Source organism: Klebsiella sp. C360, from assembly GCF_048822415.1.
In the GTDB taxonomy this organism is placed as follows: domain Bacteria; phylum Pseudomonadota; class Gammaproteobacteria; order Enterobacterales; family Enterobacteriaceae; genus Klebsiella; species Klebsiella quasipneumoniae.
The window spans coordinates 282,222-504,660 of the sequence record NZ_JBMEZZ010000001.1 but is presented as its reverse complement, the minus strand read 5'-3'; the positions used below and the strand labels follow the sequence as shown (position 1 = coordinate 504,660).

Below are 222,439 nucleotides of genomic sequence, written 5' to 3'. Positions count from 1 at the left end.
CTTCCGGAATTCCTGAGAGCGCATGGATAAAGGTAACTCTCTGGCGGCTCACGCTGCATGTGCCATACAGCGGTTGCGAATATTGCCGTTCACAACTGGAAGCGCACTCCTTCAGTTACAAACCGATCCCCACGACCGATGGAAGATGGAATGCGCTTTCAAGTTGTGTACGATTCATCTACCCCGGTCCGGCGGCGCCACCTCGCCGGGGCAGATGCAAAGGACCGTTACGCGATCACTCGGCTTGTTGGTTTGGCCGGAAGTATCAAGTCCCGACATCGCGGATTCTGCTTCTCCGCCCCGATTTCACCCCCGCTATGGTTTAGCGCGCAAACCGAGAAAATCGCCTTCAACGCTGTCGGCTTTCGCCATGTTTAGGAGAGAGCCTCGCAGAACTCGGCAAAGCTCAGTGCTTCTTCACCTTCTGCCAGACTGTCAAAATATTCTTCGTATTCTTTATCCATCCTGAATGCCTCTTCGGTTGAATGCTTAGCGAGTCACCATGGTTTTCGTATGTCTCTAGTGCCTGCACTTCGACGTACGGTATGTCCGCGGCTGATGAATAAAATCTAAAATAATTTAGTTTTTTGGTCAAGGTGAAAATACTAAATATTTTTAGTTTTCACCATTGGTAAGGGGAGGGAGAAAGATTAGCGTCGCATCTGGCGGCGGTGTTCGACAACAACACCGATGATGGAAATTTTTTCTACAGCAGAATTTAAAGCAGCAAAATCAGGGTTTAAGGGAACCAATTCGAATACCTCTTCGCCGTCCTCGTTGACACCTCTTGCACGGTATTTTTTAAAAGTGGCGTATTCACTACCGTTTTTGGCTACAACATAGTCACCAGGGCCTGGACACAAGTCAGGATCTACAATGATAGTGTCTCCTTCTTTGAACTCCGGCTCCATCGATTTTCCACGTACCTTAAGTGCGAAGGTACCAAACGAATGAGCGCCGTTAGTTAAAATGTAATCCACGGCGCCCTCTAAATTACGAGCATCACTTTCAGATGTCCAACTGCCGGCTTGCACCCAGCTTATGATAGGGATCTGCATAGCGCCCAAGTTACCTGGCGTTACGTTTGAGAGCTCCTCTTTTCCGGTTAGGAGAAAGTCCTCAGAAACCCCAAAATACCGCGCTAATTTTGTCAGCGAGACACCTCCAGGTATGTTTTGATCTTTCTCCCAGTACCCAATGGTGACATCTGTCACTCCAACAACTCTACCCAGTTGCTTCTGGGTAAGTTTACGGTCCTTTCTCAATGATTTTAAACGACTTCCAAATGTGCTCACTGTGGTTCGCCATGTTATGAAAACTAAATTATCTTAGCTTTAATTGACCTAAATTTGCTTTGTAAGTAATATCTAAATAAATTTAGGAGGGTGTATGACAACAACAGAGTTAGAAACGTTCTTCGGAACCCCCAATAAGGCAGCTGATTTCTTCGGCGTTTCTCCTGAGGCTTTTTATCAATGGAGAAAACGCCCAGGAAGTCTGATCCCTAAAGGTCGTGCTGCTGAAGCTGCATATCGTACCAATGGAAAGCTAATTTTTCGTCCTGAGCTTTATGAGAAGACTAATCCACATAAAGCATGAATGACACCACAGAGATAAGGGGTAAGCCGTGGGCAATGTAACAGGCAAAAATCATAGCAATGATGAAGTAACTCTGAAGGTGTTCAAAGACAGCCCGCAAGTTTGGGCCGGCGGGCTCGAAGGGCGTGATTTAGCTGACTGGCTCATTGGGAAAGCCAATGCCATTTTGTACCTCGTATACCACCAGGAAAAACTGGAAGAGCATCGTAGTACGGTCAATGAGCTGGAAGCTGCTGAAGCACTTATTGTGGCTTACGCTGGCCTTGGTCTCTCTCTGCAATCGTATGATCCCATTCATGCTCCTGACAAGGTGGCAATTCAGTTCGATATTGACCTCGGGAGAGAATTTCGAATTCGTCAGACTGGCGAACGTATTCAGGAAGGGCCAGTTCTTCCGGTGGGATATTCACTTCTGCCAGATCTTGCTGAAGCGAAAGAAGAACATCAGCGAAAGAAAGCATCCTCACTTGCTCAGGTGACCAGCCGTAACGGGTCGCAAGAAGATGAGTAATTCCATTACGTCCGAAAAGCGGCTCCCAAGGAGCGGAATAGCGCTCTCTGTGCTTAATCAGAACAACGTCAAGGCGCAGCAACTGCTCAGCACGGATCCAGGACCGATAGGTAGGGAGTGCTTCACCTTCTGTTAACCACTTATTGGCTTTGGAAACATTACGAACATGAGAGATGAAGATCTTAGCGTAATCAATTGCCATACAGAACCTCCTTCGGTCCTTAGGTGTGGAAAACCCAGAATATCCGAAGGCGCGTTCGGCACCAACAGAGGTAATACCAATGAATGAACCTGAATGGAAAGTGGATAAGCAGCCGGCATGGCTGGTGGCCGCTATAAAAAAAACGATCACTGATTTGGACGGTGGTTACGTGGAAGCAGCGGAGTGGCTGGGCGTTACTGAAAATGCATTGTTTAACCGTTTACGCGCCGATGGTGATCAGATTTTTCCTCTCGGCTGGGCAATGGTTCTGCAGCGTGCTGGTGGATCAAACCACATTGCCAATGCGATAGCACGCCATTCGAACGGGGTATTCGTGCCACTGGCCGATATCGAGGAAGTTGACAATGCCGATATTAACCAGCGCTTGATGGAGTCGATCGAGTGGATAGGAAAACACTCGCAGTATCTACGCAAAGCCACTGCTGACGGTGTTATTGACCAGGCCGAACGTGAGCAGATCGAGGAGAACAGTTACCAGGTCATGGCGAAATGGCAGGAGCATTTAACGTTACTTTTCCGTGTCTTTTGTCAGCCAGAAAAGAGTGACGCCCGCGAGTGTGCAGCTCCGGGCGTCGTGGCAGATAAATCAACGTGTATGGAGAAATAATCCGCATGAGCAATTTAATCGTAAATCTCAGGTTACCGCAACTACGTATGCGTCCGGTGACGGGTGCTGCGCTGTTTCGGTATGAACGCATGGTATGCGGTAAATGGGTTTCATGTAACCACAGCCGGGCAACGGCAATTGTGGGGGTCTTTAACCGGAGGGTAAAAGCGTTATGCGCGAAGTTAACCGAAAGTTCAGAGACCACTATGGCAAGCCCGTCAGAGTCATACGGTGGGAACGTGAGACCAATCGTGTCATTTACCTCAGGGAAGGCTATCCGCACGAGTGTTTTAGCCCACTCGATCAGTTTCAACGAAAATTCAGGGAAGTAGAGGGCAGCCATGAGCAGTAAATTACACGGTCTGGTATGGGAAGCCTGTGCTTTCAAAGGCCTGATCATATCTGAAATAGCGGTCATGGCCCGCCTGGCTGACTTCAGCAACGACGAAGGAATATCGTGGCCTGCTGTGACAACTATTCAGCGACAGATCGGGGCAAAGAGCGAGAACACTGTTCGAAGCGCCATTAAAAAACTTCAGGCGAAAGGGTGGCTGAAGAAGCAGGAGCGTCGCGTAGGCGGCAAGAATAATTCGAACGTCTACAAACTCAACGTCGATATGCTGGAACGTGCAGCAGCTGAAGCAAAACTCTTCTACGCAACCCCGCGTGAACAATCAAAATTTGATGCCTCAGAAATTGAGGGTTCAAAATTTGAGGGGTCAAATTCTGACGCCTCAAATAATGGGTCTGCATCCCCTCAAATATTGCGGGGGGACCCCTCAATGGTTGAAGGCGATCCGTCATTAGATCCGTCATTAGATCCGTCATCTAAAAAACCTTTTTGTCGGGCTCCTGCGGAACCCGACGATAAGCCGGATCCTGAAGTGGTGATCACTAACCATGCGATCGAAGTTCTGACGCATCTGAATCAGGTCAGTGGCTCCCGGTTTCAGAAGTCAAAAACTTCCCTCGAAAACATTCGGGCACGTCTACGTGAGGGGCATACCGTTCCAGATCTGAAACTCGTTATCGACGTTAAGCATGAGCACTGGCATGGCAACGACGAGCAATACCAGTACATGCGCCCCGAGACACTTTTTGGGCCTAAAAAATTCGAGGGCTATCTGCAGAGCGCTATCCGCTGGGATGCCAAAGGGCGACCGCCACGGGAATGCTGGGACAGAAGTAAGCCGCGGGATATCAACCAAATTGGTGCAGTGCAAACGACCATACCGAAGGGGTTTCGTGGATGAACATTACTCAAATGGCCTTTGAATTCATTGCTAAAAACCCAGATCAGAAAATGCGCGATATCATTGCTGCCTTTCCTGACTGCAAACCTGTTTCTGTGAAAAGTGCTGTGTATCGCCTGTACACAGAAGGGCGCCTGGAAACCAAAGCAACCTCATGCGGTTTTATTTATCGAGTCATCAATGATGCATCCTGCTGCGATGACCTACAGGACGACTTTAAGTCCAGAGGCAACCTGGAACAGGAAAAAGCCGCTAAAAAACTCGAAGAGCGCAGCTTGTATCGCCGGGCCGCTACTGTGTGGCACCAGCTCAGTACCTCAAGCTGCAGCCAAAAAACTCTTGAATATTACATTCGTCAGAAAAATGCCTGCCTCCGGAAAGCACGCATGGGGAAATCACACACTGAGTGTCTGTTAGCCGGGAATTACTGCGGAGGTGATCTGTGCATCGACTGAACACGACCAGCGAAGGGGAAATGCTGGTGGATGAGGCCGAACTCCCAATCACCAGAAGCCAGTACTGTGATGCTCTGGATGCATTACGTGCTGCACCTGCCCACTATCTCAAGGAGGTGGGCGACCAGTGGAGAACGCCCGATCTGTTGTTCTGGGGGGTTAACGCTATGTATGGCCCGCTGGTGCTGGACCTCTTTGCAGACGAAAGCAACGCAAAATGCCCTGCGTGGTACTCAGCAGAAGACAATGCCCTGACGCAGGACTGGGCGGGGCGACTGATAGAACTCGGCGGCGCGGCATTTGGAAATCCGCCGTATAGCCGTTCTCAGTATCACGAAAAGCAGGCGATCACAGGCATGACCCACATCATGAGTTATGCATCCGCTCAGCGTGAAAAGGGTGGTCGTTATGTCTTTCTGGTGAAGTCAGCGACGAGTGAGACATGGTGGCCAGAAGATGCGGATCATGTCTGTTTTATTCGCGGTCGCATCGGTTTCGATCTGCCTACCTGGTTTAAGCCGGCGGACGATAAGCAGAAGCCGACCAGCGCCTTCTTTGCCGGGGCGATTGTTGTATTTGATAAGTCCTGGCGAGGTGAGCGCTTTAGCTATATCGATCGTGTGGCTCTTGAAGCGAAGGGGCGCGCGAGTATGGCCCTGGCCCAGTACGCCGTGGGTAAACAGGCAACAGGTCCAGTAATGGAACTGCCCCAGACAGAGCAAGCCGAAACTGAAATACCGCTCCTTCAGAACGAAATCCTTGCGAAAAGCGGCATACGATCCTGGGCATGCGTGGTTGCTGCTTTTGGCGATAAAGCCGAGTACACCTTCGCCGAGTCGAAATTCGGTCATACCTGGGCGGCTGATTCAGTGGATAAACCGGAGTTTACGCCGGTTAACTCAGAAGTGATCGCCACAGCTCAATCCCTGATCATCAAACAAACTGCGAAACAAGCGCTGGTGGGCTGGCTTAACGGTGTTGGTCTCGGATCCACAATTGCACGTGAAGAAACCATAGAACGCATGAACTCGGTGTATGCAGAGTTTGTCGACACATGCCCGGTAACTGAGTTCATCGATATTGTCGGTAGACTGGATCAAGCGAGCTGGTTCAACAGCAGGCTGATCCGCACTCATGTCCGTGAAGCTCTCTCCGTTGCCAAAGAGGCCTTACCCGAAAACCGGATATGGCCACTGGAAGTAGGCCTGGTGTTTGAGCGAGTCGAAGGCGTGAATCATCTTAACGAGTCTCAGCAAAATAAGCTGAAGGCACACATTAATCAGCTGTGGCTTGAGCGTACGCCCAGTACCGAAATCATAACTATTGCCAGCGGGCTGGTCAGCAGCATGCAGGGGGTTAGCCATGCGTGAAATTATCGTTGATAACTTTGCCGGAGGCGGCGGCGCCTCTACCGGGATTGAGATGGCTATTGGGCGTAGTGTCGATATAGCCATTAACCATGACGAAAATGCTGTTGCCATGCACCGTACCAATCATCCGGATACCTTGCACTACTGCGAAAGTGTGTTCGATGTTTCTCCTGTCGCAGCAACCAGCGGCAAACCTGTTGGCCTGACCTGGTTCTCCCCAGACTGTCGCCACTTTTCCAAAGCAAAAGGAGCTAAACCAGTTGAAAAAGCGATTCGTGGGCTGGCGTGGATCGTTATTCGCTGGGCGCTGGATGTTGGCCCGCGGGTAATGATGCTTGAGAACGTCGAAGAGTTTAAAACGTGGGGTCCACTACTGGCGGCGGAAATGCGTCCGGATCCGGACCGCGTTGGAGAAACGTTCCAGGCGTTCGTAGGTATGCTGACATCTGGAGTTCCTGCAGATCACCCTGCGTTGTTGGAATGCTGCGAATTTTTGGAGTTATCGCCGGATAGCGAACAGGCGAGGCGCTTGATTACCGGGCTGGGCTATGACGTCGATTATCGCGAGCTACGCGCCTGCGACTATGGTGCACCAACTATTCGTAAGCGCTTTTTCATGGTGATGCGAAGGGACGGGAAACCGATAGTCTGGCCAGAAGCTACTCACGGTGATCCGAAATCACCGGCAGTGCAGGTCGGAAAACTGGCGCCATGGCGGACAGCTGCTGAATGCATCGACTGGTCCATTCCTGCACCATCGATATTTGACCGCAAAAAGCCGCTTGCAGTTAACACGTTGAAGCGTATAGCACGGGGTATCCAGAGATTTGTGGTCGATAGCGATAACCCATTCATAGTTAAATGCAACCACACTACGACACGCGGTAAATATGATTGTTTCCGTGGGCAGGGGTTGTATTCACCAATACAGACAATCACCAAAACTCATGGTTACGCATTGGCGGTACCTACTCTGGCACCGTTTATGGCTGGAAATGGTGGTAGCCAGTATCAAGCTAAACCGCGTCCACTCAACAAACCAGTTCATACCATCCTAAAACACTCCCGAGCATGTGTGGTTGCCCCGGTTATCGCCCGCCAGTTCGGCGCCAGCATTGGCCACCGGGCAGATGAGCCTAGCGCCACTATTACCGCTGGTGGTGGGGGTAAGTCTCAGTTTGTCACCGCTACGCTTATTCAGATGGGGTATGGCGAGCGGGTAGGGCAATCGCCGCGGGTTCTCAATCTTGGTAAACCGTTGGGTACTGTTACAGCTGGGGGCAATAAGTTTGCCGTAACAACTGCGTTCCTGGCGAAACACTATGGCGGGAACTACACCGGTCCGGGCGTTGCGCTTGATAAGCCAGCTCACTCAGTGACTACCGTCGATCATCACGCTCTTGTGACATCGCACCTGGTAAAATTGCGTGGTACCTGCCGTGATGGTCAGCGCACTGATGAACCGATGCCGACAATCACCGCTGGAGGTCAGCATGTGGGAGAGGTTAGCGCGCTGCTGGCGGCTAATGATTACGACGAGCGGCGTGCGGACCAAGTTAAAGAGTTCCTAAATTCTTTTGGCGTCAGCGAACTGGTGACGATTAAGGGCATTGTTTACCGCATTGTCGACATCGGCATGCGCATGCTGCAGCCGCATGAGCTCTACAGAGCGCAGGGATTCCCGGAGTGGTACATCATCGACCAGGATTACCGCGGTGTGAAGTATGCGAAGGATAAGCAGGTTGCGCGTTGTGGTAATGCGGTTCCTCCGCCTTTTGCTGAGGCGCTGGTTAGGGCCAATCTGCCGGAAATGTGCATTAACAAACAGGAGCGAGCCGCGTGATGAAGTTAACTCTCAGGCAGCAGGAGGTTCTGAACCTCCTGATCGACTACCAGCGTAAGCATGGTTTCCCGCCTACTACCTACGAACTGACCGGCATGCTGGGGTGCCGGTCCCCCAATGCGGCAGCAACCCACCTGAAGGCACTGGAGAGAAAAGGGGCCATCACAATCACCCGCGGGGTATCCCGCGGTATCAGCATCACTCCTTCGGTTTCCCGAAAGGAGCTGGTCGTTAACCTCAACAGCATCGTGAAAGTGAAACTTAATGAAGTTTCCCTCAGTCATTTGGAAAAACAAAACGAAGAGAACCGTATACGTTATCCGGGGATATTCGGCGAGTTTGTACCGTTGGCGACAGACGAAAATGGCTACTCGTCAATGACCCTGTGGCGCCTTATGTCTGACCTGGGACAGCTTTGCTATTGCGGAGGGGAGGTTCCCTTTGAGCTCAAGTTGATTTTGGAGGATGAATGAAATTTATTCTTCCTTTCCCGCCCAGCGTGAACTCCTACTGGCGGTCCCCAAATAAGGGGACTGCAAAAGGTAAATTGCTGGTCAGCGAAGCTGGCCGCAAATTCAAACATGCTGTAAGAGCAGCGATTATCGAACAGCTGAAAGCAGTCCCAAAACCCTCCGCTTCGCCAGCGGAGGTAGTCATTGTCCTGTATCCGCCTGATTACCGCCGCCGCGATCTGGACAACTACAATAAGGCGCTTTTCGACGCACTTACATACGCCGGTATCTGGGAGGATGACAGCCAGGTTAAGAGAATGACGATCGAGTGGGGTGAGAATGCAAAGGGAGGGAGAGTTGAGATCACCATAACGGCATTCAATAAAGTGCTGGATGTTTGTTCAGTGGTAGGTTGAAGACTATGCAATCAGGCATTAATCTCAAGGTGTGTAAACGAACCGGGCGTGCAGGCCCAATCGTCACGTTAAAGTGTATGGAGATAAGTATGGCTAACCACGTTATGGGCTATGGTGCGCCCAAAAACCACTCTCATTTGGCGATTGAAGGTATTTTCGTTCGCCGGGATGCGGCAGGTCGATTTTGTTTAAATGACTTTCAGCGCGCGGCTGGTGGAGAAGAACGTCATAATCCTAACCGCTGGCTACGGTCCGAGATGGCAGCTCAGTTGATTACTGAGCTAACGCCAGATATGGCGTTTGCCCCTATTGATGTTGTGAGAGGAGGGATCAACCCTGGGACATACGCCTGCAAGGAATTGGTGTACGCCTATGCAATGTGGATTAGCGCCGCCTTCAATCTGAAAGTCATCAGAACGTTTGATGCGGTGCAAAATGCTATGACAACGCTGACCTCCGATCGTATTCAGGCTGGGGTCATTTTGCTGGAGTCAGCATCCCGGACATTAAACCTCTCCAATTCTTCCAAACTTGGTGCTTACCAGAAATTGCAACAGGCGGCCGGGCTTCCAGATTTAATGCCTGCTTATGCGATTGATGCTCCAGCCGGCGCCATGGATGGATCCAGTCGGCCCACACTCTCGCTTAGTGCTCTGCTTAAAACCCATGGGATACGGCTAACTGCAAACCAGGCATATCACTTAATGGCTCGTGCCGGGATCGTGGATCAGAAGGAACGGCAAAGCCGGAGCGGATTAAACGGAGTAAAAAAATTCTGGTCTGTAACAGCCAAAGGCTGCCTTTACGGGAAAAATATCACCAGCCCTGCGAATCCCCGGGAGACTCAGCCACATTTTTTTGAATTAAAATTTCCCGAGCTTCTGAGACTGCTCGGCATTGTCACGCAGTAGGGGATGATCTTGCGCGGATTACTAACACCAGAGATTGTGCCCCGCCTCGGCGTAGTACTCTTTAAACCGGGAAAGGAGCTGATGAGCCTCTTTGCTCAGGGGCGCGTTCTAATAACTCCACAGCCCGAGTACATGGCCGGTTTTCCTACGGGGAAAGTGCCAGACGCTCGCCAGCCGTTATCCGTAGATCGCAGCCTTGTTCCTTTCTTTACCGATCCACGTGTCATCACAGCTGCGGGAGGTATTGAGGGGCTGGAGCGATGGCTTAGCCTGGCTGTCAGACAATGCCAGAATCATGATGAGGGATATCACCACATCGAAACAGTCATCTTAAGGCAAGATCCAGGCTCCGTTTTATTATGCTGGCATTGCGACAATAAGCTTCGAGATGAGCCGGATCCGGCGATCAAGGAAATAGCAAGCCGTAATGTTATCGACTGGGTCATCGATATGGTCCTGCTTTCGCTTGGATGCACCCGGGAAAGGACATTATCCCTGGCAGAGTTGTGCTGGTGGGCTGTTCAGTCTGGGATTTCTGATGCGATAACGGAGGCTATGGCTGAAAAGGCCTTGCGGATAGCTCCAGAGCCGCACCGTTCGGTATACAGGGACAGCAACATCATCCCAGCAATACCCGCGGCCGACATACTTAAAAGACGTCTGGATAAGAGGGAAAGCCATGCCATAACAGGGGATCTGGAGACGGGTGATCAGGATGCTGGGAGACCTATTCTCCGGTTGGGCGTGGATCCGGACTGCCCTGAAGCATTTATGTTGCGACCGAAGCGCCGGCGCTGGATTTGCCCTCAATACACCCAGTGGGTAAAAACACAGGAATGTGCCTGCTGTAGGCAACCAGCTGACGATCCACACCATATAATAGGGAATGGTCTGGGGGGAACTGGCACCAAGGCCCATGATCTCTTCGTGATACCACTGTGCAGAGTGCATCACGATGAATTACATGCCGACGTCTCAGCATTCGAACAGAAATACGGAACGCAGTTAGAGCTGTTGGCCCGTTTTCTGGATCGGGTAATGGGTATCGGTGTCATTGTAAAATCTTAAGTGTATGGAGAATATGAATGCGTGACATGCAAAAGGTTTTAGATTTATGGGGCGGTTGGGCGGCAGCTGACAGCTCCGGTATTGATTATTCCCACATTGCAGCAGGTTTTAAGGGGCTTCTTCCGCAGGGCGGCAAAACACGTTTGTGCTGCACCGATGATGATGCATTAATCATAGAAGGCTGCTTGGCAAGACTTCGCGAAAAGAAGCCATATGAACACAGTTTGCTCGTGGCTCATTACCTGTACGGTATCTCGAAGCGGAAGATAGCTAAGGCACTAAAGAAAGATGAAAAGCTTATCCGGATTGAGATACAGATGTCTGAAGGTTTTATTGAGGGATGTCTCAGTATGTTGGATGTACATTTAACAATGGATGCAATAGTAACGATAACACGATAAAATTGTTATCCTCATTCAGTTTTTGACAGATGTTGTTTTTTTAAAGACAATCTTGCTTACCTTCCTGTCGTTCCGGTAGGAGGGTAACACAAGAATGAAATTTAATGACTTAAATGAGGAGGCTATTGTGTTAACTCGGCAGAAAAAAAATAATAATATTACATTTGCTTTTTCTCTTCTTAGTACTGTTATCACATTTAATAGCAAGCAAGGTTTGTTTGACATTAATAAAACTATGGAACTGGTCTTGACAGACTTGCTAAGCCATGTTTACAACCTATCATTAACAAATCTCAATGTTATTAAATATAATCATCCTGCTATCGATTTAGGTGATCAGTCTAGTGGAGTAGCAATACAAGTTACCTCAGATGGTTCAAAAGCAAAATTTTCAAAAACAATAGATAAGTTTTTTAAATGGAATTTACATGAGACTTACAATGAAGTATGGATGATGGTTATATCGAATGATCCACTTGAGGATCATTCGAGGAAAGGTATTGTCATCCATGTGTTAAATTTATCAGATGTTGCAAATTCTATATGCAATAAGGGTGGGGAGGAGTTTGAGCAATTATATTTAATGTGTGAAAAGGAATTTGGTGTATATTTCCCGAATGCGAATTCTAGTATATTGAAGCCAATGCGGGCAGAAAGCATTAACCCAGGTGTAAGTATCGATAATTTTATAAGAGAAAATGGAATTGATCTTAATGATACTAATTTTAACGTGTCCGAGCAAGATATCAGGAGCGATTTGATTCTTTTGAAAGATGAACTTTCACTACTCAATGAAGAGCAGAGATGGTTTATTTATTTAGTTATTAAATATACAATTGAATCTGACAATAATAAATATATTGATGCGTGCATTATTCCCAAGGCTATGATTATGAATGGAAAGACCTATGATCAGAAGGCGTTAGTAAAAGAGACCGTTGACGCTTTGTCGTTCATAAACTTGGCCTATTATGATGAAGATAACAGTAAATTTGATGGCCCAACTTTTTCTGTATTTTTTACGAAAGGAATATACGAATATTTTGACTATTTTTCGGCAATAGCGAAGTTTGTTAGAGATACAGGTAAAATAAATGACTTGGAAGATATTATTGTTGGTTGTGATTTCTCACTAATTGATTAAATAATTCTAAGTTTAGTATGGTGCGGAATGTGGCTTTGCGCTCCGTATTCTTTTTCATAATTAATGATAGGGAAAGTATTAGTGTCAATATATATTAATACGCTCATCAATTTAATGCGTTGATTTAGATCTGATTTGTTACTGTTGTTTATGGATATAAAAATATTGTAGGTTACTCTGGACGGAGTGGCCTACTATTACTACTGTTGACGTAATGAAAAAATACTTTTCATTATGTAGGGTAACTGACGGTGGCTGGTGTTCAATAGTTACTGACAATAACTTTAATAAAAGAGTCTTCTGTTTCGATAACTTGTGCTTATTTTGTCTGTGCAAGAAAAATATTCAGATGTGTAATTAATAAGTATAGTCGATTCTTCGCGTTTTTTATTAAATGATAGTGTTGATAAATACTACCGCGCATTCAAGTTATCTGAAATGACTCGTTGTGTACCAATAGGTTCTCCTACGTTTAAAGTATATGATCGTCTATAAGAGGTCCGTCCAATGTAAAAAAAACTAACGCGGTCCGCATTTTTATGTGTAATGTGTTAAGAGTGGTCACTTCGACACACAGCTTAAACATAAAAAAACTCGCTCTGGCGGGTTTTTTTATGGTTATCGCGATTGTTTCTTGCTGTGGTTACTAACCAGAGTTATCTGTATGTCACGCCACTTTTTTAAGGTAAAAGACATGCTAAATCAGCAAGATATGACGGAAAAAGCCAAGGCTGTTTTTGATGAGTTAAGTGACAAACCGGCTACGGCTGGGGATATTGCTCAGAATACTCACCTGAGCCGCGAACGCTGCCAGCTCATACTTACGCAGCTGGTAATGGCGGGGTTATCTGATTATCAATTCGGATGTTATAAGCGCCTCCAGTAATGGGGGCTTTTGCTGTGAAAATGGGCGGCTGGTGGGTGTTGTAGCCCCCGACCAGCCATCAGCTCATGCTTTCAGGTCACAAGCTAACCACGGCCCACTGCTTTAGCGCAAAAGCAAAGTGAGTCTATCAGAGTTACGCTTACTGATCTATGAAAAATACTGTAAAAATATCCAGTATTGAATTAATCAATGCTGATTGCCTGCAATACCTCCCAACGCTACCCGATAACTCTATTGATCTGATTGTTACCGATCCGCCTTACTTTAAGGTGAAGCCAAACGGCTGGGATAACCAATGGAGGGGGGAAGAAGACTATTTACGTTGGCTGGATAGCTGTCTTGCACAGTTCTGGCGAGTGTTAAAACCTACCGGCAGCATGTATCTGTTCTGTGGGCACCGCCTGGCAGCGGATATAGAGCTGTTGGTAAGAGAGCGATTTAACCTGCTTAACCATATCATCTGGGCTAAACCTTCGGGACGCTGGAACGGATGCAACAAAGAGAGCCTCCGGTCATATTTCCCAGCGACGGAACGTATCATTTTTGCCGACCATTATCAGGGGCCATACAAGCCCAAAAATGATGGATATGCCGCAAAATGTAATGAGCTAAAACAGCATGTCATGACACCGCTGATTTCTTACTTCCGGGATGCCAGGGAATCTCTTGGCGTGACTTCAATGCAGATTGCAGAAGCCACTGGTAAGAAAAACATGGTTTCCCACTGGTTTGGCCTTAGTCAGTGGCAACTGCCGAACGAAGCTGATTATTTGAAGCTGCAGGCGCTATTTCAAAAAATTGCCATGGAAAAGCATTCGCGCCATGAACTGGGCAAACCTCACCACCAGCTGGTTGCAACCTGGCAATCGCTGAACAGAAAATATTCTGAACTTCAGCAGGAATATTACCGGTTACGGCGCCCGTTTAGCGTGTCTGTCACGGTTCCTTACACCGACGTCTGGACTCATAAACCGGTTCAGTTTTATCCCGGCAAACATCCGTGTGAAAAACCCGCCGATATGCTGCAGCAGATCATCACGGCCAGCAGTCGGCCAGGGGAGGTGGTAGCTGATTTCTTTTTCGGATCCGGGTCAACGTTAAAGCAAGCAGCCCTTCTCGGGCGGCAGGGTATAGGTGTTGAGCTGGAGAAGGAGCGATTTGAACAGACGGTAGTTGAAATGCGTAATTTGCTGGTTTAGCTCAGCAAGTTGCGCGCTGTGGCAACGCCGTGCCGCCACCGTTCGCCGAGGCCCTGATGAGGGCCAATCTGCCTGGATATGCCACTCGAAAGGTTTAGCTGCTTAATCTATAATCCCCTTCAATAATTGTGGGGGAAGTCAATGAATAGCATTAAGTTGATTGTAGGCATTACGATTATTGGAGCGCTCTCGGGTTGTGCAGCAGTCCAATATAACGACGGTGAAAAGGTTAGTATTCAATCCGATGCTTGGTACGGGCTAGATAGTTTGCATAGCACAGCTATTAAGGCTTGTCAGCAATATGGAAAGTCGAAAGCTGTTTATCTCCATAGCGCGAATATGAATCCGAATTTACCGAAAGGTAGTGGTGTACAAAACACTATTTGGAAATGCGAGCCCTGAACATGTCTAAATATAATATCGCAGCAAAACCAAAAGAAGAGCAGGACAAGGTTAACGTTGACCTAGCGGCGTCGGGCGTAGCATACAAAGAACGCCTGAACATGCCGGTTATCGCTGAGCAGGTGGCGAGAGAGCAGCCGGAAAATTTGCGCGAGTATTTCATGGAAAGAGTGCGTTACTACCGCGAGCAAAGCATCCAGCTCCCGCGCGCTACTGACCCTCGATACATTGAGATGGCGGAGAAGAATGCCAAAAAATAAACCTTTTCGATTCAAGCCGCTACGGAGGATATTTTTCATTTCAGGGCTCGCTACCGCGGGCCTTTTTCATATCTGCGCCACGCCCGGCGCATAAAACCTGCAGAGCTTTTCGGGGTGAGCCTTTGGAATGGTCGTGTGACTGTTCTGCAGGGCGGCCACTCCGGGCGAAGGCTCACCTCAAAAGGAACGTCACATGAAAAAAGTCATTATGACCGCAATCGCGGTCGCTTCGCTGTGCCTGAGTAACGCCTCTTCGGCTGCTGAAGTCGTTATCACCACGGGTCAACAGGGTTTGACCTACAACGCGGTCTATGGCGTGAACCTCGCCAGCGCACTGAGTGAGTATGGCTACAGTTCGACAGTGATCCCCAGTAAAGGCTCTTTGGATAATCTCGATAAGGTGGCCAGCGGTGCTGCTCAGATCGGTTTCACCCAGGCTGATGCCTTCCAATACTGGCGTGGCCGTCACGTCAACGAAGCCCAGAAGGTGGACATTATCGGCGAGCTGGCCGATGAGTGTGTTTTTGTCGCGGTGAAGAAGGGCGGGAAGGTTAGTGATGAAGGGGATTTAAAGGCTGGAGTGAAAATCGCGGTCGGCGAGCCTACCAGCGGATCTTATGCGTCATGGCAATACCTTCAGGGTCTGGAAAAGGACTACGCCAAAGTCGAGACCTACGCGAAAGGCGGCGTGCGCTCGCTAGCGAAAGTCACTACTGGTGAATATGACGCATTCCTCTGGGTCTCTGCGCCGGACCGGTCGAATAAGTTTCTGGAAGCGGTAAATCAGGAAGGCAGTGGACTGGCTATGATCGACATGAACGGCTGGCACCTAGACGATAAGTTGCCTAACGGGAAACCGGTATACGAGTTGAAAAAGGCGGTGACCGAATCCGGCTGGCTGAGCGACTCGAAGGTCAAAGTCCCCTGCACCAAAACGCTGGTGGTCGCCAATACCGATGCCGGTGATGACATGCTCGAAACGGCCTCAACCGTACTGCTGAAAAACCTGAGCCGCGTGCTCGGCACCAACGGTAAATAATCATGCTGCGCAGGCTGTGTTTTTGGGCGCTGTTTGCCGTTCTACTGTTCGTATCCTGGCGGCTGGCGGGCGTGCTGATGGATATGGTTACACTGGTGGTTATCCTCGCTGCGCTGGCAGCCTGCCGTTACTGGCCATTTAAAAGCAAATCCTGACACTGTGCAAAAGGCATCTTCGGGTGCCTTTGACAGAGTGTTACATATTGACTAACACAAAGTTTACAAATTAGATTAGCGGCATGGTGAATCCCCCTGTGCGGAGGGGCGACCAGTCACTTACAGTGATCTGTAAATGCAGCGCGGGCCATGTCGGCTGGGACATGCCCACCGGGAGGCACCCGGCACCATATGCAATGCTACTAAGCTATTTGGTAGTGGGTTGCCGTTTCGGCTTCTCCAGCTATGTTTAAAAGGCAGTAACGGAATAATGATCACTCTCCTGGTAAATCGGTAGCTCGGACTATTAGGTGCGTATCGAACCGTTACAGAATCAGAATGCCTACCTTTCTGCCCGTTCCTCTGAGCGGGCTTTTTTTTCGCCTGATTAAGGCACTTCAACTAACCAAAAGCATTTAAGGGCTGCGCTATTGCGCGGCCTTTTTCATTTCAGGCTCACGGGAATCATCATCGATAAAGCTCGTTGTTAAATCAGCCCGATGGGCCTGAACCTTTTCAAACACACAGCGCCATCCGTCATTAACGGAGGTGAGGCTTATGCGAATGCCCTACAAACAAGATTTCATCGCCGCTCTGCTGGCAGCTAAGGAGCAGGGTATCGGCGCAATACTGGCTTTCATCATGGCGTATTTGCGTGGCCGCTATAACGGTGGCGCCATGGCGAAGACGCTGATCGATGCTGTCATGTGCGCGATGATCGCCTGGTTCGTCCGTGACCTTCTCGACTTCATTGGCCTGAGCAGCAATCTCGCCTACATCGCCAGTGTCTTCATTGGCTATATCGGTACTGACTCGATCGGGAGCTTGATTAAAAAAATCGCAGCCAGAAAGGCAGGAGTTGATGATGCTGGAGATCAATAAACAACGTAAAGCGTTTCTGGACATGCTCGCTTGGTCTGAAGGTACAGACAAAGCGGGGCAGCCGACAAAGAACCGAGGCTATGACGTCATTGTTGGTGGTTCACTCTTTACTGACTACAGCGATCATCCACGCAAGTTGGTTAACCTGCCAAAGCTGGGTATCAAATCCACCGCAGCGGGGCGCTACCAGCTCCTGTCGAAGTGGTGGGATGCTTACCGCAAGCAGCTCGGCCTGAAGGACTTCTCCCCGGCATCACAGGACCAGGTCGCGCTACAGCAGATTAAAGAGCGTTGCGCTCTGCCGCTTATTGACAACGGGCAGATTCGTCAGGCTATCGACCGTTGCAGCAATATTTGGGCATCTCTCCCCGGAGCTGGTTACGGTCAGTTTGAGCACGAAGCCGACAACCTCATCGCAAAATTCAAAGCCGCTGGCGGCTTCGTCGCTGAAGTTAAATCATGAACCTGAAGGTAAATTATGAACTATCTCATTAACCGACTTAAAGAGCCGTCTACCTGGCGCGGCATTATCCTGGTCATTGCTGGTGTCTTCGGCTATCAGATGCCTCCGGGCGTTCAGGAAACCGTCATCGCTGGCGGCGTAGCGCTGGCTGGCGTTGTTGGCGCGGTGATGCCGGACAGCGTTAAGAAGCAAGCAGGCTAGCAACCGGCAGGGCTACAGAACCCCGCTTTCCTTTAGTTTCTTAACCAATAAGTAATTGGTGATTACTCCAAGAGAAATCCCAACAATCCACGGCACAGCTGAATCAAGCATTAGTGAGTTGTTCACGTTAATGCTGGCGGTGATGCAGGCATAGGTATTTGTAAAAGCAAACCATGTAAAAAGTATCTGTTTCATTTGGTTATCTCCACGCTTTCCCTCCCAACAATATCCACCTACGAGCCGGTAAAAGCAAATCAGATACAACCGAAAGGGCTACGAAATGAGTGAAGCAAAACCGCAGGACGGCAGCACTGTAAAAGGCTACCGCACATTAACCGCTGGCGACATTGAGCGCATGAACCGCCTCAAAGGTGTCAGCCGGCATTTTTGCAGTCTGCTCGAGACTGAGCGAGAGGTTGCAACGGCTGAAGTTGTCGAGCGCGGTAGTCAGGCCGAAACCGAGAGAGTAGAGGCTTTGCGCTGCATGGCTATCGCGCGTACCAAAATGCAGGAAGCCTGTATGTGGCATGCCGTGCAGTCGCCCGGCCTGATGCTGACTGTTAACCCCACTAAGGGATAAAACAGCCTGCATCCCCACGTGAGGATATTACAGAAGTCACTAAGTTAGTGGCTTCGATAATGCTCCCCACATCGATGATTAGCCCCGCTCTGGTGGTGCTGGCGGTGCTCTCGCAATACGTAAGGCAACCGTCACTGAAAGATAAGGCCGAGAACTGAAGGGGCAGCAGCAATGAGTTTCGAAATTATTGCAGGGCTGGTGGTTGTGATGCTGGGAGCTATCGCCGGTGCGTTCGGCATCGGCCATGCACGCGGGACCAGTAAGGCGGAAGCCAAGGCCGATCAGCGGCACACCGAAGAGAACGCCGCCGCCACCGTCGCCGCGGCAGAACGTAAGGCAGAAGTCACGAAAGAGGCCAGCGATGTACAGCAGACTGTTAGCCATATGCCTGATGACGATGTTGATCGGGAGCTGCGCGGAAAGTTTACCCGCCCCGGTAGTCGTTGATACCGCGTGCAGCTGGGTGCGGATTATCTACCTGACCGACCACGATATCGACGTAATGGACCGTCAGACCAAGCGCGACATTCTGGCGCACAACAAATCAGTGCTGGTGAACTGCCCGCAACAAACCGACAAAGCTACTAATAGCTAATAAAAACTGTTGCATCAACACAGCATGAGCATTATATCAGGGAAGACGACACAGTAAGGAGTGCTGCAAGATGAACTTAATGATGGGTGTATTCGGTTCCAGCAACAGGGGAAAAAGTGAAACGCTAATATTTCTGATAAAACTGTTTGAGCAAAGTGATCGCTATGCATCCTTTATGGCAGCAAAACCCCACCCTGGTGGAGAAAAGGATCTTATAGCTGTATTTGAGCGTGATGGACTTAAGATTGGGATATCCACTTTGGGGGATTTGGGCTCTCAGGTTGAAAAATCTACCAAAGAGTTAGCTGAGATGGGATGCAACGTGATCATCACTGCTACACGAACTCAGAAGAAAACAGTTGTTGCTTTTGAAAAGGTTGCTGAAGAGTTCAGTTTCAAAAAACTGTGGTTTGAAAAAAACAACAATATGAATGATTGTTGCAATAATTGGCCTAGTAAGCAGGAAGGGTTTGAGGCAATAAAAAGAAGCCGCTTTAATCAAAGTAATATGATGGATGCCAGTTTTATATTTAGCTACATCGACGGATTACCAGGTTGATTCGTTGGCAATAAATATCAAATACAAGTAAATACGATGCCTCGCAATAGCGGGGCTTTTTATTACAAGAAGCAGGAGAAGACAATGTTTACCGTTAAGCAGATTATTAACAACGCCACCTCATTGTATGAGGCAAAAGAAATCACCGTTGCTCGCCCTGGCTCTGAGCAATGGCGTCAGGCTTTTGCTCTTGCTGATGAACTGGATGTTATGGCGCCTGACATCATTGAGCATATCCCGATGTCCTATGAGGACCAAGATATGACGAAACCAGTTGGCGATGAGCATCAATTAACGGTCGAGCGTACTGGAGCAAACCGGGCTGATTGCATTGCCATTATTTGTTCAGGGATTCCTTCGCCAGCTTTCCCGGACATACATGAGTTTGGTGGTGTTGGATACCAGTTTCTTTACAAAGGCGATCAGATTTACATCACCAACAGCCACGGCGCGACCATCGAAACAGTTAAGTAAGGCATTACAGGAGCCATTCTGCCGAGTGGCTTCAATAATGCTCCCCACATCGCACAGAGGTAAGACATGTCAGAGATTACACCAGCAGAACAGATTCGACTGAATCTGCTTTCCATCCTGAACTACGACACCGCAGCCGCTGCTAAGGCTATTGAGTTCGTCCAGGATAGCCCGCTCAAATATCAGCTGTTCATCCAGCAGTACAACCGCGTGGTAACTGAAACTGAAGTGGTGGCACGGACTATCAAAGCGCTTCAGGAGTCGACGGAAGCGTTAGCGCTTTTTGATACCGGCGCTGAGCAGGCCAGCTAAGGCATTACAGCAGGCACTCGTTGAGCGCCTGTGATAATGCTCAAGGAGCGATTACGTGAACAAAGAGCCCCGCATCTACGGCAGCAAGTGGGACCGAGAGCGTCTTATCTTCCTGCGTGCGCACCCCTTATGCGTCATGTGCCAGGAGCAAGGCAGGGTGACAGCTGCAACGGTGGTTGACCATATCATCCCGCACAAACTGAAAGAGGCTCTGCGCTCTGCTGACAGCCAGGCAATAGCGAAGGCACAAAAGCTTTTCTGGAGCCGGAAGAACTGGCAAGGGATGTGTAAGCAGCACCACGACTCAACGAAGCAGCGAATGGAGAAGCGTGGCACCGTGATCGGCTGCGATGAAAACGGGATGCCACTGGACCCGGCTTCTCATTGGTTTAAGTGATAACCATTATCAATACATCTCAAAATTGATTGTCATTTGAAATCATTAGCATTCAAATGATATCGATTCTCATCTGAGTGGGAGGGGCGGGTCAAAAGTTCAGAACCTCGAACCCAAATGACCGCCGCCAGTCCTTTTTGTGCACAACCGCGAAATGAAAAGTTTTTTTCCGGGAGGTTCCGATGGCAGGACGACGCCCGAAACCGACCCACCTCAAAGTGGTTACCGGCAACCCGGGCAAACGAAAACTCAACGATAAAGAACCCACGCCAGCTAAAGAAATTCCAGGCCCCCCAGCTCATCTTACCGACTGGGGTAAAGTGGCATGGGGTCGGCTGACTGTGCTTCTCGATGGTATGGGTGTTCTCACCGTTGCAGATACTTTGGCGCTTGAAAGGCTTTGCGATATTTATGCCGATATCCTGCAACTGCGCGACACCATCGCTGTAGAGGGCAGAACTTATACCGTCCAGACCGAGGGTGGTTTTCTGATAAAGGCCAACCCGGCAGTTTCAATGCTGGCTGATGCCGACCGTCGTTTTAAAAGTTACCTGGTTGAATTCGGTCTGACACCAGCGGCAAGGACGAAGGTGAAAGTGAATGGCGAAACCCCCGAAGAAGACACGCTCGACAAGTTCTTCGGTTGATCCGGCAACGCAGTATGCAAAGGATGTAACCTCTGGAAAAGAACTGGCCGGTCCTGACATTCGAAATGCCTGCCAGAGACATCTCAGGGATCTTGAATCTTGCCATGCACGAGGGCTCCATTGGGATGTTGAGGCAGCACAGCGCTCCATTGATTATTTTGCGAAAGTCCTCAAGCTCAACGGGGGCGATTTTGAAGGTGCGCCTTTTGTTCTGCTTCCATGGCAGTGTTTCATCGTCGGTTCGATTTTTGGCTGGAAAAATGCCAGAGGTTTTCGCCGGTTCCGAATGGTTTACGTGGAATCAGGAAAAGGATCTGGCAAATCCCCCCTTTCTGCCGGGATAGGTCTTTACTGTCTCACTGCGGATAAAGAACCTCGTGCTGAAGTTTATGCTGCTGCTACGAAAAAAGACCAGGCAATGGTCCTATTTCGTGATGCGGTGGCGATGGTCGATCAGTCTCCGGCTCTTTCCGCACGCATACAGAAATCTGGCGGCGCCGGAAAAGAGTGGAACCTGGCTTTTCTTCAGGCTGGTTCATTCTTTCGCCCAATTAGTTCAGATGACGGACAGTCGGGTCCACGACCACATTGCGCTCTTATTGATGAAGTTCACGAGCATAAAAGCAATCAGGTTGTTGAAATGATGCGCGCCGGCACTAAAGGTCGCCGGCAGGCACTCATTTTTATGATCACCAACAGTGGACACGATAAAACCAGCGTCTGCTATGACTATCACGAATACGGTAGAAAGGTATCTGCCGGTTCGATAGAAGATGACAGTTTTTTCGCCTTTATTTGTTCACTGGATGAAGGTGACGATCCTTTCAAGGATGAGTCCTGCTGGAAAAAGGCTAACCCCTCGCTGGGTCACACGTTTGAAGAAAGCTATCTTCGTGAGCAGGTGACTCAGGCCCGGGGAATGCCTTCAAAAGAGAGTATTGTCAGGCGTCTCAACTTCTGTCAGTGGGTTGACGCGGCGAACCCGTGGATGAGCAGTGATGTCTGGATGGGATGTGAGGAAAACTTTGATCCAGATGAGCTGGAGGGTGAGGAATGCTACGGTGGCCTGGACTTGTCGGGATCCCGTGATTTGACTGCCCTGGCGCTGTTTTTTCCAAAACAACGCAAGTTGCTGGTGGAGTTCTGGACACCCAAAGATACCTTGCTCGAACGGGCTAAAACGGACCGGGTGCCTTATGACGCCTGGGAGCGCGATGGTCACATCCACACTACGCCAGGCAAAGCGGTGAAATACGGCTTTGTTGCCCAGCGTATTGCCGATCTGACGGAGAAGTTTGATATCAAGGCCATCGCCTTCGACCAGTATCGCATTAAATATCTTGAGCCGGAGCTTGAGGAAGCATCTGTTTCTGTTCCCTTAATCCCTCATGGGCAAGGGTATTACAAAGCGAAAGATTCCGGGCTGTGGATGCCTCACTCCATCGAATTGTTTGAAGAGTTGCTTGATGACAGCGTCATTATCATCAGGACGAACCCTTGTCTTCGCTGGAATGCGGCTTCAGCAGTGACGGAGGCTGATCAGAAAGAAAACCGAATTTTTGCCAAGAAAAAAAGTACCGGGCGTATCGACGGCATTGTAGCGGGCGCTATGGCAATCGGTGCCTCCGAAGGCTATGAGGATGATTCTGGCGATATCGACGACTTTTTCAGTAATCCCATCATTGTGTGAGTCACCATGAATAAAGAGAAGAAGCCAGGCCGGATAAAAAGCGCCGTTCGCCGGTGGCTCGGCGTACCCATCTCCCTTACCGACGGTGAATTCTGGGCTGCTTATGCTGGTGGGCAGTCCGCAGCAGGGAAATCCGTTACGGTTGATAAAGCCCTGCAGTTATCGGCAGTGTGGTCATGTGTAAGGCTGTTATCCGAAACCATCGCGACGTTGCCTGTTGGTTTTTACGAAAAAACGGCTGACGGTCGCCAGAATGCAAATGATCACCCGCTTTATGAGCTCCTCCATAATCAACCCAATGCTGATATGACAGCAGTGGAGTTCTGGGAAATGATCATGGCCAGCCTGCTTTTGTGGGGGAATGCTTATGCAGAAATCGATCGAACCGGAAAGCGTATTACCTCGCTGGTGCCTCTCAGGCCAGAAAGGATGAAGGTTGATTTAAGCAAGAGCGGAGGGCCCATTTATACCTACCGTGACTGGCCTTCAGGTACATCCCGAAACATTGATGAACGGGACATCATGCACATCCGCGCCTTCAGCACTAACGGGGTGATGGGGCTATCACCTGTCAGTTATGCCCGGCAGACTCTTGGTCTGGCAATGGCAACAGATGAAGCCAGCGCCAAAGTTTTTAAAAACGGTATGCGGCCCAGCGGCGTTCTCTCGATGGATCAGATCCTGAAAAAAGAGCAGCGCAATGAAGTACGGGAAAGCATGGTTGAACAATTTTCCGGTTCCATGAATACCGGGAAAATGATGGTTCTTGAAGCGGGAATGAAGTTTCAGCCTGTTGACCTCAACCCGGAAGATGCCCAGATGCTGCAGTCCAGAGCCTTCAATATCGAAGAGATTTGTCGGTGGTTCAGAGTATGGCCGGGGTTGATTGGACATACCGCCCAGGGGCAGACGATGTGGGGAAGTGGCGTCGAACAGATGCTGATTGGCTTTTTAACGTTTTCACTTCGTCCATGGCTGACCCGTATTGAGCAGGCGATTCGTAAAAGTCTCCTGGCTCCGGGAGAAAGAAATAAGTACTTCGCAGAGTTTTCCATCGAAGGTCTCTTACGTGCTGACAGCGCCGCCCGTGCCGCTTTTTACTCAACGATGACCCAGAACGGTCTGATGACCCGCAATGAAGCACGGCAAAAAGAAAACCTTCAGCCAAAACCTGGCGCTGACCAACTAACCGTTCAATCCAACCTGCTGCCGATAGATCAGCTTGGCAAGTCCGGCGACAGTGAATCAGCCAAAAACGCACTGCGGGAATGGCTTGGCATTAAATCAGAGGAGACGCCGGAATGTACCGGAAAAACGCAGCCATGAAAGTAAAGGCATTCGACTTCGATATTAAGGCTGTCAACGATGACGGCCTTTTTTCTGGATACGGTTCTGTTTTCGATGTGGTGGATAGCTACAACGAAGTCGTGGCGCCGGGCGCATTCCTCGAAAGCATCGAGGAAACGCGGGCTAAGGGGAGGACGTTCCCTGTTCTCTGGCAGCATCGCACTGGTGAACCCATCGGGAACTGGGATATCTCAACCCTGAAAGAAGATAAGCATGGGCTTTTTGGTGAAGGCGCTTTGTGGCTGGACGACGCCGCCTACGCCAAAACTGCATGGAGAGGCATGAAAACCCGTGCCATTACGGGCCTTTCCATTGGCTATTACGTTCGGGAATCGAATTACGATGAGAAAACCCGGATCCGCACATTAACGAAGCTCGACCTGGTTGAAATCTCCATCGTTACCGTACCAGCCAACGACGATGCCCGCATCGACGTCATTAAGTCGAAATTGTCACACGGTGATCTTCCTTCCTTACCTGAATTTGAGAAGTTCCTGCGAGAGGCAGGTTTCTCGAAAAGTCAGTCCGCTGCGGTCGCCTCCCGCGGACTGTCCTATCTGCTTGACCGGAGTGAGTCCGGGGGCGAAGACGGCGAAACCAAAGCGGCTATTGCGGCGATGCGCCAGCAACTGAGCCAGTTTTCTCTCCCAAAAATTCTCTAAGGGATTTATATGTACCAGAAAAAATCGGCTGATGATCAGCCACAAAGTATTGGCGAAATCTCTAATCAACTCACCATGGTGATTGATCAGGTCAAAAACTTTGGCGAAGACGTGAAGAAAAAAATGGAGGCAGGAGAAACCGTTTCGCTGGAACTGAAACAACGAACGGACGAAAGCCTTAATCAGATGAACGAGCTGAAAGAACGTCTCACTGAGCTGGAGCAAAAAGGTGCACGCCGCCCGAACGATGCACCTGCACAGCGAAAATCGCTCGGTGAGCTGGTGGTCGAAAGTGAAGAGTTCAAAGGTATGGACAGTTCGGCCCGTAAGAGCATCCGCGTCAAACTGGAACAGAAAGATATTATGAACGTGCCGGCCACTACGGGCACAGGCGCGAGCCCAACCAACAGCCTGGTGGTCTCCGATCGTGTTCAGGGCATTATCGCCCCGCCGGAACGTACTCTGACCATCCGTAATCTGCTTATCCCCGGCACTACCGCATCTAACGGTATTGAATTCGTTCAGGAAACGGGGTTTACCAATAATGCTGCAGCTGTGGCGGAAGGTGCCCTGAAACCAAAATCTGACATTCGGTTTGATTTGAAAAGTGCGCCGGTTCGTACTATTGCGCATTACTTTAAAGCGTCCCGTCAGATCCTGGACGATGCGCCCGGTCTGGCCAGCTATATCAATGGCCGCGCTCAGTATGGTCTTCGTTTCAAAGAAGAGCAGCAACTGCTGAGCGGCGATGGCACCGGCGCGAATATCCTCGGTATTCTGCCGCAGGCAACAGAATTTGCGCCAGCCCTAACCCTGTCCAATGCCACGCCGATCGACCGTCTTCGCCTGGCTGTTCTTCAGGCCGTTCTTGCGGAATATCCGGCGTCTGGTTTTGTCCTGAACCCGATTGACTGGGCAGGCATCGAGCTGACCAAAGATAACGAAGGTCGCTATATCATCGCGCAGCCGGTCAATGGTGGTGTTCCTCGTATCTGGGGTCTCCCTGTTGTGGAAACACAGGCCATGGCGCAGAACAACTTCCTGACTGGTGCCTTCAACATGGCTGCGCAAATCTTCGACCGCATGGATATCGAAGTGCTGCTCTCCACTGAGAACGAAGATGACTTTATTAAAAACATGGTCACCATTCGTGCGGAAGAGCGTCTGGCGTTAGCGGTTTATCGTCCGGAAGCATTTGTCACCGGTACTGTAACCGCTTCTGGCGGCTGACAATTCAGGGCCGCTTAGCGGCCCTCTCTTTCTGAGGAGATAGTGATGGCCAGAAAAAATGTGGCTGAACCGTCTGTACCCGACGGCGTAAATGCGGCGCCAGAACTCACAGAGTCCGGGACTATTCAGGTTCAGCCTGTCCGGCGTTTTATGGATGGTGACATTTTCAGGACGCCAGCTGATGATCCGTTTCATGTCTCTCGCTTACGTGCTGCCGAGCTCAAAGGTAACGGGCTGGTGACCATAGTAGGTGAAGTCCCTGATAACAAAATGAACCGCGCCCCCGAAACCAAAGGGTAATGGTTATGACGGTAATCAACACTGAAACAGCCATGGAACATCTCAGGCTGGATGATGAAATCGATAAAACGATGGTGGAGGGGTATCTTGCCGCTGCGGAGGATGCTGCCATGCAGTTTCTCAACCGACGCTTTTTCTCTGACCAGGCTGCTCTGGATAGTGCTGTTGAGAATGAAAGCGCTGGCGATCGTCCTCTTATCATCACGCCCTCCATTCAGAGCGCGGTTCTTCTTATCGTGGGCTGGTTGTATGAAAACCGCGGGGATGATCAGAGTCCTGATATTCCAGGACCCGCACGCTGGTTGCTGAATCCCTGGCGAATTCAAATGGGTGTTTAGCCGGAGGGGATGATGAAAATTGGACCAATGCGGCATCGGATCACCATCCGTAATTTTATTACTACACGAACACCGAGTGGTCAGCCAACAGAAGAGTGGTCTGACGGCGCCACTATCTGGGCAGAGGTTAAGGGAATCAGTGGGCGAGAGAGCCTGACTGCAGGAGCAGAAAGGGCGGATGCTACCGTTCGTGTCTGGGTTCGATATCGAAAAGATATTTCGGCATCATCGCGGCTTCTTGTCCTGAACGGCCCCTACAAAGGAGTGACATTGAATGTCACCGGGCCTCCGGTGCCAGATAGCAAAGGTACCCGGCTGGAAATTCTTTGCAAAAAGGGGACCGAAAAATGATTGATGTGAATCTGGATTTTTCCGGGCTGCAGGATATCGCCCGCGATCTGCAAACGCTCAGCAAGGCCGAAAATAATAAAGTGCTCCGGGAGTCGACCCGTGCTGGCGCCGAATTGCTCCGCCAGGAGGTTATTGATCGCGCTCCGGAGAAAACCGGCAAACTGAAGAAAAACGTTGTTGTTGTCACCCAGAAAAGCCACCGTCGCGGTGAAATTTCATCGGGGGTGCATATTCGTGGCGTTAACCCCCGAACGGGGAACAGCGACAACACCATGAAGGCCAGCAACAAGCGGAATGCGTTTTACTGGCGCTTTGTGGAGCTGGGAACATCTACGGCGCCAGCACATCCGTTTGTTCGTCCTGCCTTTGATACCCGCATGGAAGAGGCTGCGCAGGTGGCGATGCAGCGGATGAATCAGGCTATTGATGAGGTGCTGGCTAAATGACAGAAGATGATCTCTATGACCTGCTGTCGCCGCTGGCAGACGGGCGGGTTTATCCGTATGTAGTATCGCTGGGCAGCGACGGCCTTCCCGATGTTCCCGCGCCTTACATCATTTTCTCGATACCGACTGATGTTGCCGGGGATGTTTTCTGCGGCCAGGCAGAGTCGACACTGCGTATTCAGGTTGATGTATGGGCTGAAACGAATGACGAAGCCCGGGCGTTACGCCTGGATGCGCTGGCTCGCCTGCAGGTGCTTTCACCTGTCGAGGTGACAAAAATTCCTGGCTACGACACGACAACCCATCTTCATCGGGCAACCCTCGAAATAACGGTTATTGCCTGACAAAAACCAATCCAATCCGACCGCCGCTGGCGGTTTTTTCATTTATGGAGGCTGCGATGTCAGCACTATTTGAACGTGCCCAAAAAACGGTAGTAATGATTACCTCTGTGCCGGTCACCGCGGCAGAGCTGGATACCGCAACCTGGTTAAACCTGAGTTGCACTATCAAACAGGCCAGCTTTACCGCTGGTCAGAAAAACGATATTGACGTAACAGTGCTGTGTTCGGATGAAACGGAAAATATCAACGGCCTTCCTGCTCCGTCTGAAATGTCACTTTCCGGTAACTTCTACCGCAACCCGGCGCAGGATGCACTTCGTGCAGCATATGATAACGACGGGGTTTATGGATTTAAGGTTATTTTCCCGTCTGGTAATGGATTCCTGATGCGCTCTGAGGTACGTCAGCACACCTGGGATTCTCAAACCAACGGTGTTGTTGCTGCAACGTTCTCGCTACGTCTGAAAGGCAAACCCACCAATATTAATGCCCCAGGAGTCCTGTCTTTTGCTACTGACCTTCCGGCGTCCCAAACGGTCGCGGCAGGAAGCGCCCTGACTATGGGCGTGGTCGTCCAGGGCGGTACGGCACCTTATACCTACGTCTGGAAAAAGGGTACCTCGACGGTCAGCGGCCAGACCAGCGCAACGTTTACGAAAGCCAGCGCTGTATCCGGTGATGCCGGGGTTTATTCCTGCGTGGTTACCGATGCCGATGGCACCGTTATCACCTCTGCTGATCACACCGTCACCATCAGTTAATGGAGCGCCGGGAAACCGGCGATAAACTTAATGTCAAAACTGAGTCTTAAAGCACTGGCACTGGCCCCGATGGCGGGCTTTCGTAAAAAAGAAGTCACCGTTCCGGAGTGGGATAACGCCAAAGTCATCATTCGTGAGCCATCGGCAGAAGCCTGGATTCGTTGGCAGGGCATTGCCAGCCCGGAACTACCCAAATCACCGGAAGGGCAGGAAGCACCAGAGGTACCTGAACTCACCCCTGCAGAACGAGCGTTCCGCACGATGCGGGCTGATGTCACGCTTTTCATCGATATTTTGCTGGATACCGACCTGCAGCCCGTCTTTACTGTCGATGACACCGAACAGGTTGAAGCGATCTATGGCCCTGTGCATTCCCGGCTGTTGAAGCAGGCACTTGATCTCATTCGTGACGCGGATGATGCTAAAGCAAAGTAAAAATGCCTGGCATGCAGTTCCTGATGGCGCTGGCGCTCCGGATGGGCCGCACGCTGGGCGAACTGCGACAAACCATGACGGTCGGCGAATTCAGGATGTGGGCTGAATACGACCGTATCAGCCCAATCGGCGATATTCGCGGCGATATTCTCAATGCTCAGCTGGTATCTGCGGTTTACGGAGCGCAGGGCAGTAAAGTCACCATTGAAGATGCTCAGCTTCAGTGGAGCACAGAAGAGGATGAGGTAAACGACGGCGGCGATCCATTTGCAGGGCTGGAAGCGGCGCTGCTGACTGCGTCAGCATAGCCAGTAATAATTCGTGTGGATGCCACTCATTACAGGTGTTATGTTGTTTTTTTGACACACGGAGTGCATTAAATGACTATTACTGGCTGGATATTATTATTTTTTTTTTTTTTTTGCTCGCCTTATTGATCTTGTTATCTGGTATTTCCTGAACAGAGGAAGCGTAAGAGCTAATGATCAGATCGCTATGCTTAAAGAAATATCTGAAAAGCAAAGTGCTCAAATTGATCTTCTGATTGCACTTGCTCATAAAAAAGAGGAACCAGAAAAAGATTATCTGGAAGAAGCAAGGAAAAAAGCTGGTTTAATTTAATAATATTGAAATCATATAAAAGCCCCACAATGTGGGGTTTTTTGTTTCTGAGGAAATAAAATGGCAACCCTGCGTGAACTTATCATTAAAGTTTCTGCTAACTCTCAGTCATTCCAGACTGAGATAGCCCGCGCGTCACGCATGGGGCAGGATTATTATAAAACCATGCAGAATGGTGGTCGTCAGGCCGCAATCGCAGCAAAGGAAAGCCAAAAGGCTCTTTCCGAGTTAACGGATGGATTTGCTTCTGCTGGTCGGGCCGCTACGGCAGCAGCAGCTGCATTTGCCACTGGTAAATTAGCTCAAATTGCTGACCAGTGGAACTCCGTAAACGCAAGACTTAAACAGGCTTCGGTTTCCTCAAACGATTTCACTTTATCTCAGACTCGTTTAATGGCGATTAGCCAGAGTACGGGTACTGCTTTTACTGATAACGCCAATTTATTTTCACGCGCTGCAGCATCTATGCGTGAATTTGGATATAGCTCTGATGAAGTGCTTAAAATAACTGAGGCTGTATCCACGGGGCTCAAGCTCTCTGGTGCAAGCACAGAAGAATCCAGTTCTGTTATTACCCAGTTTAGCCAGGCGCTTGCACAGGGGGTTTTGCGTGGTGAGGAGTTTAATGCAGTTAACGAATCTGGGGATCGTGTTATCCGTGCCCTGGCTGCTGGTATGGGGGTTGCCCGAAAAGACCTTAAAGCAATGGCTGATCAGGGGAAACTCACGATAGATAAAGTCGTACCAGCTTTAATCAGTCAGTTAGGCGTGTTACAAGGCGAATTTTCCGCGTTACCTCCGACAGTTTCCGGTTCAATGCAAAAAGTCACTAACTCCTTTATGGCCTGGATTGGTGGGGTGAACCAGGCGACTGGCGCGACAGATGCACTTTCTGGTGGCCTTGATGGGTTGGCAAAGACCCTGGATTCTCTTACATCTTCCGCTGTCAGCGGGGCCCTCAGTGACGTAGCAGATAATATGTCACTGGTTACCACCGCTGCAGGTGGTCTGGTTGGGATTGGATTAGCACGGTATCTTGGCGGGATTGTTACCAGCGCAAGCAGTGCTACTGGCGCACTTATCTCAGCGGCAAAATCCGAGGTGGCTCTTGCAGTCGCTCAGGAAAAAGCGGCACAATCTTCTGTTGCCGCTTCCCGCGCCGCCGTTTATCGCGCCCAGCAAGCCCTTCAGAGTGCTAAAAGTGCAGATGTTCAGGCTGCTCAACAGGAGAGGGTCGCGGCCGCAGAAGCAAGGGTTACCGCGGCACAGAGTCGATTGACTACAGCCCTCGCCACCGGGACAGCTGCAGAAAAAGTACGAGCACGAACAGCTCTGGAGCGGGCTCAGGCTGGGCTTGTGGCTGCAAAAAATGCCGACGCACAGGCTATTGCAGAAAGAAAATTGGCTGCGGCTCAGTCCGCTCTTGGTCGTAATATTGCAGGTCGGGTCTCTGCCCAAAATAACCTTAACAGCGTTACCTCTGTCGGCACCCGGTTGATGAGCGGCGCCCTTGGCCTGATCGGTGGTATACCAGGGTTAGTTATGCTGGGGGCTGGTGCATGGTACGCTGTTTATCAGAATCAGGAACAGGCCCGTAAATCAGCTCAGGAGTACGCTAGCACTATTCAGGAGGTTAGCGACAGATCTAAAACGATGACGCTAACTGAGGCCTCTGACAACGAAGATAAGGCGCGCAAATCACTAAAAGAGCAAAATCGACTTATATCGGAACAATCTAGCAAGGTTAAAGCGTTAAAAGAAGATATCGCCGGGTATCAATATATGCTCGCCAACAGGGGGCCAACTACGAGTGGTGGTTTTATGATAAACCACCTCACGAGCGTAGAGGCGGCAACGAAAGGATTGGCCTCTGCAACTGAATCATTGGCTGTAGAGCAGGAGCGTTTAACGCAACTGCAGGATAAAGCACAGGAAATTCAACGGGTGCTTGAGGGTATTGAGCATCGTCGAGTCGTTCTTATTCGCCAGCAAGCCGCTGAACAGAATGCTGCCTATCAATCTTTGATAATGATGAATGGTCAGCATACAGAATTTAACCGTCTCCTTGGGCTAGGAAATAATTTACTGATGGCCCGGCAGGGATTGGTTAACGCGCCAATGCGAATGCCTCAGGCTGATTTAACATCACAGCAAACAAATGCCCTTGAGAAAAGTCGCCGAGATTTGGATCTTTCCAAACGCAAAGGTGAAGACAAAGAGCGCACCAGGCTTGGCTATGCTGCAGATGATTTAGGGTTAACGAATGAACCGCAGTTCTATAAGGCCAGGCAAGAATTAATTAATAATGGAATTGCTGAGTGGAGAAATAACGAAGCCAATAAGCCAAAAAGGAAGGGGCCCAAGACTGATGAAGAAAAAGCAGAGGATGTTTATAAGCGCTTGCTAAAACAGCAGCGTGAACAAATAGCCCTGGAAAGCCAGAATACTGAGCTGGCAAAAATTAAATATCAGGTTACACAGGGGGAGCTGCACACCCTTGAACAATATAAAAAAGAAACGCTTCTGCACAATGCAGCACTTATCGATCAGAAAAAAATTGCTGAACAGTTAAAAACGTTCCGTGAGGGGCTGGCTGATAGTAATGCTGCTGCGCGTGACCGTGGGAGTATTGATTTTCTTGGGGCCGGGATGGGGGATAAGGCCCGCGACCGCATGAAGGAAATGGCAGATATTCGTACTGATTTTCTCGAACAGCAGCGGGACCTGCAGCGGGATTTCAGCAAAGGTCAGATTTCTGAGGACCTGTACAAACAGCAAACGGAAGCGCTGCAGGCGACGCTTGCTGAACGGCTCCAGATTCAGGAAGACTACTACAAGAAAACTGATGAACAGCAGTCAGACTGGCGGGCGGGGATCAGCGATTCACTGATGAACTACGCCGATCAGGCTGCTGACCTGAGTTCAATGTCAGCGACGGCGACCAGCGAGATTCTGAATAATGTCACAAACTCGATCTCCACCAATATGACAGACCTTCTTACCGGGGCAACCAGCTTTAAAGACGGTATGTCGAACATTTTTATGTCTCTTGGAGAAACAGTGATTAAGACGCTGATCCAGATGGCAACACAGGCGTTAATCACCAAAGCGATTATGGCGTCGTTCGGCGGTGGTGCTGGTGGGATGTTCGGTAGTCTTTTTGGTGGAGCAAGTGGAGCAGCAAGTAGTGGAACTGCGCTGCAAAGCTTCGGATCGTCTTTTGCCTTTAATGCCCTCGGTGGTGTCTACGATTCGCCTTCACTTTCCGCATACAGCGGCGGGGTATACAGCACTCCCCAATATTTTGCCTTTGCGAAAGGCGCGGGCGTGTTCGGTGAAGCTGGCCCGGAAGCGATTATGCCCCTGACCCGTGGCGCTGATGGTTCGCTGGGGGTTCGTGCGGTTGGACGTGAGTCACCGGCAGTCCAGGATGCTGCAAGGCAGATTGAGGCGCAACCACGAATCGCGGTCAGTGTTGATGCCCGTAGCACGTTTAGCGGGCAACCTGACGACGCAACAATGCTGGCAGTAGATCGCAGGAATGCTGCGCTGGAACGACGCATAATTAACACGCTCACTGCTGAAGTAAATAATCCTCAAAAGAAATTCGGTCGTGCCATCTACTCCAATCTACAGCCCAAAAAACCACGCTAGACTGCCCGGAGGGAAAGTTAATGGCGGATATTATCTATCCGGATGAGTACCTGCCCATGCCTCTTATGGACGGGTACGGTTTTAAGCCCATCTCACCGTTACTGCGAACGGAAATGACGTCCGGTCGAGCAAGGCAAAGGCGGCGATACACCTCAACACCCACCCAGGCCTCGGTTAAATGGATTTTTAAAACTGATGGGTTGGCGCAGGTATTTGAGGCTTTTTTCCGGGACGTGCTGAAAGATGGACAGTCCTGGTTTTATTTGAGATTACAGACCCCCATCGGTGTAAAGCCCTATAAAGCCCGTTTCGTTGATATATACGAAGGACCGACTCTGGTAGCGCCAAAATACTGGCAGTACAGCGCAACGCTGGAGTTATGGGAGCGTCCGTTACCGCCTGCAGGATGGGGGAATTTCCCGGAATGGCTGGCTGGTCAGTCGTTACTGGATATTGCGCTAAACAGAGAGTGGCCTGAGCATGACAATTCTTGAGCAACTTTATGCAAGCAGCGGCTCTGAAGTCATTCACGACACGCTGCAGATCACGGCAGGTGATCAGAACTACTGGCTTACCCGCGGGTGGGACAATATTACTGTCTCGTTAGAAGACGGACAGCAGGTAACGTTTGAAGGGTGTGCTATCGATATAGCATTGCCTGCCAGGAATGCCGACGGAACGCAAGATCTGAAATTTTCCATCAGTAACATCGATGGTGTCGTATCCGATGCGATTGACAGAATTCTGGACGAAATGAAATCGGCAACACTGACTTTTCGGCGGTACATCTCCTCTGATTTATCTGCGCCGGCGGCATCGCCTTACACCCTTGATGTGAAATCCGGATCGTGGACGGCAACTGCGGTGCAGGTAACTGCCGGATATATGAACATCCTTAAAACGGCCTGGCCGCGTAACCGTTATAACCTGGCTGAACATCCCGGTCTTCGTTACATGTCTTCCTGAGGTATTCACATGTTCCATTCTGATAAATACCTTTCGGTCAAATGGCTGAAGGGCGGGCGCGTTTATCCTGAGCTCGACTGTTTCGGCATTATCAATGAAATCCGCGGCGATCTCCTTCTCCCGCTATGGCCGGATTTTTCCGGCGTGACGAAAGATGAGGGAGGGCTCGATCGTGAGGCCAGGAAGTTTATGAAATCCCTCACACGCTGCGAGCCTTGTGTCGGGGCCGGGGTAGCTTGTTATTCAGGATCAACCGTGACGCATGTTGGTATCGTAGTTTTGCTGGATGGCCAGTTGCAGGTTGCCGAATGTAATCCGGGAACCAATGTCACCTTTCTACCTCTTCCGCGATTTGTCCGTCGGTTTAACCGTGTGGAGTTCTGGCAATGACGATAAGAATTTACCCTTCCCGGATACCCGGAGCACCGCTTGAAACTCATGAACATGGCAATATTACGCTGCACCAATGGATGGTCAGAAATGTTCCTGGATATAGCCTGGAAAGATCTCACCCAATTGCCGTTGAATTAAATGGTCGCCAACTTTCTCCCGATGAGTGGCCGCTTTGCCAGTTGAGCCCAGACAGTGATATCAGAATTTACCCTGTTCCTTATGGAACGGGGCTGGAAATTGCCGTCTGGGTATCTGTTGCGATTTCAGCTGCCAGCGCAGCCTACTCGTTGTTCTTCGGGCCGAAAGTCGATCTCGGTGGTTATTCATCGGGTAGTGGTCGTTCGCTGGAGCTAAACCCTGCAAAAGCTAACACAGCGAAACTTGGAGACCCGATACGTGAGGTGTTTGGTCGATGCCGCATCTATCCTGATTATCTGGTGCAGCCGGTTACCCGTTTTGACCCCGATGATCCAACGCGAATGACGGTCGAAATGTTTCTTTGCGTCGGGCAGGGGAGATTTTCGTTTACGGGAGGAGATAAACGGATTGGAGAAACCCCGGCAGCCTCGCTGGGTGATGGTTTCAGCGATAAGGTGTACCAGCCAGGAGAGGACGTATCTTCTGATCCCCGAAGTGAAAACTGGTTCAACTCGACAGAAGTCGGCGGAACATCAAGCGGAACAGGGCTGGATATGGCCCAGACCTCGCCTGATTCCGATGATATTATCGCTGACAGCATGACGGTTTCTGGTGCATCCGTAACATTTACAGGTCTTGATACGGATGATGGCGACGATGACGACGAGGATGATAATTCTCTCCCGGACAGCTGGGTAACGAGGGCCATAGTTGAAATTAAGGCGCCGACGAATTATCTGATCTCCGCTTCTTCTGGTTACAGTGTCTTTGCCAGCTCGTTGCTTACCGAACTTGCTCCTGTAGCGGGTATGCCGGTGACGCTGAGTTTCAACAGTGTCGATTATGACCTCGTCATTGCGTCCTATACCCCGGGTCAGGAGGCGGTGCCTGGCGAGGGTGGTAGCGCGGCAAAAATTCAGGCCAGTGCCGCTCCTGTTACCTACGACTTTTCAACCAGCTCTAGCACTTTCATGATCACATGGCAGGGCACTACCTATACGGTATCGCTGGTAGCGAACTACATCTCGATGTCTGGACTGCTGGCAGCCATCACCGAGGGGCTCACTGGCTCCGGTCTGGTCGCGCGGGACAACGGCGGTACCGTACTGATAGCCGAGGCGGCCAGTCCGTTCGTTGGTGGGGCAATCACATCCTCCTCGCTGCCTGCAGCCGTTTTCGGTGATGCCCCGGTTTACACCTCCGGTACGGCATCAACCGGCGGCAGCCCGGCGGTAACGGCAAACGTGACGCTTGCGTATAACAGCACTACGGGAACGGCTTTCTCCGGCATGCCGGAGGGGGTGCAACGGCTTTCACTTGCTCACCGTGGCAACGAATACCAGATCGTCTCGTCAGACGGCACAACGGCGACAGTGGAGCGCCTGGTTTCCGGTGCCGTTGATGAGTCATGGCCGGGATTCATCGCCAGGACGATGATCGACTATGAGGCCACCGGACTCAATGACACGCTGAGCTGGCTGGGGCCTTTCCTCGTATGCCCTGAGAATGAAGTGGTGGATGCATTCGAGGTGAATTTCTCCTTCCCGAACGGCATCTGTGGCTTCGACAGTAAGGGGAAAAAGCGGCTCCGGCATGTTGAGTGGGAGATTCAGTATCGCGTCTACGGTTCCGGATCGGGGTGGGTGAGTCACCAGGGAGAGTACGCGCTTAAAAACATCAACGGGTTAGGTTTCACTGAGCGGATCACCCTCAGTTCTCCGGGGCTGGTAGAGGTTCGCTGTCGTCGACGCAATGAGCAGGGCAGTAATAACGCGCGCGACAATATGTACTGGCAGGCTTTGAGAGGGAGGCTTCTGGCAAGACCGGTATCCTACTCAGGTGTAACAACCTGGGCAATTACCGTTGAAACCGGGGGGAAGCTGGCGGCACAGTCTGACAGGCGCGTCAGCGTGATCGCTACCCGTGAATATGACAGTGGAGGTAACAGAACTATAAGCGGCGCATTCCGTCATGTGGCAAATAGTCTTGGATTTAATGCTAATCAGCTCGACACCTCTGCAATAAATGCTCTTGAAACTGCCTGGTGGACGTCAAGGGGAGAGTATTTTGATTATGAGGCAAGCAGCGACAGTGCTTCAGCAAAAGATATTTTCGACAAAATCACTGAAGCAGGCATGAGTTATTTTTTGTTGTCAGACGGGCTCTTGTCTGCCGGGCGTGAAGGCGTCAAAAACTGGACCGGGATCATTACCCCTCAGGATACGGTTGAAGAAATGCAGACCTCATTCAGGGCCCCTTCCGATGATGACTATGACGGTGTTGACGTCACATATATCAATCCGGTTACCTGGGCAGAAGAAATCGTTCAGTGTCGGACTGCTGATAATCCTGTGCCACGCAAAGTGGAGTCGTACTCTCTGGGCATTGTAATGACTGCAGATCGTGCTTACCGGATAGGTATGCGCAGGCTCATGAAATATCTGCACCAGCGCAGGACCTATGAATGCACAACTGAGCTTCTTGGCTGGTGCTATCAGTTTGGCGATCACATCATTCTTTCTGATGATATTCCGACGGGTAAAACAATCAGCTGTCTGATAGAAGGCGTGACATTCGATGATGAAGTTATCACGTTAACAGTCACTGAGCTTCTTGACTGGAGCTATGCTAATCCGCGCTGCTGGATTCAGTTTCAGGGGGGACGGCCGTCGACTCGTTTGCTAACGCCGACACGTGTCGATGACTTCACCCTTACTATACCGTTCAACGACGACCTACACCCGGAAGACTGGATAATGGATGATCCGGATGTTGAATTACCTCGCCTGTTGTTTTGTGACAGTGAGAAGGGGGCGCGGCACGGTATCGTTCAGGAAATTGTCCCGTCTGATGACTGTACTTGCCAGGTCACAGCCCCGGAATATAAAGAAATCTTTTACGCATACGACGACGCTACATACCCTGGCGACGTAGCTTAGCAATTTCAAAAAAATCAATTCACCCGCTTCGGCGGGTTTTTTCATTTTTGGAGCACAATGTATGGCCAACATCGAAAAACTTGGCTCGTCATCACCAGAGGTATTGCTTAAGAATGCAACTAACCTCGATAAGTTAGTCAATGGCCGGGAATCGGAATCATTACCTGATCGCTTTGGTGTACTGCGCAAAACCTGGCACGGCATGGAGATGATCTTCAGCCACTTTATAGACTACATCACTGGTCGCGGCGAGCAGGCAGTTGCAGCTATCGGCTGGCAGGAGCTTGGCAACTGGGCTGTTGGTCTGGTTGTAGATAATCGCCAGCAAATCGTCTACTACAATGGCTCCTGGTACAAATACCTTGGCGAGCTTGAGCACGTCATTGCCGGGGATTCTCCTGAGAACGATGGCGGTGTATGGTCGGCTGCAAACCCCACAGGGAAATGGTCGAACATCGGTGACGCGGCTCTTCGCTCAAACCTGGGTTCAAGCGAAGAGGGTCAGGGAGGGTATTTAGTTGCATGGGCCAGGAACTATTCCTGCGATGTTGCAGCAAGCGTCGCAGTGTTTATGTCCGCTCAGAAAATCAATCTCTGGGAATATAAACACCTTTGTGTTCCAAAGGCAGATGATCCAGCAACGCTGGACTGGGCGCCGGCACTGCTAAAAGCGTTGAAGGATGGAGCCAGGTATCGCAAGGCGGTTTATGCTCCAGGCTTGGATGATCCGTATTACGTCTCAAAAATTAATGAGATTTTAACGAACCTTGACACAAGCGGGGCTGAGTCTCGCATGAGCATTTATGCTCTGGTTGGTGATGGTGCTAACCAGACTCGGTTCTATTCTGATACAGCAGATGACCGGGTTATGGAGTTTCGCACGTGTCGCATTATGTGGAAAGGATGGTCATTATCTGGTCCTGGTTTAAATGCTTATATGGGCGTCAAGCTCGGGGAAGTTTCCACAATAAGTGCAGTGCGTTTGTCTTATGTTGAAGATGTAAAAATAGGTTGGTTCAGTAACCCATTCGTAGTAGGCCATGCTTGGGATTCTACCTTTGTGAATTTGCACATTCAGAACTGGGGAAGAAACTCGGTATATATTCAGGAACGTGCAGATGATAACTCCAACAACCTGACTTTTATTCACTTGCAGCTGGAACCGACGGAATACAACGGAGGAGATACCTGCCGTGGTTTTGTTTGTATGGGCGGTACTACTGCAAACAATAAACATCATAGCATTCGTTTAATTCAGCCTCATGTTGAACCAAGAAACTGGAATTGCCAGCATTTCTATATCAGTAACTGCGTTGGAGTTACGGTCGATACGCCTAGCGTAAACCGCAATAACAGCCTCGTTGATGAGAATGGGAATTCGCTTGTGGCAAATGCCAATATTGCGCCAGCGATTCATATCATTTCCAGCGTTGGCGTCCATTTCAATGGCGGACAAATAACGCACATTGGGCCAAGAGCGGATGATGTGGCTCCGATTATCAAGATTGAGGGCATCGTAAAAGATATCAGATTCAATGGTTACATTGATACAGGGAGAGCATCGGTTGCGAATTTTGCAGGTGGTATTGACTTAAGCAACAGCCCCAACGCATCACGTGAAGTATATTTCGATGGTGCCCCGGTCGGTTCGTTTACATCTTTCTCAAGCGTCCGAAACATGATGCGCCTGTCTGTAATGGCTAACATACAAAGAACTGTTTCAGCCTTGGCTGAACAGTATTCTATAACCGGAACGACTGATACTGGTACTGTACTGAAGTTCTTAATGGGAAACACTGCAGACCCGTCAACCGCACCAACAGAAATAATGCGGTTGTATAGCGAAGGGTATCTGTATAACAAAGGCTATGTGTCGCCTACGGTGACTATAGCGGCAGGTGCGAGTTACACCCATATCGTCGGCGCCGGAGTAAACAACCGCCGTGGTGAGTACAAAATTACGGGCCTGGAAGATGACAATACCCTTTTCGGCTCGTTCTTTAACGTGCCTAACAAAGCGCCAAAACCCACGGGAATTATTGGTGATGGAGTCAATCTTTCTCAGGCGCAGCCTGACGCGTCAGTCACAAACAAACTCTGCGTGTACCAGAGTGGACAGTATATCGTTTTAGAAAACCGTCGCAGCGCATCAGTTACGCTGGCAATTCGTTTCGATTCAGGTATCAGTTGAGGTATTGATGGCACTCATTACGTATCGTTCAAACAAAACGGTTCAGGCAATGCTTATTGAAAACATTGCCATTAACCCGGATTACACCGCCACCATAACTGACAGTAACGGGCAGGAACTGGCGGTTTCATCAGATTATGTTTTGCGTGAGAAGCCGAGAGCGGGAGGTTACTACATGCTGAACGGAGAGGGCTTTGAAAGCTTTATTGATAAAGAGCTATTCGAATCTGATTTTGCGGAGAGTTGAGGAGGTATATTTTATGAATGTATCCCGCCGTTATGGCGGGATATGATTCAATCAAGCAGGCTCAGAACGGTGCTGGATGTATCAAACCCTGCATTAAACAGAGCAGCCTGACCGGTTAAGATAACGTCCAGAATATCCTCGCAGTCAAAATCTGCGAATAACTGAACATCCCGTTCCTTACTGGTTATCTCCAGTAAAACTGCCTCACCATCAGCGATTTTGGAAGTCGATGGATAAATGAAGTAGTGCATGTATCACCTCTTACGGTAAGTACCAGAACGGACGGGTAACGTAAATCCGCCCGGTAAAGCCTGTGAATTTTAAACCCGGCTGGATGAAGTCATTCCCCTGCCAGTAGTTGCTGGCCGCCTGAGGGAGCATTGCCTGGTAATCAGCACTGGTAATCGGCATCCCCTGTCGTTGAGTTGTCATGTTTATTGCCGCACTTTCAGAAAAGGTTCGACGTATAGGGGTGCTGGTTGCTGTAAACACCTTCGTATCAGCGTCCTGAGTTACCCTTACGCTGTTGCGCAGATAACATGCCATCACTGAAGAAACCATAACATCGCCCACAGCATCAGCTATGCGGATCGATGCAGTACCCCAAATCAACTCAAGGCTGGTACCTGCTTTTGCTTCATTCGTACAGAACAGCTGCACCACCTCCGTTGGGTCAGTAAGTTCAATGATAAACGGCATATAGCCGTCAGGGTCAGCATCTGCCATCGTGCCATAGCGGCATTTCGCATTGCCGGTTTTTAGAGCGGCCCATGCGTAATCAGTAGAGAGCAAATCACCACCAACATCACCCGTACTTAACTCAGTAAACCCAAGAACGCGGTTTATCCTGTTTGAGCAGGCATCGCTGTAGCTGTTGGGAAATGGCGTCCTTAGATCGATTCCCCGTGGAGTTTTTAGATATACGCCAGTGTTACCCGGCGGCCCCGCCAGCGTGGGGTAAGGCGTGTTGGGTTTGATCCCCGCCCGGCCAGACGTATGCGATTCGTCGGTGACTTTCAGAGACTGACCGTAAACCGAACTCGGACACTCGTATTCCTGATAGATGCCATAGTACTCAGCGCTCAGGCCAGCAAGCGTCCTCCTTACGTCCCTCTTCACAGCTTTGCCAATGAGAACCGTTGATTGCGAATAGCTTTGCGGGGCATCTTTGAAGACAGTCCGCCCCTGAATGCCTTCTATGTGCCCTGAAACATATTTAAATTCAACCGGGGAAAGCGGACCAATACGCAGCATATGCCGACCAACAAAATCTGTTTTAACACCCTCCAGGGTGAACTCCCCTCCACCCTTAATCCAGAAGGCATCATTCGCAATGTTGCCGAAGGTGCAGTTTTCATAGCGCATATCTTCGCCGAAATTGTAGAATGCTTCTGGCACCTCCATCCCGTTCCAGCAGCGTGAGAAATAACAATCCCTGAAGCCGCACATGAAGGTGTAATATGTTCCCCAGCGATGGTTGGTATGAAAACCTGTGATTTTCATATCGCAAATCATTAAGTTCCGCACATCAAGCTCACACGGAACATCATTACCGAAGATGACCCCCACAGTTTCAATCGTCGGATTACCGCCGGAATCCAGTGCGTAACCAGGTCCACGCAGTGTCATCCTCTGCCCGTCCATCGCAAAAAATGGCTTATTACCAACCGCCTGATTCCAGTATTTGCTTGTAGCACCCTTCCAGCTTGTTTCTGCCTGATACATAGCCTTTGTCAGTTGAGGAAAATCCTGATTCGAAATCCTGAAGCTATAATCATCAAGAAAATCGCCAGCCTCAAAATATGGGCCGCCGATGGTTCCGCAACTAATAAAAGGCGGCAGGTCTACTTTCTCTGTTATTTTAAACTCACAGATAAAGTTAGTCGGTACTATTTTAATGATGCTGGCTACGTTGTTAACCCGCCCACTGGCAACGACCTTATTAATGATTGCGTCCCTGGCCTTTTTTAATACAGGACTAAAGTTTGAACCATCAACGAGAATACCAGCCAGTCTCAGATCGTACCCCTGGCTGATATCAGCTTTCCATCGGGCGCCACCTGGCGTTACAAAGATTGAAATGCCATCGTCCGGTGACGTTGTGTCTGTCGGATCATGCGTAAGAATGGCATTGACGGTGGCCGCCCCTGCGGCCGCCCGCTCCAGAATGATGGACTGCCCGTTATAGGAAGGTTCGATGGCTCTGAGGGTGGAAATGTTGGGGCATTTTCCAACCAAACTGAACCCTTCGCCTGAACCCAGGTTTACGCGAATAAGATAGGCAATTTACAATCAGCATTTTCAAAGGGTTGCATAATGCTGATTGGCTACGCGCGGGTGTCTACCGGCGATCAAAACCTCGATTTGCAGAGAAACGCGCTGATCCGCGCAGAATGTGAGCAGATTTTCGAAGATACAGCGAGCGGGAAAAATTCCAGGCGCCCAGGGCTGAGGCGTGCTATGCGTCGTTTAAAACCAGGTGATTCTCTTGTGGTCTGGAAGCTGGATCGCCTTGGGCGTAGTGTTCGTGACCTCATCACTCTGGTGTCGGAGCTGCAGGCGCGCGGGGTGAATTTTCGCAGCCTGACCGACTCGATCGACACTTCGACGCCAGCAGGGCGATTCTTCTTCCACGTCATGAGCGCCCTGGCGGAGATGGAGCGCGAGCTGATAGTGGAGCGCACCCGAGCCGGGTTGGCTGCAGCGAGGGAGCAGGGGAGAGTCGGCGGCCGCCGCCGGGTAATGACTGAAGAAGTGGTGGAGAGATGCCGCAGAATGCTGGAGAACGGCGCAACCCGGCACCAGATCGCAGATGTGATAGGGGTGGGAGTGAAGACGATCTACAAATACTTTCCTGCTGCCGTCCGTGATCAAGGATTCCTGCCCTTCCCGTGATATGTAACATTTGAGATAATAAGTTATTTCAGTTTTGAAAACAGTTTGGTTTGTTCGTGAACGGTAAGAAAACAATAAGTTTTGAGCAATTTTTAACTATTAACAGCAATCTTGTTTCCATCTCAGATACATGGGCTGACTTGTGGGCGTTAATTTTTCACACGGGTTTAAGCGCTGGAAGGCTGCTGAGTATTCGATATGATGATATTGATGGTGACTTGATACTGATACGAAAACAGGGTCACCTGAAGGAGCTACGTGTTGAATCAACCCCTCCAGTGGGGGCGATGATTGCTCGTAGAAGAGAACGCTATCCAGAAGATGTTTATTTATTTCAGAGTCATTCTAACCGTGTGAAGTACCATCGCCGGCCGGTCACTATAATTGCTTTCAACGCCGCTTTACGTCGCGCCGCTAGATCATTACCAGACGTTAACGTAAGCAGTAGTAGCGCGAGAAACATACCGGACTAACCGCCTGTCCATTAGCGTGTGGCCGATGTGACAGGCGTGGGGGTGAAGACTATTTACAAATATTTTCCGGTACAATACGGCGATAAAAAATCCCCTTGAGCAGGCACACTCAAGGGGAAAATACTACATAACATCATTGCTGTGTGCGTCTTTGCGCTCGTCCATCTTCTAAGAAGATGCCTAAAGTTTCCAGATATTTCTGGTCTGAGTTGTTACATCATGGAGGAGGTGCCGATGTGATAGGTTAAGAGCGAAGACGGTCTGTAAGTACCTTCCGATGTCGAGGAACAAGGATCATGAATTTGAGTCTATACCATCCCAATTCATACATTCTTTGTAAGTCTATGAAATATTGAGCAGAGTATTCTGTTCGAAATGAACCATATGGAATAGCCAAAGGCTAAAATGGCCAGCGTAAAAACAACAATCAGCAAGTCCGTCTGTGACATCTTATATCCATTTTGCAGTGGCAGGTTTTGAGAAAAGATAGTTCAAAGCAGGCACATAGACAACATAATCACTAAGTGAAACCAATATCAGGGGCTCAAAGGTGATTGATTTCCCCCTCTGTGTTCCTGATTGATAGTTAAAACCTCTATTGATCAGATTAGCGAATAAAACTACTGTATATAAAAACAGTGTTTTGTGAGCGAGTTTATTATGCAGTTCTACACGCCCGTTGAGTTACGCCAGATCATGCTGCTCCCGTTGTACAGTGACCTTGTGCAGTGCGGCTTTCCTAGTCCAGCGCAGGATTATGTTGAGCAACGTATTGATCTGAACGAGTTGCTCGTTAACCACCCAAGTGCGACGTATTTTGTCAAAGCCGCCGGCGACAGCATGAAAGACGCAGGCATAGGGGAAGGTGATCTTCTGGTCGTGGATAGCTCAAGAACAGCAGTTCATGGCGATATCGTTATTGCTGCTGTGGATGGGGAATTCACCGTTAAGAAGCTGCAACTGCATCCGCGGGTTCAGCTTAACCCAATGAACCCTGCATATTCGCCAATAGTCGTCGGTAGTGAGGACACTCTCGACGTGTTCGGGGTGGTTACGTACATCATTAAATCAGCTGGCTAAGATGTTTGCGCTTTGTGATGTGAATTCATTTTATGCATCGTGCGAGACCGTATTTCGTCCTGACCTGAAAGGGCGTCCGGTGGTCGTTCTGTCAAACAACGACGGCTGTGTGATCGCCCGCTCGCCAGAGGCGAAGCCCTTCGTCAAAATGGGTGAGCCTTATTTCAAGCAAAAGGACATGTTTCGCCGGCACGGTATTATCGCGTTTAGCAGCAACTATGAGCTTTATGCCGATATGTCCAACCGAGTGATGACAACGCTGGAGGAACTCTCTCCACGCTGTGAAATTTACAGTATTGATGAGGCATTTTGCGATCTTACTGGTGTGCGTAACTGTCGCGATCTTACCGATTTTGGCAGGGAAATTCGCGAGACGGTTCTGCGCAGGACGCACCTCACGGTCGGCGTCGGCATAGCCCAGACTAAAACCCTGGCAAAGCTGGCCAATCACGCGGCGAAACAGTGGCAGCGGCAGACCGGAGGAGTGGTGGATCTGTCTAATCAGGAAAGACAGAGGAAGTTGATGGCTTTGCTTCCGGTGCATGAGGTCTGGGGCGTCGGGCGCCGCATCAGTAAAAAACTGGAGGCCATGGGGATAGACACGGTGCTTAAATTAGCCGATACGGATATTCGCTTTATCAGGAAGCATTTTAACGTCATGCTGGAAAGAACAGTGCGGGAGTTGCGCGGAGAGCCATGCCTCGGGCTGGAGGAGTTCGCACCGGTAAAGCAGGAAATCGTGTGCAGCCGTTCGTTCGGCGGCCGTATCACTGAATACCATGAGATGAGGCAGGCGATCTGCAGCTACGCCTCACGTGCAGCGGAGAAACTCCGTGGTGAGCACCAGTATTGCCGATTTATCTCCGCATTTGTCAAAACGAGTCCTTTCGCGCTGAACGAGCCGTATTACGGCAACAGTGCATCAGTAAAGCTGCTTACACCGACCCAGGATAGCCGGGACATTATCACCGCGGCGATAAAATGCCTCGATGCAATCTGGCGAGACGGGCATCGCTACCAGAAAGCAGGAGTAATGCTGGGAGATTTCTACAGCCAGGGCGTAGCGCAGCTCAACCTCTTCGACGACAACGCGCCACGGAAGAACAGTGAAAAGCTCATGGAAGTACTCGATCATCTCAATGCGAAGGATGGTAGGGGTACGCTGTATTTTGCAGGGCAGGGGATTCAGACTACCTGGCAGATGAAGCGAGAAATGCTTTCGCCTCGGTATACCACAAGATACAGTGACCTGCTCAAAGTCAGGTGATTCGCCCATTAACAGTAGTGGCGATGCTTCTATATTCCGATTAGAGTGAAGAGCCGACTGATCACTAATTGGGAACCTACGCCATTTCTGTTGATCTGGATGGAAGTTGTAGTTGCCAATGAACCTCATCCTCAGGATGAGGGCCAGCATACATAACAATTACATAGCTAACATCATCATGATGGATAAAATGATAATAGATACGAACAGCTGCAGTGCTGGTTGTGTTATCACCTTTTTTAAGGTGTGTTTCAGCGCTATATTTTACACGTGTAACATTTGAGTCTTCGCTGACAACTTCTAGATGAGTTGATATTCCACCAGTTTGCGCATGATCAATCCCCTTTCCGCGGAAGTAGGCGTCGACTCTACATCCTGGGGGCTGCGACAACAGCTCTACTAAGCAGTCAGCAGCAAACTTCATAAAACTTTTCCGGTGTGATGCTATTCCATCACAATTGGCATAAACGTGGGGAGAGAAAACTAAACGTGGATTTTCAAAAGATAGCTGTTTGTAATAGGCAGAAATACTTACTTCTGGCTCTGATACTAAAGGCAGCAAGCCGGTTACTTTACCGAAAAACGTGTTTAAAAAGGTTGTGTCTGCTTTGTTCTTACGAGATAGCGATGCAGGCCATCCGTCAACCCCGGCCTCTGGCTTGATGAGTTTTGCACCCAACTCAACTGCTATCTCAAGCTCAATCTCCATCTCGGGAGTAATTTTACAATAAGGTAATAAGATAATGTGGAGATTGTCGTACTCTTCATCATCTTCACTATCCAGCCAGTCCTGGAAAGAACGCACAGCATCATGGGGGGTAGGAACCAGCACAAAATCCCCTTGTTTTCCAACGTCAGCTAAAACCTGACGACAGCGAGTCCCCCTCCGGCTACATTCAGCAGAAAAACGTTTTGCCTGAGATTTAAACATTCCGATAACAAATATCGTATTCATATTTAAATCTCATCTAGTCACTGACGAGATTTAAATAGAAGAGTATTCATCATTGTAGGGAGAACCATTTGTGCAATATCATTTTCAGCCATGAGGTCAAGTAGCTTATGAGCTAGTTGTCTTGGCGGTAGAGCTTCGGTTGGCGTAAATTGCTCACTAACAGGCAGGGAAGACACTACGTCTTTCTCCTGTAGTGAATGACTTACACCAGAAATGCATAACTCATTGAATGGTACCTCATTTCTTTGGGCCCATGAGCGCATGTATTGCATAACACGGGGAAGGCGGTGATTGCGCCACAGCGAACCATGAATACCAAGTGATTTTGTGAAAGTAGCATTCAGTGCACTTGAATACTTATCCTGAATTTGTGACGAAATAACTTCTTTCTCAGTATCACCGAGAGGAGCACCAGCTAAAAATGCTCGCATCCAGCTAAGCTGCTCTGTTCCTGAAATAGGGATGATTTCAATGAATCCTTGCGGGTTGCCAGAAACCTCAGCTTCCTCGGCAGTATCCAGAGAAGGAATAAAATGGATAATCTCTTTTGTCTTTTTGTTAAAAAAACGTTTTCTTGAAGAATCCGGATTAAGGAATGCCTGCCATACATTATTGCGGACAATGACATTCTGATTTACTGGATGTGGAGTATGTTGGGTATTAAGAGAATGTGAATGCATCTGTTTGTAGATACGAACATCGCTTTCGTCAGGTACGCGAACAACCCGGGCTATATCGCCATGAAATCTTTCGAGATAGACGGCAAACTTCCGACAACCTTCCTTCTGAGGATCAAACTCAGGTAATCTGCGAGCAGCAAATTCAGACTGAATACGCTGTTTTAGACGTGCACCAAGCTCGGGAGAGTGTTCAGTAAGAAGCGAAGGTAGGATTTCTGATACAACAATCGATTGATCCGACATGGGTTTCCTCTAATATAAACGATGCGATGAATCTGGACATACTGTCACGGAGTGTGACAAATATCCCCAGATACGACAAAATATTAGCATCGAGTTCCTAACTATAAGCCACGTCGGTCAATGGGCAGAACCCGGCACCCCACGACACATTGGCGCTGCTTAAGCTCCTGAGAAGATTGGATGTAAATAGTCCCAACGCTTTTCTCAGAATGGCTCTGAAATTAAGAGCGTGCCTAAAGTATACGCGTTAGTATTGACATGTCAACAGTGCTTAAAGTGTTTGGCAGTTCAAGCATAACGAGTTTGTATCAGGAAACGGAAAACATCCACCTTGCGGGAGGGGGCGTGGAAGGGTAAAGCGTATTAGTTCCTCGGATGCTTGAAACAAGCAACCCTGCGAAGGGCTGATGGGGCTTTAACTTGTTCGAATCTATGTTTTCGCAGGTTATACAGATACAACAAACCACACGAAAGATGCGGAAATTGGTGCACATCATGTTATGATGTCTTGAAAACAGGCTCCGTTGTTAAAGGTGAAGGCGTAAGGCAGACGCAATGAACCTAACTGCAACAGGTTAGCATTCACTAAAGACCACGTTCTCCATAGTAAATGGTCGAAGTCCGCTATGAGCGTAGAGCGGATGTCAAAATAGTAGCTGCAGGCACACTCTGCCAAATTAAACTTAACAACCCAGCAGCGAACCGTTCATAAATTTGCATCAAAATAGATGTAACAAAAATATGGTGTGATGTATATAAATAACAATGACTTAGGTGGGGTTTTATGTATATTTATGAATGGGCATTCTTTGATAAGAACGGCGATAAGCTTCCCTCGGTAGTAACAACCGAACAGCGTAATTACGCCGCAGGTGATATGAAAAGCTACAATGGCAAACACTATAGAATTGTTCACAGGATCATTGATCGAGTGACTACAGATAGTGACCTAAATATTGCTGTTGAAGTTTGATATTTACCATAACATCTTTTTCCTGCCTCCCTTGAAAGGACCTTAGCGCGCTTTTGCAGCGTGGGGCGTTCCTGGCAACTGCTTCGGACCAAATCCTGAGAAACGTCCCTCATGACTCCAGCATATCTGCATGGCTATTTAGTTTGATCTGTTTTCCATGGAGTAGTGCAAGAGATGTTGAACTCACAGCATATTTCGGACGTTTTATAAGCTATGCTTTGATAGCCTCAATCAATTTCGGCCCCTGATTTTTCACATTACCCACCGCGCGGGAAACGGGGTGCCATGTGAAATGGTCGGTGGACACTGCACCATCTCCGGCAATCTCAACTGCCTGCGACATCCTGGAGCCTGGCTCATCTATTCGCGAGCTGCTTCCGGCGTCAGAAGAACCAGCGGCCGGCGGTCATGAATATCGACCAACCCCTGATCGGCCGCAGCGGTGGCAATCAGAAAGCATTCGGCTTCGTCTCCACGTTCAAATGGTGTACTCCCGATTGCCGCCATGAATATCGGCTGGCCATCGGCACGATGGATAAAGTATGGCTGCTTCTTGTCGCCTTCTTTTTTCCATTCAAACCAGCCATCCGCAAAGCAGATCGCCCGACCGTGTTGCCACAGAGGTTTAAACATCCTGCTACTGGCAGCAGTCTCAACCCGGGCATTAATCAATGGGGGTTTATCCCACCACCCAGGCGCATAACCCCAGTGGACCGGATCGAGGTGCAACTGTTCGTCGCGTTCGCTCAGGAGCAAAACTTTAGTCCCCGGAGCCACGTTGTACCGGCCGATTGGTTCGGGGTCATAAGCGATATCCCGCTCGGCCTCTTCAGCCAAATAAGCCAGGTACTCTTCACGGGTTTGTGATTGAGCAAAGCGTCCACACATGGTTACCTCCAGTCTTCAGAATGAAAGTATAGAAGGAGAGACACTGGACGATGGGGTTGTATTAGGAATAGCGACATTCGTCATCAATCGCGCTTGGCCTACTGATGGCGAATGTCCGATATGATAAAATAGCGAACATTACCCCTTTTACTAACATGCCTATTTAGCCGAGCACTACTTTCGTTGTAGTCACGACCTTACCAGCAGGCTACATACTGGCACAATTAGGGGATATTCAATGCCTATGCTCTGCAATGCATGTAGGTGTTGATCACGTTCTTTTTCAAGATACCATGTCGCTGTCCAGGTCGAATTAGGCTGGACGTGTTGCTTAATGGCAGCGAAGTAAGGCATGTCGACCGCTGATAAAGAGTGTCCAATTATGATCACCTCGTTTACCGCGTTGAGTTGAGAGAAAAATGATTGGTTTGCATCTATCACTTCCTCTGTATTTTTGAATGAGTGGGTAAAGTACCGATTCAGAGTCTGTTTTCCTATTTCATATGCAAAATCGTAATTATCAGACATGTGTTGATACCACTGTTCTAGCTCCTCATCCGTTGCGTCCGTGGGCGGCTCTTGAGGAGGCTCTTTGAAATTTTCAGGATCAATCCCATGCCCCAGTATAAGCCTATCCCCAGGTAAGGATGCATTGCCGTGGATGTAAAGAATCTGGTTTCTTTTTATTCCGTAATAGTATTCAATAGTTCTGGTGTAATTAAAGTTTATAAATAGGGCATTGTTGCATAGTTGCAGTATTTTATCGGCGGTAAACTCTGGATATTTAACTTGAGAAATAAACGACATAAACTGGGTGAAAATACCATCAGTTAAATTTTCAAGAATTCGCTGCATTTCAATTTCAAATGCATGCCAGTCTCTATCACGAAAATCTGGGTCACCCAGATTTGGGAGATAATCGGTAAATGCATCCAGTACAGCCTGAGAATCTAACCCTGCCAGATTACTTTCAAATTCACACCACAGACGATGTTCATCCTCATTCAGTTCGTCAATATTTTCAGGGAGTTCTGTGAAACCGACAAACTCAATTAAGTTGTTGTACGAATCCCTCTGGTGAGATCGCAAAAAATAGGCAAAAGAACAATAGCTGGTATCAAGGCCATGGTGTAAATCAAATCCGTTTCCAGTTATGTAAAGTTTCATGGTGCGAGGATCCTCTCTGTAAGTTGGGGCTTCACCATTTATTATTACTTCTTTCGTATATTAACAGAACTTTGTAGTTTTGACGGTAACTTATTCACGCAGATTGATACTACACTGCAACTCGGTAAAACCAGAAAGATGTATATGATGTATGCTCCGGCCACATTGCGGACGTTATGGATTTACAGGTGCTCATTATCAACTGCCAGCCCCCGTGACATCCTGCATCATCTATTCCCGGGCGGCGCCAGGACAAGCGGCCGGCGGTCATGAATATCGACAACCCCCTGATCGGCCGCAGCGGCCTCAACTCGTGCATTAATCAGCGGTGGTTTATCCCACCACCCTGGCGCGTAACCCCAGTGGACCGGATCGAGGTGCATCTGTTCATCGCGTTCGCTCAGGAGCAAAACTTTAGTCCCTGGCGCCACGTTGTACCGGCCGATTAGTTCTGGATCATAGGCGATATCCCGCTCAGTTTTTTCGGCAAGATAAGCCAGGTATTCTTCGCGTGACTGTGATTCAGCAAAGCGTCCGCACATGGTTACCTCCAGTAGTCATACGGGAAGTATAGAAGACAGAGAAGTGAACATTTCTTTGAGCGGAAAAGAGCTCGGAAAGGTTGCGATTGATGGGGGATTCTCCCCCATTTCTCCCCGTACAAAAAAAAAGAATAAAAACCAGTCTTAAAGGGCTGGTTTCTCAGGGATTTTTGGACGGCACGAGAGGATTTGCCCCGCATGGCAGCGTTTCTACTTATTGTCGAGATTAATGTTCATTTTAAATAAGTTAGAGAATGCAAGCGCGGATTTTACATAGTTAATTGCATCAACTTGCGATGGTTCTAAACCATATGGGCCATGTACAACTTCATTCCTTAACTTTCTTAAACTATCTAACATCTCAGCTTGATGAGCGGTTATGTATTCAGCTCGGCGTAGCTCTGAAATTTTTCTGATCGGTGGTAACTTGGAGGGGTATCCACTTGACATAGCGGTACTGCCAACATTTTTGTTAACTATGAACTCATCAATTGAATTTTCAACAATTTTCCAAGCGTCTAAAATCGCTAACCTTGGGGGGAGTTCTAGCAACTTATTTTCAACCTCCTGCTGTTCAAAATCAACTCCCGACGGAGGTAGTTCAACTTCACTGACGGTAGCTATCTTTGCTGCCTCGCGACTAAAGTTGGCGTCAACAAAATCTCCAACTTTAATAGAACTCAAAGAGCTAGCTAGTGCAACGATAGTTTTTCGATATCTGATCGCAATGAAAAGGAGAATACCCGGCCACGTGCAGTGTTCAATCAATTTACTGAAAAACGTTAACCAATCCATAGAAAACTCTTAAATAAGTATTTTCATTGAGGGATAGAACAGGATATTCCTTCCCCAAAACGAAAAGCAACTATAGTAGTTTCAATAAGTTACCACATGGCATTTTTTGTATGCAACTTATTCTTTGATGCTTCTATTTGCATTTAAATTCAGCATGTTAGCCAATTTTCAAATATGTATTGCTGCGCCACATGCAGTGGTTCGAAGCCGCAGACCTGATCGTCAAAGGCATGGAAGGCGCTATCGCCGCCAAGACCGTGACCTATGACTTTGAACGTCTGATGGAAGGCGCTAAACTGCTGAAATGTTCAGAGTTTGGCGACGCGATTATCGCGAACATGTAATCTGGCCCCCAGATTATGTCAGAACGGGAACCTGGTGGTTCCCGTTTTTATTATTAGTTTTCGAACGGTTATCAAAATTTTATCAAAATAAGTTATCAAAACCCCTCCCGAAAAACCTCATAAGGCCACCGTTGTCCACCCCTTCCCACGATCATCATGGTACCTATCCGTTTGTTGTTGAGTTTTATGTCCAAGTAAATCTTTCGTGTTTATACCTTGGGCTTTATATAACCGCTCGGAAAGCGATCTTTGTTCATGGAAAGTTGCCGGTGTACCTTGTCCCCAGTCAATATCTGCACTGTCTCTTGCCTTGCTGAAATTCATGGTCAGTGTTCTGGGTTTCACCTGTGCTCCTCGCTCAGCCTGTGAGGTGGTTCTAAAGAAATGAACCAAATAAGGGCTTACTGCATAATCCCGGCAACGACTGATTACATCTCGGAGGCTCCAGTTGATTGCGTTGCAACGCAGAGCTAATGGTATAGCGATTTTGCTTCCGGTTTTCTCTTGCTCAACGTGTAGATGATCGTCCCAGATGTCCGAGAATTTCATACGGGATATATCACCTAGTCGCTGCCCTGTTACTATGGCTAAAAGCATGGCGTTCCCCATGTATTTGTGATTTTCATCGGCTATATCAAAAATCTTTTGCCATTCCTCAAGAGTGAGGCGCTGGCGAGTGATCTTTCTACGAGGTTGTTTAGTTGCTAGTGCAGGGTTATAACCAGGAGGTACTTCTCCCGCATGCTGAGCTTCTTTAAAAACATCTATTAGGACAGAGCGAATGACTTGAGCCATTCTGGGTTGTCCCTCCGCTAAATATTCATCAAGAATTTGCGCAACATCTCGAACATTGACAGCGGATATTAATTTCATTCCTACCCGTTCCTTAAGCAGAGATACTGGTTTTGCTTTTTGTTTGACAGTATTTTCTTTAATATCTCCGGACTTTAATCTTTCCTGCTGAATCTTCCAGTAACGTTCAAGCCAAGTGTTAGTTGATATTGATTTTCCTGAGCTGGTGGAAATTCTGTCAGTGATTGCCATTATCTGGCGGGTTTGTTGTTCCGCCAGTCTTTTATTTGCTTCAATAGCTATTGCCGTGGCCTCTGCTTCGTCTGTTCCTAGACTATGAAACTTACCAGTTATCGGGTGCTTATAACGCCAGTATACTTTATTAACCTTTCTACTGAAGAGCGGGTATAAATTTGGAATAGATATATTATTTTTACGTGGTCTGGCAGCCATCGTTCAAAATCCTCTGCAAAAGAACAGGGTCGCTTTTCTTTACTACAGGAGTGGTCAATGTACCGACCAACTCAGCATCCTCCCTGACGCGCCAGAATCGACCTTCTTTTTTGGCTGGGGGAGAAAACATATTCTGTTTTGCATAATTCCTGAGAGTGGAAACACTTGGAGGATTGCTTCTGTATTTCTCGTTTGCCCACTCTTCAAGGGTTAACATCTGGAGCATATGTTTTACCTCATTATGGCCCATTGCTGGGCCAGTATCTGAAAATAAAAAATCAGTTTTGCATCAATTTTTGCAGCACCTGATTGCCGGCAATTATTCGCTGCCAGATCGCTGATATATAGCGGGCCTGATGAATAGCATCAGCGAGGGCATTGTGACGAGACCCTTCAAACGGGATCGTTGTTTTGGGGTCGAAGCTAATGGCCTGGCCGATCTCTACCATTGTTCGTACGTCCCGATCGTTCCAGTATTCCCACGGATAATCTTCAGCAATGCAATCGTAAGAAGAACGCAGAATAGAGTTGTCGAATGACGCACCGTTACCCCATACCTGCGCCTTTTTGCTCCCACCAGCGACATTATCAGAAACAAATTCTCTGAACTGGAGTAATGCATCCAGCAACGGGATAGCATCATCATTTACGATTGCAGAGCGTGCTTCGGAGGACTGCTTAAGCCACCAGATAACAGTAGATGGATCGATTACGGCGCCCCAGTTCACAGAGGATTCAAGGCATACGACTTTATAGAAACTTTCTCCAATAGAGCCGGTTGCCGGGTCAAAAACAACCGCACCAATAGCGACGATAGGGGCGTTATGTTTTTTACCCATGGTTTCCAGATCAACCATAACGTGAACATAATCAATTGGCTGATCTTCCTCCTTATTATGAGGACCGGATTCAATATCTACAGCATCTGTTTGATGAACAACTTCATCTGTTTTTTCTTTTTGGTTAACCTTGCCCGTAACGTCAACAAGACCGTCAATGGAAAATACTCCGTCCCCAATTTTTGAAACTTCAGGCTGCCTGGTCTTGGTAAGGTCTTCGGTTACCCACTTCGGATCCGTAGGGTCGCTAATCCCTTCAACATATTCGCCGCGCTCGGAGGCCAGAACCTGATTAGCGTCTGGACGTTGCTTTTGAGCCTCTTTTACCAGTTCGGTACCAACTGCTTTAAAGTCGGAGGAGAGTGTTTCCAGCTTTGCGCTGCTATCCTCTCCGGCGATTGCTTGGTTTATTGCATCCAGAGTGACTGCAGCAGATGGAATATGCCCCGCCTTGGCAAGCGTTTCAGCGCTTGGGGTATCATGCTTATGTTCAGTCAGATTCGCGTTGATGTAGCCACGCAACCGATCTGGAAAAGGAGTTATTCCACTGGATGCTTCCCTGATCAGTGCAAAAATCGCTGCACGGGAATAATCAAGGATGCCTGGTGTGCTCCGTAATGCTGCAGACCATTCTTTAAATGGACTTTCTTTCTTCTGTACTATTTCCTTCGCGCGGCGGTGGACTGATGCCGGAAAATTATAGATATCAAAATCCATAGGCATCGTCGCAAGGGCGATCTCTATGTCCAGAGTATCCAGCGAATGCTGATAATCCGGATTGCGGTCAGTTTTGTTACCGCCACCAGCATTGGCGCCGGTATCTGTTTTGTTTATTGAGGTGATATAGTTTCCAGCAGTCCATTCCTTTGTAAGGATCCCGCGGTCAATGTGCGACGTTTCAAGCCACAATTTGGCGAACTGAATTTGCTTGCCGAGCTCATGGCGTTTCCCCACAGGAAATACGCTCTTAAATGCGCTGGTAAATTTCCACAGGCCAGGCATATCATATTTTTTAAGCTCCGGAATATTTTCTGCCGTCAGCAGCAGATTCTGCACACCGTGATTATCCGTATCCATTTCCATCGCTGAAAGGCGGTTACGATGAGGAATGCTAATGTGATACACGTGACGTTCGTCGGCCATATACTGGGCAAGCAGCTGCGTGCGGAATGACATTTCCGCCAGGTTGAAGAGTGCTTCTTCATTGTTCGAATAGTCTTCTTCATCACTATTTGCAGGAGAGATATCGTTTTCTGGTTTACTAGAGGGCTGTGGTTCAGCAGCCGCCGGCGCAACGATTTTTTGCCATGTCAGCCCGTCTTCACCACCAAGCTCGTAGCGATCGCACCAGGTGTCATCCAGTACACCTTCTTCCGGTAAGTCATCAACGATGAGCCAGTTGGTGCGGATCGGCAGCTGATGGCTGGCGCCACGGCCAACGTTAATTTCAGCGTCTTCCAGGATGTCCAGGATTTTGCGCTCGGCGCGAGAATCGGATTTAGCAGAGAACCAGCAGAAGAGGCTTTTCGCTTCGTTTGCTTTTGCCTTAGCTTTAATGAGATACGGGTAGTTGTTCATTGCGTTTGGGCTCCTTTGGATTGTAAGATACCCGGCAGCTGATGGCAGCCGCCCTGGTGGTGGTCATTGGTCAAAACTCGATTCCGGAAAGCTTTGGTCGGCTGACCGGGTACTTAACCCGCCTTGCGCGGGTTTTGTGCTTTATGGGGCTGGCGAATCGGCCCGCAGCAGCTGTGATACGCGAACGTCGTCAAGCGCTCGCAGGATAGGCTCAAAAGTTTTATGGGCTGGCAGTTTAGATACCGCAGTGATCACTTCTGTAACGGTGATGTCATCGCCGCGGGGGCTATAACCACCACCTGGGCCACGCTGTGAAATTACCAGGTTACCCGCCCGCAGCTTTTTGAAGATCTGCTCAAGGTATGAAGTAGACAGCTTTGACTCTTTACTGATGGCCGTCAGTGAAACGGGCGAGCCGTCATAGAGCTTATTCAAAGTGGCGGCGGCCTGGACAGATGCCAGAACGCGTTTCATTCCAAATTCCATAATCACTTCTCCGGCCGTAACGGCCATTGGTCAAAACTCGATTCAAAAACTCGCTGCAGGCTGTTGGTCGTCAGCCATGTTTTGTGCATTTCGGTAGGGGAGGCACTGGCCCTGTACTTTTTGTTCATCGGCGTTGCTGTTGCAACTGGCCTCTGATGGATAAACACCGATCAGAACATCAGAGCATTCACCAGTGAGAGCACAAACGCTGATGACAAGGGCAAACAGGGTATTCATGCCTCAGCCTCAGGGTTTCCTTTCTGCGCCAGCAAGTAACACAGCTGGCGTAGTCTCACCTCGAACCAGTTCAGGCGGGTCGCCTGGTTCCCGGTAGGTACTCGGGCAAAATCCTTCATAGTTATCTCCAGTTAACTCAGTATTAGGATGTGGTTTTGCAATGCGGCGCCGGGTGCCTCCCGGTGACGGCAGCCAGTTAACAACTACCGCCGACAACTTTTTCCCCACAACGTGTGAATAACCGCCATGTTTACTTTTTTAACTGTGTCGCGTGCGCATAGCCGCATTCACCGCATTGCAAACCCTGATTTTTTATTTTCACTACTTCGACGCGCTTCGTCGGTGGTGTCGTGACGCTGATCTTCACGATTGAGCTTTTTCACCCTGCAATTCACCACCACGAAGCGCGCAGGATTTCCATTACATTTCAGAAGAGGCGCAGTCTGCCGGCTTACCTGAAAGCGCCGCGGTAAACTCGCTGAAACTCAGCGCCTCCTCACCTTCAGAGAGGCTTTCAAAATAGTCTTCATATGCTTTATCCATACTCATTTCTTTCCCTTAAGGCCGGGCAGCCGAACGTTGAACCTGCTGCGATTGATATTGCTGTCATCTCATCCGGTGTTTCGTATGCCGCCGGCAGCTACTTCGTGGGCTTCCTGCCTCGATGACTTGCTGCGATGGAATGATTAAAGCATTGGTTTATGTTTGATGTCAATATTGGATTTATACAGATGCAAACTTTTGCTTTAATCGAGACAGGGGAGCTGTTGGAGTGATTGAGGCTGCGCGGCAGGCAAAAAAAAACCGGCATTTGCCGGTTTCATGGGGTGAGATCAGAGATGTTAGTTAGTGTCGCTAGCCTTAAATCGACCACGGAGATATTTCTCAACATAATCATCGATTTCTTTTAGGCGGACTTCAAACGTATCAATCATTCTCTCTTGTTCAGCCTCAGGTAACTGCCTAAACAGACGTAACATTTTGCTCTCATTTGGCTTGAGGCCTGAATCTTCAGATACTTTCTCTCCAAGCAACCAAGTTACAGACACATTGGCAGCTTCCGCGAGGGCAATTGCGGACTTTTTACTGATTACTCCTTTCTTAAACCACCCATTCACCGCTTGAGGTGTAACTCCAGCAATGCGAGCCATATCCGCCTTGCTGATCCCTCTTTGAGTAATTTCTTCCAAACGAGCAATCAGTTGGTTGTTGAGTTCTTCAGTGTTTTTCATAAGCCCATTGTAAAGGTTTAGTTTATAGTCACAATAAATTAAAAATTTGCATTGAATATAAACCTATGCTTTATTATGCCTAACTTAACGAGGAGATAGATATGACAGCCCTTGATAACGCAATTCGAGTAGCTGGCTCAGCCAATAAATTAGCATCAACGCTTGGAGTAAGCGGCATGGCAGTAAGTCAGTGGAAAACAAAAGGTATTGTGCCTTCATCGCGAGTTTTACAGGTTTTTAATGCAACGGGCGTTACGCCTCATGAATTACGTCCTGATCTATATCCGAATCCGACGGATGGAATACCTAAGGAGTGACCATGCAAACCACCTCTTTTGAAAATCATACTCCGGTGATGAGTATGCAACTGAAAACGGAAAATCAGTATTTGCCCCGTCGGCGTGACGGCAAGAAATGCCGAGCCATTTTGGCCGCCGTTCAGGAATGGGAGTCCTCATTACCTGGGCGTGCGCAAGACCACGTCGCGCAGCTGGTGGCCGAACAGTGGGAGAAACAAAACGGGCGCGGTATCAGCGTCAATAAACAAAATCTGTATCGCTACCTGAAAAACGAGGGCGGTTCAGAGAAGTACACCAGTTATGTCATCCAGCTTTCGGCGGCGATCGCTGATGCAATGCCGATAGAGATCGCGCGCAAACATGGCCTAAAACATGGCTTAACTGAAACTGAGCTGGTGGCCAATGCAATCAAAGAATGCAGCGAAGCGCACCAGGCCAAGTTACTTGGCGCACCACTGCAGAAACTAGAGCGTGAAATACGGGAAGCTGCAATTGCACTTTTTAACATGCTCCCTGCAGATGCGGCGGGACCACTACTGGCGAGCATCAGCGCCGTAGCGCCGCAGTTTTTCTAATCGAGTTTTGACAATGACCACCAGCACCAGCTGGTTAATAAGAGGTTTCAGATGGCCCGCATCAGAACAGTTAAACCTGAATTCTGGACAGATGAGAAGGTGGTGGAATGTTCAATTCCAGCGCGTCTCCTGTTTATCGGGTTGTTCAACTTCGCCAACGATATGGGATGCCTTGAGCGTTCGCCAAAACGGTTGAAGATGCAAATCTTCCCTGCGGACGCGCTCGATTGCGAACCACTAATACAGGAACTGATTACTCATGGATTACTCACTGAGTATTCAGTGAATGATGTCTGCTATTTGCAGATTAAAGGTTTCCTTAAGCATCAAAAAATAAACAGGCCTTCGGCCTCAAAAATACCTCTTCCGCCAGAATTCACTGAGTCTAAGGCAGGAAAGGAAGAAAAGAGAGCTCCTAATCAAGGAGGGCTCAGTGAGGACTCAGTGAATCCTCATGGAGGACTCACTGACGGAAAAGGAAGGGAAGGGAAGGGAAAAGGATCAAACCCCACTCTCTATGCGCAGGAGAGAAATTTTCCCCAGCAACCTCAGTATCTACCTGGAGTGGATATTCCGATCGGAAAATTCACCATGCACGACCTTTGGCTGCCGTCACAGGACTGGCCGCGACTGGCTGCTACCTGGGGTATAGCGCTTCCCGAACCGGCATACCTGCCTACAGAGCTGGCAGAGTTCATCGCGTACTGGAAATCCGAGGGGAAAGTGTTCACTCAGATTCAGTGGGAGCAGAAATTTGCCCGCAGCGTGATAAGTGCCAGAGCCAAATCTAAACCACAACCAGCAACCGGAGGTAATGGCCATGCAGGAATTCAACCAGCTAACACCGCATCCCGGGCAGTTCAGGAAATTCAGGCAGCCAGAGAGCGCTGGGAAAAGCAAAACGGACTTGCTGGCGGCGGATACGGCTTGGCGGCTATGGACGGTAATGGGGGAGATATTCTCGAACCGGTGGACCCAGAAGAACGGGGCGGCGCCCTCGGATATGTGGATTGCCCAGATTGGATCGATGAGTGATGCCCAGATTATGCTGGTCTGCAGGCAGTGTATGGAGCGCTGTGCGGCGGGAAACACATGGCCGCCGGATCTTGCTGAGTTCGTTGCGCTGGTGTCAGCCAGCGGTGCTAATCCATTCAATCTGACATCCGATGCAGTGATGGCGGAGTACAAACGCTGGAGAAACGAATCTTATCGATACTCGGGCAGCGACAAATATCCATGGAAACAGGATGTTCTGTATCACATTTGCATTGAGATGCGCAGAACCGGAGTTGAGAGGAACCTGACGGAGGGAGAGCTGAAAAAACTGGCAGAAAACTTACTCACGAAATGGACTAAACACCTGGCTAACGGGTTTTCGATTCCTCCGATTCGTCGGCAGTTGGCAGCACCGAGGCATCCAGCTGGGCCGACGCCAGCGCAGGTTCTGATGGAAGAGTACAAACGCCGCAAGGCGGCAGGTTTAACCAAGTAAACGAGTTTTGACCATGACCAAACAATCAAAAACCAAAGTAACCAAAGCACAGATGGTGCTTGCCATCGTTAGCCGGACGCCAGAATGCGTCCTGCAGGATGTCTGCGATGCGCTGGACTTGCAAGCCAGTACAGCAGGTAACTTGCTGCGGCAACTCCATGCCGCGGGAAAACTCCATCGTACCCATAACGGTTGCCAGTATGTCTACCGGGTTGTTGCAGGCGTTGAGGTTCCCGATGTTGCCCTGCCGCAGACTGCAACACCATTATCTGAAGAGGATGTGAAGAAAGTCCAGGACGCACTGGCCCTGGCGAAGACGCTGGAAGACAAAAAGCTGTGGCGCCGGGCTGCGACTGTTTACACATCGATGCTTGGGATGACTACAACAGCAAACGAACTCTGGTTGCTTGCCAAAATGCGTAACCGCTGCCTGCGCAAAGCGACGAGGTGCTGATTATGCCTAAAATGGAATCAACAGCAACTGGTACGGGATGTCAAAGCTAAGTTTAAATATCCCGGGGTGAGGCAAAGCTGAGATGTCCGCTGAGTGCCAGGAGCGGACATTACTGACACAAACACAACCAGCAAATGGATTACCGGGCAGCCCGGGGGCGACATTTCCGGGAGACAATCAACTGGAAACATTTTAATGTGAGAGTTTATGCAGGTCACAGCGTATGTATTACCATATGCCATTGGAAGAATGATGCATGCTACCTTTGAGTGTGGAATAACCAGAAGCCTATTGCGCCGGAGGATGTCTTGCCATGTTGACCGATCTCAGCAGAGATGAAAGTAAAAGACTTGCGGCAATCGACTTGTTGAAAAATCCTGACAAGGGCCGGGATGATGCGTTAAAAAAATATACTCATCTAATATGCCAATTGCTGAACATGCCGATGGGCTTTGTTTCTGTTCTCGATGAAGAAAAGCAATACATCAAATCAGCCCAAAATGTTGCCGTCACGGAAATCAGCCTGAGCGAGGCATTTTGCGTACAGACCCAGGAACAGAGTAAGACATTCATTTGTCATGACACTCATCAGCACCCTACCTTTCGTGACTATCACGCGGTGAAAGAGGCTCCATTCATTCGCTTTTATGCAGGCTGCCCACTTAAAACCCAGGATGGAGTACCCATAGGTACCTTGTGTATCCTCGATACTCAGCCTAGGGAACTTTCAGACGAGCAGCTCGATCTTTTTGAAAAGATTGCAGGACTTATATCGGATTTTCTGGCCTCGTGGCACTCCGTCGGCTACCTCGATATAGTCACGCTATTACCAAACCGGCAGCGACTGCTGAAGGATATAGAGGTTTCAACTGAAGGCGCATTCAGGCTCGTCATTATTGATTGTATTGATATGCCATTAGCCTACGAAATGGCTCGCTCACTCGGTATGACTGCCGTAGAAAATCTACTTCGTAATATGGTCGCAGAGCTGCAGATCCGCCTGCCTTTAGAAGGGCCGCTCTACGCCGTGGCAGTTGGACGATTTGCCTTTTTTACCCATAAGGAAAAAACTCGGACATTAGAAGATATCTCTCAAAGCCTTCAGGGGATCCAGGCCAGGTTTACCCCTGAAGTTCCCCTTGATCTGGATATTCACATGGGTGACTCCGGGCTTTGCGATAAATCTCTGACATCGAATGAAATACTGCGCCGTGCAGTCAGCGCATTGCATGAAGGGATAAGTCAGGGGCGCCGGTTTACAGTTTATGATGACGCACTGGATAGCCGTAAGAAGACTGATTTCAGCCTTCTTACTGAAGTTAGACAAGCGCTACAAGAAAACCAGGGCTTATATCTGGTTTATCAGCCGAAAATCTCACTGGTGACAGGGCGTGTGACGGGAGCCGAAGCTTTGCTTAGATGGCAACATCCTAAAAACGGCGAAGTGTTGCCGGGTGTGTTTATTCCTCTGGTCGAAAAGACCAGCCTGATGCGTGAACTCACAGCATGGGTTATCGATCACACGATTGTGCAACTGAGTGCCTGGCAAAGCCGTGGAGTTTCTTTACCTGTGTCGATTAATCTGGCTGCCAGTGATTTTTCAAGACCAGATTTCTGCGATGAGCTGGAACAGAAAATGCTGGACGCGCGTCTGGATCCCGCCCTGCTGGGGGTGGAGTGTCTGGAAACCGAGAAGATGCTGGAAAGCCCCGCTGCACTTATCGGCCTGGACATGCTCAAACAACGCGGATTTAAAATATCTCTGGATGATTTTGGTTCCGGATACAGCAACATTAATTACCTGCGACAAATCCCGATGGACATCATCAAGCTTGACCGCTCTATTGTGAGTAAGGTTGCTGGCGACAATGCCAGCCGCATCATTGTTCGCAACGTTATCACACTCCTCAAGCAGCTCGACTATATCGTTCTGGCCGAAGGAGTCGAGGACGCCAGGACCGTTGATATTTTAAGAAGGCTGGGCTGCGATGAAGTTCAGGGCTATTTTTTTGCCAAACCGATGACCCCTGATGCTTTTGAAACCTGGTATCACGGCAGAGACGAAGCCTTAAAGTGAACGAGTATTAAGTAAAAACGTATGCTCGCCTGTCCGTAATATATAAATAAGAAGGGAGCTGGTCACCCTGACCTGCTCTTCATTGATTATCAGCGGCCGATTTTAGTTCTGCATCCGGGTAATCATGACAAATTCTCACTTCCGTTTCTCGCTCACAGTGGACCTTTAGCAGCAGATAGCTGTCTGCTATGTGACATAAGCGGATAGCTTAACCTGGAAAGGTCCTTGATCAGACATTGTGTAACCTTTTATTGTTTGGTAAATGCAGCAGGAGTACGTTCGATGGCTAAAATGTTTAGCACTAATAGCTCGTCTTAGTTCGCTACAAGCTCCAAACCTCCTGACGTTTCTACGGAAAAGAGAGTTTAAACTGGGTGGACTATGATGTTTAGATAAGAATCATAGTACAATGCGATAGTTCCGAGGTTTTAGCTAGGTAATGCGGTAACAACTATATCCTATCAAGTCGATGTACTTATTCGGTTCAGTATTTTTACATTGACAATTCCGTGAAATTATGAGCAAATTGATTGTGTAATAATTTTATTGTCTTTGATTAGTTTTAATGCAGGATTCATAAAAATCATTAATCTTAGCTAGGAATTATAATTATGCACGCAATTCTTCAACAGTATGTCCAAGATCTCTCTGCTCAATTTGAAATTGAAGCTGAAGAGTCGAAGCTATTTGAATATTTTTGTAACTATGTCATAGCATCAAAAAAATATTTGGGTAGATTCAATCCAATCGACATCACCACACAAGAAGATGATGCCTCATTGGATGGTGTGATATTTATAGTTGATGGGGAATTGATATATAATGTTGACGATGCTGAGGCAGCATTTAATACTTACAAAACATCATTACCCGTTGAAATAATTCTTACACAAGCAAAATCTGGGGAAAGTTTCTTAAAGAGTGATATATCAAATTTTAAGGTAGGTATAGAAGACTTTCTAAGTTTAGAACCTAAACTTCCAAATGGCATTTATAACACCCAAGCAATTGAAATTCTTAAGTTAATTTTTAAAAATGTCAAAAAAATACATAATAAAAAACCTTCGCTAACGATAAACTTTTGTTCTAGTGGGACATATAATGCAGAGAGAGAGATCGAAGCAACGTTAGATATAATCAAACGTTTTTGCATTGAGACTGACTATTTCAGCAAGGTGGAAGTTAAACCATTAGGTAGAAAGGAGTTGATGGACTTATGGATATCGCTCACAGAAAAAAATGAAGCGGAACTGCAGTTAATTGACTACATCGGTATTGAATCCATGCCGGGTATTCCTCAATCATATATTGCGACTGTTAAAGCCAAGCACTTCATTGAAAAAATAGCAATGGATGAAGACGGAAAGATTAAAGAGTCTGTTTTTGAAGAGAATATAAGGGCTTTTCTTGGTGGTGAGAATAAAGTAAATAAAAAAATCTCAGAGACAATAACAGACGATGAAATAAAATCTAAGCAATTCCCAGTTTTAAATAATGGAGTGACAATTATCTCTCCAGAATTGTCTATTCAGCCGAATACAAAAGTGATAAACCTTACTAATTACCAAATAATAAATGGTTGCCAAACGACTAATACGTTGCATCATCACTATAATCAAATCAATGATGATGTAAGATTAATAGTAAAATTTATTGAATCACAAGATGCAGATGTTGCTAGTAGAATCATTGAAGCTACTAATAGTCAGTCCGCTATTGAGGGAGAAGCTTTTTTAGCGCTTAAAGAAAAAGCGAGGATGGTACAAAAGTTTTTTGACCTAAAGCGTAAGGACGATACGTTAGAGAGTCTATATTTTGAGCGCAGAGAAAATGAATATCGTGGTCACGATATCCAATCAACAAGGATTTATGATATCAAAGAATTAGCTAGATGTTTTATATCCGTATTTAAGGCCGATCCTCATAATGCCGCGAGATATGTGAAGAAAGTTTTGAATCAAAAGGCATCTGGACAAAAAAACCCTGACCAACAAGTGGCAGACCAACAAGAAGTGGCAGACCAACAAGCGGCAGACCAACAAGAAGCAGCAGACCAACAAGTATCTGAAAAAAAAGAAGATGTTATATTTAACCCTTCAGACAACGAGTGCGCTTACTTCGCTTCTGTTTATATACGCTATAAGTATAATACAATGATTAACGGTAAAAGAGAAAATGCGCAAAGATATAACAAATACCGGTGGCATATCGCAATGCTGTACCCTTGGGTGGTTCACGGTAAAGTCGAAAAAATAGAACCAAACTCAAAAAAAATAAATAACTACTGCGATAAAATAATCAAAAGCTTTAAAAGTGATGCTTATATTGCACATTTCTCTAAATGTCACCAGATTATAGACGCAGTAGTTAATGACAGTAATGGTGATGTGACAGATGACCAACTGAAAAGGTCTAGATTTACATCGGCATTGATAGATAAAGCACGAAATCTACTTGGTTAAAATATTTAATTATGCCGAGTAAAAAGGAAAGCTAAAGTTAGAGAGCTTTAGCTTTATTTATATTAATAAAATATTATATAGCCGAAAGATGCCATAAAGGCAATGTCCGCTCTTCGCTCTAAGCGGTCTTAGAGACGGTCATGGGTATATTACCAGACGCAGAAATCCTGCGAGGGTAGGGTTATTCCGCCTTTGCTGTTGAGAAAGGTAGTTTAATTTGCACCCGTCATCACTCTCATTGATTAAATCACGGAGTGGAGATTACTGCGGTCCACAGTTCTGACAAACAGTGAAAGAGAAGGCCTGCGTAAAGAAAAAGGTGTCGCGATGCGTGATGAAATTACCTTATGACAGACCTTGCGGTGATTTACGGCACCGGGCGGATTCCGGACGCTGTGAGCCCACTCATTGCCACGAAGCCTGATTCTGCTGTACCTCAGGCCATATGATAGCCTGGGCAACAATCACATCCTGCCCATTAAACGTCGCGGCGGGGGAACCATACAGTTGATAACCAAGCGCCAGTGCTTCTGAAACTCGATGACAAAATTTAGCGTCATCCTTACCTGTCAGGAGACGATAACGAGGAAGACCATCCGGAGGTTCATGGCCCTTATTTTTTATTTCTGGGTTGCTCATGGTAGTGCTCCTCTTCAATTTTAGTCTTTTTGGCTCTGTCGTTATTTTTATCTTCACAAAACCATAAAAAATCATAATGGTCAATCTGGGCCATGCGTCCAGGGGAGTACCCCCGAGCCCTGGACATCCCCTGTGTGCTAAGAGCGGAATCTAGAGCGCCAGAGGCCCTTTAAAAATTGATGGTTCGTTTTGCAGGGATACTTACATTGCCACGTGTCTACTGACCATCTTAATAAATTCGGGTGTACGCCAGAAGTAGCAACGTTTCTTATCAACGGTGTTGATCACTACAAAAATGACTGTATCCCTGTGATAGCGGATTTCGTCCTTTGTGGAGAAAAGATCAATCTAAACATGAGCATGGGTTAGCGAAAAGTGGCATTAAACGCTTGAACATTTCACCTAACAAGTATACTGTTTATTTATACAGTACTTGCGTGAGGAGCTAGTTATGAAAGTGGAAATCACAATTGATCGCCAAAAAAAATTGCCAGATGGCGCTGTGCCTGCTCTGGAGAAGGAGCTACTGCGGCGATTGGATCAAAACTTTAATAACTGCAGTCTTGTGATTCGTCGGGCCAACTCTGATGGGTTGACCGTGCTTGGTGGAATGGACGGAGATAAAAAACGTGTAGAGGAAATCCTGCAGGACACCTGGGAAAGCGCTGATGACTGGTTCTGTTAAGTTGAGGTCCAGTGGCTTGCCTGGTTTACTTTGAGGATTTTGCTGTGAGTAAAAAACAAGAAATGCCGAACACCGGCTATGCAATTATCAGATGCGACGATGGGGTGATCGTTGCTCGTCTGACATCCTTTCCTGTGTGTGAGCGCGCTCTGATGTACCGGCGCGGCGATACTGTTTCGTTTATGCCTTTGCAGCCGGATGAGATCGTGGGGACTCTCTCTCTATTTTCACAGATGATTGAAAAGGCAAAGTCTGGAGTTGGTTACCAGGTTCCGCCTGGTTCTGTTACAATCCCGTCATAGGCCTGAACAACCTATACCTGCTGCGTCGCGGAGAGAAACCATGACGCAAACCCCCGAAGTATCAAAATCCCATCAGACTGGTGCTCCTTCAGCGAGCGCCGGTTTGCTTTCGTCTTCAAAACTAACTTTTCGCCAGCAGGAAGTTTTCGATCTGCTGGTGGCCTACATCAATCAGCATGGCTACCCACCTACGCTATCTGAGCTGGCCGATATGCTCGGCGTTAGCTCGTCTAATGCTGTCCTGTTGCATCTGCGTGCGTTAGAGAGAAAAAATTTTATAAAACTCTCTCGCCGTGTCTCCAGAGGAATTTCCATCGTCGGGCGAAAGGAGCCTATGCTCGCCGTGCAGCTGCTGCAGGAAATGATCGCTGAAGAACCCGGAGCGCGGGAAAGAGCGATTGAGTTTTTGCGACTGTTCGGTGATCAGCCATGAAGAAAAGTTGGTTTTTACACGAGCAGCTTTCAGAGACTGAGGCTACAGAGCTGGTGGAGCGATACCGTAAAAATAACTGTGTGGTTGAGAAGAGCTTATCCAGAGACTTTGCATCGTGGGAGATCCGCGTGTTGTTGCCGGAATCGAAGAAGCCGCCACGGATTGACAGGACCTACATACAGAAGATGTGGAGGGACTGATGCGAGCTTTGCTTAACGTGGATATTGCACGCCATCTTGGAATTGTGCTGCTTAAGCCGGGTAGTGAATTAATGCCGTTATTCGGTGCCGGCCGGGTTCTTGTTGAAATGCCGCCGGCAAGCATGAAAAAGATACCCAGCGGACGTCTTCCTGATGCCCGGCAGCCGTTGCGGGATGATATGGGGATCAGACCTTTTTTCATGAAGAAGGCAGTTATCACTGCAGCTGGTGGGGTTAGTGCCCTCGAGTCATGGTTGCGTAGGCAGGTTAAAAACTGTCAGTGGAAACATTCCGATTACCATCACCATGAGCTTGTCCCGTTTCGCCATTCGACGGGTGTAATAATCGCATGCTGGCACTGTGATAATGAGCTGAAAAACCAAACGGAACAAACCCTCGATCAACTGGTAGGTGTTAACAACGCTGACTGGGTAATCGACACTGTCCGCATCGCGCTTGGTCTGGACGCTCAGCGCTCATTGTCACTGGCGGAGCTATGCTGGTGGGCGGTAGGCGCCGGGATTGGCGATGAAATTACAGAAGAAATGGCGCGCCGATCCCTGCGTATTAAAGACGATGGCATTAAATCGGTTTACAGGGAGAGTGAGATTGTTCCGTCGGTACCGGCCACCAGTATTCTTTCTCCCCGTCTCGAAAAAACAATCAAGCCAACGGCAATAACAACGCCGGGCAAACCTCTGGTTCCTGTGAACGTCGATCCTGTTGCTCCGGCGACACTATTCGCGAGACCTAAGCGGAGCCGATGGTTATCAGCTGATTTTATCTCATGGGTTAAAACACAACCGTGTATGTGCTGCGGGCAGCCTGCAGATGATGCACACCATCTTATTGGCTGGGGGCAGGGCGGCGTAGGCACCAAGGCCCACGATGTTTTTACGATCCCATTATGCCGCAAGCACCACCGTGCTTTGCACCATGACCCTGCCGCTTTTGAGCGTGAATACGGCACCCAGCCGGTATTGATTATTAAATTGCTGGACCGGGCATACTCGCTCGGCGTTCTGGCGTAGTAAGGAGAAGAACAGAATGACACCACGTCAACGCCGTCTACACCGTGCAGGATTAGAAACAGTGGCCGCCGCCCCGCGCAAAAGCTGGCTGGGCCGATTCACTCCCCTTAATGGCATTCAGTCCGCCTGGATAAAATCTCTGCTTACTGTATGGGGAGAAGGTATGAGAGGAGGTGCGGCCCCGCGCAAACCATCAGGACATTCATGCTGGCGAGGTATGAAGGGTGATCACTGGTCAGATAGAGCATTAGAGCGCTTTACGGCAGCAATCGAGCAGGCAAGGAGTGAAGGCTATCGCGGGCGGCAGGCACTAAGCAGGGCGCATGCCATTTTGTGGCCGAAGCCTGCAACGCTCGCCATTGACGCTGCGATCACTGAGGATGATGTTGAATTTGTTGAACGATGTGTACTGGCGATATTTGAAACGGGCGATCCGGTTTATCTCGTTGGCGTTAACTATTACACCACCCGTAAAAAAATCTCAGACATAACACGGGAATTACAGCTGGTGGCTCCATGGTTAACAGACAGTGAGGCCCGGAAAAGAGTGCGCTGGTGCCTAGAAATATTCAGAGCAAAAGCTTTCCTGGCTGTTCATAAGGCGATTCATGTGGATTAACAAAAAGTGCTATTCCCCCTTTTTGGTATTGAAAACGGGCCAGAAAATCAGATAATCCCTTCATGCTTGGCAGAGCTGCGCCACTCGGCAGCGGCAAAAAGCGACAATCTGAATATAACGAAGACCCCGCGCATGCGGGGTTTTTGCTTTCCGGCGATACGACAGGGGTATTCGCGAGATGCGCTGCATCAGTACCCCTGTCATATCGCCGAACTCTGCTTGAAAAGTGACTTTTAGTGAAAGTTGTAAAAGTGACTTTTGATGAGATTTTGTCGAAAAAATTTTTATTTTTTACCGCTTAATTGGAATTTTTTGGCTTTCACTCTGAGATAATTGGCTGGCAGTAGTAGTTTTCGTAAACCAATTAATTCAGGAGTAGAGATGCGCGCATATTTATTTTTCTTCGTTTTTATACCTAGTTTGAAAATTTTCGTTCAGCACTGGATGTAGATACGAACAAAGAACTGTAAATGCACATGCCAGCCTAAGCTGGTGATTTAGTTCCATAAGTGAGAAGCCCCGCATTCCGGGGCTTATATAATGACTTATCGCGGTTTTGGAACAGGTCTGGGATTGATGGGTCTGTGGCTCCCAGGATTCGGCTCGTATGTATCAATGGCTCTGATGCTCATATCGCTCTTTTACGGGTAAATCCCCTGCAAACCATGACCACAGACTTTCCCACCGAGTTAGTTCTGGTTGAATGTCGTGCAGATCGAGTACTATCGTGGCGCGCCGTTGGGCGGCATTTTTAAGAACGCTCCACGGTTTGGAGTCCAGGGATTGAAGTTCATTAAACCGTTTCAGTAGTGTTTCATCATCCAGACTATCAGAGATGCTGATGAGTTGGAGGTATTTTTTTGCGTGCTCAGACGAAATACCCTCCTGCTTTCCAGGCTGGAAAATAAATTGTGCTGCCGAAAGGGTTGCTACCGAAACGCCAAAAATAAAAGCATTACTAAAAGGTGCAAAAGCTGTGCCGCCCAAGACGATGAGAAAAAGAGACATAGTTTTATCCATCCTACCCATTAGGGTAGAAAACATATTTTCAAGAAAATAAGAGTAATGAAGATCAAAAATCACGTCGTCTCGGCACATAAATCACCTATTTAGATTTTGCGGGTGCAGCCGGTGGCTTTGCAGGCGCAGGTTTTGGTTTAGGTCTAAGTCCAGGCGGCATATGGTCACCTACAACTTGACGAGTTTTATTCATATAGAATTTTCCTCTTGCTGGTTGTTAGTCTTCGCAAACCTACAATAACAGAAGGGGAAATATGCCGCCACTGTGCGGCACCTATTCAGAGGCTGCGCATTTGCGTGGCCTTTTTCGTTTCAGGCTCACGGGAATCATCATCGATACGGCTCGTTGTTAAATCAGCCCGATGGGCCTGACCCCCTACACGCACAAAGCACCCCGTTAATCCGGAGGTGGAGTATGTATCGAATGGACAAGCTAACAACAGGTATTGCCTACGGAACGTCCGCAGGTAACGCGGGGTTCTGGATGTTGCAATTGCTCGACAAAGTATCCCCATCCCAGTGGGCCGCTATTGGTGTTCTGGGAAGTCTGGTATTTGGCTTGCTGACATACCTGACGAATCTGTACTTCAAAATTAAAGAAGACCGGCGAAAAGCTGCTCGAGGTGAATAATGTCTCCGACACTACGTAAAACTGTTCTTGCGGCGGTGGGCGGCGGGGCCCTGGCGATTGCCTCTGCACTCATCACTGGCCCGATGGGTAATGATGGGCTTGAGGGAATGCGATACTCCCCTTATCAGGATGTGGTAGGTGTCTGGACGGTTTGCTACGGCCACGCAGGTAAAGACATCATGCTCGGCAAAACCTATACCGAGGCAGAGTGTCGGGCGCTACTAAATAAAGACCTGAATACCGTCGCCTGGCAGATCAACCCTTACATCAAAAAACCGATCCCAGAAACAATGCGTGGGGCTCTGTACTCATTCGCCTATAACGTCGGAGCCGGGAACTTCCAGACCTCTACTCTGCTTCGCAAAATCAACCAGGGTGACCAGAAAGGTGCGTGTGATCAGCTGCGCCGCTGGACCTATGCCAAAGGTAAGCAGTGGAAAGGACTTATTACCCGGAGGGAAATTGAGCGTGAAGTGTGTTTATGGGAGCAAAGATGAGTCGCTTAACCGCCGTTATCATCGCAATAGCAATCCTGCTAATGTCCTGTGCCATTTCATGGCGTATGGGATGGAGTTCCCACGCTGATCACATCAATGCTCAGGCTGCGAAGAAGAGAGAGAAGGCCGAGAATGCCATTAAGCCTGTAGAGGAAAAGGCCGCGACTGCTAACGAAGCGGGTAAGGTCATCTACAAAACAATAACCCGCGACGTGGTGAAATATGTTCAGTCTCCGAATCGTACTGTGTGTAGGTTTGATGATGCTGCTGTGCAGTTGCGTCAGCGCGCCATCGATGCTGCCAACTCCATCCCCGGATTTGATGAGCCCGCCGTGCAAAGCAAGTGACGCAGGGAATGACAGCGATGAAGATTTACAGTCTGATGTAGAAACCGCTCAATGCCTGCGCCAGCTCCGTTTGGATAAGTATCGCTGGCAGGCGTACTATCGGGCGGTGAGTAAGTAACAGGCATAGCACATGAAATAAGTGGCCTTAAGTGAACAAAAAATCTGAAAACAAGACATTCAAGCTTTCAGCATCGAAATGTTTGTATCTAATTCAGGGGATGTCATGCACTATAGGATCTCAAACCACTCTTAACTAAGTAGCCACTCATGACAGTAAACTTACTACCACAACTACCATGCGGTTATCGTTACGGCATTGAGCGCTCGATCCGGCCCCAGACTGGTGCGGAATTTTTTCCGCCACAAGGGTGTGTTATCAAATCTGTTAACTTTGGGGATGGTGTGGTTATTTGTGTGCCCATCCAATGGTACATTAAACAATTAGATTTATGGGTCACTGTCTAAGGAACCATCGAATAATATGTTAGTTACTGGTGACTAACGGATCATTGCGCTAAAAAAATAAGCACAGACGTCTGTTGTTCTGGTTAATGTTCTTGAGAATCGCGAATTACTGGTCTAATAAGCTATTCATCCATTTAAATGATATCGATGGCTGAAATGAAGCTATCCTCACGTTACCACTGCCAGCCAACACCGAAACGGCAGAGGTCATTTAGCAAGCAGAAAATCTCTCCCGGGTGGCTCCTGAGAGATTTTAGGTTTCTAACTGTTACTAACCAAAGGTCGCATACCTATGCGGCCTTTTTTTAGTCGGTTTAATGGTTTGAGGACATCCTGGACGAAAATATTTGATAAAACCAATCAGGGGAAACAGGAATGACCTGTGAGCGGATTTACGAATCGGCGCGAACGTCTATCCCCGATAAGGGATAAAATAACCGATATCCCTTGTCGGGGATAAAAATGAGGAACAACAACATGAAAACGCTAAAACTTACATTTTCAAGATTTGAATCTGTCTCAGGCGAAAGGGATGAATCCACTATTACGCCTGAGACCCAACCCAATCATTCACAAGGTTGGAAAATTAATATAGTAGGTTTGGCAATTTTTAAAGGAACTGAGTAAATTCCTTGGCTGAATCATTTAGTCCAAATTCTTTCAAGTTATCAATGACAGCCTGCCTGGAATCAGGTGTTAATTGAGTCATCAAAAAACCAACGACACATTTCAATTGCCCAATTTCCTTGTTCAATTCGTCGATTGTTTGGGCGTTTGATTCCATTTCTAGGCGTATATGCTTCTTGATCATATCTATTCCTTAAGCAGAGCTAATCAGCCATTCCTCTGCAAGTACAATGTTTAACTGTGTCCCACCACAGATAGGCTGAGCCGCAACCTTACACTCTGAGCTTTCACAGTAACACCCTGATATTTAACCAGTAGCCTCGCATCTGCGGGGCTTTTTTATTCGCAAAAGGTAACGCGATGAAGAACTTAAAAATTGCATACGTAGACGAGAAGCTGGAGGGGATTGAGTGTGACGGATTGTCCTGCTCATCGCTGCCCGTTTCAGAGTTTCCCATCGACAGTACCGCTTTAACTCTTCTCCCTCAACTCATGCTCGAGGATGCTTATGCCGCCACGAGCTAAACGACCTTGCCGGCACAGAGGATGCGCGACTGTGACCAATGATGTCGGTGGATACTGTGAGATGCATCGGCAGCAACACGCTGGTGATGGCTGGCGTAACTACCAGCCCGGAAAAACTCGGCAGGAACGTGGTTATGGTCGACCGTGGGAAATTAAACGGGCCCGTATCATGAAGAGGGATAAATACCTTTGTCAGAACTGCAGGCGAGACGGTATTGCCACGAAAGCCTCAAGTGTCGACCACATCATTCCTAAAGCTCATGGCGGTACCGATGATGACTTTAATCTGGAGTCATTGTGCTGGACCTGCCACAGCAAGAAAACAGCAACAGAGAGAACCCGATGAAGAGTTTCAAAATTGAATACGTTGATGGCGTTTTGACCGTTCTGGAGACGGATGGTCAGTCACGAATGAATGAAGCCGTGCATGGCATCCATTTTGAGCATGTCCAGGGCGGCCGCCCACTGCTGAAACTGACGATTGCGCATGATATTGCACCGGCACCGGCTGCTGAGTCGGCTCAGGAACCTTTAGTGGGTGAGCTGGTACAGGATCAACAATCTCCGTTTCCCGGCGGTCGTCGTTCCCGCCATCGTAGGGGAGGTAAGCAATGATGTTTAAACGCACGGATCTGACGCTCTCCATGTTCTATGCATCCAGCGCTGATGCAGACGGGAACAAAGTGGCTACGTTGACGATGCAGGTAATTGCAGCAGAGGTTGGAGCCGTCCAGACCAGCCAGCTGCGATGTATAACCGATAGCGCGAAGAAAAAAACGTATAGCGTAGGTGAACAATCTGTCAGTAATGGTTCCGATCCGTTGCTGGTCGCGATTGAGAATTACTGGCGTCAGAGCACGGATGTCGTCGTTAAAGGATTGATCGCCGAGGTGACCGACTTCATCGCAGGGAACATCAACTCAGTTAGCACCTGGATCGGTCAGTTTGGGATGAAGGTTTTCGAGAACCAGCCATTAGATGAACGGCTTCCAGAAAGCGTACTGCAGGTCGATGGAGAATCTGCTACAGCGACAGGATCCTGACCGCCGGTATAACAACTGGTGTTCATTGAACGTCTGAGATATGCCGGCCCACGCAGTGCGAACCGTATTCGCCGCCGGCGCAGCCGGAATGACGACCTCCACCTCGACTGAGGCAGCTGCAGCCAGGGGGGAGGGGGGATCAAATCCCTGACCCCTTTCGCGCTTCGGGACTGCCCGTTGAAGTCTATTTTTACACGCCAGAAATAAGAAACTTTTTTCCGGAAGGTTTCATCTATCAAAGGAACGTTTATGGCCGGAGGAATTCGATCGTCCGGTGGTGGCCGAAAACCCACTTTACCCACCGGGCAAAAAAGCAAATTAACACGTATTGCGCCTCCCGCTGAGTTAATGGGGGAGGCGGCAATAAGAATGTGGAAGACGCAAAGCAAAATACTCATCGACCGAGGGGTGTTTGAGCTGGAGGACGCACCTTTGTTGCTGGCTTACTGCAATGCTTTTCATCTGATGCTCGAAGCCGAAAAAATGCTGGCCAGCGGACTGACCTCAGAAAGTGAAATGGGGGGCTTGAAAAAACACCCTGCAGTTAATGTCCGGAATGACTCGGTTTCCCAGCTTGCCCGCCTCGGCTCTCTGTTGGGGTTAGATCCGCTCAGTCGTCTTCGCATGACCAGCGGACAAAAGGATCCGGACGATGACGGGAATGAATTCGATGAGTTTGACTGATGGCTACCTATCCGAACGTCAATGCGGCGAACCAGTATGCGCGGGATATCGTTGGCGGGAAGATTCTGGCGTGTCAGTTAACGGTACTTGCCTGTCAGCGACATCTGGACGACCTCGAACGAGCAAAGGATCCCCACTGGCCCTACCGCTTCGATAAAAACAAAGCAGAACGATTTCTTCGTTTTGCCCAGAAAATGCCTCATACCTCAGGGGAATGGGCCCGGCGTAAACTCCGGATTGAATTTGAAGCCTGGCAGAAGTTCGCTCTTGGCGTACCGTTTGGATGGGTACACAAGAAGACAGGCCTGCGTCGTTTCTCTGAAATCTATATCGAGGTGCCCAGGAAGAACGGGAAATCCGCTATTGCCGCTGCTGTAGGAAATTATATGTTTTGTGCAGATGGCGAGCATGGTGCAGAAGTCTATTGCGGCGCCACGACTGAAAAACAGGCATGGAAGGTATTTTCTCCGGCGCTGCAAATGGTGAAAAAGCTGCCGGCATTGCGGCAAAAATTCTCGATAAAACCTTGGGCAAAAAAAATGACGCGCCCTGACGGTTCGGTTTTTGCTCCTGTGATCGGTGACCCGGGGGATGGTGATTCGCCATCATGCGCCATCATTGATGAATATCACGAACATACTACTGATGCGCTTTACACCACCATGACCACCGGTATGGGGGCTCGTGAACAACCGATGACACTGATCATCACCACCGCCGGCTATGACATTACATCCCCTTGCTATGAAAAGCGTACTCAGGTTGTCGAGATCCTGCGGAGAACCCGTAATGGCGAGGAAAATGAAACCATATTTGGGCTGATTTATGGCCTTGATGACGATGATGACTGGACGACTCCTGAGGCATTAATCAAGGCAAACCCCAACTATGGCATTTCGGTAAAAGCAGATTTTCTCCGGGCTAAACAATTATTGGGTATGTCGACGCCCGGGCAGACAAACAAGATTCTGACCAAGCATTTCAATCGCTGGGTAAGCGCAAAATCAGCTTATTACGACCTGAGAAAATGGATGGATGCAGCCGATAAAAACCTTAAGTTGTCAGATTTTGAAGGGGAAGAATGCTGGCTGGGTATAGATCTGGCCTCGAAAGTTGACCTCAATGCCGTGGTTCCAGTTTTTCGTCGTGAAATAGACGGAATAACACATTTTTACTGTGTTTCTCCTCTGTTCTGGGCACCAGAAGAAACCATTTACTCGCAGGAGACCGCGCTGAAAAGTACCGCAGAACGTTATCAGTCCTTTGTCCGGCAGGGTAAGTTGATCCCGACCGATGGTGGCGAAGTTGATTACAGGCTGATATTTGAAACGATCCTGAAGCTGCGGAATACCGTAAAAATTGCCCAATGCCCCATTGATCCTTATGGCGCGACTTCATTACGTCACATGCTTGAGGAAGAGGGGCTTGAGCCTGTCGAGATAAGACAAAATTTTACCCATATGAGTGATCCTATGAGAGAGATTGAGGCTGCGCTCATCTCGGGGAGATTCCATCATGACGGACACCCTGTCATGAACTGGTGTATTTCCAATATCGTCGGCCAGTACCTTCCCGGAAGTGACGATATTGTGCGTCCCGGGAAAGAAGGGCGGCAGAACAAGATAGATGGTGCGGTTGGTTTAATGATGGGGCTGGGGCGCGCCATGCTCAACAGTTCAGTGATGACATCCGTATACGATGAGGAAGATATAGCATGCTAATTTCAGTTCTGAGTTTTATTGTCGGCCTCACTGGTGCTGGATTGTTATCCGCAGGTGCCTGGCTTATTTCTCCATCAGTGGGATTGATAACAGGAGGGATTATTTGTCTGGGCTGGTCATATATGACAACCCGGGCCTTTTCCTCCGGCATCAGCAATGGCGGAGGTAAATAATGTTCCTACCCCAGATGTTCAGGGGCCGACAATACTCGGGTAATAGCTTCTGGGAAGCCATGCTGGGCGGGGTTCGTTCAAGCCAGAGCAAAACTGGCATCATAATCACGCCGGAAACCGCTCTTGGACTTTCAGCGGTCCGGGCCTGTGTCACCCTCCTGGCGGAGTCAGTCGCGCAGCTGCCGTGCGAACTCTACCGGCGGGATAAAAATGGCGGGCGCCAGCGTGCGACGGACCACCCGGTTTATGACCTGATTCACTCCCAGCCCAACAGGAAAGACACCTCATTCGAGTATTTCGAGCAGCAGCAGGGGTTGCTGGGGCTTGAGGGAAATTGCTACTCGATCATCGAACGGGACGGAAAAGGCTACCCGAAAGAGCTGATCCCCATTAACCCGAAAAAGGTCATTGTGCTGAAAGGGCCGGACGGTATGCCGTATTACGAACTCCCGGAAGTCGGCGAAATTCTGCCGATGCGCATGATGCACCATGTGAAGGTCTTTTCTCTGGATGGCTATATCGGCAGTTCCCCAATTCAGACGAACGCCGATGTTCTGGGGCTGAATCTGGCGGTTGAGGAGCATGCGGCCGCGACATTCCGGCGCGGGACAACGATGAGCGGGGTGATAGAGCGTCCGAAAGAGGCTGCGACCATTAAAAGCCAGGATGCTATTGATCGCCTGCTGGCGAAATGGACCGAGCGCCATTCCGGTATTCACAATATGTTCTCTGTGGCATTGCTGCAGGAGGGCATGAGCTACAAACAACTGTCGCAGGATAACGAAAAGGCGCAGCTGCTACAGTCGCGGCAGTGGGGCGTGGAAGAGGTCTGCCGGCTCTATAAAATCCCGCCACATATGGTGCAGATGCTGGCGAAAGCAACCAACAACAACATCGAGCACCAGGGCCTGCAGTTCGTGATGTATACGCTGCTGGCCTGGCTGAAACGCCATGAGGGTGCGCTGCAGCGCGATCTGCTTCTGCCCAGCGAACGCCGCGATTTGTACATCGAGTTCAATGTTTCCGGGCTGCTGCGAGGCGATCAGAAATCACGCTATGAATCTTATGCGCTGGGCCGCCAGTGGGGATGGCTATCCACTAACGATATCCGGCGTATGGAGAATCTGCCGCCAATTGCCGGCGGGGATAAATACCTGACGCCGCTCAACATGGTCGACAGCGCGAAGATCCTTCCTGGCGATAAATCGCCGACAGCAAAACAGCTGGCCGAAATCGAAACCCTTCTGGCCAGAGCCTGATTATTTCCCGCCGCGCGGGATGACCTGGAAGACAACATGACAACGAAATTAATTAACCTGCCGCACCTGGCAGATATGGTCTTTGGCGTGCCGCATTACGTGACGCGGCAAACAATGGACTCCGTGAAAGCGGTGCTCATCCCCCGTATTCAGGGGATCACCGAAGATGCCGCCATTCAGATGGCATTGAATCCGGGTAAATCACCTGCTGCTGAGCAGGTCCAGCCCACCGGCGGGGTGGCGGTGATCCCCGTTCACGGCATTCTCGTTCCACGCCGGGGGCAGATTACGGCGATGTGCTCCGAGCTGACCAGCTACGAGCGGATCCGCGGGCAGTTGCAGGCGGCGTTAAACGACCCCTCAATCAGCGAAATCGTTCTGGATATTAACTCCGGCGGCGGCGCAGCGGTGGGGTGCAAGGAGCTGGCCGATTACATTTATCAGTCTCGCGATACGAAGCCCATCACGGCGATTGTGAACTACAGCGCGTATTCCGCCGCGTATTTCATCGCATCGGCCTGCAGCAAAATCATCGTCAGCCAGACCAGTGGCGTGGGGTCGATTGGTGTGATCATGGAGCACCTCGATACGTCGAAGATGGAAGAAAAAATGGGGCTGACGTTCACCACCATTTACCGGGGAGATAACAAAAATAACGGCACCCAACATGAACCACTGAGTGAAGAGTCGCTGGGTATGTTCCAGGGCATGATCGACGAAATGTACAAGACGTTTACGGGGTCGGTGGCCGAATATCGCGGCCTGAAGCAGCAGGCCGTCATTGATACGCAGGCGGGGCTGTATTTTGGCCCTGGCGCGGTGTCTGCCGGCCTGGCGGATGAAGTCTCTGACCCCCAGGCGGCGATCAATGCTATCGCGGCAAAGTATCAGCAACCCCGTCAAAAAACCTCCATTCAGATGCAGGCAGCCGCGATGGACCTGCAAACCAAAATGTAACCCGGCGCAAACACAAACCGCGTCACCTTAAGCAGCCAGCAGGCTGCTTTTTTTATGTCTAAAAAGAGAGAAATCAAATGCCACAGATTGAAGAATTGCGTCGTCAGCGTGCGGGTATCAACGAACAGGTTCAGGCCCTGGCAACCATTGACGCCAGCGGCAGCACGCTGACTGCGGAGCAGCTGACGGAGTTTGCGAACCTGCAGCAGCAGTTCACTGATATCAGCGCCAAAATTGAACGCCTGGAAGCCGCCGAACGTGCTGCGGCGCTGGTCGCAAAACCCGTGAAAGCGACTCAGCAGGCCCCCGGCATTATTGTTAAGCAGGAGCCTAAACAGTACACCGGTGCTGGCATGACCCGACTGGTTATGTCTGTCGCCGCAGGCGCAGGGAATCTGCAGGACGCGGCAAAATTCGCTTCAGAAGAGCTGAATGACCAGTCCGTATCGATGGCCATTTCCACCGCAGCGGCGTCCGGTGGTGTGCTTATTCCGCAGAACCTCCACAGTGAGGTGATCGAGCTACTGAGCGACCGAACCATCGTCCGCAAGCTGGGTGCCCGTCCCGTTCCGCTGCCTAACGGTAATATGACGCTACCACGCGTGGCCGGTGGAGCAACGGCAAGCTACACAGGAGAAAACAAAGACGCCAAGACATCAGAAACACGCTTTGATGATGTAAAACTGACGGCGAAAACTCTGATTGCGATGGTGCCTATTTCCAATGCACTGATTGGCCGCGCCGGATTCAACGTCGAGCAGCTGGTCCTGCAGGATATTCTGACCGCCATCTCAGTGCGTGAGGATAAAGCCTTTATGCGCGATGACGGTACCGGCGATACACCGATTGGTATGAAGGCGCGCGCGACGCAGTGGAACCGCCTGCTGCCGTGGGAAGCTGATGCAGCGATCAACCTGAACACAGTTGACGAGTACCTGGACAAGATCATTTTGATGGCGATGGACGGCAACAGCAATATGATCAGCAGCGGCTGGGGCATGTCGAACCGTACCTATATGAAGTTGTTTGGGCTGCGTGACGGCAACGGCAACAAAGTCTATCCGGAAATGGCTCAGGGATTACTTAAAGGATATCCGGTTCAGCGTACCAGCGCGATCCCTGCGAATCTGGGGACCGGGGGTAAGGAGACTGAGATTTACTTTGCTGACTTCAATGATGTGGTTATCGCTGAAGACGGCAATATGAAAGTCGACTTCTCGAAGGAAGCCTCTTACATCGATGCCGATGGCACCCTGGTATCTGCGTTTTCCCGTAACCAGTCGCTAATCCGCGTTGTTACTGAGCATGATATTGGCTTCCGTCATCCGGAAGGCCTGGTGCTGGGTACCGGCGTCCTGTTCTAACCCATCCCTCAGTAAATACGGCCCGCATATGCGGGCTTTTCCCTTTCAGGAGAATGTTATGGCTGCGAAAAATAAAGCAGTGGAGCCGGAAGAAACAGGCACACAGGACAACCATGCGACCGTGGTCGCACAGGCAGAGCGTAAATCCGTTGTGTTCCTTGGGCCGCACCACCGTTATTCCCGTGGAGATATCGCGTGCTTTGAAGGATCGCGCGCCGAAGAACTGGTTAAGCGGCGTATCGCGGTATGGCCGGAGGATGCCGAACGTGCGCTGAAACCGAAGCCGGGAGACAGCGATTTTGATACTGACATTGGATGATGTGAAAACCCAGCTACGCCTGGAACTGGACTTCACGGAGCATGATGCCATGCTCACGCAAATGGTGAACGCCGCGCAGCGGAGCATCGAGCGTGATTACTACTGCAAGCTGGTCACCAGTGATGAAGAGCTGCAGGCGCTCCCGGAGACCGTCCGCGGATTTATCGCGGATGAAGATATCCGGCTGGCTATTCAGTTTCTGGTCAGCGATGCGTATCTGAATGGCCATACCGGACAGTGGCTGGAAACCGCTGCGGTGAGGCATCTTCTTTTCCCCCTGCAGGAGCATACGCTATGAGCCTGAAACCGGGTGATATGAACTGTCGCATTGCAATTAGCTACGTTCAGTCCGGTCGTGGGCCGCTGGGCGAACCGCTACCGGAAAAGCAGGTTGAATCGGGAAAAGCGTGGGCAAAACGGGAGCTGGTATCGGGGCGAAAAGTCCGCACGCTGGATCAGCAGCAGGTGGTGGAAACCTGCCTGTTCACGGTCTATCCGGGCGTGCTGGTTGATATTGACTGGAAAATCACGACGAAAAATCTGGTTTATACCGTCCGGAATATCGACCGCAAAACAGACCGGATCATTATCACGGGGGAGGCTGACGGGCGGCATGATAGAGCTGGCGATTAAGGGTGCGCTGGAGCGCATCACCGGCATGAATGCGTATCCGCTTTTACTGCCGGACACGGTCCAGGAAGGTGCGACCTTTCAGCGTATCTCTGACCCGGAAATGGTCTCGGGAATGTTGCGAACGGGGATCGTATCTGCCCGTATCCAGGTGAATCTGTACCGTCTCGATGATTACACCTCACTGCTGCAGCTGGATAAAAAAATCTGGACGGAACTGAAGTCCGTCGTTCATGGCCAGCTGGAGGGTATCCCGGTTCAGTATGTGGAGCGAGGCGGTATCCATCAGGATAAAAACCAGCTGACGAATCGTCGCATTCAGTATCGCCTGACCCGCGATTTCATCATTCACTACGTGGAGGACTCCTCGTGATTCGAATGGAAGTTAAAGGGCTGGATGAGCTGGAGCGGCAGTTAATGGCCCTGGGCGAAAAAGTGGCGACGAAGGTATTGCGGGATGCCGGGCGCGAAGCGCTAAAGGTCGTCGAGGAAGATATGAAGCAGCATGCCGGCTTTGACGAAACGTCTGCCGGGCCGCACATGCGGGACTCAATCAAAATCCGCTCTTCCACCCGCAAGGGTAAAGGGAACGCGGTTGTAACGCTCCGTGTTGGCCCCAGCAAGCAGCACCATATGAAGGCGCTGGCGCAGGAGCTTGGCACGGTTAAACAGGTTGCAGACCCCTTTATCCGACCCGCCCTGGATTACAACCTCCAGACCGTTTTGCGCGTGTTAACCGTGGAAATCCGAAACGGCATTGAAAACAGGTAGCATCCGCTGCCGTATAAAAAGAGAGAGAAACATGGCTGATAAAACTTCGCCTGAATATGCGATGTTGCCGGCGGGCACCATTGTGAAATACGGGGAGCCTGGCGCTGCCACGTCAGCGCTGAAACCGCTGATTAACTGTAAAGCGCTGGGTGCAATGGGGCAGACGGGGGGCTTTGTCGACTGCACCACGTTACTGGATAAGCAGAAACAGTCCATCAGCGATCTGCCTGACGGGCCTGAAAAGTCGCTGGGCTTCATTGATGATCCGGGCAATACCGATTTTGCCGCGCTGCTGAACGCAGCAGAGGCCCGCAAGACCATCCAGTTATACGTCGAATTACCCAACAAGCGAACAGCGACGATGCTCCTGGCGCTGTCCGGGTGGCAGATGAATGAAATCGCCGCTCCGGCGAATGAGGTCATCCAGATCACTGTTCAGGGTAAACAGAACAAGATCACCTGGGGAACCGTCGCTGTCTCCGGCGGCGCCTGATTAACTTAACCTGTAAACAGCCACCTTCGGGTGGCTTTTTATTTTTAAGGACTACCTGTGAAAGATAAAGATTACCTGTCCACGCTGAAATCCGCGTTGCTTAAATCGGAGCCAACCGTCATTAAAACCGAGTTATTTGGCGCCACCGTATTCATCCGCCGCCTGACCGGGGATTACCTCATCAGCTACGAAGAGAAAATGGCTGAAACCGCAAAAGCTGGCGCAGCGCGCGAGGCATCGGAGCAAGTCATTCAGATCGTCATCGATGCACTGGTTCAGCCGGATGGAACGGCCATTCCGGATGAATTTAAACCCACGGCAGCCGAGCTGCTGAAGGCCCATGAAAACCCCGAACTGCTGGCCGCTGTGGAAAAAGTGAAGCAACACGCAATCGGCAAGCTGGAGGAAGCGGAAAAAAACTGAGTGACTCGCCCTGGCTGGAGCTGATCTTCTGGCTGGCCGACCGCTGGGGCGAGCCTGACCCATCCAAAATTGCCGCATTGCCGGCCAACACTCTGTACCACTGGCGAGCCTACTTCCTGAAACAAGGCACTTTCCGCCGTCCTGGCGATGAAAACGCGCCACCTACCGAAACCACACCTGCGCCATCCCGGGTCGATGATGAATGCGCGGCAGTCATGAGGGCATTAATGTAATGGCAGACGTCGCATCTTTAGCGGTCGGGCTGCACCTGAACGCAGCCAGTTTTAAATCCCAGCTGCTGGGAGCGTATGGCGATGCGGAGAACCAGTCACGACGGTTCAACCGTAATGCCCAGGCGGACGCGAAAAAGACGGAGGACGCCTATAAGAAGGTCGGTCTGTCGATATCCGGGATGGCCAGCCGGCTGGCGGGGCTGGCAGGAGCCGGCCTTTCCATCGGCACGATCGTCACCACGTCCAGACAATATGGACAGGCGTTATCAGACCTGCAGGCCATCACCGGTGCGACTGCAGCTGAAATGAAAGCGCTGGATCTGGCTGCGCAGGAAATGGGACGCACGACAGAGTACAGCGCCAGCCAGGCCGCCGAAGCGCTAAAGCTGATGGCGTCGGCTAAACCGGAGCTTTTAAAAACGTCCGATGGACTGCAGAAGGCTACGAACAGCGCGCTTATCCTGGCGCAGGCCGCCGGCACAACGTTGCCCGATGCGACCAGAACGCTGGCGCTCTCCTTGAACCAGTACGGGGCGAGCGCGCAGGAGGCGGATCGTTATATCAACGTGCTGGCCGCCGGCGCGAAGTACGGGTCGTCGGAGATTGTGGATACGGCGGCTGCCATTAAAAATGGTGGCGTCGCAGCCGCACAGGCCGGCGTTGGTTTTGAGCAGCTGAATGCCGCGATTCAGGTGCTGGCAGAGCGTGAAATTAAAGGCGGTGAAGCCGGCACGGCGCTGCGTAACGTCATCCTGAATCTGGAAAAGGGCACGGACAATAGCCTCAAGCCGTCCGTGGTTGGTCTCAGCCAGGCGCTGACCAATCTTTCCGGGAAAAATCTCTCCACGGCCCAGGCCGTAAAACTGTTTGGCGTGGAGAACCTGAATGCGGCGTCTATCCTGGTCCAGAACCGTTCAAAGCTTGATGAACTGACCGCTTCCCTGACCGGTACCAAAACGGCGCATGAGCAGGCATCCATCAGGGTTAACAACCTGAACGGCGATTTGCTGGGGCTGAGCAGTGCGTTTGAAGGGATGGTCATTAAGATCGGCCAGAGCAGTAACGGGCCACTCCGCAGCGGGATTCAGGTTGCCACGGAGGCACTGAACAGCCTGGCAGACAATTTCAACACCGTCTCCAGCGTGGCGCTTTACAGCCTGATCCCCGTGTTATCCACGAAACTGACTGCAGGGCTGCGGGAGAATATCGCGGCCTGGCGGGAAAGCCAGGCGGCGGTAAAAGCGCGGGCGCAGGCTGATGCGGATATTGCCCGCAAAACGCTGGATTCGACAGCTGCCATCCTGAAACAGAACGACGCTGAGTTTGGCCACTACCGGCAGATGGAGCGGACGGCTAAACAGTACGGGATGAATATCAGTTACCAGGATGAGTTTACCCGCCTCATCCGACAGGAAACTGAGCAAACCAATCTGGCCAGCCAGGCGAAACTGAAACTGGCAGCGGCAAACCGGCAATTGTCGATATCAGCCCGTGCGGCCTCCGTTGCGGTGGGCCTGGCAAGAGGCGCCCTGGCTTTTGTTGGTGGTCCGGTTGGCGCGGCGACGCTGGCTGGCTCTGCATTACTGTATTTCCATCAACAGGCAAAAGAAGCCCGGCAATCGGCCATTGATTTAAAAGATGCCGTAGTCGAAACCAGTGAAGCGCTGATGCGCCTCTCGCTTAACCAGTTAAATGTGAAGCAGTTCGACCTGGAGGATCAGTACGAAAACCAGGTCGTGCAGCGTAACCAGCTGATAAAAGAGATTCAGGATGCCGACAGTCGTATCGGCAGCCTGAAAGGGTTTGACCCCTTCGGCCAGCTGGAAGGGGTGACAAAAGACCAGACGCGGGCACGGGCGGATCTCGATAGCGTTAACGAGGGACTCCGCAAAACCGAGGAAAACATTAAGCGTGTCAGTGATGCAAAAACACTGGCTCAGCTGGGTTTATCGGGAAAAATAACCTCTCTTACGGACGATCTGAAAGGAGCGTTAAGCACGCCCCCCAAAGAGACCGGAGATGGAAATCCCTGGGGCGGCGATGGCGGTACCGGCACGGGGAAAGGCAGTAAGTCCCAGGTCGACCAGTTCAAAACGCTACGGCAGCAAATTGAAGAAGCCCATGCATCCAGCCTGGCCAGAATTAACCTGCAGGAAAAGGACAGCAACAGGGAGCTGCAGGAAGCGGCGAAGAAAAATGGCGCCAGTGATGCTGACCTGCAGCGCGCGCTGTTAATGAATGCAGAGAACTACCAGAAACAACGACTGGATCTGGCTGCGCAGTATTCCCCCGCCCAGGAAACTCTGCGAAAAGAGCAGGAAGCCAGCCGGGACCTGGCTGAGCTTTTCAAAGCCCGCCTTCTTGATGAAAAAGAGTACCAGGCCGCACGAATAACGCTGGCCAGAGATACTGCGAAAGAGCTGCTGCAGGCGCATGCCGATGAAATCGCTGCGCCGGCACTGGATATCGCCGGCGAAGTTGATCCACTTGTCTCGCTGCGCAATCAGCTTGCGCAGCGGCAGGCATTGCTGCAGGCGTACTACCAGGGCAGCGCGATCAGCAAAGAACAGTACGAAATGCTGATGCAGAAGGCGACGAAAGAATCCGCCGATGCGCAGTATCAGACGTCACTGGAGTTATACCGATCACAGGGAGAATTCCAGAGCATGGCCGTCGGGTTATTTGAAACGGCCCATGAGCGCTCAAGCAACTTCCTGACGAGCATGCTGACGCGGACGAGAAGCTTTAAGGAGAATATGGCTGACCTGTTTTCCTCGCTCACGCAGTCGATCATAAAAAACCTCGTTGATATGGCCGCTCAGGCGCTGGTCACCAGTTCCGTCATGCAAACCATTATGGGCGTGGTGGGCGTCGGGACCAGCGTTGTCACGGGCGCTGCGGGCGCAGGCTCGGGGACGGCGATCCAGAATGCCGCCAGTAACTTCCAGTTCAACGCCAAAGGCGGCGTTTACGACTCGCCGTCGCTGAGCGCATACAGCAACCAGGTCTACGACTCTCCGCAGTTCTTCGCCTTCGCAAAAGGGGCCGGCGTATTTGGCGAGGCCGGGCCGGAGGCCATCATGCCGCTGACGCGTGCCGGCGATGGTTCGCTGGGTGTACGCGCTGTCGGTGGTGGTCAGAACGCCGGCGCGTCGGAAGGGCCAAAAGTCTTTATCACGATTGAAGGCGGAAACACCTCAACGCAGGCGCCGTCTGGTTTTGAGCAGTTTGGCCAGCAGATCGGCTCGTTTGTGGAGAAAAAATACAGGGAGCTGATGGCGCAGGATATGCGCCCTGGCGGGATGGTCTGGAATGCAGTTAAAGGGCAACGTTGATGGCTATTGAGATATTCACCTGGAGTCCGCGGGTTAATCCCCAGCAGACCGTTAACTTTCGTGTCCGGAAGGCGCAGTTCGGTGACGGGTATGCGCAGGTATCCGGCGATGGTATTAACACCCGATCACAGGATTGGGAGCTGAGTTTTGTCGGTACGGAGGACTATATCCGCCCGATTAAGCAGTTCCTCGACCGTCATGCCGGCACTCGCGCGTTTCAGTGGACCCCGCCTCTGGAAGAGGTGGGGCTTTACCGCTGCGAACAATACAAACCGGTGCCGTTAGGCGGCGGAAATTACTCACTTTCAGCCACTTTTATTCAGGCATTTAAACCATGAGCCTTAACGCGAATTATCAGAAGTTAGAGCCAGGCGATGAGGTTCGTCTCCTGGAGATCGATGGCCAGGCGTTTGGCCTGGATGAGGTTTTGTATTTCCACGGCTATAACGTTCCCCATACTGCAGCCGAAATCCTCGCCGCTGGCGGCGACCTGGATAAGCTGCCGGCGAAAAGCATCTGGTGGCAGGGGCGGGAGTATAAAGCCTGGCCATGTGAAATCGAAGGGATCGAGTCCTCCACCACGGGCAGTGACGCGCAGCCAACGCTGCGGGTAGGGAACATCGACGGGAAGATATCCGCGCTCTGTCTTCATTACGACGATCTGGCTCTGGCGCGGGTTGTCATCCACGACACACAAAAACAGTATCTCGATGCGAAGAACTTCCCGGACGGGAATGCCTCAGCCGATCCGACGCAGGAGAAACGGCGCCTTTTCTTCATTGACGTAAAGCATTATGAAGACGATGAGAAGGTGGAGTTTACTCTCTCCAGCCCGTTTGCCCTGCAGGGGATGATGATCCCCACTCGCCAGCTGCATGCGATTTGCACCTGGTGTATCCGCAATCAGTACCGCAGCGGTAACGGGTGCGACTATGCCGGCACCCGGTATTTTGACAGGAACAATCAGCCAGTTGATGACCCGTCGCAGGATGTCTGCAACGGCACGCTCACGGCCTGTAAATTACGTCATGGTGAGAATAGTGAACTGCCGTTTGGCGGGTTCCCCGGCACCTCATTAATCAGGAGCTGATATGCGTCAGAAAACGATTAAGGCCATCCAGGAACATGCGGCCGCAGAATATCCGCGCGAGGCCTGCGGCCTCGTCGCCCAGAGGGGCCGAGCGGAGCGTTATTTCCCCTGCCGGAACCTGTCCACAGAGTCGAAAGATAATTTTGTGCTGGCGCCGGAGGATTATGCAGAGGTTGAGGAATGGGGAACGATCACCGGTATTGTTCACAGCCATCCTGATGCCACCACCCAGCCGAGCGAACTGGATAAAGCGCAATGCGACGCGACCCTTCTCCCCTGGCATATTATCAGCTGGCCAGAAGGCGATCTCCGTACCATCCACCCGCGTGGTGAGTTGCCGCTCCTCGAGCGACCATTCGTGCTGGGCCACTACGATTGCTGGGGCCTGGTGATGAGCTATTTTCGGCAAACCCACGGCATCGAGCTGCACGATTACCGCGTCGATTATCCGTGGTGGGAAAAGGAGTATCCGGACAATTTTTATCAGGACTGCTGGTATGAATGCGGGTTCCGTGAGTTTGATGGCCCACCACAACCGGGTGATATGGTGATCATGCAGGTGCAGGCGGATAAGTGGAACCACGCCGGGATTCTGCTGGAAGGGAACCTGCTGCTGCATCACCTCTATGGCCATCTCAGCAAGCGCGTGCCGTATGGTGGGTACTGGATGGAAAGGACAATGAAGGTCGTTCGGTATAAGTCTCTATGTTAACCTTTAAGGAAATGGCATCTAAAAAGGATATGGAGATGAAAAAAACAGCCCTGCTATTTTCAATGTTTATGCTTAGTGGTTGTATGGCAAGTTCTTTGGAATCGCAAGAGCCAATATATTCCGGAAATTCACAAAAAAGCATAGATAAAATAAGTAAGTGCCTTGCTCCTAAATGGGTTGAATTAAGGCCATCAAGCTCAGTTATCCCTACTGAGACAGGGTATAAAATTGTCGCGTCGGATGATTTATTAGGAACTGTATCCATAGCAAAAATAGAACCTTCCAAAGAAGGTGGAAGCAACGTTCATGTTTATGCTATATCCAAAGGTTGGAATGACCCTTGGGGAAAAGCTGCGAAAAGTTGCATGTGAATTTAAATAACGAAACAAACCCACCTCGGTGGGTTTTTTATTGGGGTGAGCATGAAAGAGGTAATGACAAAAATAGAATTAGGCGGAATTTTGGGTAAAACTTTTGGGAAGTATCATCAAAGACTTGTTTCAAACTCATCTGAAGCTGTTAGAGCCTTATGTTGTACCTTAGAGGGTTTTGAAAAATTTCTTAATAAAAGCAAGGAAAAAGGGATAACGTTTGCAGTATTTAAGGGCAAAAAAAATATTGGTGAACGTGATTTATCATTTCCTCTTACAGGAGAGGTTTTACGCATAATTCCGGTTGTCATTGGTAGTAAAAAAGCAGGTGTTTTACAAACAATTATGGGCGCGGCTTTGGTTGCAGTTGGGGTTATCGTTGGATATGTTTCTGGGTGGACCGGTGTAGGTTGGGCTGTTGGTTCTAAGATGGCAATGATGGGCGGTGCTATGATGCTCGGTGGCGTCGTTCAGATGCTTTCCCCACAGCCAGCTGGCCTGGCACGAAAAGAATCCGCTGACAATAAAGCGTCCTACGCCTTTGGGGGAGTGACGAACACTGCCTCTCAGGGATACCCAGTCCCTTTGCTTTATGGCAGACGCCGAATTGGCGGCGCCATTATATCTGCCGGTATTTACGTAGAAGACCAGCAATAAGTTTTATTCAGTAAACCATCCAATTCAGGCCACCTTGCGGTGGCTTTTTTTATGGGCGTAATATGGCAAATAACATAATTAAAGGGCGCAAGGGTGGCGGCTCAAAGCAGCGTACACCGACGGAACAGCCGGATGATTTACAGTCCGTTGCAAAAGCCAAAATTCTGCTCGCATTAGGTGAGGGTGAATTTGCAGGTGGTTTAACCGGGAAAGATATTTATCTTGATGGCACCCCGCTTGAAAATGCTGATGGTTCGCAAAACTTCAGTGGCGTGTCCTGGGAATTTCGCCCCGGCACGCAGGCTCAGACTTATATTCAGGGTATTCCCGGTACTGAAAATGAAATCAGTGTAGGAACGGAAGTTTCCAGCAAGACAGCCTGGACCCATACCTTTACTAATACCCAGCTTTCTGCCGTTCGTGTCCGCCTGAAATGGCCGTCCCTGATGAAACAGGAAGATGACGGCGACGTGGTGGGCAATACCGTCAAGTATGCGATTGACCTGCAGACCGACGGCGGCGCCTGGCAGACGGTGCTGGAAACCGCTGTCACGGGTAAAACCACCTCCGGTTATGAGCGGAGCCATCGTATTGATCTGCCCCATGCCGGCAGTACCTGGACGCTACGCCTGCGTAAAATCTCTCCGGATGCAAACAGTGTCAAAGTTGGCGACGTGATGACGCTGCAGAGCTATACCGAAGTGATCGACGCGAAGCTGCGTTATCCCAACACCGCGCTGCTTTATATCGAGTTCGACTCCAGCCAGTTTAATGGCTCCATTCCGCAAATTTCCTGTGAGCCGCGTGGGCGCGTGATTCGTGTGCCGGATAACTACAATCCGGAAACCCGCGAATATACCGGCGTCTGGACCGGCGGGTTTAAATGGGCCTGGACGGATAACCCGGCCTGGATCTATTACGACATTGTTACAGCTGACCGTTTTGGTCTCGGTAATCGTCTGAGCAGCGCCAATATTTCGAAATGGACGCTGTACCAGATTGCACAGTACTGCGATCAGCTGGTTCCTGACGGGCGCGGTGGTGACGGCATGGAGCCGCGCTATACCTGTAACGTCTACGTCCAGGAACGCAACGATGCTTACACCGTGCTGCGAGACTTTGCCGCCATTTTCCGGGGCATGACCTGCTGGAACGGTGAGCAGATTGTTGTGCAGGCTGATATGCCGCGTGATGTCGATTTTACCTATACGCGCGCCAATATTGTCGGCAAACCCCGTTATTCGAGCAGCAGCAGCCAGGTTCGGTACACCAACGCCCTAGTTTCCTGGTCTGATCCGGATAATGCTTATGCTGATGCAATGGAGCCGGCGTTTATCCCGGAACTGGTTTCCCGCTACAGTTTTAACCAGCTCGAAATGACCGCGATTGGCTGTACGCGCCAGAGCGAAGCCCACCGTAAGGGGCTGTGGGGCATACTGACCAACAACAAAGACCGGGTCGTTGAGTTTGATGTGGGGCTGGACGGTCGCATTCCTCAACCCGGTTATATCATTGCCCTGGCGGATGAGTTGCTGGCCGGACGGGTCAACGGCGGGCGGATCAGCGCGGTGAATGGCCGGGTGATTACGCTGGATCGTGATGTGGATGCCAAACCTGGCGACCGCCTCCAGCTAAACCTGCCATCCGGGATCTCACAGAGCCGGACCATCCAGGCCGTTAACGGACGCCGGCAGATTACGGTCACAACGGCGTACAGTGAGACGCCAGAACGGGAATGCGTCTGGGCCGTAGAATCTAATGACCTCTTTCTGCAGCAGTACCGGGTCACAGGGGTAAAAGAGAACGGCGATGCCACCCTCACGATCACCGGCGTGTCACATGACCCGGATAAATTCGCCCGCATCGATACCGGCGCGATTATCGATCAGCGCCCGGTTAGCGTATTGCCGGCGGGCAACCAGTCACCTCCTGACGATATTGTCATCACATCCCGCTCGGTCGTGAATCAGGGGATCAGCGTCGAAACGATGCAGGTTAACTGGTCAGCGGTCAGCGGCGCTATTGCCTACGAGGCGCAGTGGCGCCGTAACGACGGGAACTGGATTAATGTGCCGCGCAGCTCGACCACCTCGTTTGAGGTCAGCGGCATTTATGCCGGTCGTTACCTGGTTCGCGTCCGTGCGATCAATGCGGCGGAGATCTCGAGCGGCTGGGCGTATTCCGAAGAGAAAATCCTGACCGGCAAGGTCGGCGAGCCGCTGGCACCGCTGGCGCTGGCAACCCGTTCGCTGGTTCATGGGGTCCAGGTTAGCTGGGAGTTCCCGACCGGCTCCGGGGATACGCTGCGCACGGAACTGCAGTACAGCAAAAATCAGGACGGCAGTGCGCCGATGCCGTTATCAGACGTGGCCTATCCGGGGAAAAGCTATCAGCAGATGGGCCTCAGTATGGGCGCAGAATTCTGGTATCGGGCGCGCCTTGTGGATCGTCTTGGCAATGAAAGCCCGTGGACCGGCTGGGTCCAGGGGATGGCCAGCGATAACTTTGATGACTACTACGAAAACCTGACCGACGCGATCAAGGATACGGCTGCCTGGGAGGAAACACAGCGCACCATTAGCGAAACACAGGAAGGTATCCGCAATACGCAGCAGGAACTGGAGCAGACCGCTGAGGCTCTGCGTAAGGAAGCCGAAGACCAGGCGAAGCAGGTCAGCCAGGATATTGATGCATCGGCGAAAAGCATCACGGCTGATGTTGACGGGAAGATCTCCGCCGTGAATAAAACCATCACGGATGAGATCACCTCGGTCAATGAGGCTCTCGATTCTGGTCTGGCTCAGGCAAACAAAGGTGTTCAGGAGGCAAAATCCGCCGTCGCAGATGCGAACAAGCAGATCGCAACTGTGAACAAGTCGTTGACCGACAGCATCACCCAGGTCAGACAGTCAGTCACTGATACGGCTGCGGAAATCAACGCCACCATCGACCTGGAGATTGCCAGGGTCAACAAAACGCTGACCGACGGCGATGCCGCATTGAATGCGCAGATAAAGACTGCCGAAAATGGCCTGAAGCAGTCGCTGTCTCAGGTCAACACCACGCTGACCAATGCGGTGAAGCAGGAGACCGCGGATCGTATCGCCGATGTTAACGCGAAGGCGTCACAGGCCGCTGATGAACTGCTGGCGGCAACGCAGGGGATTGAGGCGAGTATCGAGAGCCTGACTCAGGTGATGAAGACCGCCGATGAAAATCTGGCGCGGGAAATGTCCAGCCTCGCTGCCGGCGCTAATATCCAGTTCGATTCGCAGGTTATCTGGCATTTCAACAATCAGACGACCGAGGGCTGGACCGGCAGCGCCGGCGTACCGGGTGTGTCACAGGATGGCTGGTTACGCCCGGCGGACAGCGCCACCGATCCGTACATTACCTCTCCTGGCGGGCTGGCTGTCGATGGTGCGGCGTACCGTTTCATCATGCTGCGCTTTCGTAAAACCGGCAAACCAGTCTGGGCGGGTGAGATCCGCTGGGTGTCTGCCGGCGAAAACTTCAATAACACGAAGCGATACATTGTTGCTGAGCCGGAATATGCCGATGGGGTGGCAACCCTGACGGTGCGTGATATTCCGTGGACAGGGAACATTGATCGTATTCGCCTGGACCTGACGAACCAGCAGGATGCCAGCAACTTTATCGAATTCGACTGGATCGCCGTTGGCCGGCCAGCACCCGGCGCCAGTACGGCGGCTCTGCAGGATGTGCGGAGTACGCTGAGTAACGCGCTGACCGCCGAAGCGCAGGCACGCAGCACGCTGGCGGCGCAGATGCGTGGCTCCTATGATGGGAGCGATCTGGAGAAAGTCACCTCCGGGCTGCTGTACCAGGAAAAAACCGCGCGCGTTACCGCCATCTCGGCGGAAGTTAAGGCCAGAGAGTCCCTGCAGACGCAGTTTAACGACAACAAAGCTGCTGTTTCTGGTGAACTGAGTTCTCTGACGACAGAGCAGAGCGCGCAGGCGAGCCGTATCGGTGGCCTGGAAACCAGCCTCGGGAAAAAAGCCGATGCGGCCGCGCTGACGTCCCTGACGCAGAAAGTTGAGCAACAGGGCACCACGCTGACATCGCAGGGCGCCGCGTTAACATCGCTCACTAACCGGGTTGGCCAGACGGAAACGGGCCTGGCTGGTACGAATGAGGCACTGAGCGGGCTGCAGTCTGTTGTTACCCAGCAGGGCGACAGGATAACCAGCCAGGGTCAGTCCATCACGAAACTGACGAGCGATTTGGGCACGACAAATGCCGCGCTGGCGAAGAAAGCCGAAGCGGCTGCGGTCACTGCCTTAACGCAGCAGGTAGAGCAAAACGGGCAGGATATTCGCAGCAATACTGACAGCATCACCAGCCTGTCGAATCAACTGGTCAATGGCCAGCCGAATCGCTGGTCCCGTCGGATCTATCCGGTGCAACTGGCTAACGCCGGGACAGTCCCGTCATTCAGCGATGTTCGCGCTGTGGCACCAACGGTAGTGGATGAGGTGGCCGACGCGGCCAAACTGGACTTTACGTCCGCCGGCAGCTATCTGATCGCGCTGTATTCCTGCCAGGTGAAAGTGGCCGCAGATACCACCATCACACTGGCGCCCGGCGCCAGGGTTTTTGATGATACCGGCGCCATATTTGTGAATGGGGTTCAGGTCGCCTGGGGTAATGCCAGCTGGAATACTGTCAGTTTTGAACTGAAAGCCGGCTGGAACACCGTTGAGTTTCTGGTGACTCAGTGGACCGGCCAGGCGTATATCAACCTGGGCCTGAAGCTGTCAGACCAGGTTGCTGAGATGTACTCCGGTCTCGGGGTTTCCGCGCTGGCAAACGCAGCCGGCGTGCTCAGCTCGAATGTCAGCCAGATTGGCAACGATGTGGTCAGCAATTCGCAGAACATCACCCAGCTCCGGAATGCGCTGACGCAGACAGACGCGAACGTGGCCAGCAAAGCGGATCAGACGGCGATGAACTCGCTAACCGGACGAGTGGAGAAGACGGAATCCGGGCTGACGGCTGCTAACGCCAACATTACCTCGCTGAAATCCGCTGTACGGGCCGGAAACGCATCAGGCGGGGATTTAATTCCCAACCCGACGTTTGACCCGGCGTATGACCAGATGGGGTTCAGCGTGGTAGCCACGACGGCTGAGGAGGTCCCGCCGGGCTGCCCGTATGGTTATGCGGCCCGAATTGCCAGCCGGGATCACCATCCTAACTTTGCCGCGTTCCCGGCCACGCTTAACGATGTGATTGAGATCAGCGCACTGGTTGCCTGCGGCGCCGGCACGGCGAATTTTAATCTGTATGTTGGCACCGCCGTTCGGCCAGATACGAGCACCGGTGCGCCACTCATGGCGGGGGGCGGGAAATCCCCCTCCGCGACCTGGCAGAGAACCACCTGGCGCTTCAAGGTCACGCAGGCGATGGTGGACAGGGGTTATATCCGCCCGTTCCTGCAGATCTCGCAGAACAGCCCGTATGGCACCGTATGGTTCGTTACGGACTGGCATATGCGAAATGTGACAGCGGCGCAAAAGGTTCAGGATACTGCGGATGCCACAGCGGCGGCGGTTGACTCTCTGACCACCACCGTGACGCAACAGGGTAATCTGCTGACCTCGACCGGCAACCGGACAACCCAGCTGGAAAACGGGCTGGCAACCACCAATGCCGCAGTGGCCAAAAAGGCTGATGCGACAGCGGTGCAGGATTTGACCAATACCGTCACACAGCTGGGCAACGATCTGACTGCTGCGAACAGCGCCATCACGAAACTGACCGGAAATCTGGCGAATACCGATAAAGCGCTGGCGCAGAAAGCCGATGCGACTGCGCTGGCCACGCTCGACACGAAAGTGACGCAGCAGGGTAAAACGCTGGAGAGCCAGAGCAATTCGCTGACGAATCTGTCGAACAGTCTCTCGCAGGTTGCGGCAGATATCGATGCCAGCGGTCAGATACCGGGTAACCTGGTCGTGAATCCCTCGTTTGAACGTGGGCTGGATGGCTACACCGGGCGGTCAACCGCGACCAGTGTGGTGGAGGTTTCCGTTCCTCACAGCGGGACGCGGGCGCTGAAGGTTGATCCGGGGAATGTGACTCCGGGGCAATACATCCCGTTTGTTCAGGGGCGAACCTATGAAATCGGGGTGTGGGTCAAGGAACCCGGAGCGACGACGGATAATGGCGCGGGGAACAACAAGCTGCGGATCGGCAACTCTGCCGGCCAGCCGGTTTTTGAGCGTCCATACAACAGCGGTACGGTGGGGACAAACTGGACCCTGATTTCCGGTCGCTGGAAAGCGACGGAGACAGCCAGCCTGCCGGTGACGCTGAGTAACTATCTGATTAGCGGCAGCCGCTACTTCGATGATTTTTACGTCACTGACGTTACCGACCGGGTGGACATCGATGCCACCGCCGGCGCCGTTACCGGACTGACGAGCCGGGTCAGCACAGCGGAAGGGGCCATCACCTCACAAAGCCAGCAGCTGACGAACCTGCAGAACAGCCTGAACACGACCAACAGCAATGTGTCGAAGAAGGCCGATGCAACGGCACTGACTTCGGTCGATAACCGGGTGACAGAGGCAGAAGGGAAACTGACCACACAGAGCCAGCAACTGACAAATCTGGCGAATGTGCTGACGGCCACCCGCAACGCCGGCGACAACCTGATCCCGAACTTTGATTTTCTGCAGGGCAGCACGGCCTGGGATATTCAGTATCCCGCCGGTGTGACCTTTGGCGATTTCGGGGACGGGAAAGCGGGGGTCCGGCTGAACCGGACGACCACTACCAGCCCAGGCATTTTCTCCAACAACAACAAGCCGGTGCCGCTGAATGGCCAGCGCAAGTATCGGGTGGTGGTGAAGGCCAAAGGTGTTTCCGGCGCGATGAGTCTGCTGATCCGTCGCCAGAACAAAATCGGCCAGACGGACAGTACGTATGAGGATAAAACGGTCACGCTGACCACTGACTGGCAAACCATCACCTGGGAAACCGGATTGACGGCTGCCGGCGCGGACGGGCAGAACTTCAAACTTTATTCTCATCCGACAAACGGTGAAATCTGGCTCGATTCCGTCCGGGTGTTTGATATCACCGATGAAACCAACATCAAGGCGACCAGCGATGCTGTTTCGTCTCTGACCGGGACGGTGACGAACCAGGGGAACACCCTGACATCACAGGGGCAATCCATCACGGCGCTGAATAACGCGCTGGAAGGGGTCAAAGGCGATGTGGCGAAGAAGGCTGATGCGTCGGCGGTCAGTTCACTGACCAACCGGGTTACCCAGACTGAAAAGGATATCCGTAGCCAGGCCGACAGCCTGACCAGCCTGAATACATCGCTGAAGCAGCAGGCGACACGGGGAGCCAACGTACTGCCGGACGGCAGTTTTGAATCCTATGCCGTCGGCGATGTTCTCAGTAATGCCCGCGCCGTTATCACCAGTGAAGCTGCTCACAGCGGGACCAAAAGCCTGCGTGTTACGCGCAGTACGGAGTACAACCCGAACGCGACGGATAATAACGATACCCATATCTTTTCAGGCATGCAGGTTCGCGATAACGCGGTCTATTACGTGGAGGCGTGGGTTAAGTTGCCGGCTGGCTCGACCGCCGATCCGACCGTTTATATGGTGCTCGGATTTTCCTTCCAGGATTCTGCCAATGGCTGGTCGTGGCCTGGCCTGAACGTGAAAGTCTCCGAGTTGTCGGTGGACAACTGGACAAAAGTCAGTGGCTATCTGACCAACAACCGAACCGCGCTGAAACAGGCAATGGTGAGGATCTCCATCCCGAATACACCAAAAGTTCGCCTGGGTGACGCCTTCCTGATTGATGATCTGATCATCACTGACGTGACCGATGCAAAGGCGGCGCTCGATGCCGCCGATGCGAATGCGCAGGCGCTTTCCAGTCTGTCCGCATCAGTCACGCAGAACGGGAAGAATATTACGTCTCAGGGCAGCGCGATCACGAAACTGCAGTCGGATGTAACGCAACTTGGTAAGGATATCAGCGGCAAGGCCGATGCCAGCGCACTGACGAATCTGACGACCCGCGTGACGGCTACCGAAGGCGGTCTGAAATCGCAGGGAGACAGCCTGACCAGCCTGCAGAACAGCCTGAACACGACTAACAGCAATGTGGCGAAGAAGGCTGATGCAACGGCGCTGCAGAGCCTGCAGAACACCGTTGAACAGCATGGCAGGGATCTGACCACGCAAAGCAGCGCGCTGACGAACCTGGAAAACAACTTTTCCTCCCTGGCCGTGGGCGGGACCAACCTTATCCGCAATGCGGACACACTGGAGGGATGGAGCAGCCGCCACGCCACAGAGACCTATCTGGGCGACCGCGTGGCCTACACCCGGCTGGCGAAAGGTGCATCCGGTTATACCCAACTGGATGAACAGACGCTGGACGTTACCGGGCGTACGGAATTTGTATTCAGCTTCTATGCGAAAGGGGCTTATGACGGGCAGGAGATGGCGAGTTATTTCTATAACCCGTCGAACACCACCACCACGGAAACCAGCCAGGGCGTTAAAGGCGGGGCCGGTGACGGCAAGGCGGTCACGAAACTGACCACCGCATGGGCGCGTTACTGGGTGAAATGGGTTATTCCTGCCACCAGTGGCACCAAACGGCTGATTGCCGCGCGTCTGGAAAGCGCGACGTCTGCCGACAAAGAAGTCTGGCTCTGTCGCCCTCAGCTGGAAACCGGGACCGTGATGACTGACTGGTCACCGAGTCCGGATGATGCGGCCAGCGGTATTACCGCGAACACATCGGCCATTAACAGCCTCACCAGTCGGGTGACGAATGCCGAGGGGCAACTGACCGCGCAGTCTCAGAGCATCACGAATCTGCAGAACAGCCTGAACACCACCAACAACAACGTGGCACAAAAGGCCAGCGCGCAGTCGGTGAGTGATCTCACCAGCCGGGTCACCAGTGCGGAAGGCAAAATCACCTCCCAGGGGCAGGCTATCACGAAGCTGCAGGGCGATTTGAGCAGCACCACCGATAAGGTCAACACCAAAGCGGATCAGACGGCGCTTAACGCGCTGACTGGCCGGGTGGAGAAAACCGAGGCAGGCCTCACGGCAGCCAACAGCAACATCGTCAGTCTGACGGCGGCGGTGAACGCCGGGAATGCTGCCGGGGATGATTACATCCCAAACCCGTCATTTGATCCGGCGTATGACCGCATGGGTTATGACGTGGTGGAGACCACTGCTGCAGGTGTGCCGGCTGACTGCCCGTTCAGGTATGCCGTCCGGCTGGCCGGGCGAGACCATGTGCCAAAAATCAACAACATCGCTGTGACTCCGGGCGACGTTTACGAAATGTCTGCTCTGGTAGCGTGTGGTACCGGCAGCGCTGACTTTAATTTCTACATCGGTCGGGCCACCACTGCTACTGGTGGTATTGGGGCGAGAGCGTCCGGGGGAAACACCAAGACCACCACCGCGTGGAAACGAGCCACCTGGCGCTTTACTGTGCCGGCAGACACGAACTTCCTGCGACCGTTCCTGCAGGTTAATCAGAGCAGCCCGTTCGGCACTGTCTGGTACGCTGCCGACTGGCATATGCGTAACGTGACGGCGGCGAACAGTGCGCAGAAAACCGCAGATGCGACCGCAAAAGCGGTGGATTCACTGACCACCACGGTTAGCCAGCAGGGCGATACGCTCAGCAGCATCGGCACGCGGACCACCTCGCTGGAGAACAGCCTCCGGTCGACAAACGATACGGTGAGTAAAAAGGCTGACACGACAGCGGTGACGCAGCTGCAGGGCACGGTGACGCAGCAGGGGAATGACATCGCGGCAGCCAACAGCGCGCTGACAAAACTCAGCAGCGATCTGGCCACTACGAATGCGAATGTGAACAAAAAAGCGGACGCAAGCGCGATGAACACCCTGCAGAACCAGGTCACTGAGCAGGGCAAAACACTCAGTGCACAAGGGGATTCTCTAACGCAACTGAGTAACAGCCTGAGCCAGACGGCAGCGGATATTGACGCCAGCGGGAAAATGCCGGGCAACCTCATTGTCAACGGCAGTTTTGAGCGCGGCGCGGCGGGCTTTACCGGCTGGAGCAGTACCGCGACGGTGGCCGATTTACAGGTTCCGCATTCGGGTAACAAGGCGCTGAAAATGTCCGCCGGCCAGTCGAACCTGGTCGGGCAGGAAATCAGTATCACGCAGGGTCGTACCTACCGCATGGGGGTATGGGCGAAGCAGGACCCGGGAACCACGATTAAAGATGCGGGTAACACGAAGTTTCGTGTGGCCGACAGCACTGGCCTGCTGGTCGGCTCAAACTACGGACCGTTTAGTTCTGGCTGGCAACTGGTAACGTTTGACTGGAAAGCCACGAAGACCACGACGGCCAGTTTCCAGCTGACGACCTTCCTCAGCGCGGGGGCAATGTATTTCGATGATTTCCATGTCCTCGATGTTACGGATGAAAAGGATATCGCAGCTAATGCCGGGGCCATTTCTCAGATGAATACCCGCGTCACCGCTGCTGAAGGGGCTATCACCACCCAGGCGCAGCAGCTGACGAAACTCAGCGGCGATCTGGCCGTCACGAATGCGGCGGTCAGTAAGAAGGCCGAGCAAAGCGCTGTCACCGGGTTGACCACCCGGATGACGTCTGCCGAGGGTAAACTGGATTCGCAGTCGCAGCAGCTCACCAGTCTGCAGAACAGCCTGACCACGATGAATACTGAGCTGGGTAAAAAGGCTGACACGTCCGCGGTGAGTTCACTGACCGGTCGCGTAAGCCAGGTGGAAAACACCATCACCAGCCAGTCGCAGAGCATCACGTCGCTGACCAGCACCATCAATACCATCCGCACTCAGGGAGCTAATCCGTGGGTTGACGGTACGTTTGAAAGCTACAGCGATGGCCAGGTGCTGGGCGGGAACGGCACAGCCGTTGTGGTGGCGTCTCAGAAATTCACCGGCAATAAGAGCCTGCAGGTGAGTCGAGGAGCGAACAATAACGGCAACAGCGATAAACAGCTTGGGAGCTGGCAGTCAGTCCGTGAGGATGCGAAGTTCCGGTTTGAGTTCTGGGCTATGATGCCGGCGGATCAGGCGCCATCCTCCGGGTGGACAACGCTGGTCGGTATCCAGTCACAGAATGCTGCCGGGCAAAATGCCTGGCAGGCGGCGGTCACTGTCAGCGAAGCCTCTCTGGGCGCGCGCGATAAGTGGGTGAAATTCACGGGGATCGCCAGTAACAACGGGGCAGGCAGAACACGCGCGGTGGTCTGGATCTCCACCCGCGGCGCCACCGGCAACGGTACCCCTGGCTATTCACTGTATATCGACGATCTGGTCATCACGGATGTTACCGATGCGAAAGCGGCACAGGATGCCTCAGACGCGACGGCGAGTGCCGTGAGCGGCCTGACGGCGCGCGTAACGGATGCCGAAGGGAAAATCACTGCCCAGGCGCAGCAGCAGACGGCACTGGCCACGAAAGTGGATAACGCCAACTCCCGCGTCGATAACATGGCGAAGACGCTGAGCGACAGCCAGAGCACACAGGCCAGCCTGAATACCTCGCTTCAGTCGCAGATTGACGCGCAGGCGGCCGCCAACATCAAAAACCAGACGACGCTGGACAACACGATTAAATCGGTGGCCAGTATCACCAGTACCCAGCAGACGCATGCAACGGCACTGGAGGCGCTGGCAACGCAGCAGACGACCCTGACATCCAGTGTCGGGGATCTCAGCGCCTCCGTTCAAAACACCGCTAAAACCGTGGCGGATGTGAATGGTACGGTGAGTTCGCTGTGGTCGATGAAGGTTGAGACGGTTAACGGGAAGAATGTTGGCGCGGGGATTACGCTGGGCAGCAATGGTGAAACAAGCGACATGATCCTCTATGCCGACCGCTTCTCGCTGTTTAACCGTAACAATGCGACGGCAGTGCCGGTGATGATTGCCGAAGGCAATGAACTGTATATCGATACGGCACGTATCAAAAACAGTTCCCTGACCTCAACTAAAATCGCGGACGGTTCCATCACGAACGCGAAGATCGGCAACGAGATCCGCTCGAATAACTTTGTTGACGGGTCGCAAGGCTGGCGTATCGCCAAGGATGGCTCTTCGCAGTTCAATAACGTGATCGTTCGTGGCAGGGTCGAAGCGAATAGCGGCGTGTTCCGTGGCACTGTCCAGGCGGATGCGTTCATCGGTGACATTGCGGTGGCAAAAGGTTACGACAGCCTGACCTTCCGCCGCAACCAGACGGTACAGCGGAACGGTGCGTATCAGAACAGGGGGTATAGCATGACAGTGGTTCTGGCCTGCACCCTGGTGTGCCAGACCTATGGGACGGGCAGTGGCCTGGGGTATACCTCTGATATTACGTTCAACATTGGTGGGCAGGAGGTAACCCGCCGTATCTTCGTCGATGCCGGTAATATCACAGCTGGCACCACGGCCTTTGAATTGCGGTTTGCCGCGCGCCTGGATGCTGACTACAACAATGTCGGCTTCTTTATCAAGGCTACAGGTCGAAATGCCGCGATTGATTACACCTGCACAGTCGAGAACATCACCGCAACCGCCTTCCGAACGGACAGCAGTTCATTTAGCTAACAAAGGCCCCGCCAGGGGCCTTTTCTTTTTCCAGGGAAAACCATCCAGGAGGAATTTTATTATGGCGATGTATGAAGTCGGCACCGTCACGGGTGCAGCGTCGCAGGCACGGGTGACAGGTGCGACAACAAAATGGTCACAGGAGGCGCTGGGGATACTGCCCGGGTCGATTCTGGTGGTCTACCGCAGCGGTAGTGCTGACCTGTATGCGATCAAATCTGTGGACAGCGACACGCAACTGACGCTGACCCGGAATATCACCACCGCATTTTCCGGTGCCTGTTACGGCATTATTACCGCTGAAATCGCCAGCACCTCGTCGTTTGCTAACCAGCTGGCCAGCGCATTTGCATTCTGGCGTAGTGTGGTGGAGGGCTGGTCGATGGCCCTGACCGGCAGCGGCAATATCACCCTGACTGACCCGATCACCGGAAAGCAGGTGACCGTACCGGCGATAGCCGGGATGGCGAAGGCATCGGATCTTAACGCACTGGCAAAACTCACTGGAGGAAACGACCTCGACGGCTCGCAGGTTATAACCAGCGATAATGCCGGTTTTATTCTTGGCAGGAACAACGATATTGGACTGGTCAAAAAATCAGGCACCTACGGGAAGCTGATGGTGGGCAGCGGAACGCGCTTCAGCGTGGTGAAAGGAAATAAGGCGACCATCAGCCCTGAAGATACCCAGACGGAGATTATGGGGGTCGATAGCGCCGGCAATCTGGCTGTTCCGGGCAACATCAGCGCGGGGAAATATTTTGCGCAGGCCATTGAGCTATCGATGAGTACGCCATACATCGACTTTCATTTCAACGATAGTACCGCCGATTACACAACACGGCTTATCGAGAACGTAGCAGGTGAGCTGACTCTCGAAGGGGCCTTTATGTGTAAAAAGCATCTATACGCCTGGGGAGCACTCATGGCGAGAAGCGTTGCCCCGAGCAATCCAGCGAATGGACAACTGATCACCGGCGCACCGTTCCAGTCGATGATTCAAGGGCGTGGCGGCTTTGGCGATGCCCGTGGTGCGGTAGCAAACTATTATGTTGAGGAGTCTGTGGGTTCGGAGCACAGGGCGGTTGTCTATCTCGATGGTTATGGCCGAACTGATGCATGGATCTTCCGTGCTGGCGGCACCATTTCCACTGGCAAAGGGGACGTCCTGACCACCGGCTCAGACGTGCGGCTTAAAGAGGATTTTACGGAATCTCGGGAAGGTGCCTCCAGGCGCATTAACGCGCTGGGGGTATGCGAGTTCAACATGAAGGGTGAAACGCGCCGGAGGCGTGGATTTATCGCCCAGCAGGCTGAAAAAGCTGACGATCTGTATACTTTCCTCGGCATCGAGCAGGAGATTGATGGCGAAAAATTCAGAGTGATGAATGTGGATTACACGGCAATCATCGCCGATTTGGTGACCGTGGTACAGGATTTGCTTAGGCGAGTTGACGCCCTAGAAAGTTGAGGAGCATAAAAAATCCCCCGGAGGCACTTGCCGGGGGCAACTGAAACGACATTAATTGCTGTGTACATCACAGAATAATTTGAAGTAAACGATAAGTAAGTTCAAGTAAACTTCTACTGGTCAGATGTTGTGTCGTTTTTTAATAACCTACCAAAATTAATAATGCAATAGTGCTAAATCCTGTTGGGTTTTCATGTTTAAGGATTTAAAACTAAAGTATTACTTTCCATCAGATAGAAATCATAAAGATAGATTCAGGGTAATGGATGCTAAATATTATTATTGACACGTTTATAATTAATTGAGGTGCAATCTTGTAATTTTTACACCCATGTTATAAATTTGTAATGTAGGGCGGTTTTATCTTGTTATTTAGTGGGTTGTAGTGATATCGGTTCTTAGCGATTTTTAATAGGCTTTCTATGTTAACAAATTTCCCGGATGAAAAATACATTTCTGATAGAAATTCATCGTTTATTAAACGAGTATATTTTTTACGTCAGATAGGTGTCGTTCTTTGCTTTCTCCCTATATACTCTGTCCTCCAGGAGCAGTCACATCAAAAAATAACAATAGCCTTGTTAATTCTTAATGCACTCATCTGGCCATCGGTTGCTTATCTGGCAAGCATGATGTCGAAGGATATGCTGGGTACTGAAAAAAAGAATATGATACTTGATTCATTCTGGGCTGGTATCTGGATAGCCGTAATGCAAGTTAGTCCAATTCCATCATTATTCATAATTTCAGTTCAAATAGCTGATCGCTATGCTGCTGGTGGATGGAAAATTTTAAAACCAGCATTAACGTGTATGATGATTAGTTTCCTGACAGTTTGGTTAGCAAATGATTTCAGATATACGATTGAATTCAGTACCCGAACGGTATTGCTTTCTTTACCCTTGGCAACCTGCTATCCCATTGTATTGAGTGTGGTTTCAAGACATTTATCTATAAAGTTGAGGAAAAGAAGGGAGTTACTGGAAAAGCAGGCCCTGATGGATCCTGGTCTAGATCTTCCAAATCGCCGTTTTTTTGAGCAGAAAATGGAAAGTGCTTTTCGTGCGACGCGTAAAAAAAGAATTCATTCATATCTTATGCTCATTGATGTTGATAATTTTAAAAAAATTAATGATACCTATGGTCATGAAGTAGGCGATGCGGTGTTATCTCGTATATCAACAATATTACGAGAGTGCGCTGGTGTGAAGGACGTGCCAGCAAGGATTGGTGGCGATGAGTTGGCTATTATTGTTAACAACAGTAATAACAAGCTTGTTATAGCTATGGTTCATTTAATTCAAAAAAATATTAAAGATCTTTCATTGCCTTCCCACAAAGATATGTACTGTACTGTCAGTATCGGTATTTCTTGTGCAGAAAATAAAGAATCAATCATCGAGTGGATCAAAGAGGCTGATGAAATGCTATATGAAGTTAAACGTAACGGAAAGAATGGATATTGCATGCCAAATAATTGAAGAAGATATGATTTCTTTTCTCATGATTTTATACATATATATGTTTAAGAACGTTTATTATCCACAATTGTAACAAGGATAAATCTCTTCGAAACCATAAGCGCCTTTCAACTTACATTGGACATCTGCCACCCAAGTCATTCGCGTAATGCAACTATCTGATCCAAATAGCTTTAATATTGAAATCATGTTTCTTTTTTAACCTTCCTTTTCATTTGATTTGAATGATCGATCGATACTCAAAGTATGATAGTTTTTGCCTATCATTAGATCGTTATCGATCATTTTAAACTATTTCTCTTTCATATTTAATTATGACACGATTAGGATTATTCTTAGTTCCGGTGTTTTTTTAATGATAAAGAACAGTGTGGAAATAGAATCCTGTAGATTTGTTTTAGAACCATCTTACAAAAAAGATGGTTCTGTACATTCTTGGGAAATTCTCACGAAAAATGTTAAAAAAAAGAATGCTAATGGTTATCTTGCTAATGAAAGTGCTTTTTGTTTCAGCACACTAAGTGACAAAGAAAAAATCGATTTGTTTAATAAACAGATATTGACAATTGAAGAAATTGATGCTTCTAAATTGAAGTTAAAGCCAGTTTCGTTGAATGTTGACAGCCTAATTAGCGATTATATCTTGAATGATAAATATATTAGCGATTACTTAAAAAAGCAAAAAAACATTGCCTTTGAGATTAACGAAGAGTTTCATGAATTTAATACTAAATGCTGTATGATTGACTTAAAGTGTCTTTCGAAATTGTGTCCAGTATGGCTGGATGATTTTGGGAGGGGTTTAACAAGTATTACAATTATTCAGATGTTTAATTTTGAATGTATAAAAATCGATAAAGATTATTTCTGGGAAATACAGTATGAGAGTAAATTATTTAAGATATTAAATGAAGTAAAATCATACTGCAATTTCGTAATTGTTGAGGGAGTTGAGACAATAGAACAAAAAAATAAAGTACATTCTGTTGTTGATTGCGCTTGCCAGGGAAGGTTGTGGATGAGCGATTACTATTATGTCGAGATTTAAAATAAATGATAACAAAAGATAAAAAATGTCCATTTTGTGGTGCATATTTAATTGCTGAGGACCACTGCCAAAGTTGCCATGCATTTCAGATTAAAGGATATGTATCAAGAGACGCTCGCACAAGAATTAATTTGGTATCTATCGGCACGTCTTTACTGGTTGCGCTCTTTGGAATCTTAGTTGTGTTTCTGGTATCTTTCGGTATCGGTGCATATATTGCTATAATTGCGTTTTCTCTTGTTTTTTATTTTATTATGAAAAAGATTCTTTATTTAAAAGAAGAGAAAAAAGGGAAGATGGTTTGGAAAAGAGCAATAATCACATGGTAGATAATTATTAAAATAATATTATAGTGATGGTGCTTTCAATGAAAGCCTCGAATTTCGAGGCTTTTTTATAGTATTTTTATAATGCTTTCAAAGCATGAATTAGAACATCCGAAATATTTAACCCGACTCACAGGGAGTGAGTATTATTGGCTAATAATTCACCCTCCAGATGAGCTGAAAAACTCAAAGCCAGTTATCAAAACTGAAAATATACTAATGAATTTCAATAGGTTAGGGCTTAGGCTAAAAACATTAACCACATATCAAAAACACCTATTTTTCTTTTTAAATCAATAAGTAATGATGTTGTTAGTTAACTACTGCTGCGCCATATGCAGTGGTTCGAAGCCGCAGACCTGATCGTCAAAGGCATGGAAGGCGCTATCGCCGCCAAGACCGTGACCTATGACTTCGAACGTCTGATGGAAGGCGCTAAGCTGCTGAAATGTTCAGAGTTTGGCGACGCGATTATCGCGAACATGTAATCCCGTTGGTGGATTAAGTAAAAACGGGAGCCGATGGGCTCCCGTTTTTTTGAAGTTTGCGGATGCTTCCCCAAAATTCTTCCCCAAAACTGATTGAAGATCATACTGCTTTTTTACCAACAACGATCCACTCTTTGTCGCGGTCATCATTGTATCTGTCAGTCATTTTCGTTGTTTTGTGGCCTAAGAGTTTCTGAGTGTCTATCCCTTGCTCACGATACAAGCGCTCGGAAAGAGATCTCTGTTCATGGAAAGTCGGCGCTGTTCTCTCTTCCCAGGTAAGACCGCTTTTATCCCGTGCTTTCTTGAACGTTGAAGTAAGTGTTTTGGCTGACACTTGGTCACCACGACTAGCCTGTGAGGTGCTATGGCGAAAATGACCAAGATATTGACTCACTGCAGCATCTCTACATTTTGAAATAACATCACTCAGAGTAATATTTAACGCTTCATTTCTGAGAGAAAGGGGAATGGCTAAACGAGTTCCTGTTTTCTCCTGCTCAATATGCAGCATATCATCCCATACATCCGAAAACTTCATATTGCAAATATCCCCGAGGCGTTGCCCTGTTACAATGGCAAGCAACATTCCACATTGTAAATAAGGTTGTTGTTGTTCGGCGGATGTATAAATAGCCTCCCATTCCTCCAGAGATAGCCTTTGTCTGTTTATCTTATTTCGTGGCTGTTTCGTTGTCTGGGCAGGGTTGTATCCTGGCGGACCGTGACCAGCATGTTGAGCCTCTTTAAAAACATCTATTAGTACCATGCGTACAACTTGAGCCATCCTGTTATGACCCTCTCTGCGCATCAGTGACAGTGTAAGCATCATCGTCACGATCTGGCGCCAGGAGTCCAGCGGTTGCCCGGCCCGGACGGGAACGGTGGCCGCAGGCCCATTGACCAGCTTATCCAGGCGATCGGCGTTATCGAGCAACTGTTCGCAAAACCATCAAACAGCTAAGGCCTGAAAACACTTGAAGACTTACCTTGCTCATTACATCAATGCGTTACGTCAATGCTGTAAATTGATAGCCAGAACCTATATTGATATGTCGCTCTGTTAAAACTACTGTATATAAAAACAGTATTAATGTGAGCGAGTCTATTATGCAGTTCTACACGCCCCTTGAGTTACGTCAGATCATGCTGCTCCCGTTGTACAGCGACCTGGTGCAATGTGGTTTTCCTAGTCCAGCGCAGGATTACGTGGAGCAACGTATTGATCTGAACGAGTTGCTCGTGAACCACCCCAGTGCGACGTATTTTGTCAAAGCCGCCGGCGACAGCATGAAAGACGCCGGCATAGGGGAGGGTGATCTTCTGGTCGTGGATAGCTCAAGAACAGCAGTTCATGGTGATATCGTTATTGCTGCTGTGGATGGGGAATTTACCGTTAAGAAGCTGCAGCTGCATCCGAGGGTTCAGCTTAACCCAATGAACCCTGCATATTCGCCGATAGTAGTCGGTAGCGAGGATACTCTCGACGTGTTCGGGGTGGTTACGTACATCATTAAATCAGCTGGCTAAGATGTTTGCGCTTTGTGATGTGAATTCATTTTATGCATCGTGCGAGACTGTATTTCGTCCTGACCTGAAAGGGCGTCCGATTGTCGTACTGTCAAACAACGATGGCTGTGTGATCGCCCGCTCGCCAGAGGCGAAGCCCTTCGTCAAAATGGGTGAGCCTTATTTCAAGCAAAAGGACATGTTTCGCCGGCACGGTATTATCGCGTTTAGCAGCAACTATGAGCTTTATGCCGATATGTCCAACCGAGTGATGACAACGCTGGAGGAACTCTCTCCACGCTGCGAAATTTACAGTATTGATGAGGCATTTTGCGACCTGACAGGAGTTCGGAATTGTCGCGACCTTACCGACTTTGGCAGGGAAATTCGCGAGACGGTTCTGCGCAGGACGCACCTCACGGTCGGTGTCGGCATAGCCCAGACTAAAACCCTGGCAAAGCTGGCCAATCACGCGGCGAAACAGTGGCACCGGCAGACCGGAGGCGTGGTGGATCTGTCTAATCTTGAAAGGCAGAGGAAGTTGATGGCTTTGCTGCCGGTGGATGAGGTTTGGGGCGTTGGGCGCCGTATCAGTAAAAAACTGGAGGCTATGGGGATTAAAACTGTGCTGCAGCTGGCGGATACTGATATCCGTTTTATCCGGAAGCATTTTAATGTGGTTCTGGAGCGAACCGTGCGGGAGCTGCGCGGCGAGCCATGCCTCGGGCTGGAGGAGTTCGCACCGGTAAAGCAGGAGATTGTCTGTAGTCGCAGCTTTGGGCAGCGGATTTCCACCTACGAAGAGATGCGCCAGGCGATATGCTTATACGCATCCCGTGCCGCGGAGAAACTCCGTGGCGAGCATCAGTATTGTCGGTTCATCTCAGCGTTCGTTAAAACTAGCCCCTTTGCGTTGAATGAACCGTACTACGGGAACAGCGCATCAGTAAAGCTGCTAACTCCAACCCAGGACAGCAGGGACATCATCACCGCGGCGACGAAATGCCTCGATGCAATATGGCGAGACGGACATCGCTATCAGAAAGCAGGCGTGATGCTTGGGGATTTCTACAGTCAGGGCGTGGCCCAGCTCAACCTGTTTGACGATAACGCACCGCGGAAAAATAGCGGAAAACTGATGGAGGTCCTGGATCATCTGAATGCCAAAAATGGGAGAGGGGCGCTGTACTTTGCCGGCCAAGGAATCCAGACTACCTGGCAGATGAAACGGGAAATGCTTTCGCCTCGGTACACCACGAGATACAGTGACTTAATAAAAGTAAGATAATTCAAACCATTAATAGATATGACATATGTTGATCCAGCGGCATTACAACAAAGTGTTGTTATAAGCCCGGAGTAACCGATTACCGGGCTAAAATTCTGTCTGGCTCCCACCTCCCTTGCAACTAATAGTTAGCGGCAGTCTTAGGTTGTAAGATAATTTTATTCTTAGTTTTGCAATGCTTCAGAATAGTCATTATGTATTTTATCTGCTCCGGTAGATAAAAGGAATGTATCTGCGCCAAGAGCTAAGAAAGTAGCACCTAATGCCTTGTAATGTTTTGCCTGGTCTGGTGTTACGGCTATTGTTCCTACCGGGATACCAAAGGATTTAACTCGCTTAATCATATTGTCCATTGCAGTCATTACTTCGGGGTGAAATATATTTAACCCATGTCCCATATCAACAGCTAAATCAATAGGGCCTAAAAAGACAGCTCCGATACCGTCTACAGAACAAATCTCATCCAGGTTATCCATGCCTTTTCGACTTTCTATCTGGATAATCATCATTGATTCATCGTTAATTCTCTCCAGATAATCTGGAATACGGCCATATAAACCAGCTCGTACTGCCTGAGCCCCCATCCCTCTGTTACCTCGCGGAGCAAAGGATGACCAGTACATAATCTGTTCTACTTCCTCTCTGGTCTCGACCTTAGGGAATATAATATTATTGATACCCTGGTCCATTAGCTGCTTTATCAGTCCAGTGCTCGGCCCACCGACACGAACAACAGGTGTCATTCCGAATGGTAAAATAGCTCGTGCAGCAGCGACAATACTTTCCAGGGAATGAGGGCCATGCTCACCATCAATAAATAACCAGTCGAAATTGCTGGTCGCTAAAACCTCCGCAACATCAGCAGACGGGATTTCAAGACCTATACCCAGCTGCAGATTGCCGGCTTTTACGTTTCGTTTGAATTCGTTTTTCAAAAAATCAATGGCTACAGTCATTATTCAATCCTAAAAGTAATTATACCCACATGGATGTGTTTTTTTTCGTGGATGGAAATTAAATAGTAAACTCCCGACATCCGTAATTTTGTTTGAAGGAATGTCGGGATATTATTACAAAGTAATTGTATCCACTACGCTTACGTGCAGTCGGACATCAACATTGCCCCTTGTAGCATTTGAGTAGGGGCAGACTTTGTGTCCTTTTTTAACAAGTTCAATTGCCGATTCTTTTTCCAGACCACGCACTTCTACATCAAGGTCAATATCAAGAGAGAACCCGCCCTCAGCATTCTGCCCGATACCTACTGCGCAGGATGTCTTAGTTGATACACCTTCTAGTTTTTGTTTCTGGATGATATGAATCAGAGCGTTGTCGAAACAGGCTGCATAGCCCATAGCAAACAACTGCTCCGGATTGGCGCCAGTTTTACCACTGTCATTAGTGAAGCTGACTAAATCGAGGCCAAACGAACCGTCATCTAAGGATACTCTTCCATCACGACCACCGACTGATGTTGCACTTGTTTTATAAAAAATTTTCATAGCCATTTCCTTACTAAGTTTGTTTGTGTGCGATTAAATCGTGTGATAATGATATCCAAAGATTGAGACATGTCAATGTGCTTTTCAGAAAAAATCGTATGCGATATACTTGGCTTAAAGTATATGGGGTCAGTTATGAACGAAAATGCAAGCCTGTTTGAGCAAGGGGATTTTCCGAAGCTTGAGGATTTTCTCTGTTTTGCCACTTACACTGCTAACCTTGCCTTCGGTAAGGCTTACCAGCCTTATCTGTCAGAGCTGGGGTTAACATACTCTCAATGGATTACATTGTTGGCATTGGCGGAAGAAGATGGACTAACCGTTAATCAGTTAGGAGAGAGATTATTCTTAGCGTCAAGCACCCTTACGCCAATGTTAAAAATTCTTGAGAAAAAAGGAATCGTGATCAGACAGCGCTCAATGGAAGATGAGCGTAAGGTTCACATCTTTCTTACAGATGAGGGCAGAGAATTGCACAAAGCAAGCCATCGGTGCATGAATGTGTTTTATTCACTAGGACTGACACTAGAAGAGGTGCAACTCTTGCAGAAGACAATTATCAAGGTAAGAAATAATTTACTGCAATCTTGACCTTCTTAACTCGCAAGCTGTTTGAGGTATAAAGGTTCCACCTTCGGCTCTGGTTCTGACTACGAGGTTCTGTGACCTGCTCAAAGTCAGGTGATTCAGTAATTAACATTAGTGATTGTGCTACTACAATCCGCTTAGAGCGAAGAGCGGTCGTCCCATCCAGCGTAAGAACGTAAAAAAACCGCCGTGAGGCGGTTTAGCTTTCTCGTTAGGAGGTTGCGCTTGCGAGTCGCGCTGCAAATCCAATGAAGAACATACCTACCAGCGCGTTTCCAATGGTTGATAATCTACGGTTGCCTTTCAAACGGCTTAGCAGATAAGAGCCGCAGAAAACGAGGAAACCGAAATAAACGAGAGTAATCGCGAACATTACTGCTGCAAGGATGATAAACGCCATCCAGGAATGTTCAGCCTGAACATTGATGAACTGGGCGAAGAAAGAGATATAGAACAGCAGCGTCTTTGGATTCAGTAGAGTAACAAGCATTCCACGCCCAATGATCCCCTTAGCATCAGCTGAAGATTTCTTTTCCTGACTCGTTTCGACAGTTGGCTTAAAGATAGCGCGTATCGTCTGGACACCGAGATAGAAAAGATAGGCAGCACCTGCGTATTTGATGGCGTTAAACAAGGCTGGAGTTGAGCTTATGACTGCGGCAAGCCCACACCATGCCAGCAGAACCAGAAGCACGTCACTCATGAGAATGGAAAATATTGCAGCAAAGCCTCGTTTGATGCCGCTCGTAATGCTTGTTTTAATCACGAACATGGTCTCAGGCCCAGGAGCAAGAACTATCAGTGTCGCACCAAGCAGATACGTCCAGAAATTCACGATACCAAAATCAGCAAACATTTTTACTCCAGTTCTCTCGTTTTCATCGAGGCTATTCTAACGTAACCAGCGTTAATGAAAACACATCACGGCTGCTTTCTATCTATTCAGCCAATGTCCGCTCCTGGCACATTCCGGACGTCATCAAAGCTACAGGCTTTTGATAGCCTCAATCAATTCAGGCCCCTGATTTTTCACATTGCCTACCGCTCGCGATACCGGGTGCCAGGTGAAATGGTCGGCGGATACTGCTCCGTCGACTGCTATCTCTTCGGCTTCCTTTCCGCCTATATCTTGGCCCTGGCGCATCCATTCGCGTGCTGCTTCCGGCGTCAGAACCAGCGGCCGGCGGTCGTGAATATCGACCAACCCCTGATCGGCCGCAGCGGTCACTATCAAAAACCCCTCTGCTTCATCTCCACGCTCGAAAGGGACGCTACCAATAGTCGCCATGAAGATGGGCTTGCCGTCTTTACGGTGAATGAAGTAAGGCTGTTTCTTGTCTCCTTCTCGCTTCCATTCAAACCATCCATCGGCAAAGCAGATCGCTCGACCTTGCTGCCACAGGGGTTTAAACATCCTGCTGTTGGCTGCGGTCTCAAACCTGGCATTAATCAAGGGCGGTTTATCCCACCACCCTGGCGCGTAACCCCAGTGAACCGGATCGAGGTGCAGCTGTTCGTCTCGTTCGCTCAGAAGCAAAACTTTAGTCCCTGGCGCCACGTTGTACCGGCCGATTGGTTCTGGATCATAGGCGATGTCACGCTCAGCTTCATCAGCAAGATAAGCTAGGTATTCTTCCCTTGTCTGAGATTGAGCAAAGCGTCCGCACATGGTTACCTCCAGAAGTCAGACTGAAAGTATAGACGTTCAGTAGAGGTACGAGTCGGATATGCAAGCTTAGGGAAGAAAATCATATTGCTAGTTATACTGCTAGCGGGGATGAACCAGAACGACAAATAATCTGTCATGAAGTGTAGTTTAACATTTAGGGCAAGATGATCATTGACCAGATGTTAAGAGATCTCATAGACAGTATTTTACATGGCATAAATAGATCGTTGTATTGAAGGAGAGAAAATGACAAAGATTAGTGAAAGATGGAAGCATAGTGGGATTGTTGAAGGTTATTGCAATATTTGTGGTAAATTTGATGTTCTAACTAAAGATCATGTTCCACCTAAGTGTGCTATAACCTTAGGACCTATCCTTCAAAAAACAGTTAGTGAGTTCTTCAATACTAAAGAACCAGTCAAACCATTAAGAGCTAAAAATGGATCTTATTTCAGAACGATATGTGGTAACTGCAATAGTAAGGTATTGGGCGGGCTTGATACAGCAATTGAACATGTAACAGAGTCCTTTAAAGAACAGTTGGGTCAATATATGTCTGGTGAGAAAGTATATCCATTCATCAAAATATCTTTTGATAGTATATCATTCACTAAGGCAATGATTGGACACATACTATCAGCAACTTCAGTTGAAGATTGTAGAAAGGAGCCGATAGATAGTCCGTACTATACACCTTTAAAGAATTATGTTTTGGGGAAAGTGCCAAGTTTTGAAGAGACTCATGATATCTTCTATTGGTTTTATCCACACAGAATGCACATATCTGCTCAGAGTGTAGCATTTATGAATAAAGGGCATGTGGCAATTATTTGCGCGCTACATTTTTTCCCTATTGGTTTTATTATAACCTTGAAAAACAAAGGAACCTATCCTGCCCATTCGACACAATTAAAATTGTGTGATAAATTTCTCACCTTCAACATGAGCTCTATAAATTATGAGTTCACAACATTTCCATTTGTTAATCTTAAAGGAAACCAGATGTATGCTATGAGTAATGGCCACACTTGTGTTAGTTATCCAATTAAAAAGTAATTTTTTTATAATATTCATATGTTTTCCTTACATTTATATTATATGTTGTCAAGGTGAGTGACTTCGGCCTCAAGCACTCGCGGGGAATTTCATTGAGGCTATAGGTTAGTTTTTATTACTCTAAGCATTGGCAGAGAAAATAGTCAGCCATGCTGCCAAAGCGGGCAAAACATCCGACTTGTCGTGACCCTGGTCCAAATTCAGGGAGGAGATCAGTCGCGAAAGTTTCAACGCGGGGAATGTTAGGGGCGGTTTTTACCACCAAAGCAGTACATAACCTGGTGAACAGCATCAAGATGGTTGTTAATCACTTTAGTTCGGAAGCAAAACTTTAGTCTATGGCGCCACGTTGTAATGGTTGATAGGTTTTGGGTCAAAGGCGATAATCTATTCCCCAAAACGAAGCTTAAAATTATCTAAATCAACAAGTTAAACAATGTAGTTTAAGGCAATAAAAATTCTATCCATTGGTGAAATAAACAATAAAATCAGTTGCTTAAATATTTATGACGTAGATATTGCTGCGCCACATGCAGTGGTTCGAAGCCGCAGACCTGATCGTCAAAGGCATGGAAGGCGCTATCGCCGCCAAGACCGTGACCTATGACTTCGAACGTCTGATGGAAGGCGCTAAACTGCTGAAATGTAGCGAGTTTGGCGACGCGATTATCGCGAATATGTAATCCCGTTGGTGGATTAAGTAAAAGCGGGAGCCGATGAGCTCCCGTTTTTTTATCGTATGCAGGCCGTTATTTTGCCGGGCGCTCGCTGCGCGGTGCCATCGCCGATTTCCCGCAACACAATGTCCATCAAAGCCATGCACCTCGTGACAGGGATAGCTCAGTTTGCCGTGAGATCGCGAGTGGGAATGGATTGAACTCCAGGGGCCATACTGATGGCCCGACCGGCTTAAACCGGCGCTGTTCGGCGAAAATATGATGTAGCCTAAACTCAGGCTATCCGTTCACCTTCAGATTAAACAGTCGGGACAGCGCCGCTCTGCCGCTATCCGTCACTTGCACTTCCCGATATCCCGGCGCGCGGGTGATCCATCCTTTCTGCTCAAACAGCGCCATCAGCGCCGATCCGGCGTCGCCTCCCAGATGAAAACGTCTTTCGCTCCAGTCAAGACAGGGGCAGCAAGGCTTACGTCGCGGTCGAGCGTTAAGTACTGCGCCCAGACTTTCAAGCTGGGTTTTACCGGCTGACGTCAGAGACTGCCCATCGGCCGTCAGCCATTTTTCCCGCAGCATAAACTCATAAATATTCACCGCCAGTTCGCCCGCCAGATGGTCGTAGCAGGTGCGGGCGTAGCGAAGCGTAACCGGCGTGCTGGTGGCCAGCGCCTTATGCGCCTGCATTGAGACGCCCATCAGGTTTTCCAGCAGCCCGGCGATATGCGGGCCCGCCAGGCGGTAATAGCGGTGGCGCCCCTGCGCGAGACATACCACCAGCCCGTTGCTGAGCAGCCGGGTAAGATGTCCGCTGGTGGTGGAGGCGGAGACCTCGGCGACCGTGCTGAGCTCGGTCGCCGTCCATGCGCGCCCGTCCATCAGCGCGCAGAGAATACTGACCCTTGACGGGTCGGAGAGGGCTGAGGCCACCATCGCCATCGCGGTTTCCAGTGCCGCCTCTGGCTCACTGTCTTGCTGCGTTTTCAGGAGATTCATTCAGAAATATGGCCCATTTTTTGGTCACTTCCGCTGCCCGGGTGTCATCATCGGTAAGGAGAATGAGCCGGTTACGGTGGTCGCTGTACTGTACCAGAATATTAATACCGTTGCGGGCCAGGGTGTCTGCAATGTCTCCCAGTTCCCCGGGTCGTTCCTGGGGTAACTTGCGTATCAGAGGACGGCATACATCGCTGACTGTAAATCCGGCCTCGGTCAGCACCCTGCGGGCTGTCTCACCATCTTCCACCAGAAAATGTGCATGTCCGGCATCAGGCGTGGTGAATACCCCACCACCTTCGAGACCCACACCGTTGTTGCCCAGCGCTATACCCATTGCGCCAAGCGAGCCCGGCGTGTTGCTGAGAATGACGTGAATATCATACATCTGGCTGTGCTCCCCGATCCGATGAGTAATCCCGGAACACGCGGGCAACGCGTATTCTGTAATATGAAAAAATCGATGCTTTGCCTTCGCGCTGGGCAGCCAGATGCCGCTCATTTTGCTGCCAGTTGGCCACCGATGCTTCATCTTCCCACCAGGATAACGAAAGGATTTTGCCGGGCGAATTCAGGCTCTGAAAGCGCTCGATGGCGATAAACCCCGGCGTGTCTGAAAGCAAAGGCGTCAGCCCGGCCGCCAGCTGAAGATATCTTTCCTGTGCTTCCGGTAAGGCGTCGGCCTCAAAAAGTACCGCAATCATAAGTCTGCTCCGTGGTGAATTTCCCTGCAGTCTAATGACGGCCAGAGCAGGATGCTTCGGTGTGCAGCGAAATGTGGCTGAGGTTGGATACCCCAGCCACATTTCCTGAGCGCCGGATGACCGCGCCAGAAACGAGTTACTCTGCGTTAAAGATAATAAATTCAGGCTGGTAGCTGACCGGGAAATTGACCGAGCGGGCGATAAAACAGACGTGATGGATCTGCTGATGAATGGCCGCGGCGGCGTCGAGATCGGTACCTGGTAATACGGTGATTTTCGGCCTGAGGGTAGCAGAAATAAAGCGACCCGCGCCCCCTTTTAATACTTCACCCGTTGCCACCGGCGAGTCCTGATATTCCATGACCGTAATGCCGGCATCTGAGGCCAGATGTAAGTACCACAGCATGTGACAGGCAGAGAGAGAAGAGAGCAGGAGATCTTCCGGGTTCATTTTGCCGGGATCGCCGCCCAGTAATGGATCATTTGAACAATGAATGGGTTCTTTTCCCTTTACCGCGATATCCCAAGTCCGGGCATAAGCCTTGTAACCCGAGGTACCCGTGCCCTGATTGCCGGTCCATGTGATATGACTGGTATAAGCATGTTCCATTGATTTGCCTTTCTCTAGAGAGGGATGACTGTCTTCACTGCGGTATCGTCCAGGTGCATTGCCTGAACGAAGCCGCAGGTAGAATCGCAAGGTTGTCATGACGTTGGCTAGAATGGCATAATGGTATACCATTTGTGAATGATGTAAAGAGAGCCAAATGAACGCTGCTACCCGTTCGACCGCCGACATCCTTGCCAGTGAGTTAAAAATCTTAATCAACAAGGGGGCATTGCGAGATGGCGACCGGCTTGTGGAGCGCGACCTGGCCTGCCAGTTTTCTGTCAGCCGTATCCCAATGAGAGAAGCGATACAGCAGCTTGAGCGCGAAGGTCTGGTTGAGATTTACAGAAATCGTGGCGCGGTGGTGAAAACGCTGACGGCCGCAGATGTCGATGAAATTTATCAGCTGCGGGCACTCCTGGAAGGTGAAGCCATTTTTCATAGCCTGAAGAATATGGACCCGGAAACGCTTGCCCGGGCAGAGCTGGTGCATCAGCTGCTGAGCAGCGCTTCTGAACCCGAGCAGCAGGGGAGGTATAACCGGGAGTTTCATGAACTGCTGTATCGGAAGTGTAACAATCAGCGCCTGTTGAAGATGATCTGTGAATTGCGCGAGCAGATTGAAAGATATGAGCTTTTTCAGAACAGACTGCTGTCGGATACGCTGAAATTCCAGGATGAGCATCAGCAGATCCTGATGGCCTGCCAGCAAAATAATCCGCAGGAGGCTCGGGCATATACCGTGAAACATATTCTTTCAGCAGGTGAAATCCTTCGCGCCTATATTGTAAGCCGTTAATGGTTGCGTAAAGCGGCTGCGTTGTTCACGCATAAATTGCAATCCGTCTCAGCTCAATGCTATAAGAAAAGAGCCGTTTTAATGGCGCTTATGTTTTATCTGTAAAGAATAAGTGAAGGTCAGATAATGATTACGTCAGTGCAGCCAACCACCACCGTCACCACCACGACCGTAACCTGCGGTGGTGTGGGCGTATCTGTGACCGGCTCCTGACAAACAGATCCTCACTCCCCGCCAATGTGGACGGGGAGCGTCTTCTCCGTTCGTGACAGACTGAATGGAGACCCATCATGATTTCATCTGAACATGCCCTGTTAATTATCGATATGCAGCAGGGGCTTTTCCGTGGCCCGGTTTCCCCGTATCAGGCCGATGCGCTTCTGGCGAACGTTTGCCTGCTGATTGAAAAAGCGAGACAGGCTGAGGTGCCAGTCTTCTTTGCCCGCCATACCGGACCTGACGACTCTCCGTTCTCCGCGCAAAGTCCATTAACCCAACTGCTGCCTGAGATGGGGGTTAACTGCGAGCGGGATATCGTTTTGATTAAAAAATACCCCTCCTGTTTCCAGCAAACTGACCTTGAGCATCAGCTCGCCCAGGTCGGAGTAAAACAGCTGGTTATTGCCGGGATGAAAACCGAATTCTGCGTGGACACGACCTGCCGAGCGGCATCGGCGCTGGGATTACGGACGGTGTTAATCTCGGATGCGCACTCAACCATGGATAACGAACGTTTATCAGCGCCTGACATCATTGGCCATCACAATGTCACCCTTGCGGGGCCCTTTGTGACGCTGTCGACCGCCGCGGAGTGGCGCTTTTCGGCAGAGAAATAAGGGTGAAGAAAGGGAGCCTGAGGGCTCCCGTTCGCGACGCCTGCTCATCCGGTTTTACTGCGTATGGCGACGCAGGGTGGAGGCGGGGTGACGCCGGAGCGCCTCTTCGGGACGCACCGGGCGCCGCACCAGCTCGCCGCCGCAGTTCGGGCAATGGCCGTTCAGCCGGGCCGTCATGCAGTCCTGGCAAAAGGTACACTCGAACGAACAGATAAACGCTTCGGGTGAGTCTGGCGGCAGATCTTTATCACAGCATTCGCAATTCGGGCGTAACTCGAGCATGACCTTCTCCTGTGGTTAATGGCGGTATCCGCCACGGCGGGCCAGCGGATACTGTTTTTATATCACGGCCCGCACTGGCCGCCGAAGGGTTTCTCTGCGTTAACCTCCGCCTCAAAGCGTTGCCTTTCCGGGCTGCATCCCCGGCACGAGGATCACTTTGCGGCATGCCTCTTCACGCTTCTCAAAGATCTGATAGCCGCGCGCGGCCTCCTCCAGCGGCATATGGTGCGTGATAATCTCCTCCGGGGTGAGCAACCCTTGCTCAATTAGCGCCAGCAGATCCGGCAACCAGGCATGGACGTGGGTTTGCCCCATTTTGAAGGTCAGCCCCTTATCAAAGGCATCGCCAAACATAAATCCATGAATGAAACCGGCGTAAACCCCGGGCACGCTGACGATGCCGCCGCGGCGCACGGCGGCGATGCACTGGCGCAGCGCTTTCCCGCTGCTGCCCTCGATTTTCAGGGTGCTGAGGACGGTTTCCGTGAGGCTGCCTTTCGCCTCGAAGCCGACGGCGTCAATCACCGCGTCGACGCCGCGATGGCCGGCGGTGTTGTCGATAATCCACTGCGCCGGGTCGTCATGGTGGTCGAAGTTTATCGGGATCGCGCCATAGCGCTGCTGCGCGAAGTCGAGTCGGTAATCGTTATGATCAATGATGAATATCTGCTCTGCGCCATTGAGCCTGGCGCAGGAGGCGCACAGCAGGCCAACCGGGCCGGCGCCAAAAATAGCCACGCTGCTGCCGGGTTTGACCTCGGCGTTTTTTACCGCCTGCCAGGCGGTGGGCAGAATATCTGACAGAAACAGCACCTTTTCATCGTGTAAGGTGTCCGGCACTTTAAACGGGCCGGCATTGGCTTTGGGAACCCGCACATATTCCGCCTGGCCGCCGGGGATCCCGCCGTACAAATCACTATAGCCAAACAGCGCCGCGGGTGGCGAAATACCTTTGCGATTGAGCGTCGCCCCCTGGCCGCTATTGGTGCTTTCGCAGGCGGCATATTGCTGCAGGCGACAAAAGAAGCAGTCTCCGCAGGCAATGACAAACGGGATAACCACCCGATCGCCTTTACGAACCGCGGTGACGTCCGAACCGGCGTCCACCACTTCCCCCATAAATTCATGGCCGAAAATATCACCATGGTGCGTGCCGGGGATCTTTCCGCGGTAAAGGTGCAGATCGGAACCGCAGATCGCCGTCGCCGTGACGCGCAGAATAATATCGTCCGGCGCCTCAAGGGCCGGGTCGGGCATGGTGTCAACGCTGACATGATGGGGGCCATGATAAGTGAGTGCTTTCATAGAGTCTTCTCCTGAAGAGAATGGCTGATCGCATCAGGCGCAAAGGCAAAGTGACCTGACGCTAATGCCGCCGATAAACCACCGTAAAAATAAAGCGTAGAGTACTAATAATGGAACTGCGTGATATTCCAGTCGCTGAATATATGCCACGCTTCGCTTATTTATTGGCGTTATTTGCCTGTTTCCCCTGAATATGCCAGGCTTAATCGGGCATGATATTCGCTCCATTTTATTTTCCAGCCGCTTCCCCAGCGGCTTTTTTTTTGCATTAAAAACAAGAAAAACTCCTAATTTCAGTCGGGCTACAGGAAATACTGCCGCTTCGTTATATAACCCAACGAGAGTAACCCGCCGGTATAAATAATTCTTTGCCGCATGGGGGGGCTCTACGCATTATTTCCCTGAACACAGTAAGTTAGCGGAAATGTGCCGTCTGGTTGTTTTTGATGTGTTTTATAGAATTATTCCGAATTGCTGCTAAAAGGTATCGGAAACACCGGATAATAATTTGACTAACTAGCATTACCCGCTAGATTTAAATATCGAACGACGAGTGATACGGAATATTTTCGTATCGTACTGACATAACCGATATACATGAGGTGAAAATATGGCAGAGCATCGTGGTGGTTCCGGTAATTTTGCTGAAGACCGTGAAAAAGCTTCTGAAGCAGGTCGTAAAGGTGGTCAGCACAGCGGCGGGAACTTTAAAAATGATCCGCAGCGTGCGTCCGAAGCGGGTAAAAAAGGCGGACAAAACAGCCACGGCGGTGGCCGCAAGTCTGATAATTCCTGATTATCCTTTTCCTTGCCCCCTGAAGTGAAAGTATCTCCTGCGAGTCTGTCACAGACTCGCAGTTATTTTCTGACTCCGGAAGGTATTTCTATGAATATGAAAAGCATTGAAGATGTATTTATTCACCTGCTCTCAGATACCTACAGCGCAGAGAAACAATTAACCCGCGGGCTGGCTAAACTGGCCAGAGCGGCGTCCAGTGAAAAACTCAGCGCGGCGTTCAATGCTCATCTTGAAGAAACCCAGGGCCAGATTGAACGTATCGACCAGATCGTTGAGCAGGAATCCGGTCTGAAAATCAAACGCATGAAATGCGTGGCCATGGAAGGATTAATTGAAGAGGCCAATGAAGTCGTTGAGAGCACGGAAAAAAATGAAGTACGTGATGCCGCGTTAATTGCCGCTGCGCAAAAGGTCGAGCATTACGAAATTGCCAGTTACGGTACCCTGGTGACCCTGGCGGAACAGCTGGGTTATAAAAAAGCGGTCAAACTGCTGGCCGAAACCCTGGAAGAAGAAAAACAAACCGATGTGAAATTAACCGACCTGGCGGTAGGTAATATTAATAAAAAAGCAGAAAAATAAACGCTCCCTGACACGAGGAAATCACGATGAATCACATTGAACATTATCATGACTGGCTACGAGATGCGCATGCCATGGAAAAACAGGCTGAATCCATGCTGGAATCAATGGCTGGCCGTATCGATAATTATCCGGATCTCCGTGCCAGAATTGAACAGCATATTAATGAGACCAAACGGCAAATTACCGTGCTGGAAGAGATCCTCGACCGCAACGAGATTTCGCGCTCGGTGATTAAAGATTCGATGAGTAAAATGGCGGCTCTCGGCCAGTCCATCGGCGGGATGTTTCCTTCCGATGAAATAGTCAAAGGCTCGATCAGCGGGTACGTCTTCGAGCAGTTTGAGATCGCCTGCTATACCTCTTTGCTGGCGGCGGCTGAAAAAGCGGGCGATACCGCCTCCATTCCGGCCATTAAGGCCATCCTGGCGGAAGAGCAGGCCATGGCCGACTGGCTGATCAAACATATTCCTCAGACCACGGAGCAATTTCTCCTGCGTTCAGATGCTGACGGCGTAGAAGCGAAAAAATAACCAGGAGGCAGGCCTATGTTTCGTCATGTGAAACAACTGCAGTATACCGTGCGCGTTGCTGAACCCAATCCGGGGCTCGCGAATTTACTGCTCGAACAGTTTGGCGGCCCTCAGGGCGAGCTGGCCGCCGCGTGTCGTTATTTCACTCAGGGATTAAGCGATGACGATCCCGGCCGCAAAGACATGCTGATGGATATCGCGACAGAGGAGCTGAGCCATCTGGAGATCATTGGCACCCTGGTCGGCATGCTAAATAAAGGCGCCAAAGGGGCGCTGGCGGAGGGCACCGAGAGCGAGGCGGAACTCTATCGTTCGCTCACCGCCAACGGCAACGACAGCCATATTACGTCGTTACTGTACGGCGGCGGTACCCCGCTGACCAATTCGGCGGGCGTGCCGTGGACGGCGGCCTACATTGATACTATCGGCGAACCCACCGCCGACCTGCGGTCAAACGTCGCGGCGGAGGCGAGGGCGAAGATCGTCTATGAACGGTTGATCAACGTGACCGACGATCCCGGCGTAAAAGACGCGCTGGCGTTCCTGATGACCCGCGAAGCGGCGCATCAGCTCTCTTTTGAGAAGGCGCTGCAGTCAATTCGCAACAACTATCCGCCGGGCAAACTGCCGCCCATTAGCGAGTACGCGAACACCTACTACAATATGTCTGAAGGTGGAGAAGTACGCGGCAGCTGGAACAGTGACAAACACTTCGATTATGTCCAGGATCCGCAGCCGGCCGTGGATGGCGGAGATGGCAGCGCCTCTGTCGGCCTGACGCCGGAGCAGGAAGCGCTGTGCAAAGCGATGCTGAAGCGAACAGAGTCTGACCCACAGGGTGATCCTTTGACCGGCGCTGAACTGGGCGCCGGTAAGCAAAACACCTCATCATCGGCTAAGTGATGTTCGCATAAGCCCCGGCTGCGGCCGGGGCGTTTCATAATGATGGGTGCGGATTATGTTTGAATTTGACGCGTTTCATCTGGCCCGACTGCAATTTGCCTTTACCGTTTCCTTCCATATTCTGTTTCCGGCCATCACCATCGGCCTTGCCAGCTACCTTGTGGTGCTGGAAGGGATGTGGCTGCGAACCCGGGATAACGTCTGGCGCTCGCTCTACAACTTCTGGCTGAAAATTTTCGCCGTCAATTTTGGCATGGGCGTGGTTTCCGGATTAGTCATGTCCTATCAGTTCGGCACCAACTGGAGCGGGTTCTCCCAGTTTGCCGGCAGTATTACCGGCCCGCTGCTGCTGTATGAAGTGCTGACCGCCTTCTTCCTCGAAGCGGGATTCCTCGGCGTGATGCTGTTCGGCTGGAGCAAGGTGCCGCCGGCGCTGCATTTTTTTACCACCTGCATGGTAGCCCTTGGCACCCTGGTCTCCACCTTCTGGATCCTCGCCTCCAATAGCTGGATGCAGACGCCGCAGGGTTTTACCCTCGAAAATGGCCACCTCATCCCGCAGGACTGGCTGGCGATTATCTTTAACCCCTCATTCCCGTATCGCTTGTTCCATATGGCGATCGCCGCGTTTCTCAGCAGCGCCATGTTCGTCGGGGCCTCCGCCGCCTGGCATCTGCTGCGCGGCAACGACTCGCCGGCCATCCGCAAAATGCTGTCGATGGCGATGTGGATGGCGCTGCTGGTGGCGCCCATCCAGGCGGTGGTGGGGGATATGCATGGCCTTAACACCCTTGAGCATCAGCCGGCGAAGATTGCGGGGATTGAAGGACACTGGGAAAACCGGCCGGGCGAGGCCACCCCGCTGCTGCTGTTTGGCCTGCCGGATATGGAAGAGGAGCGGACCCGCTATGGCCTGGAGATCCCGGCGCTGGGCAGCCTGATCCTCACCCACAGCCTGCATAAGCAGGTGCCGGCCCTGAAAGATTTCCCGAAAGAGGACCGGCCCTATTCGCCCGCCGTGTTCTGGTCGTTCCGTATCATGGTTGGGATGGGCCTGTTGATGATCGGCTTAGGGATCTGCAGCGCCTGGCTGCGCTATCGGCGGCGGCTGTACCATTCGCGTCCCTTCCAGTGGTTTGCGCTCTGTATGGGGCCCGCCGGTCTTATTGCGCTGGTCGCCGGGTGGGTGACCACCGAGATGGGCCGTCAGCCGTGGGTGATCTACGGTTTGCTGCGCACCCGGGACGCGGTGTCGTTGCACAGTACGCTGCAGATGGCTATCAGCCTGCTGGTGTTTATCGTGGTCTACTGCGCGGTGTTTGGCGTGGGGTATTACTATATCTTCCGGCTTATCAAAAAAGGGCCGCAGCCGGTGACGGAGCTGACCTCGCAAACCGCAGGCACCCCGGCGCGTCCGCTCTCGGCGGCAGAGCCGGTGCGGGATGAGGAGAACGCATCATGAGCATCGATATCTCGGTGATTTGGTTTGTCATCATTGTCTTCGCCACGTTGATGTATATCGTGATGGATGGTTTCGATTTAGGCATCGGGATGCTGTTCAGCGTGGTGCATGACGCCGAAGAGCGCGATGTGATGGTTAACAGCGTGGCGCCCGTCTGGGATGGTAACGAAACCTGGCTGGTGCTCGGCGGGGCAGGGCTGTTCGGCGCGTTTCCGCTGGCTTACGCGGTGATCACCGATGCGCTGGTTATCCCGCTGACGGCGATGCTCATCGGCCTGATTTTCCGCGGCGTGGCGTTTGAGTTTCGTTTTAAAGCGGTTCCCTCGCATCGCACCTTCTGGGACTATGCCTTCGCCGGCGGCTCGCTGCTGGCGACCTTCAGCCAGGGGATTGTCGTCGGCGCCTTTATCAACGGCTTTGCGGTAGCCGACCGCCGCTTCGCCGGCTCGACGCTGGACTGGCTTACCCCCTTTAACCTGTTCTGCGGTCTGGGGCTGGTGGTGGCCTATCTGCTGTTGGGCACCACCTGGCTCATCATGAAAAGCGAAGGCGCGCTGCAGCAGCGGATGCGCGAGCTGACCCGCAAGGTGCTGCTGGCGCTGATGGCGGTGATCGCGGTGGTCAGCGTCTGGACGCCGTTGGGCTGGCGCTACGTGGCGGAACGCTGGTTTACGCTGCCCAATTTCTTCTGGTTCGTGCCGGTGCCGATCCTGGTGCTGACCCTGAGCCTGTGGATCTGGCGCCTGAGCGAGCGCCCCGCCAGCCACGCTCGTCCCTTTATCCTGACGCTGGGCCTGATATTCCTCGGCTTCAGCGGGCTGGGGATCAGCGTCTGGCCGAACATTATTCCGCCGCACATCTCCCTGTGGGATGCCGCCGCGCCGCCCTCCAGTCAGGTGTTTATGCTGCCGGGGGCGCTGCTGATCATCCCGGTGATCCTGATGTATACCGCCTGGAGCTATTACGTCTTTCGCGGCAAAGTGTCCGGCAGCGAAGGCTATCACTGAGAGGACAGCAAGTCGGCTATTGATGATTGACCGGCGCGCCGCGCCGTCCGCTCAGGGATGACCGAAATGGTCGCGGACAGACCGGCGACCCGTTCCACCCCCGCGGGCAGGGTATCGATATGGATACGCACCGGCACACGCTGCGCCAGCCGCACCCAGCTGAACGTTGGCTCGACCTGCGGTAGGCCCAGGGCGCCGGTTTCATCATTGGTATCGCCGATCCCGTGCCCGATGCTCTCCACATGGCCGGTAATAACCGGGTCATAGCCCATCAGCGTGATGTGCGCGGTATCGCCAATGTGGATGTGGCGCAGACGGGTCTCTTCAAAATACCCCACCACCCAGAAGCTCTGACCATCGATAATGGCGACTGTCGTCACCCCGGCGGTGGCATAGTCGCCGGGGCGCAGCCGGAGATGGGTCACGTAGCCGGATACCGGCGCCCGCACGGTGGCATGCGCTACATTCAGCTGCGCCAGCGCCAGTGCCGCCAGCGCGCCCTGGTAGTTAGCGGCCGCGACGCTGGCCGCGCTGTTGGTCTGTTTCAGATCTTCGCTGGAGATGACGCCCTGGATCTGCGCCCGACGTCTGGCGGCATCCTGGCGCATCGCCATCTCCTGGCGTCGGGCTTCCACCTCCGCCTGTGCGCTGCTGACCGCCAGCTTCAGCCAGCGCGGATCGATGGTATAGAGTACCTCTCCCCGATTGACCCACTGGTTGTCTTTCACCGCCACGCTGGCCACCGGCCCCGAGACATTGGGGGCGATCTGCACCACGTCGGCCCGCATCCGGCCATCGCGGGTCCAGGGCGTCTGCGCCTCCTGTTTCCAGAAAATGAAAGCCAGTAGCGCGGCGGCGGCGACGGCGCCTAAGGTCAGGGCATAGCGGCCCAGAAGTGTCAGATACAGTGTCATACGGATAACCCCAGCGTGTGAACGCCCTGCAGGAGCAGGAAGAAAAGCGCGATAAAAAGGGACAGCCCCCACAGCGGCCGGCACGGCAGGCGACCCGGGCCGCGGGCGGAGAAGATAAGCGGTTGCAGCAACAGTGTAGCGAGCAGGGCGATAAGGCCGACAATCAGCAGGCCGGGGAAAAATACCCCGCCCAGCGCGAGGTCACGCATGGTTCTGGCTCTCCTCAGGCAGGTGTAAGGCGCAATACAGCGCGATGAGCGCTTCCGCGCGTTCGCGCGAGGCGGCATCGGTCGCCGGTAAAGCCTGGGCCAGCAGCGCATTGACCGGTTGCTCCAGGGCCGTCATGTCCGGCTGCGGGTTCAGCGCGTCCAGGAGCGCTTGCACTGCGTCCGCCGACGCACTGTCCGCCTGCTGATAGCGACGGCGCAGATGGATCACGGCGAGACCGGTACGAATATCGCGCAGCATCTTGTCAAGCAACTGACCGGCTGCCGGTCCACTCTGCGGCAGGCGGGGCAGCAGTAATGCGGTTCGGTCGATCATCAGGTTGGTCCAGCGGTGGGCATTGTGCGCCAGCCGGCCGCGAGCGGCGCGGCGGATATCGCGCTGGCACAGCGTCAGCAGACGACGGATAGCGGTTTCCGCCTGCACGGTTTGCAGCAGGCGCATACCAAACGCCGCATAACCGACGGCGATAAACAGCGCGAGCGCGGTATTGATCGCCGTCGCGAAGTCGCCACGGTAGCTGGCCCCCAGCTCGCACAATATCGGCAGCGTCAGGGTGATGCCCATCGCCATAAAGGTGGTGGCTGGCCGCGCCTGCAGCGAGCCGGCCAGCAGATAGACCGGGGCGAGCACCGCCGCCAGCAGCGCAAATTCGTTCACCTGCGGCAGCAGGACGAAGCTGTAGAGCAGGCTGAACAGCACGCCCCACACGCAGCCGATCAGGTATTTCACCAGATGCGCCGCCGGCGCGTCGAAGCTGGCGAACAGGCTACAGCAGACCCCGAGGATCGAGACCGCGGTGCCGCCATCGGGCCAGGCGGATCCTATCCAGATCAGGCAGCCGCTAAGGATGATGACGAAGGCGCCGAAGGAAGTCCGCAGGGCGCTGAGCGGGTCGCGATGGAAAACATAACCCTTCGCCGCGCCGGCGTCGGGGGGCAGGGCAGGCGACTGCCGACGATAAACCGCCTTCGCCAGCCGCTCGCTCTCCTGCAGGAGGCGGATGGCTTCCGCCAGATGGCGCGCCAGGCTGAGCCGCAGCGCCTCGTCCATGGTCTGCGCGTCAGCAGCGTACCGGACGATGAGCCGCTCGCAGCGGGAGAGAAGTCCGTCTGCCGAGGGCGCCGACCTGGCGGCTTGCGGGCCTGTTAGCCAGGCCTCTGCCTCCGCCAGCAGCGCCTGCAGGTCGTCAGGTGGCGGCCCGCTCCGCTGTAAACGGTCATATAATTCGCCATTGACGATCAACAGTCGCGCCAGCCGGTCGTGGATCGCTTTTCTCGCCTGGCGGTGAGGGACAGACAGGCCGTCATCCCAGGGCAGGTGGTGGTTGATGCCCTGGAGAAACTGCAGGCTCAGCGCCAGCCGCAGCGTTTCCGCCGCCACCGGCTTGCCTGCCAGCGTATCGGCGATCCGCTGCCGAGCGGTTGCCAGCGTCTGTGCCAGCGTGCTGTTAAACCGCCCGGCGATGCGCACCGGCAGCACGAAGCGATGGATCAGGCCGGCGCATAAGATACCGATGGCGATCTCTTCCACCCGGGTGACGGCGAGATCAAAGATCGTCCCGGGCGCGGAGACGGCGGGAAAGCCAATCAGGCTCGCGGTGTAACCCGCCAGCAGGAAGGCGTACCCGCGCGGCGTGCGTTCAAGCAGGGACAGGCAGAGGCTACCCGCGATCCACAGGGCCAGCACGACGCTGCACAGGATCGGCTGGTTAACGAAGGTGGGCACGATGATCACGGTGGCCGCCGCGCCGACGACGGTCCCGACCAGCCGATAGACGCTACGGCTCAACGAGGCGCCCGCCGAGGTCTGCGAGACGATATAGACGGTGATGATGGCCCAGGAAGGCCGCTGCAGACCGATGGAGAGCGCGAGATAGTAAGCCAGCATCGCCGCGGCGAAACTCTTCGCGGCATAGATCACCGCCTGGCCATCGCTGCGCAGCGCGGCTGAGGGTGTTTGCGGCATGAAACGGCGCGCGACGGCGCCTGCGGCCCGCAGCCAGCGGGCCTGACGAAAGAGGATGATGTTCATGCCGCCGATTATTGCCGGCTTGCGCTTGCGGAGAAATACTCTATTCTGTCAAAAAATACCTGAATCTTGCCAACCGTATGCCATCACCTTTTGCCAATACGCTGTACGATCCGGACGCGTCTTCCTGCCCGGCCGTCGCGCGCCATCTTGATTTTGTCGAGTATGAAGCCGAAGTGCCGGTGCATAGCCATCGCAAAGGACAACTGATTATCGTGCTGTATGGCGCGGTGCGTTGTCGGGCGGAAAATAACCTGTGGATCGTGCCGCCTCGCTGCGCGGTATGGATCCCGGGCGGTATTGCCCACAGTGTGACCGCCACCTGGAACGCGCGCCTCAACTACCTGTTTATTGAACCCGGGGCGGCGGCGCTGCCCGACAGCTGCTGCGCGCTGGCGCTCTCTTCCCTGATCCATGAGCTGGTGGGGCGGCTCACCCGCGAAGGGGCGGACTACGCGGCGGATAGCCATGCCGGGAGACTGACCCGGGTGACCCTTGACGAGCTGGCGACCATGCCGGCGCAGCGCCTGAATCTGCCCGTCTCAGCGCACCCCAAAATACGCGCCATGGCCGACAGGCTGGTGAGTCATCCAGACGATCGCAGTACCCTGCCGGTGTGGGCGAAACGTCTGGCGCTGAGTGAACGCTCCCTGGCGCGCCTGATGCGACGGGAGACCGGCCTCACCTTCGGACGCTGGCGCCAGCAGCTGCATCTGATTATTGCCCTGCAGGAGCTGGCCAGCGGCGTTTCGGTACAAAACGTGGCGGCTAAGCTGGGGTATGAGTCGGTGAATGCTTTCATTACCCTGTTTAAAAAAACGATGGGGACGACGCCGGCGCACTATTTTGCCGAACGGCAGACCGGCACTCGTTAAGAAAAAGGGACGGGCGACGACCGCTGGCCTGACGCCCGCCAGAGAGGGCGGGCAGGGGCTTAGGCTTTCGGCGACTTGATCTTAATAATAAATCGCTCATTCAGCCGGGTGATCCTCGCGCCAATGTCGCCAAACTCGGTGGCGATTTTAAAAAAATCGTCCGCGGCGACGTCGAAATCGAGTTCAATTTTCTGATGTTGTCCTGTCGCCAGTAATTCATAGAAATGGTCAAGGCTGCGGGCTTTTTCGCTGGGCATCGTATTTCTCCATGGTCAACCAATCAGCAGGGCGTTTATGACTTATCGCGCTTTCCGGATTATTCAGCAGAATGGCAATGGGGCCTGATATAAGATTATGCAATGACAGTAAGAGTGGGGTAGGGCGATATTATTCCGTGTTGTTAAACCGTGCGGTCGCGCGTTTGCCGGCGATACCATGACGGCAGGAACAATCCTGTGGCGTCGGCTGATGATAGACATTGTTTGATGACAATTTGATGTCAGTAAAATGAACCTGCAAGGGCTCGGGATTTCATATCGCTAAATAATTTTTATTCTGTGGCTGTTAAGGTAGTTCTTAACTACTTTATGGTGATGGGGCTTTATATTTTATGGCCAACGGCGAGGGAACAACGATGCAATTACTTGATTTATTCGCAGGCTTATTGTGGTTAAGCAGCGTTATTTTCCTGCTGTTTGTTCTTGATGTGGTCATCACCCGTTATCTTTATCGTAAATAACCGGCAGCGGCGACGGCGCTCGGCGTAGGGTACAGCGCCGGAGGATGATAGTATAACGCCGGGACTGATTCAGGAAGGAATGCGCGGTGGCCGGGAGAGTTGATTACGATATTGAAAAATACCAGTTTACCGAAGCCGGTGAAACGTCGCGGCTGCGGGAGCAGTGGCGCGAAGTCTATCAGGAGTGCCGTCAGCTGCAGGCCGGGGCAGAGGAGCGCCTGCGCATTGCGTTACTGAACGTCGACTATGTCACCAGCTTCGAGCTGCCTTTTCGCCTGCTGCTGGTGCGCGCGCCGCAGCTGATCGCCGACGTCCGCGAGACGCTGCAGCTCAGCCGTAAAGCCGCCGTGTTCAACGGCAAACGTTACGGCTGCGTCTACAGTTTGAAGCAGGATTTACAGGCTGTACCGGAGAGCTTTCATTACCACCTGACAAACCGCATTCGTCGCGTCGAAGCGACGGGCCTGACGGCGGCGCCGTACCAGCAGATCGCCCGGGAGATTAAACCTGCCCGGGATCGACTCCGCCAGGCATTAATCGCCGGCCTGCCGGTTACCGCGCTTGATGCTCTGTTCTGGTTCGGCAGTCAGCGGGTGGCGGCGGACATTGCCCAGCTGCGCCGGTCCGGGATGGCTATTGTCACTGAGGAGGTGGAGGTCAGCGACAATCTGTTCAATACCACCCGGCGGGTACCGGTTTATCGTCTGACCAGCGCGTGAGCGGGTCTCGCTTCGCCCAGCCGCTGCCTCTGCAGGCAGTCGACCATTGCGCCATCAAACCAGACGCACAGCCCTCTGGCGGCATGCCGCGGAGCCGGTTCCCGCCACGCGCTGACGCTGAGCATGATCAGCATCAGCGCCAGCGGAACCACGTATATTCTTTTCACTACCCTGTTCCCGCTTCGCCTTTTCTGCCAGTAAGGTAGCGGGAAAATATGACGTTTCGTTGACCCGGCTGCCTGATTTATCGCCCGCAGAAGGCATGGCCGGCGGGGCGTGCCGGGTGATGCGTTATTCATCTTCGGCATAACAATATGACAAAAACTGGCGGCTTGTTTTTTTCGTTTTTATTACATCATGCTTTTTATCCTGCAGGGAAAAAGCATGAAGTCGCCATGCCTGGCGGCGGGGTTATCTTGTAACTGGCTGGTTTGAAACGATATTTTAATTGTGATTTACGCGGGTCTGACAGCGGTGGCAAATTTATATTAATTCACTTTACCGATCAATAAATTATATCTTGATAGCTTTTAGCTATCGAATGTTTCTTATCGATCATTTTAAACTATTTTTGTTAGCGGGAAATATATGACATGCTTTAACCCTTTCTTATTTCTGGTATTTTTTAAATGGTTAAAGAAAACGTGAAAAATACCTCTTATCGCTTCGTTCTGGAGCCCGCTATTAGCGATGGTGGCGGCTACCACTCGTGGGAATTGCTCACTAAAGGCATTATAGCACCCGCACAAAATAACACCTCAGCGCCCACGTTTTCTTTCTCCACGCTCACCGAAAGCGATAAGCTTGCACTATTTACCCGACAAATCGAGTTGCTTTCCGTATTTGATTTTTCCCAGGTCGATAATAAGCCGATCTCTCTAAATATTGATGATTTATTAAGCCATTTTATTCTGACCGACCGCTATCTCTGTGATTTTCTGCGCTCCTGTAAATACATTGCTCTGGAAATAAATGAGAATTTTCATGAATTTATCGCCGGCCGTGAACTGACGGCGCTGAGCACGCTGGCGGCGCTTTGCCCGGTCTGGCTGGATGACTTTGGTCGCGGACGAACGACGTTCCGGCTGCTGGAGCGATTTCGCTTTGATTGCGTCAAAGTGGATAAAGACTATTTCTGGGACAAAGAAAACGATCCCGCTTTGCCCGGGCTGTTACAGGCTATTCATACCCTGACCGGGCATGTGATTGTGGAGGGGATCGAAACCGAAAAGCAAAAACGGCTCATCACTGCGGCCGGGGATATCATTGGTCAGGGCCGTTACTGGAAGGATGAATATATCTTTCTTTGCTGCTGAGCGCCCGCCGGGGCCAGGTTTCGGCTACCTGCCATTCTTTTCTTATCCAGTTTTAAACGAATGCTTTGTTACAGATAGTCTTTATTCCCGCGATGATAATCCAGTCTCTTTTACTTGCCTGAAGGATAACTCATTGTGAATACACGTTTGCGTAACACCCTGATCGCCATTGCGCTGACCACCTGCTTCACCGCCGCCAGCCAGGCGTCGACCTCGGCTGACGTGCCGTCTGTCTCGCAGGACCCGGTCGTCCAGCACCTGAAGCTGAGTGAGGAGCAGGTCGCCAAAATCCAGGCGCTGCGTCAGGGCTTCGAAAACAGTGTGAGCCAGATTAAAATCAGCGGCTATCAGGACGGCGCCCTGGCCGACGTGATTCACTCCGGGAAATGGGATGAAGCCAAAGTCAAACAGCAGCTGGCTGCCTTTAGCCAACTGGATCAGCAGGTGCGCTATTATCGCGTGAAATACTACTTCGACGTCAGCCAGGTGCTGACCGCCGAGCAGCGTGAGCAGGTGAAAAAAGACCTCGCCGCGGCGATCAACTAACCCGCCTTCGCCATCCGCTCCGGATGGCGCTGCATCGGACGACAGACGCCGCGTGTCCGGCGCCTGTCGCCCCGCTTGACTGACTTACTGACCGTGGCCGTTTTCCAGACGGGCAAAATACTCCGGGGCAAACGGACGCGGGTCGACATCGGCAAACGGCGCACGCTCAAAGTGCGCTTTCAGTGCCCAGGGAACCGTACAGTCAAAAATCGTCTTGCAGCTGATACCTTCCCCGCGGATCGACGGACTGTATTCCGGCGTCTGGGAAGGATCGAGCTGGTGACCGCGGATACCGGGGAGGGTGGTGATGCTGACATCCCCCTGCATACGGGTGGTCATCGCCCACAGGATATCGTCGCTGTCAAAGATATCGACATCCTCATCAACCAGAATGATGTTTTTTAGTTCGGAATAGGTCGCCAGCGCCAGCAGCGCAGCCTGTCCCTGACGTCCTTCGTCGGCGGGCTGACGTTTTTTCACCTGCAGGATCCCCAGAAATTTACCGCCGCCCGCGGTGTGGGCGTAGACGTTTTGTAAAAAGCCCGGGATGGCGGCCTCGACGGCATTCCAGATACTGGCTTCGGTCGGCAGCCCGGCGAGGGTGGTATGTTCTTCCCCCGGTCCCACCAGCGTCTGCAGGATGGCATTGTGCCGCATGGTTACCGCTTTGACTTTGATCACCGGCAACGACGGGTTGGCGCCGCCGCAGTAGCCGGGAAATTCCGGCATCGCGTGGCCGCTGTTGGTGTGTTGATCTTCTCTGACGCGCACGCCGGGCAGCAGTTCGCCTTCAATGACGATCTCGGCGCGGGCGATGGCTTTCTCCGGGACGCTGACGCCCTGCACCAGCTCCACCGGGCGCTGACGCAGCGCGCCGGCGACGCCCAGTTCGTTATAGCCAAACGGCGTGGTAGGGGCTTCGAAGCAGGCGCCAATATAGATGGCCGGATCGAGACCCATATTGATGGTTATCGGCAGCGGTTTGCCGGCAGCCTCGGCTTTCTGGCGAAACACTTCGATATGGCGGCCGGCGGCAAGAAACATCGACAGCTCATCCCGGCCCTGCACGCACAAGCGGTGGATGGTGACGTCGGTGAGCGAGGCGTCGTCAGGATCGCTGGCCAGCGCCAGGCCCAGGCAGAAGAAGGGGCCGGCGTCGATCGGGGTGTTGGTGGGCGCCGGGAGCAGGGTGCGCAAATCAAAGTCCGGATCGTCGGCCAGAAAAACCTGCTCCTGACAGGGGGCGCTGCCGGCCGGAACCACCACCGGCGCAACCGGTGTTTTCACCGCTTTACCCACCTCCAGCGCCAGCTGCGAAGCTTCGCAGCCCAGCAGCAGCGCCGCCCGCTGGCGGCTGGCGTGCATGCCCACCAGAATGCGTGAATGCGGATAGCCTTTAATATTGTTAAACATCATCGCCGGGCCAATGCGGGTGGGGCGCTTCACGGTGCCGCCGGCGCCGATATGACGATAGACGCCGGCCAGCTCGGCGTTAGGGTCCACCGGATGATTGGTTTCGAGGTATTGATTGTCATGCTGTTGCAGCAGCGCGATGGCGTCGCGCAGATCCTGAATCGGTGCGGTCATGATGTTCTCCTTAGCGTGTCGATGCGCACAGTATGCTTCGCAGGCTAATGGTTATCAATTGCATCATTCATGCGTTATTGATAAGATTTTTGTTATCAATAAAACCTATGGAGTCCGGCATGTCCTTGCGAGCGTTACGCCATTTTGTGGTCGTTGCCGAAGAGTTACATATGCACCGGGCGGCGGAGCGGTTACATATCGCCCAGCCCGCCCTCAGCCAGCAGATTAAACAGCTCGAGCAGCGTCTGGGGGTGGTGCTCTTCTCCCGCGCCAACCGCCGTCTGACCCTGACCGCCGCGGGCGAGGCCTTTTGGCAGAAGACGCGGCTGGCGCTGGAGATGGTCGACCAGGCGGCACTGGACGCCCAGCGCACCGCGCGGGGCGAGCAGGGAAGGCTGCATCTGGGGTATGTCTCCAGCGCGATGTACGACAGTAAACTGCCGGGGCTGCTGCGCGAGCTGCGCGCCGACTGGCCGGGGATTGAGCTGTCGCTGGTGCATGGCGATGTGCAAATGCTCTACGAAGCGCTGCTGGATCTGCGCCTGGATATCGCCATCATCCGCGCGCCGCTGGCCTCGCCGCCGGAGGCGCTGGTGGTCAGGCCGTTTGTGCGGGAAAAGCTCTGCCTGGCGCTCTATCAACAGCATCCGCTGGCGGGCGTGGGGGCGCTCAATCTGGCCTCATTGCGCGCGGATAACTGGATCTCGCTTGACGATCCGCAGGGCACCGGGCTGGAGCAGGTGTTTATTGACGCCTGCCGCGTCGCGGGCTTTACGCCGCAGGTGGCGCAGCGGATTAACGACGTCACCTCGATGATTAGCCTGGTCTCCGCCGGGGTCGGGGTGGCCCTGGTTCCGGTCTCGGCGCGGGCCTTACGCCTCGATAACGTGGTGTATATCGATCTTCAGGACCGGCTGGCGGAGAGTGAGCTGAGCATGGTTTACCACCGCCATATCCGTTCGGCGGTGGTGCGGAAAGTTATCTCGCTGCTCAATGCGACCGAGCAATCACCCGGTTAGCTGGTCTTCAGGCGGCCAAAGCTGACAATCCTTGAGCGGCCCAGCTCTTTCGCCCGGTACAGCGCGGCGTCCGCCGCGCGCAGCAGGCTGTCGCTTTGGGTGTGCTGCGGGTAGCTGGCGATGCCAATCGACACATCCACCTGGCCTATCTCGGTCAGACCATCGCGCAGCGTCATCGCGTGCACCTGGGTATAGATCTCGCTGGCGCACTGGTGCGCCTCGGCTTCGTCAAGGCCGGGGAGCAGCACCAGAAACTCTTCGCCGCCGTAGCGGAAAGCCGTGCCGATATCGCGCACCGCGCGCTGCACGATGGTGGCGACGCTCTTAATCACCAGATCGCCGGCCTCGTGGCCGTAGCGGTCATTGATGGCTTTAAAATGATCGATGTCGATCATCAGACAGCTCAGCGGGGTGTGGGTATGGACCGCCAGCGCCATCTGTGAATGCAGCGCTTCGTCAAGATGATGGCGATTACGCAGGCCGGTCAGGGAATCGAACAGCGCTTTTTCCAGCAGGGCGCTGCGTAAGCGCTGATTGGCCAGCGCCAGGCCCAGCGCTTCCGCCATCAGCTCAAGGTAGGCCCGGGAAGGGGCGTCACTGGCGGTAACGTTGTGAAAGGTCAACAGCCCGATGGCTTCGCCCTGGGCGATGAGCGGTACGCAGAGCGACTGGCCGGCGTGCGCCTCCGGCAGATGATAGCAGGTGATATCGGGTTCGCCCTGCACCGGCGGATGGCTGAGTCCCCGACGTATCGCCCAACAGTCGTCGGGTGAAAAGGGCGTCGTCTCCCCGGCGGGCGCCAGCCACTGCGCCACGCAGCGCATCTGCCAGGGGTCGGTATCGAGAATATACAGTTTCCCGGGGATCGTCGGGGCGATATTCGGCGCAAACAGTTCCGCCACCTTAATCACATCCTCAATGGTTTCACAGCCCTGCAGACGCTGGGTCATGCGCGCCAGCAGTTCGCGGATCGCCCAGTCAGCGTCGCGCTGCTGCTCCAGCTGCTGGCGGGCCAGGCCGTTCTCGCGAAAAATGCGGATGGCCTGGGCCATATCGCCAATTTCATCCACCTGAGTAAACTGCGGCGTCTCCACCGCATAGTCCTGGGAGGCGAGACGCTGCACCACGTCGCTCAGGCGAACCACCGGGTAGAGCACCCGCCGCTTGAGAATAAAGCCGAGGACGAACAAAAACATCAGCGCGGTCAGGCCGACCATGATTTCCGACAGGGTGCGCCAGATCCGCGAGCGTTCGGTGGCCTGGTCAATGGCGACGGCGGCGCGATTTTCGAGCATCTGGCGGAAGCGATCGATCTGCGTCTGCATGCGTTCCAGCTCGGTCTCGTATGCATTACCGTACAGCACGGCGATGGCCGCTGGCGCATCGCCGTGGGCGACATGCGCCAGGGCGGCCTGTTGTTCATCCTGCAGTTCAGCGGCAATCTGCAGGCCATCGTGCAGCAGCGCCAGCTCCTCGCGGCTGGCGCCGTTATCTTTCAATCTGGCCAGCCGCAGCTCAATGCTTTTGTCGGTCCGCTGCAGCTGCTGGTACTGCTCCAGCGTCTCCGGCGAGGGCTTAACCACGTATAGCCGGGCGAGGTCAGACAGCGCCCAGGCGTCGTTTTCCACCTCGTCGGAGAGGGTATCAAAGACCTGGCGCTGCTGTACCGCCTGGCGTTCGACGCGGTCTGCGCTGGAGGCCATGAGCATGGCGCTCCCGGAGGCCAGCGTCAGGCCGACGGTGATCCCGTAGGCCCAGTTGGTGATGGTGGCGATTCTCACCCTGTGTTTCCTTGCATGCAGATGAAGCTGTTTTAATTATAGAACCCGTCCCCGTCACGACGGCGGTCCGCTTCAGGGACGGTGCTCGCTGCGGGGGTGTTCGAGGGTCTGAAGAATGATGGCGTGTAGCGTTTCCGCATGGTGGCGCAAAACGAGAAAGACATCGCGATCCAGAGCGCCATTTATAACATCCGTTTCCATAATCTGTAAGGCCTCCTGCCAGGCCATCCCTTTACGATAAGGGCGATCTTCGGTCAGGGCGGTGAAAATATCGGCGATGGAGATAATGCGGTCGGCGAGGGTCAGGTGATCCTTTTCGAGATGCAGAGGGTAGCCGCTGCCGTCCAGTTTTTCATGATGATTCGAGGCCCAGTTGATAATGTCGCCAAGCTCGCTGTAGTCGCTAAGGAGATCCCCGGTCATGTAGCTGTGCTCGCGTACCTGGCTCAGCTCGTCGTCATCCAGCTCCCCCTCTTTTTCCAGAATAGAAAGAGGGATATAAACCTTACCAATGTCGTGCAGATAGCCGGCAACCTGTATTTGCTGGCAGATGGGCTCCGGCAGCTGCATCCAGTGGGCAAGCTGGCGGGCGATTTCCCCCACCATAATACTGTGGCTGGCGGTAAAGCTGCTGTAGGTGTCGACAATTTTGGCAATCAGCAGGCAGACATCTTTCAGACCGTCAATATCCAGATACAGCGTGTTGATGGGGGCAATAATTTCCAGCAGCCGTTGAATATGCCCGGGATGCAGGTGCTGCCAGAAGCTCGCATTTTCAGCGACCTCGCACAGGGTATCGCAGAGTAACGGATCGATCTCCCGGTGCAGGGTGACGAACTGCTCCACCACTGCCCGCGTGGGCCAGGCGGTCACGCGGCTATCCGCCGGCAGCAGCCGTTCAAAGGCATCGGCGAAATAGACAATATGCTGTTCGCGGCTGCCGCGGTGCTCCGGGCTAAAGTGATGGTCGCGAATAAAGGGGACGATGGGCCGGAAGGTGGCTAACCCCTCGAGCATCGCCGCCCCCTGGCGCTGATGCGGATCGTGGATATTATCGATGGCATCCAGCGAATGAATGGTGCGTCTATCACCCAGTACGCCGATATCGTGCAGCAGCGCGGCGCAAAAGATGGTCTGCTGCCGCTCGGCAGGCAAGCCCAGCCTTTGCGCCAGCGTCAGGGCGATTAAGGCCGTTCGTTGCATATGCCGGTGCAGATCAGGGTTAATGATCTGAATGACGTTGGTGGTCAGCATCAGGGCCGACTTCAGGGCAATACGCATTTCTGTTCTCCGTTCGCGTCACCCGGCGGGCATAAATGACCTCGGGGGTGACGGAAGTGTCGATAATCTGATCCCAATGCGTGTTGTGTGTTGCTGAAAGGGTAAAAACTCATAATGTATGGGTTCATGGCGCTTGCCCGGTTCAGATCCAGTCATGCACCAGATTTGGGCGATGTTGATGCGAGAACCTTATTATTGTCTGATAGTTAACCATTTACCCCCCGTAAAAGATATCAATTCTGGCAAGCCCTTTGCATTAAGCAAGCGTAAGTTTGATTAATGTCTATGAAGGGAGTGACTTGTATGAATTTTAGAGCATTACTTGCCATTGCGTTACTGACGATGAGCAGCCTGGCGTTTAGCGAGACGCGCTTACCGCATATTGTCATTTTAGCCACCGGTGGGACGATTGCCGGCTCGGCGGCCAGCAATACCCAGACGACGGGCTATAAAGCCGGGGCAATTGGCGTGCAGACGCTGATTAACGCCGTGCCGGAAATAAGTAAAATCGCCCACGTCGAAGGTGAGCAGGTGGCGAATATCGGCAGTGAGAATATGACCAGCGATATTATTCTGCAGCTCTCGAAGCGGGTGAATGCGTTATTAGCCCGGGATGATGTCGATGGCGTGGTGATCACTCATGGCACCGACACCCTCGATGAAACCCCTTATTTCCTCAATCTGACGGTGAAAAGCAATAAACCGGTGGTCTTTACCGCCGCGATGCGTCCGGCGACGGCGATCAGCGCCGACGGGCCGATGAACCTGCTGGAAGCCGTCACCGTCGCCGCCGACCCGGATGCCCGCGGGCGCGGGGTCATGGTGGTGCTTAACGACCGCATCGGCGCGGCGCGCTTCGTCACCAAAACCAATGCCACCTCGCTGGATACTTTCCGGGCGCCGGAGGAGGGTTATCTTGGCGTCGTGGTGGGGGGAAAACCCCAGTTTGAAACGCGGGTGGATAAAATTCATACCCTGCGCTCGGTCTTCGATGTGCGTCAGCTGAAGGCTCTGCCGAAAGTGGTGATCATCTATGGTTACCAGGACGACCCGGAGTATATGTACGATGCGGCGATCGCCCATCATGCCGACGGTATTATTTACGCCGGCACGGGGGCGGGTTCTGTATCGGTACGTAGCGCCGCTGGTATTAAAAAAGCGCAGCAGGCGGGTATCGTGGTGGTGCGCGCCTCCCGCACCGGCAGCGGCGTGGTGCCCCCGGACGACAGCCAGCCAGGGCTGGTGGCCGATTCACTCAACCCGGCGAAAGCGCGTATTCTGCTGATGACGGCGCTGACGCAGACGAAAAATCCGCAGCTGATCCAGCAATACTTCCACACCTATTGATCCTCTACGGCCAGGGCGTGGTTCGCGCCCTGGCCGCGTTGTTCTCTCAATCACCCGACGCGAGTGCAAACCGGCGGCGGATCATTGTCCGTCATTCACCCCGCCTGTTTTTATGCGCGAGGCGTAAAGAAATATTTTTTTAGCAGCCGGCGAGGGCGCCATTAAAATGCCTCCGCAGGGAAAGACGAGTATTTTTTATAGCAGGCTTAAATAAGCCTATTCTTAATTATTGTCTTAAGGCGAATTTAATCTTCCTTATGCTGATAGATTAAACATGATACATTCCACGGCGCGCGCGCTTTAATTATCACGCCCACAAATGACGATGCGACGCGATGCGCCACGCCGCTGGCCGCGCGGCTTAGCGGACGACATCTCCCCGCAGGCAGGGCGGCCCCCGGTGAAGAATTCGGTTTTTTCTGCTAGTAACGCGGATGATTAGCGTGAAAATGATATACATGATGAATATATTAAAAGGGCCGCAAGATTTAAGTTTACATTTAGTAACATTTGTGCCGCAATTATGTTTTTTTGTCAGCACGCAGTTTTTTACTTGCCGGAAGGAATTTCGCCGGATTAGTATTGTCGAACTTGCTGTACGTACCGCCTAATGATGATAAATGGACTCTGTTTTCCTTAAGCGTTACCACATAATTAATGTTTACAGGAAAAATCATGGCCTGCGTATTTCATAAACAACTTTTACACCCGCGCAACTGGCTGACCTGGTTCGGGCTCGGCATTCTCTGGTTGATCGTGCAACTGCCTTATCCGCTGCTGCATTTTATCGGCACCAGCGCGGGTCGTCTTTCCCGACGCTTTCTCAAACGCCGCGAACATATCGCCCGGCGCAATATTGAGCTCTGCTTCCCGGAGATGTCGCCGGCGGCGCGCGAGACCCTCATCGATCAAAACTTTATGTCGCTGGGAATGGGACTGATCGAAACCGGCATGGCCTGGTTCTGGAGCGATGAGCGGGTTAAAAAATGGTTTGATGTCGAGGGCTTTGCCAACCTTAATCATGCGCTTAGCGGCGGGAAAGGGGTGATGGTCGTCGGCGTACACTTTATGTCGCTGGAGCTGGGCGGGCGCGCCATGGGGCTGTGTCGTCCAATGATGGCCACCTATCGTCCGCACAACAGTCCGCTGATGGAGTGGGTGCAAACCCGCGGTCGCCTGCGCTCGAACAAAGCGATGATCGATCGCAACAACCTGACCGGCCTGGTACATGCCTTAAAATCAGGCGAAGCAGTCTGGTTTGCTCCGGACCAGGATTACGGCCCCAAGGGCAGCGTGTTTGCGCCGTTTTTCTCCGTCCCGCAGGCGGCTACCACCAACGGCACCTATGTGCTTTCCCGTTTATCGGGGGCGAAAATGCTGAGCATCAGCATGGTGCGCAAGCTGGATCGCCAGGGTTACAGCCTGCACATTAGCGAAGTGATGAATGACTATCCGGGTGAGGATAAGCAGATTGCCGCCGGCTATATCAACAAGGTGATTGAGCGCGAGATCCTGCGCGCCCCCGAGCAGTATCTATGGGTGCATCGCCGTTTTAAAACCCGCCCGCTGGGTGAACCCTCCGTCTATTAACCTTCCCGCACAGGCTGCGCTTTCAAAATCCCGACAGTTGGGGTAACGTGAGCCGGATCATGTTTTAGTCGTGCGCGAAGGAGTGCAGAGTGTTCGCTGAGTTTGGTGTTCTGAATTATTTGACCTACCTGGTCGGGGCGGTGTTTATCATCCTCGTCCCTGGCCCTAATACGTTTTTTGTGCTGAAGACGGGCATTGCCCACGGCGTGAAGAAAGGCTATCTGGCGGCGGCGGGCGTCTTTATTGGCGACGCGGTGCTGATGTTTCTGGCCTTTGCCGGCGTGGCGACGCTGATTAAGACCACGCCGGTGCTGTTTAACGTCGTCCGTTACCTCGGGGCGATTTACCTGCTGTGGCTGGGGGGCAAAATGCTCTATGCGGTGCTGACCCAGCGTGACGGCCAGGCCGACGCCAACGCAGAGCCGGCGAGCGCAATCCTTAAGCGCTCCCTGACCCTGAGTCTGACCAACCCGAAAGCGATTCTGTTTTATGTGTCGTTTTTCGTGCAGTTTATCGACGTCAACGCCAAAGCACCCGGGGTGGCGTTCTTTATTCTGGCGCTGACCCTCGAGGTGATAAGCTTCTGCTATATGAGCTTTTTGATCCTCTCCGGCTCGTTTGTCACCCGCTACGTCAAAACCCGCAAGAAGCTGGCCAAACTTGGCAACAGCCTGATTGGCCTGGTTTTCGTTGGGTTCGCCGCGCGCCTGGCTACCCTGCAGTCCTGATCCCCACGGGCCGGTTACCCACAGACCGGCCCGCCGCCTCTTATTCTGCCCTGTAACAAAAACCCTTCATTTTTTATTGCATTGGTGTTACATATACAGCCGTTTATCGCTCAGCAAAAAGGAAGCCCGGATGATTCTGCAAAAACTCCTCAGCAATAAAAACTGCAAAAAATACTGTCTGTCGCTCGCGGCGGTGTTTGCTATCGCGCTGGCGGTGGTGGGACGGGCGACCTTTGGCGGCGTGGTGAGCGAGTACAATATGCCGTACTCGGAGTGGACGACGTCCATGTTCTTCCTGCAGGGGGCGATGGTGACGGTTTACAGCATCGTCTTTACCGCGCTCTTCGCTATTCCGCTCGGCTTTATTTTCCTAGGTGACGAGCGTCAGGATTAAGCGTCAACGGGCGAACCAAAGTTCGCCCTGTTTTATCGGCTCATCAACAGCGTGAAGCATTAATCATCGTCATGATAGTGATGATGGTGGTGATGGCGATGGTGGTGATAGCCATCGTCAACAATGCATCCCGATAACAGCGTGCACAGCGCAATAATCAACGGTAACACGATCGGTTTTTTCATCCTTACTTCTCCCGCTATTTTTCTTTCCCCGGGGCCGAGAATGCCGCGGCGGATAACGTGAGTGTAAAGCGTTAACTTATTGATGGGATAGGACAACTCCGCAATATCGCCGCGGCGATCACCACCAGCCGAACTGGGCGCCGGCCACCGCCACGATGGCGACAACCAGCATAATAATGGTGCTTTTTTTCATTATGCCCCGCCCGGCGCCGCATAGCCGCCGACAAAAAACCAGCCGAGAAAGACGACGGCGATGATAAAGATCGCCACCGGGAAAAGAATACCTAATTTCATGATAGTGTCCCTGTACCCACGAATGATGCCCAGCATGATACTGGATATCGCGTGACTTTAGTCAATATGAATAAAATTCTCCTGCCGGCGAGACTTCTTATCCTGATACATCGCCTCATCGGCAGCGCGTAAGGCCGCTTCAACATCGATACTCTGCGGATCGCAGATGACCACCCCGAAGCTGGCGCCCTCATAGTTGATACGCTGTTCGCCGAGGAAGTAGACGCCGCACAGGGCATGGCGCAGGGTGGTGACATACGCCTGCTGCGCCGCGGGCGGCTGGGCGCTACCGACGATCAAAAACTCATCGCCGCCAAGGCGGCCAACGATATCTTCACGGCGCGCGACGGCGGTGAGTCGTTCGCCGACCTGCACCAGAAAGCTGTCGCCGCACGGATGGCCGAATCGATCGTTAATGGCTTTGAAACCGTCGAGATCGATAAAAATGAGCGCAACCTGTTGCTGCTGAACGCGGGCGGAGGCAAAGCGTAGCGCCAGCTGCTTAAACAGCGCGCGGCGATTAGGGAGCTGGGTGAGCTCATCGGTCGACGAGTGCAGCTCCAGCGCGACGTTTGCCGCCTGCAGCTGTTGCACCAGGGTGTCTTTTTCCACGTAGTGGGAAATGAGCTTCGCGAACAGGCCCATGACCTGTTCACCTTCAAGGTTATAAGGCTGTTGTTGCCGGCTGGTGGCGCAGAGGGTGCCGAACAGAGAGCCGTCGGCCAGGCGCACAGGAATGCTTAAAAAGGTGGCGATCCCCAGCTCCTGGGCGGCGATGCAGGAGTGCCAGCGACGGGCGACGTCATTGCTAAACGTACACTGATCCTCAAGGGCGCGTTTGCACAGAGATTCATCCCAGGGGACGGAAAATCCTTCCGGGATCTGCATTTCGCTGCTGTTGTGGGCGAACATGATCTGCTGCCGCTGGGCGTTAATATCGATGCGGGTAAGGTAGGTGGACTCCATTCGCGTCACCGCCTCCAGCATCTCCAGCAGCTGGCGCACCAGGGTTTCCAGGGACTGTTCCGTAGCGAGGGTTTGCGACACCCGGGCAAGAATAAAATCTGACATGAATAATACAGCTCCAGCACGCCAAACGTCACCCCAGCATATTGGGCTGCAAACGGACATCAGCGTCGAGTAAACAGTGATATTTTTAAATTTATCACATCTGTCTGGGGAATACTTGTCGACACGGCGGGAAAAAAAGCCCCGTCGGGTGCGTTAGCCACCCCAGATACTACGGCTTTCAACGGTGCAATGCGGGGTTGCGCGGCACGCAAGACCGTTGAAAGCCATAACACATTACCCATCTGTGGACATTATGTGGACATTTCGCACATCAGCACCACCTCTCAGCGGGTTAAGTGAGATTGCGTCCTGGAGGTATTCGGGCGCAAAGTGAGCGTAGGCCATAGTTTGCTCAATTCGCGCATGTCCTAGGATCCTCTGTAATGTAATGATGCTTCCTCCATTAATCATAAAGTGCGTCGCGAAACTGTGGCGTAGTGCATGCGTCGCCTGGCCGGTAGGAAGATCAGGTTTTACTTCCCTGAGTATCTGCCTGAAGTCAGAATAAGACGCCTTACCAAATAACAACCCTCGTTTACCATCCGCTATGAGTTTTGCCACTTCCGCTGAAACTGGAACAGTCCGCTGCTTGTTACTCTTGGTTTTAACGAACGTCACACGGTTCTGTATGATGTGTTCCGCCTTGAGTCGAGCCGCTTCGCCCCAGCGAGCACCAGTACTTAAACACAGAACAGCTATCTTCTTGTTGTCGCCATCCAGTTTAAAGAGCAAGTGCTTGATTTCGTCCTCTGTCAGATAGCCAGTTTCTGGGACATCTTCTTTCAACTTCTTCCGCCCTCTGATCGGATGTTCACCCGAAAACAACTCGGCCTCGATAAGCGCTGTGAACATGCCACTGATGCTGTTGAGATCACGGTTAATGGTGGAAGCTTTAATGCCCTGGCTTCTTCTTGCCGCGTAATACTGACTAATCAGCGCTTTTGTAATCTGAAAAGCACAAGGATCGTCGGTAATCCTGCAAAAAATATCTAACTTGTTGCGGTTTATCCGACCGTGCTCCTCATGCTTGCCTTTCAAATTCCACCAAAGCTGTATCAGTTCAGACAGATGCCGCTTATCCGTCGGTTTTGATAACCATTCTTTGGTGTGGTGGTTGAACTGGGTATGCTTCTCGAAAGCTACCGCTTCACTTTTCTTATCAAACTTCCTGCGGATACGCTTTCCATTGCGACCAGCAGGCCTGATGTCCACTTCATATCGACCATCATCGAGTTTCTTAATAGTCATAAGAAAACCCTCCGATGGGTGCGTTTGCCTTTCGGCCTCAACGCGTTGCAATTATGTGATGAATACTTTTCGACCAATAATAGACATTTGAAATGTATGTAGGACTGGTTAATTGTTAACCAGTCTTTTGGTCTGAGTGCTGCGAGGTTGTTAAGTCTTGCCCAAAGTGTGCGAGGGCCGGTGCGATTTGACCGGCTTCAGGCGAAACCTGATCGGTCATAAACCACAGTGTGTATTTCATGAATTTGGGGTGTTGTAGCAGTCTCATTATCGCTTCAACGCCTGGTTTCTTATCACCCGCTTCATAGCCACAAAATGAACCATAAGCAATGCCAGTTAATTGACTGATTTCTTTCCTGTTTAGCCTTTCGGATTCCCTAATGAGCTTGATTTTTTCATGAACTGGGGTTGACATGAGTCCTCCATAAGATGATTATTCTCTTATAAGGAAATAATTTCCGAATAAGGAATTTGCAAAGATAGGCAATTAAATACAATTAAGAGCAATTAATTACCCAAAAGGAGAATGTAACAGATGAGCAAACAGCTTGTAAGTAGCACGGATGCTGTGCCTTATCAGGAGTTCGCCAGACTCATCGGGAAAACCCCTGCTGCGGTGAAGGGCATGATTGAAAAAGGGAAGCTTCCTGTAATCGAGATGACCGATCCCCAGTCTACTTCTGGCCGTGCGGGCGAGTACTGGGTTTACCTTCCAGCCTGGAACAACGGCATGAAACTGGCCTACGAAAGTCGTCCAAAGGAGATCAGGGAAGGGTGGTTGATGTGGCTTGGTCTCGGTGAGCCAGGTCGATAGCCGGTTTCAGGAGAGGAAATATGAAGAACGGTAGCCGCGGATCAGTATCACAGCTCAATAGCAAAACCAGCCTCTACTGTGGTTTTACTATTCTGAAACTCCCACGCAAAAAACCGTACAGCCGCCAGCGCTATCAAATTACGCACACAGGTCATTATTACGGCATCGACTTTGCTTTATCAGAAGCATGTCGAACGATTGACAGAATCATGAGTAAAAAGCACTTCATTGCTTTTTAATCTATGGGGGCGAAAATGAAACTCGAATATGCAGAAAAAATTAACTCGCTTTTACAATGCTTCCATTTCAATAAAGAGTTTCTGGAATGGAATCATGATTACTCTCTCCAGCTTTTACGCCACGGCGTATCCCACCTCTATCATTTCGCGATGCTTCAAGGCGAGAATGATGAATGCACTCTTGAAGAACTCCGCAACATCATTATTTCCGTCACCGATGGTGATATCCCTAAACCATACGACCTGCTATCTCTGGACGCTGAGCAACTGAAGAAGGCTATGAAGTTTGTTCAACCGCAGGAGGTAACCGTAGAGGTTACACCGGAGATCCTGGAACACCTGAAACTGGGAGCTAGAGCCTCCTGGCGGCTGGAGCCCCCTCGCTTTAACTGATCATCGGAGTACGCCATGTTCACCGAAGAAAAAACATCTTGGGAACAGGAAATGCTGATTCGAGAAGCAGTGGAAAGTGCCGAGCAGGGGTTCACTGTACATCTAAAAAATGGTGCTCGTATCACCATTAGTTCAAAAAGCCCGTCTAAAGATTTAATAATTTACGGCCTCGAAAAAGCAATTCGCGGTAATCACGATCGCGCGCGAATGACCTTTATTGATTTCATGTATTACTGGCATGAAAGGATATTCAAGCAGATTAAAAGAAAATCGCGCTAAAACAATTGATTAACCCGCTTCAAAAATAACGGCATTTACTTTGCCGGGGATACGTTTTGCCTTTTTCAGGAGGTTGCATGTCGGTTACGTCAATAAAGCCGGAAGGCGGAATAAGTGATCCAGAGTTTATGGGAATCAGCACCAATGCGCGCAAAGGTGAGCGCGCCCACTTACTCGGATTGCTGCGCATCCGTATGGGCCTGCTGAAAGAGCAAGGCCTTACCCCCGAAGAGATTTATTCAGCACTTGAGCAGTGGATAGCCAACCACGAAACAATCACCAGCGAGGGCAGTAGACCATGAATCACGTAATGATCGATTTGATTAACGTTAGTAAGAAACCGTCATCACCTCTGTGTGCCATTGAAGCTGTGTTTTTTGAACCCTCAACAGGGCAGATCGGAAAGGTTTTTTATTCTTCGATAGACATTCGTAAATCTGAAAGCTTGAAGGGCCGTATCAGCATTAGTACGGCATTCGATTGGATGAAAAAAGACTCTCACTGGCGCGCCGAAGTAATGAGCGCAACCGAAGCTGAAGAAGATGCACTTTGCAGCCTTGCTGCTTTCATCGCCGACAATACCTGTCCCCGGAACGCGGCGTTATTCGTATGGTTCAAAGATGCCCCGGAAAAACTGATTTCACTTCGTTATGCCGTGGATCGCTTAGAGGTGTCAGGCATTTTCCCTGAAGGCACAAAATACCGCTGCATTCGTTCACTTCTCGACCTTGCTGCTGCCACAGACTATGCGCCTCATGCGAGAAGCGCCCTGGCTCGTTACGCGCTCACTGACGCGCGATATCAAGCGGAGCAAGTCTGCGAAATCTGGCAGCGCTTGACCTCTCCACACATTGGATCGCTATGAGGGCTGCCATGCATTCGCATCTGTCTGTTGTTTGTAACGCGCCGTTGCCGGTTTGTAAGAGGGCGCTTGCCGCCCTGAATTGCTTTGCTCGTGGACAGCGTAATTACACCCGCGTCAAGCCACACGCCTATCTCGTGATCCGCATTGGCCTCCGTTGGCGTTTGCTCAGCAAAAACGGTGGTAAGCAGTGGCGACTGATGACCCATGAAACCTATAACCAGGAATGCCGCAAATGATTAAGTCACCTCTTAAGTGGGCTGGCGGTAAAACCCGCGTGTTGCCGGAGCTGCTGAAGCACTTACCTAAAGCCGATTGCTTGATTGAGCCCTTTGTAGGCAGTGGCACAGTCTTTATGAATACGGAATACCGCCGCTATGTGCTTTGTGACAGCAATCGCGCATTGATCAATTTCTTCCGCGCGCTCAGGGAAGACCCTGAAAGATTGATACTGATCGCCAGGAACGTATTCAGAAATGGCAATAACGAAGATAGCTATTACGAAGAGCGCAAGTTGTTCAACCACCTGTCGTGGGATGACGAGTGTGCAGATGATTACGTTGTACGGTGGGCGGCCTCATTTTTATACCTGAACCGCCACTGCTTTAACGGGCTTTATCGCACCAACAGGGATGGCGGTTTCAATGTTCCATTTGGCAGCTATAAGGCGCCTTATTTTCCAGAAGCAGAAATGCGCTTGTTTGCTGAAAAGGCGCGGGATACTCACGCGCTCTTTCTTTGTAATGATTTTCGTACTTCTATTCCGTACGTTGCAAGGAACCGCCTGGACTCTGTGATTTACTGCGATCCGCCGTACATCCCGACTAGCAAAACAGCCAATTTTACCGCTTACGGCAAGCCATTTACCCTGGATGATCACTGCGCTTTGGTTACGGCGTTGCTGGACGTTAATCGCCAGCATGGAACTCGCTCGGTCATCTCGAATAGCGACACACCAGAAACACGCCAGATCTACTCCGCTTTCAATCTCCACGCCTTCAGAGTTCGACGTTCCGTTAGCGCCAAAACCCGCGATATGGCCAGTGCAGTGATTGGCGTAATTCGCGTGTGTGGCGGTTGCGGTCGTTCTGGTGGTGGAGGTTGCCCGGACTGTGGGGCGGTGATGGGCGATGCGGCATATGCCGAAATGTTTGGCGCGCCGGCTTGTTGAGGCATTGGTTTTGCAAAATAAGATTCGAAGGTAAGTTATGCCTGACTCCACATCCCTGGCATGGAGCTGGAATACCAGAAAGCAGCCAGTAAACCCTTATGCTGTTGATGCGCCTGCACGGAAACCATCTGCGCTGGCCGTCTGGATTGCTCTTTATGAGCAGGATAAAAGCGATCAACGCGAGCAGGCTGAAGCAATGAGTCGTGCAGCAGAAGAGTACCTCTTTTCTGTTGCACATTGCGATCCCTGGCACTATGACGAATTGAATGATGCGCTGATTGAGAAGGCTAAGCGACATGCAGAACTCCATCGTGTTGATCCTCTTACCCTGATTCGTGATGACGTCGCCAGCTTGCCTGGTTTCCTGCGCAAGCCGCTGGAAACAAGGATTAAGTATTTGGAAAAATCAGAAGATCCGCGCCATTTGCCTACCTATCTGAATGAGGTCATTACTCCCTCATTAGTGAGAATTGACAAGGTCCGTGCTAACCAGGCGTCGCTGTCATTCCAGGCCATGGCTGGCAGGGATAGTCTTGATCAACTCCTTCGACTTGCTGAACTGAATCAGCGGGAGGTTAAGCGGCTTTCAACGCTGGTCGCAGCGCACATTAATATGATTTTTATCCAGCTTTGCGGTGAGATGCTGACCGATGAATTAGCTTCTCCCATCGTAATACTGGAGCTCTATCGTCGTGTGGCGGCCGAAGTGTCACGCCTTGATGTTATCCCGCCGGGTTATGAAGCGCTCCGCAGCAAACATAATCGCCGCAACCCGATTAATTACGAGCTGATACCGGGCGCGCTTGCCCGTATGCGTTGTGCTGACTGGTGGCAACGTAAGCTGTGGCAACTCCGCAACGAATGGCGGGAAGAGTTGCTTCGGGCTGCGTGCCTTGTTCATCGGCACGCATCACCTTATGTCAGCCATGACATTCTGTTGCAGAAGCGGGAACAACGCCGTAAGGCGATGGATTTTTTCCGCAATCATGATCTGATTAACGAAGATGGCGATACGCTCAGCATGGAGGATGTGGTGCTTGCAAGTGCCAGCAATCCAGCGCACCGCCGTAATGAGATGATGGCCTGTGTTAAAGGCCTGGAATTGATAGCTGAAATGCGTGGCGACTGCGCCATGTTCTATACCATCACCTGTCCTTCTAAGTACCACGCCACACTGATGAACGGGAAGCCTAACCCTACATGGGATCACTCGACAGTTAGGAAAAGCAGCGACTATCTGGTTGATACGTTTGCGGCATTCCGTAAGGCAATGCACAAAAAAGAGCTGCGCTGGTACGGCGTCCGCGTAGCCGAACCACATCACGATGGCACTGTGCACTGGCATTTATTGTGTTTTATGCGCAAAAAACATCGACGTGCAATCACAGAGCTGCTGCGTCGTTTCGCTATCCGAGAAGATCGCGCCGAACTTGGCAATAACACTGGCGCTCGTTTCAAGTCAAAGCTGATAGACCCGCGAAAGGGGACTCCGGCCAGTTATATTGCAAAGTACGTCAGTAAAAACATCGATGGGCGTGGGCTGGGTGACACCGTCAGCAAGGAGACGGGTAAATCACTACGTGATAGTGCCGAGCACGTCACTGCGTGGGCATCGTTGCACCGTGTTCAACAATTTCGTTTTTTTGGGATTCCAGGCCGCCAGGCGTACCGCGAGTTACGATTGTTCGCATCGCAGGCAACTCGTGCAATGAAAACCAGCAAACCGGGCGCTCCGGTACTTATGGATCCAAAACTGGACGCTGTGCTCGCTGCTGCTGATGTTGGCTGTTTTGCCACTTACATCATGAAGCAGGGCGGTGTACTTGTTCCCCGCAAAAATTACCTCATTCATACCGCCTACGAGCCGACAGTCGAACCAGGAACCTATGGCGATCACGGGATTCGTATTTATGGCATTTGGTCGCCAATCACCGGTAAGGAAAACAAAATATGCACGCATGTCCATACCTGGAAGATGGTGAAGAAGGCTCCCGCTAACCCAGGCGCTGAAAGCGCCGCCCAGGGCGACCCCGTCGCCCCTTGGACTCGTGTCAATAACTGTCCCGAGGTTAAAAAACGAACAAATCAGCATCCCGGTTCACCGCCATTAATGACAGTGCCAGATGAGCGGGAAGAGCCTGAACAGTTCGAGATTGGTCAGTTAACACGCGAACAGCGAAAACAAGTGTTGGGAGGTATCCATACCCACAAACAGCAGCGGCATAAATCCCCCGCCGATGAGTTTGAGGCGCTGGCGTACAGCATTACCGTCGGCGACTGTACCGAATATGACACCCGCAGGGCAGAAAGCTATCTCAAGGCCGCCCAGGAAATTAGGCGGAGAGAGCAGGTTTTATCACCGGAAATCGCCGGACTGGCGGGCTTAGTTCAGTCATGGGCGAAAATGAAGAAGGTGCTGATCAGTAAACCGCAGACCTTACAGCTGGCACGCGGCAATGAAGTGACGGTGCTGGATACGGTATATCGCGCACATCCGGTTACTGGTGAGCTGTTAGTTACGGGGGTGGACATACACTGGCGAAAAACTCTAGCGAAGCACAAGGCGGACACTCTGATTAACCGTTGGCGTCAGGCGGCTAGGGAAGTGTGATTCACAAATCATACTGTGATTTTATATAGGATTACGCTTTCATGTTCGGATGATAAGTGCAATACTATTAAAATAGTCCGGAATGTGTTTTTATTTTTTTGTTGTATATCAGGAGGTTGTGATTCCCATGGGCGATTTAAGCGGCATTCAGTCTGATTTAGCCCAGCTGGTTAGGCTGGTGATAGCCGAACAATATGATGATGTTAGGTTGTATGTCGCTCGTTTAGTTCGTAAGTATCGTGACTCATCACCTGAATTGGCGGCTCAGCTTGATCAATACTTGCGTTCGAAACCTGCGAACAGCCACAACAGCTTGCGTAAGGCATCTAGCCCCACGCACACAGTTTCCCCACAGCCTTTGCCTGTGGATGATGAATCGCGATTAAGTCTACTGAAGACGCCAGTTCTGAAAGATGAACTTGAAAAACCTGTACTTTCGGAAAAAAATGAATCGGTATTAGACAGGCTCATACTCGAGCGCAAAAGTATCCAACGGTTAAACGACTTGGGATTGTCACCGACGCGATCTGCAATTTTCGTAGGTCCTCCAGGGGTGGGCAAAACTTTAACGGCAGCTTGGTTGGCAAAACAACTCAATGTGCCATTTTATATCCTTGATTTAACTGCTGTTATGAGTAGTTATCTTGGCAAAAGCGGTAATAATTTGCGAGCAGCATTAGATTACGCAAAGAAAAAACCATGCGTATTATTACTTGATGAAATTGATTCGATAGCTAAAAAACGTAGCGACGACTCTGACATTGGTGAACTCAAGAGACTAGTAACAGTCATCTTACAGGAAGTTGATGAATGGCCGACAAATTCTTTATTGTTGGCGGCCACAAATCACGAGGAGTTGATCGATCCTGCATTATGGCGCCGCTTCGATATGATAGTTAACTTCGAGAAACCAGATGCTGCAAGTATTTCTGATGCGTTAAGAAGGTTTTCAGGGCCTGATTTTGCAATGTTTTCACGCTGGGTTGATATTTTGACCTTAACGTTTAAAAATGAATCATTTAGCAACATTGAAAAAGAAGTAAATAAATTCCGTAGAGCAGTGGCATTAGGGATTGCATCTGATCAGGAATTAATTGAAGAGTTTATAAAAAGTAGGATTTCTCTATTGGAACGTACTGAGAAGCTGGAGGTGGCTTTAAGCCTCAGTAAAGAGACAAAGCTCTCACAGCATTCTATCTCAGATATTACCGGGGTTAGTCGAGATACTATCCGTAAACATCGTGCCTCTGAGGGCACAGTTGCATAAAAGGAACGGTAATGGCTACTAATTTTTTAATAGGTCGCGGTGAATTGCTGGCAAGTGCTGTTGTTGGCCCTCGACGCGGAATGGATAAATCAGAGGTTTACACTTTTGCTGAAGCAAAGCAGAGATTAATACCTCAAGTTGAACAAGCAACATCTGATTTGGATGATTTGCCAGCTGTTGCTTGCCCAAATGATTTTGCTGTAGCTACTTTAACACTTAACCCTAGTTATATTGCTCGTTCTTTTTTTCCGGATACTTTACTCCGGGAAAATAACCTGCAATCAATAGGAAGTAAGACTGTTAAAATTAAGCCTGACGGTTGGAAACGCAAAGCCGAAGTGACAGAGTTTCCAACTACCCAAATTTTTGTGGCGGGTAAACGCTCTTCTTTCAAAAATATAATTCCATGGGTACAGTCTTTAGACGATGGTAGTGACGAAGCGATAGACTTCGCACGAATTGAAATGTTTTCTGCTTATAAGCCAGAAGAAAGAATAGTCCCCTTTAGCAATAGGGAAGCCGGCGAGTTCTTCGAGGTTGGCATACATCTTTTACCGAGTAACAATAGTGACCTAGTTCAATCAGCGTTTATGGGTTATGCCGAAGATAATGGCATTACTCTTTACTCAGAGCTTTCTTTTACGGCGGGTAATCTTTGGTTTGTCCCCGTTCAGTGCGGTCAAGAAAAAATCGAGACTTTATCCTTATTTACATTTGTTAGGGTAATTCGCCCCGTACCTCCCCTGCGCGGTATTCGTCCAATACAAAGAGCCTCGGGTGTTAAAATTCAAACATTATTACCCAGCGATCCACCTGTAAGTGATTTAAGAGTAGCTATTTTAGATGGTGGTCTGCCTAAACAACACTCAATACAGAAATGGCTTAATTCATATCGAGTTATGGATGATGGTGCTTCGGATGATAGCGATGCGTTACAGCATGGCCTCGCAGTAACATCAGCGTTTCTTTTTGGCCCCTTAAAAGCCAGAACCATGGCCCCTCGACCATATTCTTATGTTGATCACTTGAGGGTTTTAGATGCCGACATCTGTAATGAACATCCTCTTGAACTTTATAGAACTCTAGGGTTGATTGAAGAGGTTCTTCTTTCTAGACAGTATCAATTCATTAACTTAAGTTTAGGGCCTAATTTGCCTATTGAGGATTCAGAAGTTCATGCATGGACTTCTGTGATCGATGATCTGCTCAGCGATGGTGAAACGCTGATGACAATCGCTGTAGGAAATAATGGTGAGATGGATAAAGAGTCTGGCAATGCTAGAATTCAAGTACCTGCTGACTCAGTGAATGGTCTTTCTATTGGTGCAGCCAATTCTACAGACTCTAACAAATGGGCGCGATCCTCATATAGTGCTATGGGGCCTGGAAGAAGCCCTGGAGTTATTAAACCTGACTTAGTTACTTTCGGTGGTGAAGAGCGTGAATATTTTCACGTTCTAACTGACGATACAAATCCAGTAATCGCACCTCAAATGGGTACAAGTTTTGCCGCTCCATATGCATTACGTACAGCGGTTGGAATCAAAGCTCTTTTAGGTGGAGATCTAACAACATTGGCGATCAAAGCGCTTATGATTCATTCATGTTCTCAAAAAGATTATTCTCATGCAGAAGTTGGTTGGGGAAAACTACCTGAAAATATTAATGATATAATTGTAAGTCCCAATGGAGTAGCCAGAATCGTGTATCAAGGAGAATTGAAACCTGGCAAATACCTGAGGGCAGCATTACCAATACCAGATGGCGGTCTTAATGGTATGGTGAACCTAACTGCAACCTTTTGTTTTTCAACTTCTGTTGATCCTCAGGATTCAGCATCTTACACAAAAGCAGGACTCGAAATATCGTTCCGACCTGATGAGAGTAAGAAAAAACAAGGTGCTCAGAATGCTGACACCAAAGGTTTTTTTGAACTAAAAAAATATGCCAATGAGCAGGAGCGTCGCTCTGATATGGGCAAGTGGGAGACAGTGCTACATGCATCAAAAAGTATGCGTGGCACTTCTCTAAATAAACCTGTATTCGATATTCATTATAATGCGAGGCAAGGCGGAGGGGCGATACAAGGTAATAAAGCTGAGAAAATTAAATATGCATTGATACTTACGATAACTGCAAATAAACATCCGGATCTGTATAACGATATATTACGAAGTTATAACCAGATCTTGGCACCCATTCAGCCTCAAGCAACTATACCTGTCAGAACTTGATTATCCATCAAAAAGCCTCATGTTTGAGGCTTTTTTATTAACACTGCACAGAGAGGGATTGGGTCGGTATTATCTGCGTCGTATCGGGTATTGGGTTGAGACACTAGAAAAGCCCCTGCCAGCGGGCTGCTGAGGGGCTCACGTGCAGTGTAGCCAGTTGTGGTCATGTTGGCCGTTCCTCGTCTTTTTCTTTCTTGCACAATAGTGCGCAGATTTGCACAATTTTTTTGATATACTTTTTCCTTTTTAGGCCCATGCAAGGTGCGGTCTGAGGCCGGTTTGGTATATGCACGAAAAATGGAAGGGTAGCTGCGCGCAGGTGACGGGGGGCAAGCCCCCGCAAACGGGTCAGGGCAGGGAAGGCGGCAGAATACGCAATTTCACGGTTTCTGCGTCACGGTGAGCGGTCGTTTTGGTTGGCGGCATGCCCTTGTGCAGGGAAAAAGCAGCGACGCGCAGAGGGGCGCTGATGCGGGATTTTTTCAGCAGAAAAGATGAGGCCAGCGAAAACGCTGGCCTGTTATAAATGGCTGATGTTGTTTAAAGAAACTGAGTTTTCTGGCGGTTATTTCTCAGCGGTAAGCAATGCGTAAGGGTTAAAGCGAATCACTTCTTCTCCGATCCACTCATTGACCACCTTCAGCGCCTCCATTACGGGCGTCAGCTCGTTGATAGCGTAGACCCGGGCGGCTTTCTCGATATCCCCAAATGATCCGTTTCCCTCTGGCATGGCGCCCATCAGCTGCGGCGGGATACGGTGCGCTGCGAGTATGTCGTCACGTGTGGCGTTCTTAATGTTGATAAACTCATCTTTCGCCGTGATCTGCTGGAAGGGGAGGATTTGTACGCCGTCTTTGCCGCCGCCTGGCGCATGCAGCAGCAGATTTTTAAATGCGCCTTTCCCACGCGCACCGGTCAACGTCTCTTTGACTGCCTTCATGCTTTTATCGTCAACCTGTCCAGCGCCAATATAGACAATACATCCAGCATGCGATCCGTTGTCGTAGTAAAGCTTACGGAACATGTCAGCGGAGTGGGCCAGGCTGGCGGCCAGCAGTGCTGCCATATATTCGGGCATGCCGTAGACCTCCTGATTAATGTCAGGATTTAGAACGTGACACACTGAACCCGGTTTAAACGAGTGTTCCTCTTTCCAGCGCCGGATGAACCAGTATTGATCGAGATCTGTGCTCCCACGCCGGGTGTACTTCGCAAGAGAGTGTTTGAAGGGAAGCGGGCCGCCCAGGCGATTACGCGGCAATTCGAGATAGGCATTGCCAAACGTGAACCAGTCCAGCGCAAACGCGGAAAAGGTCTGGCGATTGAGCAGTTTGTGCGGGATAAAACAGCCGGTGAGCACATTACGTTTGAAATACAACGCCGACTCATGCCAGGCGCTCTGACGCGGAGCTTTAGCCAGTCCGTAAAAGTCTACTGGCGTCTCATAGTATCGCCCGTTGTCCATGCAATAGAGATTGTCCAGCAAATCGGCCATATCCCGCACGGGATAAGGGCCGTCAAAGCTGAACGCTGTCAACGCGGGATCGGCCTTCAGTGACTCCACAATGTCAGGGCCGGCGGTGCTGGCTATAGGCTTTTTACCGTATTTCTTTTTCAAAGTTACCATCCCATTGCGAAACCACCGCCGCCACTTTCCTGGCCCAACGGTTCATTAATAATCGAAAGCATGGTTGCCCACGCCATATCACCATGGCTTACGCCGCGCGATCGGTCCGTTTCGTAAGTGATGAAACCGCCGGGCGTAACAACTTTGCGAACAGCGTTGAAGGCTCTGACCAGACCCTGCTCGCTGCGGTCATATTCCCAGCGGCCGGCGCGGATGACCTGCAACATTTTGAGGACAAGGGCGCGCTTGGAAGAGAGGCTCATCTGGTAGCAAATAGCCGCCGGGAACCAGTTTTTAACAATCTGCCAGACCGCCTCCCCGACGCCTTGACCGTCAATGGCGATGTGAGTGACGTTGTAGCGCTCGGCAGCCTCTTTGATGACCGCCGCCTGCTGTTCAAACTCAAGTCCTCGCAGTTGCTTCAATTCAACCGTGCGAAACCGGCCGCCGGCCACAAGGGGAGGGACCGTCACGGACAGAGCACCGGCATCACCATTGCCGCTGCCGCCGTTGGCGTCGTAGCCCAGCCACACCTCACGTTGCCCCATAGGTCGACTGGCGAACGGTTTCCAGTCGGGCCAGTCGTCATACCCGTCAGCGCCGCACCCCAGTAACTGGCTAAGATTGAACGCGCTTTCGCCGTCTTTGACGAACTCGCACATGTACAGGTTTTCAAATTCATCAGGGCTGTTTTCGTCCCGGATTTCATCAATGTCGGTGTAGTCCCAGCCGTTATTGATAGCGTCCTGAATAGTGACGATCTGCCGCCACGTTTTATCCGGGTAAAGCACGCCGCTATGGGTTTTCTTCCATGAAACGTCAAAGTCAATGCGCTGCGCTTTAGGCCGTTTCGCATTCCATCGATCGCCGGTCCAGAACTGATAGGCTTCATGGCTTTCGCTGGATGGCGTGGAGAAGTACGTGCGTGTTAAGCCTTTGAGCGTTGCCATGGCGCCGGCAACTTTGCGCAGGTTGATAAAGTTTCCTGTCCAGAAAAACTCATCAAATCGCAGGTGGCCGGTGTACGACTGCGCCGTCGCCGCCGACGTCCCGAGAAAATGCAGCTCCGCGCCGTTTGACAACGTGATTTGCTCACCGCCTTTAAGTTCGACGTCCACCTCTTCAGCCGCTTTACGGATGAAGTTGCGGAACTGGAGCGCCTGCTTGCGGGACGCCGACAGAAAAATTTGGTTGCGCTGATAGTCGTGCTTAACGTCCGTTCTCAGTGCGCCCAGTAATGCCTCGCGGGCAAAGTACCAGGTTGCCCCGATCTGCCGCGATTTGAGGATCATCCGGTTACGCTGATCTCGTTGTTCGTACCAGCCGCGCTGGTGCCATGCGAGAGAGTCGAGAATTTTTAAGCGCAACGCCTCGATCTGCTCCTCGGAGAAGTGATTTTTCTTCTTGCGACGACTGGTTTTTTTTACGCCGGTGATAGTGGAAGCCTGCCCGGTATCTAGCTTTTTCAACTGCCGGGTTAACAGGTCAATCTCTTTGAAATCGCCACTGGTTTTATTGTCTTTCGCGCTCAGTTGGCAGAGACGGGTGTCAATGGATTGCGTCACCCGTTTGATGGGCGTTGTGTCATCCCATGCGTCGCGCTTTTTCCACGAATAAACCGTGTTTGAGTTGATGCCCATGAGTCGCGAAATTTCGGCGGGCGGGTAACCCTGCCAGTAGAGCTGTTTTGCCCTTAATCGAATAAACGCATCCTGAATCATCACTTCCCCCTTTTGAGCAGGGAGATTACCTGCGCGCGATCCCCGCGGCTCGGGCTTTCAGGTCTGGCCGTTCTCCGACAACAAAACCGCGTGGCGCCGGGCTTTCAGGCTCTGCGATGATGCAGCGACTGACATAAATCAACAGGATAAAACGACATGGCCAGCACGACTAAACCCGCCCGCAAAAAGTTTCGCGTTGCTGTTTCCGGCGCCACCGTTGACGGGCGCGAGATCCAGCCGCAGCACCTCCGCGATGCGGCGGCGAGCTACAACCCGGCCGTTTACGGCGCCCGCGTGAACGTGGAGCACTATCTCTCCATGCTTCCTGACAGCAATTTTGGCGCCATGGGGGATGTTGTTGCTTTAAGCGCGGAGGATATCACCGAAGGGCCGCTGGCCGGTCGTACGGCGCTCTATGCCGAGATCGACGCTTCGGCACGAATGAAGCAGCTCACCGATGAAGGAAAAAAAATCTATTCCAGTATTGAGCTGCATCCGCAGTTTGCCCTTAACGGTAAGGCGTATGTGGTCGGCCTGGCGATGACGGACACCCCGGCAAGTCTGGGGACTGAGCGCCTTAAATTTGCCGCGCAGCAGCGCGCGCAGGTGATGGCCTTCAATAACCAGCAGATCGAGGCGCCGCTGTTCTCTGATGCGCTTGAAGCTGAAGTGATCGAACTGGCCGCTCATCGCAGCGAGGAGGGCGTCAACTGGTTCAACCGCGTGATGGGCATCCTTGGTAAAGGCCAGAAAACCGACGATCAACGGTTCAGTCAGTTGCATCAGGTTGTTGAAGCCGTTGCTCAATCTCAGGCAGACCAGATTGACCGGTTCAGTGCCCTGGAACAGGACCGCCAACAGGATAAAGCCACCATTCAGCAACTGACCAGCGAACTTAACGAGCTGCGCGGTCAGCTTCAGCTCCAGCCCGCAGAAAATTACAGCGCACGACCGGCGGCAACCGGCAACAGCAGCGCGCAGCTTGCAGACTTCTAAGAGGTAACCATGGAAAACCAGACCCGCGAACTATTTGATAAGTACATTGTGCGCCAGGCACATCTGAACGGTGTCTCACCCTCAGCCGTTGCCAATCGTTTCAGCGTCGATCCGACTATCCAGCAAAAACTGGAACAGGCCGCCATGGAGTCGGATGACTTCATGAAGCTGGTTAACCACTTTGGGGTTAAAGAGCAGGAAGGGCAGAAAGTAAAAATTGGCAGTAAGGGACCGATGGCGAGCACCAATAACCGCTCGGACGGCACCAACCGCCGTAACCCTGCACCGAACCATAACAAAGAGCCGCAGAACTACCACTGCCGCAAAACCAACTATGACTATGCGCTTTCGTATGCGGAGCTGGACGCGTGGGCCGGTCACCCTGAATTTCAGTCATTAATCAGTAATGCGATGGCCCGTCAGCTGGGGCTGGATCGCCAGATGATTGGCTTTAATGGCACGCATTACTCTGAAAACTCCGACCGCACGACCTATCCGTTATTGCAGGATTGCGGCGTTGGCTGGCTGCAAAAGATCCGCAATGAGGCGCCGCAGCGCATTATGCCAGGTATCACGCTGACTTCCCGTGATGAGAATAACGCGGTAATTGCGTCAGGCACCTACGGCAATATTGATGCCGCCGTGCTCGATGCACGCCACAGCCTTATGGATCCCTGGTTCCGCCGCGCTCCCGGTCTGGTGACTGTGCTCTCGTCCGATCTGCTGCTGAAAGTGAACCTGCCGAAAGTGAACGCGCTCAGCCAGACCAATCCGAATACCGAACTACTGGCCGCGCAGCTCATTGTCAGCCAGGAAAAGATTGGCGGCCTGCCGACGGTCTTTGTCCCGGGCATTCCTGAAGATGTCGTGCTCATCACCAACCTGAAAAACCTCTCTGTGTACTACCAGAAAGGCTCCCTGCGTCGCTCTATCCGGGAAGAGCCGCACTACAACCGCGTGGCGACTTACCAGTCCAGCAATGATGACTATGTCATTGAAGAGTACGGCATGATTGCCATGATCGACGGCGTGACATTCGCCTGATAATCCCCATCACATGGCGGGCAGCAAGCCCGCCCAGGAGAATGAACCCATGCTGACACCGGCACAAAGACACTTTCAGAAGGTCATGGCAGAGAGGCGGGGCATCAGTGATGAGCGTGACGCGGAGACGCGCACCGCGCATGAGCAGATCCTCTTTCGCCTGCATATGCATAAATCTTCGCTAAGCCAAATCCAGTCCCGCCAGGCGAAGGCCGCTGTAAAGGCCAGCATCCTTCCTGAGTTTCAGGGATGGATTGACGGCACGATCGAGGGCGACAGCGGGCGCGCGGATCCGGTCATCACCACGCTGATGGTGTGGGCGGTGGACTGCTCCGACTATGCGCTGGCGCTGCGTATCGGGCGCTATGTCGTTAAGCATGGCCTGAGCATGCCGGATGACAACTATCGCCGCCCGGCACCCACGGTACTGGCCGAGGAAATCTGCAATCCCATTCTGAACCTCGCCACCACGGACGCCGGAGCCGATTTGTCAGGCTATATCCCCATGCTGGACGAGCTGGCCGAAATTGTGGCTGACAGTGATATGCCGGATGAGGTCCGCGCGAAGCTGTGCAAGGTGAGGGCGTTTTGCCGTCGCGACACGGAAGACGCGGAAACCAAAGGCGAAGCGCTGAAACTCTTCCGGGAAGCCATGAGCCTGAACCCGGGTGCCGGTGTGAAACGGGAGATCGCTTCTCTGGTCAGCGCTTTGAAAAAGGCGCCGCAGACCAGCGCGGCAAGTGGTGATGCGGAAGATGAGACTTCATCCAGCGATACAGCAGCAACCGAAACACCCGCAACAGAAAAAGCAACACGAACGCGCAAGCAGACGAAAACGGCGGCCGGCACTCAAAAAGCCGCCCGCAAAACGGCGGCAAAAAAGACAACGAAAACCGCCACAAAGTAAACGCCTGAGCGTAATGAACTGGCCCCGCGCCACAGGCGGCGCGCCCGGCGATCTGCCCGTAATGCGGTCTTTTTACCGGACGCCCACCGCCTGACCTACCGGAGAAACGACGATGAGTTTTATCGCACAGCGCCCCGTCAGACCTGCTGAAAGTGATGTGACAGACGTGGACGACGGCGGCGCACAGATTGCCATCGGAACTTTCTGGCCGGCGGTAAAACTCCACGATTTGCGCCTCGCTGCCCGCATCGCCGGTGACATTACGACTTCCCGATTGATGCATATGGCAACGGAGGCCGCGCTGCATGTCGCGGATCAGCTAAAGGACTGGCGCAAGCAAAGGGAAGCGGAAGGCGTGGAATCGCTGGCTTCCGTCCTGCTGACTTCTACCGGTGAACCTGTCGAGCAGATTAACGGCGAAAGCGCAAAAGTCTATCGCTTCCGGCGCGCGGTCTACTCCTTCACGCGCGCCAGTGTTCTGGAGGGTTACAGGGATGTTGGCACCACGCCAAAAGGTGACAAAGACGCCGAAGCCCTGGACAGGCAAATAGACGATCTCTGGCGGGACGGGCGCTGGAGTATTTCAGATATCCGGGAAGAACCCCGTATTTACTCGGAGCTTTTCTGATGAAAGTCAGGGCGTTGCAAAACGACACGGTTGATCAGCTCTGCTGGCGTCATTACGGCAAAACCGCAGGTGTCACGGAGAAGGTGCTCGAAGCCAATCCGGGACTGAGCAACCAGATATTTTTGAATGCCGGGCAGGAGATCGAAATGCCCGTGATAACCAGCGAGGTGGAACGGGTAACCGTCCAGTTATGGGAATGACTCTGGATCGTATTAACGAATATTTTGCGTTTGCAACATCCGCCCTGGTGACCGGCGTGGGCGTGATGACCGTCAGCGAAAAGCTGGCGCTGGCTGGACTTCTTCTGGGGATTGTTTCCGCCGTCCGGCTGGCGATTCACCGCCGCCGCATTGAGCAGGCCAGCCAGCGCCGTAACGATTTGATAGAGCAGATTCTCCACCAGGCGGAAACCCGCAACCTTTCGGACCGCGAGCGGCAGCTGCTGGAGCAACTGCACGGGGATAACCCGACATGAAGAACATCATCAAAAAATGTTCGATTGCGGTGATTGTGGCTCTGGGTATTTCGCTAGCGCCCGGGAGCGTCAGAACATCGAAAGAAGGGCAGCAGAAAATTGCCGGTTGGGAGGACTGCCGCAGCACGCCTTATTACTGCACGGCGGGCGCTCTGACCATTGGTGTCGGCTCCACGGGCGGCGTGGAAAACCGCGAATACAGCAACCAGGAAATAGCGCGGCGCTGGGTTAACGATCTGCAACGGGCTGAAAACTGCGTCAATAACAATTTCCACGGCGCCGACATGCCCCAGCTCACCTTTGAGGCCATGACGGATGCCGCCCTGAATCTGGGCTGCACCGGGCTGATGTGGTTCACCGATAAAAACGGACGCAAGCAGAGGACCACGATCTGGAAGCATGCCCAGGCCAGACAATGGCCGCAGATGTGCAACAGGCTGACTGATTTCGTCAATGTGGGCGGTAAGCGCTCCGCCGGCCTGGTTAACCGGCGCAATGATTTTAAAGCCTGGTGCCTGCTGGGCCTGAGTACGCCGTCATGAGGGCGGGCAGTGTGATTGTGATGCTTGTCCTTCTGGCTGCTGTCTGGTGGCAGACCGACCAGCTGAGCGAGGCCAGGACCCGCAACAAGTTGCTGACCGAAACGGCGACCGGTTACGACCAGGTTATCCAGGAAGTGAAAGCGACCGCAATACAAACCCATAAGTTACTGGCAGAGGTGAAAGTCCGTGAGCAACAGCGTAATGCAGAAGGGGAGCGACGACGTGAAGCAATGCAGGCCGCGTTCAATGGTGACACGTGCGCTGTTACTCCTGTGCCTGACGCTGTCAGTCGTAGCCTGCAAAAACGCGCCGCCCGCGCCGGTCATTCAGTTGGTCCGTGAACCCGTCCCGGAGAGCCTGACCGAAGAGACGCCACGCCCGGCGCTGGATAAGCCAGTGACCTGGGGCGCGGTGGCGATATTCAGCGACAGGCTGATGGATGCGCTTGATGCCTGCAATGCTGACAAAGCGGCGATCCGCCAGTGGGACAGTCTGCGCCAGAACACCCGAAAGGAGCCATAAATGCTGAAGATAAACACACTCCGCGCCGCAATAGAGAAAGCAAATACCTGGTGCCGGGCGAACCCGGAAGCCTGGACGGTGTTTGTTGAAGAGGGTGGCATTGAAACCACCGGTGAAACACCGTCTTTCATGTATCGCTATTCTCTGGTGCTGTTCGTCATGAACTACGCCGGGAGCATTGACGACTTCACGCTGCCGCTGATGGCCTGGCTCTGGTTTAATCAGCCCGATCTGCTGCTGAACCCGGATAAAAACCAGCAGATTAAATTCACCACGCTGATTAACAACGACGACACCGCCGATCTGATGTTTGAGCTGCCGGTGCGTCAGCGGGTACTGGTGCAACTGGATGAAAACGGCGTGCCGTATGCCGAGCATTTGCCGGAGCCGCGCCCGTGCGTGCTGGTCCCTCACGCCTCTGGTTGGGGGCTGGTATTTGAAGGCATGCTTCAGGAGGCCGGAGCGTGAGCGATCGGATGTTCAGCGAGCTGGATCAGGTCTTTCAGGACATTCTCGACGGCGTCAGCCCGGCGGGGCGCACCCGTACCGCGCGCAAAATTGGCCTGGCAGTGCGCCGCAGTCAGCAGCGCCGTATCGCGTCGCAGAAAAACCCGGACGGCAGCGGCTACGCGGTACGCCGCCGCAAAGTTTACCGCACCCAGCAGGGGATCAAGTTCGTCTGGAATAATGAGGTCCGGGCGCTGAAAAACTGGCGGGGCGGGCGCGGTAAATATGGCCGGACAATCACGGGCTTTGATGAGAAACGCAGCGGTATACGCACCTTCTACCGGGCCGATATCGAGCGCTATCTGGAAATCAAAACGCAATCAGCGATGCAGACAGAGACAAAAAAAGCGCCGATGTTTACCCGCCTGCGCACCCTGCGTTTTATGAAAGTCAGACCGGACGCGGGCGGCGTCACCGTAGGATTTGATGGCATCGCCGCGCGCATTGCCCGTATTCACCAGTACGGCCTCAAAGACGAGGTTGGCCCGGGAGCTTACGCGCAGTACCCAGCGCGCGAACTGCTGGGCATGACTCCGGCAGACCTGATCGCTACGGAAAACGCCGTTATCAGCAGTCTGGGCGGTGCGTCATGAATGCTGAGCTGATGCGCCTGCTGGAAAACATTCTGCGTCTGGGCGTCGTGGAACAAATCAGCGCCGATAAGAAAGCGGTGCGCGTTCGCTCCGGCAGGTTGCTGACCACCTGGATCCGCTGGAACGTCACCCGCGCAGGGGCATTCAGCATCTGGCTGCCGCCCTCGATAGGGGAGCAGGTCTGGATCGGTTGTCCGGGTGGCAACCCTGAAAACGCGTTTGTGATTGGCTCTGCATACAACGCAGATAACCCGCCAACGGGCAGCAGCCTGCTGGAAATAAGCATCACCGCACCGGATGGCGCGCGCCTGCATTACGACGCCGCCGCCGATGCCGGAGCGCTGGCCGTAACCGGCATTAATACCGCGCATATCCAGGCCGAAACCCGCGTCACGCTGGACACGCCGGAGGTGGAATGCACAAACCACCTCAAAACGCGCACTTTCGAGCTGACCCACGGTGGCACGATGGCCGGTGATGTGATCCACTCCGGCGGCGTGTTGCAGTCAAACGGGATCACCGTACATGAACATAAACACGGTGGCGTGCAGTCTGGCGGGAGTACCACGGGAGGTCCGCAATGACAGCCAGTTATACCGGGATGAACCCGGAAGGCACCGGCGCGCTGACCGATCACGATCAGCTCTGGCAGTCCGTGACAAAAATCCTCACCACGCCAACAGGCTCCCGTGTGATGCGCCGGGACTTTGGCAGTGTGGTACCTGATTTACTCGATGCGCCACAGAACACCGTCACCCGCATGCAACTGATGGGCGCCACCGCTATTGCGCTGGCGCAGTGGGAGCCGCGGATCAGTCTGACCACCGTCAATGTGGTGTTTTCAGAAACAGGCGCGGTGACTGCTGAACTGACCGGCACTATCACGGAAACCATGACAGAAACCAGTAACACCATCAGGCTAAGGAGCTAGTGTGCAAACGTCCGTCGATTTATCTCAGATCCCACAGCCTGATATCGTCGAGGTGCCCGATTTTGAAACGGTGCTGGCTGATATCCGGGCGCTTATCGTGGCGGCCATGCCTGTGGAACTTCAGGCTTCTGTGTCTGCTGCGCTGCTGCTGGAATCTGAACCGATGGCGGCACTGGCCCAAGCCTTCACCTATCGCGAGATCCATCTGCTGCAACGTATCAATGAAGCCGTGCGCGCGGTGCTGCTTTCGAGCGCCCTGGGGGCGGATCTCGATCAGGTCGCCGGGAATTTTGACACTGAACGCCTGCTGATTACCGAAGCCACCGACGAGACGGACGCAGTATATGAAAGCGACGAAGAGCTGCGCGGCCGCACGCTGCTCTCATGGGCTCGCCTGAGCACGGCGGGCGCCAGAAATGCCTATCACTATTTTGCGCGAGGTGCGGATGCGGATGTGCTCGATGTGCGCGCCTATGGCCCTGAAACCCATAACCAGGAAGGACGAGTTTTTCTCTACGTGCTGTCACGTACCGGAGATGGGACTGCCCCGCAGGCGCTGCTTGATAAAGTCCTGTCAGCGGTAAACCCTGAAGACGTGCGTCCGATTACGGATTATGTGGCTGATTATGTCCGCTCCGCTGTGATTGTGAGTTATCAGGTGGTTGCTGATATTTACGTCCCTTATGGCGTGGACACCGCCACGGTGCTGGAAAAAGCCACCGCAGCACTGAACGAATACACTGCCTCTGTGCATCTTATCAACGCCACCGCTGCACGGTCAGGCATAGACGGGGCGCTGCATCAGGACGGCGTTGTCACCGTCGATTTGCATTCACCCGTCGCCGACGTCGTTGCGACGATGGGCGAAGCCCCGCATTGCACCTCCGTTAAAATCAATCTTGTGGTGATGGACCATGACCGCTAATTATCCCGCCAGCATTCTGCCCCCCAACGCCACCGCCGTGGAGCGGGCCATCGACAGAGCCAGCGCCGCAGCGCTGGAAAGGTTGCCTGTATATCTGATCCGTTGGGTTAAAGATCCGGACAGTTGCCCGCTGGCGCTGCTGCCGTGGCTGGCGTGGGAATATCAGGTTGATACCTGGAATATTAACTGGTCAGAACAAAAGAAACGCGATGCGATCAAGCGCGCCCACTACATCCACCGCCATCGTGGTACGGTCGCCGCCGTCCGTCATGCCCTGGTGGACAGTCCTTTCGGGACGGATATTGTTGAATGGTTCAATCAGAACCCGAAAGGGGATCCGTATACCTTTCGCCTGAACGTGTATCAGAACGATTTGCCGGTGACGGAATACGACCAGCAGGATCTAAAACTGGCGGTGCTGCGCGCCAGGAATCTGCGCAGCTGGTTTTCCGTTCATGTATTTGGCCGACTTCAGGGAACCTCGTATGCGGCCGGTTACATGTACGCCACGGAGAAAATCACGCCGCGCTTTGTCCCGTTGCAGGTGGTTTTATCCCGCTACGAGCTGAATCTGGCCCCCGGTGACGCGGAAACGGTCACGGTGACAATTCTCCCCGAATACGCGGAAGATAAAACCTTTACGGTAACTACATCGGATCAAACAATCGCGACCGTCCGGATAGTAAACGGCGATATTCTGGTTACGGGCATGAAGCGAGGTACCTGTTCGGTCACCGTTACGACGACTAATGGCGTCAGTGCGGTGATAAGCATAAAAGTGGTCGCGGTAATGAAGTTCATTACCCGCATCGACAGTGCAACCAGGCCAATATTCTTTGCTCATATGGACGAGGGTTTCACGGTTGACTATGGCGACGGCATTGACAGCCGGGATTACCGTTTCGATCCCGCCAGTGAAGCTTCAGGTTGGGTTATTCCTACACGTGAATTAGTACAGGGAAAGGAATACACCATCACGGTTAAGAACACGGAAACTGCCTGTCTGCGCAGCCGTTTATCTAATTATTCTTCGAAACTGAACCCTGTTGTGGAATTGATTAGTGTTACAGGGGAAAGAGGTCATCTTTCAGGGTTCGCTTTGGATACCACCGGATTAATGGCTATTCGTCCCGGAGCATTTGACGATTTGCCAAACGTGAATAACTGCAAAAATATTTTTACCAACTGCTCGTCGCTTACAGGTATTCCGGCATCGTTGTTTTCTCGCATGAAGATAGAGGATTTTTCAGACGCATTCAGAGGGTGTACATCGCTTACAGAGGTTCCATCGGGGCTATTTGCAAACCAGCCCGATGCGATCGACTTCTCATCGGTATTTGCAGGCTGCACCGGCCTGATCAGTATCGGCAATAATCTGTTCCACAGCTGTGTATCTGCGGTGAATTTCAGTTACGCGTTTGATGGTTGCTCAATGCTTGCAAATATCGGCACGGGAATATTTACAGGATGCGGTTCAGCAGGGACATTCTCTTATAGCTTCAGGGCGTGTAAAAATCTTCTTGTCTTGCCTGCTGATATGTTTGCGGATGTTCCGGGCGGCGCATTCACCGGCGTATTCCAGAATTGCACGGCACTGACGGCAATTCCCGCCAACCTGTTTAAAACATGTTCTGAAGCGAATCATTTTGGCGGTGCATTCACTGGCTGTTCGCAGCTTCTTTCTGTTCCTGCCGGTCTGTTTGCTGGTCTGTCGAAAGTGACCTATTTCGGCACGGTCTTTTCTGGTTGCAGTTCGCTGAAAACGGTCGGCGCGGGTTTATTTGCCGGGTGCAGCCAGGCGCAGACATTCGCTTCTGCATTTTACAGCTGCCGCTCTCTTGAAACTGTAGCGAAAGATATTTTCAGCGGCTGCGTAGAGGTGACGACCTTTGCCAGTACGTTTTATGGGTGCAGCAGCCTGACGGCGCTCCCGTCTTTTACTGACTGCACGAAAGTCACCACTTTCTCATACGCTTTTGCTAACTGTGGATCGCTCACGAAAATTGATGCAGATGCTTTTGCTGTTAAAGCGCTGGTCACGACATTCACATACGCTTTTGTAAACTGTACTTCGCTGGTTTCTGTGGGGGACGGCGCTTTTCGGGGATGTAGCGCGTTAACCAGCCTGGGCTATACGTTTTCAGGTTGCCGCTCTCTGGTTTCTCTCGCGGGAGATATGTTTGCCGGTTGCGCCAAAGTGACAGCCGTCGATTTCTTATTCGACAAGTGCTCCGCGCTGGTTGAACTGCCAAAAGAGCTATTCAGCGACATGGTGTCCTTGAAAGGCATGGGATCGACTTTCCGGGATTGTACTGCACTCATCTCGCTACCATCCGGCCTGCTTGATGGTTGCATCAATCTCACTTCGTTAACGCTGACATTCTCGGGCTGCACCTCACTGGCGTTATTGCCCGGCGATTTGCTGAAAAACAACATTCTTCTGTCCGGCGCCGGATCGACGTTTTACGGTTGCACCTCACTGGTAAATATTCCGCCGACGCTGTTCGCGTCCTGCTCGCTTATTACCTCGTTTGGCGCCACGTTCCAGAATACCGGCGTGGAGGAAATACCGGAAAACCTGTTCAGCGGCAACCCGCTGGTGACCTCTTACGGCCAGACTTTCAGGGGCTGTAAAAACCTGCGCTCAGTGCCAGCCGGTCTTTTTGCCGCCAGCATAAGTGCCACGGTATTCACGAATGTCTTTTCGGAATGCAGTGCGCTGGAAGTCGTCGGGGCGGGATTACTCAACACCACGGCGGTAACGACGGTGGGTTATCTGTTTGACGGCTGCGCGTCATTACACAGCGACGTTAACACGATATTTAATCTTGCGAGTTACCCGGAGATTGTCACCACAACGGCAATATTCAGGAGCTGCGCATTACTCGCCGGCAAAGGCCTGGTATTTATGGGCAAAGTGCCGAACGTCACCGCGCACTATTACGCGTTTTATGCCTGTGCGGGCCTGGACGATTACGACGATTTACCCGGCAACTGGATAACGAACAAACTATGAAAACATTCAATCAATTAAAAAGCCTGATCGACTTTTGTCAGACCGATGCGTTTTTCCTGGAACACCTGAACCGGCTTCAGATCGCTGGTGTGATTTATCTTGATGAAGGCGATATCGATGCTGACCGCAAGACCGTGAGTGATGATTTTTATGATCAACTTGCCAGCGTGTACGGCATTGAGCCAGAAACAAAAAGTGAGGAGGTATAATGGCCACGGGACTGACACTAACTACGGCGGGCGCCGCCGAAATCGAGGCCGCGTATCAGGCGGGGGAGGTGGTGGATATTACCTCCGTGCTGATCGGCGATGGTGGCGGCGTGACATTGCCGACCGATCCCGATGAGCTGGCGGCGGTGACGGCGCTTTTTGGACAGTTTGGCCGTGAAACCTTTGACTCTGATTCAAGCTATGAGGGGTTTATCAGCGGGCAGATCGTTATCAACTGTCAGGATTATCCGGGTAAAACGCTCAGAGAAGCGGGGCTGGTCAGCGCTAAGGGTACGCTCATCGCTTACGGCACATACCCGGCGACATACCTCCCGGCGCAATCGGATTCCATTATCAAAGAGATCATTCTGACGCTGGTGTTGACGCTGACGCACAGCTCAAATGTGCAGCTCGTTATCGATCCGACACTTGCCACTATCACGCTGGAAACGGGCGATAAACGTTATCTGCGGCGAGCACAAAATCTTGCTGATTTAAACGATACAGAAGAGGCCCGGGAAAATCTGGAGCTGGGAAACTCAGCCACGCGGGACGTGGGCACCGAGACGGGAACGGTAGCTGCGGGGGATGACTCGCGGATCACCGGTGCACTTCAGAAAGAAAATAATCTTTCCGATCTGAGCGATACATCCGAAGCCCTTAAGGCGCTGGGACTCAACAGCGACGGAGCGGCCTATAAGGCAATTGTTGACGCCATTTTTTATGTCGGAATTGTTGTCTCTGGCGAGCAAAGTCCAGCGGAGCGGTTCCCCTGGCAGACATGGACTGACTTAAGCGAAACCTTTGCGAATAGGGTTGTTAGGATTGGCTCTCATTATGGTGTGACCGGCGGCAGTAATAAGGTCAAAATTGAAGCCAATAATCTCCCGCCGCACTGGCACCGGTCTGGCGACCGATCTCCGGGGGCTACATGGGATCCAAACACGACACACGGCACAGATAACCAGAAAAGCGGTCCGCTAGCCCTCACTGATGGGACTTACACTGATATGAAGGGCTTAACGGAATCCACAAATGAGTCGATTGATGTGACTAACGAATATGTTAGCCTCTGCATGTGGATACGCTCAGCATAACAAAACACGGTCAGTAATGACCGTGTTTGCCGATATCTGCTAGTATCAGACATGTATCCTTACAAACTTAACCTGAAAGTTTTCACATATAGCACACAATAGAAAGTGACATTCTATGTTTTTTAATTAGTATAATAATAGAATTCAGCTAATATTATGCTTGCGGTTATCGAGTGATTTTTTAATAATCAATATTATAAAATAAGATAGGCGCTCAATTGAGCGCCTATGATTTAAGCAAGATAAGGTCGATCTTTATTAACATCAAATAAGTTCAAAAAAAACGAATCTTCTATACGAGTATTAGAACCAATCTTCACATTTGTTGAATTATTACAGAAGAAATCGAAATGATATCTTGGATGTATTTTACCATTAACCCTTATTGGATCATCATCAAACCTAAAATATCCATGGTCTAATAATAGTAAGGCTGAAATTGCATCAGAGTAATGTATAGCTTGTTGCATGTCTCCATCAAAGTTATCACATAAATCAACAGCTATTGCCTCGTGAGAAAAGAATCCATTATCGCAAGTTGTAATAACATTCCTGCATCTAGAAATGAACTCGGCATTAACTGCTAATCCATAGGCGTCATAATTAAAGCTGATGTTTTCTTCAAACTCTATTACCTGAAAGGGAAGGTTCATTGTAAAAAAACCATCTGGTTTTCTTATAAGTATTCTTTTGTGAGTGCCAGTTGTTATTAGTAAATCAAAATCATTTGTTTTTTTATTCCATGAACTATGGCAAGTGTTCACGATTTCCGCAATCACAAGGAGGTTTTCTAAATTAGAAAACACATCTCTAACAGGGCGAAATTTATCAAAATATTCGCCGGGTATGTTATTGAATAGATATTGGCTCATTTTTTTCTATTCCTTTCATATTCTAGTCCAATCAGGCTCTTAATGTATTCTCCATCAACGTCATCATCATCTTCTGAAATCATTCTTTCAACCTTGTCAATTATTTTGGCAATTAATAAAGGTGATGCTCTCTTGTCTGAGCAATAGGCTTTTACTAGTTTAGGTATAGAAATAGACTCATCCAACACAATGAAATCTTTTTGATTTCTTATTTCTTCTTCAGAGGGTAGTCTTACATTCATGTAATTATTGTTATTTAGGAAATGTAAGCCTTCAAGAATAGTTGGCATCGATGGATTTTCTTTATCATCATTTAAAACTAGATGGCTTTCGAGAAATGACCGTGCCATCATAGTATAGAGTGCATTTCGGAAGTTTGATCTTTTAACCAGTTTCATGGCAAAACAAACTACAAAAGGGAACTCTAGACCTTTAGCGTTATTAATGTTCGAAATGAACAATTTACCATCTTGTTTGGCTTTTGTTTCATGTGAGATATTAGAATCCCAGCCAAGTTGTTGCTTAATTTTAAATTTTAGAGATTGAATGTAATCATATATATATCCACTGGAATCAAGGAATATAACAGCTATATCGCCTTCTGCTAAGGTAGGATTGCGGTGTTTAATATCTTTTATTATTTCAATTATTTTATCTGGTCCATTATCGGTCCTCTCCATTAAATGTAGAGTTGTGCTTTTATAATCTTTTGGAATATCTTCAAAGCGCCTTAGCGGATCTCTTGACAATTCAACTCTATTGCCTATTTTGTTGTATTTATAGCCACAAGAATCCCACTCAGCCTCTTTTAACCATCGTAGAACAGGCTCTTCATAAAGACCCATTCCCAAAGCATGTGAAAACATTAAATTTTTTGGATCTGTGCGATAACATTTTTTAAGAACGATATCGGCCCGATTTACATTATCATTTATAGGCATGAAAATATTTTGAAAAACATCTCCGGCAACGTACAGCTTTTTAGATGTTACCATTTCACAGAGATCAATGAAACTTTGCGGGAAATCTTGACTTTCATCGATAAAGATATAATCAAGAGCCTTTTTATCTGATCGTCCGCTATTATTTATATCTGCAATGGCTTTCTTGCAAAGGAAGTCAAAGTCTCCGTTTCCAAAACCACCAAATGGGATTTCATAAAAATGGCAAATGTATCTATACATTCCAGAGAGAGGATCTTTAGTCAAACCCCAAGAGTTGAAGCAAAAAAGTTTTGTGCCCCATTCAATCTGTTTTTCAACTCGCATAAAATCGAAAAATTCAGGAATCCTTGTTCTCATTGTAGATGCGAGGATTTTATTGAAACATGTAAAGGCAATTTTAGAATCCGGATTTTTAGAATAGATTTCTTTCAACTTATGTAATAATAACTCTGTTTTACCAGAACCAGCTAATCCCTGAATTACACTTTTTTTCCCAAATCCACTTTGGAAAACAAATCTTGTTTGATCGGTGTCAAATAAGATAATTTTAGACTTAATTGTATCTAACAGGTTACTCGCTTCCAGATTTATTCTAGAGGTATCATTAATACTTCCAACGATAAGTGAAATTATTAGGTCAATCACTCGACTTTCTTTAGTTTCAACTTCTAATTTACTGAAGTCAAGATCATCTATGGGAAGTGAAACGAATAGGCTTTGCCATGATTTTTTCCTACCAATTTTTTCTCTATATTTGAATTTCTCAGCTAAGAATGAAACATCCTCTAGAAAATCTTCCTGATATTCTTCAAATAATTCTAAATTGTTGCCAATATCTATGAAAAAAGGTTTTATTCCAGATGAAAATACAGCTATTGCCTTATCGTAATCATATATTACATCCTCATTAGATAATGGTCTGCAAAGAATGTATGTTTGTTTTTTGTGCTGCTCTGCATAATCATTGATAAGCACATCGATCCCAGAACTTTGAGCGAGTGCTAATGCATCTTGAGAGTAAAAGCAGTAGCTGGACATAAAATTTCCTTTTGAGTGATTTATATACGCATCATTGATAGGATTATAGGTATGCTGTGTTGTAAAATTATACCTTACGTATAGTGAAAAAAAAACATTAGATTCAATGCTACCTACTGAGTCCTTGAGTTTGATTCCTCTCGAAAGGACTTTCCAGACTAACTATTTTTAACATTAGTTGCATTTCTCCAACTTTTTTAGTTTTTCACCCCGCTTGGGTATGGAACTGTTGTAAGATTATGTTTGGCTTAGTGTTATACCTCTTTGCTATGGATGTATTAGGCCGAATCTTATCTAAGGCATGCATAAATGTTCTTGCTGCTGCTTAAGAAGTTTGGCCATCAAGCTTCACCTGGGCTTAATTCAACGCAGTTTCAACCCCATCCTTTATGGTTGCCATCAGCTCGCTGACAGAGGAACTTTGCAGCCGCTCCCGGATATCCTCATCAACCCTCTGCAACGAAAGCGTGAACTCAATTTTTTTCGCCTTACCATAGCGGTCAAACTCCTGATGCGTCTCCTGCAATCCTGTAATGACAAACATCCCGTAGATAGACCCGACACCATCAATCAGCGGCCAGGCCAGCCCTGTGTAGGCCATTGTTGAGACTGCACCCAACGACAGGTTACCGCCAGTGATTTCAGGGTACAGCAACCCGCCAAGCGTCAGCTGGTTCTCGCCTGCACCAATGTATTGCCATTTTGCGCTCCGGCCCACACGGTCATTCTTTACGTGCCGCCAGTTACGAGATAACTGTAATTGCTGATAGGGCAGTGTCCTGAGTTCAAATACAAAAAGCCCAAATACCATCATCATAGTTTTACCTCCAGTCAATCGCTATCCCGGAACGAACCCCGGGCAGCACGTTGTTGTTTATCCATCTCTGTACGGACAGCCTCCCCGACAAGTCGAGCCAGCTCGCGCGGATTGTCGCTCTTGATGCCATGCAAATGGACGTGAATCTCACCAGAAAAACCATCTGCCGGCACCGAAGCTGCCGGGCGCTTGATTTCATTTCGGCGGACTGCCTGCCAGGCGGGTGCCTGCTTAATCAATGGCTCTCCGGCAGCAATAACCGGACGAGCACTAACAGGTTGCCGAATAAGCCGAGATTCCTGCCATTCACCACGCACAGCAAAGGCTGGAGGGAGATTTTTAAATACAATGTCACCCGGCCCGATACGTTTGCGCTTTTCCTCATCTAAAAGGCCTTTGGTGTTATCCGCGATTTGGCCCAGCCGCCGCTCTGTTCCAGAGTTGCCCCCGAGCACATTGGGCGGCGGGGCGCTGCCTTTGCTTGCAGGCTTTTCAGATGACCATTGCCACTCCCTTTTAACCATGCGCCCGGATTTTTCATCCCATTCCCACATAACCGGAATAGCCCTGAGTCTGGCCGCTTCCAACCTGGCTCTTTCAATGCCATCGGGGATGAGATCGAGCTTCTCCAGTAACCAGCCGACGCCTTCCATTAACTTCTGAAGCGGCCAAAGCAGAACGCTAAGTGCAGTCCCCAGGACTTCGCCAAAAGTCTGCCCGGCGCTGGCGCATTTGTTTAGCGCCTCGCGACTCTCCTCAACGGGCGTTAATACTTTTTTAAACCAGTTCCAGACGTTTTTAACGCCATCCCCAATGGCACCGAAAACGGGCGCCAGCCTGGAAAATGCGTTATAAACAGGCGCTAACCCCTGGATGACGCCTGTAAAAAAACCGCTAAAGAAGGCCTTAATTGGTCCCCAGTATTTCCAGATCAGTACCCCAGCCGCTACAAACGCAGCACCCACTAAGCCGATTGGGCTCAATAGCATTGATAAGCCGCCACTCAGCGCCGCAATTCCGCCTTTCACAATGCCGAAGAGAGCAGGGATCCCGGTTAGCCGCAGTGCCAGCCCGCCAATGCTTTTTGACAGGGCGCCAATAGCAGTCACCGGAGAGGTAAAGGCGCCAAGTAACGCACCGCGCAGGGGTACCATCAATCTGGTTAATACGCCGAGGCGTCCGACCAGGCCGCTGAGTAAAGCACCCCATCCGTTAATTTTTACCAGTGAGCTACCGCCCGCAGCACTCAACATGCGGAACGCTGATACCGTACCTCCGATTCCTCTCCCGCCGGACAGAAGCGCAAACCCCAGTCTGAGCTTCGCTAGCGGCCCTAAAAGTAGACCAGCAGCTAATGACATACCGCCAATTACTGCGGTTAATGCCAGTGCAGTACCACCGGCGAGTAACAACGTTCGTGAAAGTCTGGGGTTTTCTTCTATCCAGCTTTGAATAGTGCCAATAACCCGGCTAAGCCCCTGTGTCAGCCTGCGTAATGGGCCGTCTACTGTCTCAGCCACAGAAATGCGGAACGCCTCCCACGCGCTGTCCAGCTCCTTCAAATCGCCGCCCAGGTTGTCTTTCTTCTTGTTAGCGACGGCGAAGGCCTCCTGATTTTTATGTGCTTCTGCAATTTGTTCATAGAGTGACTGGAGGTAGCCATCACCTGCGCCGTTGACCAAAGACTGGAGGCTCGTAAAACCCTCTTCTCCGGCGATATCTTTGAAAAATGAAACCTGATCCACCTCGCCAAAGCGGGAAACGCGTTTTTGTAGATCGAGAAGAATATCGAACGGACGTCTCATCTTTCCGCTCGCGTCGGCAGTTTCCACTCCCAGCTCTTTGAGCGCCTTTTTGGCTGCCGTAGTGGGGGAGGCCAGGCGGGAGAGGGAGCGACGCATTGCCGTACCGGCCTCGCTACCGCGAATACCCACGCGCGCCAGCGTGCCAGTCATGGCTGCGGCTTCTTCCAGGCTAATCCCAAGTCCCGCCGCTACCGGCCCGACAACTTTCATTGTCTCGCCGAGGCTGCTAAGCGTGGTGTTGGTACGGGTAAATGTACCTGTCAGCACATCGCTGACGCGGTCCATTTCTCCGGCGTCGAGGGCGAACTGTGAAAGAATATTTGAGCCGATGTCTGCCGTTTCACCCAATTCCATACTGCCCGCTAGTGCCATATTGAGCACGCCGGGCAGTGCGGCACGGATAGCATCTGGCGTGAAGCCCGCCATTGCCAGAAAGGCCTGGCCGCTGGCGGCGTCACGTGTGGTGAAGGCGGTTTCCGCGCCGAGTTTTTTTGCCTGAGCGCGCAAGGCGGCCAGCTGCGAATCGCTTTTATCGAGCCGCGTCAGCGCCTGGACGTTTGACATTTCCTCATCAAAACCAACCGCAGGCGACAGGAAGCGTCCGGCGCCATACCCGGCAGCGGTTGCTGTACCTAATGCTATGGCACCGCCAGAGCGCAACTTCCCGGCCATCTGCTGCGCACCTTCGTAACGTTTACGAGCTTGAGTGACCGCAGCAAGTTGCCGTTTTTCCCGTTCAAGGGATTGGTTGTATTGTTCTGTGCGGCGTATCGCGTTACCGATGGTGGCGCTACTACCGGAAAGCATGACGCCATGCTGGCGCAGGGCTGATGCACTCTCACGGAGGCGGGCCACTTCCGTCACGCGTTTTGCGGTCAACCGATCAAGCCGCTCACCCAATCGGGACATCAGTATTTGCTGCTTTTCCGTCAGAGTTCCGTTTTTACGTTGCGCTTCTGACAAGCCATCAAAGCGGGCACGGGCACGTGAGATGGAACGGTCGGTTTTGCCGACGGCCGCGGTCATTCGCTGAAAAGTGGCACTGCTCTTATCGAGTCCTTTCAGGGTGGATTGTGTTTTTCTGAGGGAGTCGGATAGGCCGCCCGCACTCTGGCGGGCAGCATTAACGGGGCGGGTAAATCTGTCGATCGCGCTGAAAGCAACGCGGATATCAAGGCTCTTCATCACTGGCACCACTTCGAAGCGCCGCCCGCTTGCGCCAGGCTATCACCTCGCCAAGATCCATGCCGAAAACTTCAGAGGGCGGCCAGTTAAAAATAACGGCAATATCAGCAACCAGATCGTCTATCTGGTCAAACGCAACGGTGATTACTCGCTCTCCGTCTCCGCCACGTTCGACGCTCCAGGCTCCGGCGGATTCAAGAAAGGGACCAGAAGCTCTGCCAGCCCGATAAAGTCCAGGGTGTGCATTTCGTTGATTTCTTTTTGTGTCAGCGCAGGCGCGGTGACTCGCGTCAACAGCGTGGCAATTGAGTCTGCATCCATATTGGCAACGCGGATAAGATTCAGGCCGCGCAACGATCCGGCCTGACTGATGGCGCCAGTGATTTCCACCTGACCGATCTCACTGTCTTTACGAACTACCGGCTGCATCAGCGTGAACAGGTTTTTAGTTTTTTTAGCCATGTTTAAAATCTCCGGGCGGCATCGTTGCCACCCTCTTAAAGGTTATCAATTGCCCATGCCAAGGGCAGAGGTGATGCGGTCCGGGAACATGTTCTGACCGTTCTTTTTGTAGATGAAATTCAGCAGATCGATTTCGATAATGGGCTGATCATCTATGGAGAATTTGTAGTAGGTGGATTTAAAGGTGTAGCTTTCCTCGGTGTCTTCTCCCTGTTTTGAATCTCCACCGTCGAGTTCAGTAAATCGCCCGCGCAGCTCCACCTCGACAAGCTGGCTTTCGCCATCAGTGAAATATTCACCCGCAAAGCGCAGCCGCGTGCCGTCAATTTCTGCTCCGTATTCGAGAAACAGAGCCTTAATGACGCCGCCAAAAACAATGGTGGAATCCAGCGCGCCAGCCTCAAGGCCGAGATCAACACCGACCGCACCCAGCATGCCACCGCCCTGATAGTCCTCTACCTTTCGTGACAGTTTGGGGCGAGTGAAAGAGGTCACTTTTCCCAGATAGTTGTCGCCGTTAACAAAGCAGCTAAAAAGCCGCAGTTTGTGAGGAATAGCCATTATTCACCCCCGAGCGACGCGAACGCCGGTTCGTAAAAATCATCAGTAAAGGTCTGGTATAGCGTCAGATCTTCAAGCGGTGGGACCGGGCTGTAGCTATAGCGCACAATCAGTTTTCCCTGGCGCAAATCCGTGGTGCCGTTATCCAGCGTGTCATACCAGCAGTCAGCGCCGATAAGCTGGCCGGCAGTGACTTTTTTGCTGAGAGCAGAGCGGATGCCGCTTACCACATCTTTCACGTTGGCCGGAGTGAGCGGGCTGTCAACAGAGGTAAATTGCGCCTCCGCAATACTGTCCGCCAGGATCTGCGCGGTACGGGTAAACACCTCAAAATTGTAGGTTTCGGTGTCCGTGGTGCGGTTACCCCAGAAGCGGAAACCGTCACGCTTGATAAGCGTCGTGATTTCGTTGTTGTTCAGCTCGTTAGCGTCGCTGTCTTCTGCCTGCAATGCCCAGAACACATCTTTCGAAATACCCAGAACGTTATTCACCACAACATTCGACAGCGATTTGTGCCAGCCCTGGCTGTTATCAATAGCGGCGCGCAGGCCGCAGGCGTATGCCGGGGCAGGAAACGTTTCGTTATCATCCGTCAGGGGGTTGTAAGCGATGAAGTCCGGCCAGATCAGCATCAGCTCGCGGTAAGCGAAGGTTTTGCGATAAGCAATAGCCTCCGCCATGGTCGCGCAGCCGTTACAACCGGCATAAACAAAAGCCCGAAGATTCTGGGCAATCACGCAAAGCTGTGACGTTACCTCCTCGGTGTCGTAGTCCGGCACCGCCAGGATGCGCGGGCGATAGCCGGTTTTGGCCTCCGCCGTCAGCAGGGCATACATTCCCGTGTAGCTGTCGCCATCTGTTCCGCCAATAACGGCCTGAGATTGACTGGCGCCGTTATCGGAAGCCTCTTCCACCCGGACAATCACAACACTCGGGCTGCACTGATCGGAAATGGCTTTGAGAGCTTTGTAAAGTGACCCGGTTTTACCTGCCTTGCCGAGGACGTTACGCACCCGAGTCAGCAGAACCGGCGTATTGAGCGGGAAGGTTTCCGGATCGGCGTCATCAGCAACCGCGACGATACCGATCACGCTGGAATCAATGTCATTGATTGCCTGCTGTAGGTCGGTATTTTCGCGAGAGCGGACGCCGTGAAAACGAGTTTCAGACATAAGTTCACCATCATGTTGCTCTTAGAGTTCAGGGCCATATTCAACGTTAAGTCTGCTGGCGTCGCCTGGTTGCCGGTCTGCCCGTTCGCTGACAACAAAAAGGGATTCAGCCCCGCGCGCGGGCATGGAATCATCAGCAAAAAACGGGGGAGTTATGTCGATAGCAGACACGCTAACAACAGCAGCCGAAGGGTATTTAGAAAAATTAAGTGAGGTCGTAAAGACACCGGATTTTAGTATCACGTTGGGTGGGGTCGCCCTGACTGAACTGGCCGACCGCATCACCTCGCTATCTGTTACAGATAACAACGGTTTTGATGCTGATCAGCTAACTCTGTCAGTAGATGACTCTGACGGAGTAACGGATTTACCCCCACGCGGTGCGGAGCTGGCGGTGTCCATCGGCTGGCTGGGTGAGGCGTTGATCTACAAAGGTCTCTACACCGTTGACGAGGTGGGGCATAGCGGGCCGCCGGATGTAATCGACATCACCGCGCACAGCGCTGATTTTCGCGAAGAGATGAACGTCAGGCGGGAGGTGTCCTGGCATGATGTGACGGTAGAGCGGGTGGTATCGGCCATAGCCCGGCGTTATGACCTGAAGCCGATGATTAGCGAGGCCCTGATCGACATTGAGATCGACCATGCGGATCAGACCGAAGAGAGCGACATGTCGTTTTTAACGCGCATGGCGGAGATGTTGGGGGCCATTGCCACCGTGAAAAATGGCTGTCTGCTGTTTATCCTGCCTGGGGGCGGCGTCAGTGCATCCGGTAGGGCGCTGCCATCGGCTGAGATAACCCGTGCCAGCGGAGATCGTCACAGGTTCCGCATTGCCGATCGTGATGCTTACACTGGTGTGCGGGCGTACTGGCTGGATCTTAATTTCGGCAAGAAAAAACCGGTCAAGGTCACTAAGCGCAAAACAAATACTGCCAGAAAAAAGGCTGAGGAGAAAAGCAGCCGGCCGGAGGGGGATTACATGGAGGGTGCTGAAGGTAACGTGTATGTTTTGCGTAAAACCTATCAGAACGAAACGGCGGCCAGGCGCGCAGCTGCGGCAAAATGGATACAGCTCCAGAAAGGCGCGGCACAGTTTTCGATAACCCTGGCGCGCGGCCGCGCCGATTTATATCCGGGTATGCATCTGAACGTGTCGGGCTTTAAGCCTGAAATCGATAATCAGGATTGGATCATTGCCAGAGCGGAACATGTGATCGGTGATAATGGATTTACCACGAAAATGGAGCTTGAGGCGAAAATAAGCGACTGGATTGCAGAAACTGAACAGTAGCGGCCATAATAGGCGTGAGTTCAACTCCCTATGGGAGATCATCATGTTTGTTTGTCCCTACTGCGGCGCAAACGCCCGTACCCGCACCAGCCGCCGGTTAAGCGAGTTCACCATCCGGCAATATCATCAATGCCAGAATCTTGAATGCAGTGAGTCATTCACGACACTTAACACCGTAGAGCGCAGAGTAACGAAGCGCTCAACCAGCGCAGATCCATTGCCGCCAGGATTCATCCCCGGCGACGCTTTCCCGGCTTCTCATTACGGGAACAGTCAACTTAGTCTTGCAGTATAAAAATAGCCCCCTGGAAAGGGGGCTATTCTTGTCAATGTGGTCGATATGTGGACATTTTTGAAATAAATCCTTTTATTTCAATTTATTAAATCCCAAAAAAAAGCCCCGTCGGGGGCGACGGGGAAAAACTCATTGATTATGGAATGATCTGTTCTCTGGTCAGTTCGAGAACAAGGGTTAATCTACGGGGGAAAAGTGCAGGCAAGATGGAGAAAACGTGGAGATTCAGGCTAAAATTCCCGGGAATTGAAGAAAGGGAGAAAAGATGAAAAAGTTACTGGCTATTTTGCCCCTGGCGCTGGCCGGCTGCGCCCAGCCGCAGCCCACCGCGCCGACGAAAACCATCGGCATGGCCAATCCCGCGTCGGTCTACTGCCAGCAATCCGGCGGCACCCGGATGCCGGTGCAAACGCCGCAGGGCGTCAGCACCCAGTGCAAGCTGCCCAGCGGCGAAACCCTCGATGAGTGGGCGCTATGGCGCCGGGACCATCCGGCTAAATCGTAACCGGCAGGGCCGCCAGCCAGGCGGCCAGCACCCGGGCATGATTCTGCTCGGTGTTCTTCGCGGCGTACAGCAGCGTCAGCGGCTGGCGCTGCGCCAGCGCCGCCAGCCGCAGGCCCGTTTCGCGATGGGCGTCAAGCTCCTGACGATAGCGCTGGCTGAAGTGGTCGAAATCGATCGCCTCGCCGTGAAAGGCTTTCCGCAGCTCAGCGGACGGCGTTAACTCTTTACACCACTCATCACAGGCCAGCGCCTCTTTTTTAATCCCCCGCGGCCAGAGACGGTCGACCAGCACCCGATAGCCGTCGCTGCTTTCCTGTGGATCGTACACCCGTTTACATTGAATCATCATCCTGCTCCCTCTGTGCCATCCAGGCGAGCAACTGCGGGATCTGCCCGTCGGAAAATACCGTGATGCCGTGAGCGCGCAGCAGGTCGGCGGCCACGCCGGCGCCCGCTTTGCGCCGCCCGCGAAAGGAACCGTCATAGATAAACTGACTGCCGCAGGTGGGGCTGCCGTCGGTGAGTAATGCCGCCTGACATCCTGCTTCCCGGGCGGCGCTGAGCGCCAGCCAGGCGGCCAGTTGATAATGTCCCGTGACGTCGCGGCCGTCGCTTTCCACGATCCGCGCCCGTCCGGCAAGCACATCGCCGCCGGCGCCGCCGAGGATCTCCGCCGGCAGGCGGGGCGTCGGCAGACCGGCCGCCAGCTCCGGGCAGTGGATCACCAGACGATCCGCCTGCTGCCAGCGGGACAGGGTCGCCGCCAGCTGCGCTTTCTCGCTACCGTTATATCGCACCTGGAATCCCATCAGGCAGGCGCTGACCAAAAGCTTACTTTTCATCCTCTCTCCCTTTTGCGCTTGCTCCAGTATACCTCACCCACCGGCCACGGCGGTGGGGTGAAAATAAGGATTGTGTTCTGCGGAGGGGATCGCTATCCTGACGTGCCTTGTGCTGCTCGTCTCGTCCAGACATAAGGAACCTGCTATGAAAACCCCTTTACGCCTCGCCCTCGTCGGCGATTATCACCCCGATATTGTTGCCCATCAGGCCATTCCCCTGGCGATAGACGATGCTGCCGCCGTGCTGGAGCAGCCGGTGAAATATGACTGGCTCGCCACCCCGTCGATCGCCTCCGGCGACGCGCTGGCGGAGTATGATGCCGTCTGGGTCGTTCCCGGCAGCCCGTATCGTCACCCGGAAGGCGCGTTTGCCGCTATCCGCTATGCCCGTGAAAACAGCATTCCTTTCCTCGGCACCTGCGGCGGCTTTCAGCATGCGGTGATTGAATACGCCCGTAACGTGCTCGGCTGGCAGGACGCGGGTCATGCGGAAACCGACAGCGAAGGGCGGATGGTGATCGCTCCCCTCAGCTGCTCGCTGGTGGAGACTTCTGCCGTCGTCGAGCTGCGGGCGAATACGCTGATTGCCCGCGCCTATGGTCGGGAGAGCATTGAAGAGGGCTACCACTGCCGCTACGGGGTGGATAGCGCGTTTGCCGCGGAGCTGGAGCAGGGCGATCTGCGCGTCACCGGCTGGGATGAAGAGGGCGAGATCCGCGCCGTCGAGCTGGTGACGCACCCGTTTTTTGTCGCCACCTTGTTTCAACATGAACGCCACGCGCTGGACGGGCGTCCTGCGCCGCTGGTGCAGGCGTTGCTGCGCGCCGCGGCACAATAACCCTACCGGCAGCGGGCGCTGCCGGTCATCTTCAGGGATGAATCTCCCGGTCGCGCCCGGCGAGGGCGCCGCAGACCGCCATCACCAGCGAAATCAGCGCCACCGCCAGCAGCGGAATATGCCAGTCGCCATTGGTATCGTGGATCCTGCCCATCAGCGGCGGTCCGCAGGCGGCCAGCAGATAGCCGACGCTCTGCGCCATCCCCGACAGCGCCGCGGCCTGGTGCGCCGAGCTGGCGCGCAGGCCGATAAACGTCAGGCCGAGGATCATCGTGGCCCCGGAGCCAAAGCCGAACAGCAGCGTCCAGCCGATGGCCAGCCCTGGCAGCAGCCACAGCCCGGCGGCGCTGATGGCGCACATCAGGGCGACCAGCACCGCGATCCCGCGCTGGTCGCGCAGCCGATGCAGGATCAGCGGTATCGCCAGGCCGGGGGCGGCGGTCGCCAGCTGCAGCAGGCCATGCAGCGAGCCGGCCTGCGCTTCGCTATAGCCCATACTCTGCAGAATCGACGGCAGCCAGCCGATAATCACGTAATAGACCAGCGAGTTGATGCCGAGGAACAGCGTCACCTGCCAGGCCAGCGCCGACCGCCAGATCCCCCGGTTATGCATGGCGCCTGAGCCGGTCAGCGGCGCCTCCGCTTGACGCCGGGACTGCGGCAGCCAGCTGACGAGCGCCAGCAGCGGGAAGATCATCAGCAGCAGCAGCGCCCCGCGCCAGCCGAATCCGGCCATCGCCACGGGGACCACCAGCGCCGAGCCAAGCGCCGCCGCGCCGCCCATCGTCAGGGAATAGGCGCCGGTCATCCGGGCGACATGCTGCGAGAAATCCCGTTTAATCAGCCCGGGCAGCAGCACGTTACCCAGCGCAATGCCGCAGCCGATCACCGCCGTGCCGATAAACAGCCATGCAGCGGAGGGCAGGGAGCGCAGGGCAATGCCGGCGCAGATCAGCAGCATCGCCAGCAGCAGGCTGCGCTCCATGCCGAACCGGCGGGCAACCCCAGCCGCCAGCGGCGAGACAAGGCCAAAGGCCAGCAGCGGCAGGGTGGTGAGCAGCCCGGTCTGCGCGGTGGTCAGGCCATAGTCGCTACGAATCGCGTCCAGCAGCGGCGCCGCGCCGGTAAAGACCACGCGCAGGGTGGTGGCGATGAGCAGGATACCGGCAATCAGCAGCGCGGGGCGGCGGCCGGTGGAGGAGATCACAGAAGACATATCATTCTCAAGGTAACTAACGAGGGGGGTTACGATAGCGACTTTGTCCCCTGTTTAAATCAAGCTAAAATGACAGATTATCGCTAATATCGGACAACATGATGATCGGACTGGGTCTGGATGGTTATGAACCGGACAATGGCCACGAATCGGCCATTGCCTTTCGTATTCGGGTGGTGGAGGCGGAGCAGTATATTCCGGCGCATTCCCACCGTAAGGGGCAGCTGATCCTCGCCCTGCACGGCGCCTTGACCTGCGAGGTGGAGAACGCGATGTGGATGGTGCCGCCGCAGTATGCGGTGTGGGTCCCGGGGCAGCTTTCCCACAGTAACCGCGCCACCCCCGGCGCCCAGGTGTGCTTCCTGTTCATTGAGCCGGGCGCCGCGCCGATGCCGGACCGCTGCTGTACGTTAAAGATTTCCCCGCTGGTGCGGGAGCTGATCCTCACCCTGGCGGAACGCGGCGGCGAGTCGCTGGCCGCCCCCGCCACGGCCCGGCTGGTGCAGGTGCTGTTTGATGAGCTGCCCCGGCAGCCGCAGGAGCACCTGCAGCTGCCGGTATCGAACCACCCGAAAATTCGTCAGATGGTGACGATGATGGCCGAGGATCCGGCGCGCTGGCAGACCCTGAGCCAGTGGGCGGCGGAGTTCGCGATGAGCGAGCGCAATCTGGCGCGGCTGGTAGTGCGTGAAACGGGGCTGAGCTTTCGCCGCTGGCGCCATCAGCTGCAGCTGATCCTTGCGCTGCAGCAGCTGATCCGCGGGCAGACGGTGCAGCAGACGGCCCAGGCGCTGGGCTACGACTCCACCACCGCCTTCATCACCATGTTTAAGAAAGGGCTCGGACAGACGCCGGGCCGCTATCACGGCAGCCTGGCTACGACTTCCCAATAAACAACGAGATGATCCCGGCGGCAATCAGCGGCCCGACCGGGACGCCGCGAAACAGGGCGACGCCGAGCACCGTACCGACCAGCAGTCCGGCCACCAGCTGCGGCTGGGAGCCCATCAGCGAGACGCCGCGCCCGCCGAGCCACGAAACAAACACCCCGACCGCGATCGCCAGCAGTGATTTCCAGTTCATAAAGGAGTGGATCAGGGTCGACGGCGGCAGCGTGCCGCTGGCGATGGGCGCCATCACGCCGATAGTCAGAATGATGATCCCGACGGTCAGTCCCTGTTTCTCAATCCAGGGAAAGAAGGCGTTCAGCGGCGTGACGCGCACGATAATCAGCACGAGGATGGAGATCGCTACGGTGGTGTTATGGCTGATAAAGCCGAGCGCCGCCAGACCCAGCAGGATCAACAGGGTGGTATCAAACATGTACAGAGGTCCTTGCCAAAAAAAGAATGCCAAAAAATATCACGCTTACTCTACGCATCATGGCGTGAATAAACAGGATTTTTGCGCCATGCGGCGGAAATCAGGGCCGATGCCCGGTTAGCTAAGACGGCGAAAGGTCGCGATCTCCGGTCGGGCGATATGTAAATAGTCTTCGGTATCGAGAATGATCGACCGGTCCAGGCGCCCGGCGTTAAAGGCGATTTGTGGAAAGCGCTCAAACAGCAGCGGGTCGGCCACCAGGCGCAGCGCCGGATGGAAGCTGAAGGGGGGAATGGCGCCGAACACGCAGGAGGTGAGCGCCTCCACTTCCGCCGGGCTGGCCAGCGAGGCTTTGCTGCCGCCGATATGCCGGGCCAGGCTGGCCAGATCGGCCTGCTGATCGGCGGCGAGGATCGCCAGCACATGCTGGTTGACGCCGTTTCCTTTTACTTTACAGACTAACGCTTTCGCGCCCTGGCCAAGCGCGGTGCCGCGGATCGCCGAGACAGCTTCGCACTGGCCGACCGCGTCGTGCGCCATCACCCGGTAGCGCGCCTGGTGTTCGTCGAGCAGCGCGCACAGTCGCTGGTGGATATTACCTTCTACTGCTTCAAGCATAGCGTCCTCCTGACAGCATAAAGCAGCCAGCTTAGCGCTGTTGCGCCAGCCTGCCAACGGTGGGCCGGGAAATTCATCATTCGCTCATTATTGCTTCACAGTGCTGTGTTGCAATCCCGCAGGGCTGGATGAGTTTTGTAAATAAAAAAAAGAATGATTTTCATTTTCAATCGAACTTTTTTTATTTCGCTCAGTCTTTATCGGACGACACAGAATATTAATGATTGCCGTAATGAGGTTAGGATGATGCACGATGCGACCATGCAGGGTTCCCCACGCAAGAAGTTTAATAAAATAAGGGAGCTCAACAGACGGCGAAATTACTTTACTAAGAAAGTACGTAATGCCCTGCGGGTGGGAGTGGCGAAAGCGCTCTGGGATCGCCGACGCCGTCAGCCGGTGGATTTGTCGTCCGCGAAAACCGTCTTACTGATGCGCAATGAGGGGGCGGTCGGCGATGTGGTAGTGGATTCCGCGCTGGTGAAATGCCTGCATCAGTCAGGCTATATCGTTGATTTCCTGCTGACGACCTCTAATAGCCAGGTGATGCGTTATAACCCGCGGATCCGCCATATTTATGAAGCTGACCCGGTCACGTCCGCCGATTTTTTGCGAAAATTTAATCATAACGTTCCCCGCGACGTTATTAATGAACTGGCTAATAATAAGTACGATATTATTATTGACCCTTCGCTGTTCGATATTCCCGTGCATCGTCTACGGCTTTTCCGACAAATAAAAGCGAAATCGGTGCTCGGGTTTAATAAATGGCCGTCGATTAAGCACTACTCCCACTCATTTGATTTTGACTGCCAGCGCTGGCACGTGACGAAAACGTTCGAGTTGATCGCCGATTATCTCAAACTGGACACCTGCGGGCTGGATGCTTACGACCTGGCGATCCCCGGGCCGATTATGCAGGTGGTGGCGCAGTATCTGGCGTCGCTGAGCGGAAAAGCGGTAGTGATTAATATTTTTGCCGGCCATGCCGACCGGAGTCTCTCGCAGACGCAACTGGCCGAACTCCTCGACAAACTGCTGGCTCGCCATCCGGGGAGCGCGGTGATTCTGCTCGATCACCGGCGCGAGATCCGCATCCCGCTGCCGCCGGAGGTGGTGGTTAATCCATTTAACACGTTGCACCATGCGATGGCGCTGATTGCCCAGGCGGAGCTGATTATCTCCCCGGACACCTCGGTGGTGCACATGGCGGCGGCATGGAACAAACCGCTGATCGCGGTCTACAAGGACGTTCTGCTCAACAACCGTCTGTGGGCGCCGGGCTATGACAACGCCAGGCAGGTTATCGTTAAATGCGGGAAGGTGCATCAGCATCGCGAGCTGGTGGATCGGATAATGGCGGCGCTGCCGGAGACGCTGTGAGGCGATGAGGGGAGGCTCACCTGCTGGCCGTATGCAAGAGCCAGCAGGTGAGCGAAGGTTGCATTGCCAGTCTGCAACCGCCGCTATTGTACTGTTGCCCGCTGCTCTGCCACATCCGGGAAAGCTCTTAAAGAGGGGTGCGCCGCCAACGACGGGCGGCATCACTCTTCAGTGAGCCACATATCCGCTTCTTCAAACATCTCCTGCACCGTGCGGCTGATCAGCTCTTTTTCATGCTTGCTGGCGTCGGTGTTGATCGCCGGGAGCGTCATCATCGGCTTCACCCGCACTTCCGCCTCCGGAAAAATGCGCTGCATGCGTTTGGTCAGCTCGTTAAGAATGGTCTCTCTGGCGCCCGGCAGCCCGGCAAAATTGCGCTTGTCATAAATCAGTTCCACAAACATCTTCTGTCCTCTGTATGCTGATCGCGGGCGATAGTTTTACTGTATTAATGTACAGTGTCAAGCGATTACCGCGGCGCTGCGCATCCGCCACCACGCGCGACGGGCGGGCTGCGCGCAAAAGCAGCAAACGGTTCGCCACCGACGACGGTGACCTTCAGTGACATCAAGGAGTTATTTCAGTGCTGGCGATTGATAGCTGGAGCCGATATTGACCCTGTAGTGCCAGTTTGCGTGAGAGAGTGGGCTTCATCGACCAGCCGACCACGTTACGGGCGAAGAGATCGTTAACTACTGCCAGATATAACCATCCCAGCCAGGTGCGGATATAAGTAATATTGGTGACCCAGACCTGATTGGCCCGGACAACGGTAAACTGCCGCTACACGCGATTAGGAGCGACCACTGCAGGTCTGCCGGCGATACGATTTGGTGATTTATAACCGCGTGTAGCTTTAATCCGGTTCAGTTGCATGATGCGGCCCACCCGGTTTTTATCTTCGCTCGCTGTGGTCAACTCACGGGAGGACTTTCACCTCTAAGATCGCGCCCATGCTGGGCGCACACATTCTCCCCGTCCTAAATGACGAGGAGAATGTTAAAATATCATTATCTAAGTCCAATCTTGGTAACCGTTTTCGTGAATCCAGACAATACCCGCTGGGCAGTTTTCACTCAAAAACCAAAATCCTTCAAATGCATCGCAATCCATATCATCCTCAGTTTTGGGAAATGCTATTTCAAAAGCTTCGATCTGCTTGTCGATGCTTCCTGAGAGGAACTTTCCATGGCGAGCAAGTTTGATCTCACCATCTTCCAGCAAACGCCTAATAAACCAGATATAAAGCGCTTTTTCTTCTTCATATGTTAGCTCATAGGTGCCATCAACGCTTTCGGGGTCGATATTTTTCCATAGCATGGTAGTAGAAGCCCCTCGAAGAAACTCTTTCCTTTCTTGGTATTTTTTTTCGGTTAAATACATCACGTTATCTCGTCTCCTACCTAAATTTAACTTCAAATCTGTTTAATGAGGTTTTGGAGGCAGCTTTAATATCGGGATTCCCAATGATATCAATTGTCGACCTTGCCCCAGTGTCCTCTGCTGAAGCTGAAAAATTTCGTAAATTGATTGTTTGATTATCATTTATTTTTGCATACATCAGCCTACCGCCTGGAAGAATCTTCTCTTTAAATGGGATACCACCTGTCAGAGATGTAGCAAAGCTAATTATCTCCGGCGGCTTTCGGGAGTGAGGGGGCAGGTGTGGTCTAGCGGAGCATGTCGCGCTGCTGTTGCGTCTGTTCCAGCAATGCCTTCTGTTTCTGCTCAACAATATTCTGGTCAGCTGGACTCAGTGGTGCTGCCGGGAGACCTGCTGATATCAGCCCCGTCAGCAGAAGCCCGTACCTGGGAGAGGGCATATACAACATCAAAAACTCCGTTTTTTGAATTGTTATGAAATCTAATGTAACGATTTGTAATTAAATATCTATTAAAATTTTATTTTTGAATAAAAATTATTATTACCGGAGTATGCTGTCAGGCGGCATAAAAGGCGGACACTGGATGAAAACAAGGCTCAGAACTCAGTCCGCCGGGACCCGGTGTAGCCGGCTACCATTTTGATAGATTCAGCCTTATCCACCCCCTCCCTTGTATCTAACAGTTTGTGGTGATTAGCTACCACCACTGAAGCAGAGTGAGCCGCTCCCTTCCCTTAAGGTCAGAAAAGTCGGCACCGCTGAACCTTGATTTGCAGCATATGGCCCTCCGCTTCACCTTTCACGCCAGCACATCAGGTTGAACGGTTACCGGGAGCTCGACTCCGTATGTACAAGGCGAACAGGCGTGACGGTTTATGTGAGAGGAGTTTGACCATGTTTCCAGTCGGCATTGACGTAAGTAAAAACACCCTGGATCTTTGCATGCTTTATGACGGTATCAAAGGACGCATAAAAACCCGTAACATCCAAAATAACAGGCATTCAGTTGAAAATATTCTTCGCTGGCTCAGGCTTCAACACTGCTGTCCGGAAGATGTTCATGTGGTAATGGAAGCGACCGGTGTTTATCACGAACGGCTGGCCACTGAGTTACATGATGCCGGTTTCCGGGTTTCTCTGGCCAACCCTCACCGCAGTCGGGAGTTTGCACGTGGCATGGGAATCATGACAAAAACGGATAAGGTGGATGCGTATATGCTGGCCTGTTACGCATTCCTTAAGAAGCCACACCGCTGGGAGCCGCCGGCACCCGAAATCAGATATCTCGGCGCACTCCTGCGACGGCGGGATGTTCTGCTGGGTGATGCTCTGCGTGAGGAGGTAAGTAATATCGAGCGGCAGATTAAAGCTCATATCAAAGCCAGCCCTGCACTGAGGCGTGATTATACACTGCTGACCTCAATTAAATCGGTTGGTCCCCAACTGGGGATGCATATGCTGGTCGTGCTTCGCAGCCATAACTTTGTATCGGCTGAGCAGGCTGCCGCCTTTCTGGGCGTGGTGCCGATCGAGAAACGCTCAGGCACATCGGTCCGGAGCCGACCGCGGATGTCGAAAATCGGCCCTCCTCAGTTGAGAGCGAAGCTTTACATGTCCGCCCTGTGCGGAAAAATCTACAATAAGCGAATGCGTAATATTTACGATGAGATGTGTCTGCGGGGTAAACCTAAAATGGTGGCCATTGGTGCGCTGATGCGGAAACTGGTGCACTGGTGTTATGGCGTCCTGAAGACCGGAACCGTTTTTAATGACGAAAGCCTGAAACAAGTACTGTCAACCTGACTGTACCAGGCTGGCATTAAACTCAAGGTAACGCTCACAGCAGTAAGTGAGCGCAGTCCGCTTTGAGCGAGAAACGGACGTTCGGCATGATTACTTCTTAATGAACAGTAATACCAGTTAAGGGAGTAAGCATGTAGCCGCTCGTCTTGACGACCATATTACCAGATGATTATCGCTGAGGTTTGGCTCGGCAATTAAGTGCAGTCCGCGTTCTTCAGCCTCCATCTTACGTCATTTCTGCTCTCTCAAGCCGTTCATCTATACTGACTAGTGCAATGGTCATGTGCATACGAGGCCGCACATGGTTAATTGCCTGGTGCCCAGCCTTATGGCCATCAGAAGAACGCCATGCAAAAGAGTAAGACCTTGAAAAGGCTATTTGCCGTATCGGCAGTAGTCGCTATGTTCAGCACTCCTGGTATGTTAGCCTGGATTTTCACTGTGCTGACAAAGCAAGACGCGCACCGACTGTAAAAACCCCTGCGGCTTAGCAAGATGCAACTCAGCGCTTAAAGGAAAAGTTTTTAAATGACGGGGCCGTGTAAATGCGTTAATCAAACAGATTGTTCTGGTTTACACCCCAATAAAGCTTAAAGAATTAAAAAAGTTTTATTTATCCCCGGAGATAATTAATGAAAATAACCGAATTTTTAATTCCGCATTAATTGGCCTTGTCGCCAGCTGCCGTTCTATGACGCCGATGGCGGCCATCGCTGCAGCACTACTTACCGGGCGCGACACATCGGGCAAACTCTTGCTGCTGGACCGTCCGCTATTCAAATACGGCGCGTTAGCTATGGGTGTAGGTGAACTATTTGGCGACAAGATGAAGTCTGCGCCAGACCGCACCGTGTTTTTGGGCTTATCAGCACGCGTGGCCAGTGCAGGAATTGCGGGCGCCGCGTTGGCACCCAGGGTAGAAGAAAAAACCGGGGCAGCGATCGCTGTCTCTGCCGCTGTGCCGCTTGCATATGTCACGTTTGCGACACGCAAAAATGCCATGGCAGGGATGGGGCAGACTAGGAGTGGCCTGATTGAAGATACGCTCATCGTCGCTATCGGGGCAGCAGTGGGCTTCTTCGCAACGCGCCCAAATCGTATTTAAACGCACTCCGTCTTCAAAGGATAATCCCGGCAAGTAATCATGCAGGGGTCAGTGACTGCTTCTGGCACACACCAGACCTTACCCCTTTGAAATTCATAAAGTGCTCAACGATCGCTTTTTCTGAAAGAGTGATAGTTAATTTCCCAGGCGTTTAGCTTGTTATAGAGCGCTGTGCGAGAAATCCCCAGCTGTTGTGCAGACTGACGCAGGTTGCCCTTCTGCTCGTCAAGCACTCGCAGAATATGTGCGCGTTCAAGGTTATGTAGCGATAACTGCGCATCGGGGCCGACAGTTTTCGTCGGCAGTTTCAGTAGCTGTTCGGGTAAATCCGCATGGGTGATATATAGCCCTTCACACAGGTTTACCACCCGCTCAATCATATTTTCCAGCTCGCGGACATTGCCCGGCCAATCCCATGACTGCAAACTCTCCATAGCGTCTGAAGCCACTACCGGCGGGATTCGCTTCAGGCGCGTGCATAGCGCCTGAATAAAGGTATTGACCAGTTCCGGAATATCTTCGCGACGGTCACGCAGCGGTGGAATTTCCAGTGAAATGACGTTCAGACGGTAATAGAGATCGCGACGAAATGCGCCTTTTTCCACCGCATCCAACAGGTTGCAGTGTGTTGCCGCGATAATGCGGACGTTGACTTTTATCGGATGCGCCGCGCCGATGCGTAACACTTCGCTCTCCTGCAACACGCGCAACAGACTGGTTTGTGCTTCGAGCGGCATCTCGCCAATCTCGTCGAGAAAAAGGGTGCCGCCATCTGCCAGCTCGAATTTGCCCGCCGAACCGCCACGTCGCGAACCGGTGAAGGCACCATCTGCATAGCCAAACAATTCACTCTGAACCAGATCGCGTGGCAGCGCGCCGCAGTTGAGGGCGATAAACGCTTCCTGCTGGCGCGGACTGGCGTTGTGAATCGCCTGGGCAAACAGCTCTTTGCCGGTACCGCTTTCCCCGCTAAGCAGCACAGTGCTGTCGGTACGGCTGCTGGCGCGTGCTTTCTGGATCGCCTGCTGCATGCGTGGCGCGTGGCCGCGGATCATCTCAAAGGTATAACTTGCGCTGACACCCATGACCCGCCGCGTGATGGCGCGAATGCGCTGATTTTCACGCAGCGACAATACGCGGCCACCATCTGGCGCGGGCATGAGCGAAATCAGGCAGGGGAGAGGAGCAAGACCTTCCGGCATAAACTGCATCTCGCGGTCATTACAAAATGGCATGGTCAGCAGCGATCCACCCTGAGGCTGCAATAACACATCAATTGGCGTGTCCTGCGGATCGAGGCCGCTGAATATCTGTCGCGCATAGCGGTTGAGGGTTTTGATGCGTCCATGTTTATCGCAGACTATCACGCCTTCATTCAGCGTTTCCAGAATGGACTGCTGCTCCGCCAGCAGGCGGCGCAGCGTGAGCTGCTGCCCGACCGCTTCCGCCGCCGCCTGCACCGTACCCAGAGTATGCGCGTTGAAGTTATCCGGCGTGGCGGTCAGCGTGAGCACGCCAATCAACTGGCCGCTGCTATCCCGTACGGGCGCGGCGGCGCACTGCCGCCTACGCTTGCGCAGATCAAGCTTCCAGTTCTCGCCGCTCAGCACGTAGACCAGGCGCTGTTCAATCAGGCAACGCGCTGTGCAGTTGGTCCCGAGCACCTCTTCGCGCAGAATGCTGCCAACCGGCGTCAAATCTGCGCCGCAAAAATACAGCGTTACGCCTCGCGCGTCGGTGAGGTTGATATGGCCGTCCGGATTATAGGCCAGCAGATTTTGCATGATACTGCGCGCCACCAGGATCAGTTCGGCGTTGTGTTCGAGGATGGCGGCCAGTTCACTGGCGGGCGGAGTGATATAGACAAAACTGTCCGGATCGATGGCGTGCTGCTGCGAACGTTGCCACGACTGCAAAATACTGCGCCGCAGCGTTTGCGGCTGCTCGCCCTGCAGAAAGCGCTGCCAGCTTTGCCACAGCAGATCGTCCCAGCTGGCAGCTTCCGCGCTATCCGGCAGGCTAAAGATGGCATCACTCTCTTCTCTTAATAACAGACGCTGATTCACTGACCACTCCTGCCAGATTAAATGTCCATTTTATGGACATGCAAAGTTGACATGTAAATTTTGTTGCCGATTTGTGATCTGAAGTTGTGCCAGGCTTCACAAATTTACCCGCTTTTTGGTTGGCATCCCCTTTGCAATAGCTGTGTGAACCGACCAAGAGAAGGGAAATAAGTAGTTATGCGCAAACATAATTTACGCCTGATTCTGTTTATCTGTGCCATCGCTTCGCTCAGCGGGGTGATCCTCGGTTATGACGCCTCGGTGATTTCCGGCGTTATCGAACCGCTGACAGAGCATCTGGCGCTGACGCCGTGGGAAAGCGGCTGGGCGGTGTCAAATGTCATTCTCGGTTGCATCGTCGGAGCCTGGGGCGTGGGCTTTATCTCAGACCGTATCGGCCGCAAATCCACGCTTATCATCACCGCTATTCTGTTCGTCTTTTCAGCAGTCGGCGCTGCGCTGGCCGACTCGTTAACGGATTTTGTGATTTGGCGTCTGGTAGGCGGTCTGGCGGTAGGTATGGCGTCGGCAATTACGCCGCTGTATATCGCGGAAATTTCACCAAAGGACTGGCGCGGACGCATGCTCGGCCTGCAGCAGATGCTAATGGTCGGCGGGCAGGTGGCGGTCTACATTGTAAATTACCTGATCGCGCGCGGCATGTCGCATCAGTGGATCGTCAGTGAAGGCTGGCGCTGGATGCTGGCATCTGGCGTGGTGCCCTGCGCATTGTTTCTGCTGCTGGTGCCGTTTATGCCTGAGTCGCCTCGCTGGCTGGCGCTGCAAGGTAAAACAGAGCGCGCCCGCGCTGTACTGACCCGCCTGTCTAATGCGCAGCACGCCGATCGTCTGCTGCAGGAAATCCTCACCTCAAAACAGCATGACAATATTCAGACCAGCCAGCGCGGCATTCTGCGCGATGCGCGGACCCGCTACATTCTGCTGATCGGCTGCGCTATTGCCATTCTGCAGCAGATTTCCGGCATCAATATTCTGCTGTATTACGCGCCATCGCTGCTGCAAAACATCACTGCCAGCACGCAGGCCTCTCTTTTCCAGAGTATTTTCCTCGGCCTGGCGCTGCTGGCTGGGGTGGCAGGTTGCCTGAATGCCATCGACCGTGTTGGTCGGACGCCTCTCCTGCGCTGGGGAGCGCTCGGATGTGCTGTATGTCTGGTGTTGACCGCCTGGGCCTTTATCGCACAGGTCGGCGGGCTGTTGCCGGTGGTGGGGCTGGTGGCCTTTGTGCTGATCTTTGGCCTGTCATGGAGCCTCGGCGCCTGGCTACTGATTTCCGAAATTTTTCCTAACCGCATGCGCGCCGTGGCGATGGGATTTGCGTTTGCCTCAATGTACGTCGCGAATTTTATCGTTACCCAGACTTTCCCAATGATGAACCGTAACCGCGTGCTGATGGACCATTTTCATGGCGCGTTTCCACTGATGTTGTGCGCCGTAGGTTGCCTCGTGGCGTTCTGGTTTGTGCGCCGCTTTTTACCGGAAACCCGCGGCGTTTCCCTTGAGCATATTGAGCCATTGATGCTCTCCAAATCCCGTCGTTTCGCCGATGAGTCGTCGCGCTCAGATCAACAACCTTCCTCGTCCGTATGGGCGAAAGTGAAATAACAAGGAGTTTTTATGAATCAGCAAACAGTGCGTGTGGGTTTAATCGGCGCAGGCCGCATGGGCAGTTTTCATGCCGAAAATCTGGCGTATCGCGTGCCCGGCGCCACACTGGCGGCAGTCGCCGATCCGTACCCGGAAGCGGCCGAAAAGCTTGCTACCCGACTGGGCGTCAGCAAAGCGTACAGCGATCTACATGCGCTTTTGCAGGATGCGGAGATCGATGCCGTCGCGATTGCCGCCCCGGCACGCACGCATGCGGAATGGGTAATTGCCGCAGCGAATGCCGGTAAACATGTGTTCTGCGAAAAACCAATGGCAATAACGCTGGAGGAAGCGGATCGCGCCATCGCGGCGGCAAAACGGGCTGGCGTGGTATTGCAGGTTGGTTTTAATCGTCGTTTCGATTCCGGGTTTGCTGCCGCGATAGCAGCGGTGAAAAACGGGGAAAACGGCACCACGCAGCTCAGCCATTCGGTAACACGCGATCCGCTTTTGCACGATCCGGCTCCGATTCCGCAGTGGACAATTTTCCTCGAAACGCTGATTCATGATTTTGACACGCTGCTGCACTTCAATCATGGCGCGAAGCCGGTTGAGGTTTATGCGCTGGCCGATGCGCTGGTGCGGCCAGATTTTAAAGACAAAGGGTTGCTGGATACTTCTGTTGTGACCATCCGCTTCGATAATGGCGCGATCGCCATTGCCGAAGCGAACTTCCAGGCGGTGTATGGCTACGATGTGCGCGGCGAAGTTTTTGGCAGCAAAGGCATGTTGCAGGCGGGCCACATCAACGCCAATCACTGCGTGCGTTACACCGCCAACGGCATTGCAGTTGACACCTCGCGACTGGATTCAGATTTACTGCGCGAAGCCTATGTGGCAGAAATGACCGAATTTGCCCGCTGTATCCGTAGTGGTGAAACACCACGCGCCACCGGGGAGGATGCCCGAAACGCGCTGGAAATCGCGCTGGCTTGCATCGAATCCGTCAGGCGCAACCAGCCAGTTAAACTGGGGACGCGCTGATGGCCTCTTATCAACTCTCAGTTTGCGCTGAAATGGTATTCCTCGATCTGCCGTTTATCGAGCGCGTCAAACGCATTCATGAATTGGGCTTCGGTGTCGAAATCTGGGGATGGGCCAATAAAGATATCGAGGCGCTGGCTGCGACCGGCGCGCGCTTTACCTCTATGACCGGCTACCTGAGCGGCAACCTTACAGACGATGCTGAAATTCACCAGCTGCTGCAAACCGCTGAAGCGTCGCTGGCAGAGGCTGCGCGGCTCAACTGCCCGGTGCTTAATCTGCATGGCACCGGTCTTGACGATCAAGGCCTACCGGTAAAACCCGTGACGGCAGTAACCGGCGCGATGTGGCTAAAGGCCGCCGATACGCTGCGCCAGATCGCACAGCTTGGCGAGCGTGCTGGGCGGGTTTTTACCCTCGAAAACCTTAATCTGATACTCGATCACCCCGGCACGCCGTTTGCTCTGGCAGCCGATACGCTGGCGCTGGTGGAAGCGGTAAACAGCCCGGCGCTGAAGATGAATCTTGACCTCTATCATGCGCAGATGGGTGAAGGAAATCTGATCGAACTCATACGGCGCTGCGGTGCTGCCATCGGGGAAGTTCAGGTAGCCGATGTGCCGGGACGTCAGCAGCCGGGAACCGGGGAAATCAACTATCGCGCTATCGCACGCGCACTGCAGGATACAGGTTACAGCGGCACTGTCGCTATGGAAGGCTGGGCCAGTGGTGACAGTACGGCCGCGCTGCAGCAGTTCCGCGATCACTTCACCCTGTAAGTATTGCACGTCGGGTATTTGCCTGTTACCCGACGTTAAACAACGCCATGAAAATTATAACGCTTTCAACCCTACAGGAATTAACTATGAACATCAGAAACCTTATCTTGAGTCTCTGCGCCTTGCTGTTCAGCGTTAGCGTCAGCGCAAAAACATTTACAGTTGGCGTGGCGCTGGCTAACTTCGACCTCAACTTTGTTTCCATCTTGCGCACCCAGATGCAGCAGGAGCTAAAAAAAAACCAGCTTAACGGCCAGTTCGTTGATGCCAAAGGTGACGTCGCGCTTCAGGTACAACAGGTGGATGATTTTATCAATCAGGGCGTTGACGCCATTATTCTTAATCCAGTCGATACTCAAGGCGTACTGCCGATGATCAATGCGGCAAAAAACGCCGGTATTCCGCTGGTCTTTGTTAACCGTAAACCGGAAGTGAAGTTGCCTGCTGATATGGCGTACATCGGTTCTGATTCTGCACAGGGCGGCGAAATGCAGATGGAAGCGCTAGCGAAAAAGATGAACTACAAAGGTAACGTAGCCATTCTAATGGGCGCACTGTCAAATGAAGAAGCGCGAGAGCGCACCCGCGCAGTAGAAGCGGTGATTGCCAAATATAAAGATATGAAGGTGGTTGAGAAGCAATCAGCTAAATGGCAGCGCAATGAAGCTGTGGATGTCGTCTCAGGCTGGCTTTTGAATCAGCGCCCAATTGATGCCATCGCCGCTAACAACGACGAAATGGCCATTGGGGCGAACATGGCTTTAAGCCAGGCGAAAAACGAAAAAATTCTTGTCGCAGGCATTGATGGGACGCCGGACGGCCAGCAGTTTATCAAAAATGGCAAAATGGCACTGACCATTTTCCAGGATGCCAAAGGACAGGCCAACGGCGCGGTTCAGGTGACCAAAGCGCTGTTGAATAAACAAAATGTCCAGACATATAACTGGGTGCCTTATCAGCTTATTACGCCTGAAAATTATCAGGCATTTTCTGCTGAAAAGTAACAATTACTCGTGCCGTTAAAATAGGCTGACGTGTAGGACTCATGCAAAATTAAATGTCCGCTTCTGGCACAAAGCGGACATCTGATAGTGATAACTCTGCATGCAATGCCATATCTTGCGGGCTTCATGTTCTATCGCTATTTTTCTTCTGGTGCTGCGGTTGGAAAATGTCTGAATATGTTCCGATTGTCAGATTTGGCCGTCTACGAAAATTTCCCACAACTCTTCTACAGCGCTGGACATCCTTGCTGCCGGGCGGAAAAGCCTGATGTCTATGGGTACCCAGAGCGCGCTCTCTTTCTTCGCCGCAACGGCAATGGAACCGGCATCAACATCCGGCGCTGCCAGCGTTTCCGGCAACCATGCGATGCCGTCACCGGCCCTGACCATGGCCAGTAATGTTGCAGCCAGATCGGCAGTGAATGCGATTTCCATTCCGCGTCTGGCACGGTTGACCTGCGAGGTGTTGGATAGGATCCGGCCAAGGCCGGATTCAGCCGAATAGGACAGAAAAGGAAACTTTTTGCCGCCCGATGCATACCACATTGGCTCGCGGGTTGCCGGATCGCATCTGGAATAAGGCAATAATGTTTCCCGCCCGAGCCGGACACTGAGGTATTTCGACTGATCAAGATTGATGTGCATATGAGGGTGGAAGTAACAAAGCAAAAACTGCGCGTCACCTTTGTCGATCATGCGTTCACAGGCACTCAGTGTGTCAGATAACAGGCGAAAAGAACCGAAGCGGGCGATTTTTTCGTTATTACGCATCAGTGCCGGGAAAAAAGAAAATGACAGAGAGTGCGTGGCGGAAAAAATAACATCCGGTCTGGTTTCTCCTGCGGCCTCTATAGATTCACTTCTCAGGGTATAAAGTGCGCGAATAAGTTCAGGGATCTGCGTAACGAATACTTCCCCGGCGCGCGTCAGGCTGACGCCCCGACGATTTCTTTCAAAAAGCGGCGTTCCAAGCCACTCTTCCAGCGAGACAATCCTCCGGCTGAATGCTGGCTGTGTCACATATCGTGAAGCTGCCGCACGGGAGAAATTCAGGGACTGTGCCAGCGCAACACAGTCCTCAAGCCAGGTTAACTCCAGGTGATGCCGATTTTGCATTACAGCCTGCCTCTTTGGCATTAGAACGAAATTTGTTAACTGCTTAGGATGGTATCAGACAGGACAACAAGGTCCCTGAACACTACGTTAGTGCATTATGCCGATAAATATACGGCATGACATAAAACATTGCGTAGGTAATTTAGTTAGATCGTATTTGACTGGAAACTGCCGGAGAGAACATGCGTATCCTTGACGTTGTAGAAATTACCAAGCCTATTGCTTCCCCTATCCGTAATGCTTACATCGATTTCAGCAAGATGACGGCCAGCCTGGTTGCCGTTGTGACAGATGTTGAGGTAGACGGACGTCGCGTAGTGGGATACGGCTTCAACTCTAACGGCCGTTACGGTCAGGGCGGCCTGATCCGTGAACGCTTCCGCAACCGTATCCTTGAAGCCGAACCAGAAAGCCTGCTGAATGCCAAAGGCGACAACCTGGATCCGCATAAGATCTGGGACGTCATGATGAGCAACGAAAAACCGGGCGGTCACGGCGAACGTTCAGTTGCGGTAGGTACGCTGGACATGGCCATCTGGGATGCAACCGCAAAAATTGCTAACAAGCCGCTGTTCCGCCTGCTGGCAGAAATGAAGGGCGTTGAGGCTAACCCGCGTGTTTTTGTCTACGCGGCGGGCGGTTACTATTACCCGGGTAAAGATCTGAGCGCGCTGCGTCAGGAGATGCGCGGCTATCTTAATCGCGGCTATAACGTTGTGAAGATGAAAATCGGTGGAGCGTCTCTGGAAGAGGACCGTCGCCGTATTGAGGCCGTCCTGGAGGAAATTGGCAGCGAAGCGCGTCTCGCCGTTGACGCCAATGGCCGCTTCGATCTGGAAACCGGTATTGCCTATGCGAAAATGCTGCGTGACTACCCGCTGTTCTGGTACGAAGAGGTCGGTGACCCACTGGATTACTCCCTGCAGGCCGCGCTGTCAGAGTTCTATCCGGGCTCAATGGCCACGGGTGAAAACCTTTTCTCCCATCAGGATGCGCGAAATCTGCTGCGCTATGGCGGCATGCGCCCGGATCGTGACTATCTGCAGTTTGACTGCGCACTCTCTTATGGTCTGGTTGAATATCTGCGCACGCTTGATGTGCTTGAGCAGTTTGGCTGGTCACCGTCACGCTGCGTCCCTCACGGTGGTCACCAGATGTCCCTGAACATTGCCGCAGGCCTTGGCCTGGGTGGCAATGAAAGCTATCCCGATCTGTTCCAGCCTTACGGCGGTTTCCCTGACTCGGTGAAGGTAGAAGATGGCCATATCATCATGCCGGAACTGCCGGGTATCGGTTTTGAGGGTAAATCAGACCTCATCAAAGAAATGCGCGCGCTGGCTGAATAAGTCTCTGCTGACATCTCGTCTTGCTTAATTTAATGACGCCCTTCCGCGATGCGGAAGGGCGTAGCGGGAAAAATGTATGAAGCTTTTAAGTTATCTGACGCCTGAAGGATATAAAAGTTACGGTATTTTACAGGGTGAGGGAGTTATTGACCTGAGAAGCCGGACAGATATTGATACTCCCGATTTGAAAAGTTTTATCAGAGAAAAAGGGATCGCAGCTGCTGACGGATATATCAGCTATGAGCCGGATTATCAGCTTTCTGATATTACCTTCCTTCCTGTTATTGAAAATCCGGGCAAAATACTTTGCGTCGGCATGAATTATCAGGCCAAACGCACTGAGTTTAGTATTACTTCGGATGCGCCTACCATATTCATCCGGTTCTCAGATTCTCAGACCGCTCATCTGGGCGACATCGTGAAGCCTGCGCTGAGCGATCAGCTCGATTATGAGGGTGAGCTTGTAATCATAATCGGAAAATCCGGCATAAACATCGCTGAGCAGGACGCGGCAGAATACATAGCGGGCTATTCCTGCTATATGGATGGCTCCGTGCGTGACTGGCAGCATACCTGGTTCACTGCCGGCAAAAACTGGAGCAAAACAGGTGGGTTCGGTCCCTGGCTGGTTACGTGTGATGAGGTCCCCGATCCGCAAAAGCTTCAGCTAAAAACCTGGCTTAATGGTGAAATTGTTCAGCAGGACAGTACAGCTAATATGGTTCATCCAGTAAGCAAAATTATCAGTTATATGAGTACCTTTACACAGCTATCCCCGGGTGATGTTATTTTGACAGGCTCACCAGGCGGTGTTGGTCGTTCACGTAATCCGCAGGTATTTCTTAATGACGGCGATGTTATTGAAGTTGAAATTGAGTCAGTCGGTCGCCTGACTAATTACGTCGTTGCAGCTTCAAAATAATAAAAATATTTTATCTGACTGATATTTAAAAGGACCTGAAATCAGCATTTCCTCCCCTACATCTGCTCTAAATGAGGAAGTTATCATGAGTGATAATGCTCTTAAAGGTAATGCACTTATCGGGAAAAAACGCTGGACAATTATACTCCCTGCAGTGTTTATCATGTATACCATTTCTTTCTTCGACCGGGTGAATATAGGCATGGCGCTGCCCCATATTACGGCCGAAATGGGGCTCAGCCCGGTAGAAGCTGGCTGGCTTGGCGGTGCATTTGCATGGGGCTACGTGGCGACGCAGTTTACCGCTGGCTGGCTGGCGCTTCGCTTTGGATCGCGAAGAATAATTGGCGTCAGCCTGTTTCTTTTTGGTGCCTGCGCCATGCTCACGGGTCTGACGCGTAACTTTGGTGAACTGGTTGCCATCCGTTTCTTCCTGGGACTTGCTGAAGGGCCGATTCAGGCAGCAACGGCGATGTTTCTGGCACAGTGGTTTATGAAGCCAGAAAGGGGACGCGCTTTTGGTATCTGGAACCTCAGCCTGGGGGCCGGTGCGTTTCTGGCCGGTCCAATATCGGGCTGGATCCTGGCACATCATGACTGGCGCATGATGATGGTCATTGAAGGGGCACCCGCGTGGCTGTTCTGCATCATCTGGTTTTATCTGGTACCCAAAAGTATTCAGGCTGCAAGCTGGCTCAGCGCCGAAGACCGGGAACATATCCAGAAAGACCTGGCGGCTGAGCAGTCAAACTATGTGAAGGAGAAATCTGACCCGTGGTGGACCATTCTCAAAATACCGGCACTCTGGCTAATGCTTATCGGTTACTCCCTGCACAGCATGCTGGCTTACGGCTTCACGCTCTGGCTGCCGACAGCACTCAAGGGGTATGGAACGCTCAGTGAATTCATGGTGGGTCTAATCAGTGGAATGCCCTTCCTGATGACCATGGTGGGCATCTGGTATATCACCCGGCGTTCAGATAAGTACAACCAGGAACGACGGCTGCATGCCGCGATTCCCACCGTATTATGCGGTATCGCGTTGTCAGCCGCAGCCTTTGTTCCGCTCTCTTACTACTGGGTGCAGATAGCGTTGTTCCTGTTTGTCGGCCTGACAATGAAGATGCTTGTGCCGCTGGTCTACGTCCGGCTGACGGAAATTCTACCCACGAAGAAAGCGGTCCCTGCGGTGGCCTTCGTCGGCGCATGCAGCAACTTTATTGGTCAGTTTGGCGGACCGCTTGTTGCCGGCTACCTGAAGCACCTGGGGGGCGGCACTGACATGACGCTCGCATGGAGCGTACTGGGTCTGTTCTCAATCGTGGGGGGAGTGCTGTTTGCGCTGGCCGTGGGACGTGAGGAAAGCGTCTGGGACATCAGGCAGGCATTCCGGGTTACTTCCCGCAGGACGATTTCCGCGCGGGAATAAAACGCAGAACCTGCCCCTGCGTATGGGGCAGGCAGACATTTTATAATCACTGACGTTTATTAATCAGGAGTGCGATGTGAGGTTATATATCAGAGAGTCTCTGGCGGCATATACAGGCGCCGGGCGCGTACTCAGGCGGGAAGAGCAGATAAGAATCAATCAGGCTATTGGATCCTGCGGATTTTCAATGCTCAATCTTGGTGCCTATCTCTCTGGTGCGAATGACGAAGAAAAAGGTGCAACAGTGTTCGCTGTTCAGAGCACCAGAAAACTCTCACGTACTGAGTACAGCATCACGATCAACGACGAAGCGGGGGCCGGGTTTGCGATAGCTAACGGGATAAACAGTGCCTCACTGGTTATGTCTGTGAGTGAAACCATGAATGTTCGCCGGTTTGGTATCACTCGCACTGTATCGTTCCGGCAGCTGAAGGCGGTTGCGGCAGTGCTCAAAAGCGGCGGGGTCATGACAGATTTGCAACTCTCAACCGTGTTCGGCTGTCCTTTTGAAGGAAAAATGAACGACGGCATTGTATTGCAACTTATCGACTACTTCTGTCTGCTGGGAATAGACGGCGTTACGCTTCGCGATTCATCGGGCGCTGCTTCGCCGACAGAAACGGCTGCGCTGTGTCGTCGTCTGCGGCAGGACTATCCCCACCTGACTATTACCCTTCATCTGAGCGATGCGACCGGGCGAGCCGCACAGAATACCTGCGCAGCTGCTGGCGAGGGCGTGACACGTTTTGGTCTGACCGGCAGAGAACTGGCGGTATCGGGAAGTATGAATATGAAGCATCTGATTGAAACGTCGTTAAAGTATATCGCAGAGGTTGAACATTATGGTTTTACAACGGAGATTGATACTGAAAAGCTCGGGCAGGTGAGTGAATATGCTTTGCTTACTGAGGTTTAATTTCTAAATATTTAAACCCAACTCAACTCCTTTTAAGGAAAATTTATGCCAGAAATAGTTATTAATCTTGCTGCCGGACGTGACAGAAAGCAAAAAGAAAAACTTATGCAAGTAGTTTTTATGGCAGTAAAAGAAAGTCTGGATGTAAAGGATGAATACATTGTCATTTCTCTGAACGAGACTCCCAGGGACAACAAATCACGTGGTGGTAAACTTTTTAGCGAAAAATGAAAAATCATCTTCGTCCGTTTTATTTAGCATATGAATAGTTAAAAATTTTGTCGCCTTACCTTTTCCTGTCTGGCCGGAAGTAGCGTCCTGGTAGCTTCCGCATAATGTTCACCTTATTTCGAACCATTGTCTGCATTTTGGAGAGTAACGTCCGTTTTTGGCACAAAGCAGACGTTAAAGCCTACAGCATTGGGAAGCTTCTGGATGCCGCGTTAGCGGCATGGAGGCGCCAGATGAAGCGGCATGTACCTGTGGAGTCAAATGGCGCCGAAAGCCCGGCGTAGCCGGCTCCTGGTTCACAAATTCTGCCTGTCAGCCCCATGCCCTGGTTAGCCTTAACCCGCGATCAGCAATGAAGAAATTAAGGTAATCCCTTTTAACCCCGGTGAGCGGGCTTTACGGCGTTTACGACGTAAAGGGCGTGATTTCCGGGGCCTTAGCGGCGGCAGCTTGCTGCTGACGCTTAGGGGGATGTTCATAAAAAATTTCAGCGACACCAGGGAACTTAACACGGTAGCTGGAAAGCCATACCCGCTCAAAACGTCTCAGACGCTTCTGTACGCAGTCGGGGAATATCTCCGCGTTAGCGCCGTTCAGGCGCTTATGAGCGTGTACCCCCTGAACTCACGGCAGCACCCCTTACAGCGACGAAGAAGAGTAGTTACAACACCTATCATTAAAAGCGATGGTGTTTCCCGGCCTTCGCCCGCGGGCAGCAGAAAAGCTGCGCGGTGAGCATCAGTACTGCCGGTTCGTCTCCGCCTTTGTCAAAACCAGCCCCTTCGCGCTGAATGAACCCTATTACGGCAACAGCGCCTCGCTGAAGCTGCTGACGCCGACGCAGGATTCCCGGGATATTATCGCCGCGGCGACAAGCTGCCTGGACGCCATCTGGAAAGCGGGGCACCGCTATCAGAAGGCCGGGGTGATGCTCGGCGATTTCTACAGCCAGGGCGTCGCCCAGCTGAACCTGTTCGACGAGCTTGCCCCGCGGCAGAACAGCGCCAGGCTGATGCAGGTGCTCGACCAGCTGAATGCGAAAAACGGCAGGGGGGCGCTCTATTTTGCCGGCCAGGGGATCCAGCAGCAGTGGCAGATGAAGCGAGAGATGCTATCGCCGCGCTACACCACGCGATACGGCGACCTGCTCCGCGTCAGATAACGCGCGCTATCCCTGCACCGCAGCCGGAAAAACCGCCGCCAGCCATTCAATAAAGACGCGGAGCCGGGGCGGCACGTGCCGGTGCCGGGCATAGACGACGTGAAAGGGATAGGGGGCCGGGCGCCAGGCGGCGAGGATCTCCACCAGTTTGCCGCTTGCCAGCGCGGGTCTTAGCGAATAGGTAAAGGTCTGCACAATGCCTAAGCCCGCCTCGACGGCGGCAATATGCGCGTTGCTCTCATTGATGCCGAGATGGGGCTCTGTCTTGAGCTCGGTACTGACGCCGTGACGCGTAAAACGAAACGGAAACGCTCTGCCGCTGGCCGGCGACAGATAGCTGATGAGCTGGTGGCCATGGTGGAGTTCATCCGGCGAGGCGGGCGTGCCGCAGCGCTGAAGATAGCCCGGGGTGGCGCAGGTGACCAGCGTCGCCTCGCCGATTTTACGGGCGATCAGCGTCGAGTCTTCCATCGGCCCGCCGCGGATGGCGCAGTCAATATTGCCGCTGATGAGGTCCGCGGGTTTATCGGCCACCTGCAAATCAATACGGATATCCGGCCAGGAGGTCATAAAGTCCGCCAGCAGCGGGATCAGCACATCGCGCGCGGTCGACCCGCCGATGGCGATCCGCAGATGGCCCTTCGGCTTATTGTGGGCGGTATTGAAGGAGGCGTCGATCTCTTCCAGGTCTTCCAGCAGGCAGCGAGCTTTTTCATAGTACTCCCGTCCTTCCGGCGTTACGGTAATACGCCGGGTGGTGCGCTGCAGGAGGGAAACCCCCAGGTGCGCTTCCAGTTGCTTGATGGTTTTGCTGAGGGTGGCGTTGGGCATATCCAGCGAGTCCGCGGCGCGGGTAAAGCTGCCGGCTTCGACAACGCGGGTGAAGGCTTTGAGGGCTGAAAACCGGTCCATTATGGGCGTGATCCTGGTTATTGGACGTCATTATCCACGGAGGGGAAAAGTGTTTTTCAGATTAGGCCATTTTTCCGCCTCTGTGAGGCGATTACAGTGCTTTCCATACCCGGCGGGACGCTTTCGCGAGCCTGGCCTGTTTATACTCTAACCAAGGAAATGCACCATGAGCAAAAAACTTGCGGATAAAGTGGCGTTAGTGACCGGCGGCAGCACCGGGATTGGCCTGGCGTCGGCGAAAGCGCTGGCGGAGCAGGGCGCGAAGGTGTATATCACCGGCCGCCGACAGGAGGAGCTGGATGCGGCGGTAAGATTCATCGGGCCCGCCGCCCGCGGGATCCGCGCCGACGCCGCCGTGTTAAGCGACCTTGACGCGGTATTTGCGACCATTGCCGACGAGTCCGGCCGCCTGGATGTGCTGTTCGCCAATGCTGGCGGCGGGGATATGCTGCCGCTCAGCGCCATCACCGAAGCGCACGTCGAGCGGATTTTCGCCACCAACGTGCGCGGGGTGGTGTTCACGGTGCAGAAAGCGCTGCCGCTGCTCACCGACGGCGCCTCGGTGATTTTGACCGGCTCTACGGCGGCGGTCAAAGGGACGGCTAACTTCAGCATCTATAGCGCGAGTAAAGCTGCGGTACGCAGCCTGGCGCGCTCCTGGGCGCTGGAGGTGAACGACCGCGGGATCCGCATCAATGTCGTCAGCCCGGGGCCGGTGCGTACCCCGGGTCTGGGAGGACTGGTGGCGGAGGCGGACCGTCAGGGCCTGTTCGATGCTCTGGCCGCCAGCGTACCGCTCGGACGGCTGGGCGAGCCGGAGGAGATTGGTCGGACGGTGGTGTTTTTAGCGTCGGATGAGTCGAGCTTTATTAACGCCGCAGAGATCTATGTCGACGGTGGAATGGCGCAAATCTAAGCACAGTCTGTCGCCAGGCGAGCCGCCCTGGCGGAGACCGGGGCGGCTCGTGGTTTTGGCGAGCGTTGACGCACCGTCCGGGAGCAGCTTATTGCGTGCCCAGCTGTTTCATCAGCGTCAGGTTATCTTCAATATGCCAGTTGGCGGCAATTTTACCGCCGCTGATCTGATAGATATCGGTGGCGATAAAATCGATATTTTGTCCTTTACCCTGCCGGGTGCCGAAGGTCCCGGTAAAGTGGCCATGAAAATGTAAGTGTGAGACCACCCGGTCACCGGCCACGATCATTTGTTCGACATCACAGCGTAAATCCGGCACCGCCTGGCGAAACGCTCTGGAGGCGAGGATCGCTCCTTCCGGCCCCTGTTGGCGCCCTTCCGGGGGCGTTTTATCGATAAAATTCCCCGCCAGCGCCGCCCTGGCCAGCGCGTCATCGCCGGTATTCCAGAACGTGGCGTATTGCCTGGCGACATATTCATTGGCGGCGCGTGTGGCAGCGGGAAGGCTGCTATCAACGATGAGCTGGGCTGGCTTCAGCAGATCCTGCGGGGCTGAAAACGCGGAGCCGGACATTCCGGCAAGCAGCAGCGCGGTGGCGCAGCGACGGCGCGTGAGGCCGCGCCTGGCCAGCGTGCGGGCAACAGCGACACCACGCCCGGCAGGTAACATTTTGTCGATCAATTTCACTCTTTATGCTCCGTATAGAAGGGATAGTCGGTATAGCCCGCCGCCGTTCCGCCAAACAGCGTGCCGGGATCGCTGACGGTCGCCAGCGGCCAGCGGTGCTGAAGCCGCTGCGGCAGGTCGGGATTGGCAATAAACGGCCGGCCGAAAGCCACCAGGTCGGCGAGACCGGCGCCAAGAATGCGCTCCGCCTTCTGCTGATCGTAATTCCCGGCCACGATCAGCGTGCCGCTGAAGGTTGCGCGCAGCGTGTCGCGGAAGTGCCGGGGAACGGCTGGGGCATCGTCCCAGTCCGCCTCCGCCAGGTGGATAAAGGCGATACCCTGCTGTTCGCACCAGGCCGCCAGGGCAAGGATGGCGTCGATCACCTGCGGGTCATTCATCCCGCGCTGGGTAATGAAGGGGGAAAGGCGGATGCCCGTCCGCTCGCGGCCGATAGCGTCGCCGATGGCGGTCAGCACCTCCTGGGCAAAACGGATCCGGTTGTTCAGGCTACCGCCGTACTCATCGGTGCGCTGGTTGGCGGTACGCCGCAGGAACTGGTCGATCAGATAGCCATTGCCGCCGTGCACCTCCACGCCGTCAAACCCCGCCGCGATCGCATTGCGCGCCGCCTGGCGGTAATCGGCGACAATACGCTGGATATCCGACCGGGAGAGCGCCCGCGGCGGTGGGCAGTCCACCATCTGCCCCCGGCCTTGCTCATCCACCACCCAGACCTGGGCGTCCGGCGCCAGCGCCGAGGGGGCCACGGGTTGACCATCCGCATGAAAACGGGCGTGCGACATGCGTCCCACGTGCCAGAGCTGAGAAAAAATAACGCCGCCGGCCTGGTGTACGGCCCGGGTCGTCAACTGCCAGCCGGCAATCTGGGCTGCGGAATGCAGGCCGGGCGTCCAGGAGTACCCCTGTCCCTCGGGAGAGATTTGCGTCGCTTCCGTGACGATCAAACCCGCGCTGGCGCGCTGGCGGTAATACTCCGCCATCAGCGCGGAGGGGATATTTCCCGGCTGCAGGGCGCGCGCCCGGGTCATGGGGGCCATGACGATGCGGTTTTTCAGCGGCAGCGTACCGATGCGATGACGATCAAAAAGTGAGAGCGTATTCATAATGATGTCCCTTGCGAGTGGAATGGAAATCACTTTACAGTCGGGATCTGATTTTGATAATTAGACGAAAAACAGATTCACTTTTCGGGAAATGCGAAAAATGGGCAAGCTGGAAGATATGGCGCTGCTGGTGGCCGTCGCCGAGGCGGGGGGACTCTCCGCCGCCGGCAGACGGTTGTCGCTCTCGCCGGCCACCATGACTGCACGTCTGAAGGCGATGGAAGAGCGTTATCAGACCCGCCTGTTCCATCGTTCCACGCGGGCTATCACCCTGACCAACGCGGGGGAAGATTTTTATCATGCCGCGCGGCGCGTGCTGGAGGAGGCTCGCCACGCCGAGTCGTTGCTGACGCAAAAAGAGGGTGGCCTGAGCGGCGATATTCGCCTTTCCGCCCCCTCCGACTTTGGCCGACAATACCTTAGCCCGGCCATCGTCGACTTTACCCGCCGGCACCCGGAAGTGACCTTTTCCGTCTACTTAGGCGAGCGCGTGGAGGATCTGGTCGCCAACCGGCTGGATATGAGCATCCGCGTCGGTAACCTGCCGGACAGCAGCCTGGCCATCCGCCACATTCGTCCTAACCACCGAGTGCTGGTGGCCTCGACGGCTTACCTTGCCGCCCGTGGAACGCCTGCTTCGCCCGAGGCGCTGCATCATCATCGCTGCCTGGCGCTGGAGCGGCACGGCGTGGTGATGAACGAGTGGCGCTTTGAGGAGGCGGGAAAAGAGCAGGTCATCCGGGTAACGCCGGCGATGGTCTGCGACGATGGGGCACTGCTGCGGCAGTGGGCGCTCAGCGGGGCGGGGATCGCCGGTAAATCATGGTGGGATGTGAAGAGGGATGTCGAGGAGGGGCGGCTTCAGGTGTTGTTTGCCGACCGCTTCACCGGTTTCAGCCGGTTAGACCGCAAGGAGGTTGGGCTGCAGTTTGTCTTTCCCCAGCGAAAGCTGCAGCCCCCTCAGGTATCGGCGTTTATGGCGTTTTTTATCGACTGGCTGGAAGAGTCATCCCCCTCCAGCGCGAGGCGAAAGTGAGCAGAACATGACCTCAGCGCATCTGGCTGAGGATAATACGATCGAAAAGACGGTCACCCAGCCAGACACGCATCCGAATAAGCAATTTGGCATACTTACCGACGGCATAACGGGGGCGTGGATTTGAGGCATTCACCGCGACCAGGACCACCTGGGCGATCGTCTGCGGGTCGCTGCCGGTGCCATGGCCGTACGTTTTTTGGATCGACAGGGTGACCCCTTTTACCAACTGACCATACGGTCCTGTGGCCGAACGTTTGACAATACTTTCACTGGCCGCATCGCCGAAGCCGGTTTCAATCACTCCAGGTTCGATGATAACCACCTTGATGCCGAAGTCGGCAACTTCCAGCCGCAGGCAGTCTGACCACCCCTCAAGTGCATGTTTGGTGGCGTGGTACCATGCGCCGAGGACGCTATACATCTTCCCGCCCATGGAAGAGATATTGACAATATATCCGCGACGGCGGGCGCGCATCGCGGGAAGCAGTAGTTGCGTGAGATGTGCCGCGCCGAAGAGATTGACCTCAAACTGGTAGCGAGCCTCATCGATGCCGATCTCTTCGACCGGGCCATACAGGCCAAAACCGGCATTATTGACCAGTACATCGACCCCTCCGGTCTGAGACAGAATGGTGTTCACGACCGCCAGCCGATCGTCCTGCCGTGAGAGATCCATCTGCAGGCATTGGGCCCCTAGCGAAGCCAGATCTTCCATTTTCCCGAGCTGCCGGGCAGCAACGTAAACCTGGTAACCCTCCTGGATAAGACGACGGGCAATGGCTTTCCCCATCCCTGACGATGCGCCGGTGACCAGCGCGGTTTTATTTTCCTGAATAAACATAAGCACCTCGGCAAGTAGACTGCGCTGAGTGTGCCTGCTGTCAGGCGCGGTGTCGCTGGCACGGTGCGCCACAATACTGGCAAAGCGCGCCATGACGCGCGCTTAGTTGAGGCGCATCATGTCTCTGAGGTTTTCTGGCGTCTGGCCGGTCCACGCCATAAAAGCCCGATAGAAGGAATTTGGATCTTCAAAACCGAGCAGAAAGGCGATTTCATAGCCGGAAAGCGTGGTATTGAGAAGATAGTGGCGAGCCAGCGCTTCGCGACAAGCGTGAACAAGGGCGCGATAATTCTCTCCCTCCTGCGCCAGCCTGCGCTGCAGGGTGCGTTTGCTCATTCCCAGACGTTGCGCCGTATTGTCGATAGAGGCGTCGTTGCCCGGCAGAAGCTCCAGCAGGACTGCATGAACACGTTCAGCCGTTGAGGCCTGATCGCTAAGCTGGCTGAGACGACGCTTCAGCTCCGGCTCAAAGACCTGCCACATACCCTCGTTCACCGTCAAAAAGGGCCGCAGGGCATCAGCGGCGGCAAAGCTGATGGTCGCCCGCTTTCCACGCTGTATGGTCGTGCCGAAGAAGGCTGAAAAGTGGTGGGTCTGCTGGCGGGTGAGGGGCTGTGAGAGCGTTACTTTCACGGCCTGAACCGGTTCGCGGGTGGCCAGTCGGTTCAGACGAAGTAAAAATGCCAGCTCTGCCACTTCCAGAGAGGCAGGGATTTCTGTTGCTCCCAGCCAGCGCGGAGACACTGTCAGCGTGCCGTTCTGCACGACCGTCGTCTCTAGCACCATGGGGGCAATAAGCAGTTTATACCTGGCCAGCCGCTGGACCGCCTGCATCATGTGGGTACTACACAAGGCGGCGAACAGCGGGGGATCAAACACTTCCGCAGAGACCCTTTCTACAAAGGGCAAAGGAAAGGCCTGATCGTCGCTTTCTTTTTCCAGCACGCGCCAGAAACGCAGATACTCATCGGTAGTCAGACCGCGATTGATGTCTGAAAAGGTGTCGTCCGGCAAACCGGCCTGGCGGAGAAGATGTTCAGGCTCCATCCCTGCGTCTTTGAGCAGCGCTCGCCAACGGAGATTGAGAGAAAAAGTGCGGTTGCGTGCCATGGTGAGATTTCCAGCAGTGAACAGGGCTTTGATGTGCAACGCCCCCTGATAAGAGCATACCTTTTCCCACCCGCCAGTGACATTCCTCTTGTGCCATATTTGAAGTAAAGCACGCCAGCAATGAGAAGGGGGAACGGATGTGACACGCGGGGTCGTTAGCCACCTATAGAGTCTTGATCTCAAATATGATTAGATAGCTTTCACTTAAAACCAGTCAGTGGCTGCCATGAATCTCAGGGAAAAAATCATTAATGAATTCGGCGGGTTGTCGCCCGAGCTGCAACGCGCCGCCGAGTTCTCACTGCAAAATGCCAGTCAGCTGGTGGTGTTATCCATGCGCGCCTTCGCGGCGGAAGCCGGGGTAAAACCGGCGACGCTGCTGCGTCTGGCGCAGCGGCTGGGCTACCGTGGCTGGAGCGAGCTAAAAAGCGATTTCATTGACGACCTGGGGCTGCGCAATGATACATACGTATCAAAAGCGGAAAAAATGATGGCCCGCGGCACGCAAACGCAGCTGTATAAAGAGGTATTTCAGGCGCATCAGGCGAACCTGACCTTTACGCAAAACGAAAATGCCCAGCAGATGGAGCAGGCGGTGACCTTGCTCGACAGCGCGGAGAATGTCTATATTTGCGGATTCCGCGCCAGCTTTCCGATCGCGTGGTCGCTGTTCTATGTCTATCGACTGTTCAACCGCCAGGTATCGTTAATCGATGGCCTGGCCAGCAATATCGAAGTCTTTACCCGCGAACTGACCAACCGGGACTGCGTCTTACTCACCAGCTTTGCGCCCTATTCACGCGAATCACTGGATGTTTTACGGGCAGCCCGGCAGGCCGGGGCGAAGATCCTCGCCATTACCGATTCGCCGGTTTCCCCCTTAGCGCAGGCGGCAGACTGCACGCTGCTGTTCTCCATCGACAGTCCGTCATTTTTCCCTTCCGTGGTCTCCGGCATGGGGCTGGCGGAGTGTCTGCTGGCGATGCTGGTGGTGCGCCACGGCCGGGAGGCGGTGAGTAAAATTGAAAGTGCCGAACGCTATCTCATTGAGTCTGGCGCCTACGTGATCCCCGGTAAGTCCTGATAAATGATTCAAATGTATCAGTTATAAGTATAATGGATGCATTTATATCTTTAATTCGTTGACGTGATCCAAATGGATCCTGCAAGATACGCTCAATTAATGTAGCGGATTCAGGAGCAGAACCCAGTATGAGTCATGTCATTCACCGCAGCCTGCATAGCACGCCGATGGTGGCCTCACGTGCGCAAGGGGCCTATATCTTTGATGCCCAGGGAAAACCGTATCTTGATGCCTGTGGCGGGGCGGCGGTTTCCTGCCTCGGACACGCGCATCCTGATGTGCTGGCGGCGATGCACCGCCAGATCGATCGGCTGGCCTATGCGCATACCAGCTTTTTCACCAGCGATGCCGTCGAGCAGCTTGCCGAACATCTCACCCGCACGGCGCCCGGCGAGCTTAATTACGCCTACTTTGTCTCGGGCGGTTCTGAGGCGGTAGAGACGGCGCTGAAGATGGCGCGGCAGTACTTTGTGGAGATCGGCCAGCCATCACGCACCCGCTTTATCGCCCGTAAACAGAGCTATCATGGCAATACGCTGGGCGCGCTGGCGGTGGGGGGGAACGAATGGCGCCGTCGCCAGTTTGCCCCCTTATTAATGGATGTTATCCGCGTCTCCGCCTGCAATGAGTACCGCGATCGCCGGGCTGACGAGACCCAGCAACAGTATACCGAACGCCTGCTCAATGAGCTGGAGCAAGCCATCCTTGAGGCCGGCCCGGAAACGATCATCGGTTTCTGTGCGGAAACTGTGGTGGGAGCGACGACGGGAGCCACGCCGCCGACGCCGGGCTATCTGCAAGGGGTCCGCCGCCTGTGCGACAAATACGGCATCCTGTACATCGCGGATGAGGTGATGTGCGGTATGGGGCGGACCGGGACGCTGCATGCGTTTGAACAGGACGACGTGGTGCCCGATTTAGTGACCATCGCCAAGGGACTCGGCGGAGGCTATCAGCCGATTGGGGCGGTGCTGGCGAGTGAGACCATCGTCTCCGCGCTGAAGGCGGGCAGCGGGTTGTTCCAGCACGGTCACACTTACATTTGTCATGCCACCGCCGCGTCGGCAGCCCTGGCGGTGCAGCAGGTGATCGCGCGCGATAATTTACTGGACGCCGTCAAACAGCAGGGCGCCTATCTGCACAAGGCGCTGCGCGAGGTGCTGGGGGAGTTACCGCATGTCGGTGATACGCGCGGACGCGGCCTGTTTGCGGGGGTCGAACTGGTGCGCGATAAAGACGACAAAACGCCATTCGATCCTGCCCTGAAGCTGCACGCCGCGATCAAAGCAAACTGTATGGCGCGCGGACTGATGGTCTATCCCATGGGCGGCACGATCGATGGCCAGTCTGGCGACCACATCCTGATTGCACCGCCGTTTATCATCACCCCGGCGCAGCTCGATTTTGTGGTCGATACCCTGAACAGCGTGATCCGCGAAGAGACGGGGAAATTATGATCAATCGTTTACCGCCCCTGGCGGAACAGGAATGGGACGATCGGCAGCGTCAGTTAGCGGAAGAGATCATCAACGGACCGCGCGGCGCCTTACTGCCGCCTTTTGAGCCGCTGTTGCGTAGTCCCGAGCTGATGGCCCATGCCCAGCGTATGGGGGAGTACCTGCGCTATCGCAGCGCGCTGGGCCAGCGTCTTTCTGAACTGGCGATTTTGCTGACCGCGCGGCACTGGTCGCAGCCGGTAGAGTGGGCGATCCATGCGCCGATAGCCCGCGAGAAAGGGATCTCTGCCGCGGCGGTGCAGGCGATTAAGGAAAGGCGCCGGCCCGCGGATCTGCGGCCCGATGAGCAGGCGATCTATGACTTCTGTCAGCAGCTGCATCAACAGCAAAAGGTCAGCGATGAGACCTGGCAACAAGCCATTGAGTTATGGGGCGAGAAGGGCGTGGTGGATCTGATTGGAATAAACGGTTATTACAGTTTTCTCTCCATGGTGATGAACAGCGCGCAAACGCCAGTACCGGATACCTCTGACGCTCTGTTTTCTGAATAAGTTATCGATTTTATTCGGGCGCATAAAACTGCGCCCGGCATATCAGCTCTTATTATTGGTTCTTCCGGCGAGATATTTCGCAGGATGACGTTCGTTGTAGGCTATTTCACTGACGCTGAGGGTAATTATGAGTGGATTATTTAAGAAATTAAAGCTGACGCTGGCATTAGTTATTTGTTCAGCCAGTTTTGTGACAGCAGCAGAAGATAAAATAACGGTGGGTGTCGATACTGCCTTTGTTCCATTTGAATTTAAACAAGGCGATAAATATGTCGGCTTTGATATCGATCTGTGGGACGCGATTGCGAAGAAAATGCATATCAGCTACGAATTAAGGCCGATGGATTTCGGCGGCCTGATCCCCGGTCTGCAGTCGCGTAATCTGGATGTGGCGATGGCGGGAATAACGATTACCGATGCGCGCAAGCAGGTCGTAGACTTCAGCGAAGGATATTATAATGCCGACCTGCTCATGGCCGTGAAAAGTACCGACAACTCCATTGTTAAATTCAGTGATTTGACCGGGAAAAAAGTCGGCCTTAAGCAGGGGACGGCGGCAGCCAGCTTTATGAAAAGCAAATATAAAGCGAATTATATCGAGTTCCCGAATATCGATAACGCCTACCTTGACCTGCAGGCCGGTAATCTCGATGCCGTGGTTCATGATTCACCGAATGTCCTTTACTACGTGAAGACGGCGGGTAACGGCAAGGTCAAATCCACCGGTGAGACGGACAGCATTCTGCCACAGCAGTATGGCTTTGCGATGCAGAAAAACAGCAGCCTGACGCCAAAAGTCAACCAGGCCCTGCAGGCCCTGCGCGCCGATGGCACCTACGACAAGATTTACGTAAAGTGGTTTGCTAAACAGCCGAAATAACCCTGCCAGGTCGGAGCGATCCGACCTCATATTTTCTTTACGGGTAGAAGCATGAATTTTGACAGTCGCTATATTTGGGATGCATTGCCGCTGCTGATGCAAGGCTTGCAGCTGACGCTGATTATTTCGTTATCAGGCTTGTTAGGTGGATTAATCATTGGCTTGCTGGCCGGGACCTGCCGCGCATTAGGCGGAACAATATCCAAAACGGTATCGCTGGTGTTTGTGGAAGTCATCCGCGGGACGCCAATTATGGTGCAGGTGATGTTTATCTACTTCGCCCTGCCGATGGTGTTGCCAGTGCGTATTGACCCGGTTCCCGCCGCCATTATCACCATTGTGATTAACTCCGGGGCTTATATAGCGGAGATCACCCGGGGCGCGATTCTGTCGATTAATAAAGGATTTAAAGAAGCCAGCCTGGCGATGGGATTATCGCCGCGCAGCACCCTGTGGCATGTCATTATGCCGCTGGCTTTTCGGCGGATGATCCCGGCGTTAGGCAATCAGTGGATTATCAGTATTAAAGATACCTCGCTGTTTATTGTCATTGGCGTGGCAGAATTAACCCGTCAGGGACAAGAGATTATTGCCGGCAATTTTCGGGCGCTGGAGGTGTGGACGGCGGTGGCGATGATTTATCTGTTTTTGACATTGTGCCTGAGCTTCCTGCTGAAACAACTTGAGAAAAGGATCCATATTTTATGAGCATGGTCGAATTTAGCGCGGTGGCGAAAAATTTCGGCGCCACTCAGGTGCTGCACGATATCAATTTAAAGATTGAAGCGGGCGAGGTGGTGGTGATCATTGGCCCGTCCGGCTCGGGAAAATCGACCCTGCTGCGCTGTATTAACAAGCTGGAGGAGATCTCTTCGGGAACGCTGCTGGTGGCGGGCATGCACATTACGGATCCGCACGCGAATGAGTGTGATATTCGCCGCGAAGCCGGTATGGTGTTTCAACAGTTTCATTTATTCCCGCATCTGACCGCCCTTGAGAATGTTATGTTCGGTCCGCTTCGCGTGCGCAAGCAGAGCAAGGCCGCGGCGTGGGAGCAGGCGCTGGCGTTGCTGGACCGCGTGGGGCTGCGTGAACGCGCCAACCACTATCCGGCAGAGCTCTCGGGCGGTCAGCAGCAGCGCGTGGCGATAGCGCGCGCCCTGGCGGTGAAACCCAAAATGATGTTATTTGATGAGCCAACATCCGCCCTCGATCCCGAACTGCGGCATGAGGTGTTAAAGGTCATGCGATCCCTGGCCGAAGAGGGCATGACGATGGTGATTGTGACCCATGAGATTGGCTTTGCCAGAGAGGTGGCTTCCCGGTTGATCTTTATTGATGGCGGCACCATTGCCGAAGATGGTTCACCTGAGGCGCTGCTCACGGCCAGCAGCAATCCGCGTCTGCAAGAGTTTTTGCAACACGTATCCTGAACATAAGTGAATGATGACTATATGAAAACAATCGCAATCCGTGGTTCCGCCTATGCGGTCGGTCAGCAGCTTGGCGCGTTTGGTCGTGAGGCCTGGCATACTAAAATCAGGCAAACGGCGCTGTGGCAAACCATAACCGCCCTGAAAACGGCGGAACAGACCCAGCGCATGCGCGCAGCCGTGCAGGCGCAGTTCCCGCTGATTTGGCAGGAGCTGGAGGGCATGGCGGAGGGGCTGCAGGCGCCGGTGGATGAGGTGTTCGCCTGGAACTGTCGCGGCGATCTGGTACGTTCGACGTCAGATGGCTGCACCACCCTGGCGGGGAGAAGCCCGGAGGGCGCGTTGATCATTGCGCACAATGAAGATGGCTTCCCGCAGCTGCGTGAAGAGTGCGCCATCGTCAGCGTAACCCCGGAGGTGGGCCTCGCCTTCACCAGCTTTGCCTATCCCGGCTCCCTGTGCGGGCATACCTTCGCGGTGAATGAGAAGGGGATAGTCAATACGGTCAACAATATTCGCGCCGTGCATCGTCCGGACGGCATGCCGCGCCAGATTGTGGCCCGCGCATCGCTGAACGCCGCCACCTTAGAGGAAGCCGTCACTTTGCTGAGCGCCACGCCGCGCGCGGGCGCGTTTCACCACACCCTGGGCCAGATGGGCGATAGCCGTCTGTTTAGCGTGGAAGCCACCGGCTCCGGCAGCTCGGTGCTCGAGTTGTCCGCCACCGGCGGGCATGCCAACCATCTGATCCATCCCCAGCTTGCGGCCATTGAACAGATCGTGACCGGGAGCTCCGGTTCGCGCCAGCGGCGCCTGGACGCATGGCTGGCGACGAACCCGCCGCTGGATGGCGTGACAGCGAAAGCGATGCTCTCCGACCAGCAGGATCCGCTGTTACCGATTTACCGGCTGTCTCCCGACGATCCGGATGAGGAAAATACGCTGGCGACGGCTATTTTTACCTTGAGCGCGACCCGCGTCGTGTGGCAGGTCTTCACTCTGGACCGTGAAAACGCGGTTTTACAGGGCAGCCTTTAGCGGGCCGAGGGCGCTTTCAGCAGGGCGATCAGCAGCGTACTGCCCACCATGATCCCCGCCGCCAGCCACACCATTCCCGACAGGCCAGCTGAGGCGATCAGCTGGCCGCCGACAAGCGCCCCGGTGCCGATGGCGGCATTAAAAATGGCCACGTAAATGGCTGACGCCGGCTGGGCGACCGCGCCCGCGCTGCGCAGCAGCCAGGTCTGTAAGCCGACGAACACAATCGCGATGCCGGCGCCCCACAGGGCTAACAGTAGCCCGCTAAAACAGAACGACAGTGGCGCAAGACGGGCGGCGCCAAGGATCGCCAGCGCGCCCCCGCTCAGCAGCAGCGCAGCGAAAATCAGCCCCTTCAGATGACGATCGATAAGCTTACCGGCGATAACGTTACCCAGCAGCCCGGAAACCCCTGACAGCAGCAGCAGGCCGGAGAGGGCGGTCGCCGGGACTCCCTGCAGATTTATCAGCAGCGGTTCAATGTAGGTGAAGGCGGCAAAGTGTGCGGTAATGATGCAGGCCGTGGCGCCATACAGGCCACCGAGCAGCGGATTGCGGAAAATATCGCGATAAACACGCAGCCTGACGGAGGCAGGGGCGGCCAGCGGGGGCAGCGTTGAGCACAGCGCCGCAGCGGCGGCCAGTGACAGCAAGGCCATCGCCATAAACGCGTGTCGCCAGCCCGCCAGGGTGGCGATAAAGCTCGCCAGCGGTACCCCCACTACGCTTGCCGCCGACACGCCGCCAAAAATGATCGCCGTGGCCAGCCCCAGCCGGTGCGGCGGCACCAGCTGCGCGGCGACGATGCCAATTAAGGCCCAGAAGGCGCCATGGGCCAGGGCGCCAATCATGCGGGCACTCATCAGGGCGAACATCGAATAAGACCGGGTTGCGGCGAGGCAGGAAAGCGCCAGGATCAGCATCAGCCCGACCAGCAGCGCCTTGCGGGAAATACGCGCCGGCATCGCGCCGGAAAGCAGAGCCGCCAGGGCGCCCACCCAGCCATAGGCGGTGACGGCGAGGCCCATGCCGGATTCCGTCTGGTGAAAATCCGCCGCCAGGGCGCTGAGCATGCCCACCGGCGCCAGTTCGCTGGTGACGATCGAAAAGGCGCAGATCCCGAGCGCAACGACGGCTATCCAGACGCGCGCCGGCGCCGGGTGGAGGGGTAAAGCAATCTCTTTCATATCAGGCGTATCCTTAGGAAAGGTGCGTTCCGCGCGGTGCGCGGACGTTCAGGTGAGGAGCGAGCAGGCGACCGGATGGCCTGGTTGTCTCCGCGAGTGGTGTGCAGTATCATCCCTGCGAAAATGATAAAAAAGAGCGGAAAACGGAGAGTCGTTTTCCATAAATGGAAAATAGATGACCGCAGAATTTAACTGGGATGATGCGCGCATATTCCTCGCCATCGCCCGGGCGGGAACGCTGAGCGGCGCCGCCGACAAGATGAACATGGGGATTGCCACGGTCTCCCGCCGGCTGGATCGGCTGGAGCAGGCGTTGAACGTTCCGCTCTTCAGCCGCCATCAGAGCGGCTATCGCCTGACCGACGATGGCGAAGCCCTGCTCGCGCGGGCTGAGGCGCTGGAATACGCAGGCCTGGCGTTCGGCGAAGCGGCGCAACTGCAGGGGCATGTCGCCGGGGTTGTCCGCCTGGCCACCGCGGACAACCTGGCCACGCATTTTATTCTGCCCTCCCTGAAAGGGCTCCTGGAGCAATATCCCGAGCTGCGGGTGGAGGTGCTGAGCGGCGTGCAGCCGGTGAACCTGCACCGTCGGGATGCCGATCTGGCGATCCGCATGGTCAAGCCTGAGGCCGGGCATCTGACGTTAAAGCGTCTGGGGACGGTGGGGTTTGGCGTCTATGGCGCCGCCGGCTATCTGGCCAGGGCGGACGGCCTGTCGCTGAGCGAGGCGGACTTTGTGGGGTGGCCGGAAACTCACCAGCACCTGCCGGCCGCCCAATGGATCACGCGCACCCTGCGCGGCCGGCCGTGTAAAGTCGAAGCCAATACGCTCGTGGCCCAGGTTTCCGCGGTATCCGCGGGCCTCGGACTGGGCGTCCTGCCGCACTTTATGGCGCGGGCCAGCGGCCTGCAGTGCCTGCAGCCGGAGATCGGCGCGGATCAGACCCTCTGGCTGGTGATGCATTCCGACCTGGCCGGGTCAAGACGCGTGCGGGTTCTCGCCGACCATCTCATCGCTCTCTTTGCGGATCATCAAGAGCGGCTGGCGATGCCCTGAAGGGACGCGGCTTGGGCGTGTATCGATAAGACCCCCCGGGGCTGACGAGCCACGATTTTTTCCGCGCCCGCTAACAGTCATACTCACCGCGTAAT

242 protein-coding genes and 10 pseudogenes (1 of these 252 running past the window's edge) are annotated in these 222,439 nt (G+C 52.2%); 179 read left to right on the top strand and 73 right to left on the bottom strand.

The window, feature by feature from the left end; all coding sequences use genetic code 11:
- Positions 1-650: 650 nt before the first annotated feature.
- Positions 651-1,295, bottom strand: coding sequence for a LexA family protein (locus ACOI7D_RS02590; protein WP_087759898.1), 645 nt, complete (start codon positions 1,293-1,295; stop codon positions 651-653).
- Positions 1,296-1,389: 94 nt separating this feature from the next.
- On the opposite strand from ACOI7D_RS02590, the gene ACOI7D_RS02585 reads away from it, so the two are divergent.
- Positions 1,390-1,599 (top strand): Cro/CI family transcriptional regulator, encoded by a 210-nt coding sequence (locus tag ACOI7D_RS02585; protein WP_032425791.1) that lies wholly within the window; start codon positions 1,390-1,392, stop codon positions 1,597-1,599.
- A gap of 242 nt (positions 1,600-1,841) precedes the next feature.
- Here the strand turns inward: ACOI7D_RS02585 and ACOI7D_RS02580 are convergent, their stop codons facing one another.
- The gene (locus ACOI7D_RS02580) at positions 1,842-2,312 is read right to left on the bottom strand and encodes an ECs1072 family phage-associated protein (RefSeq protein ID WP_108443339.1); all 471 of its coding nucleotides are present in this window, start codon (positions 2,310-2,312) and stop codon (positions 1,842-1,844) included.
- A 79-nt stretch (positions 2,313-2,391) separates the two neighbouring features.
- Between ACOI7D_RS02580 and ACOI7D_RS02575 the strand changes: the two genes are divergently transcribed.
- From ACOI7D_RS02575 to ACOI7D_RS02475, 21 genes are all read left to right on the top strand, one after another.
- Complete coding sequence (locus ACOI7D_RS02575; protein ID WP_038808209.1) at positions 2,392-2,940, top strand: YmfL family putative regulatory protein; 549 nt, start codon at positions 2,392-2,394, stop codon at positions 2,938-2,940.
- A 172-nt stretch (positions 2,941-3,112) separates the two neighbouring features.
- Entirely contained in the window at positions 3,113-3,292 is a 180-nt protein-coding gene (locus ACOI7D_RS02570; RefSeq protein ID WP_023322342.1) for a DUF4222 domain-containing protein, read from the top strand.
- A complete protein-coding gene (locus ACOI7D_RS02565) occupies positions 3,282-4,193 on the top strand; it encodes a conserved phage C-terminal domain-containing protein (RefSeq protein ID WP_109547535.1) in 912 nt (303 codons plus the stop codon). The genes ACOI7D_RS02570 and ACOI7D_RS02565 overlap by 11 nt, the downstream gene beginning before the upstream one ends.
- Complete coding sequence (locus tag ACOI7D_RS02560) at positions 4,190-4,648, top strand: PerC family transcriptional regulator (protein ID WP_008806045.1); 459 nt, start codon at positions 4,190-4,192, stop codon at positions 4,646-4,648. The genes ACOI7D_RS02565 and ACOI7D_RS02560 overlap by 4 nt, the downstream gene beginning before the upstream one ends.
- Positions 4,636-6,018 carry a phage N-6-adenine-methyltransferase gene (locus ACOI7D_RS02555; protein WP_100681021.1) on the top strand — a complete coding sequence of 461 codons (1,383 nt, stop codon included), beginning with the start codon at positions 4,636-4,638 and terminating at the stop codon, positions 6,016-6,018. The genes ACOI7D_RS02560 and ACOI7D_RS02555 overlap by 13 nt, the downstream gene beginning before the upstream one ends.
- On the top strand, positions 6,011-7,861 hold the full coding sequence (locus ACOI7D_RS02550) for a DNA cytosine methyltransferase (protein ID WP_100681020.1): 1,851 nt from the start codon (positions 6,011-6,013) through the stop codon (positions 7,859-7,861). The genes ACOI7D_RS02555 and ACOI7D_RS02550 overlap by 8 nt, the downstream gene beginning before the upstream one ends.
- Positions 7,861-8,334, top strand: coding sequence for an SOS-response repressor and protease LexA (locus ACOI7D_RS02545; protein WP_226453188.1), 474 nt, complete (start codon positions 7,861-7,863; stop codon positions 8,332-8,334). Before ACOI7D_RS02550 ends, ACOI7D_RS02545 begins: the two co-directional genes overlap by 1 nt.
- Positions 8,331-8,729, top strand: a complete 399-nt coding sequence (locus tag ACOI7D_RS02540; protein ID WP_042934062.1) for a RusA family crossover junction endodeoxyribonuclease — start codon at positions 8,331-8,333, stop codon at positions 8,727-8,729. Before ACOI7D_RS02545 ends, ACOI7D_RS02540 begins: the two co-directional genes overlap by 4 nt.
- Positions 8,730-8,818: 89 nt before the next feature.
- Positions 8,819-9,640: a KilA-N domain-containing protein gene (locus ACOI7D_RS02535; protein WP_100681018.1), complete on the top strand. Its 822-nt coding sequence runs from the start codon at positions 8,819-8,821 to the stop codon at positions 9,638-9,640.
- Positions 9,641-9,649: 9 nt separating this feature from the next.
- Positions 9,650-10,708: a DUF968 domain-containing protein gene (locus ACOI7D_RS02530; protein ID WP_227538358.1), complete on the top strand. Its 1,059-nt coding sequence runs from the start codon at positions 9,650-9,652 to the stop codon at positions 10,706-10,708.
- A gap of 17 nt (positions 10,709-10,725) precedes the next feature.
- Positions 10,726-11,109 carry an antiterminator Q family protein gene (locus ACOI7D_RS02525; RefSeq protein WP_100681016.1) on the top strand — a complete coding sequence of 128 codons (384 nt, stop codon included), beginning with the start codon at positions 10,726-10,728 and terminating at the stop codon, positions 11,107-11,109.
- A gap of 94 nt (positions 11,110-11,203) precedes the next feature.
- Entirely contained in the window at positions 11,204-12,253 is a 1,050-nt protein-coding gene (locus ACOI7D_RS02520; RefSeq protein ID WP_100681015.1) for an SMEK domain-containing protein, read from the top strand.
- Between the two features lie 694 nt (positions 12,254-12,947).
- Positions 12,948-13,139, top strand: a complete 192-nt coding sequence (locus ACOI7D_RS02515; RefSeq protein WP_100681014.1) for a TrmB family transcriptional regulator — start codon at positions 12,948-12,950, stop codon at positions 13,137-13,139.
- 149 nt (positions 13,140-13,288) lie between these two features.
- A complete protein-coding gene (locus ACOI7D_RS02510; RefSeq protein ID WP_102781423.1) occupies positions 13,289-14,338 on the top strand; it encodes a DNA-methyltransferase in 1,050 nt (349 codons plus the stop codon).
- 141 nt (positions 14,339-14,479) lie between these two features.
- Positions 14,480-14,740 carry a hypothetical protein gene (locus tag ACOI7D_RS02505; RefSeq protein WP_100681809.1) on the top strand — a complete coding sequence of 87 codons (261 nt, stop codon included), beginning with the start codon at positions 14,480-14,482 and terminating at the stop codon, positions 14,738-14,740.
- 2 nt (positions 14,741-14,742) lie between these two features.
- A complete protein-coding gene (locus tag ACOI7D_RS02500) occupies positions 14,743-15,000 on the top strand; it encodes a DNA polymerase III subunit theta (RefSeq protein WP_100681818.1) in 258 nt (85 codons plus the stop codon).
- Positions 15,001-15,193: 193 nt separating this feature from the next.
- A complete protein-coding gene (locus tag ACOI7D_RS02495) occupies positions 15,194-16,039 on the top strand; it encodes a TAXI family TRAP transporter solute-binding subunit (protein WP_172957023.1) in 846 nt (281 codons plus the stop codon).
- Between the two features lie 2 nt (positions 16,040-16,041).
- The gene (locus ACOI7D_RS02490; protein WP_165785837.1) at positions 16,042-16,194 is read left to right on the top strand and encodes a hypothetical protein; all 153 of its coding nucleotides are present in this window, start codon (positions 16,042-16,044) and stop codon (positions 16,192-16,194) included.
- Positions 16,195-16,752: 558 nt separating this feature from the next.
- Complete coding sequence (locus ACOI7D_RS02485) at positions 16,753-17,076, top strand: phage holin, lambda family (RefSeq protein WP_032430487.1); 324 nt, start codon at positions 16,753-16,755, stop codon at positions 17,074-17,076.
- A complete protein-coding gene (locus tag ACOI7D_RS02480; protein WP_100681808.1) occupies positions 17,060-17,539 on the top strand; it encodes a glycoside hydrolase family protein in 480 nt (159 codons plus the stop codon). Before ACOI7D_RS02485 ends, ACOI7D_RS02480 begins: the two co-directional genes overlap by 17 nt.
- A gap of 15 nt (positions 17,540-17,554) precedes the next feature.
- Entirely contained in the window at positions 17,555-17,740 is a 186-nt protein-coding gene (locus ACOI7D_RS02475; protein ID WP_100681807.1) for a hypothetical protein, read from the top strand.
- 12 nt (positions 17,741-17,752) lie between these two features.
- Here ACOI7D_RS02475 and ACOI7D_RS02470 read toward each other — a convergent pair whose 3' ends face one another.
- The gene (locus ACOI7D_RS02470; RefSeq protein ID WP_102017099.1) at positions 17,753-17,935 is read right to left on the bottom strand and encodes a hypothetical protein; all 183 of its coding nucleotides are present in this window, start codon (positions 17,933-17,935) and stop codon (positions 17,753-17,755) included.
- A gap of 85 nt (positions 17,936-18,020) precedes the next feature.
- Between ACOI7D_RS02470 and ACOI7D_RS02465 the strand changes: the two are divergent.
- The 28 genes and pseudogenes from ACOI7D_RS02465 to ACOI7D_RS02330 all read left to right on the top strand — a co-directional run bounded on the left by ACOI7D_RS02465 (position 18,021) and on the right by ACOI7D_RS02330 (position 40,357).
- Positions 18,021-18,304 (top strand): annotated as a pseudogene (locus tag ACOI7D_RS02465) (DUF7681 family protein).
- A 187-nt stretch (positions 18,305-18,491) separates the two neighbouring features.
- On the top strand, positions 18,492-18,767 hold the full coding sequence (locus tag ACOI7D_RS02460) for a hypothetical protein (RefSeq protein WP_084441294.1): 276 nt from the start codon (positions 18,492-18,494) through the stop codon (positions 18,765-18,767).
- Positions 18,718-18,915, top strand: coding sequence for a hypothetical protein (locus ACOI7D_RS02455; protein WP_084441291.1), 198 nt, complete (start codon positions 18,718-18,720; stop codon positions 18,913-18,915). The genes ACOI7D_RS02460 and ACOI7D_RS02455 overlap by 50 nt, the downstream gene beginning before the upstream one ends.
- Before the next feature lie 70 nt (positions 18,916-18,985).
- Positions 18,986-19,474 (top strand): hypothetical protein, encoded by a 489-nt coding sequence (locus ACOI7D_RS02450; RefSeq protein ID WP_031592522.1) that lies wholly within the window; start codon positions 18,986-18,988, stop codon positions 19,472-19,474.
- Positions 19,475-19,558: 84 nt separating this feature from the next.
- A complete protein-coding gene (locus tag ACOI7D_RS02445; RefSeq protein WP_100681805.1) occupies positions 19,559-19,948 on the top strand; it encodes a hypothetical protein in 390 nt (129 codons plus the stop codon).
- Between the two features lie 66 nt (positions 19,949-20,014).
- Positions 20,015-20,260 carry a DUF2560 family protein gene (locus ACOI7D_RS02440; protein ID WP_084441289.1) on the top strand — a complete coding sequence of 82 codons (246 nt, stop codon included), beginning with the start codon at positions 20,015-20,017 and terminating at the stop codon, positions 20,258-20,260.
- Between the two features lie 55 nt (positions 20,261-20,315).
- Positions 20,316-20,657 carry an HNH endonuclease gene (locus ACOI7D_RS02435; RefSeq protein WP_109547532.1) on the top strand — a complete coding sequence of 114 codons (342 nt, stop codon included), beginning with the start codon at positions 20,316-20,318 and terminating at the stop codon, positions 20,655-20,657.
- Positions 20,658-20,839: 182 nt separating this feature from the next.
- A complete protein-coding gene (locus ACOI7D_RS02430) occupies positions 20,840-21,304 on the top strand; it encodes a phage terminase small subunit P27 family (protein WP_038808146.1) in 465 nt (154 codons plus the stop codon).
- Positions 21,258-22,994, top strand: a complete 1,737-nt coding sequence (locus tag ACOI7D_RS02425) for a terminase large subunit (RefSeq protein ID WP_025713389.1) — start codon at positions 21,258-21,260, stop codon at positions 22,992-22,994. Before ACOI7D_RS02430 ends, ACOI7D_RS02425 begins: the two co-directional genes overlap by 47 nt.
- A gap of 6 nt (positions 22,995-23,000) precedes the next feature.
- Positions 23,001-24,320: a phage portal protein gene (locus ACOI7D_RS02420; protein ID WP_025713388.1), complete on the top strand. Its 1,320-nt coding sequence runs from the start codon at positions 23,001-23,003 to the stop codon at positions 24,318-24,320.
- Positions 24,296-25,003, top strand: a complete 708-nt coding sequence (locus ACOI7D_RS02415) for an HK97 family phage prohead protease (RefSeq protein WP_025713387.1) — start codon at positions 24,296-24,298, stop codon at positions 25,001-25,003. The genes ACOI7D_RS02420 and ACOI7D_RS02415 overlap by 25 nt, the downstream gene beginning before the upstream one ends.
- A gap of 9 nt (positions 25,004-25,012) precedes the next feature.
- Positions 25,013-26,233 carry a phage major capsid protein gene (locus ACOI7D_RS02410; protein WP_042920261.1) on the top strand — a complete coding sequence of 407 codons (1,221 nt, stop codon included), beginning with the start codon at positions 25,013-25,015 and terminating at the stop codon, positions 26,231-26,233.
- Positions 26,234-26,278: 45 nt separating this feature from the next.
- Positions 26,279-26,533 (top strand): hypothetical protein, encoded by a 255-nt coding sequence (locus ACOI7D_RS02405; protein WP_038808150.1) that lies wholly within the window; start codon positions 26,279-26,281, stop codon positions 26,531-26,533.
- 5 nt (positions 26,534-26,538) lie between these two features.
- On the top strand, positions 26,539-26,871 hold the full coding sequence (locus ACOI7D_RS02400; RefSeq protein WP_109547613.1) for a head-tail connector protein: 333 nt from the start codon (positions 26,539-26,541) through the stop codon (positions 26,869-26,871).
- 12 nt (positions 26,872-26,883) lie between these two features.
- Positions 26,884-27,222: a phage head closure protein gene (locus ACOI7D_RS02395; RefSeq protein WP_075212077.1), complete on the top strand. Its 339-nt coding sequence runs from the start codon at positions 26,884-26,886 to the stop codon at positions 27,220-27,222.
- Positions 27,219-27,668 (top strand): HK97-gp10 family putative phage morphogenesis protein, encoded by a 450-nt coding sequence (locus tag ACOI7D_RS02390; protein WP_080901363.1) that lies wholly within the window; start codon positions 27,219-27,221, stop codon positions 27,666-27,668. The genes ACOI7D_RS02395 and ACOI7D_RS02390 overlap by 4 nt, the downstream gene beginning before the upstream one ends.
- Positions 27,665-28,012 (top strand): DUF3168 domain-containing protein, encoded by a 348-nt coding sequence (locus tag ACOI7D_RS02385; RefSeq protein WP_042947699.1) that lies wholly within the window; start codon positions 27,665-27,667, stop codon positions 28,010-28,012. The genes ACOI7D_RS02390 and ACOI7D_RS02385 overlap by 4 nt, the downstream gene beginning before the upstream one ends.
- A gap of 56 nt (positions 28,013-28,068) precedes the next feature.
- The gene (locus ACOI7D_RS02380; RefSeq protein ID WP_109547531.1) at positions 28,069-28,773 is read left to right on the top strand and encodes an immunoglobulin domain-containing protein; all 705 of its coding nucleotides are present in this window, start codon (positions 28,069-28,071) and stop codon (positions 28,771-28,773) included.
- Positions 28,774-28,803: 30 nt separating this feature from the next.
- On the top strand, positions 28,804-29,208 hold the full coding sequence (locus ACOI7D_RS02375; RefSeq protein WP_109547530.1) for a phage tail assembly chaperone: 405 nt from the start codon (positions 28,804-28,806) through the stop codon (positions 29,206-29,208).
- Between the two features lie 2 nt (positions 29,209-29,210).
- A complete protein-coding gene (locus tag ACOI7D_RS02370; protein WP_109547529.1) occupies positions 29,211-29,516 on the top strand; it encodes a phage tail assembly protein T in 306 nt (101 codons plus the stop codon).
- Positions 29,517-29,598: 82 nt separating this feature from the next.
- Entirely contained in the window at positions 29,599-29,829 is a 231-nt protein-coding gene (locus tag ACOI7D_RS02365; protein ID WP_226453187.1) for a YebO family protein, read from the top strand.
- 60 nt (positions 29,830-29,889) lie between these two features.
- A complete protein-coding gene (locus ACOI7D_RS02360) occupies positions 29,890-33,483 on the top strand; it encodes a phage tail tape measure protein (RefSeq protein ID WP_109547528.1) in 3,594 nt (1,197 codons plus the stop codon).
- A gap of 20 nt (positions 33,484-33,503) precedes the next feature.
- A complete protein-coding gene (locus ACOI7D_RS02355) occupies positions 33,504-33,977 on the top strand; it encodes a hypothetical protein (protein ID WP_086624306.1) in 474 nt (157 codons plus the stop codon).
- A complete protein-coding gene (locus ACOI7D_RS02350) occupies positions 33,964-34,449 on the top strand; it encodes a DUF1833 family protein (RefSeq protein ID WP_021313618.1) in 486 nt (161 codons plus the stop codon). Before ACOI7D_RS02355 ends, ACOI7D_RS02350 begins: the two co-directional genes overlap by 14 nt.
- 9 nt (positions 34,450-34,458) lie before the next feature.
- Positions 34,459-34,839 (top strand): hypothetical protein, encoded by a 381-nt coding sequence (locus ACOI7D_RS02345; protein ID WP_032750767.1) that lies wholly within the window; start codon positions 34,459-34,461, stop codon positions 34,837-34,839.
- Positions 34,836-37,919, top strand: coding sequence for a host specificity factor TipJ family phage tail protein (locus ACOI7D_RS02340; RefSeq protein ID WP_117140848.1), 3,084 nt, complete (start codon positions 34,836-34,838; stop codon positions 37,917-37,919). Before ACOI7D_RS02345 ends, ACOI7D_RS02340 begins: the two co-directional genes overlap by 4 nt.
- Positions 37,920-37,980: 61 nt before the next feature.
- The gene (locus ACOI7D_RS02335) at positions 37,981-40,110 is read left to right on the top strand and encodes a hypothetical protein (RefSeq protein WP_204161450.1); all 2,130 of its coding nucleotides are present in this window, start codon (positions 37,981-37,983) and stop codon (positions 40,108-40,110) included.
- 7 nt (positions 40,111-40,117) lie between these two features.
- Positions 40,118-40,357, top strand: a complete 240-nt coding sequence (locus tag ACOI7D_RS02330; protein ID WP_226453176.1) for a hypothetical protein — start codon at positions 40,118-40,120, stop codon at positions 40,355-40,357.
- Between the two features lie 47 nt (positions 40,358-40,404).
- Here the strand turns inward: ACOI7D_RS02330 and ACOI7D_RS02325 are convergent, their stop codons facing one another.
- Both ACOI7D_RS02325 and ACOI7D_RS02320 read right to left on the bottom strand, forming a co-directional pair.
- Positions 40,405-40,608, bottom strand: a complete 204-nt coding sequence (locus ACOI7D_RS02325) for a hypothetical protein (protein ID WP_109547526.1) — start codon at positions 40,606-40,608, stop codon at positions 40,405-40,407.
- 10 nt (positions 40,609-40,618) lie between these two features.
- A complete protein-coding gene (locus tag ACOI7D_RS02320; RefSeq protein ID WP_109547525.1) occupies positions 40,619-42,595 on the bottom strand; it encodes a hypothetical protein in 1,977 nt (658 codons plus the stop codon).
- 78 nt (positions 42,596-42,673) lie between these two features.
- On the opposite strand from ACOI7D_RS02320, the gene ACOI7D_RS02315 reads away from it, so the two are divergent.
- The 4 genes from ACOI7D_RS02315 (at position 42,674) to ACOI7D_RS02300 (ending at position 46,072) form a co-directional block, all read left to right on the top strand.
- Complete coding sequence (locus ACOI7D_RS02315) at positions 42,674-43,252, top strand: recombinase family protein (RefSeq protein WP_109547524.1); 579 nt, start codon at positions 42,674-42,676, stop codon at positions 43,250-43,252.
- 50 nt (positions 43,253-43,302) lie between these two features.
- Complete coding sequence (locus ACOI7D_RS02310; protein ID WP_109547523.1) at positions 43,303-43,725, top strand: hypothetical protein; 423 nt, start codon at positions 43,303-43,305, stop codon at positions 43,723-43,725.
- A 660-nt stretch (positions 43,726-44,385) separates the two neighbouring features.
- Positions 44,386-44,805: a translesion error-prone DNA polymerase V autoproteolytic subunit gene (locus tag ACOI7D_RS02305; protein WP_004179627.1), complete on the top strand. Its 420-nt coding sequence runs from the start codon at positions 44,386-44,388 to the stop codon at positions 44,803-44,805.
- A 1-nt stretch (position 44,806) separates the two neighbouring features.
- Positions 44,807-46,072 carry a Y-family DNA polymerase gene (locus tag ACOI7D_RS02300; protein ID WP_109547521.1) on the top strand — a complete coding sequence of 422 codons (1,266 nt, stop codon included), beginning with the start codon at positions 44,807-44,809 and terminating at the stop codon, positions 46,070-46,072.
- Positions 46,073-46,148: 76 nt separating this feature from the next.
- Here ACOI7D_RS02300 and ACOI7D_RS02295 read toward each other — a convergent pair whose 3' ends face one another.
- Positions 46,149-47,027, bottom strand: coding sequence for a hypothetical protein (locus tag ACOI7D_RS02295; RefSeq protein ID WP_142905844.1), 879 nt, complete (start codon positions 47,025-47,027; stop codon positions 46,149-46,151).
- A gap of 17 nt (positions 47,028-47,044) precedes the next feature.
- Positions 47,045-47,950, bottom strand: coding sequence for a hypothetical protein (locus ACOI7D_RS02290; RefSeq protein ID WP_135733670.1), 906 nt, complete (start codon positions 47,948-47,950; stop codon positions 47,045-47,047).
- 784 nt (positions 47,951-48,734) lie between these two features.
- Between ACOI7D_RS02290 and ACOI7D_RS02285 the strand changes: the two genes are divergently transcribed.
- Entirely contained in the window at positions 48,735-48,923 is a 189-nt protein-coding gene (locus tag ACOI7D_RS02285; RefSeq protein WP_142762747.1) for a hypothetical protein, read from the top strand.
- A 211-nt stretch (positions 48,924-49,134) separates the two neighbouring features.
- On the opposite strand, the pseudogene ACOI7D_RS02280 reads toward ACOI7D_RS02285, so the two are convergent.
- From ACOI7D_RS02280 to ACOI7D_RS02265, 4 genes and pseudogenes are all read right to left on the bottom strand, one after another.
- Positions 49,135-49,811 (bottom strand): annotated as a pseudogene (locus ACOI7D_RS02280) (SOS response-associated peptidase).
- Between the two features lie 189 nt (positions 49,812-50,000).
- Entirely contained in the window at positions 50,001-50,978 is a 978-nt protein-coding gene (locus ACOI7D_RS02275; RefSeq protein ID WP_109547519.1) for a bacteriophage abortive infection AbiH family protein, read from the bottom strand.
- A gap of 230 nt (positions 50,979-51,208) precedes the next feature.
- A pseudogene (locus ACOI7D_RS02270) lies at positions 51,209-51,520 on the bottom strand (SOS response-associated peptidase family protein); the annotation flags it as partial.
- Positions 51,521-51,730: 210 nt separating this feature from the next.
- A complete protein-coding gene (locus ACOI7D_RS02265) occupies positions 51,731-52,315 on the bottom strand; it encodes a DUF4145 domain-containing protein (RefSeq protein ID WP_109547518.1) in 585 nt (194 codons plus the stop codon).
- 176 nt (positions 52,316-52,491) lie between these two features.
- On the opposite strand from ACOI7D_RS02265, the pseudogene ACOI7D_RS02260 reads away from it, so the two are divergent.
- Positions 52,492-52,659: pseudogene (locus ACOI7D_RS02260) on the top strand (isocitrate/isopropylmalate family dehydrogenase); the annotation flags it as partial.
- A gap of 117 nt (positions 52,660-52,776) precedes the next feature.
- Here ACOI7D_RS02260 and ACOI7D_RS02255 read toward each other — a convergent pair.
- The 7 genes from ACOI7D_RS02255 to ACOI7D_RS02225 form a co-directional block, all read right to left on the bottom strand.
- Entirely contained in the window at positions 52,777-53,904 is a 1,128-nt protein-coding gene (locus ACOI7D_RS02255; protein ID WP_040203304.1) for a site-specific integrase, read from the bottom strand.
- Positions 53,885-54,130: an excisionase gene (locus ACOI7D_RS02250; RefSeq protein ID WP_012542206.1), complete on the bottom strand. Its 246-nt coding sequence runs from the start codon at positions 54,128-54,130 to the stop codon at positions 53,885-53,887. Before ACOI7D_RS02250 ends, ACOI7D_RS02255 begins: the two co-directional genes overlap by 20 nt.
- 52 nt (positions 54,131-54,182) lie before the next feature.
- Positions 54,183-56,321 carry an exonuclease gene (locus ACOI7D_RS02245; RefSeq protein WP_101883300.1) on the bottom strand — a complete coding sequence of 713 codons (2,139 nt, stop codon included), beginning with the start codon at positions 56,319-56,321 and terminating at the stop codon, positions 54,183-54,185.
- Positions 56,322-56,462: 141 nt separating this feature from the next.
- Complete coding sequence (locus ACOI7D_RS02240; protein WP_021462580.1) at positions 56,463-56,807, bottom strand: Rrf2 family transcriptional regulator; 345 nt, start codon at positions 56,805-56,807, stop codon at positions 56,463-56,465.
- Between the two features lie 42 nt (positions 56,808-56,849).
- A complete protein-coding gene (locus tag ACOI7D_RS02235; protein ID WP_021462581.1) occupies positions 56,850-57,044 on the bottom strand; it encodes a DUF1482 family protein in 195 nt (64 codons plus the stop codon).
- 420 nt (positions 57,045-57,464) lie between these two features.
- The gene (locus ACOI7D_RS02230; RefSeq protein ID WP_014228882.1) at positions 57,465-57,587 is read right to left on the bottom strand and encodes a hypothetical protein; all 123 of its coding nucleotides are present in this window, start codon (positions 57,585-57,587) and stop codon (positions 57,465-57,467) included.
- A 299-nt stretch (positions 57,588-57,886) separates the two neighbouring features.
- Complete coding sequence (locus ACOI7D_RS02225; RefSeq protein WP_012542200.1) at positions 57,887-58,276, bottom strand: helix-turn-helix domain-containing protein; 390 nt, start codon at positions 58,274-58,276, stop codon at positions 57,887-57,889.
- A gap of 101 nt (positions 58,277-58,377) precedes the next feature.
- On the opposite strand from ACOI7D_RS02225, the gene ACOI7D_RS02220 reads away from it, so the two are divergent.
- From ACOI7D_RS02220 to ACOI7D_RS02190, 7 genes are all read left to right on the top strand, one after another.
- Entirely contained in the window at positions 58,378-58,593 is a 216-nt protein-coding gene (locus tag ACOI7D_RS02220) for a transcriptional regulator (RefSeq protein ID WP_012542199.1), read from the top strand.
- Positions 58,594-58,595: 2 nt separating this feature from the next.
- Positions 58,596-59,150 (top strand): toxin YdaT family protein, encoded by a 555-nt coding sequence (locus ACOI7D_RS02215; protein ID WP_014907826.1) that lies wholly within the window; start codon positions 58,596-58,598, stop codon positions 59,148-59,150.
- A 51-nt stretch (positions 59,151-59,201) separates the two neighbouring features.
- Entirely contained in the window at positions 59,202-60,185 is a 984-nt protein-coding gene (locus ACOI7D_RS02210) for a DnaT-like ssDNA-binding domain-containing protein (protein WP_044522130.1), read from the top strand.
- A complete protein-coding gene (locus ACOI7D_RS02205; protein ID WP_162889620.1) occupies positions 60,097-60,642 on the top strand; it encodes a replication protein P in 546 nt (181 codons plus the stop codon). The genes ACOI7D_RS02210 and ACOI7D_RS02205 overlap by 89 nt, the downstream gene beginning before the upstream one ends.
- Positions 60,643-60,655: 13 nt before the next feature.
- Positions 60,656-61,096 carry a PerC family transcriptional regulator gene (locus ACOI7D_RS02200; protein WP_032414029.1) on the top strand — a complete coding sequence of 147 codons (441 nt, stop codon included), beginning with the start codon at positions 60,656-60,658 and terminating at the stop codon, positions 61,094-61,096.
- Positions 61,097-61,409: 313 nt separating this feature from the next.
- Positions 61,410-63,173: an EAL domain-containing protein gene (locus tag ACOI7D_RS02195; protein ID WP_064151304.1), complete on the top strand. Its 1,764-nt coding sequence runs from the start codon at positions 61,410-61,412 to the stop codon at positions 63,171-63,173.
- 611 nt (positions 63,174-63,784) lie between these two features.
- Positions 63,785-65,635, top strand: a complete 1,851-nt coding sequence (locus ACOI7D_RS02190) for an AIPR family protein (protein WP_087830641.1) — start codon at positions 63,785-63,787, stop codon at positions 65,633-65,635.
- 405 nt (positions 65,636-66,040) lie between these two features.
- Here the strand turns inward: ACOI7D_RS02190 and ACOI7D_RS02185 are convergent, their stop codons facing one another.
- A complete protein-coding gene (locus ACOI7D_RS02185) occupies positions 66,041-66,274 on the bottom strand; it encodes a DUF1737 domain-containing protein (RefSeq protein ID WP_072013413.1) in 234 nt (77 codons plus the stop codon).
- A gap of 451 nt (positions 66,275-66,725) precedes the next feature.
- Here ACOI7D_RS02185 and ACOI7D_RS02180 point away from each other — a divergent pair, with 451 nt between their 5' ends.
- The 5 genes from ACOI7D_RS02180 to ACOI7D_RS02160 all read left to right on the top strand — a co-directional run bounded on the left by ACOI7D_RS02180 (position 66,726) and on the right by ACOI7D_RS02160 (position 69,544).
- Positions 66,726-66,959: a DinI family protein gene (locus tag ACOI7D_RS02180; RefSeq protein ID WP_032414031.1), complete on the top strand. Its 234-nt coding sequence runs from the start codon at positions 66,726-66,728 to the stop codon at positions 66,957-66,959.
- Positions 66,960-67,021: 62 nt separating this feature from the next.
- Positions 67,022-67,261 carry a hypothetical protein gene (locus ACOI7D_RS02175; protein ID WP_050597314.1) on the top strand — a complete coding sequence of 80 codons (240 nt, stop codon included), beginning with the start codon at positions 67,022-67,024 and terminating at the stop codon, positions 67,259-67,261.
- Between the two features lie 40 nt (positions 67,262-67,301).
- A complete protein-coding gene (locus tag ACOI7D_RS02170) occupies positions 67,302-67,694 on the top strand; it encodes a DNA-binding protein (RefSeq protein ID WP_051017642.1) in 393 nt (130 codons plus the stop codon).
- A gap of 199 nt (positions 67,695-67,893) precedes the next feature.
- Positions 67,894-68,925: a DUF968 domain-containing protein gene (locus ACOI7D_RS02165; protein ID WP_044522167.1), complete on the top strand. Its 1,032-nt coding sequence runs from the start codon at positions 67,894-67,896 to the stop codon at positions 68,923-68,925.
- 16 nt (positions 68,926-68,941) lie between these two features.
- Positions 68,942-69,544, top strand: a complete 603-nt coding sequence (locus ACOI7D_RS02160; protein WP_044522175.1) for a hypothetical protein — start codon at positions 68,942-68,944, stop codon at positions 69,542-69,544.
- 612 nt (positions 69,545-70,156) lie between these two features.
- Here the strand turns inward: ACOI7D_RS02160 and ACOI7D_RS02155 are convergent.
- Positions 70,157-70,552: a hypothetical protein gene (locus ACOI7D_RS02155; protein ID WP_052469698.1), complete on the bottom strand. Its 396-nt coding sequence runs from the start codon at positions 70,550-70,552 to the stop codon at positions 70,157-70,159.
- 427 nt (positions 70,553-70,979) lie between these two features.
- Between ACOI7D_RS02155 and ACOI7D_RS02150 the strand changes: the two genes are divergently transcribed.
- From ACOI7D_RS02150 to ACOI7D_RS02135, 4 genes are all read left to right on the top strand, one after another.
- A complete protein-coding gene (locus ACOI7D_RS02150) occupies positions 70,980-71,195 on the top strand; it encodes a class II holin family protein (RefSeq protein WP_016160648.1) in 216 nt (71 codons plus the stop codon).
- Positions 71,195-71,692, top strand: coding sequence for a lysozyme (locus tag ACOI7D_RS02145; RefSeq protein WP_040174246.1), 498 nt, complete (start codon positions 71,195-71,197; stop codon positions 71,690-71,692). The genes ACOI7D_RS02150 and ACOI7D_RS02145 overlap by 1 nt, the downstream gene beginning before the upstream one ends.
- Positions 71,689-72,039 carry a hypothetical protein gene (locus tag ACOI7D_RS02140; RefSeq protein WP_281166434.1) on the top strand — a complete coding sequence of 117 codons (351 nt, stop codon included), beginning with the start codon at positions 71,689-71,691 and terminating at the stop codon, positions 72,037-72,039. The genes ACOI7D_RS02145 and ACOI7D_RS02140 overlap by 4 nt, the downstream gene beginning before the upstream one ends.
- A 942-nt stretch (positions 72,040-72,981) precedes the next feature.
- Complete coding sequence (locus ACOI7D_RS02135; protein WP_156732021.1) at positions 72,982-73,131, top strand: hypothetical protein; 150 nt, start codon at positions 72,982-72,984, stop codon at positions 73,129-73,131.
- Here ACOI7D_RS02135 and ACOI7D_RS02130 read toward each other — a convergent pair.
- Positions 73,115-73,315 carry a hypothetical protein gene (locus tag ACOI7D_RS02130; RefSeq protein WP_016160651.1) on the bottom strand — a complete coding sequence of 67 codons (201 nt, stop codon included), beginning with the start codon at positions 73,313-73,315 and terminating at the stop codon, positions 73,115-73,117. The two genes, ACOI7D_RS02135 and ACOI7D_RS02130, sit on opposite strands and share 17 nt — an antisense overlap.
- Before the next feature lie 176 nt (positions 73,316-73,491).
- Between ACOI7D_RS02130 and ACOI7D_RS02125 the strand changes: the two genes are divergently transcribed.
- The 29 genes and pseudogenes from ACOI7D_RS02125 to ACOI7D_RS01985 form a co-directional block, all read left to right on the top strand.
- Entirely contained in the window at positions 73,492-73,656 is a 165-nt protein-coding gene (locus ACOI7D_RS02125; RefSeq protein WP_165454527.1) for a hypothetical protein, read from the top strand.
- Positions 73,640-74,002, top strand: a complete 363-nt coding sequence (locus tag ACOI7D_RS02120) for an HNH endonuclease (RefSeq protein WP_014228901.1) — start codon at positions 73,640-73,642, stop codon at positions 74,000-74,002. Before ACOI7D_RS02125 ends, ACOI7D_RS02120 begins: the two co-directional genes overlap by 17 nt.
- The gene (locus tag ACOI7D_RS02115; RefSeq protein WP_014228902.1) at positions 73,954-74,271 is read left to right on the top strand and encodes a hypothetical protein; all 318 of its coding nucleotides are present in this window, start codon (positions 73,954-73,956) and stop codon (positions 74,269-74,271) included. The genes ACOI7D_RS02120 and ACOI7D_RS02115 overlap by 49 nt, the downstream gene beginning before the upstream one ends.
- Positions 74,268-74,699: a hypothetical protein gene (locus ACOI7D_RS02110; protein ID WP_077255369.1), complete on the top strand. Its 432-nt coding sequence runs from the start codon at positions 74,268-74,270 to the stop codon at positions 74,697-74,699. Before ACOI7D_RS02115 ends, ACOI7D_RS02110 begins: the two co-directional genes overlap by 4 nt.
- 249 nt (positions 74,700-74,948) lie before the next feature.
- A complete protein-coding gene (locus tag ACOI7D_RS02105) occupies positions 74,949-75,383 on the top strand; it encodes a phage terminase small subunit P27 family (protein WP_012542168.1) in 435 nt (144 codons plus the stop codon).
- Positions 75,383-77,104 (top strand): terminase large subunit, encoded by a 1,722-nt coding sequence (locus ACOI7D_RS02100; protein ID WP_012542167.1) that lies wholly within the window; start codon positions 75,383-75,385, stop codon positions 77,102-77,104. The genes ACOI7D_RS02105 and ACOI7D_RS02100 overlap by 1 nt, the downstream gene beginning before the upstream one ends.
- Positions 77,098-77,277 carry a hypothetical protein gene (locus ACOI7D_RS02095; protein WP_032418045.1) on the top strand — a complete coding sequence of 60 codons (180 nt, stop codon included), beginning with the start codon at positions 77,098-77,100 and terminating at the stop codon, positions 77,275-77,277. Before ACOI7D_RS02100 ends, ACOI7D_RS02095 begins: the two co-directional genes overlap by 7 nt.
- On the top strand, positions 77,277-78,536 hold the full coding sequence (locus ACOI7D_RS02090) for a phage portal protein (protein ID WP_012542166.1): 1,260 nt from the start codon (positions 77,277-77,279) through the stop codon (positions 78,534-78,536). Before ACOI7D_RS02095 ends, ACOI7D_RS02090 begins: the two co-directional genes overlap by 1 nt.
- 36 nt (positions 78,537-78,572) lie before the next feature.
- Positions 78,573-79,493 carry a S49 family peptidase gene (locus ACOI7D_RS02085; RefSeq protein WP_044522193.1) on the top strand — a complete coding sequence of 307 codons (921 nt, stop codon included), beginning with the start codon at positions 78,573-78,575 and terminating at the stop codon, positions 79,491-79,493.
- Positions 79,494-79,570: 77 nt separating this feature from the next.
- Positions 79,571-80,857 (top strand): phage major capsid protein, encoded by a 1,287-nt coding sequence (locus ACOI7D_RS02080; RefSeq protein WP_017898995.1) that lies wholly within the window; start codon positions 79,571-79,573, stop codon positions 80,855-80,857.
- 58 nt (positions 80,858-80,915) lie between these two features.
- On the top strand, positions 80,916-81,176 hold the full coding sequence (locus ACOI7D_RS02075) for a hypothetical protein (protein WP_014907814.1): 261 nt from the start codon (positions 80,916-80,918) through the stop codon (positions 81,174-81,176).
- A complete protein-coding gene (locus tag ACOI7D_RS02070; RefSeq protein WP_020317538.1) occupies positions 81,157-81,474 on the top strand; it encodes a head-tail connector protein in 318 nt (105 codons plus the stop codon). The genes ACOI7D_RS02075 and ACOI7D_RS02070 overlap by 20 nt, the downstream gene beginning before the upstream one ends.
- Positions 81,471-81,809, top strand: a complete 339-nt coding sequence (locus tag ACOI7D_RS02065) for a head-tail adaptor protein (protein ID WP_014228910.1) — start codon at positions 81,471-81,473, stop codon at positions 81,807-81,809. Before ACOI7D_RS02070 ends, ACOI7D_RS02065 begins: the two co-directional genes overlap by 4 nt.
- Complete coding sequence (locus ACOI7D_RS02060) at positions 81,790-82,179, top strand: hypothetical protein (RefSeq protein WP_017880258.1); 390 nt, start codon at positions 81,790-81,792, stop codon at positions 82,177-82,179. The genes ACOI7D_RS02065 and ACOI7D_RS02060 overlap by 20 nt, the downstream gene beginning before the upstream one ends.
- A gap of 5 nt (positions 82,180-82,184) precedes the next feature.
- The gene (locus ACOI7D_RS02055; RefSeq protein WP_014228912.1) at positions 82,185-82,577 is read left to right on the top strand and encodes an HK97-gp10 family putative phage morphogenesis protein; all 393 of its coding nucleotides are present in this window, start codon (positions 82,185-82,187) and stop codon (positions 82,575-82,577) included.
- Between the two features lie 31 nt (positions 82,578-82,608).
- Positions 82,609-83,070, top strand: a complete 462-nt coding sequence (locus ACOI7D_RS02050) for a major tail shaft subunit (protein ID WP_014228913.1) — start codon at positions 82,609-82,611, stop codon at positions 83,068-83,070.
- A gap of 57 nt (positions 83,071-83,127) precedes the next feature.
- On the top strand, positions 83,128-83,493 hold the full coding sequence (locus ACOI7D_RS02045; RefSeq protein ID WP_014228914.1) for a phage tail protein: 366 nt from the start codon (positions 83,128-83,130) through the stop codon (positions 83,491-83,493).
- A 232-nt stretch (positions 83,494-83,725) separates the two neighbouring features.
- Complete coding sequence (locus tag ACOI7D_RS02040) at positions 83,726-87,061, top strand: phage tail tape measure protein (RefSeq protein WP_109547516.1); 3,336 nt, start codon at positions 83,726-83,728, stop codon at positions 87,059-87,061.
- A complete protein-coding gene (locus ACOI7D_RS02035; protein WP_017880254.1) occupies positions 87,061-87,399 on the top strand; it encodes a phage tail protein in 339 nt (112 codons plus the stop codon). The genes ACOI7D_RS02040 and ACOI7D_RS02035 overlap by 1 nt, the downstream gene beginning before the upstream one ends.
- Positions 87,396-88,151, top strand: a complete 756-nt coding sequence (locus ACOI7D_RS02030) for a phage minor tail protein L (RefSeq protein WP_023289191.1) — start codon at positions 87,396-87,398, stop codon at positions 88,149-88,151. Before ACOI7D_RS02035 ends, ACOI7D_RS02030 begins: the two co-directional genes overlap by 4 nt.
- A gap of 1 nt (position 88,152) precedes the next feature.
- Positions 88,153-88,863, top strand: coding sequence for a C40 family peptidase (locus ACOI7D_RS02025; protein ID WP_044522210.1), 711 nt, complete (start codon positions 88,153-88,155; stop codon positions 88,861-88,863).
- A 35-nt stretch (positions 88,864-88,898) separates the two neighbouring features.
- Positions 88,899-89,234, top strand: coding sequence for a hypothetical protein (locus ACOI7D_RS02020; RefSeq protein WP_031280393.1), 336 nt, complete (start codon positions 88,899-88,901; stop codon positions 89,232-89,234).
- 51 nt (positions 89,235-89,285) lie between these two features.
- Positions 89,286-89,891 (top strand): tail assembly protein, encoded by a 606-nt coding sequence (locus ACOI7D_RS02015; RefSeq protein WP_032432808.1) that lies wholly within the window; start codon positions 89,286-89,288, stop codon positions 89,889-89,891.
- Positions 89,892-89,953: 62 nt separating this feature from the next.
- Positions 89,954-102,541 (top strand): TipJ family phage tail tip protein, encoded by a 12,588-nt coding sequence (gpJ, locus tag ACOI7D_RS02010; protein WP_101856792.1) that lies wholly within the window; start codon positions 89,954-89,956, stop codon positions 102,539-102,541.
- 61 nt (positions 102,542-102,602) lie between these two features.
- Positions 102,603-104,012, top strand: coding sequence for a tail fiber domain-containing protein (locus tag ACOI7D_RS02005; protein WP_101856791.1), 1,410 nt, complete (start codon positions 102,603-102,605; stop codon positions 104,010-104,012).
- 422 nt (positions 104,013-104,434) lie between these two features.
- Complete coding sequence (locus tag ACOI7D_RS02000) at positions 104,435-105,493, top strand: diguanylate cyclase (RefSeq protein WP_023322373.1); 1,059 nt, start codon at positions 104,435-104,437, stop codon at positions 105,491-105,493.
- Positions 105,494-105,848: 355 nt separating this feature from the next.
- Complete coding sequence (locus ACOI7D_RS01995; RefSeq protein ID WP_021462616.1) at positions 105,849-106,541, top strand: EAL domain-containing protein; 693 nt, start codon at positions 105,849-105,851, stop codon at positions 106,539-106,541.
- Between the two features lie 5 nt (positions 106,542-106,546).
- Positions 106,547-106,870, top strand: a complete 324-nt coding sequence (locus ACOI7D_RS01990) for a hypothetical protein (RefSeq protein WP_123806412.1) — start codon at positions 106,547-106,549, stop codon at positions 106,868-106,870.
- A gap of 317 nt (positions 106,871-107,187) precedes the next feature.
- Positions 107,188-107,355 (top strand): annotated as a pseudogene (locus tag ACOI7D_RS01985) (isocitrate/isopropylmalate family dehydrogenase); the annotation flags it as partial.
- A 100-nt stretch (positions 107,356-107,455) separates the two neighbouring features.
- Here the strand turns inward: ACOI7D_RS01985 and ACOI7D_RS01980 are convergent.
- Positions 107,456-108,160, bottom strand: a pseudogene (locus ACOI7D_RS01980) (tyrosine-type recombinase/integrase); the annotation flags it as partial.
- A gap of 305 nt (positions 108,161-108,465) precedes the next feature.
- Here ACOI7D_RS01980 and ACOI7D_RS01975 point away from each other — a divergent pair.
- The gene (locus ACOI7D_RS01975) at positions 108,466-108,885 is read left to right on the top strand and encodes a translesion error-prone DNA polymerase V autoproteolytic subunit (RefSeq protein WP_023289199.1); all 420 of its coding nucleotides are present in this window, start codon (positions 108,466-108,468) and stop codon (positions 108,883-108,885) included.
- A gap of 1 nt (position 108,886) precedes the next feature.
- Positions 108,887-110,152 (top strand): Y-family DNA polymerase, encoded by a 1,266-nt coding sequence (locus ACOI7D_RS01970; protein ID WP_117140766.1) that lies wholly within the window; start codon positions 108,887-108,889, stop codon positions 110,150-110,152.
- A 164-nt stretch (positions 110,153-110,316) separates the two neighbouring features.
- Here ACOI7D_RS01970 and ACOI7D_RS01965 read toward each other — a convergent pair whose 3' ends face one another.
- Both ACOI7D_RS01965 and ACOI7D_RS01960 read right to left on the bottom strand, forming a co-directional pair.
- Positions 110,317-111,108, bottom strand: coding sequence for an HpcH/HpaI aldolase family protein (locus ACOI7D_RS01965; protein ID WP_117140764.1), 792 nt, complete (start codon positions 111,106-111,108; stop codon positions 110,317-110,319).
- A gap of 114 nt (positions 111,109-111,222) precedes the next feature.
- Positions 111,223-111,654 (bottom strand): organic hydroperoxide resistance protein, encoded by a 432-nt coding sequence (locus ACOI7D_RS01960; protein ID WP_117140762.1) that lies wholly within the window; start codon positions 111,652-111,654, stop codon positions 111,223-111,225.
- A gap of 135 nt (positions 111,655-111,789) precedes the next feature.
- On the opposite strand from ACOI7D_RS01960, the gene ACOI7D_RS01955 reads away from it, so the two are divergent.
- Complete coding sequence (locus ACOI7D_RS01955) at positions 111,790-112,245, top strand: MarR family winged helix-turn-helix transcriptional regulator (RefSeq protein WP_110199628.1); 456 nt, start codon at positions 111,790-111,792, stop codon at positions 112,243-112,245.
- A gap of 208 nt (positions 112,246-112,453) precedes the next feature.
- Here the strand turns inward: ACOI7D_RS01955 and leuE (ACOI7D_RS01950) are convergent, their stop codons facing one another.
- Both leuE (ACOI7D_RS01950) and ACOI7D_RS01945 read right to left on the bottom strand, forming a co-directional pair.
- On the bottom strand, positions 112,454-113,098 hold the full coding sequence (gene leuE / locus ACOI7D_RS01950) for a leucine efflux protein LeuE (protein ID WP_044613265.1): 645 nt from the start codon (positions 113,096-113,098) through the stop codon (positions 112,454-112,456).
- Positions 113,099-113,227: 129 nt separating this feature from the next.
- Positions 113,228-113,911: an SOS response-associated peptidase gene (locus ACOI7D_RS01945; RefSeq protein WP_117140760.1), complete on the bottom strand. Its 684-nt coding sequence runs from the start codon at positions 113,909-113,911 to the stop codon at positions 113,228-113,230.
- A gap of 246 nt (positions 113,912-114,157) precedes the next feature.
- Between ACOI7D_RS01945 and ACOI7D_RS01940 the strand changes: the two genes are divergently transcribed.
- Together ACOI7D_RS01940 and ACOI7D_RS01935 are read left to right on the top strand one after the other, a co-directional pair.
- Positions 114,158-114,967, top strand: a complete 810-nt coding sequence (locus tag ACOI7D_RS01940) for a chaperonin (RefSeq protein WP_117140758.1) — start codon at positions 114,158-114,160, stop codon at positions 114,965-114,967.
- A gap of 515 nt (positions 114,968-115,482) precedes the next feature.
- Positions 115,483-115,650 (top strand): annotated as a pseudogene (locus ACOI7D_RS01935) (NADP-dependent isocitrate dehydrogenase); the annotation flags it as partial.
- 273 nt (positions 115,651-115,923) lie between these two features.
- On the opposite strand, the gene ACOI7D_RS01930 reads toward ACOI7D_RS01935, so the two are convergent.
- The 4 genes from ACOI7D_RS01930 to ACOI7D_RS01915 all read right to left on the bottom strand — a co-directional run bounded on the left by ACOI7D_RS01930 (position 115,924) and on the right by ACOI7D_RS01915 (position 117,951).
- Positions 115,924-116,637: an ArsR/SmtB family transcription factor gene (locus tag ACOI7D_RS01930; RefSeq protein WP_109547513.1), complete on the bottom strand. Its 714-nt coding sequence runs from the start codon at positions 116,635-116,637 to the stop codon at positions 115,924-115,926.
- Positions 116,606-117,025, bottom strand: a complete 420-nt coding sequence (locus ACOI7D_RS01925) for an amino acid-binding protein (protein ID WP_109547512.1) — start codon at positions 117,023-117,025, stop codon at positions 116,606-116,608. The genes ACOI7D_RS01930 and ACOI7D_RS01925 overlap by 32 nt, the downstream gene beginning before the upstream one ends.
- Positions 117,018-117,341 (bottom strand): antibiotic biosynthesis monooxygenase family protein, encoded by a 324-nt coding sequence (locus ACOI7D_RS01920; RefSeq protein ID WP_004203706.1) that lies wholly within the window; start codon positions 117,339-117,341, stop codon positions 117,018-117,020. The genes ACOI7D_RS01925 and ACOI7D_RS01920 overlap by 8 nt, the downstream gene beginning before the upstream one ends.
- 136 nt (positions 117,342-117,477) lie before the next feature.
- A complete protein-coding gene (locus tag ACOI7D_RS01915) occupies positions 117,478-117,951 on the bottom strand; it encodes an OsmC family protein (RefSeq protein WP_023289207.1) in 474 nt (157 codons plus the stop codon).
- A 157-nt stretch (positions 117,952-118,108) separates the two neighbouring features.
- Between ACOI7D_RS01915 and ACOI7D_RS01910 the strand changes: the two genes are divergently transcribed.
- Positions 118,109-118,750: a GntR family transcriptional regulator gene (locus ACOI7D_RS01910; RefSeq protein ID WP_109547511.1), complete on the top strand. Its 642-nt coding sequence runs from the start codon at positions 118,109-118,111 to the stop codon at positions 118,748-118,750.
- A gap of 290 nt (positions 118,751-119,040) precedes the next feature.
- Positions 119,041-119,586 carry a cysteine hydrolase family protein gene (locus ACOI7D_RS01905; protein ID WP_064158286.1) on the top strand — a complete coding sequence of 182 codons (546 nt, stop codon included), beginning with the start codon at positions 119,041-119,043 and terminating at the stop codon, positions 119,584-119,586.
- A gap of 54 nt (positions 119,587-119,640) precedes the next feature.
- Here ACOI7D_RS01905 and ACOI7D_RS01900 read toward each other — a convergent pair whose 3' ends face one another.
- Both ACOI7D_RS01900 and ACOI7D_RS01895 read right to left on the bottom strand, forming a co-directional pair.
- On the bottom strand, positions 119,641-119,868 hold the full coding sequence (locus ACOI7D_RS01900; protein WP_023289211.1) for a DUF1272 domain-containing protein: 228 nt from the start codon (positions 119,866-119,868) through the stop codon (positions 119,641-119,643).
- A 111-nt stretch (positions 119,869-119,979) separates the two neighbouring features.
- Positions 119,980-121,173, bottom strand: a complete 1,194-nt coding sequence (locus ACOI7D_RS01895; RefSeq protein WP_109547510.1) for a zinc-dependent alcohol dehydrogenase — start codon at positions 121,171-121,173, stop codon at positions 119,980-119,982.
- A gap of 610 nt (positions 121,174-121,783) precedes the next feature.
- Here ACOI7D_RS01895 and ACOI7D_RS01890 point away from each other — a divergent pair.
- The 6 genes from ACOI7D_RS01890 to cydB all read left to right on the top strand — a co-directional run bounded on the left by ACOI7D_RS01890 (position 121,784) and on the right by cydB (position 126,459).
- Entirely contained in the window at positions 121,784-121,969 is a 186-nt protein-coding gene (locus ACOI7D_RS01890) for a general stress protein (protein WP_004150795.1), read from the top strand.
- A gap of 90 nt (positions 121,970-122,059) precedes the next feature.
- On the top strand, positions 122,060-122,554 hold the full coding sequence (locus tag ACOI7D_RS01885) for a ferritin-like domain-containing protein (RefSeq protein ID WP_023289213.1): 495 nt from the start codon (positions 122,060-122,062) through the stop codon (positions 122,552-122,554).
- Between the two features lie 26 nt (positions 122,555-122,580).
- Positions 122,581-123,087, top strand: a complete 507-nt coding sequence (locus ACOI7D_RS01880; RefSeq protein WP_109547509.1) for a ferritin-like domain-containing protein — start codon at positions 122,581-122,583, stop codon at positions 123,085-123,087.
- A gap of 15 nt (positions 123,088-123,102) precedes the next feature.
- A complete protein-coding gene (locus ACOI7D_RS01875; protein WP_050533966.1) occupies positions 123,103-123,990 on the top strand; it encodes a manganese catalase family protein in 888 nt (295 codons plus the stop codon).
- A 55-nt stretch (positions 123,991-124,045) separates the two neighbouring features.
- Positions 124,046-125,452: a cytochrome ubiquinol oxidase subunit I gene (locus ACOI7D_RS01870; RefSeq protein WP_109547508.1), complete on the top strand. Its 1,407-nt coding sequence runs from the start codon at positions 124,046-124,048 to the stop codon at positions 125,450-125,452.
- Positions 125,449-126,459, top strand: a complete 1,011-nt coding sequence (gene cydB / locus ACOI7D_RS01865) for a cytochrome d ubiquinol oxidase subunit II (RefSeq protein WP_109547507.1) — start codon at positions 125,449-125,451, stop codon at positions 126,457-126,459. Before ACOI7D_RS01870 ends, cydB begins: the two co-directional genes overlap by 4 nt.
- Here cydB and ACOI7D_RS01860 read toward each other — a convergent pair.
- Genes ACOI7D_RS01860 through ACOI7D_RS01850 form a run of 3 tightly spaced genes read right to left on the bottom strand, consistent with a single transcriptional unit; the run spans position 126,453 to position 129,632 of the window.
- A complete protein-coding gene (locus ACOI7D_RS01860; protein WP_109547506.1) occupies positions 126,453-127,373 on the bottom strand; it encodes an HlyD family secretion protein in 921 nt (306 codons plus the stop codon). The two genes, cydB and ACOI7D_RS01860, sit on opposite strands and share 7 nt — an antisense overlap.
- Positions 127,370-127,582: a DUF1656 domain-containing protein gene (locus ACOI7D_RS01855; RefSeq protein ID WP_023289219.1), complete on the bottom strand. Its 213-nt coding sequence runs from the start codon at positions 127,580-127,582 to the stop codon at positions 127,370-127,372. The genes ACOI7D_RS01860 and ACOI7D_RS01855 overlap by 4 nt, the downstream gene beginning before the upstream one ends.
- Complete coding sequence (locus ACOI7D_RS01850) at positions 127,575-129,632, bottom strand: FUSC family protein (protein WP_109547505.1); 2,058 nt, start codon at positions 129,630-129,632, stop codon at positions 127,575-127,577. The genes ACOI7D_RS01855 and ACOI7D_RS01850 overlap by 8 nt, the downstream gene beginning before the upstream one ends.
- A 77-nt stretch (positions 129,633-129,709) precedes the next feature.
- On the opposite strand from ACOI7D_RS01850, the gene ACOI7D_RS01845 reads away from it, so the two are divergent.
- Positions 129,710-130,504, top strand: coding sequence for an AraC family transcriptional regulator (locus ACOI7D_RS01845; RefSeq protein ID WP_032452468.1), 795 nt, complete (start codon positions 129,710-129,712; stop codon positions 130,502-130,504).
- A gap of 59 nt (positions 130,505-130,563) precedes the next feature.
- Here ACOI7D_RS01845 and ACOI7D_RS01840 read toward each other — a convergent pair whose 3' ends face one another.
- The gene (locus tag ACOI7D_RS01840) at positions 130,564-130,761 is read right to left on the bottom strand and encodes a hypothetical protein (protein WP_023289222.1); all 198 of its coding nucleotides are present in this window, start codon (positions 130,759-130,761) and stop codon (positions 130,564-130,566) included.
- 568 nt (positions 130,762-131,329) lie between these two features.
- Here ACOI7D_RS01840 and ACOI7D_RS01835 point away from each other — a divergent pair.
- The 4 genes from ACOI7D_RS01835 to ACOI7D_RS01820 all read left to right on the top strand — a co-directional run bounded on the left by ACOI7D_RS01835 (position 131,330) and on the right by ACOI7D_RS01820 (position 133,824).
- Positions 131,330-131,962 (top strand): helix-turn-helix domain-containing protein, encoded by a 633-nt coding sequence (locus ACOI7D_RS01835; protein WP_023289223.1) that lies wholly within the window; start codon positions 131,330-131,332, stop codon positions 131,960-131,962.
- Positions 131,963-132,007: 45 nt separating this feature from the next.
- A complete protein-coding gene (locus ACOI7D_RS01830; RefSeq protein ID WP_032429125.1) occupies positions 132,008-132,163 on the top strand; it encodes a hypothetical protein in 156 nt (51 codons plus the stop codon).
- A 428-nt stretch (positions 132,164-132,591) separates the two neighbouring features.
- Positions 132,592-133,278, top strand: a complete 687-nt coding sequence (locus tag ACOI7D_RS01825) for an EAL domain-containing protein (protein ID WP_109547504.1) — start codon at positions 132,592-132,594, stop codon at positions 133,276-133,278.
- A gap of 135 nt (positions 133,279-133,413) precedes the next feature.
- Positions 133,414-133,824 (top strand): Spy/CpxP family protein refolding chaperone, encoded by a 411-nt coding sequence (locus ACOI7D_RS01820; RefSeq protein WP_071997525.1) that lies wholly within the window; start codon positions 133,414-133,416, stop codon positions 133,822-133,824.
- An 84-nt stretch (positions 133,825-133,908) separates the two neighbouring features.
- On the opposite strand, the gene ACOI7D_RS01815 is transcribed toward ACOI7D_RS01820, so the two are convergent.
- On the bottom strand, positions 133,909-135,411 hold the full coding sequence (locus ACOI7D_RS01815; protein WP_023289226.1) for a UbiD family decarboxylase: 1,503 nt from the start codon (positions 135,409-135,411) through the stop codon (positions 133,909-133,911).
- A 119-nt stretch (positions 135,412-135,530) separates the two neighbouring features.
- Between ACOI7D_RS01815 and ACOI7D_RS01810 the strand changes: the two genes are divergently transcribed.
- Positions 135,531-136,430 carry a LysR substrate-binding domain-containing protein gene (locus ACOI7D_RS01810; RefSeq protein WP_023289227.1) on the top strand — a complete coding sequence of 300 codons (900 nt, stop codon included), beginning with the start codon at positions 135,531-135,533 and terminating at the stop codon, positions 136,428-136,430.
- Here the strand turns inward: ACOI7D_RS01810 and ACOI7D_RS01805 are convergent.
- Both ACOI7D_RS01805 and ACOI7D_RS01800 read right to left on the bottom strand, forming a co-directional pair.
- Positions 136,427-138,211, bottom strand: a complete 1,785-nt coding sequence (locus ACOI7D_RS01805; RefSeq protein ID WP_064154851.1) for a diguanylate cyclase — start codon at positions 138,209-138,211, stop codon at positions 136,427-136,429. The genes ACOI7D_RS01810 and ACOI7D_RS01805 overlap by 4 nt on opposite strands.
- Before the next feature lie 72 nt (positions 138,212-138,283).
- Entirely contained in the window at positions 138,284-139,492 is a 1,209-nt protein-coding gene (locus ACOI7D_RS01800; protein ID WP_023289229.1) for an HD domain-containing phosphohydrolase, read from the bottom strand.
- Between the two features lie 303 nt (positions 139,493-139,795).
- On the opposite strand from ACOI7D_RS01800, the gene fraE reads away from it, so the two are divergent.
- The 4 genes from fraE to ACOI7D_RS01780 all read left to right on the top strand — a co-directional run bounded on the left by fraE (position 139,796) and on the right by ACOI7D_RS01780 (position 143,551).
- A complete protein-coding gene (gene fraE, locus ACOI7D_RS01795) occupies positions 139,796-140,839 on the top strand; it encodes a fructose-asparagine asparaginase (protein ID WP_044522254.1) in 1,044 nt (347 codons plus the stop codon).
- A 675-nt stretch (positions 140,840-141,514) separates the two neighbouring features.
- Positions 141,515-142,429 (top strand): kdo(2)-lipid IV(A) palmitoleoyltransferase, encoded by a 915-nt coding sequence (lpxP, locus tag ACOI7D_RS01790; protein ID WP_023289231.1) that lies wholly within the window; start codon positions 141,515-141,517, stop codon positions 142,427-142,429.
- Between the two features lie 89 nt (positions 142,430-142,518).
- Positions 142,519-143,157 carry a leucine efflux protein LeuE gene (leuE, locus tag ACOI7D_RS01785; RefSeq protein WP_048334744.1) on the top strand — a complete coding sequence of 213 codons (639 nt, stop codon included), beginning with the start codon at positions 142,519-142,521 and terminating at the stop codon, positions 143,155-143,157.
- Positions 143,158-143,287: 130 nt separating this feature from the next.
- On the top strand, positions 143,288-143,551 hold the full coding sequence (locus ACOI7D_RS01780; RefSeq protein WP_004203731.1) for a DUF2534 family protein: 264 nt from the start codon (positions 143,288-143,290) through the stop codon (positions 143,549-143,551).
- A gap of 59 nt (positions 143,552-143,610) precedes the next feature.
- On the opposite strand, the gene ACOI7D_RS01775 is transcribed toward ACOI7D_RS01780, so the two are convergent.
- From ACOI7D_RS01775 to ACOI7D_RS01750, 6 genes are all read right to left on the bottom strand, one after another.
- Positions 143,611-143,736 carry a hypothetical protein gene (locus ACOI7D_RS01775; RefSeq protein ID WP_004203733.1) on the bottom strand — a complete coding sequence of 42 codons (126 nt, stop codon included), beginning with the start codon at positions 143,734-143,736 and terminating at the stop codon, positions 143,611-143,613.
- 118 nt (positions 143,737-143,854) lie between these two features.
- Positions 143,855-143,929: a protein YoaJ gene (gene yoaJ, locus ACOI7D_RS01770; RefSeq protein ID WP_137910537.1), complete on the bottom strand. Its 75-nt coding sequence runs from the start codon at positions 143,927-143,929 to the stop codon at positions 143,855-143,857.
- Positions 143,929-144,030: a YoaK family small membrane protein gene (locus ACOI7D_RS01765; RefSeq protein WP_004150782.1), complete on the bottom strand. Its 102-nt coding sequence runs from the start codon at positions 144,028-144,030 to the stop codon at positions 143,929-143,931. The genes yoaJ and ACOI7D_RS01765 overlap by 1 nt, the downstream gene beginning before the upstream one ends.
- A 57-nt stretch (positions 144,031-144,087) precedes the next feature.
- Complete coding sequence (locus tag ACOI7D_RS01760) at positions 144,088-145,101, bottom strand: sensor domain-containing diguanylate cyclase (RefSeq protein ID WP_060592225.1); 1,014 nt, start codon at positions 145,099-145,101, stop codon at positions 144,088-144,090.
- Between the two features lie 234 nt (positions 145,102-145,335).
- Positions 145,336-146,349, bottom strand: coding sequence for a tyrosine-type recombinase/integrase (locus ACOI7D_RS01755; RefSeq protein ID WP_032414463.1), 1,014 nt, complete (start codon positions 146,347-146,349; stop codon positions 145,336-145,338).
- A 115-nt stretch (positions 146,350-146,464) separates the two neighbouring features.
- Positions 146,465-146,764 (bottom strand): helix-turn-helix domain-containing protein, encoded by a 300-nt coding sequence (locus ACOI7D_RS01750; RefSeq protein ID WP_032424825.1) that lies wholly within the window; start codon positions 146,762-146,764, stop codon positions 146,465-146,467.
- A 120-nt stretch (positions 146,765-146,884) separates the two neighbouring features.
- Between ACOI7D_RS01750 and ACOI7D_RS01745 the strand changes: the two genes are divergently transcribed.
- From ACOI7D_RS01745 to ACOI7D_RS01695, 11 genes are all read left to right on the top strand, one after another.
- Positions 146,885-147,163 (top strand): regulatory phage cox family protein, encoded by a 279-nt coding sequence (locus ACOI7D_RS01745; protein ID WP_020806130.1) that lies wholly within the window; start codon positions 146,885-146,887, stop codon positions 147,161-147,163.
- A gap of 20 nt (positions 147,164-147,183) precedes the next feature.
- The gene (locus tag ACOI7D_RS01740) at positions 147,184-147,402 is read left to right on the top strand and encodes a hypothetical protein (protein WP_023328080.1); all 219 of its coding nucleotides are present in this window, start codon (positions 147,184-147,186) and stop codon (positions 147,400-147,402) included.
- Between the two features lie 15 nt (positions 147,403-147,417).
- On the top strand, positions 147,418-147,795 hold the full coding sequence (locus ACOI7D_RS01735; RefSeq protein ID WP_009486498.1) for a hypothetical protein: 378 nt from the start codon (positions 147,418-147,420) through the stop codon (positions 147,793-147,795).
- Between the two features lie 15 nt (positions 147,796-147,810).
- Positions 147,811-148,074, top strand: a complete 264-nt coding sequence (locus tag ACOI7D_RS01730) for a hypothetical protein (RefSeq protein WP_023328079.1) — start codon at positions 147,811-147,813, stop codon at positions 148,072-148,074.
- A 77-nt stretch (positions 148,075-148,151) separates the two neighbouring features.
- Positions 148,152-148,376, top strand: a complete 225-nt coding sequence (locus tag ACOI7D_RS01725) for a hypothetical protein (RefSeq protein WP_004213098.1) — start codon at positions 148,152-148,154, stop codon at positions 148,374-148,376.
- A gap of 8 nt (positions 148,377-148,384) precedes the next feature.
- Entirely contained in the window at positions 148,385-148,939 is a 555-nt protein-coding gene (locus ACOI7D_RS01720) for a 3'-5' exonuclease (protein WP_227538345.1), read from the top strand.
- Positions 148,936-149,175, top strand: a complete 240-nt coding sequence (locus ACOI7D_RS01715; RefSeq protein ID WP_072140427.1) for a hypothetical protein — start codon at positions 148,936-148,938, stop codon at positions 149,173-149,175. The genes ACOI7D_RS01720 and ACOI7D_RS01715 overlap by 4 nt, the downstream gene beginning before the upstream one ends.
- Entirely contained in the window at positions 149,172-150,107 is a 936-nt protein-coding gene (locus ACOI7D_RS01710) for a DNA adenine methylase (protein ID WP_109547503.1), read from the top strand. Before ACOI7D_RS01715 ends, ACOI7D_RS01710 begins: the two co-directional genes overlap by 4 nt.
- 37 nt (positions 150,108-150,144) lie before the next feature.
- The gene (locus ACOI7D_RS01705; protein WP_109547502.1) at positions 150,145-152,718 is read left to right on the top strand and encodes a replication endonuclease; all 2,574 of its coding nucleotides are present in this window, start codon (positions 150,145-150,147) and stop codon (positions 152,716-152,718) included.
- A gap of 127 nt (positions 152,719-152,845) precedes the next feature.
- Positions 152,846-153,985 (top strand): AAA family ATPase, encoded by a 1,140-nt coding sequence (locus ACOI7D_RS01700; protein WP_004213102.1) that lies wholly within the window; start codon positions 152,846-152,848, stop codon positions 153,983-153,985.
- Between the two features lie 11 nt (positions 153,986-153,996).
- Complete coding sequence (locus ACOI7D_RS01695) at positions 153,997-156,219, top strand: S8 family peptidase (protein WP_004213103.1); 2,223 nt, start codon at positions 153,997-153,999, stop codon at positions 156,217-156,219.
- Positions 156,220-156,784: 565 nt separating this feature from the next.
- Here ACOI7D_RS01695 and ACOI7D_RS01690 read toward each other — a convergent pair.
- A complete protein-coding gene (locus tag ACOI7D_RS01690; protein ID WP_023328073.1) occupies positions 156,785-157,846 on the bottom strand; it encodes a phage portal protein in 1,062 nt (353 codons plus the stop codon).
- A complete protein-coding gene (locus ACOI7D_RS01685; protein WP_023328072.1) occupies positions 157,840-159,567 on the bottom strand; it encodes a terminase large subunit domain-containing protein in 1,728 nt (575 codons plus the stop codon). Before ACOI7D_RS01685 ends, ACOI7D_RS01690 begins: the two co-directional genes overlap by 7 nt.
- A 156-nt stretch (positions 159,568-159,723) precedes the next feature.
- Here ACOI7D_RS01685 and ACOI7D_RS01680 point away from each other — a divergent pair, with 156 nt between their 5' ends.
- The 16 genes from ACOI7D_RS01680 (at position 159,724) to ACOI7D_RS01605 (ending at position 171,959) form a co-directional block, all read left to right on the top strand.
- Positions 159,724-160,563 carry a GPO family capsid scaffolding protein gene (locus ACOI7D_RS01680; protein ID WP_004213106.1) on the top strand — a complete coding sequence of 280 codons (840 nt, stop codon included), beginning with the start codon at positions 159,724-159,726 and terminating at the stop codon, positions 160,561-160,563.
- Positions 160,564-160,572: 9 nt separating this feature from the next.
- A complete protein-coding gene (locus ACOI7D_RS01675) occupies positions 160,573-161,607 on the top strand; it encodes a phage major capsid protein, P2 family (protein WP_057214374.1) in 1,035 nt (344 codons plus the stop codon).
- Positions 161,608-161,656: 49 nt separating this feature from the next.
- A complete protein-coding gene (gpM, locus tag ACOI7D_RS01670) occupies positions 161,657-162,514 on the top strand; it encodes a phage terminase small subunit (protein WP_057214377.1) in 858 nt (285 codons plus the stop codon).
- A gap of 112 nt (positions 162,515-162,626) precedes the next feature.
- Positions 162,627-163,142, top strand: coding sequence for a head completion/stabilization protein (locus ACOI7D_RS01665; RefSeq protein ID WP_109547501.1), 516 nt, complete (start codon positions 162,627-162,629; stop codon positions 163,140-163,142).
- Entirely contained in the window at positions 163,142-163,342 is a 201-nt protein-coding gene (locus ACOI7D_RS01660) for a tail protein X (RefSeq protein WP_004131559.1), read from the top strand. The genes ACOI7D_RS01665 and ACOI7D_RS01660 overlap by 1 nt, the downstream gene beginning before the upstream one ends.
- Positions 163,333-163,617, top strand: a complete 285-nt coding sequence (locus ACOI7D_RS01655) for a hypothetical protein (protein ID WP_064175404.1) — start codon at positions 163,333-163,335, stop codon at positions 163,615-163,617. The genes ACOI7D_RS01660 and ACOI7D_RS01655 overlap by 10 nt, the downstream gene beginning before the upstream one ends.
- Positions 163,614-164,159, top strand: coding sequence for a lysozyme (locus ACOI7D_RS01650; protein ID WP_109547500.1), 546 nt, complete (start codon positions 163,614-163,616; stop codon positions 164,157-164,159). The genes ACOI7D_RS01655 and ACOI7D_RS01650 overlap by 4 nt, the downstream gene beginning before the upstream one ends.
- A gap of 186 nt (positions 164,160-164,345) precedes the next feature.
- Positions 164,346-164,681: a peptidase gene (lysC, locus tag ACOI7D_RS01645; protein WP_164973202.1), complete on the top strand. Its 336-nt coding sequence runs from the start codon at positions 164,346-164,348 to the stop codon at positions 164,679-164,681.
- Complete coding sequence (locus ACOI7D_RS01640; RefSeq protein WP_075648451.1) at positions 164,682-165,149, top strand: phage tail protein; 468 nt, start codon at positions 164,682-164,684, stop codon at positions 165,147-165,149.
- Positions 165,146-165,781, top strand: a complete 636-nt coding sequence (locus ACOI7D_RS01635; protein ID WP_075648449.1) for a phage virion morphogenesis protein — start codon at positions 165,146-165,148, stop codon at positions 165,779-165,781. The genes ACOI7D_RS01640 and ACOI7D_RS01635 overlap by 4 nt, the downstream gene beginning before the upstream one ends.
- Positions 165,778-166,365, top strand: a complete 588-nt coding sequence (locus tag ACOI7D_RS01630; RefSeq protein ID WP_075648447.1) for a phage baseplate assembly protein V — start codon at positions 165,778-165,780, stop codon at positions 166,363-166,365. The genes ACOI7D_RS01635 and ACOI7D_RS01630 overlap by 4 nt, the downstream gene beginning before the upstream one ends.
- Positions 166,362-166,712, top strand: coding sequence for a GPW/gp25 family protein (locus ACOI7D_RS01625; RefSeq protein WP_004131573.1), 351 nt, complete (start codon positions 166,362-166,364; stop codon positions 166,710-166,712). Before ACOI7D_RS01630 ends, ACOI7D_RS01625 begins: the two co-directional genes overlap by 4 nt.
- A 1-nt stretch (position 166,713) precedes the next feature.
- Positions 166,714-167,637 (top strand): baseplate assembly protein, encoded by a 924-nt coding sequence (locus ACOI7D_RS01620; protein WP_087850813.1) that lies wholly within the window; start codon positions 166,714-166,716, stop codon positions 167,635-167,637.
- A complete protein-coding gene (locus tag ACOI7D_RS01615) occupies positions 167,627-170,653 on the top strand; it encodes a phage tail protein I (protein ID WP_109547499.1) in 3,027 nt (1,008 codons plus the stop codon). The genes ACOI7D_RS01620 and ACOI7D_RS01615 overlap by 11 nt, the downstream gene beginning before the upstream one ends.
- Positions 170,650-170,862 (top strand): hypothetical protein, encoded by a 213-nt coding sequence (locus tag ACOI7D_RS01610; protein WP_009486478.1) that lies wholly within the window; start codon positions 170,650-170,652, stop codon positions 170,860-170,862. The genes ACOI7D_RS01615 and ACOI7D_RS01610 overlap by 4 nt, the downstream gene beginning before the upstream one ends.
- The gene (locus ACOI7D_RS01605; RefSeq protein ID WP_009486477.1) at positions 170,862-171,959 is read left to right on the top strand and encodes a phage tail protein; all 1,098 of its coding nucleotides are present in this window, start codon (positions 170,862-170,864) and stop codon (positions 171,957-171,959) included. The genes ACOI7D_RS01610 and ACOI7D_RS01605 overlap by 1 nt, the downstream gene beginning before the upstream one ends.
- 233 nt (positions 171,960-172,192) lie before the next feature.
- On the opposite strand, the gene ACOI7D_RS01600 is transcribed toward ACOI7D_RS01605, so the two are convergent.
- The 8 genes from ACOI7D_RS01600 to ACOI7D_RS01565 all read right to left on the bottom strand — a co-directional run bounded on the left by ACOI7D_RS01600 (position 172,193) and on the right by ACOI7D_RS01565 (position 180,815).
- On the bottom strand, positions 172,193-172,831 hold the full coding sequence (locus ACOI7D_RS01600) for a hypothetical protein (protein WP_009486476.1): 639 nt from the start codon (positions 172,829-172,831) through the stop codon (positions 172,193-172,195).
- Positions 172,828-174,813, bottom strand: a complete 1,986-nt coding sequence (locus ACOI7D_RS01595; RefSeq protein ID WP_075648441.1) for a DEAD/DEAH box helicase — start codon at positions 174,811-174,813, stop codon at positions 172,828-172,830. Before ACOI7D_RS01595 ends, ACOI7D_RS01600 begins: the two co-directional genes overlap by 4 nt.
- A 358-nt stretch (positions 174,814-175,171) precedes the next feature.
- Complete coding sequence (locus ACOI7D_RS01590) at positions 175,172-175,630, bottom strand: phage tail protein (RefSeq protein WP_009486474.1); 459 nt, start codon at positions 175,628-175,630, stop codon at positions 175,172-175,174.
- A 14-nt stretch (positions 175,631-175,644) separates the two neighbouring features.
- Positions 175,645-178,620: a phage tail tape measure protein gene (locus ACOI7D_RS01585; protein ID WP_109547498.1), complete on the bottom strand. Its 2,976-nt coding sequence runs from the start codon at positions 178,618-178,620 to the stop codon at positions 175,645-175,647.
- Positions 178,607-178,765: a GpE family phage tail protein gene (locus tag ACOI7D_RS01580; RefSeq protein ID WP_075604421.1), complete on the bottom strand. Its 159-nt coding sequence runs from the start codon at positions 178,763-178,765 to the stop codon at positions 178,607-178,609. The genes ACOI7D_RS01585 and ACOI7D_RS01580 overlap by 14 nt, the downstream gene beginning before the upstream one ends.
- Positions 178,765-179,082, bottom strand: coding sequence for a hypothetical protein (locus tag ACOI7D_RS01575; RefSeq protein WP_004131585.1), 318 nt, complete (start codon positions 179,080-179,082; stop codon positions 178,765-178,767). The genes ACOI7D_RS01580 and ACOI7D_RS01575 overlap by 1 nt, the downstream gene beginning before the upstream one ends.
- A 45-nt stretch (positions 179,083-179,127) precedes the next feature.
- On the bottom strand, positions 179,128-179,643 hold the full coding sequence (locus tag ACOI7D_RS01570) for a phage major tail tube protein (protein ID WP_004216461.1): 516 nt from the start codon (positions 179,641-179,643) through the stop codon (positions 179,128-179,130).
- Complete coding sequence (locus tag ACOI7D_RS01565) at positions 179,643-180,815, bottom strand: phage tail sheath family protein (protein ID WP_109547497.1); 1,173 nt, start codon at positions 180,813-180,815, stop codon at positions 179,643-179,645. Before ACOI7D_RS01565 ends, ACOI7D_RS01570 begins: the two co-directional genes overlap by 1 nt.
- A gap of 154 nt (positions 180,816-180,969) precedes the next feature.
- Here ACOI7D_RS01565 and ACOI7D_RS01560 point away from each other — a divergent pair, with 154 nt between their 5' ends.
- The 3 genes from ACOI7D_RS01560 to ACOI7D_RS01550 all read left to right on the top strand — a co-directional run bounded on the left by ACOI7D_RS01560 (position 180,970) and on the right by ACOI7D_RS01550 (position 182,909).
- A complete protein-coding gene (locus ACOI7D_RS01560; RefSeq protein ID WP_031593553.1) occupies positions 180,970-182,109 on the top strand; it encodes a phage late control D family protein in 1,140 nt (379 codons plus the stop codon).
- Between the two features lie 43 nt (positions 182,110-182,152).
- Positions 182,153-182,404, top strand: coding sequence for an ogr/Delta-like zinc finger family protein (locus ACOI7D_RS01555; RefSeq protein ID WP_004213128.1), 252 nt, complete (start codon positions 182,153-182,155; stop codon positions 182,402-182,404).
- A gap of 265 nt (positions 182,405-182,669) precedes the next feature.
- Complete coding sequence (locus ACOI7D_RS01550) at positions 182,670-182,909, top strand: DUF333 domain-containing protein (protein WP_109547496.1); 240 nt, start codon at positions 182,670-182,672, stop codon at positions 182,907-182,909.
- Here the strand turns inward: ACOI7D_RS01550 and ACOI7D_RS01545 are convergent.
- Both ACOI7D_RS01545 and ACOI7D_RS01540 read right to left on the bottom strand, forming a co-directional pair.
- Positions 182,899-183,237 carry a DUF488 domain-containing protein gene (locus tag ACOI7D_RS01545; RefSeq protein WP_072096655.1) on the bottom strand — a complete coding sequence of 113 codons (339 nt, stop codon included), beginning with the start codon at positions 183,235-183,237 and terminating at the stop codon, positions 182,899-182,901. The genes ACOI7D_RS01550 and ACOI7D_RS01545 overlap by 11 nt on opposite strands.
- A gap of 4 nt (positions 183,238-183,241) precedes the next feature.
- On the bottom strand, positions 183,242-183,751 hold the full coding sequence (locus ACOI7D_RS01540; protein WP_023289247.1) for a DUF523 domain-containing protein: 510 nt from the start codon (positions 183,749-183,751) through the stop codon (positions 183,242-183,244).
- A 145-nt stretch (positions 183,752-183,896) separates the two neighbouring features.
- Between ACOI7D_RS01540 and ACOI7D_RS01535 the strand changes: the two genes are divergently transcribed.
- Positions 183,897-184,589: a CTP synthase gene (locus ACOI7D_RS01535; protein ID WP_032452478.1), complete on the top strand. Its 693-nt coding sequence runs from the start codon at positions 183,897-183,899 to the stop codon at positions 184,587-184,589.
- Positions 184,590-184,620: 31 nt separating this feature from the next.
- Here ACOI7D_RS01535 and ACOI7D_RS01530 read toward each other — a convergent pair whose 3' ends face one another.
- On the bottom strand, positions 184,621-185,796 hold the full coding sequence (locus ACOI7D_RS01530) for a CynX/NimT family MFS transporter (protein ID WP_162543160.1): 1,176 nt from the start codon (positions 185,794-185,796) through the stop codon (positions 184,621-184,623).
- 107 nt (positions 185,797-185,903) lie between these two features.
- Here ACOI7D_RS01530 and ACOI7D_RS01525 point away from each other — a divergent pair, with 107 nt between their 5' ends.
- Complete coding sequence (locus tag ACOI7D_RS01525) at positions 185,904-186,698, top strand: AraC family transcriptional regulator (RefSeq protein WP_072199183.1); 795 nt, start codon at positions 185,904-185,906, stop codon at positions 186,696-186,698.
- Here the strand turns inward: ACOI7D_RS01525 and ACOI7D_RS01520 are convergent.
- The 3 genes and pseudogenes from ACOI7D_RS01520 to ACOI7D_RS01510 form a co-directional block, all read right to left on the bottom strand.
- Entirely contained in the window at positions 186,682-187,128 is a 447-nt protein-coding gene (locus ACOI7D_RS01520; protein ID WP_044522266.1) for a DUF441 domain-containing protein, read from the bottom strand. The two genes, ACOI7D_RS01525 and ACOI7D_RS01520, sit on opposite strands and share 17 nt — an antisense overlap.
- A gap of 117 nt (positions 187,129-187,245) precedes the next feature.
- Positions 187,246-187,746, bottom strand: coding sequence for a YbaK/prolyl-tRNA synthetase associated domain-containing protein (locus ACOI7D_RS01515; RefSeq protein WP_109547493.1), 501 nt, complete (start codon positions 187,744-187,746; stop codon positions 187,246-187,248).
- Between the two features lie 95 nt (positions 187,747-187,841).
- A pseudogene (locus tag ACOI7D_RS01510) lies at positions 187,842-187,998 on the bottom strand (hypothetical protein).
- Here ACOI7D_RS01510 and ACOI7D_RS01505 point away from each other — a divergent pair.
- Positions 187,993-189,129, top strand: coding sequence for a glycosyltransferase family 9 protein (locus ACOI7D_RS01505; protein ID WP_162543159.1), 1,137 nt, complete (start codon positions 187,993-187,995; stop codon positions 189,127-189,129). The pseudogene ACOI7D_RS01510 and the gene ACOI7D_RS01505 overlap by 6 nt on opposite strands.
- Before the next feature lie 161 nt (positions 189,130-189,290).
- Here ACOI7D_RS01505 and ACOI7D_RS01500 read toward each other — a convergent pair whose 3' ends face one another.
- The 3 genes and pseudogenes from ACOI7D_RS01500 to ACOI7D_RS01490 all read right to left on the bottom strand — a co-directional run bounded on the left by ACOI7D_RS01500 (position 189,291) and on the right by ACOI7D_RS01490 (position 190,449).
- Positions 189,291-189,533, bottom strand: coding sequence for a DinI family protein (locus tag ACOI7D_RS01500; protein ID WP_004203750.1), 243 nt, complete (start codon positions 189,531-189,533; stop codon positions 189,291-189,293).
- Between the two features lie 217 nt (positions 189,534-189,750).
- Positions 189,751-190,026: pseudogene (locus tag ACOI7D_RS01495) on the bottom strand (DDE-type integrase/transposase/recombinase); the annotation flags it as partial.
- A gap of 117 nt (positions 190,027-190,143) precedes the next feature.
- Positions 190,144-190,449 carry a DUF596 domain-containing protein gene (locus ACOI7D_RS01490; protein WP_048297284.1) on the bottom strand — a complete coding sequence of 102 codons (306 nt, stop codon included), beginning with the start codon at positions 190,447-190,449 and terminating at the stop codon, positions 190,144-190,146.
- Between the two features lie 959 nt (positions 190,450-191,408).
- Between ACOI7D_RS01490 and ACOI7D_RS01485 the strand changes: the two genes are divergently transcribed.
- Positions 191,409-192,317 (top strand): IS110 family transposase, encoded by a 909-nt coding sequence (locus tag ACOI7D_RS01485; protein ID WP_109547491.1) that lies wholly within the window; start codon positions 191,409-191,411, stop codon positions 192,315-192,317.
- A 691-nt stretch (positions 192,318-193,008) separates the two neighbouring features.
- Entirely contained in the window at positions 193,009-193,422 is a 414-nt protein-coding gene (locus ACOI7D_RS01480; RefSeq protein WP_048297285.1) for a hypothetical protein, read from the top strand.
- 104 nt (positions 193,423-193,526) lie between these two features.
- Here ACOI7D_RS01480 and ACOI7D_RS01475 read toward each other — a convergent pair whose 3' ends face one another.
- Positions 193,527-195,488 carry a sigma-54-dependent Fis family transcriptional regulator gene (locus ACOI7D_RS01475; RefSeq protein WP_109547490.1) on the bottom strand — a complete coding sequence of 654 codons (1,962 nt, stop codon included), beginning with the start codon at positions 195,486-195,488 and terminating at the stop codon, positions 193,527-193,529.
- Between the two features lie 177 nt (positions 195,489-195,665).
- On the opposite strand from ACOI7D_RS01475, the gene ACOI7D_RS01470 reads away from it, so the two are divergent.
- The 4 genes from ACOI7D_RS01470 (at position 195,666) to ACOI7D_RS01455 (ending at position 199,923) form a co-directional block, all read left to right on the top strand.
- Positions 195,666-197,114 carry a sugar porter family MFS transporter gene (locus tag ACOI7D_RS01470; protein WP_109547489.1) on the top strand — a complete coding sequence of 483 codons (1,449 nt, stop codon included), beginning with the start codon at positions 195,666-195,668 and terminating at the stop codon, positions 197,112-197,114.
- A 12-nt stretch (positions 197,115-197,126) separates the two neighbouring features.
- Positions 197,127-198,140 (top strand): Gfo/Idh/MocA family oxidoreductase, encoded by a 1,014-nt coding sequence (locus ACOI7D_RS01465; RefSeq protein WP_048297288.1) that lies wholly within the window; start codon positions 197,127-197,129, stop codon positions 198,138-198,140.
- Positions 198,140-198,919 (top strand): TIM barrel protein, encoded by a 780-nt coding sequence (locus tag ACOI7D_RS01460; RefSeq protein ID WP_048297289.1) that lies wholly within the window; start codon positions 198,140-198,142, stop codon positions 198,917-198,919. Before ACOI7D_RS01465 ends, ACOI7D_RS01460 begins: the two co-directional genes overlap by 1 nt.
- 86 nt (positions 198,920-199,005) lie before the next feature.
- Positions 199,006-199,923, top strand: a complete 918-nt coding sequence (locus tag ACOI7D_RS01455) for a substrate-binding domain-containing protein (RefSeq protein WP_109547488.1) — start codon at positions 199,006-199,008, stop codon at positions 199,921-199,923.
- Positions 199,924-200,112: 189 nt separating this feature from the next.
- Here the strand turns inward: ACOI7D_RS01455 and ACOI7D_RS01450 are convergent, their stop codons facing one another.
- The gene (locus ACOI7D_RS01450; protein WP_060592209.1) at positions 200,113-201,039 is read right to left on the bottom strand and encodes a LysR family transcriptional regulator; all 927 of its coding nucleotides are present in this window, start codon (positions 201,037-201,039) and stop codon (positions 200,113-200,115) included.
- 182 nt (positions 201,040-201,221) lie between these two features.
- Between ACOI7D_RS01450 and ACOI7D_RS01445 the strand changes: the two genes are divergently transcribed.
- The 6 genes and pseudogenes from ACOI7D_RS01445 to ACOI7D_RS01420 all read left to right on the top strand — a co-directional run.
- Positions 201,222-202,385, top strand: a complete 1,164-nt coding sequence (locus ACOI7D_RS01445; protein ID WP_048297292.1) for a mandelate racemase/muconate lactonizing enzyme family protein — start codon at positions 201,222-201,224, stop codon at positions 202,383-202,385.
- A 76-nt stretch (positions 202,386-202,461) separates the two neighbouring features.
- Positions 202,462-203,307: a fumarylacetoacetate hydrolase family protein gene (locus ACOI7D_RS01440; RefSeq protein WP_048297293.1), complete on the top strand. Its 846-nt coding sequence runs from the start codon at positions 202,462-202,464 to the stop codon at positions 203,305-203,307.
- A gap of 85 nt (positions 203,308-203,392) precedes the next feature.
- On the top strand, positions 203,393-204,736 hold the full coding sequence (locus ACOI7D_RS01435) for an MFS transporter (protein ID WP_048297294.1): 1,344 nt from the start codon (positions 203,393-203,395) through the stop codon (positions 204,734-204,736).
- 76 nt (positions 204,737-204,812) lie between these two features.
- Entirely contained in the window at positions 204,813-205,652 is an 840-nt protein-coding gene (locus ACOI7D_RS01430; protein WP_053065902.1) for a hypothetical protein, read from the top strand.
- A gap of 45 nt (positions 205,653-205,697) precedes the next feature.
- Positions 205,698-205,883: a tautomerase family protein gene (locus tag ACOI7D_RS01425; RefSeq protein ID WP_048297295.1), complete on the top strand. Its 186-nt coding sequence runs from the start codon at positions 205,698-205,700 to the stop codon at positions 205,881-205,883.
- 709 nt (positions 205,884-206,592) lie between these two features.
- Positions 206,593-207,045, top strand: a pseudogene (locus ACOI7D_RS01420) (DUF4113 domain-containing protein); the annotation flags it as partial.
- 6 nt (positions 207,046-207,051) lie between these two features.
- Here the strand turns inward: ACOI7D_RS01420 and ACOI7D_RS01415 are convergent.
- Entirely contained in the window at positions 207,052-207,957 is a 906-nt protein-coding gene (locus ACOI7D_RS01415) for a LysR family transcriptional regulator (RefSeq protein ID WP_050533956.1), read from the bottom strand.
- A gap of 166 nt (positions 207,958-208,123) precedes the next feature.
- Here ACOI7D_RS01415 and ACOI7D_RS01410 point away from each other — a divergent pair, with 166 nt between their 5' ends.
- Positions 208,124-208,873, top strand: coding sequence for an SDR family oxidoreductase (locus ACOI7D_RS01410; protein ID WP_012542112.1), 750 nt, complete (start codon positions 208,124-208,126; stop codon positions 208,871-208,873).
- An 88-nt stretch (positions 208,874-208,961) separates the two neighbouring features.
- On the opposite strand, the gene ACOI7D_RS01405 is transcribed toward ACOI7D_RS01410, so the two are convergent.
- Together ACOI7D_RS01405 and ACOI7D_RS01400 are read right to left on the bottom strand one after the other, a co-directional pair.
- Positions 208,962-209,561, bottom strand: coding sequence for an ester cyclase (locus tag ACOI7D_RS01405; RefSeq protein WP_180265721.1), 600 nt, complete (start codon positions 209,559-209,561; stop codon positions 208,962-208,964).
- The gene (locus ACOI7D_RS01400; protein WP_117140754.1) at positions 209,558-210,667 is read right to left on the bottom strand and encodes an alkene reductase; all 1,110 of its coding nucleotides are present in this window, start codon (positions 210,665-210,667) and stop codon (positions 209,558-209,560) included. The genes ACOI7D_RS01405 and ACOI7D_RS01400 overlap by 4 nt, the downstream gene beginning before the upstream one ends.
- A 100-nt stretch (positions 210,668-210,767) precedes the next feature.
- Here ACOI7D_RS01400 and ACOI7D_RS01395 point away from each other — a divergent pair, with 100 nt between their 5' ends.
- Positions 210,768-211,703: a LysR family transcriptional regulator gene (locus ACOI7D_RS01395; protein ID WP_109547486.1), complete on the top strand. Its 936-nt coding sequence runs from the start codon at positions 210,768-210,770 to the stop codon at positions 211,701-211,703.
- A 13-nt stretch (positions 211,704-211,716) separates the two neighbouring features.
- Here ACOI7D_RS01395 and ACOI7D_RS01390 read toward each other — a convergent pair whose 3' ends face one another.
- A complete protein-coding gene (locus ACOI7D_RS01390; RefSeq protein WP_342637382.1) occupies positions 211,717-212,547 on the bottom strand; it encodes an oxidoreductase in 831 nt (276 codons plus the stop codon).
- A 102-nt stretch (positions 212,548-212,649) separates the two neighbouring features.
- Positions 212,650-213,657 carry an AraC family transcriptional regulator gene (locus tag ACOI7D_RS01385; RefSeq protein WP_101995544.1) on the bottom strand — a complete coding sequence of 336 codons (1,008 nt, stop codon included), beginning with the start codon at positions 213,655-213,657 and terminating at the stop codon, positions 212,650-212,652.
- 226 nt (positions 213,658-213,883) lie between these two features.
- Here ACOI7D_RS01385 and ACOI7D_RS01380 point away from each other — a divergent pair, with 226 nt between their 5' ends.
- The 7 genes from ACOI7D_RS01380 to ACOI7D_RS01350 all read left to right on the top strand — a co-directional run bounded on the left by ACOI7D_RS01380 (position 213,884) and on the right by ACOI7D_RS01350 (position 220,100).
- Positions 213,884-214,741: a MurR/RpiR family transcriptional regulator gene (locus ACOI7D_RS01380; RefSeq protein WP_032454898.1), complete on the top strand. Its 858-nt coding sequence runs from the start codon at positions 213,884-213,886 to the stop codon at positions 214,739-214,741.
- Positions 214,742-214,869: 128 nt separating this feature from the next.
- A complete protein-coding gene (locus ACOI7D_RS01375; protein WP_072422043.1) occupies positions 214,870-216,198 on the top strand; it encodes an aspartate aminotransferase family protein in 1,329 nt (442 codons plus the stop codon).
- Positions 216,195-216,749, top strand: coding sequence for a carboxymuconolactone decarboxylase family protein (locus ACOI7D_RS01370; protein ID WP_171005034.1), 555 nt, complete (start codon positions 216,195-216,197; stop codon positions 216,747-216,749). The genes ACOI7D_RS01375 and ACOI7D_RS01370 overlap by 4 nt, the downstream gene beginning before the upstream one ends.
- A gap of 127 nt (positions 216,750-216,876) precedes the next feature.
- A complete protein-coding gene (gene glnH / locus ACOI7D_RS01365) occupies positions 216,877-217,629 on the top strand; it encodes a glutamine ABC transporter substrate-binding protein GlnH (RefSeq protein ID WP_023289263.1) in 753 nt (250 codons plus the stop codon).
- 51 nt (positions 217,630-217,680) lie between these two features.
- On the top strand, positions 217,681-218,337 hold the full coding sequence (gene glnP / locus ACOI7D_RS01360; RefSeq protein WP_023289264.1) for a glutamine ABC transporter permease GlnP: 657 nt from the start codon (positions 217,681-217,683) through the stop codon (positions 218,335-218,337).
- A gap of 2 nt (positions 218,338-218,339) precedes the next feature.
- On the top strand, positions 218,340-219,062 hold the full coding sequence (gene glnQ, locus ACOI7D_RS01355) for a glutamine ABC transporter ATP-binding protein GlnQ (protein ID WP_109547610.1): 723 nt from the start codon (positions 218,340-218,342) through the stop codon (positions 219,060-219,062).
- Between the two features lie 21 nt (positions 219,063-219,083).
- Positions 219,084-220,100, top strand: a complete 1,017-nt coding sequence (locus ACOI7D_RS01350; protein ID WP_109547485.1) for a C45 family autoproteolytic acyltransferase/hydolase — start codon at positions 219,084-219,086, stop codon at positions 220,098-220,100.
- Here the strand turns inward: ACOI7D_RS01350 and ACOI7D_RS01345 are convergent.
- The gene (locus ACOI7D_RS01345; RefSeq protein ID WP_110237520.1) at positions 220,097-221,287 is read right to left on the bottom strand and encodes an MFS transporter; all 1,191 of its coding nucleotides are present in this window, start codon (positions 221,285-221,287) and stop codon (positions 220,097-220,099) included. The two genes, ACOI7D_RS01350 and ACOI7D_RS01345, sit on opposite strands and share 4 nt — an antisense overlap.
- Positions 221,288-221,462: 175 nt before the next feature.
- Here ACOI7D_RS01345 and ACOI7D_RS01340 point away from each other — a divergent pair, with 175 nt between their 5' ends.
- On the top strand, positions 221,463-222,344 hold the full coding sequence (locus ACOI7D_RS01340; RefSeq protein WP_065812724.1) for a LysR family transcriptional regulator: 882 nt from the start codon (positions 221,463-221,465) through the stop codon (positions 222,342-222,344).
- Positions 222,345-222,414: 70 nt separating this feature from the next.
- On the opposite strand, the gene ACOI7D_RS01335 is transcribed toward ACOI7D_RS01340, so the two are convergent.
- Positions 222,415-222,439: the 3' portion of a hypothetical protein gene (locus tag ACOI7D_RS01335; protein WP_223822589.1), read on the bottom strand. It continues 71 nt past the right edge of the window; the window shows 25 of its 96 coding nt (coding positions 72-96); its start codon lies off the right edge, out of view — the gene reads right to left on this strand; its stop codon occupies positions 222,415-222,417.

Excerpts from the sequence above, each read along its gene's own strand:
- ACOI7D_RS02305 (WP_004179627.1), top strand. The coding sequence starts at position 44,386 with ATGCAGTTCTACACGCCCGTTGAGTTACGCCAGATCATGCTGCTCCCG.
- ACOI7D_RS01895 (WP_109547510.1), bottom strand. The coding sequence starts at position 121,173 with ATGAAAGCACTCACTTATCATGGCCCCCATCATGTCAGCGTTGACACC.
- ACOI7D_RS02510 (WP_102781423.1), top strand. The coding sequence starts at position 13,289 with ATGAAAAATACTGTAAAAATATCCAGTATTGAATTAATCAATGCTGAT.
- ACOI7D_RS01975 (WP_023289199.1), top strand. The coding sequence starts at position 108,466 with ATGCAGTTCTACACGCCCCTTGAGTTACGTCAGATCATGCTGCTCCCG.
- ACOI7D_RS02585 (WP_032425791.1), top strand. The coding sequence starts at position 1,390 with ATGACAACAACAGAGTTAGAAACGTTCTTCGGAACCCCCAATAAGGCA.
- ACOI7D_RS01515 (WP_109547493.1), bottom strand. The coding sequence starts at position 187,746 with ATGCTTGAAGCAGTAGAAGGTAATATCCACCAGCGACTGTGCGCGCTG.
- ACOI7D_RS02575 (WP_038808209.1), top strand. The coding sequence starts at position 2,392 with ATGAATGAACCTGAATGGAAAGTGGATAAGCAGCCGGCATGGCTGGTG.
- ACOI7D_RS01695 (WP_004213103.1), top strand. The coding sequence starts at position 153,997 with ATGGCTACTAATTTTTTAATAGGTCGCGGTGAATTGCTGGCAAGTGCT.
- ACOI7D_RS02535 (WP_100681018.1), top strand. The coding sequence starts at position 8,819 with ATGGCTAACCACGTTATGGGCTATGGTGCGCCCAAAAACCACTCTCAT.
- ACOI7D_RS02495 (WP_172957023.1), top strand. The coding sequence starts at position 15,194 with ATGAAAAAAGTCATTATGACCGCAATCGCGGTCGCTTCGCTGTGCCTG.
- ACOI7D_RS02140 (WP_281166434.1), top strand. The coding sequence starts at position 71,689 with ATGAGTCGCTTAACCGCCGTTATCATCGCAATAGCAATCCTGCTAATG.
- ACOI7D_RS01890 (WP_004150795.1), top strand. The coding sequence starts at position 121,784 with ATGGCAGAGCATCGTGGTGGTTCCGGTAATTTTGCTGAAGACCGTGAA.
- ACOI7D_RS02110 (WP_077255369.1), top strand. The coding sequence starts at position 74,268 with ATGATGTTTAAACGCACGGATCTGACGCTCTCCATGTTCTATGCATCC.
- ACOI7D_RS02500 (WP_100681818.1), top strand. The coding sequence starts at position 14,743 with ATGTCTAAATATAATATCGCAGCAAAACCAAAAGAAGAGCAGGACAAG.
- ACOI7D_RS02275 (WP_109547519.1), bottom strand. The coding sequence starts at position 50,978 with ATGAAACTTTACATAACTGGAAACGGATTTGATTTACACCATGGCCTT.
- ACOI7D_RS02395 (WP_075212077.1), top strand. The coding sequence starts at position 26,884 with ATGAAAATTGGACCAATGCGGCATCGGATCACCATCCGTAATTTTATT.
- ACOI7D_RS01480 (WP_048297285.1), top strand. The coding sequence starts at position 193,009 with ATGACGCCGATGGCGGCCATCGCTGCAGCACTACTTACCGGGCGCGAC.
- ACOI7D_RS01655 (WP_064175404.1), top strand. The coding sequence starts at position 163,333 with ATGGGAATGACTCTGGATCGTATTAACGAATATTTTGCGTTTGCAACA.
- ACOI7D_RS02295 (WP_142905844.1), bottom strand. The coding sequence starts at position 47,027 with ATGAATACGATATTTGTTATCGGAATGTTTAAATCTCAGGCAAAACGT.
- ACOI7D_RS02200 (WP_032414029.1), top strand. The coding sequence starts at position 60,656 with ATGACCAAACAATCAAAAACCAAAGTAACCAAAGCACAGATGGTGCTT.
- ACOI7D_RS01945 (WP_117140760.1), bottom strand. The coding sequence starts at position 113,911 with ATGTGCGGACGCTTTGCTCAATCTCAGACAAGGGAAGAATACCTAGCT.
- ACOI7D_RS02090 (WP_012542166.1), top strand. The coding sequence starts at position 77,277 with ATGTTCCTACCCCAGATGTTCAGGGGCCGACAATACTCGGGTAATAGC.
- ACOI7D_RS01675 (WP_057214374.1), top strand. The coding sequence starts at position 160,573 with ATGGAAAACCAGACCCGCGAACTATTTGATAAGTACATTGTGCGCCAG.
- ACOI7D_RS01800 (WP_023289229.1), bottom strand. The coding sequence starts at position 139,492 with ATGCGTATTGCCCTGAAGTCGGCCCTGATGCTGACCACCAACGTCATT.
- ACOI7D_RS01450 (WP_060592209.1), bottom strand. The coding sequence starts at position 201,039 with ATGCAAAATCGGCATCACCTGGAGTTAACCTGGCTTGAGGACTGTGTT.
- ACOI7D_RS02040 (WP_109547516.1), top strand. The coding sequence starts at position 83,726 with ATGGCAGACGTCGCATCTTTAGCGGTCGGGCTGCACCTGAACGCAGCC.
- ACOI7D_RS01400 (WP_117140754.1), bottom strand. The coding sequence starts at position 210,667 with ATGAATACGCTCTCACTTTTTGATCGTCATCGCATCGGTACGCTGCCG.
- ACOI7D_RS02230 (WP_014228882.1), bottom strand. The coding sequence starts at position 57,587 with ATGGATAAAGCATATGAAGACTATTTTGAAAGCCTCTCTGAAGGTGAG.
- ACOI7D_RS02490 (WP_165785837.1), top strand. The coding sequence starts at position 16,042 with ATGCTGCGCAGGCTGTGTTTTTGGGCGCTGTTTGCCGTTCTACTGTTC.
- ACOI7D_RS01410 (WP_012542112.1), top strand. The coding sequence starts at position 208,124 with ATGAGCAAAAAACTTGCGGATAAAGTGGCGTTAGTGACCGGCGGCAGC.
- ACOI7D_RS02255 (WP_040203304.1), bottom strand. The coding sequence starts at position 53,904 with ATGGCTGCCAGACCACGTAAAAATAATATATCTATTCCAAATTTATAC.
- ACOI7D_RS02445 (WP_100681805.1), top strand. The coding sequence starts at position 19,559 with ATGTTTACCGTTAAGCAGATTATTAACAACGCCACCTCATTGTATGAG.
- ACOI7D_RS02290 (WP_135733670.1), bottom strand. The coding sequence starts at position 47,950 with ATGTCGGATCAATCGATTGTTGTATCAGAAATCCTACCTTCGCTTCTT.
- ACOI7D_RS02135 (WP_156732021.1), top strand. The coding sequence starts at position 72,982 with ATGAAAACGCTAAAACTTACATTTTCAAGATTTGAATCTGTCTCAGGC.
- ACOI7D_RS01395 (WP_109547486.1), top strand. The coding sequence starts at position 210,768 with ATGGGCAAGCTGGAAGATATGGCGCTGCTGGTGGCCGTCGCCGAGGCG.
- ACOI7D_RS02100 (WP_012542167.1), top strand. The coding sequence starts at position 75,383 with ATGGCTACCTATCCGAACGTCAATGCGGCGAACCAGTATGCGCGGGAT.
- ACOI7D_RS01825 (WP_109547504.1), top strand. The coding sequence starts at position 132,592 with ATGGTTAAAGAAAACGTGAAAAATACCTCTTATCGCTTCGTTCTGGAG.
- ACOI7D_RS01605 (WP_009486477.1), top strand. The coding sequence starts at position 170,862 with ATGGCCACGGGACTGACACTAACTACGGCGGGCGCCGCCGAAATCGAG.
- ACOI7D_RS01970 (WP_117140766.1), top strand. The coding sequence starts at position 108,887 with ATGTTTGCGCTTTGTGATGTGAATTCATTTTATGCATCGTGCGAGACT.
- ACOI7D_RS02560 (WP_008806045.1), top strand. The coding sequence starts at position 4,190 with ATGAACATTACTCAAATGGCCTTTGAATTCATTGCTAAAAACCCAGAT.
- ACOI7D_RS01760 (WP_060592225.1), bottom strand. The coding sequence starts at position 145,101 with ATGTCAGATTTTATTCTTGCCCGGGTGTCGCAAACCCTCGCTACGGAA.
- ACOI7D_RS02570 (WP_023322342.1), top strand. The coding sequence starts at position 3,113 with ATGCGCGAAGTTAACCGAAAGTTCAGAGACCACTATGGCAAGCCCGTC.
- lpxP (WP_023289231.1), top strand. The coding sequence starts at position 141,515 with ATGGCCTGCGTATTTCATAAACAACTTTTACACCCGCGCAACTGGCTG.
- ACOI7D_RS01840 (WP_023289222.1), bottom strand. The coding sequence starts at position 130,761 with ATGCCCAGCGAAAAAGCCCGCAGCCTTGACCATTTCTATGAATTACTG.
- ACOI7D_RS02105 (WP_012542168.1), top strand. The coding sequence starts at position 74,949 with ATGGCCGGAGGAATTCGATCGTCCGGTGGTGGCCGAAAACCCACTTTA.
- ACOI7D_RS02250 (WP_012542206.1), bottom strand. The coding sequence starts at position 54,130 with ATGCTCCAGATGTTAACCCTTGAAGAGTGGGCAAACGAGAAATACAGA.
- ACOI7D_RS01965 (WP_117140764.1), bottom strand. The coding sequence starts at position 111,108 with ATGACTGTAGCCATTGATTTTTTGAAAAACGAATTCAAACGAAACGTA.
- ACOI7D_RS02050 (WP_014228913.1), top strand. The coding sequence starts at position 82,609 with ATGGCTGATAAAACTTCGCCTGAATATGCGATGTTGCCGGCGGGCACC.
- ACOI7D_RS01660 (WP_004131559.1), top strand. The coding sequence starts at position 163,142 with ATGAAAGTCAGGGCGTTGCAAAACGACACGGTTGATCAGCTCTGCTGG.
- ACOI7D_RS02470 (WP_102017099.1), bottom strand. The coding sequence starts at position 17,935 with ATGAAACAGATACTTTTTACATGGTTTGCTTTTACAAATACCTATGCC.
- ACOI7D_RS02075 (WP_014907814.1), top strand. The coding sequence starts at position 80,916 with ATGGCTGCGAAAAATAAAGCAGTGGAGCCGGAAGAAACAGGCACACAG.
- ACOI7D_RS02405 (WP_038808150.1), top strand. The coding sequence starts at position 26,279 with ATGGCCAGAAAAAATGTGGCTGAACCGTCTGTACCCGACGGCGTAAAT.
- ACOI7D_RS01750 (WP_032424825.1), bottom strand. The coding sequence starts at position 146,764 with ATGTCAACCCCAGTTCATGAAAAAATCAAGCTCATTAGGGAATCCGAA.
- ACOI7D_RS02400 (WP_109547613.1), top strand. The coding sequence starts at position 26,539 with ATGACGGTAATCAACACTGAAACAGCCATGGAACATCTCAGGCTGGAT.
- ACOI7D_RS01755 (WP_032414463.1), bottom strand. The coding sequence starts at position 146,349 with ATGACTATTAAGAAACTCGATGATGGTCGATATGAAGTGGACATCAGG.
- ACOI7D_RS02355 (WP_086624306.1), top strand. The coding sequence starts at position 33,504 with ATGGCGGATATTATCTATCCGGATGAGTACCTGCCCATGCCTCTTATG.
- ACOI7D_RS01690 (WP_023328073.1), bottom strand. The coding sequence starts at position 157,846 with ATGGTAACTTTGAAAAAGAAATACGGTAAAAAGCCTATAGCCAGCACC.
- ACOI7D_RS01455 (WP_109547488.1), top strand. The coding sequence starts at position 199,006 with ATGAACATCAGAAACCTTATCTTGAGTCTCTGCGCCTTGCTGTTCAGC.
- ACOI7D_RS01345 (WP_110237520.1), bottom strand. The coding sequence starts at position 221,287 with ATGAAAGAGATTGCTTTACCCCTCCACCCGGCGCCGGCGCGCGTCTGG.
- ACOI7D_RS01960 (WP_117140762.1), bottom strand. The coding sequence starts at position 111,654 with ATGAAAATTTTTTATAAAACAAGTGCAACATCAGTCGGTGGTCGTGAT.
- ACOI7D_RS02020 (WP_031280393.1), top strand. The coding sequence starts at position 88,899 with ATGAAAAAAACAGCCCTGCTATTTTCAATGTTTATGCTTAGTGGTTGT.
- ACOI7D_RS01520 (WP_044522266.1), bottom strand. The coding sequence starts at position 187,128 with ATGTTTGATACCACCCTGTTGATCCTGCTGGGTCTGGCGGCGCTCGGC.
- ACOI7D_RS02120 (WP_014228901.1), top strand. The coding sequence starts at position 73,640 with ATGCCGCCACGAGCTAAACGACCTTGCCGGCACAGAGGATGCGCGACT.
- ACOI7D_RS01560 (WP_031593553.1), top strand. The coding sequence starts at position 180,970 with ATGTCGATAGCAGACACGCTAACAACAGCAGCCGAAGGGTATTTAGAA.
- ACOI7D_RS02170 (WP_051017642.1), top strand. The coding sequence starts at position 67,302 with ATGACGCAAACCCCCGAAGTATCAAAATCCCATCAGACTGGTGCTCCT.
- ACOI7D_RS01725 (WP_004213098.1), top strand. The coding sequence starts at position 148,152 with ATGTCGGTTACGTCAATAAAGCCGGAAGGCGGAATAAGTGATCCAGAG.
- ACOI7D_RS01385 (WP_101995544.1), bottom strand. The coding sequence starts at position 213,657 with ATGGCACGCAACCGCACTTTTTCTCTCAATCTCCGTTGGCGAGCGCTG.
- ACOI7D_RS01905 (WP_064158286.1), top strand. The coding sequence starts at position 119,041 with ATGATTTCATCTGAACATGCCCTGTTAATTATCGATATGCAGCAGGGG.
- ACOI7D_RS02065 (WP_014228910.1), top strand. The coding sequence starts at position 81,471 with ATGAGCCTGAAACCGGGTGATATGAACTGTCGCATTGCAATTAGCTAC.
- ACOI7D_RS02325 (WP_109547526.1), bottom strand. The coding sequence starts at position 40,608 with ATGCACTACTTCATTTATCCATCGACTTCCAAAATCGCTGATGGTGAG.
- ACOI7D_RS02245 (WP_101883300.1), bottom strand. The coding sequence starts at position 56,321 with ATGAACAACTACCCGTATCTCATTAAAGCTAAGGCAAAAGCAAACGAA.
- ACOI7D_RS02455 (WP_084441291.1), top strand. The coding sequence starts at position 18,718 with ATGTTGATCGGGAGCTGCGCGGAAAGTTTACCCGCCCCGGTAGTCGTT.
- ACOI7D_RS02430 (WP_038808146.1), top strand. The coding sequence starts at position 20,840 with ATGGCAGGACGACGCCCGAAACCGACCCACCTCAAAGTGGTTACCGGC.
- ACOI7D_RS01880 (WP_109547509.1), top strand. The coding sequence starts at position 122,581 with ATGAATCACATTGAACATTATCATGACTGGCTACGAGATGCGCATGCC.
- ACOI7D_RS02385 (WP_042947699.1), top strand. The coding sequence starts at position 27,665 with ATGACAGAAGATGATCTCTATGACCTGCTGTCGCCGCTGGCAGACGGG.
- ACOI7D_RS02175 (WP_050597314.1), top strand. The coding sequence starts at position 67,022 with ATGCCGAACACCGGCTATGCAATTATCAGATGCGACGATGGGGTGATC.
- ACOI7D_RS02545 (WP_226453188.1), top strand. The coding sequence starts at position 7,861 with ATGAAGTTAACTCTCAGGCAGCAGGAGGTTCTGAACCTCCTGATCGAC.
- ACOI7D_RS02525 (WP_100681016.1), top strand. The coding sequence starts at position 10,726 with ATGCGTGACATGCAAAAGGTTTTAGATTTATGGGGCGGTTGGGCGGCA.
- ACOI7D_RS01565 (WP_109547497.1), bottom strand. The coding sequence starts at position 180,815 with ATGTCTGAAACTCGTTTTCACGGCGTCCGCTCTCGCGAAAATACCGAC.
- ACOI7D_RS02520 (WP_100681015.1), top strand. The coding sequence starts at position 11,204 with ATGAAATTTAATGACTTAAATGAGGAGGCTATTGTGTTAACTCGGCAG.
- glnH (WP_023289263.1), top strand. The coding sequence starts at position 216,877 with ATGAGTGGATTATTTAAGAAATTAAAGCTGACGCTGGCATTAGTTATT.
- ACOI7D_RS01685 (WP_023328072.1), bottom strand. The coding sequence starts at position 159,567 with ATGATTCAGGATGCGTTTATTCGATTAAGGGCAAAACAGCTCTACTGG.
- ACOI7D_RS01745 (WP_020806130.1), top strand. The coding sequence starts at position 146,885 with ATGAGCAAACAGCTTGTAAGTAGCACGGATGCTGTGCCTTATCAGGAG.
- ACOI7D_RS01650 (WP_109547500.1), top strand. The coding sequence starts at position 163,614 with ATGAAGAACATCATCAAAAAATGTTCGATTGCGGTGATTGTGGCTCTG.
- ACOI7D_RS01485 (WP_109547491.1), top strand. The coding sequence starts at position 191,409 with ATGTTTCCAGTCGGCATTGACGTAAGTAAAAACACCCTGGATCTTTGC.
- ACOI7D_RS01540 (WP_023289247.1), bottom strand. The coding sequence starts at position 183,751 with ATGAAAAGTAAGCTTTTGGTCAGCGCCTGCCTGATGGGATTCCAGGTG.
- ACOI7D_RS01920 (WP_004203706.1), bottom strand. The coding sequence starts at position 117,341 with ATGATTGCGGTACTTTTTGAGGCCGACGCCTTACCGGAAGCACAGGAA.
- ACOI7D_RS01640 (WP_075648451.1), top strand. The coding sequence starts at position 164,682 with ATGCTGAAGATAAACACACTCCGCGCCGCAATAGAGAAAGCAAATACC.
- ACOI7D_RS02330 (WP_226453176.1), top strand. The coding sequence starts at position 40,118 with ATGGCACTCATTACGTATCGTTCAAACAAAACGGTTCAGGCAATGCTT.
- ACOI7D_RS02485 (WP_032430487.1), top strand. The coding sequence starts at position 16,753 with ATGCGAATGCCCTACAAACAAGATTTCATCGCCGCTCTGCTGGCAGCT.
- ACOI7D_RS02025 (WP_044522210.1), top strand. The coding sequence starts at position 88,153 with ATGCGTCAGAAAACGATTAAGGCCATCCAGGAACATGCGGCCGCAGAA.
- ACOI7D_RS02210 (WP_044522130.1), top strand. The coding sequence starts at position 59,202 with ATGGCCCGCATCAGAACAGTTAAACCTGAATTCTGGACAGATGAGAAG.
- ACOI7D_RS02080 (WP_017898995.1), top strand. The coding sequence starts at position 79,571 with ATGCCACAGATTGAAGAATTGCGTCGTCAGCGTGCGGGTATCAACGAA.
- ACOI7D_RS01720 (WP_227538345.1), top strand. The coding sequence starts at position 148,385 with ATGATCGATTTGATTAACGTTAGTAAGAAACCGTCATCACCTCTGTGT.
- ACOI7D_RS02015 (WP_032432808.1), top strand. The coding sequence starts at position 89,286 with ATGAAAGAGGTAATGACAAAAATAGAATTAGGCGGAATTTTGGGTAAA.
- ACOI7D_RS02420 (WP_025713388.1), top strand. The coding sequence starts at position 23,001 with ATGAATAAAGAGAAGAAGCCAGGCCGGATAAAAAGCGCCGTTCGCCGG.
- ACOI7D_RS02540 (WP_042934062.1), top strand. The coding sequence starts at position 8,331 with ATGAAATTTATTCTTCCTTTCCCGCCCAGCGTGAACTCCTACTGGCGG.
- ACOI7D_RS02235 (WP_021462581.1), bottom strand. The coding sequence starts at position 57,044 with ATGAATACCCTGTTTGCCCTTGTCATCAGCGTTTGTGCTCTCACTGGT.
- ACOI7D_RS02565 (WP_109547535.1), top strand. The coding sequence starts at position 3,282 with ATGAGCAGTAAATTACACGGTCTGGTATGGGAAGCCTGTGCTTTCAAA.
- ACOI7D_RS01860 (WP_109547506.1), bottom strand. The coding sequence starts at position 127,373 with ATGACACTGTATCTGACACTTCTGGGCCGCTATGCCCTGACCTTAGGC.
- ACOI7D_RS01615 (WP_109547499.1), top strand. The coding sequence starts at position 167,627 with ATGACCGCTAATTATCCCGCCAGCATTCTGCCCCCCAACGCCACCGCC.
- ACOI7D_RS01705 (WP_109547502.1), top strand. The coding sequence starts at position 150,145 with ATGCCTGACTCCACATCCCTGGCATGGAGCTGGAATACCAGAAAGCAG.
- ACOI7D_RS01900 (WP_023289211.1), bottom strand. The coding sequence starts at position 119,868 with ATGCTCGAGTTACGCCCGAATTGCGAATGCTGTGATAAAGATCTGCCG.
- ACOI7D_RS02370 (WP_109547529.1), top strand. The coding sequence starts at position 29,211 with ATGCCTGGCATGCAGTTCCTGATGGCGCTGGCGCTCCGGATGGGCCGC.
- ACOI7D_RS01940 (WP_117140758.1), top strand. The coding sequence starts at position 114,158 with ATGACAAAGATTAGTGAAAGATGGAAGCATAGTGGGATTGTTGAAGGT.
- ACOI7D_RS01500 (WP_004203750.1), bottom strand. The coding sequence starts at position 189,533 with ATGTTTGTGGAACTGATTTATGACAAGCGCAATTTTGCCGGGCTGCCG.
- ACOI7D_RS01550 (WP_109547496.1), top strand. The coding sequence starts at position 182,670 with ATGAAAAAGTTACTGGCTATTTTGCCCCTGGCGCTGGCCGGCTGCGCC.
- ACOI7D_RS02060 (WP_017880258.1), top strand. The coding sequence starts at position 81,790 with ATGATAGAGCTGGCGATTAAGGGTGCGCTGGAGCGCATCACCGGCATG.
- ACOI7D_RS02460 (WP_084441294.1), top strand. The coding sequence starts at position 18,492 with ATGAGTTTCGAAATTATTGCAGGGCTGGTGGTTGTGATGCTGGGAGCT.
- ACOI7D_RS02580 (WP_108443339.1), bottom strand. The coding sequence starts at position 2,312 with ATGGCAATTGATTACGCTAAGATCTTCATCTCTCATGTTCGTAATGTT.
- ACOI7D_RS02300 (WP_109547521.1), top strand. The coding sequence starts at position 44,807 with ATGTTTGCGCTTTGTGATGTGAATTCATTTTATGCATCGTGCGAGACC.
- ACOI7D_RS01460 (WP_048297289.1), top strand. The coding sequence starts at position 198,140 with ATGGCCTCTTATCAACTCTCAGTTTGCGCTGAAATGGTATTCCTCGAT.
- ACOI7D_RS01990 (WP_123806412.1), top strand. The coding sequence starts at position 106,547 with ATGATAACAAAAGATAAAAAATGTCCATTTTGTGGTGCATATTTAATT.
- ACOI7D_RS02165 (WP_044522167.1), top strand. The coding sequence starts at position 67,894 with ATGCGAGCTTTGCTTAACGTGGATATTGCACGCCATCTTGGAATTGTG.
- ACOI7D_RS02055 (WP_014228912.1), top strand. The coding sequence starts at position 82,185 with ATGGAAGTTAAAGGGCTGGATGAGCTGGAGCGGCAGTTAATGGCCCTG.
- ACOI7D_RS02240 (WP_021462580.1), bottom strand. The coding sequence starts at position 56,807 with ATGGAATTTGGAATGAAACGCGTTCTGGCATCTGTCCAGGCCGCCGCC.
- fraE (WP_044522254.1), top strand. The coding sequence starts at position 139,796 with ATGAATTTTAGAGCATTACTTGCCATTGCGTTACTGACGATGAGCAGC.
- ACOI7D_RS01490 (WP_048297284.1), bottom strand. The coding sequence starts at position 190,449 with ATGCTATGGAAAAATATCGACCCCGAAAGCGTTGATGGCACCTATGAG.
- ACOI7D_RS01465 (WP_048297288.1), top strand. The coding sequence starts at position 197,127 with ATGAATCAGCAAACAGTGCGTGTGGGTTTAATCGGCGCAGGCCGCATG.
- ACOI7D_RS01340 (WP_065812724.1), top strand. The coding sequence starts at position 221,463 with ATGACCGCAGAATTTAACTGGGATGATGCGCGCATATTCCTCGCCATC.
- ACOI7D_RS02285 (WP_142762747.1), top strand. The coding sequence starts at position 48,735 with ATGTATATTTATGAATGGGCATTCTTTGATAAGAACGGCGATAAGCTT.
- ACOI7D_RS01665 (WP_109547501.1), top strand. The coding sequence starts at position 162,627 with ATGAGTTTTATCGCACAGCGCCCCGTCAGACCTGCTGAAAGTGATGTG.
- ACOI7D_RS02160 (WP_044522175.1), top strand. The coding sequence starts at position 68,942 with ATGACACCACGTCAACGCCGTCTACACCGTGCAGGATTAGAAACAGTG.
- ACOI7D_RS02095 (WP_032418045.1), top strand. The coding sequence starts at position 77,098 with ATGCTAATTTCAGTTCTGAGTTTTATTGTCGGCCTCACTGGTGCTGGA.
- ACOI7D_RS02515 (WP_100681014.1), top strand. The coding sequence starts at position 12,948 with ATGCTAAATCAGCAAGATATGACGGAAAAAGCCAAGGCTGTTTTTGAT.
- ACOI7D_RS01845 (WP_032452468.1), top strand. The coding sequence starts at position 129,710 with ATGCCATCACCTTTTGCCAATACGCTGTACGATCCGGACGCGTCTTCC.
- ACOI7D_RS01775 (WP_004203733.1), bottom strand. The coding sequence starts at position 143,736 with ATGAAAAAACCGATCGTGTTACCGTTGATTATTGCGCTGTGCACGCTG.
- ACOI7D_RS01470 (WP_109547489.1), top strand. The coding sequence starts at position 195,666 with ATGCGCAAACATAATTTACGCCTGATTCTGTTTATCTGTGCCATCGCT.
- ACOI7D_RS02005 (WP_101856791.1), top strand. The coding sequence starts at position 102,603 with ATGGCGATGTATGAAGTCGGCACCGTCACGGGTGCAGCGTCGCAGGCA.
- ACOI7D_RS02315 (WP_109547524.1), top strand. The coding sequence starts at position 42,674 with ATGCTGATTGGCTACGCGCGGGTGTCTACCGGCGATCAAAACCTCGAT.
- ACOI7D_RS01735 (WP_009486498.1), top strand. The coding sequence starts at position 147,418 with ATGAAACTCGAATATGCAGAAAAAATTAACTCGCTTTTACAATGCTTC.
- ACOI7D_RS01525 (WP_072199183.1), top strand. The coding sequence starts at position 185,904 with ATGATGATCGGACTGGGTCTGGATGGTTATGAACCGGACAATGGCCAC.
- ACOI7D_RS02380 (WP_109547531.1), top strand. The coding sequence starts at position 28,069 with ATGTCAGCACTATTTGAACGTGCCCAAAAAACGGTAGTAATGATTACC.
- ACOI7D_RS02205 (WP_162889620.1), top strand. The coding sequence starts at position 60,097 with ATGGGGGAGATATTCTCGAACCGGTGGACCCAGAAGAACGGGGCGGCG.
- ACOI7D_RS01585 (WP_109547498.1), bottom strand. The coding sequence starts at position 178,620 with ATGAAGAGCCTTGATATCCGCGTTGCTTTCAGCGCGATCGACAGATTT.
- ACOI7D_RS02085 (WP_044522193.1), top strand. The coding sequence starts at position 78,573 with ATGACAACGAAATTAATTAACCTGCCGCACCTGGCAGATATGGTCTTT.
- ACOI7D_RS02265 (WP_109547518.1), bottom strand. The coding sequence starts at position 52,315 with ATGGATTGGTTAACGTTTTTCAGTAAATTGATTGAACACTGCACGTGG.
- ACOI7D_RS02180 (WP_032414031.1), top strand. The coding sequence starts at position 66,726 with ATGAAAGTGGAAATCACAATTGATCGCCAAAAAAAATTGCCAGATGGC.
- ACOI7D_RS01815 (WP_023289226.1), bottom strand. The coding sequence starts at position 135,411 with ATGACCGCACCGATTCAGGATCTGCGCGACGCCATCGCGCTGCTGCAA.
- ACOI7D_RS02410 (WP_042920261.1), top strand. The coding sequence starts at position 25,013 with ATGTACCAGAAAAAATCGGCTGATGATCAGCCACAAAGTATTGGCGAA.
- ACOI7D_RS01575 (WP_004131585.1), bottom strand. The coding sequence starts at position 179,082 with ATGGCTAAAAAAACTAAAAACCTGTTCACGCTGATGCAGCCGGTAGTT.
- ACOI7D_RS01610 (WP_009486478.1), top strand. The coding sequence starts at position 170,650 with ATGAAAACATTCAATCAATTAAAAAGCCTGATCGACTTTTGTCAGACC.
- ACOI7D_RS01505 (WP_162543159.1), top strand. The coding sequence starts at position 187,993 with ATGCACGATGCGACCATGCAGGGTTCCCCACGCAAGAAGTTTAATAAA.
- ACOI7D_RS01875 (WP_050533966.1), top strand. The coding sequence starts at position 123,103 with ATGTTTCGTCATGTGAAACAACTGCAGTATACCGTGCGCGTTGCTGAA.
- leuE (WP_044613265.1), bottom strand. The coding sequence starts at position 113,098 with ATGTTTGCTGATTTTGGTATCGTGAATTTCTGGACGTATCTGCTTGGT.
- ACOI7D_RS02450 (WP_031592522.1), top strand. The coding sequence starts at position 18,986 with ATGAACTTAATGATGGGTGTATTCGGTTCCAGCAACAGGGGAAAAAGT.
- ACOI7D_RS02505 (WP_100681809.1), top strand. The coding sequence starts at position 14,480 with ATGAATAGCATTAAGTTGATTGTAGGCATTACGATTATTGGAGCGCTC.
- ACOI7D_RS02190 (WP_087830641.1), top strand. The coding sequence starts at position 63,785 with ATGCACGCAATTCTTCAACAGTATGTCCAAGATCTCTCTGCTCAATTT.
- glnQ (WP_109547610.1), top strand. The coding sequence starts at position 218,340 with ATGGTCGAATTTAGCGCGGTGGCGAAAAATTTCGGCGCCACTCAGGTG.
- ACOI7D_RS01535 (WP_032452478.1), top strand. The coding sequence starts at position 183,897 with ATGAAAACCCCTTTACGCCTCGCCCTCGTCGGCGATTATCACCCCGAT.
- ACOI7D_RS02345 (WP_032750767.1), top strand. The coding sequence starts at position 34,459 with ATGTTCCATTCTGATAAATACCTTTCGGTCAAATGGCTGAAGGGCGGG.
- ACOI7D_RS01955 (WP_110199628.1), top strand. The coding sequence starts at position 111,790 with ATGAACGAAAATGCAAGCCTGTTTGAGCAAGGGGATTTTCCGAAGCTT.
- ACOI7D_RS01730 (WP_023328079.1), top strand. The coding sequence starts at position 147,811 with ATGTTCACCGAAGAAAAAACATCTTGGGAACAGGAAATGCTGATTCGA.
- ACOI7D_RS01590 (WP_009486474.1), bottom strand. The coding sequence starts at position 175,630 with ATGATGATGGTATTTGGGCTTTTTGTATTTGAACTCAGGACACTGCCC.
- ACOI7D_RS01810 (WP_023289227.1), top strand. The coding sequence starts at position 135,531 with ATGTCCTTGCGAGCGTTACGCCATTTTGTGGTCGTTGCCGAAGAGTTA.
- ACOI7D_RS02155 (WP_052469698.1), bottom strand. The coding sequence starts at position 70,552 with ATGTCTCTTTTTCTCATCGTCTTGGGCGGCACAGCTTTTGCACCTTTT.
- ACOI7D_RS02035 (WP_017880254.1), top strand. The coding sequence starts at position 87,061 with ATGGCTATTGAGATATTCACCTGGAGTCCGCGGGTTAATCCCCAGCAG.
- ACOI7D_RS01680 (WP_004213106.1), top strand. The coding sequence starts at position 159,724 with ATGGCCAGCACGACTAAACCCGCCCGCAAAAAGTTTCGCGTTGCTGTT.
- ACOI7D_RS01595 (WP_075648441.1), bottom strand. The coding sequence starts at position 174,813 with ATGTCCAGCTACTGCTTTTACTCTCAAGATGCATTAGCACTCGCTCAA.
- ACOI7D_RS01445 (WP_048297292.1), top strand. The coding sequence starts at position 201,222 with ATGCGTATCCTTGACGTTGTAGAAATTACCAAGCCTATTGCTTCCCCT.
- ACOI7D_RS01855 (WP_023289219.1), bottom strand. The coding sequence starts at position 127,582 with ATGCGTGACCTCGCGCTGGGCGGGGTATTTTTCCCCGGCCTGCTGATT.
- ACOI7D_RS02150 (WP_016160648.1), top strand. The coding sequence starts at position 70,980 with ATGTATCGAATGGACAAGCTAACAACAGGTATTGCCTACGGAACGTCC.
- ACOI7D_RS02350 (WP_021313618.1), top strand. The coding sequence starts at position 33,964 with ATGACAATTCTTGAGCAACTTTATGCAAGCAGCGGCTCTGAAGTCATT.
- ACOI7D_RS01715 (WP_072140427.1), top strand. The coding sequence starts at position 148,936 with ATGAGGGCTGCCATGCATTCGCATCTGTCTGTTGTTTGTAACGCGCCG.
- ACOI7D_RS02225 (WP_012542200.1), bottom strand. The coding sequence starts at position 58,276 with ATGAAAAACACTGAAGAACTCAACAACCAACTGATTGCTCGTTTGGAA.
- ACOI7D_RS01435 (WP_048297294.1), top strand. The coding sequence starts at position 203,393 with ATGAGTGATAATGCTCTTAAAGGTAATGCACTTATCGGGAAAAAACGC.
- ACOI7D_RS01910 (WP_109547511.1), top strand. The coding sequence starts at position 118,109 with ATGAACGCTGCTACCCGTTCGACCGCCGACATCCTTGCCAGTGAGTTA.
- ACOI7D_RS01425 (WP_048297295.1), top strand. The coding sequence starts at position 205,698 with ATGCCAGAAATAGTTATTAATCTTGCTGCCGGACGTGACAGAAAGCAA.
- ACOI7D_RS01630 (WP_075648447.1), top strand. The coding sequence starts at position 165,778 with ATGAATGCTGAGCTGATGCGCCTGCTGGAAAACATTCTGCGTCTGGGC.
- ACOI7D_RS01700 (WP_004213102.1), top strand. The coding sequence starts at position 152,846 with ATGGGCGATTTAAGCGGCATTCAGTCTGATTTAGCCCAGCTGGTTAGG.
- ACOI7D_RS02185 (WP_072013413.1), bottom strand. The coding sequence starts at position 66,274 with ATGAGCAACCCAGAAATAAAAAATAAGGGCCATGAACCTCCGGATGGT.
- ACOI7D_RS02475 (WP_100681807.1), top strand. The coding sequence starts at position 17,555 with ATGAACTATCTCATTAACCGACTTAAAGAGCCGTCTACCTGGCGCGGC.
- ACOI7D_RS01710 (WP_109547503.1), top strand. The coding sequence starts at position 149,172 with ATGATTAAGTCACCTCTTAAGTGGGCTGGCGGTAAAACCCGCGTGTTG.
- ACOI7D_RS02390 (WP_080901363.1), top strand. The coding sequence starts at position 27,219 with ATGATTGATGTGAATCTGGATTTTTCCGGGCTGCAGGATATCGCCCGC.
- ACOI7D_RS01625 (WP_004131573.1), top strand. The coding sequence starts at position 166,362 with ATGACAGCCAGTTATACCGGGATGAACCCGGAAGGCACCGGCGCGCTG.
- ACOI7D_RS02195 (WP_064151304.1), top strand. The coding sequence starts at position 61,410 with ATGTTGACCGATCTCAGCAGAGATGAAAGTAAAAGACTTGCGGCAATC.
- glnP (WP_023289264.1), top strand. The coding sequence starts at position 217,681 with ATGAATTTTGACAGTCGCTATATTTGGGATGCATTGCCGCTGCTGATG.
- ACOI7D_RS01765 (WP_004150782.1), bottom strand. The coding sequence starts at position 144,030 with ATGAAATTAGGTATTCTTTTCCCGGTGGCGATCTTTATCATCGCCGTC.
- ACOI7D_RS02415 (WP_025713387.1), top strand. The coding sequence starts at position 24,296 with ATGTACCGGAAAAACGCAGCCATGAAAGTAAAGGCATTCGACTTCGAT.
- ACOI7D_RS02480 (WP_100681808.1), top strand. The coding sequence starts at position 17,060 with ATGCTGGAGATCAATAAACAACGTAAAGCGTTTCTGGACATGCTCGCT.
- ACOI7D_RS01995 (WP_021462616.1), top strand. The coding sequence starts at position 105,849 with ATGATAAAGAACAGTGTGGAAATAGAATCCTGTAGATTTGTTTTAGAA.
- ACOI7D_RS01350 (WP_109547485.1), top strand. The coding sequence starts at position 219,084 with ATGAAAACAATCGCAATCCGTGGTTCCGCCTATGCGGTCGGTCAGCAG.
- ACOI7D_RS02425 (WP_025713389.1), top strand. The coding sequence starts at position 21,258 with ATGGCGAAACCCCCGAAGAAGACACGCTCGACAAGTTCTTCGGTTGAT.
- ACOI7D_RS01925 (WP_109547512.1), bottom strand. The coding sequence starts at position 117,025 with ATGTATGATATTCACGTCATTCTCAGCAACACGCCGGGCTCGCTTGGC.
- ACOI7D_RS02220 (WP_012542199.1), top strand. The coding sequence starts at position 58,378 with ATGACAGCCCTTGATAACGCAATTCGAGTAGCTGGCTCAGCCAATAAA.
- ACOI7D_RS02360 (WP_109547528.1), top strand. The coding sequence starts at position 29,890 with ATGGCAACCCTGCGTGAACTTATCATTAAAGTTTCTGCTAACTCTCAG.
- ACOI7D_RS01375 (WP_072422043.1), top strand. The coding sequence starts at position 214,870 with ATGAGTCATGTCATTCACCGCAGCCTGCATAGCACGCCGATGGTGGCC.
- ACOI7D_RS02550 (WP_100681020.1), top strand. The coding sequence starts at position 6,011 with ATGCGTGAAATTATCGTTGATAACTTTGCCGGAGGCGGCGGCGCCTCT.
- ACOI7D_RS02375 (WP_109547530.1), top strand. The coding sequence starts at position 28,804 with ATGTCAAAACTGAGTCTTAAAGCACTGGCACTGGCCCCGATGGCGGGC.
- ACOI7D_RS01570 (WP_004216461.1), bottom strand. The coding sequence starts at position 179,643 with ATGGCTATTCCTCACAAACTGCGGCTTTTTAGCTGCTTTGTTAACGGC.
- ACOI7D_RS01370 (WP_171005034.1), top strand. The coding sequence starts at position 216,195 with ATGATCAATCGTTTACCGCCCCTGGCGGAACAGGAATGGGACGATCGG.
- ACOI7D_RS01380 (WP_032454898.1), top strand. The coding sequence starts at position 213,884 with ATGAATCTCAGGGAAAAAATCATTAATGAATTCGGCGGGTTGTCGCCC.
- ACOI7D_RS01390 (WP_342637382.1), bottom strand. The coding sequence starts at position 212,547 with ATGTTTATTCAGGAAAATAAAACCGCGCTGGTCACCGGCGCATCGTCA.
- ACOI7D_RS01555 (WP_004213128.1), top strand. The coding sequence starts at position 182,153 with ATGTTTGTTTGTCCCTACTGCGGCGCAAACGCCCGTACCCGCACCAGC.
- ACOI7D_RS01740 (WP_023328080.1), top strand. The coding sequence starts at position 147,184 with ATGAAGAACGGTAGCCGCGGATCAGTATCACAGCTCAATAGCAAAACC.
- gpJ (WP_101856792.1), top strand. The coding sequence starts at position 89,954 with ATGGCAAATAACATAATTAAAGGGCGCAAGGGTGGCGGCTCAAAGCAG.
- ACOI7D_RS01915 (WP_023289207.1), bottom strand. The coding sequence starts at position 117,951 with ATGGAACATGCTTATACCAGTCATATCACATGGACCGGCAATCAGGGC.
- gpM (WP_057214377.1), top strand. The coding sequence starts at position 161,657 with ATGCTGACACCGGCACAAAGACACTTTCAGAAGGTCATGGCAGAGAGG.
- ACOI7D_RS01885 (WP_023289213.1), top strand. The coding sequence starts at position 122,060 with ATGAATATGAAAAGCATTGAAGATGTATTTATTCACCTGCTCTCAGAT.
- ACOI7D_RS01415 (WP_050533956.1), bottom strand. The coding sequence starts at position 207,957 with ATGGACCGGTTTTCAGCCCTCAAAGCCTTCACCCGCGTTGTCGAAGCC.
- ACOI7D_RS02030 (WP_023289191.1), top strand. The coding sequence starts at position 87,396 with ATGAGCCTTAACGCGAATTATCAGAAGTTAGAGCCAGGCGATGAGGTT.
- ACOI7D_RS02130 (WP_016160651.1), bottom strand. The coding sequence starts at position 73,315 with ATGATCAAGAAGCATATACGCCTAGAAATGGAATCAAACGCCCAAACA.
- cydB (WP_109547507.1), top strand. The coding sequence starts at position 125,449 with ATGAGCATCGATATCTCGGTGATTTGGTTTGTCATCATTGTCTTCGCC.
- ACOI7D_RS01870 (WP_109547508.1), top strand. The coding sequence starts at position 124,046 with ATGTTTGAATTTGACGCGTTTCATCTGGCCCGACTGCAATTTGCCTTT.
- ACOI7D_RS01930 (WP_109547513.1), bottom strand. The coding sequence starts at position 116,637 with ATGAATCTCCTGAAAACGCAGCAAGACAGTGAGCCAGAGGCGGCACTG.
- ACOI7D_RS02125 (WP_165454527.1), top strand. The coding sequence starts at position 73,492 with ATGAAGAACTTAAAAATTGCATACGTAGACGAGAAGCTGGAGGGGATT.
- ACOI7D_RS02335 (WP_204161450.1), top strand. The coding sequence starts at position 37,981 with ATGGCCAACATCGAAAAACTTGGCTCGTCATCACCAGAGGTATTGCTT.
- ACOI7D_RS01780 (WP_004203731.1), top strand. The coding sequence starts at position 143,288 with ATGATTCTGCAAAAACTCCTCAGCAATAAAAACTGCAAAAAATACTGT.
- ACOI7D_RS01600 (WP_009486476.1), bottom strand. The coding sequence starts at position 172,831 with ATGAGCCAATATCTATTCAATAACATACCCGGCGAATATTTTGATAAA.
- ACOI7D_RS02145 (WP_040174246.1), top strand. The coding sequence starts at position 71,195 with ATGTCTCCGACACTACGTAAAACTGTTCTTGCGGCGGTGGGCGGCGGG.
- ACOI7D_RS01850 (WP_109547505.1), bottom strand. The coding sequence starts at position 129,632 with ATGAACATCATCCTCTTTCGTCAGGCCCGCTGGCTGCGGGCCGCAGGC.
- ACOI7D_RS02340 (WP_117140848.1), top strand. The coding sequence starts at position 34,836 with ATGACGATAAGAATTTACCCTTCCCGGATACCCGGAGCACCGCTTGAA.
- ACOI7D_RS01440 (WP_048297293.1), top strand. The coding sequence starts at position 202,462 with ATGAAGCTTTTAAGTTATCTGACGCCTGAAGGATATAAAAGTTACGGT.
- ACOI7D_RS02000 (WP_023322373.1), top strand. The coding sequence starts at position 104,435 with ATGTTAACAAATTTCCCGGATGAAAAATACATTTCTGATAGAAATTCA.
- ACOI7D_RS02215 (WP_014907826.1), top strand. The coding sequence starts at position 58,596 with ATGCAAACCACCTCTTTTGAAAATCATACTCCGGTGATGAGTATGCAA.
- ACOI7D_RS02440 (WP_084441289.1), top strand. The coding sequence starts at position 20,015 with ATGTCAGAGATTACACCAGCAGAACAGATTCGACTGAATCTGCTTTCC.